Below are 230,686 nucleotides of genomic sequence, written 5' to 3'. Positions count from 1 at the left end.
GCGAAGGCATCGGCGCGGCCGAGGATGGCGCAGTTGGTCACGATCAGGGGGATGAAGATCCCCAGCACCAGGAACAGCTCATAGGTGAAGGCCTTCATCAGCAACTCGGCGCAGGTGACGAAGGTGGCGATGATCATCACCGAGGCCGGCAGGCGCACCGTCTCCGGCATCTGCCGGCGCACGATGGAAACCGCCAGGTTGGAGCAGGTGAGTACGCCGATGGTGGCCAGCCCCAGGCCGATGGCGTTGACCACCGAGCCGGTCACCGCCAGCAGCGGGCACAGGCCCAGCAGCTGCACCAGCGCCGGGTTGTTGTTCCAGAGGCCGTTGCGGCCGATTTCGCCGAAGCCGGGAGTCGCCATCAGTTTTTCTCCGGAGTTTCGTCGGTGGTCTCGGGCGGTTGCTGTGTATCTTCCCGTGGCTGTTCAATTTCCACCGCGCGTCTGGACACGGGCGCGCTGAACAGCTGCTCCCGGTGCGCGGCGACGAACTCGAGCACATCGCGCACCTGGTGGACTACCGCACGCGGGGTAATGGTGGCGCCGGTGAACTGGTCAAAGGCACCGCCATCTTTCCGCACCTTCCACCTGTCTTTCGCCGGATCCTGGAGGGACTTGCCGTTGAAGCCCAGGATCCAGTTGCTCTTGGTCACATCCACCTTGTCGCCCAGGCCGGGCGTCTCGCTGTGGGCGGTGACGCGCACGCCGGCCACGGTGCCGTCGCGGTTTACACCCACCAGTAGCTTGATCGGGCCCGAGTAACCGTCCGGCGCCACCGTCGGTACGATCACCGCGGTGATGCGGCCGTCCTCCTCCCGCGCCAGGTTGATATCGCCCCCCCGATCCAGCCCCAGCCGCGCCCAGTAGGATTCGGGAATCGGATAGGTATCCACCAGCAGGTCGTTGCTGTGGCGATCCAGCGGAATGATCTCCAGCAGCGCCTTGGCCGACGCCGCGCGGACGGCGCGCTCGATGGGCTCGCGGGTGGTGATCTGGGTGACCGCCAGGGTGCCGGCGGTGACCAGTGCGAAGAGGGTCAGGATTGCCGCGTTGGAGGTGATCGATTGCTTCAGCATCACTGCTCCTCCACGTCGGTGGCCTTGCGCGGCGCCTTGTGGCCGTAGGTGCGCGGCAGCGTGTAGTTGTCGATGGTGGGGGCGGCGAAGTTCATCAGCAGCACCGCGAAGGCCACCGCGTCCGGGTAGGTGCCCCAGGCGCGGATCACGTAGGTAAACAGCCCCACACCGGCGCCGAAGATCAGCCGCCCCCGGTTGCTGGTGGCGCCGCTGATCGGGTCGGTGATGATAAAGAAGGCCCCGAGCATGGTGGCGCCGGAGAAGAGGTGCAACAGCGGCGAGCCCTCGCTCAGGGAGCTGCCGCTGTCGTAGAACAGCAGCGACAGCAGGGCCAGTGTGGCCAGCATCGCCACCGGCGCGTGCCAGGTGATGATGCGGCGGAACAGCAGGAAGAGGCCGCCGATCAGGAAGCCGAAGCTGGCCATCTCCCAGCCGTAGCCGGCGATGGTGCCTTTGTTGAAAATCGGCTCCATCTGGTAGAGCTGCTCCAGCAGCACCGACTGGTTCAATCGCACCACCTCCAGCGGGGTGGCGCGGGTAAAACCGTCGACGTTGTAGTTGCCGATCCCGAAGACCAGGCTCAGCGTTTCGCTGATACCGGGCGCACCGTAGATCAGGTCCGCCGGCCCCACCCAGCGGGTCATGGCCACCGGGAAGCTGATCAGCAGCACCACATAGCCGACCATTGCCGGGTTGAACGGGTTGTAGCCCATGCCCCCGTACAGGTGTTTGGCCAGGATTATGGCGACGAAAGTCCCCACTACCGGAATCCACCAGGCGCAGTAGGGTGGAATGGAGATGCCCAGCAGCAGTGCGGTAACGAAAGCGCTGTAGTCCTTCAGGTAGAAGCCGACCGGGCGGTTGCGCAGCTTCATCACCGCCGCTTCGCACACGATGGCGGTGACGGTACAGAGTGCGATATTGATCAGCACACCGATGCCGAAATAGAGCACCAGCGCCAGCACACCGGGAACAGTGGCCGCGGCCACCTGCAGCATGACCCTGGCGGTGCTGTCGCCGGAGCGGGCGTGGGGGGAGGAGGCGCGCATCAGTGCCATTGGGCTACCCCGCGACCAGTACGAGCCTGCCCCTCAGGAAATAGGGCGGTGATTTCCCGAGCCCGGCGCAATTGCATCAGTTCCGATCTCACGATTGATCCCGCTCCTGTCGCTTGTCATCCAGCTTCTTCTGCATTTTCTCCAGCGCCTTGGCGAAGGCATCCTCGTTGCTGTCGTTTTCCACGCGCGCCTTCTCCAGCCGTTTTTCCGCCTTGGCCACGCGCGCTTCTAACGCCTCGATATCCGCGGCCAGCTTGTCCGCATCGCTCATCTGCGCGCGGGCCGCGGCGGCGGCCTTGGCTTTTTCGATGGCGCTGTCGGCCTGGCGCTTTTCGCCCGCGGTATCGTCTTTTTTCTCCGCGGGTTTCTCCGGCGCGGGTTGCGCTTTGGCCTGTTCCTCGGCCTGGGCGAGCTTCTGCTGCGCTTCCTCCCGCTTCAGCTCGGCGGACTTCAATTGTGCCGATAGCTGATCGCGCTGGCTCTCGTCCGCCTCGGCGAGTTTCTTGCGCATGCGCTCGACACGGTTTTCGGCACTGGTCAGGGAGCGCTTCGCCCGGGCCAGTTGCTGTTCCGGCGAGGCCTGCTTGGCCTTGACCCGCGCCAGGGCCGCGGCCACCACATCGGATTCCTGCTTCGCTTCCCCGCCCCCGGCCGAATCGGCCTGTTGTTCGCGTTGCTGGCGCGCTTTTTCCGCGGCCTCGCGGCGCGCCTTGCGCTTGGCTTCCTTCTCTTTTTCCGCTTTTTCCTGGCGCAGTTTGCGGAACTCGAAACGCTCGCGGGCGCGGTCGGACTTTTCCTTTTCCTGTTCGGCGATACGGATATCGCCCTTGGCGGCGCGGTAGTACTGCACCAGCGGAATGGTGCTGGGGCAGACATAGGAACAGGCGCCGCACTCGATGCAGTCGAACAGGTTGTAGGCCTGCATTTTTTCGCGGTCATCGGCGCGGGCATACCAGTAGAGCTGCTGCGGCAGCAGCGAGGCCGGGCAGACTTCGGCGCAGAAGCCGCAGCGGATACAGGCCTGGGCCGGCGGCGCCGGTGGCAGTTCCTTTCGGGTGGGCACCAGGAGACAGTTGGTGGCCTTCACTACCGGGGTGCGCTCGTCGTCGATGGTGTAACCCATCATCGGGCCGCCGATAATTACCTTCTGCATCAGGCCCCGGTGGGCGCCGTGGTGTTTGAGGATATGTTTTATCGGTGTGCCGACAGGCACCTCGATATTGCGGCTGCGCTCCAGCGCCTCGCCCACCACGGTGGTCACGCGGCTGATCAGCGGCTCGCCATAGCGCACTGCGCGGTAGGCGGCGCGGGCGGTGCCGACATTCTGGCAGATGACGCCGATATTGGCCGGCAACCCCCGGTTGGGCACTTCGCGGCCGGTGAGTATCTGGATCAGTTGTTTCTCGCCGCCGGAGGGGTACTTGGTGGGGAATACCACCACATCGAAGCGGGTATCCTTCACCGCCTCGCGCATTGCCTCGATGGCTTCGGGCTTGTTGTCCTCGATGCCGATCAGCACCCGCTCGGGTTCGTCGAGAATATAGGAGAGAATTTCCACCCCGGCGACAATTTCCTGCGCGTGTTCGCGCATCAGCATATCGTCGGCGGTGATATAGGGCTCGCACTCGGTGCCGTTGATGATCAGGGTATCGATCTCGGTGCCGCCGTGCGGATCGAGTTTCACCGCGGTGGGGAAACCGGCACCGCCGAGCCCGGCGACGCCGCAGTCGCGGATCTTGTCCAGCAGCTCCACCGGCTCCTGCTCGCGGAAATTCTCGCAGGGTTCCAGCGGGCACCAGTGCTCCTCGCCATCGGTGCGGATGGTGATGCAGTCCGCCGGCAGCCCGGACGGGTGGGGTACCGGCGCCGGCTCTATCGCCATCACCTTGCCGGAACTGGGGGCGTGTACCGGGCAACTGATCAACCCGTCCGCCTCGGCGATCTTCTGCCCCTTCATCACATATTCGCCCAGCTTCACCTGCGGCAGGGCGGTGCTGCCGGTATGCTGCAGCAGGGGCACCACCAGGTCTTCCGCCAGGGGAATGGTGCCGATGGGCTCGCCGGTGGACTGGCGTTTGTTCTCCGGCGGGTGGATGCCGCCGGGAAAATCGTTCGGGGTGAGTTCGCGCGCCTTGTCCCGCGCCCGCTCGCTGGCAATCAGCTGCGCCTCGCGGGCGGCGCGGCGTTCACTGGTTGTCTGCTGTTCCTTCTCGGGGCTCAAGCTGCGTCCCTCTTTTTACTGCTGTGGGGCCGGTCGCTGGCGATCAGCTCGATGCCTTCCGCCGGCTTCTCCGGGTGCCAGTCCTGTAGCGGGGTCTCCAGCGGTACCATATCGATACAGTCCACCGGGCAGGGCTCCACGCACAGATCGCAGCCGGTGCACTCGTCCACGATCACCGTGTGCATATATTTGGCCGCACCGGCGATGGCGTCCACCGGGCAGGCCTGGATGCACTTGGTGCAGCCGATGCACTCCGCCTCGCGGATAAACGCCACCTTCTTTACGTCCTCGACGCCGTGCTCCGCGTCCAGCGGCACCGGCTCCATATCCAGCAGGTTGGCCAGCTCGTTGATGGTGGCCTGGCCGCCGGGCGGGCACTTGTTGATCTTGTCGCCGTGGACGATGGCCTCGGCGTAGGGGCGGCAGCCCGGGTAGCCGCACTGGCCGCACTGGGTCTGCGGCAGCAGTTCGTCCACCTGCTCGACCAGCGGGTCGCCCTCCACGCGAAAGCGCACCGCGGCAAAGCCCAGCAGCGCGCCGAAGGCCAGCGCCATACCGCCGAGGACCAGCAGGGGAGTGGAGATTTCAGAGAGCCATTGCCACATCAAATCAGATCACAGGGTATTAGGGTCATTTATTTCGTTGGCGCCAGTAGTCGGGCTTCCGATGCAGATGCATCACTGCAATGATCAGGATTTCGTCGTCCCGGGCCTGGTAGATCAGCGCATAGGGGAACCGCCTGGTCCGGCAGCGCCTGGTGTCGTCGCTGAATGGATGCCAAGCATCCGGGTAGTCACAAATTCGATCCAGGGTTTTCAGGACTTCCAGCAGAAACTGGTCGCCCACGCCCGGCACCTCGCTGTTGTAATAATCGACAGCTTCGTCCAGTTCCCTCTGGGCGGGCTTCAGGAAGCGGATATCCATCACTTGCCGGGCTTATTTCCTGTACTTTGCGAGCACCTCAGACAGTGGTACTGCCTCCACGCTGCCCTTCCGATAGCCTTTCAGCCGGTCGTCCACCTCTTTGCGCCATTCCATATCCAGCTGTTTGTCCGACTGGTCGAGGCTGTCCAGCAGCTTGTCTACCACCTCTGCCTTTTCCCGAGCGGGTAGCGACAAGACCTCGTCTACGAGGCGTCGATTATGGGCATTCATGCGCTTGCCTCCTTCGGGCTGAGTGTCTGCATTCATTATATTCAGGGCTTCGGCGCGAGGCATCAAACTAAACCACCAAAGCCCATAAAGGCCAGCGACATCAGCCCGGCCGTGATCATCCCGATGGCGGCGCCGCGGAACGGCGTGGGCACGTCCGCGGCGAACAGCCGCTCGCGCATGGAGGAAAACAGGATCAGCACCAGCGAGAAGCCCAGCGCTGCGCCGAAGCCATAGAGAGTGGACTGCACGAAAGTGTGCGCCTTCATGGTGTTCTGCAGTGCCACGCCCAGCACCGCGCAGTTGGTGGTGATCAGCGGCAGGAAGACTCCCAGCACCTTGTACATCAGCGGGCTGGTCTTCTCGATGAACATGCGCGCGAACTGCACCACCACCGCAATCACCATGATAAAGGAGATGGTGCGCAGGTACTCGATGCCGAAGGGCTCCAGCAGGTAGGTGTTCACCAGGTAGGAGCAGATGGACGCCAGCGTCAGCACGAAAGTGGTGGCCCCGGCCATGCCCACCGCCGTCTCCAGCTTGTTGGAGACCCCCATGAACGGACACAGGCCGAGAAACTGCACCAACACGAAGTTGTTGACCAGGATGGTACTGAGCAGGATGACGGCAAAATCGGTCATGGTTCTCCGGGGAGGTAGGGTTCTATCGGCAAAGCCTAGCACCGGCACGGTTGCCCCCTCTCCCGCCGGGAGAGGGTTGGGGAGAGGGCGAATGGCGTCGGGCGCCGCGCAGGGCGGCCATTATCCGCGAGTCGCCGGAGCCGTTCAACACGGGCGGTGCCCGGTGTCCGGCGCCGGTCCGGTTGACGCCCCCGGGGCCTTGCCGTAAAAAAGAGCGTAGCGGGCCATGACCACAATAATGTCATGGATATAGCCTGCGCCGCCGCCTGGCGGCCCGCGAAGTATGGAAAAACACAACAATAGGGATTGTAACGATGATCATCTTCGGCACCCGCGGTATCACCACAACGCCGCAGCGCGGCGACTTTCACTGCCCCACCTGCAGCGATACACAAAACTACGCATTGAAACGTGTACGGCGTTTTTTCACCCTCTATTTCATACCGCTGATCCCGCTCAACAAACTGGGCGAGTATGTCGAGTGCCGCTCCTGCAAGGACACCTACAAACCGCGCGTGCTCGATTACGATCCGGCAGAGAATGCGCGCGCACTGGAGGCGGAGTACCACCGCGCGGTCAAGAGAGTCATGATCCATACACTACTGGCGGACGGCGTGGTAGACGATGACGAAGTCCGCACCGCCGCGGATACCTACCAGAAGGTGGCGGGCCGGGCGATCGACGAAGCCGAACTGCGCCGGGAAATCCAGGTGGTACAGGCCGCCGGCGAAGACCTGGGCGCAACCCTGCGCGGGTTGCAGGGCAGCCTCAACGACGAGGGCAAGGAACTGGCCCTCAGGGCAGCGCTGCTCGTGGCCATGGCCGACGGCGAATTCCAGTCGGAGGAGCAGGCGCTGGTAGCGGATATCGGCGCCAACCTGGGCATGACCAAAGCGCATATTCAGGGCGTGATCAGCAGTCTCGAGAGCTCGGTCACCTGAGCGGGGCCAGCGCGCGGCGCCGGGCCGCCCGCCGGCATCTGCTGGTGGCAGTACCGGCGGTACCGCTCAACCTGATACTGGTATCGCTGCCGCTGCTCGCCACCGGCGGGTGGCAGCGGTTGTTGCCGGATCCGCGGCTGTGGCTGTTCGCCCTGGCGATCGCTGCCTTCACCTTTCTGGAGGGCGCCGCCAGCCGCGAGACCGGGCCCGAACGCCCGCCATCGGCGCGGGCCGCGGCGCTGCCCTATCTGGCCGGCCCGGCGCTGCTGGGCGTCTTCTGGCTGTCGTTGTACGGCGCCGCAATCACTAGCCCCTTCCTCGCCGCAGCGGGCGCGGTCGCGCTGGCTGCAGGTATCGCGCTGCGCCTCGCCGCCATCCACACGCTCCGGCGCCATTTCACCAGCCATGTCACCCTGGCCCTCGATCACCGCCTGGTCACCGGCGGCCTCTACGCGCAGCTGCGCCACCCCTCCGAACTGGGATTGCTGCTGGTTGCCCTCGGCGCGGCGCTGCTGATGGGCAGTGCGCCGGGACTGCTGTTTGCGGCGGCGGTATTGCTGCCGCTGTCGCTGTACCGGATTCGCCTAGAGGACAGAATGCTGGTGGCGGCCTTTGGCGAGCGGTTCCGGCGCTATAAAGGCAGCACGCCGGCGCTGTTGCCGCATTGGAGGCCTGGGGCGGAGGACCATTAAGAGGCCCCTAATTGTATTAACAGTTGCCCAGACTCCCTGAACAACGGACGCGTCCAGTATTCACTTCATACCATCGTTATTCCGGACGTCATATCGTCGTCGTTCCGGATGTCATATCGTCGTCATTCCGGACTTGATCCGGAATCCAGGCCGCCGGGCCACCTCCACTGGATCCCGGCTCGTTTTGTCACGCCACACTTGATCCGGTACCGGGATGAAAGCCCCGGAAGGCAGGCTTTGTGCAAAACAACTTCGAGGCCACTAATAAATCGGCCGTCTGGAGCGTCGGCTCCACTGGAGCGGGAAAGGGCTGCCGATATTCTGATCGGCGGCTTTCCACTCCACGGAAGCCCCGGTTGACCCTCACAAGCCAGTGACGTAAAAAAGCGCTACAAACGTCACAAATAACCATAAAAGCAGTTCACACAGTTCTGTGCGCTGCGTCGGTATCACCCATGGATGAGAACCAGCAGCGCCGCTTCTGGCTGATCGAGCTTGTCGCCCACTGGGAAGGGCGGCTCACCACCACGCACCTGCGGGAGTTCTTCGGCATCAGCCGGCAGCACGCCAGCAACGAAATCGGCCGCTACCGCGAAGCGCACCCGCAAAACCTGCTCGACTACCGGCACAGCGACCGGGCCTATCTGCCATCCCCGGACTTCCGGCGCCACTACATCAGTGCCGACGTGGCCGAATACCTCAACTGGATGGCCGGCCTCAGCGCCCGCTCCATCCCCACCCATCCCAGCTGCTCACTCCCCAACCACGTACTCAGACACCCCGCCAGAAACGTCACCCCGCAGCTCACACGCCCCATGGTGCGCGCCATCCGCGAACAGCGCCGGGTGGAAGTGGACTACGGCTCCGTAGCCAACCCGGACCGGGAAGGCCGCATAATCGCACCGCACACCTTCGTCAACACCGGCCTGCGCTGGCACCTGCGCGCCTGGTGCGAAAAGAACCAACAGTACCGCGACTTCGTACTCAGCCGCTTCCACGGCCAGCCGGACCTCCTGGACAAATCCCCCCGCGACGCCAACGGCGATACCGCCTGGAACACCGAAATCACCCTGATCCTGCAACCGGACATGCGCCTCTCCGAGGGACAGAAAGCCGTACTCGAACACGACTACGGCATGGAAGGCGGCCAACTCTGCCTCAAGACCCGCGCCGCCCTGGCCAGCTACCTGCTCAAGGAAATGCAGGTGAATACCAAGATGCTGGACGGGCGGCCGGAGGCGCAGCAGCTGGTGCTTGTCAACTACGACGACGTTCGGGAGTGGTTGTTTTAGTGGGTTCCGGCCAGGGCGACCGGGGAAGTGTCGTATGGGTTTACCTGTGGATCTGTGCAGTGTTGGTTCACCGGGAAGGCGCCTATAGGGTGGTGCCATCCGGCAGTAAGCCGGGAAGCCCATCCAACCGGCGGAGAAAAATATGGACAGACGAAACCTGTTGCGGGCTTTGTTCGGCGCTGGTGCTGCCACCCTCGCTGAGGGTGCCTCCCTGCTGGATCGAGTCCAGCGATTGCAGGTGAGGATTCAGGCATTGCTGGAGGAGCGGAGGGAGTCGGTGGATATACGGGTGTGGCTTGTTGGTGAAATTGAGGGAAGTTAATCGTATGTCGAAAGCACAGCGGAATGATTTTTACGCGCACTCCACAGACCGCGTCGATAAGGTCGACTGGCAGTCGCTTTCTGGTCATCTTTCGGCTGTAGGAAAGCTGGCGGCGGAGAAAGCGTCGTATTTCGGTGGGGAGAGCCTGGCGCAAGTGGAAGGGTTGCTGCACGACCTGGGTAAGTATACCGAGGAGTTCCAGCAGCGCCTGGAAGGCTCCCCGGTACGGGTGGATCACGCCACTCACGGCGCGGTGATGGCCGTAGAGCGGTATGGCCCAATTGGGCAATTGCTTGCTTTCGCCATAGCCGGTCATCACGCCGGTCTCGCCAATGGCAGGGACAACGGTGAGCGAACCAGCCTCAAAGATCGATTGAGAAAGGAACTGCCACAACTCCTTTCGCACTGGCAAGACGAAATTGAACTGCCTGAGCAGAACTCCTTAACGTTGCCGAAAGAGCTAACAGCACACAACGAGCGGGGCATCTTTCAACTGTCTTTTCTTGGCCGCATGCTCTTTTCCTGTCTGGTAGACGCGGATTACCTGGATACAGAAGCCTTCTATCTGCGCAAGGATAAAGGGATTGAGGGCCGCAACCAGCAGTTCCCTTCATTGGCTGCGTTGCGCGAACAGCTGGACGTCTACCTCAGTCGTTTTAACGCGGATTCAGAGGTGAATCGAGTTCGCGCGAGAATCCTTCGGTATGTGCGGGAAGGCGCTGCGCTGGAGCCCGGACTATTTTCTCTCAACGTGCCTACTGGTGGCGGAAAAACGCTGGCATCCCTGGCATTTGCACTGGACCACGCTATTGCCCATGGCTTGCGCCGGGTCATTTTTGTAATTCCCTTTACCAGTATTGTCGAGCAGAACGCGGCGGTATTCCGTGAAGCATTGGGAGAACTGGGGGAGAAGGCGGTTCTGGAGCACCACAGTGCATTTATCGACGATGACAAAAGTACTGAAAAACGGGAGGCCAGGGATAAGTTGCGACTGGCGATGGAGAACTGGGAGGCACCGATCATCGTGACGACATCAGTACAGCTTTTCGAGAGCCTGTACGCCAACCGAGGCTCGCGTTGCCGCAAACTACACAATATAGCCGGCAGTGTCGTTATTCTTGATGAGGCGCAGACATTACCGCTCAAGCTGCTGATGCCATGTGTCACCGCCATGGACGAGCTGTCCTTGAATTACCGAACAAGTCTGGTTCTCTGCACAGCCACCCAACCGGCGCTGAAGAAGGGCGAAGGGTTCGTGAATGGGTTGGAGAATGTGCGAGAACTGGCCCCGGCGCCGGAAGAACTGCAGCGGGATCTGGAGCGTGTCCAGGTGCATTACCGAGGGCCGCTTGAGGACGAAGAACTGGTGGCTGAGCTGGCCGCTAGCGAACAGGTACTGTGTATCGTCAACAGCCGCCGCCATGCCCGCAGCCTCTACCAATCGATCTCCCATCTACCGGGCGCGTGCCACCTCACCACACTGATGTGTGCCAGGCATCGCAGTGCAGCGTTGAAGGAAATTCGTCAGCGGCTGGAAGATAGGGAGCCGTGCCGGCTGATTGCTACGTCCTTGATTGAGGCCGGTGTCGATGTCGATTTCCCCACAGTCTACCGGGCGGAGGCCGGCCTGGATTCCATCGCCCAGGCCGCCGGACGCTGCAACCGTGAGGGCAGGCGACCTCTGGAACAGAGCAAAGTGTACGTGTTTGCCGTTGCCAGCGACTGGCCCACACCGCCGGATGTGGAGCAGTTCGCTGGCGCCGCCAGGTCGGTTTTCCGCCGTTATGAAAAGCCGCTGTCCCTCGATGCCATTCGAGACTATTTTCGCGAACTCTACTGGGTCAAGGGCAAGGAGCAGTTGGGAGCGGACATGCTGAAGATGGTCGAAGATGGAAGGATCGAGGGAATCCCCTACGAAAAGCTGGCCGGCGAATTTCGTATGATCGATAGCCCCATGCTGCCAGTAATAATCCCCTACGATGACGAAGCCCGGGATGTTCTGCGCCAGTTCCAGTGGGTAGAGTCCTGTGGCGGCCTGGCGCGCCGGCTGCAGCCCTATTTGGTGCAGCTGCCGGAGCAGGCCCTTCGTGCGCTACAACGAACAGGAGCCGTGCAACCGGTACGGTTTGAGCAATTTGGGGAGCAGTTTATGGAATTGGTCAATGGGGATCTGTATCACGAGGAATATGGGTTAGACTGGGATTCCCCCTCATTCATCAGTGCAGAAAAGTCAGTTATGTAATCGGGTCACCGCTTGTTGGTGTGGGTAGAATCAGGAGAGCGAGAATAATGGCATATGGGATAAAACTGATGGTCTGGGGCGAGCGCGCCTGCTTTACCAGACCGGAAATGAAAGTAGAACGGGTGAGTTACGATGTGATCACTCCCTCTGCGGCACGTGGCATATTGGAGGCTATCCACTGGAAGCCAGCCATTCGCTGGGTTATCGATAGAGTCCAGGTTCTAAAGCCGATCCGTTTCGAGTCTATTCGTCGCAATGAAGTCGGCAGCAAGATCAGTGCGCGGAATGTCAGCTCTGCAATGAAGGCCGGAAGTACTGATGGGTTGGCCAATTATGTAGACCAAGACAGGCAGCAGCGGGCCGCTACGGTTCTCCGCGATGTTGCTTATGTGATTGAGGCTCATTTTGAAATTACTAAAAATGCCGGCTTAGATGAAACCGAGGGTAAACACCTGGATATCTTCAACCGCCGAGCACGAAAGGGACAGCATTTTCATGCGCCTTGCCTTGGCGTGCGGGAGTTTCCTGCCAATTTCCGGCTTATAGAGGTAGATGAACCAGCGCCGAACCCTGATGTGGACCTATCCGGAGAGCGCGATCTCGGTTGGATGCTGCACGATTTCGATTTCAAGAACGACTGTGAGCCGCACTACTTTCGGGCACATATGCGCGACGGCGTAATCGAGGTTCCGAAGTTTTTCAGTGAGGAGGTCAAGGCATGATTCTTTCTGCACTGGATGGCTACTACCATCGCTTAATAGAAGAGGGAAAAGAGGGGGTCGCTCCCATCGGATTTAGCCAGGAAAAGGTCAGCTACGCCTTGATACTGGCTGAGAACGGAAGCCTGGTAGATGTACAGGATGTTCGCGATACCAGTGGGAAGAAACCAGTGCCAGCAATACTGACTGTGCCTCAGCCGCCCAAAAGATCCGCGAATATTGCGCCTTGCTTCCTGTGGGACAAATCGTCATATGTATTGGGGGCTGCGCCAGCGGGGGATCAGAAGTCATGTAAGCGCGCGCTCGAAGCACATCGAGCTTTTAAAGATATGCATCGGAAGTTGCTGAAAGAGTGTAATAGTCTGGGGATAAAAGCGTTGCTAGCGTTCTTTGAGTGGTGGACGCCCGAGACCTTTCGTGAATCTTCATTGTTTTCCGAATCTATGTTGGATGGGAACTTTGTTTTCCGGATGGATGGAGAGATGGAGTATCTTCATGAATGTCAAGAAGGGCAGTCTGTGCGTCAGGCAATGTTGCAACAAACTGATAGTCCAAGTGAACGTTGTCTGGTCACCGGAGAGAACCAACCAGTAGCCCTTCTTCATCCATCAATCAAAGGCGTTTATGGAGCTCAGACTGCTGGCGCATCCATTGTATCCTTTAATTTAGATGCCTTTACATCTTATGGTAAGTCCCAAGGACAGAATGCCCCAATTTCCGAACAGGCGGCCTTTGCTTACACCACTGTACTGAATCATCTGCTTCGCAAGGGAAGTCGACAACGCCTGCAGCTGGGAGACACGTCAGTGATTTTTTGGGCTGAGGCCGGTTCAGCTGACCAGGCCAAGGTGGCGGAAGGGGCATTCGCTGATCTACTTAACCCGCCGACGACGGACGCTTCCGAAACTGACAAGCTGCGACCAACTTTGGAGGCTGTTGCAAAAGGTAGGCCTCTCAGGGAACTCGATCCAGAGCTCGAAGACAGTACAAAGCTATATGTTCTCGGCCTTGCACCCAATGCTTCCCGGCTTTCAGTACGTTTCTGGGAGACTGGATCCCTGCGCCGCTTTGCGGAACGTCTGGCACAACATTACCAGGACTTAGAGATCAAACCCCTACCCTGGAAAACAGAGCCTTCCATCTGGCGCCTGCTCCTGCAGACAGTGCCTCATAGGGAAGGTAGCCAATCGAAATCCGATGATATTCCACCACAGCTCGCGGGTGAGATGACTCGGGCCATTCTTACCGGTCGTCGTTACCCCCGTAGTCTGCTTTCTAACTTGATTATGCGTATGCGCGCCGATGGCGATGTATCGCTGCTGCGCGTGGCCCTGTGTAAAGCGGTATTGACCAGGGATTCGCGTATTGCCAATACAACCAAAGAGAAGGAAATCCCCATGAGTCTTGACACCGATAATCCCGATCCCGGCTATCTGTTGGGGCGGCTTTTCGCCGCTCTGGAAAATATCCAGCAGTCCGCGCTTGGTCGCGATATCAACGCAACCATCCGCGACCGTTATTATGGCGCTGCGTCTGCAACTCCTGCCAGTGTCTTCCCTGTTCTCGTGCGCAACGCCCAGAACCATCTCAGCCGGCTGCGCAAAGACAATCGGGGCGCAGCGGTTAACCTCGAGAAAGATGTCAATGAGATAGTCGATAAGCTGCCTGCTAGCTTCCCCAAAAGCTTACGTATCGAAGCACAGGGGCGCTTTGCCATTGGCTACTACCACCAGAACAAGGCGCGTTTCGACGGCCAGAAATCCAATGCTAAAGAAGGAGAAGGATCATGACAGCCATCGCCAATCGCTACGAGTTTGTATATCTTTTCGATGTCACTAACGGCAACCCTAATGGCGATCCGGATGCGGGAAACCTACCGCGCCTGGATCCCGAGACCAACCAGGGCCTGGTGACTGATGTCTGCCTGAAGAGAAAAATTCGCAACTATGTGGATCTGGAGAAAGATGGAGATGCCGGTTATGGCATTTATATGCAGGAAAAGTCGGTGTTGAACAATCAGCACAAAAAGGCCTATGAAGCACTCGATATAGAACCGGTGTCCAAGAAGCTTCCCAAGGAAGAGGCTAAAGCCAGAGAGTTGACCGGGTGGATGTGCAAAAACTTCTTCGACGTGCGCTCTTTTGGAGCCGTGATGACCACTGAAGTCAACGCAGGGCAGGTACGTGGGCCCATCCAGATGGCATTCGCCACCTCTGTAGACCCAGTACTTCCCATGGAAGTGTCTATCACTCGTATGGCAGTAACCAACGAGCGTGACTTGGAAAAGGAACGAACTATGGGTCGAAAGCATATCGTTCCTTATGGCCTGTATCGTGCCCACGGTTATATTTCGGCCAAGTTGGCCGAAAGAACTGGGTTTTCTGAAGAAGATCTTGCACTGCTCTGGAGATCCCTGACCAATATGTTTGAGCACGACCGCTCCGCAGCGCGGGGTGAAATGGCGGCGCGTAAATTGATCGTATTCAAACATGAGCATCCTATGGGAAATGCTCCGGCCCATAAACTGTTCGATGCGGTCAGGGTTGAGCGGGTAGATGGCTCAGATGAAGCTCCCGCTCGCGGCTTTCAGGATTATCGAGTAACCGTAGACGCCGAGTCCCTACCTCAAGGTGTCTCAGTCGAAGAGAAGCTGTAGGCCGATACCATGGATGATCTCCTGCCCATCTCTGCACTGCAGCACTACTCATACTGCCCCAGACAGTTTGCGCTGATCCATGTAGATCAGGTGTGGGCGGAGAACCGCTACACAGCCGAAGGGCGCATACTGCATGAGCGCGTGGATTCTGGTGCGGCAGAACAGCGTAGAGACGTACGTTTCGAGCGCAGTGTGATGTTGCGATCGGAGCTGCACCGTCTGACTGGCAAGCTCGATCTTCTGGAGGTTCACGGCGGCGAGCGCTATATTCCGGTGGAATATAAACGCGGAAAGCCCAAAATACAGGACTGGGACCGAATTCAGGTTTGTGCGCAGGCACTATGTATAGAGGAAATGCGTTCAATCCGCGTGGAGGAGGGCGCTATCTGGTATTGGGAAGTGCGGCGACGTGAGGTCATCGAGTTAACGGAGGAAATCCGAAAGGTTACGATTGCGGCTATTGAATCTTGTCACAGACTGATCGAACGGGGCGTAACTCCCCAACCGACAGTAGAAGAGAGCCGCTGTAGAGCCTGTTCTCTTCGCGACCAGTGTCGCCCGGATCGGTTTCGTCGGGATGGTTCTGCTCACTATACAAGGAAGCTATTTGAATTGTGAAAAAGCTGCTCAATACTCTCTATATCACGCGCCAGGAAAGCTATCTGCACAAGGAGCGAGAGACCATCGTCATCAAGCAGGGCGACGAAAAATTGGGCCAGTTCCCGGCCCTGTCTCTCGGCGGAGTTCTGTGTTTTGGCCGGGTTTCCGTTTCACCTTTCTTGATGGGATATTGTGCAGAAAATGGTATCGGGATAACCTTCTATACCGAGTACGGCCGTTTTCTCGCCAGGGTGCAAGGCCGTCAGACTGGAAACGTGCTACTGCGTCGTACCCAGTATCGTTGGGCTGACAGCGATCAACGCAGTGTCGAAGTCGCTCGGCTGATTGTAGCAGCAAAAATTGCCAACAGCCGCTCTGTACTTCAGAGGGAACTCAGGAATCACGGGGATAATCGTGCCTTGAGCGATTCGACTGACAGATTGGCATCAAGTTTGCGGCGTGTACGTGCCGCCAAGTCCGTGGAGGAAGCCCGGGGTATAGAGGGGGATGCTGCCAGTACCTATTTCTCTGTATTCAATGAGCTTCTGCGTGGTTCCGGATTTGCATTTGGTGGCCGGGTGCGTCGACCTCCTACAGATCCGGTCAACGCTCTGTTGTCATTTGTTTACTCCCTGATTACCCAAGAATGTGTATCGGCTTTGCAGGGAGTAGGCCTTGATCCCTATGTCGGTTTTTTGCACAAAGACAGGCCGGGCCGCCCCAGTCTGGCCCTCGACTTACTGGAAGAGTTCCGTGCCTCCTGGGCCGACCGCTTTGTCCTAACTCTTATCAACCGACGACAGTTGCAACCTGGCGATTTCATTACGGAAGCTAGCGGTGCAGTACGGTTACAGGAGGATGCAAGGAAAAAGCTGTTGACGCTCTACCAGGAACGTAAACAAGTAGAGTTAACGCATCCCTACCTGCAGGAGCAAGTGCCAATTGGTCTTTTGCCTCACTGTCAGGCGTTGCTTTTGGCTCGTCACCTGAGAGGGGATACCGAATACTACACTCCTTACGCGGTAAAATAACATGCTGGTTCTTGTTACCTACGATGTCAGCGTAACGACGGCGGAGGGCCGCAAACGCCTGAGAAATATTTCTAAAACCTGTCTTGATTACGGGGTTCGTGTTCAGAACTCCGTATTTGAATGTGAGGTAGACCCGGCGCAGCTCGCTTTTCTCAAGGATCGGCTGCTGGAAATCTACGACTCCGAGGAAGACAGCTTGAGATTTTACTTTCTCGGTAAACGTGGACGCCAACGAGTGGAGCACTTTGGTGCCAAGCCGGTCGAAGACCCCGTGCATGATGCGCTTATCCTGTAACCGCTAACCTCCAGCTCTCACCGAAACCCCGGGAGGTTAGCGGCCCTCTAAGTTATTGAAAATTCTCAATTTGTGTAAATTTTGACCAGTTTGCACGATAGGCGTGTGTGCTTATGGGGTGGATTAGCGGAAACTACTGATTTTTTCTTTGCTCTTTAACAACTTAGAATAACGCGGTCGCACCCCTCGCGGGTGCGTGGATAGAAACAGATGCTGCCGTAAAGCGCGGCAACTGCTGAGCGGGTCGCACCCCTCGCGGGTGCGTGGATAGAAACCACTGATTAATTGTTGACTATGGCCGGATATTGGCGTCGCACCCCTCGCGGGTGCGTGGATAGAAACTGAGCGCGACTAGGCTGTTGCGGCCTCTGCCACTGTCGCACCCCTCGCGGGTGCGTGGATAGAAACACCTGGGCCGAGAACCAAACGTCTCGGGGTGTGCGGTCGCACCCCTCGCGGGTGCGTGGATAGAAACATGGGCATCATAGAGGAGAAAATAATGACACCTGAGTCGCACCCCTCGCGGGTGCGTGGATAGAAACCAGTTCGTTGGTGGTCATTTCTTTCGGGTCTTTGGTCGCACCCCTCGCGGGTGCGTGGATAGAAACACACTAATAGCAGGCAGTGGCGCGGTAGCCGCCCGTCGCACCCCTCGCGGGTGCGTGGATAGAAACACGCGATGGAGCGGGCCCACACGGCTGGCCTGGCGTCGCACCCCTCGCGGGTGCGTGGATAGAAACCATCCGCCCGCTGCGCTATTCAATGATCCGCATTCTGTCGCACCCCTCGCGGGTGCGTGGATAGAAACGGCTCTTAGGCAGCCTCATACCTCACCTCCTACGGGTCGCACCCCTCGCGGGTGCGTGGATAGAAACACGTGGGCCGTCTGCACATACATCATATCTCTGGGTCGCACCCCTCGCGGGTGCGTGGATAGAAACCACGTCCTCCAGAGCAAAAACCTGCGTAGGCCCGGTCGCACCCCTCGCGGGTGCGTGGATAGAAACTTGCCGGTCGTAATTGCTGATCCAGACCGCCCCAGTCGCACCCCTCGCGGGTGCGTGGATAGAAACTGTATTCACGGGCGTCGGGGCGGCTGGTTTTTCCGTCGCACCCCTCGCGGGTGCGTGGATAGAAACGCGCCCGTACTGTCGTTCGCTCGGCATGTTGGCCGTCGCACCCCTCGCGGGTGCGTGGATAGAAACTCAACGCAACCCTACTATAGCCACGTTACCGCGCGTCGCACCCCTCGCGGGTGCGTGGATAGAAACTGGCGAAGATCACGATAGGTCGTTTCGATCCCCAGTCGCACCCCTCGCGGGTGCGTGGATAGAAACTCTGATTAACTGTTGACTATGGCCGGATGTTGGTTGTCGCACCCCTCGCGGGTGCGTGGATAGAAACCCGCATTAGTCAGCACCTGCACGCCGTGCGTGGAGTCGCACCCCTCGCGGGTGCGTGGATAGAAACACGCGAGTAGCAAGACGAAAAACAAGGGAGACGGCGTCGCACCCCTCGCGGGTGCGTGGATAGAAACGCCGTCGGTTCCGTAGTTTACGCACAACATCCCAGGTCGCACCCCTCGCGGGTGCGTGGATAGAAACCCGCGTGAACGTGTACCGAAACATGCAGCTGATCGTCGCACCCCTCGCGGGTGCGTGGATAGAAACCTCGAACACGCCGGCCATTGGTACGACGATCAGCCAGTCGCACCCCTCGCGGGTGCGTGGATAGAAACACAATTCTGAATGGCCAACTTGACAGGTTGGTCAAGTCGCACCCCTCGCGGGTGCGTGGATAGAAACAAAATGAAGCCCCGAGATGTGGCCGAAGCCGTACGTCGCACCCCTCGCGGGTGCGTGGATAGAAACACCGTCGCGGACCTGATCGACCTGTATTTCCGCTGTCGCACCCCTCGCGGGTGCGTGGATAGAAACTCAATCTTCGACGAAAAGCTAATCAGGTTGTCAGGGCGTCGCACCCCTCGCGGGTGCGTGGATAGAAACAGGTCGTGGAACCGGAACCGGCCCTGGATCGCGCCTGTCGCACCCCTCGCGGGTGCGTGGATAGAAACAATTCCAACGGGGGCGGGATGAGAGAACTCCACGTCGCACCCCTCGCGGGTGCGTGGATAGAAACTCGCCCACCGAGTTCGGACTGTGGTATCCGCAGCGTCGCACCCCTCGCGGGTGCGTGGATAGAAACTCGCGGTGGAACGTGCCCAGGTAGTTGATATCGCCCGTCGCACCCCTCGCGGGTGCGTGGATAGAAACCCGCATCTTGTCGTTACTAACAGCCGGCTGCGCGACGTCGCACCCTTCGCGGGTGCGTGGATAGAAACCTCATTAATGAACTTAATAGTATTAAGCGTCTTGGTCGCACCCTTCGTGGGTGCGTGGATAGAAACCGGTAACATCGCGCAATTCTTCTGCTGTGACAAAGTCGCACCCTTCGCGGGTGCGTGGATAGAAACCAGTGCACCCAGCCGGCCGCTGGAGAAGTTGACCCGTCGCACCCCTCGCGGGTATGTGGATAGAAACTGGTTCGCTACTGCCATAGCGGCCACAGAAGGTGGGTCGCACCTCTCGTGGGTGCGTGAATAGGAACGAGGGGGCTGCAGTTGATTGACCTCGACAAGTGTGTACTAAAAGAGCAACTGGCATTAGCCCTGCCGTTCAATGCTCAGCGCTGCCCGTCTCCACCTCCGGAACAGCATCCCCCTGTTCTGAATCCTGCAACACTACCTTGCCCGCTTCATCGGCGGCTTTCAGTTGGTCCAGGTTTCGCCGCAACATATGCGCCTTCAGCATATCGCTGTACAGCGCAATCGAGTGGAAGCCGGCGATGCCGCGGAGGCTTGGGAGAGTGCGCAGCCAAGCGCGGGTGATGCAGCGGAGGCGCCAGAAAATATTTACCGACTGGTCGACGCGCATTTTGCGGTAGCCGATATTGTTTGCATCCAGCTCGTTTGGGGCGTGTTTGATGAAGATGCGGAAGCCGGTGTGGCAGTAGCCGAGGAGTCGGTGTTGCAGCCAGTGGGCGATCTGCAGGGTGCCGTTGAGGGGGATCAGCCGGATCAGGGCGAGAAAGCCGTTGAGGCCGTAACCGAAGGGGATCATGGGCACCGGGTCGCCGCCGATCTCCAGTCGGTAGATGGGAGTTTTTACGCGGCTGAAGTAGTGCCAGTCGCCGGTGCGCGGGGTGCCGTACACGTAGGTGGCGCCGTTGCCGCTGGGGTTCAGTTCCCGGGTGCTGATCAGGGCCAGGGCGCCGCCGAGGCTGTGGCCGAAGGTGTAAAGGGGGCAATCGATGTGTTTTGCCAGGTCGCGTTGCAGTTGTTCGCGGATGCGTTCGAAGGCCTGTTTGAAACCGGTGTGAATGCGGCCGCGGCCGTCGGCGGGTGTCAGGGGAAATTTCAGGTCGGTGGCGATGTCCCGGGGTGTTATTTCGGTGCCGCGGAAACAGAGCATCAGCACCTTTCGGCCGGGGCCCTCGTCCATGCGGGCGAGGAATGCCTGGGTTTCCGAGACATCGTAGAAGGCGATGGGTTCGAAGTGGTTTTGCCGCAGGATCCTGCGAATACCGTCCTCCAGCTGGCAGTTGGAGCTCTGCAGTCGGGCGCTCCAGGCGGCGAGCAGTTCGCGGCGTTCGGTGTCGTTCGACGCCCGGCCGAGCTTTTGCAGTATACCGGTCAGGTTGGCGTCGGGGGTGAAGGGTTCGTATACCAGCCGCGACAGTTCGGCGCCGATATAGGCCATGCGGTCGCTGTAGGCGGCCCTGCCGACCGGGAGACCGGGCAGGTGTTTCATTCCCTCGAAATAATTCATGGCTTGTCCCCCAAGAGTCTCTGGTTGTTTTTTGTTTCGCGAGGTGGCGCTGGTACAGCGTCTGCGGGTAGTGTATTGCATCGGTATGGCAGGGGGAATTGCCGTATGCCGATTGTGCAGCCGGTTATACTTGGTGTCTTCCTGCAGGTGTGTGTGGATTGAACCCGGAATGAACAGAGGCCAGACGATGAAGCAACCCGACAGCAAAGAGGCGTTCGACCGGCAGTGGTTTCTCGGCCGTTTGCGAATCGTCTCCGGTGGCCAGACCGGTGTGGATCGGGCGGCGCTGGATTGGGCGATAGAAAGTGGCCTTGCCCACGGTGGCTGGTGTCCGCAGGGGCGTCTGGCCGAGGACGGTGTGATTCCGGCGCAGTATGCGCTGCGGGAATTGCCGGACGGCGGCTACCGGAAGCGTACCAGGGCCAATGTCGAGGACAGTGACGGTACCCTGATTCTCAATCTGGGGGCGCTGGAAGGTGGAACGCTGTTGACACGGCACTTCGCGGAGCGGCTGGGGAAGCCCTGGAAGCTGGTGCAGCTTGAACGGCGGGAGTCGCGCGAAAATTTCGAAGCAGTGTTGTTGTGGCTGGCGGAAAACCACGTTCGGACGCTCAATATCGCCGGGCCCCGCGAGAGCAAGTGTCCGGGTATTCATGCAGAGACGATGGAATTTCTCGATGCGGTGCGTCTGGCCGGGCAGTGACGCCGATGGGCTTTACCCATTCTCCGGGGGCTGGCTGTAGGAGCCTCGATGAGTGTGGTTTTGATGGGCACGCTGCGCTTTGCCCATCCTACGGACTAGAATACGGGTTGTTTGGCTTTCTTATGCCAATTCAAAGCAGCCCTGAAAGCCTCTTCGGGATCTGCATTTATCGCTTCGCAGTACCTTATAAACTCGTACAGCTCAAATTTTCGTTCACCTGACTCCAGTTTGCCAACGATGGAGTGGTGAAGCCCGAGCCTGTTTGAGAGTGCTCTTTGCGACAGCCCAGACTTTCCCCTGGTTCTTTTCAACCATTCTCGAAGATTGTCGTATTCGGGACTGTGTAGAGATGAGCCGAACATTTGCGTCGACACTAGATGCAGAATCGCTTGTCGCAAAATTCGAGACGCAAAGGGAAGGGATGCACAGGGATCAGGTTACTTGCGGGAGGTATGAAAGCGGGCATTTATGTGTGTCTATGTGGGTTAGGAGATAAACGTATTCATTGCCTCGATTTTTGAGGCATTGGCAGGGTGGTGTAATTTCGAGGCAGATACACTTTTGCAGCCCTTTGTATGAGAGGTCCGCCATGGAATGCCTACCCCGGAAAATCGATTTGCTCCCGTATCCGCTAGACAAGATCCTGAAGAACGCCCACAGCCTGCTGCGGAGGGGTGCTCTTGGCAGCGGCGCTACCAGGGTGCAGGTTGCCGCGGCTTTTGTGGTGGAGCGATTGGATTTGCTGCCACGTGATCGGGGCGTGGTCGAGGCCTGGGAGAGCCTGGGGGTCGAGTGGCAGTTTTATGTAAAGCATCTGCGGCAGGACCACCGGGCCTTGATCGAGGCGCTGGAAACCAGCGCTGCGGCCAGGGAAGGGGGATAGGCCTGGATGCTGTGGGGTTGGGGGAAATTGGCAATAAGGGTGGAGTATCCGGCGAGGCGTGTTTGCGATGCAGCGGTTATCCTGAGCGGCCGAGCCCTTTGACACTGTCGCGCGCGACGATACCTTGTGTGAAATACGCTACCACTGAAATACGGAGCCAATTTATGACGGACGATACCTACACCCCGCCCCGAGTCTGGAAATGGGACGCCGACAGCGGCGGCCAGTTTGCCAGTATCAACCGTCCCATCGCCGGTCCCACCCATGAAAGGGAGCTGCCGGTGGGCAGGCATCCGCTTCAGCTCTATTCACTGGCCACGCCCAATGGCGTGAAGGCGACCATCATGCTGGAGGAGCTGCTGGCGCTGGGGCAGGAGGGAGCCGAGTACGATGCGCACCTGATCCGTATCACCGAGGGGGACCAGTTCTCCAGTGGTTTTGTGGAGATCAACCCGAACTCCAAGATTCCGGCCATGGTGGATCACAGCACTGCGCCGCCGATCCGGGTGTTCGAGTCCGGCTCCATCCTGCTGTACCTGGCGGAGAAGTTCGGTGCCTTCCTGCCGCACACGCCGGAGCAGCGCACCGAGACGCTGAACTGGCTCTTCTGGCAGATGGGCAGTGCGCCTTTTCTGGGCGGGGGCTTCGGGCACTTCTATGCCTATGCGCCGGAGAAGTACGAGTATCCGATCAACCGCTACACCATGGAGGTGAAGCGCCAGTTGGATGTGCTCGACCGGCAATTGGCGGAACACCCCTATGTGGCCGGCAGTGAATACACCATTGCCGATATGGCGATCTGGCCCTGGTATGGCGCCGTGGTGCGGAATGAGGCCTACGACGCGGCGGAGTTTCTCGATGCGCAGAGCTACAAGAACGTGAATCGCTGGGTGGAGGAGATTGCCGCGCGGCCGGCCGTGCAGCGCGGGCGGATGGTGAACCGCACCTGGGGCGATCCCGCCGGGCAGTTGCGGGAGCGGCACGATGCGGATGATTTTGAGGAGCGCACGGAGGACAAGATTGGCGGGGAGAGGGAATAGTTGGTTGCAGGAGCCTCGATACCTGTGGGTTTGATGGGCACGCTGCGCTTGGACTCGCGCCATCCCTGGCGCTCACCCGCTTCGCGGGCGCCTTCGGCGTCCAAATCGGCAATCCTGCCGATTTGTGCCCATCCTCGGTGTTTGCAGGCGAAGGAGCCGGGGCCTCGGTTTTTTCGCCTGCAAGCAGGTTCCTACAGGAGGGGCAGGGTGGCCTCGAGGGTTTCGCCGATGCGGGTGTTGAGTTTGAGATCCAGCAGGTCGTCTGCGCGCGTGCGCCCCAGGTTCAGGGCGGCCATGGGTTTGTTCCACTGCCGTGCGTAGCGGCAGAAGCGGAAGCCGGAATACACCATCAGTGAGGAGCCGACTACCAGCAGCGCATCGCTGCCCTGCAGTGCATCGAGAGCGTGCTGGACGCGGGTTTTGGGCACGTTGTCGCCGAAGAAGACCACGTCCGGCTTGAGGATGCCGCTGCACTGAGGGCAGTCGGCGATGCGGAAGCCACTGAAATCCACTTCCAGGTCGGCGTCGCCGTCGGGTGCGGTGGTGGCCCGGTGTTGGCGGAATTCCGGGTTCAGGGCGTAGCAGCGGTCGTGTACCGCCTGGCGCTGGCAGCGGTAGGCGCAGGCCATGCAGATCACTTCGTCGGCGCGGCCGTGGAGGTCGAGCACGCGGCGGCTGCCGGCGTGCTGGTGCAGCCGGTCCACGTTCTGTGTCACCAGCAGCTCCGTGTGTTGTCGCCGTTCCAGTTCTGCCAGCAGGCGGTGCGCCGGGTTGGGCCTGGACTGCTGCATGACCGGCCAGCCCACCAGGCTGCGGCCCCAGTAGCGCTGGCGCGTGGCCAGGCTCTCCATGAAATCCCGGTGCTGTACCGGCTGTTTGCGTTTCCAGGCGCCTTCCCTGTCGCGGTAGTCCGGAATGCCTGAATCGGTACTGACGCCGGCGCCGGTGAGGACCGTCAGGCGCGGGTGGCGGTGGATAAAGTCGGCCAGTTGCGCAGCGGCCTCCCCGCTGGTGTCGGGGTAGTCGCGCGGAGGCGGCGGTGCTGTCTGCGGGCTCGGGATCATGGCGGGCGCAAAATCGGTGCTGAAGCTGCCACAACTCTAGCCGAGCCGGCGCTGCGGTCAAGGGGGGATTACAGTGCCCGCCAGGTCAGAAAGAGCCGCAGCATCTGTGAGGAAGTGGGTGTGTGCAAAAAGCGCTGCAGGAGAAAACCGCCGACCAGCGCTGCACCCATGGCGGCGGGCAGTGGAATGCGTTGTGCCTGCTGGCCGATATCGCGTTTCTGGCGGACCAGCAGGGTCTGTACACAGTGGCGCTGTTTTTCCATCTCCCGGCTGCAGTCTTCGATTTGCTTATTTAATTGACTGAAAGACATCGCTGATGGCCTCTTTTGCCTGCCGCCGGGTTTCGTGGAATCCCAGCATTGCGCTCAGCCTGCGGTGGTAGAGCAGTATCCCGGCCACAATCAGAAGCTGCACCAGCACGAAAACGGCGAAGCCGACGTAAATCGACTGGGAAAAATAGTAACCCAGCAGGCCGGCACCGCCGCACAGGCTCAGCACCAGGGCGAGCGCCAGTGGCAACAGCAGTAACTGCAGGGCCAGAATCCGTTTGCCGGCGACCAGCGTGCGGCTGAATTCCAGCTGCGCCAGTGACTGCAGGTTGGCAAGCCAGGCAGTGGCGAGTGTCAGTGTCGCCTGGGCCCGCTCCAGGGTGTTTTCTTCATTGCTGCTTTCATCCCGCGGTGGCAATTCGTCCCGGCTGCGGTGCTGCGCAGCCGGGTCTTCGGAAGACTCGGTTGGTCGCGCCATGAATCGGGTTCCCTGTCGGCAACGGATTACTTACTTCATCAGCCTGGCGATCAGCCACCCCGCGGCGAAGGCACAGCCAACGCTGAGGGTCGGGTGTTCCCTGATGGAGGATTCCGCTTTTTCGGCCACATCGGCGGCGCGTTTCCGGTTGCTCTTCACCGAGGTCTTGGCGCGGGTTCTCAGGTTTTCTGCGGTGTCGTGTGCCGCCTCGCCGGCCAGGTGATAGGCCTGCTGCAGTTTTTCCCGGCCTGAGTTGTGCTGGGGGGATTTTGCGGTAGCCATGGAGTTCTCCTCGTTCGGACATCCGGGGTTTCTGCGCATGTTAGTGTGGGGTTTGCGCATTGACACGAAGTTCGATGGGAGCGGGGCGGTAGTGTCGGCGATCGCCTGCGGGGCAGGCTCCTACCTTTTTTTCCATTCGCGGATATTGTCGACCACGCCGTCCAGCAGCCGCTGGCGGCTCTCGCGGCTGATCCAGGCGTTGTGGGGCGTGATGACCAGGTTGGGAATGTCGTCCGCCAGCAGCGGGTGGTCTGCGGGGGGTGGCTCCTGGCTCAGTACGTCCAGCGCGGCACCGCCGAGGTGGCCGCTTCTCAGCGCATCGGCGAGGGCCGGCTCGTCCACCAGGCCGCCGCGGGCGGTATTGATCAGGAAGCTGCCGGGTTTCAGCGCCGCGAGAAAGTCGGCGTCGACCAGTTTGTCGGTCTGCTCTGTGAGCGGGCAGTGAAGGCTGATGGCGTCGGCCTCCGACAGCAGCTCTGCCAGTGGCATTCGGCCGGGCTTTTTCTCGCCGGTGAAGGATTCCGCTATCAGTACTTTCATGCCCAGCGCTTCGGCCAGGAGCGCGACTTTCTGCCCCAGGTCGCCGTAGCCGATGACGCCGAGCTTCTTGCCCGCCAGTTCCATCACCGGGTAGTCCAGCCGGCAGAAAACCGGCGACTGGCTCCAGCGGCCGCGTTTTACATCCGCGTTGTACTGGTGCCAGCGGGTGGCGAGGGCGAGCAGCAGGGCGATGGTGTGCTGGGACAGGGAGCTGCCGGTGTAGCCGGCGACGTTTTTGACCGCAATGCCTTTTTCCTCCGCCGCCCGCAGGTCGATATTGTTGGTGCCGGTGGCGCAGATGCAGATCAGCTTCAGCTTGCGGGCGTTTTCGATCAGCTGGCGGTCGAGGACCACTTTGTTGGTGAGCACCACGTCGGCATCGGCGATGCGTTGGGCGGTTTCCGCCGGTGCGGTGGTTTCGAAGAAATCCCAGTGGTCCAGGGTGCTTTCCAGGGCGGAGGTGTCGAGTTCCTCCGGTTTCATGGTGAGGGTATCGAGGAATACGCCGTGCATTTGTCGGATTCCTTTTTTTGATGTTTCGATGGGCAAGACTTTCGGGAACCTGGCTCCCGCCGGCGGGCGGACCTGCGGTCCGCTTGCCGAGCTGGGGCTCGGCGTTCCCAGGAGGGGGGCGATGCCGGTGGTGCGAGGCCGCCAGGGATGGCGCACCCTACGATCACATCACTCGCATGCCCGGCTGGGCGCCCTCGTGGGGTTCCAGGATCCACAGGTCCTTGCCGCCGGGGCCGGCGGCGAGGACCATGCCTTCGCTGACGCCGAAGCGCATTTTGCGCGGCGCCAGGTTGGCGACCATGACGGTGTGTTTGCCTTCCAGGTCCTCGGGTTTGTAGGCGCTCTTGATGCCGGCGAATACCTGGCGGGTCTCGCCGCCCAGGTCGAGGGTCAGTTTCAGCAGTTTGCCGGCGCCCTCTACGTATTCGGCCCCGGCAATCCGCGCGATGCGCAGGTCCACCTTGGCGAAGTCGTCGAACTGGATTTCGTCGGCGATGGGGTCGTCCGCGAGCGGGCCGGTCTTGGCCGCGCCGGCGGTTTCCGCCTGTAGCTGGGCCAGGGATTCTTTTGCCGCTTCCAGCACCGCGTCTACCTGTTTTTGGTCGATGCGCTGCATCAGCGGCTTGAACTTGTTGATCTTGTGCCCGGCCAGCGGGGTGGTGGCGGTTTGCCAGTCCAGCTCTGCGCCCAGGAAGGTCTCGGCCTTTTCCGCGGTTTCCGGCAGCACCGGCGCCAGCCAGGTCATCAGTGCGCGGAACATGTTCACGCCCTGGGAGCAGATGGCCAGCACTTCGGCTTCCCGGCCTTCCTCCTTGGCGAGCGTCCAGGGGGCCTTGTCGGCGATCCAGGCGTTGGCGGCGTCGGCCAGCGCCATGATGTCGCGCATGGCGCGGGCGTATTCGCGGCTCTCGTAGAGCTCGGCGATGCGGGGGGCGGCGTCGACAAACTGCTGCCACAGTTGTTCGTCGGCGAGTTCGCCCGCCAGCTCGCCGCCGGCCTTGCTCACGAACTTGGCGGTGCGCGAGGCGATATTCACCACCTTGCCCACCAGGTCGGAGTTTACGCGCGCGATAAAGTCGTCCAGGTTCAGGTCCAGGTCGTCGACGCCGTCGGTCAGTTTGGCGGCGAAGTAGTAGCGCAGGTATTCCGGGTGCAGGTGGTCGAGATAGTTGCGGGCATTGATGAAGGTGCCGCGGGACTTGGACATCTTCTTGCCGTTCACGGTGAGGAAGCCGTGCACGCAGACCTGGTTCGGTGTGCGGAAATCCGCGGAGTCGAGCATCGCCGGCCAGAAGAGGGCGTGGAAGTTGACGATATCCTTGCCGATAAAGTGATACACCTCGGCATCGCTGTCTTTTTTCCAGTAGTCCTGCCAGTCCAGGCCGTTGTTGTCGCAGTAGTTTTTCAGGCTGGCCATATAGCCGATGGGCGCGTCCAGCCAGACGTAGAAAAACTTGCCCGGCGCGTCCGGGATTTCGAAGCCGAAGTAGGGGGCGTCGCGGGAGATATCCCACTCCTGCAGGCCCTCGTCCAGCCACTCGGAGAGTTTGTTGGCCACTTCATCCTGCAGGTGGCCCGCGCGGGTCCAGTCCTTCAGGAAGTCGGTGAAGGCCGGCAGGGTGAAGAAGAAGTGCTCGGATTCCTTTTCGAGGGGCGTGGCGCCGGAGATGGCGGATACCGGGTCGATCAGTTCCGTGGGGCTGTAGGTGGCGCCGCAGGCTTCGCAGTTGTCGCCGTACTGGTCCGGCGTCTTGCAGCGCGGGCAGGTGCCCTTGATATAGCGGTCGGCGAGGAAGAGTTCCTTTTCCGGGTCGAACGCCTGGGTGATGGTGCGCGAGGCGATATGGCCGTTGTCGCGCAGGCGCTCGTAGATCATCGCCGACAGCTCGCGGTTCTCGTCCGAGTGGGTCGAGTGGTAGTTGTCGACGCCGATCAGGAAGTCGGCGAAGTCCCGCTGGTGTTCCGCCTTCATGTTGGCGATGTGTTGTTCGGGTGTCAGGCCCAGTTGTTCGGCCTTCAGCATGATGGCGGTGCCGTGGGCGTCGTCGGCGCACATGTACAGGCAGTTGTGGCCGCGCGCGCGCTGGAAACGCGCCCAGATGTCGGTCTGGATATATTCCAGGATATGGCCCAGGTGCAGGGAGCCATTGGCGTAGGGGAGTGCGCTGGTAACGAGGATGTTGCGCGATTCTGACATCGGTTCTTCCATCGGCTGAAGGGTTTCGGCCGCGGGATTGCGGCCGCCGTTAAAAGACCGGCGAATATAGCAGATTTGGGGGGTTGCTTCTTCCCCTCTCCCGGTGGGCGCCGGTGCTGTGTGTAGGTTGGACTGAGCTTCGCGAAGTCCAACATCGGGGCCGAAGAATCCACCGGGCCCTATCGCAGCCCTCTCCCCCGGCCCCTCTCCCGGTGGGAGAGGGGCGCTATGTCGGAAACGCCGAGGGTTAATCGGCCCCGGGGGTCTGCTTGCACAGAGAGGGGCGCTGTGCCGCGGCTGGCGTTGGTGGCGGTCATCCCCCACAATGCCGCCCATCGAGTATTCGCTAAATGAGGGGCAGGAAGTGAGCGATCACGAACACGAACATCTGTCGGAAGCCGCGCAGGCGGAGCTGGAGCGGCTGGCGGAGTGCCTGGGGCAGTTGCACGATCCGGCCACCGGGCTGGAATTGGACGAACTGGATGCGGAGATAGAAGTGGGCTTCGAGGGGGACACCGTATTGGTGGGCCTGACCCTCGGCTATCCCTGTGCCAGCCAGCGGGACGACTGGGAGGCGCGGGTGCGCGAGGCCTGCCTGCCCACCCTGAAGGGCGGTCCGCTGGGCGAGGCCCACCTGCAGTTCGAGCTGTTCAGTGAAATCACCCAGACGCCGGCGGCCGATGTACCGGAGCCGCTGCGCGGGGTGAAGAATATCGTCGCCGTGGCCTCCGGCAAGGGCGGCGTGGGCAAGTCCACCACTGCGGTGAACCTGGCCCTGGCGCTGGCGGCCGAGGGCGCCAGTGTGGGCCTGCTGGATGCCGACATCTACGGACCCAGCCTGCCCACCATGCTGGGTACCGAGGCGGTGCGCCCGGAGGTGAAGGAACAGAAGTTCTTCCTGCCGGTGCCGGCGCAGGGTCTCAAGACCATGTCCCTGGGCTACCTGATGACCGAGGAAACGCCCGCGGTGTGGCGCGGCCCCATGGCCAGCGGTGCCCTCAACCAGATCCTGACCCAGACCCTCTGGTGCGACGACGGCGACGAGCTGGATTACCTGATCGTGGATATGCCCCCGGGCACCGGCGATATCCAGCTGACATTGGCGCAGAAAGCGACGCTGGCCGGTGCGGTGATCGTCACCACGCCCCAGGATCTGGCGCTGAAGGATGCGATCAAGGGCGTGGAGATGTTCCGCAAGGTATCGGTGCCGGTGCTGGGCATCGTCGAGAACATGGCCCTGCATACCTGCTCCAACTGTGGCCACACCGAGGCCATCTTCGGCAGCGGCGGTGGCGAGCGGATCGCCGCCGGGTACGAGACGCGCTTACTGGGCCAATTGCCGCTGGCGCTGTCGATCCGGGAGGACACCGACGGCGGCAAACCCAGTGTGGTGGCGGACCCGGACGGCGAGATTGCGGGCCACTACCGCGAGATCGCACGGCGGGCGGCGGCGCAGATCTGGCTGGAGGCCGGAGACGACAGCCCGGAAATAGAAGTGGTGTGAGAGGTGGGTCACACGGGTGTAATTTTCCTGAAGCCGACGCTTTTTAGGAAAATGTTCCGGAGGTATTGTAGGGGGAAATTCGCGCCAAAAGGCCCGTGCCTGCAATCTTCCGGGAAGTCCGTATGTCTCCTTACTTCAGCATCAAGTACATTCCCGACGGGCGCATTGTGCGGGTTGTGTTCGCCGGCCGGCTGGGGCTGGTCGAGCGGATTGCAGCGGCGCAGCAGGTGACGGAAAAATATCATCACCACAGCCCGCTGCGCCTGCTGGTGGATCTGCGCCAACAGGAAGCCGCCCTGACTCCAGAGGAGCAGCGGCAGTTGGCCGGGTTTGTATGCGACGACCCCGTATTGCAGAAGGCGCACATTGCCATTTTGCACCGCCACGACTACAGCGCAACGGCGCTGGTGTCCGGCCTGGTTACAAGGCATTTACCCAATGCGCGCCAGTTTCTGGTGGAGTCCGAAGCGCTGGACTGGTTGCGTGAACGCAGGCCGGTCACTGGCTGAGATCAGCCGTTCTGTGCCTGGCGCCCGCGCTCTTCGCGCTTCTGTCGTCGGCGCGCGGCGGTGGTTTCCCTGGCGTCGTGGCCGATATGGGCCTCGCCGCGCTGTTTCGCCAGCTGGATCTGTTTTTCCCGCTCGCGAAAGCGCGCGCGATCCGCGTCGCTGACCCTGTCGTAGCAGTGGGGGCAGCTCACGCCCTGCTCGAATAGCGGCGACTGTTTTTCCTCTTTGGTCACCGGCATGCGGCAGGCGTTGCACTGGTCGTAGTTGCCGCGTTCCAGGTCGTGGTTCACGGTCACCCGGTCGTCGAACACGAAGCACTCGCCGTCCCAGAGGGTTTCTTCCTTCGGCACTTCCTCCAGGTATTTGAGGATGCCGCCCTGCAGGTGGTAGACCTCGTCGAAGCCCTGCTCCTTCAGGTAGGCGGTGGATTTTTCACAGCGGATACCGCCGGTACAGAACATGGCCACCTTTTTGTGCCTGGCCGGATCCAGGTTGTCGCGCACATACTGCGGGAATTCGCGGAAGCTTTCGGTCGTCGGGTTGAGCGCATTGCGGAAGCTGCCCACCTGGACTTCGTAGTCGTTGCGGGTGTCGATCAGCAGGACCTCCGGGTCGCTGATCAGCGCATTCCAGTCCTCCGGCCTGACATAGGTGCCCACGCTGCGGCGCGGATCTATGCCCTCCACACCCATGGTGACAATCTCGCGCTTCAGCTTCACTTTGCTGCGGCGGAAAGGCGCGATATCGGTATAGGATTCCTTGCAGTCCAGCGTTGCCAGGCGCGGGTCGCGCCTGAGCCACTGGAGCAGGGTATCGATTCCCTCGCGGCTGCCGGCCACGGTGCCGTTGATGCCCTCGCGGGCCAGCAGCAGGGTGCCGCGTACACGTTGTTCGAGCATTACCTCGAGCAGGGGGGCGCGCAGGGATTCGAAATCGTCCAGGGTGACGAATTTGTAGAGCGCGCAGACGACGGTCTGGTTCGGGTGTCGGTTCACAGGAAAGCCTCTTTTGCATGCCGGAGCGTAAATCCGGGGCAAGTAGTTGCGGTATCCGGGGTTTCGAAGTGGATATCATCAAAAATCGCCGCGTATTTTATCTCAGATGGCGGAGATTGTCGTACATTTATCAGTCAGTAGCCGTTCCGGGACAGCGGTCTCCGCGCCGCCGCCGGAGCGAAATCGATTGACCGGTGCGTCGCAAGTTGTCACAGTTCGGCACCGGTATGGGACACCACACCACCTTCCCCAACAGCCACAGCGAGGCTAACCCGATGGCAGAAGAGTTCGTTCCCAGACAGTCTGAGTTGAGCCGGACCTACCGCGAGGGTGACCTCATCGTGGAGATCGATATCTACGAGGACGATGAAGGCGGCTGGCTGCTGGAAATCATCGACGAAGACGACAATTCCACCCTGTGGGAGGACGCCTTCGAGTCCGAGGAAGAAGCTCTGGACGAGGCCCTGGATGCCCTGAGCGAAGAGGGGATCGAGACGTTTGTGGGGCCGGTGCAGGAGACGGACGAAAGCGGGTAATCCGTCCACGCTTTCCGGGGATCATCGAAGGCCGGGCCAAACGCGATTTTCCTGCTATGGTTTAAGGAGAAGGGAATCGCGACAGTGTGACAGCACTACCCAATCACGGTGTCGCCCGGAGTCAGTACGGAAAGTTGTCTCCGGCGGCGCCCACTGGTCCAGTGGCGATTACCTTGCCGATGAAAGCGGTTTCTATTTTTCCCCTTCTCTTCCTGTTGCCGCTGTTCGCGGTGGCGGAAACCCTCCAGCTGTCTGACCAGCGGGTTCTGCATACCGACCTGGCGGAAGCCAGACTGGTATCCGAACTGGACGGCTACGCCATTGTGGCCGGGCGCAGTTGTATCGACTGCGACGAGAACACCTCCATCTACATCCACCGGATTGCCCCGCCCGACAACGGCGGAGAAGAGGGTGTATCCACAACCGAGCGCTATACCTACCCCGGCAAGTATGTGGACTACCAGAGCAAGGAACTGGTGGAAAAGACCCGCATGTTCTACGGCCGCTGTTACGAAAACCGGCCGGCGCTGCTGTGGCTGAGCGAATATCGGGAGGACAGCGGCTGGGTGAAATCCGAGTACCTGATCGTACTCGGCGAGGATGGCCTGGAGCACCGCTACAACGAAAACCGCCAGCCCAGTGTCTACTACATCGAAAACGAGCGGTGTAAGGAGCTGCCGGGAATTGCGGCGGAGACGGAGCCCTGATACCAAAGGTTGAGGGGCGTATCCGACCTCCGGGGTTTGAGCAAAAAAAAGCCCCGCCGGGGGAGGCGGGGCGTGGAGGGCCGCGGTGAGGCCGCGGTTCTCATAATGTGGTTGTTTTGCCGCTGGAGGTCGGGTTACTTCTTGTGGCCCCAGATGATCTTCAGCTTCTTCTTGCCCCACTTGCGCGCTTTCTTGATGTCCTTCTCCATCCACACGTCAATGCGGTTTTTAAAGCGCTTGTTCATGCGGTCGCGCACGGTGTAGGTGCCCGGCAGGCCTTCGATCTTCACCTTGGCACCGTTGGTCAGACCGTGCTTTTCCAGGTCGCGGGACACGGCGATGACCTTCTGACCCGGGCGCAGGCGGTTGTTCCAGGCCGCTACCCACGGGTCGTCGTCTGTCTGGCCCGGTACGGAGTTGTACGCGGTGGCGTCGACGGTCATGGTTTTCTTGCTCGCGGCAGTTACGTTCATGCTGACTGCGATTGCGAGGATGGCCATCACAAAAAATGCTGTGTTGCGCAGAGTCTGTTTCATCATGTCCCGATACCTCCAGGATTCAAACAGTCGCCTGTCGACGGAGACAGGCGGAATCCTAAAATGACTTTAGGAATAACTGATCAATATTTGATCGACAGTCGCTATATTACGGTTTGGTGATGGCAAATCAATACGTTCTGTCTATCTGCCTAATAGCCGTACGGATTGACGGGTTTTTGTGGAAGCCTGGCAAAATTTCCCGGAATTGGAGGTGTGGCAGGAAATAAAATTTCCACAAATAAAGTTTCTCTAAATTGATGACCAAAAATATCGGAGAGTCGTAGTATCTGATTGCTTTGCCCGGGCATTGGACGATAGCGATGTCATGCTAAGGGATGGTTAATTTCTATGCAGGATGACGCTCCTATCGGTGGCATCCGAAGCAAAATTTTGCGATTAAATTATTTGTGACTTCCGGGTTCTGGTGGGGCTTTTGCGGGAAAATCTGTCGATTCGGAGGGGCTGTCGCGATTTATGGCGATGGGCAGCGGCAAATCGGCAGCGATCAGAGGGCGGTTGCGGAGATGCTCGCCGGGGGATTCACCTGCTCGCGGAGGGCGGTCAGGTAAGCGCGGTCTTCCTCCAGGTCGGCGAAACCGTGCCGCGCGTCCAGTTCCACGGCTTTCTCCAGCCATTCGATGGCCTCTTCCAGGTTGCCCTGCCATTCGCACACCTGGCCCAGGTTGAAGTAGGTGATGGACAGGTTGTGCCACTCCTGCCGCTGTGACAGGCCGCGTGCGGCGCCGCTGTAGAGCAGGTAGGCGTTGCGGAGCAGGTGTGTCCGCCGGCCGGTGTCCCCCTCGCTGGCGGCCTGTTGGTGGTAGGTGTGGGCCAGTGCGGAGCGCACCCGGGCGGGCGAGTGCTCGAAGGAAGGGGCCTGTTCCGGGTCGGCGCCGCCGTCCAGGTAGTCCAGCACCGCCTCGAACTGGGCCCGCGCCAGCGGGTAGAGTTCCGGGCGCGCCCGCCCGCCGAGGGCGTTCAGCACCATGCCGTAGCGATAGCGCAGTGCCTGTTGGCGCCGCGGTTCCGTATCCAGCGCGGCGATGGCCTTCTCGTACAGGGGCAGGGCGCTGTCGAAATCCCCTTCCAGGGCCCGCTGCTCCGCCTCGGCCACCAACTGCTGCGCGGGCTCCGCCAATGCGGCGCCCGGCGCGAGGAGCGCCGTGCAGAGCAGCAATCTGGTCAGGGTGGTATACATCGGCCCTTCCTGTGTTGTGACGGTGCGAGCGGGCGGTGCGCACGGCGCACCCTACTGAGAGTACCGAGTCCCCCCCAGTATCACCCCCCAACCCGCAGTTGTGCCAGCACTCCCTGCAACGGGTGGCGCAGGGTCACACCCGCGAAACGCCGGGACTGGCAGCGGCAGGAGTAGCCGCTGGCGAGCAGGTCGGCGGTGTCGCCGGTCAGGTGCGGCGCCCAGGATTGCTGGAACACCACCCGCGAGGTCTCCCGGTGGGCGGTCTCGTGGCCGTAGGTGCCGGCCATGCCGCAGCAGCCGAGGCTCTCGCTGTGCAGTTCCAGCCCCAGGGCATCGAATATGTCGCGCCAGTCTTTCAGCGAGGCGGCGGCGTTGGTCTGTTCGCTGCAGTGGGGTAGCAGGCGGAAGCTGGCGGGTTCCAGGCGGCTGCGCTGCTGTTGCAGGTGGTCCCGCTGGCCCGCCAGCCATTCCTGCAGCAGTTGTACCCGCGGTGCCCTGTCGCCCAGCAGTTTCCGGTATTCGGCGCGGTAGGTCAGGGTCATGGACGGGTCCACGCCCACCAGTGGTACACCGCTGGCCGCCAGGTCGTTCAGCATGGCGCTGTTGGTTCCCGCCACCCGCTCGAACTGGCGCAGGAAGCCGTGTACGTGCAGGGGCTTGCCATTGGCCTTGAAAGGCGCCACCAGCGGGTGGAAGTCGAGCTTCTTCAGCAGCCGCAGCGCGTCGCCCACCACTTCGGCATCGAAGTAGCTGGTGAAGGCATCCTGCACCAGGATCACGGCGCGGCCCCGTTGCTCGGGGCCCATCGCTTCCAGGCAGGCGCGGCTGGCGTAGGGCACGCCCAGTTCGTCCATGGTGGCGGCCAGGGTCTTGCGCGACAGCCGCGGGCTGTCGGCCAGCCCCAGGCCCCGTTCCAGCAGCCAGCGCACCGGCTTCAGGCGCAGGGGGAAATTGTACAGTTGCGGCCAGCGGGACAGCTGCGGCATGACGAATTCCAGCCCGCCGATGAAATAGTCCTTCAGTGGCCGCAGGTAGCGGCTGTAGTAGAGCTCGAGGAACTTGCTGCGGAACTCGGGCACGTCCACCTTCACCGGGCACTGGCCGACGCAGGACTTGCAGCCCAGGCAGCCCTGCATGGCCTCGTTGACCTCGTGGTTGAAGTCGTATTCGCCGCGGGCCTTGGCCAGGGAGTTCTTGAGGCGCCCGGGCAGGGTCACCAGGAAGGACTGCTCGCGGAATTTGCGCGCGCTGGCCACCGCGTCCACGTCGCGCGCGGACAGCAGCCGCAGCCACTCCTTCATCAGCGTGGCGCGGCCTTTGGGGGAGTGGATGCGCTCGCGGGTGGCCTTGTAGGACGGGCACATGGCGTCGTCCGGATTCCAGTTGAAGCAGGCGCCGTTGCCGTTGCAGTGCACGCCCTCGCTGTAGCCGTCCCAGACCTGCGCCGGGATCTGCCGGTCGCGCTCGCCGCGGGTGGGCACGGCGTCGATCTTCAGCAGCGGGGAGATCTTGCTGGGGGTGGCGATCTTGCCGGGATTGAGCTGGTTGCGCGGGTCGAAGGCGGCCTTGATCTTCTGCAGTTCCGGGTAGAGCTCGCCGAAGAATTCCGGCGCGTACTCGGAGCGCACGCCCTTGCCGTGCTCGCCCCACAGCAGGCCGCGGTACTTCTGCGTCAGCGCCACCACCCTGTCGGTGATCGGGCGTATCTGTGCCGCCTGTCCGGGATCCTTCATGTCGATGGCCGGGCGCACGTGCAGTACGCCGGCGTCCACGTGGCCGAACATGCCGTATTCCAGCCCGGCTTCGTCCAGCACCGCGCGGAATTCGGCGATAAAGTCCGCGAGGTGTTCCGGCGGCACGGCGGTGTCCTCCACAAACGGGATGGGCCGCTTCTCTCCCTCCACATTGCCCAGCAGCCCCACGGCGCGCTTGCGCATACCCCAGATGCGGTTCACCTGGGCGTGGCCGCGGGCGATGGTGTAGCCGAAGCTCTTGCCGGGCTGGCCGATGGCCGCGTCGATACGGCCGGTGAATTTTGCCAGCAGCCGCTCCAGTTCCTCCTCGGACTCGGCGGTGTACTCCACCAGGTTGATGCCCTTGACCGGGCGCTCGTCGCTCGGGAAAAACTCGCTGACGCTGTGCCAGACGATATCCTCCATCGCCAGGCCCAGCACCTTGCTGTCGACGGTTTCGATGGAGGTGGGGCCGGCGTTCATCAGGTCCTCGGCGTCGCGCAGGGCATCCTGGAAGTGGTCGTACTTCAGGTTCACCAGCGCTGCATATTTGGGAATCGGCAGCACATTCAGCTTCGCCTCGGCGATAAAGCCGAGGGTGCCCTCGGAGCCGCAGAGCACGCTGTTCAGGTCGAAGCGGTCGTCCTGGCGCAGGTGGGCCAGGTCGTAGCCGGTCAGGCAGCGGTTCAGCTTGGGGAATTTCCGCTCGATCAGCTCCGCTTTGCCGCGGGCGATTTCGTCGCAGATGCGGTGCACCCGGCCGGCGCGGTTTTCGCGGGCAGTGATCTCGCCCAGCCGCTCGTCGGACACAGGGGCCGATTGCCACAGCTCGCCGCCCAGCAATACCGTGGACAGCTCCAGCACGTGGTCGCGGGTCTTGCCGTAGACGCAGGAGCCCTGGCCGGAGGCGTCGGTATTGATCATGCCGCCGATGGTGGCGCGGTTGCTGGTGGAGAGTTCCGGTGCGAAAAACAGGCCGTGGGGCTTCAGCGCCGCGTTCAACTGGTCCTTGACGACACCGGCCTGTACCCGCACCCAGCGCTCCTCGGCGTTGATCTCGAGGATTCGGTTCATATGCCGGGAGATGTCGACGACGATACCGTCGGTCAGCGACTGGCCGTTGGTGCCGGTGCCACCGCCGCGGGGCGACAGCACCACTTTGTGAAACTCCTCCCGATCCGCCAGCTCCGCCAGCAACTGCAGATCGTGGGCATCGCGGGGGTAGGCCACCGCCTGTGGCAGCACCTGGTAGATGGAGTTGTCCGTGGCCAGTACCGTGCGGCTGGCGTAGCTGGGGCTGAGATCGCCGCGAAAACCGGCTTCCTTGAGGGCCTGCAGATACTGCAGGTAGAGCGCCTGAACTTCGTCGACTTCGCGCAGTGCTGGGATCATGTAGGGCCTGTGCTTATTAACCGGGTGCCACAAAGGCCGATCATTATACCGGTGTGGCGAGGACTTCGCAGAGAAGTCACTGCTATCCCGTGGGGTTGATGAAACATTCTGTGGCCGGTATACAGGCGATGCAACAATCTTGCAGTGTGATCACACCATGCTATCTCCCCGCAAAATTCCCGTCGGCATCAGCCAGTGCCTGCTGGGCGCGCCGGTGCGCTACAACGGTGGCCACAAGCTCAGCCGGGTCTGTACCGAAGCCCTGTCGAAATACTTCGACTATCTGCCCTTCTGCCCGGAAGTGGCCATCGGTATGGGGGTGCCCAGGCCGCCGATCCACCTGGTAGCGAGCGACGGCGGGCCGCGCGCACAGGGTGTCGGGGATCCGCACCTGGATGTGACCCGGCAACTGCGGGAATACGCCGAGCGGGTGGCGCCGCAGGTGGCGCGGTTGGGGGGATTCATCTTTATGCAGAAATCCCCCAGTTGCGGGCTGCACTCGACGCCGCGCTACCGGCCCGGCGACCCGCAAGCGCAGGCCCACGGCGCCGGCTTGTTCGCCGAGCGGCTGCGCGAGCTGTTTCCGGCGCTGCCGGTGGAGGAGGCCTGGCAACTGGAGGAGCGGCCCCGGCGCGAGGAGTTCCTTGCCCGGGTGCGGGCCTACCGGGCGCAAAAGTGGGAGTAGGGTGGGGTGAGCGAACTTCCCGGGCGCATCCGCTCCCCTCTCCCCCGGCCCCTCTCCCGGAGGGAGAGGGGAGCCATGTCGGAAACGCCGGGGGCAAATCAGCCCACCGAGCTCTCCCACGCCCGATACCAGTCCGCTCTCCCGCGGGGTGAGGGTTAGGGTGAGGGGAGCCATGTCGGAAACGCCGGGGGCAACTCAGCCCACCGAGCCCTCCCGGGCCCCATCCCAATCCCCTCTCCCGCCGGGCGAGGGGTAGGGAGAGGGGAGCCAGGTCGGAAACGCCGGGGGCAAATCAGCCCACCGAGCTCTCCCACGCCCGATACCAGTCCGCTCTCCCGCGGGGTGAGGGTTAGGGTGAGGGGAGCCATGTCGGAAACGCCGGGGGCAAATCAGCCCACCGAGCCCTCCCGGGCCCCATACCAATCCCCTCTCCCGCCGGGAGAGGGTTAGGGAGAGGGGAGCCATGTCGGAAACGCCGGGGGCAAATCAGCCCACCGAGCCCTCCCGGGCCCCATACCAATCCCCTCTCCCGCCGGGAGAGGGTTAGGGAGAGGGGAGCCATGTCGGAAGCGCTTGAGGCAAATTAACCCACCGAGCCCTCCCGGGCCCCATGCCAGTCCCCTCACCGGTCGAGGAGAGGGGAGCTTGACCTCGGTTTCCGGCGCTGTGATCCAGGCTGCGGGCCTGTGCCGCAGGCATGTCTATACTTGCCCCATCGCAAACGACGCAAAGGAGTGCGCCATGGGGTTTCCCGTCAGATCCATCGCCGCGGCAGTGGCTCTCGCCGCCGTATCCAGCGCACAGGCCGACAACTTCACCCCGGATCTCTACGACAATATCGTCGTCTTCGGTGACAGCCTGTCGGACGGCGGCAATGCCGGCATTTTCACCAGCAGCGATCCCGACGGCATCCTGCCGATGCAGCCGGCGATCGAATTCACCGCGCAGAGTTTCGGCGTGTCCCCCCTGCTGCCTTCCTGTTCCGGCCTGGGCCCGGCCAGTGGCGGCGCCATTCCCTGTGCGCCGGCGGCGGGCACGGCCGAGCAGCAACTGCAGCAGATTGCCGGCTCGGTGCTGGCCAACGGCAGCAACTGGGCCGTGGGCGGCAACCGCGCCGCCGATGTACTGCTCGATGTGGTGGGGCCACAGCGCTTTCGCGAGCTGGCCCCCAACACCACCGTTGCCGACCACAATACCCTGACCACGGTGCTGCCGGATTCCAGCCGCTGCGGCGCGGACGGCGTCTGCGACCCCTCCGCCGGCGAGAGCCCCTACCCGTCACCGGCGGACGTGGCGCTGGCGACCGCCGCATTTGACGATCCGGCGGCGCTGCAGGCGCTGGTGGATGATCCGGGCAACAGTATTACCTTGACCGGCGTGCCTTTCGCCACCGGGCAGGGCTATCTGACGCAGAACCGGGTCGACCGCGACTCGCTCTACTACCTGAACGGCGGTGGCAACGACATCATTGCCGGCGTTCTGGCCGGCACCGTTTCGCCGGGGAGCATGGAGCGCTCGGCGGGATTTCTCGCCACTGCCGCGGCGGCACTGCGCAGTGCGGGCGCGCGCTTCGTTGCCGTGTCCAATGCGCCGCGGGTGGGCAATACGCCGCTGATGAACGATCTGGGGCCGGCCGCGGTCAGCGCCGGCAATACCGGCACGACCCTGTTCAACGAATCCCTGCGCCGCCAGCTGAATCGCGTCGGCAATGTGCTGATCCTCGATACCGAGGGCCTGGGCGCCCTGGCGCTGGACCGCCCGGGCCTGTTCGGCTTTGCCGATATCGACCAGGCCGCCACCTGCTACGCCGCCGGCGAGTGTGCCAACCCGGATCCGGTCTACAGCGAGAGCGGCAGCGCCCCGGACTCCGATCAGTTGTTTTTCAACGACGGTGTCCACCCGACCCTGGCCGCCGGGGAACTGCTGGGCGACTACTACTATTCCGTGCTCGCGGCACCGGTGGGCTTCGCGATACTGCCGGATCTCGGCTATGAGAACACCCGCAGTCACCAGTCGAACATCGATCACCACCTGGTGGCGCAGCGCTTCCGCGACCCGACCACCACGGTATTTTTCGGTGCCGCCTGGTCCCGCAACGACCTGGGACAGGGCCCGGCCCCCGGCGAGCGGGGCGACAGTTGGGATGGTTTCTTCGGCTTCAGCTTCGCCGCCACCGATGATTTCGAATGGGCGCTGGCGCTTTCCTATGCGGGCTCCGAATACCAGCCGGAGGACCTGTGGCTGCAGGCGGACAGCTGGAACCTGAGCGGTTTGGCGCGCTGGGACAACGAGCGCTTCTTCGTCGACGGCGGTGTCACCTATTCCGATATCGACTACTACGAGGTGGACCGCCGCATTCAACTGGGGCCCCACTTCTCGCGCCGAATCACCGGGGATACCGACGGCGAGGCCGTGAGTCTCTTTGCCCGCGCCGGTTACGATACGGCGCCCGCGCTGCCCTGCCAGCTGGGCCCGTTCGTGTCGGCGGCCTGGACCGATGTCTCCGCGTCCGGTTTCCGCGAGGATACCCACGGGGACCTGACCTACGTCGGCAGCAATGGCAGGAACCTGGACCCCATCGGCCTGCGGGTGCACCACCAGAGCCGCGAGTACTGGCGCTACCGCGCCGGCTTCTTCTACAACGCGCCGGAGAATGCCGAGTGGCGCTGGTTCGGCGAGGTCTGGTTCGAGGCCAACGACGGCGACGAAACGGACACCGTGGGGATCGGCCTCAAATCCATCCGCGGCAACAGCGCCCGGATGGCCGCCTACGACAGCCGCAACGCCGGCTTCTTCCAGAACGGTGCCGGCGCCCTGGTGGGCCTGAACCTGACCGACAAGTTCCAGGTGAGCGGCAATATCCAGGTGGGGGCGGACGACACCGTCGGCGGGCTGAACCTGAATTACCGGTTTTGATTCTGTCGGGACCCGGGCAGTGCGCACTGCGTACCCTACGGCGCTCCCCTCTCCCGCCGGGAGAGGGGCCGGGGGAGAGGGGGCCGAACGGCCGCCGAATTTTCTGCGGCAATCCCCTCTTAAAAGCCCCCCGAATGCGAAAACACCGCCCCGATCGCGGCAACGATTACCCGCCCGGTTGTTACCGTAGGGGGATCGAAGACAACCCGAGCAGTAAAAGACCGTGACGCAGTACAACCCCCGATTCAGCGAACTGAGTGAAGCCCTGAACAAGGACGATGCCAATGTCTGGGCCGTCAGCGATCGCGCCCACGAGCTGGCCGACAAGGGCGAGGATGTGATTTTCCTCTGTGTCGGTGACCCCAACTTCGACACCCCGGAACCGATTCTCGATTACACCCGCGCGCGCCTCGGCGTGGGGCGTACCCACTACTCCCCGGATGCCGGCGAACCGGTACTGCGCCGCGCCATCGCCGATATCGAGAGCAAGGTCTCGCCGCACCCCTGCAGCGCCGACGACGTGGTGGTGTTCCCCGGCGGCACCAACGCCATCTACGCGGTGCTCGCCTGCCTGCTGAACCCCGGCGAGGAACTGCTGATCCCGGAGCCCATGTATATCGGCTATGTGCCCATCTGCGATGCACTGCGCCTGAACATGAAGAAGGTCGCCTGCCCGGCGGACAACGATTTCGCCTTCGACGTCGACGACATCAAGGCCGCCATCGGCGAAGACACCCGCGCGGTGATGGTCAACACCCCGGTCAATCCCACCGGCGCCATGGCCACCCCGGAGCAGTTGCGCGAGCTGGCCGCCTACTGCCGCGAGCGCGGTATCTGGCTGATCTGCGACGAGATGTACTCGATGATCACTTTCGCCCGCCGCCACACTTCCCTGCGCAGTGCCGCGGAACACCTGGACAATGTGGTGGTGATCGACGGCCTGTCCAAATCCCACGCCATGAGCGGCTGGCGCCTGGGCTGGGCCGTGGCCCAGGGGCCGCTGGTGGAGCGGCTGGCAAAGTTTGCCGGCGCCACCATCTTCGGTTGCCCGCAGTTTATCCAGGAGGCCGCCGCCTTTGCGCTGGAATTCGACACCTATTTTGTCGAGGAGATGCGCTCCGCCTACCAGAAGCGTCGCGACCTGATCGTCGAGCGCATCAACAATATCCCCGGTCTCAATTGCACCTCCCCGGATGCGGGTATGTTCGTGATGGTGGATGTGTCTGCGGTGGCCCACTCGAAAGATGGAAACTGCGGCGAAGCCTTCGCCGAGGCGCTGCTGGACGCCGAGCGCGTGTCGGTGCTGCCGGGCGCGCCCTTCGGCCCCAGCGCCAGAAACCACGTGCGCCTGACCCTGGCGGCGGAGGAGGGCGAACTCGCCCGCGCGCTGGACCGCATCGAGCGCTTCGTTGCCAGCGGGAGCCGCCAGGCGGGCTGACTGCCCCTTGAATCTCCCAAATCGTCATTCCGGCGGATGCCGGAATCCAGAGCCCCCGGGGGCTGGATTCCGGTACTGGATCAATTCCAGCACAGGCTCTTCGCTGGAATGACGGCGACCGGTTGGGTGGGGGCAGTTTCGATCCCCGGCGAATGCCGCTATCCTTCCTCTTTGGCACAGAATCCCCTGGTAGAAGAACAACCGCGTGAAAATAGATCGCCACAACCTGAAAATTCTGGAGGCGCTGCAGACCAATGCGCGCATCAGCAACCTGAACCTGAGTGAACAGATAGGCCTGTCCGAGAGCGCCTGCCTGGCGCGGGTCAAACGCCTCACCAGCGAGCGCTATGTGCGCGAGTTTCTCGCCGAAGTAAACCTGGACAAGGTGCGCCACGCCGAGTTCTACGTCAACGTGGCCCTGAAGCGCCAGGATGCGCGCACCAGCGAAAATTTCCGCCGCGCCATCAACGATATTCCCCAGATCGTCTCCTGCGTGAAAATGTCCGGTGAATTCGACTATATGCTGCGCTTCGTCTGCCCGGACGCAGCGGATTTCAACCGCGTTTCCGAGCAACTGCTGGCGAACGAGGAGGCGGCCATTTCCCGCATGACCTCCCACCTGGTGATCGAAAAGACCAAGCCGTTTACCGGCTATCCGCTGGAGTTGTTGTTTCAGGATTGATTCCGGCGGTACGGTGCCTTTTTCTTGACGGCCTCGAACCGCCTCTATAGGCTTCTTTTGTTAGCGGTAACATTCCTGCGATAAAAACAAGAAGGAAGCCCCCCGTGAAGCCTGCCCCACTGAGCCGCAAAGAGAAGCTGGGCTACGGTCTCGGCGACACCGCCAGCAATATCGTCTTCCAGGCGGTGATCAACGTCCTGCTGTATTTCTACACCGACGTCTACGGCATCACCGCCGCCGCTGCCGGCACCCTGATGCTGGTGGTGCGGCTGTTCGATGCGGTGACCGATCCCATCATGGGGGCCATTGCCGATCGCACCCGTTCCAGGCACGGCCGCTACCGGCCCTGGATGCTGTGGGTGGCGGTTCCCTACGGGCTGCTCGCCGTGGCCGCCTTTATCACCCCCGGTTCCGATGCCGGCACCAAGCTGGTTTACGCCTATATCAGCTATGCCCTGCTGATGAGCGCCTACACCGCCGTGAATATTTCCTATTCGGCCCTGGGCGGGGTGATGACGGCGGACAGCGAGGAGCGAGCCAACCTGCAGACCTACCGTTTCGCCATGGCCATGATGGGCGGCTTTCTGGTGACCACTTCCATATTCCCGCTGGCGGCGCTGCTGGGTGGCGACAACCCGCAACTGGGCTTCCCCCTGGCCATGGCGGTGATGGCGGTCATCGCCGTGCTCTGCTTCCTGGGCTGTTTTGCGCTGACCCGCGAGCGCATACAGCCGGACGACAGCGCGCCGAAAGTCAGTCCCACCGCCGACCTGAAGGCCATGTTCAGCAATTCCCAGTGGCTGCTCGTCGCCCTGGCGACCCTGATCATCATGATCCGCGGTGCCATGCAGAGTGCGGCCAAGCCCTATTTCGTGGATTACTACCTGATCAACAATATGAGCGGTTTCTTCGCCGACACCGCCAACCTGTTGTCACTGTTTATGGGGCTGACCATGCTCGCCGGTGTCGCCGGCGCCCTCACCGCCGGCTGGCTGGTGAAAGGGCTGTGCAAGGTGAAGGTGATGAAGCTGGCCCTGTGCGGCACCATCGTCACCAATGCTCTCGTGTTCCTGGTACCGCGGGAATGGCTGCTGCCGTCGCTGTCCCTGGCCATGTTGTCCAACTATTTCCACATGATGTTCGTGCCGCTGCTGTTTTCCGCGGTGCCCGATACGGTGGATTACGGAGTGAAAACGGTAGGCAAGGGGGCCATGGCCATGTTTTTTGCCGGCCAGCTGTTCGCCCTCAAACTGGGCAACTCCATCGGCGGTGGCCTCACCGGCTGGGTGCTGGCTTTCTTCGGTTACCAGGCAAATGTGGAACAGAGCGGGCCGGCGCTGTTCGGCATTGTCTTCGCCTTTGCCGGCAGCTCCGTCATTGCGGGAGCGCTGGTGATCGTCTGTCTGCATTTTTACAAACTGAACCGCGGCTGGCAGGAGTCGCTTCCGGCCGGTGATTTGTCCCAACCCGTTCCGTCTTCCAGTACGCTATGAACAGCAAGATCACAAACCCGATTCTGCCCGGTTTCAATCCGGATCCCTCCATAGTGCGTGCCGGCGATGATTTCTATATCGCCACCTCCACCTTCGAGTGGTATCCCGGGGTACAGATCCACCACTCCCGGGACCTGGTGCACTGGCGCCTGGTCGCGCGCCCGCTGGACCGCGCCGAACTGCTGGATATGCGCGGCAACCCGGACTCCGGCGGTATCTGGGCGCCCTGCCTGTCCTACTGCGATGGCCTTTTCTGGTTGGTGTACACCGACGTAAAGCGCCACGAGGGTTCCTTCAAGGACAGCCACAATTACCTCACCACTTGCGCCACCATAGACGGTCGCTGGTCCGACCCGGTGCCGCTCAACAGCAGCGGCTTCGACCCCTCCCTGTTCCACGACGACGACGGTCGCAAGTGGCTGGTCAACATGCAGTGGGATATCCGCCCGGGCCGCCACTCCTTCAACGGCATACTGTTGCAGGAATATTCCCCGAAAGAAAAGAAACTGGTCGGCCCCGCGCGCAATATTTTCGGGGGCACGGATCTGCGCCTGACCGAGGCGCCGCACCTCTACCGGCGCAACGGCTACTACTACCTGATGACCGCCGAGGGCGGCACCGGCTACGACCACGCCATTACCATGGCGCGCTCGAAAAATCTCACCGGTCCCTACGAGCTGGACCCGATCAAACATATCGTGACGGCGAAGGATGACCCGCAACTGCCGCTGCAACGCGCCGGCCACGGCGACTGGGTGGAAACCCGGCACGGCGAGGTCTATATCGTGCACCTGTGCGGCCGCCCCCTGTCCCTGCACGGCGGCGCGGATCAGCGCCGCTGCCCGCTGGGGCGGGAAACCGCGATTCAAAAGGCCTACTGGAACGACGATGGCTGGCTGCGCCTCGACAACGGCGGCACCGACCCCGATCGGGACGTCGACCCGCCGGACCTGCCGCCGCACCCCTGGCCGGAAACCCCGGCCAGAACCACTTTCGATGGCGGCAACCTGCCGCTGGATTTCCAGTGGCTGCGTATTCCCCGGGACGAATCCGTCTTCTCACTGAAAGACAGACCCGGTTACCTGCGCCTGTACGGGCACGAATCCATCGGCTCCTGGTTCACGCAGGCACTGGTGGGGCGGCGGCAACAGGCCTTTTGCTTCACCGCCACCACCAAAATGGAATTCGAGCCGGACAGCTTCCAGCAGTCGGCCGGCCTGGTCTGCTACTACAACGCGCACAAGTTTCACTACTTGCACGTGAGCTGCAACGAGGCCCGAGAAAAGCATCTCGCCATCCTGAGCTGCGAAGGGCAGCAGCAGTGGAACCTGAACTATCCACACGAAGGCGCAAAGGAAATTCCCCTGCCGAAGGGCCGTGTCCTCTACCTGCGCGCGGAGGTAGCTTTTGAAAAGCTCTTTTTCTCCTGGTCCCTGAACGGGGAGGACTGGCAGCACATAGACGTCTGCCTGGATTACTCGTTGATTTCCGACGAAGCCGGCCGCGGCGAGGGCAAGAGTTTTACCGGCGCCTTTGTCGGCATGGCCTGCCAGGATGCGTCCGGCAGGTGTCGGCCGGCGGATTTCGGGTTCTTCGAATACCGGGAACACACACCAGACGTGGGCGACTACGGCTGATGGGCACGCTTCGCTTTGCCCATCCTACGGGCGCGCGCGATGCACCCGCCAGATGACATTGCCCACATCGTCCGCCACCAGCAATCCGCCCTGCCGGTCAATCGCCACGCCCACCGGCCTGCCGAATGCCTCGCCATCCGCGCTGACAAACCCGCTCAGCACATCCACCGGTTGACCGGCGGGCAGGCCGTCTTCAAAGGGCACGAATATCACCTTGTAACCGCTGCGGGGTTCGCGATTCCAGGAGCCGTGCTGGCCGATGAACATGCCCTTGCTGAAACGTCCGGGCAGGGAATTGCCCTCGGCCGCGGCCAGGCCCAGGGAAGCGGTATGCGGTCCCAGGGCGTAGTCGGGGACAATGGCGCTGGCAACCAGGTCGGGGTGCTGCGGCTCGACCCGCTGGTCCAGGTGCTGGCCGAAGTAACTGTAGGGCCAGCCGTAGAAGCCGCCATCCCGCACGGAGGTCATGTAGTCCGGCACCAGGTCGCTGCCCAGGGCATCGCGTTCGTTGACCGCCACCCAGAGCTCGCCGCTGTCGGGTTGCCAGGCCAGGCCGACCGGGTTGCGCAGCCCCGAGGCAAAGAGGCGATGATCGCCGCTTCGGAGGTCTATTTCCCAGATGGCGGCGCGCCCCCGTTCCCTTTCCAGGCCGTATTCGCCGGCGTTGCTGTCCGATCCCACGCCCACATAGAGCCGGTTGCCGTCGGGACTGGCGATCAGGCTTTTGGTCCAGTGCTGATTGATGGGGCCGGCCGGCAATTCGACGATGGTTTCCCCCGCTGCAGTGATCCGGGTCTGGCCCGTCTCGTAGGGGAAGCGCAGCACGGCATCGGTATTGGCCACATAGAAATCCTTGCCGACCAGCGCCATGCCGAAGGGGGAATTCAACCCGTCGAGGAATACCGAACGCCGATCCGCCACGCCGTCGCCGTCGGTATCGCGCAGCAGGGTAATGCGATTGGCGCTCTCGCCGCCCGCACCGGCCTTCTTCATCAGCAGGCGACCAATCCAGGCCCTGAACCCGCCCGCTTTTTTTGGCGGTCGGTTGGTTTCGGCCACCAGCACATCCCCGTTGGGGAGCACATAGAGCCAGCGAGGATGATCGAGTGCCCCGGCGAAGGCCACCACCTCGGTACCGGTGGCCGCAACCGGCCCGGCCCCTTCGGGCCAGCCCCTGGCCGGCGCGATATTGACCGTCGGAATCAGGGATTTCGCAGGTGGCGGCAATACGGGGTTGGGACCGGTTCCCGCGGACACCGGCAGGCGGGCCATATCGCTACAGGCAGTCAATGTCAGCGCGAAGCAGATGAAAGCAACCGGGCGGGGCAGAAACATAACGATATCCTTTTCGGATCATCGTAACATGACCGCCGGGAATACTTCCGGCGAGTTCGGGCGTCGCGGGTCCGGGGTTCAAAGCCGGTAAACCGCCTGTACGGAGGGAAGACGATGTCGAGGATACGAGAGGAGGGCGCGCAGCTGCCGCAACTGCTGGCGCAGGCGCTGGAGACCAGCGGCGAGTTTCTGCGCACCCTGGAAAGCCGGCCGGCGGCCTGTACCGATGCGCCGCCGCTGCCGGCGGGGGAACTGCCGCAATCCGGTTGTGGTGGTGCCGGTGCGCTGGACCTTTTCCGCCGGCAGATAATGCCGCACCTGTCCGCCTCGGCCGGGCCCCGCTACTGGGGATTTGTCACCGGTGGTGCCAGCCCGGCGGCACTGATGGGCGATTGGCTGGCGGCGGTCACGGACCAGAACCTGTCGGTTTCCGGCGACTCCATCGCGCCGGCGGTGGAGCAGCAGGTGCTGGAATGGCTACGGCAAATGTTCGGACTGCCGTCGAGCTTCGCCGGCAGTCTCACGAGTGGTGCCACCAGCGCCAACCTGCTGGGTCTGTTGTGCGGCCGCCAGTTCGCCGGCCGCGCGCAGGGAATCGACGTGGCCGCCGAAGGACTGGTGGGTACGCGTATCGAGGTATTTTCCGCCTGCCCCCACGCCAGCAGCCTGAAGGGGCTGGCAATGGCCGGGCTGGGCCGGGACAGGGTGGTAAACGTGGCCTGCGAGCCAGGCAGCGAGCGTATGGATGTGGCAGACCTGGAACGCTGCCTCACCGCCAGTGACAGCTCCGGCAAGATCGTAGTGGCCAGTGCCGGTACCGTCACCGGCACGGACTTCGACGACCTGGAGGCCATCGCCGGCTTGTGTCGTGTCCACGGCGCCTGGCTACATGTCGACGCCGCTTTCGGGCTTTTCGCCAGCCTGTTGGACGACCGCCGGCACTGGCTCCGCGGTATCGGCGCGGCGGACTCGATTACCAGCGACGCGCACAAATGGCTCAACGTGCCCTACGACAGCGGCATCTTCCTGACCCGGCATCTCGATCTGCTGGAAGAGGTGCTGGCGGTGGCGTCTCCCTACCTCCCGACCGGCGGTCCCGCGCCGCATTTTATGAATCGGGGCGTGGAGAACTCGCGCCGCTTCCGTGCGTTGCCACTGTGGTTCGCGCTGCAGGCCTATGGCCGCGAAGGGGCGGCCCGGCTGGTGGAAGAAAACTGCCGGCAGGCGGCGCGATTGGCGGAGTGGATTGACGCTTCGCCGAATTACCGGCTGCTGGTGCCGTGCGGATTGAACGTGGTGGTCTTTTGCCCGACGCGACACGGCGATATCGGGGCCTGGCTGGAGAGGCTCAACCGTGCCGGACTGGTTTTTATGACGCCGGGAAACTGGCAGGGGGAAACCGCGGTGCGCGCCGCGTTCAGCAACTGGTCTACCAGTGAGTCGGACGTGGAGCGGGTTGTCGGGCTGCTCGCGGAGGCGGGGCGACCCGACTGGTGACGGCCGCGCCCTATGGGCCGGCCGCCACTGCCGGGCGGGAATTAGCGCTGTGAAATTTTCGACGCCCATTTGTCGGCGATGATCTTGGCCGCATCCCGGCCACCCAGACCGAAGGCGAGCGCCACGGCGACGGCGACGCTGCCGAGGGTAAAGCCGAAGGCCATGTTGACGATGTTGTCGGCCAGGCCCATGGCCCGCAGCCCCATCGCCAGCACCAGGCCCAGGATCGCGAACCTGGCGATGTTGGCCATCGCGCTCGAGGTACCGCCAGCGGACAGCTTGTTGTAAGCCAGGGTGCTCAGGAAGTTGCCGATAAGCAGGATTACCGCGCCCACCAGAATATTGCCACCGAAGTGCAGCAGGCCGGCGAAGATGGTCGAGATCACCTCGATACGGAGCAGGTTCACGGCTGCGGTGGCCGCCCCCAGCATCGCGAAGAACATGATGACGCCGCCGATCAGTCTGGTCAGCGTAAACGAGGAGCTGAACATGCTCTCGGCGCCCATCTTGGCCGGCAGCTCGTTCACGTGCATGGCCTCCAGCAGGCTGTTGAGCATGGTCACGACAAAACGGGTTACGAAGTAAGTCACCAGCAGAATGATCGCGGCGCCGATGATATTCGGTATGGCGGCCATAAGCCGCTCGATCATGGTCGAGGCCGGCTCCGAGATGGCCGGGATATTCAGAACCCCCAGCGCGGCCACGATGATCGGCAGCAGGATGGCGATGAATACGAAGGCGCTGCCGAATTTCGAGACCTCCACCTTGTCGTTGCCGGTCCGCTCGGCGACCTGCTGGTCTACCTTGCCCAGTGCCACGCCCACCAGCTCGGAGGCGATTTTGGCAATCAGCCAGCCCGCGTAGCCAATCACGCCCGCGCCGATGATATTGGGGATCGCGGCGGTGAATTTACCCAGCATGTCCCGCAGTGGCGCCAGCACATCCGTCAGGCCGAAATGTTGCAGAACCGCCAGCAACACGAAGATGATCAGGACCGCCTTGACGAGTGAGGCGATCGGGGATGCCAGGTCTGTGACAGTGCCGTCTGCATCTTTGCGGTGCAGGAATGAAAGTTTCGAGAGGATCTTGCGGAGAATGCTTACGAAGATCTTGACGACTACCAGCCCGACGATGAGGATGATCAGGCCGACAAGGGCGTGTCCCAAGGTGCCCGAAACCCCCGGGCCGAGGAATTCGTTCAGCGTATTGGTGATTCCATTCATGATCGGTGTTCCTTCCGGTTTGCGCGCGATCTGGCGGGATAAAAGCGACCACTGGGGGCCGCTCTTTCCTGACGCCGAGATCGAACAGTATAGAATATAAGCGATAACTGTCCCGGAGCGGGATCGTAATAATCGCTTATATGAAGTCCGATTCCGTCTCTGAATGGAGGCTGGTGAAAAGAAGCGTCGCCAGCGGGTAACTTTTCCCGCCGGTAGTGGGTGGCTTTTGAGGAAATAGAGCAGCGGTGCCGGTGGCAAAAGGTTGCGTTATTCAGGGAGCGGAAGCCTGGGATCGTCCCCTGGCTTACCCGGATGGGCCGCGTGCCTGATGTTCTTCCCATAGCGATTGCCCATCAGGCTGTTGGCCTGGTACTGCGCCGATAACGCCACCGGCAGCCAGAATGGGGCGTCTGGCGGGCTGATTGCTGTCACAGGGTCACCTTACAAGGCGATCGCGCACCAGGTGAATGGCTTTAGGCCTGGCCCGTTCGCCGTAGGTAAATGCTCCGGTTTCGAAATCGACGAGCCAGGAATAATGGCTATGGAAACGGGACGGCGACGAGGACCAGACATCCACCGGGGCCGTATTTGGGAAAACTGTCAGGTTGATCGCGGGGGCGACGCATTGAGGTTCGATCAGGCTACTCAGCTCGCGGATATTCGGCAGTCGCCAGTCCCTGTAGCCAGCGAAACCGCCCTCCCGGTTGAAAGTCGGCACGTAGGCCAGCGCCTCGGCCCACGTCAACATCAGGGGTGCACCTTCGCCGCAGGATTTTCCCGCGACACCTTCCTGGCAGGTGCGCCACATCAAACCGGTTTTTGTATCGACAACAGTGCTGTCTTCCTTCTGTTGATAGCGCGAGGGCGGCGCTGTCGTCGCGATGTGTCCGGTCTTGCAAAGCTGATCGGCCTGCGCGTGGCAGGCAGCTGTCAGCAATATCGACAAGACCCCTGCTTTCCATACCCTGTTAATCATTCGGCCCCCGTTCCGGGTCGGTTTTTATCGCCCTTCCAGTCCCTCACCAGGCGCAGGTGGCGGCCGTTATTGCGCGGCATGGGTGCGGAATAGCCGAACTGGAAGTTGACCGCCCAGGCTCGCTCCTGCAGTTTTGCGTCCGGTGAATGGCTCCAGTAGAAACCGCTTTTGGTGTTGGGAAAATAGGTGGTGTCGGCGGCCGGCGCACTGCGTCCGAAGTGCACCAGGCTGGCCAGCTCGTCGAGACTGGGAACACGCCAATCCCTATGCCCGCACAGGCCGCCCCGGTTGATACGACTGACGTATTCCTCGATGTTGCAGTAGGTGGCGGGCTGGCCTTCGAGGTAGCCGGTACACTGCGCATAGCGGCTGTTCCAGTCGCCGATGGCGCCGCCGTTGACGCCTTTGTTGGGGTTGTACCAGGTGTAGACATCGTCTGCGTCGTGCATGCCCCGGTTGCCGTAGGTCCCGTCGCCCGGCTGTTTTATCTCCCAGGCCAGGCCGGTGGTTTCGTCGAGCACGCACTGCCAGTCCTGTGCATCCGCGGGCAGCGGTTCGCCTCCGGCGTCGATTTTGCGATAGGCGAAGCTCGCAGCGCCATCGGCGTCGCCGCCGTGCCTGCAATCCTGTTGGCTGAGAATATCGCCGGCAATGGCGTCTCCCTCGGGCAGCAGCTTTTTGTCGATGCTGGCGCTGCAGTCGTCGTTGACGCCGCGGGGGTAGTCGGCGCCCCAGGTGATACCGGTGTCGTTGAGGCGGCCCTGCGGTGACGCAGTGTCCTCGTCGGGCTTCGAACAGCTGCCCGCGCAGGCGAGTGCGACAGCCAGTGCGATGAGGCCTGTGTTTTTATTCTCGAGCATGTTGGGCATTTATAAAGTCGTTATTTCGCCTTTCAGGTCAATGCAGAAGAGCCATATTGTGTAGGATGGGCACAGGAGCGCAGCGACGTGCCCATCATTCGGGCGCCGCTGATGGGCACGCTACGCTTTGCCCATCCTGCGAAGAGAGTGGGCTTATTTTATTGGCATTCAGGCCAGAACACCCGGAATCACTTCGCTCTCATAGCCCTGGTAGGCCGGGTGCTGGTCGGCCTGCAGTGCCACTGCGGCGGTGTGTACCTGGTGCAGGGGCGTATAGGCGGCGCTGCCGGCATTGGACACGCCGCGCTGGATGGTGCCGCCACCGCCGGCCATGATCAGCGGGATGTCGTTGCTGCCGTGGGCGTCGCCGTTGCCCATATCGGAGACCTCGCAGACGATGGTGCTGTCGAGCAGCCCGCGGTCCCTGAGTTTCCCGATCAGGATGGCTGACAGGCTGCTCAGGTGGGCGCGCGTCTCCCGGTAGTGGGGGTAGGTGGGGTCGCCACCGTTACCGCCGTGGATCGAGTTGTGGTAGGTATCCTTGAAATCCAGGTAGGGCAGCGCAAACTCGGCGCCGTCGTTGCCGAGTGCCAGGGAGCAGGAGGCGGTCAGGTTGCACTCCAGCGCCAGTGTGATGATATCCGCCTGCAGTTCCGCCTGCTGCTGGAAAGTGGAAAACTCGATCGGGAAGGGATCGGGCTCCGTGGCGCCGCCGCAGGAGAGGCCGCCGCCGGCCAGGTCCTGCAGGCGCTGCTGGGTTTCCTCGATGGCGGTCAGGTGCGAATCCAGGCGCTGCTGTTCGTAGTTGCCCAGTTTCGTTTTCAGGGCATTGGCCGCTTCGAGATGTGCATCCACCGCGTTCAGCTTGGGATCGCCACCGCCGCCCTGCAGGTTGCCGAACAGTTGGTTGAAGGCATTGAAGGGATTGTCCTCAAACGGGACTTCCGAGCCGTTGTCCTTGGTGAGGGTGCCGTTGCCGTTGCTGTGTACCCCCAGGTTGACGTAGGTGAAGGGCAGGTCGCCGCCGAGGATCCGGCCCATGTTGACGTCGAAACTGTCGCCGCCCCAACTGTTGTTGATGATGGTGGGCATCACGCCGTGGCCGCCGCGGTGGTGGCTCATGCTCCGCAGGAAGTTGCACTCGCCGGCGACGCTGCTGTAGGGCTGGGACATGGCGCCGAAACTGGTGAGGTCGCTGTTGGGAAACCAGTGTTCGGGGAGGGCGCCGTCGGGCACGTAGATGACCACCGACTTGTTGGGCCCGGTCTGCGCTTCCGCCCGGCGGGCGGCCATCATGCCCGCGACCAGCGGCGAGGCCTGCAGCAGCCCCCGGGTGATACCGGCGGCTGCGAAAATTTTCAGTAAATCCCGACGTCTTTTGTCGAATACGTTCTTGTGTCGCTTTGCCATGACCTGAACCTTTTTATTTTTGCGGTAACTGCTCACGTCTCTTGTTGCCGATAAGAGAGGCTGGGGGCGGCCCTGCTACCGGGGAAAGTTTGCGGGACACGCCGTGCATACATCCCTGTAGGCTTGTCTGCGAGGTCCCTCTCGCAGACAGTCCCGCAAACTTTCCCCGGTATCAGGGCCTTCGCATCTGACTCAGCCGTTCTTTTCCGGGGCCCGAGTCCCCTCTTCACCGCGCCCACGCCTTGCGGTAACGCACCGCCTGCAGTGTGCTCATGCGCTCGAGCATCGTGCGGGGATCCTGTTCCACGAGGGTGTCGGTCATATCCTGCACCGTGCAGGTGTAACCGTCCTCTTCGACCGGATCGAGTTCCCGCCCCTCGGGATTCATGTTGTCGATGCTGTCGTGTCCGACGCCGAGCATGAAGCGGAAGAGGTTCTGCGATACGCAGGATTGTGCGCTGGGCAGGGTCGCCAGTACCTGGCCCAGCCCCCGGGCGCCCTCGAACGCGATCGACTCGCCGCGGTTGCTCAATACATCGGGTGCGTACAGCTCCCCGCTGGCGTCGATCACGTTGCCGTTCAGGTCGACGCTGCGCGGGTTGCCCACGGAGTCGAAGTCCTCCATGCCGCCACCGAGCGGGTTGATCCACTCCCGGTGGCAGTTGAGGCAGGGCGAAACGGACGTCAGTGCTTCATATTTATCGCGATTGGTGGTCGCCGGGTCGGCGATCAGGTCCGCCAGTTCCTCGAGGCGTTCCGCGCGGCTCTCGGCGATGCCGGCGGGCGGGTCCGGCTGGTCCTGGCACAGCATGCGGCGGCGCACGCGCACCGAGCGCCGGATGGGCGAGGTCTCGACCCGCTCGGCCCAGCGCGCCATAAAGGCGCCGCTGGTGAGGATACCGCCGCGATCGCTGGTGGTGACCCGTTGGAAGCTATCGCCGGAGACGCCGCCGATACCGTAGTGCTGCGCCAGCGGCCCGTTGACGAAGGTCCAGTTGGCGTCGTAGAGGGAGGCGAAGGATTCCTCGCCGCTCAGCATCACCTCCGCGAACACTTCGCGGATCTCCCGCTCCATGTGCGGCGCCACTTCCTCGAAGCCGGGCCAGGTGGCCGCATCCTTGGGGGATTTTTCCAGGTTGTCGGTATCCAGCCAGCTGCCGACGAAATTGCCCATGGTTTCCCGGGCGTCGGACAGGTCCAGCAACCGCTGCGCTTCCTGCCGGATCTGTGCCGGGTCGCGCAACTGGTCGTTGGCCGCCTTCTGCAGGGCGGTATCGTCCGGTGTGGAGCCGGTGAAGGAATAGCTCAACCAGGTGGCCATTTCGTGGGAGGTCAGCTCGAAGGCGTCCGCATCGAGTTCGCTGTTGGCCGGGTTGGATTCGCCCAGCTCGTGGCGGTAGAGGAACTGCGGCGAGGACAGCATGGTCATCAGGGCGAGCTGGATGCCGGTGTGCACGTCGCCCTCGGTGAAGGTGCCGTTGGCCAGCTCCGTGTAGGTCGTCACTTCCTGGCTGTCCAGCGGGCGGCGGAACACTCTGGGGGCAAAGTCGCCGATAAACTGGTCCACGCAGTCCTGGTTGAAGGAATCACAGCTCAGTGCCGGCGCGTAATCGCGCGCCGCGGACCAGGCCGCGATTTCCTCCGCCGCCGTCAGGTAGCGGTCGTAGGTGCCGGTGACGATGGCGGCGTGGGTGTTGTTGGCGAAGTAGCCCACCGTGCTGTCTTCGGACAGCTCGCCGGATGCGTCGTAATCGACTCCCAGCAGGTCCTCGACAGTGTTCTGGTACTCGGACCGGGTCAGTATCTTCAGCTGGCGGGCGCCGTAGCGGACCATGCTGCAGTTGGGCGGTTGCTGGTCTTCCCAGAAGGTGTCGGCGATATAGTTGCCCACCTTGTCCGCGCAGTCCGCGCCGCAGACTTCCGGCTGGCCCTGGGGCATGGCGTCCTCGATAAAGCCGATCATGAAGTCCAGGTCCTGGGGCGTGGTCAGCGGTATGCCCACGGAGCCGCCTTCACCCGCGAAGCCGTGGCAGTGGGCGCAGTCGCTGGCATAGATTTCGGAGCCGGTCATATTGCCGGTGCCGCCGCTGGAGGAGCTGGACGACGAACTGGAGCTGCTGGACGAGGAGCTGGAACTGCTGCTCGAAGAGCCGCCCGGCCCCAGGCAGTCGGGCACGGTGAAGCTGCCGTCGTGGTCGCCCTGGAAGCCGAACGAGGCGCTGCCGCCGGGCGAGAGGCTGCCGTTCCAGCCCACGTCCCTGGCCGTGGCCGTGTTGTCCGAGACACTCAGGTCCACGTTCCAGCTGCCGGTGACCTGCGGCGGCTCGCTGAACGGCAGGGTGATCTCCCAGCTGTCCACGGCGCTGTTGCCGCCGTTGGTGACGGTGATATCCAGCTGGTAGCCGTTGCCCCAGACATTCTGGCTGGTGATCGAGCAGCTTACGTCACCGCCGCCGGGGTTGCCGCTGGAGGAGCTGCTGGACGTCGAGCTACTGGACGTGGAACTGCTCGAGCTGGAACTGCTGGCGCTCGAAGAGGCGCTGCTGCTGGACGACGAGCTGGAGCTGCCGCCGCCCTCGGCGGCGATCCGGTGCAGGGTGCCGCCGGCGATATCCACCAGGTAGAGCTCACCGCTGTTGGACTGGCCGAAGGAGGTGATGCTCAGGTCCGTGTCCAACAGCTGGTGCATGGCGTCGGTATAGGCCCAGACCCTGCCGCTCTGGTAGTCGGCGAACAGGTAGGCGCCGCCCATGCCGGCGATCTGCGAGCCGCGATAGACATAGCCGCCGGTGATCGACTGCCCCTGGCTGTGATCGTACTCGAACAGGGGGTCGTCGTAGGGACCGCTGCTGTCGCAGCTGTTGGAGGTGGTGTGGAATCCTTCCCGGCAACGCCAGCCGTAGTTGCCGCCGTTTTCGATAATATCGACTTCCTCGTACTCCGCTTGGCCCACATCCGCCAGCCACAGGTCGCCGGTAAGCCTGTCGAAGCTCCAGCGCCAGGGGTTTCTCAGGCCGTAGGCGTAGATCTCCGGCTGGCCGCCGCCGTTGGCGAAGGGGTTGTCCGTGGGAATGCCGTAGGGGGAGCCGCTGTCCACATCGATCCGGAGCATGGAGCCGTGCCAGGTACTGGTGTCCTGGCCGTTGGCCTCGGGATCGTTGGCCGAACCGCCGTCGCCGAAGCCGATATACAGGTAGCCGTCGGGCCCGAACGCGATCTGGCCGCCGTTGTGGTTGGCGTAGGGCTGCTGCAGGGTGAGGAGGTCCTGGCGCGAACCGGCGTCCAGGGCGGTGCCACTGGCATTCTCGGTATAGCGGGCGACGACCGATGTCATCGGCTCCGAATCCGCTGTGGTAAACGACAGGTACACCTGGCCGTTGTTCTGGTAGTCCGGGTGGAAGGCCATCCCCAGCAGGCCGCCCTCGACCGCGGTGTCCACCAGGCCGGACAGGTCCAGGTAGGGGGTCTTGGTGGATGTGGCGCTGTTGTTGGCGTCGATCCAGTAGACCATGCCGGTTTTTTCCAGCAGGTACCAGCGCGAATCGTCCCCCGGTGCCTGCATCAACCCCAGTGGCTGGCTGAAGGTCAGGTTCGGGAAGGCCCGCTCTATCTCCACTGCTGGCGGTGGGCCGCTGGGGCCACCGCTGCTCGAACTGGAACTGCTCGACGAAGAACTGCTGCTGGAACTCGACGAGGAGCTAGAGCTGGAACTCGAATTGCCGCCGCCGTCGCAAACCGGGCCGGTTATCTCCGGTATCGCGGCGCCGTCCGCTCCGTTGCTCACCTGCAGGCCCAACTCGGCATACTGCCCGGGCTGGATGCTGCCGTTCCACGACAGGTTGCTGGCGGTGTAGGGATTGTCGCCGGAGACATTGGCATTCCAGCTGTCGGTCAGGACGCTGCCATCGCCGTATTCCCACTGGACTTCCCAGCCGTCGATGGCGCTTTCGCCGTCGTTGGTGATACGGATCGCGGCCTGCGCGCCCGAGCCCCAGTCGTTGCCCACTGTGTACTCGCAGGTGGCGGCGGTCGCTGTCTGCACCGATGCCCATAAACACGAGCACAGAAATAATGACGAGATGTTCAAGGCGGGGGTTTTCATTATTATTTCCTGCACCGTCAATAGGTAAATGGATACCACCGCATGCGGTGGCGCCTTTACGACCTCGGTATGTCCGAGGAATTGATGCCGGGTAGATAGCAGCGGCCATATAGCGGCGATGCACTGCTGCCAGCGTGAGGTGCGGAAGGAAGTCCGGGATGTTTTCTGTCTGCGAACAGTCTGATCCCCGGGTTTCTGTTTTTATTATTCTGTTTTTTTATCTTGTCTTTTTTCTCGCCCGGCCTGCCGTTTCTGGATTCAGCGCTTCGGATACTGGGCCGGGCTGCGAAACAATGTAAGCGTTTCCATTTTAATCCACAACTGTGGCAAGGGGATTTGGCGCTGCTTTCTTTATTCAGTTTTTTACAGGGAGAGTTGTGAGAAGCCGGTCACGGTAAACAAGAGGGCATCCATCTTGCTGGTAAATACAGTGAGAGTGGCCGGTTTGCAGGTCTTCGAAGAAAGCGGGAAGCGCGTCAGGCCGGCAGCCGTTCGCGCCGGAATTCCGTGGGGGTCATATTGTGGCGACGCTTGAAGGCGGCATTGAACGGGCTCAGGGAGCGGTAGCCGATATCCAGCGCAATCGACAGCACCGGCAGGTGCGCCTGGTCGGGACTGGCGAGGCGCGCACTGGCCTCGTCGATACGGAAGCGGTTCAGGTATTCATTGAAATTGCGGTAGCCCAGGTGGCGGTTGATCAGTGTACGCAGTACATACTCGCGGGCGTCCAGTTGTGTCGCCAGTTCGCGGATGGTCAGCCCGGTGTGGCGGTAGCCGCCAGCGGCCATATGCGACTCCAGCCTGTCGAGCAGTTGTCGCTGGGCTTCGTCCAGCGGTGCCGGCGTTTCCTCCGCAGCGGCGTTGCTGTCCGTTGGCCGGGGCATGGATTCGGTCAGTGCGTTTGGCGACAGCGCCAGCAGCCACAGGCAGGCGGCAAAGATCAGCAGGCTGGCGAGAAATGCGTGCAGGGTCGGTAGGCCCGCGGGCACCGGCTGGTAGGAAAACAGAAACTCGGCGCAGACCACGATCAGCATATAGCCGCCCACCGCAATCAGCAGCAGCGCCCGCAGGCGACGGCGCGCCGCCACCAGGTCCGACTGGTAGCGCTGCAGCAGTGCCAGCATACCGGCGGCGATCAGGCCCAGCTTCAGTGGCTGCGACAGCACGTAGAGGGTTTCGTGTAACCGTGAAGATGGCGGGAAGTCGAGATGGCCCGCGGCCACGCTGATCGCGACGGACAGCGACACGGGAATCCAGCCCCAGCACGGGAAAGGCTCGCCTTCGCTGCTGAGCAGGTGCGCGAAAAGCCAGAAGGCCGCCGGCACCAGGATGGTGGGCAGATCGAGCAGGAATTCAATGAAACGGCTTTCCAGCGGCAACAGTGGTCGCAGCAGATAGCAGAAGACCCCGGCCAGCAACAGGAGCAGCCAGCGCCCCGCGGCCTGCTGCCGATACCCGATCGCCAGCCGCGCTGCCGCCAGCAGCAACAGGCCGCAGGCGCTGCCGGTGAAGAACAGGTAGCTGCTTTCCGCTGTCATTCCCCGGGGCCCTCGATCCGTACCTGACACCACATTAGCGCCAGCGCTCCGCCCAGGCGTCCAGCACCTTGCTGGAATAGGTATGGCGGCCGTAACTGCCATTGTAATAGGCCAGCGCGTTGGCCAGGTTGCCCTCGGCCTTGCCGATATAGTGTTTGAGGATGGTGCAGCCGTAGCGCAGGTTGGTGTCCATATCGATCAGGTTGTCCTCCGGGCGGCCGATTTCGTTTTTCCAGAAGGGCATCACCTGCATCATCCCCTGGGCACCGACGCGGGATACGGCGTAGGGATCGAAGGCGCTCTCTATCTGGATGACGGCGAGCACGATTTCCGGACGCAGGCCGGCCAGGGTGGCCTCGCGGTGCACCGCTTTCAGTACGTGCATACGGTCCTGGGGCTCGTCGATATAGCGGGCCAGCGGCTGGGATTTGGCCATCAGCCAGACTTCCGCGTCGAAGCGGTCGGTGAAACTGTCGGCCCCGGTCACCGCCTCTTTCAGGGCGCGCTTCAGCGCCGGGTCGATATCCGGCGCCGACTGGGCCACAGCGGGCAGGCACAGCAGCAGGGTGAGCAGGGTTTTTCTTATCATGGGCGGGATTTTACGAAAAGGCGCGGGGAAAGGGCAGGGGCAATTGTGGATTGCCGGTCGTGCCGGACCCGATTCCGGGACCGGGGGGCCGGATCGAGTCCTGCATCGGGTGCGGGGGTTGTCGGGGTTCGCGGCGCTCGCCCCAAGCTGCGCTCGAATCAGCCGTCGAGCTTTTTCAGCAGCACTTCCTCCAGCTGCGATTCCGCAAACTCCTGGCTCTCGGCATCCCGGCGCCCCTTGTATTCCACCACGCCCTTTTCCAGGCCGCGGTCGCCGACCACGATGCGGTGCGGGATACCGGTAAGCTCTACGTCGGCGAGCATGGCGCCCAGGCGGGCCTTGGGTTCGTCCATCAGCAGCACGTCGACGCCTTTTGCGCGCAGGGATTCGTACAGGTGTTCGCACTTCTCCCGCACCCGGTCGCTCTTGTGCATGTTGATCGGCACGATCGCCAACTGGAAGGGGGCGATGGCGTCGGGCCAGATGATGCCGGCGTCGTCGTGGTTCTGCTCGATGGCGGCGGCGACGATGCGGGATACGCCGATGCCGTAGCAGCCCATATCCATCCGCTGTTCCTTGCCGTTCTCGTCCAGCACCGTGGCGTTCATGGCTCGGCTGTATTTGTCGCCTAGCTGGAAGATATGGCCCACCTCGATACCGCGTTTGATCTCCAGGCTGCCCCGGCCGTCCGGGCTGGGATCGCCGGCGACCACGTTGCGCAGGTCCTCGACCCGGCCCAGCGGGGTGTCGCGGTCCCAGTTGACGCCGGTGTAGTGGTAGTCGTCCAGGTTGGCACCGCAGACGAAATCCGCCAGGTGGGCGGCGGCGCGGTCGACGATGGTATCTATCTTCAGGCCTACCGGGCCCAGGGAGCCGATGCCGCAGCCGAGCTCTTTGGCAATGCGCTCCTCGGGCGCGAATTCCAGCGGGCTGGCGATGCCCGGCAGTTTTTCCGCTTTCAGTTCGTTCAGTTCGTGGTCGCCGCGCAGTACCAGCGCCACCAGCGGGGCCGCGTTTTCCGGTTCCGGGCTTTCTTCTCCGCACTCGCCGAGCACGATCAGTGTCTTGACCGACTGCACCGGATCCGCTTTCAGGAAGTCGCTCACGGCGGCGATGGTTTTCTGCCCCGGCGTGTGCACCTGCTGCATGTCTTTTGTGGCTGCCGGGCGCTCGCCGGTGGGTGCGGCGGCTTCCGCCAGTTCCACGTTGGCGGCGTAGCGGCTCTCGGTAGAGAAGGCGATATCGTCCTCGCCGCTTTCCGCCAGCACGTGGAATTCGTGCGAACTGGAGCCACCGATGGCGCCGGTGTCCGCGAGCACCGGGCGGTAGTCCAGGCCGATGCGGTCGAAGATGCGGCAGTAGGCGCCGTGCATCGCATCGTAGGTCTCCTGCAGGGAGTCCGGGTCAATATGGAAGGAGTAGGCATCCTTCATGGTGAATTCCCGCGAGCGCATCACGCCGAAGCGCGGCCGTATCTCGTCGCGGAACTTGGTCTGGACCTGGTAGAAGTTGGCCGGCAGCTGTTTGTAGCTGTTGATCTCGTTGCGGATCAGGTCGGTGATCACTTCCTCGTGGGTGGGCCCCAGGCAGAAGGCGTTGTCGTGGCGGTCCCGCAGGCGCAGCAGCTCGGGGCCGTACTCCTGCCAGCGGCCGGACTCTTCCCACAGCTCCGCCGGCTGTACGACCGGCATCAGCACTTCCAGCGCGCCGGCATTGTCCATCTCCTCGCGCACGATGCGCTCCACTTTGCGCAGCACCCGCAGGCCGGTCGGTAGCCAGGTGTACAGGCCGGAGGCGAGGCGGCGGATCATGCCGGCGCGCAGCATCAGCTGGTGGCTGATGACCACGGCGTCGCTGGGCGTTTCTTTCTGGGTGGCGATCAGGTAGCGGGATGCGCGCATAGGGTCGTGTTCTGTTTGTGTTGCTTCGGGGGCGGGTATTCTACGGCATTTGGCGGGGAGGGGAGGAGTGGTCGGTGGCCGGTAATCGGGGCGCGCTCGCCACTGACCACCGGCCACCAACCATCAGAAGCCTCAGGACTCGGCCATTTCCTTCAGCTTCTTCAGCGGGCGCACCTTGACCTGGGTGCTGGCCGGTTTGGCCTTGAACATGGTCTCTTCGCCGGTGAAGGGGTTGATGCCCTTGCGCGCTTTCTTGGCCGGCTTCTTCACGGTGGTGATCTTGAGCAGGCCCGGTAGGGCGAACTCGCCCACGGAGCGCTTCTTCACGTGGCTGTGGATCACGTCGTTCAGCTCGTCCAGAACCGACTGGACCTGCTTGCGGGTCAGGTCGGTATTCTCGGCGATCTGGTTGAGGATCTGGGTCTTGGTGTATTTTTCCTTGACCGCCTTCACCTTCTTGGCCGGGGCGGCGGCCTTCTTGGCTGCGGTCTTCTTGGCGGGTGCTTTCTTAGCTGCTTTTTTCTTTGCGGCCATGAGTAGCTTCCTTCTCTGATCGTGTTTTCCAGTGAGAGTGTGTTCGTACGCCCGTTACGTTACCGCGGGAGCCCCGGGGGTACGCAACAGGTGTTGGGGCAAGTATATATAGTTTTTGTTCGCCCGCACGGGAAAATACGGGAAAAATAGTGCTTTTTTACACATTTTTGGGGGCCGGACCGCATCTTCATGCTTCATATATGGTGTATCCATTGCCTCTTGCCGCCACTGCTTCTTCCGGCTGGGGGGGTCATGTATAATCTGCGCCCCTTAAAAGTACCGGGTATTGACCAATGCCGATCTACGAATACCAGTGCAAAGCCTGCGGCCACGAAATGGAGAAGCTGCAGCGGATGAGTGACGCTCCCCTGACGGACTGCCCGGCCTGTGAGCGGGCCGAACTGCGCAAGAAGATCTCCGCGGCGGGCTTCCGCCTCAAGGGCGGGGGATGGTACGAGACCGATTTCAAGACCGGTGGCAAGAAGAACCTGGCCGGCGACGCGGCCAAAGCCGGGTCCGGGCCGGCGGCGGACAAACCGGCCGCGAGCTGACGCCGGGGCAGGGACAGGCGGGTCCAGTGGGCCGTGCGCAAAGTTCTGTAACAGTTCGCTGCGCCAGAACGCCCGGCTCTGCGTTGAGAAAGCTCGAAATAGAACCACTATTCCAGCGCTTTCTCGCCCTGATCTGGACGTTTTGGCTGGGCTCCTTTGCTACAGAACTTCACACACGGCCCACTGGGGGCCCAGAATCAACTTTCGACAACGGGAATTTGCATCCATGCGCACCGACTACTGTGGCGCCCTTCGCTCTGCGGATATTGACCGCACTGTAACCCTCTGCGGCTGGGTGGACCGCCGCCGCGATCACGGCGGGGTCATCTTCATCGACCTGCGCGACCGCGACGGTATCGCCCAGGTGGTGTTCGATCCGGACGCCGGGTCGCACTTCGAGAAGGCCGACCGGGTGCGCAGCGAGTATGTACTGAAGGTAACCGGCCGCGTGCGCGCCCGGGCCGCCGAGGCGGTGAACCCGAATATGGGCACCGGCGAAATCGAGATCTACGGCACGGAGCTGGAGATTCTCAATACCGCCGAAACCGTGCCCTTCCAGTTGGACGAGCACACCGCGGTGGGCGAGGACGTGCGCCTCAAGTACCGCTACCTGGACCTGCGCCGCACCGAGATGCAGCACAACCTGCGTTTCCGCTCCAAGCTGACCACCGCCATCCGCAATTACCTGGACGGCGAGGGCTTCCTGGATATCGAGACCCCGATCCTCACCCGCGCCACCCCCGAGGGGGCCCGCGACTACCTGGTGCCGAGCCGCACCCACGGGGGCAAGTTCTTCGCCCTGCCGCAGTCGCCGCAGTTGTTCAAACAGCTGCTGATGGTGTCCGGTTTCGACCGCTACTACCAGATCGCCAAGTGCTTCCGCGACGAGGACCTGCGCGCGGATCGCCAGCCGGAATTCACCCAGATCGATATCGAGACCGCCTTCCTCGACGAGGCCGGCATCATGTCCGTCACCGAGGGCATGGTGCGCAGCCTGTTCAGCGAGTTGAAAGGCGTGGAGCTGGGCGAGTTCCCGCGTATGACCTATTACGAGGCGATGCTCAAGTACGGCTCCGACAAGCCGGACCTGCGCATTCCGCTGGAGATGGTCGAGATCAAGGACCTGATGACCGAGGTGGACTTCAAGGTCTTCTCCGGCCCCGCCAACGACCCGAAGGGCCGTGTGACCGCGCTCAAGGTGCCCGGCGGCAACGACAAGCTGACCCGCAAGCAGATCGACGACTACACCAAGTTTGTCGGCATCTACGGCGCCAAGGGACTGGCCTATATCAAGGTCAACGACAAGTCCGACCTCGAGGGCGGATTGCAGTCGCCGATCGTCAAGTTCCTGCCCAACGAGACCCGCGCGGCGATTCTCGATCGGCTGGAGGCCGAGAACGGCGACCTGATCTTCTTCGGCGCCGACAAGGCCAAGGTGGTTTCCGAGGCCCTGGGCGCACTGCGCTGCAAGCTGGGCGAGGACCTGGAGCTGTACACCCGCGACTGGGCCCCGCTGTGGGTCGTGGACTTCCCCATGTTCGAGGAAGACGATAACGGCGGCCTGACCTCGCTGCACCACCCATTCACCGCCCCCTCCTGCTCGCCGGAGCAACTGGAGGAGAATCCGTTGGAGGCGCTGTCGCGGGCCTACGACATGGTGTTGAACGGCACCGAACTGGGCGGCGGTTCCATCCGTATCCACGACCAGTCCATGCAGGAATCGGTATTCCGCGTGTTGGGTATCGGCGAGCAGGAGCAGCGGGAGAAATTCGGCTTCCTGCTGGATGCGCTCAAGTACGGCGCGCCGCCCCACGGCGGCCTGGCCTTCGGCCTCGATCGGCTGGTGATGTTGATGACCGACAGCGATTCGATCCGCGATGTGATTGCCTTCCCGAAAACCCAGAGCGCGGCCGATGTGATGACCGATGCGCCGGGCACAGTGGAGAACAGGCAGTTGCGGGAGCTGAATATCCGCCTGCGCCAGAAGGAAGAGAAAATCAGTTAACAGTCGTCATTCCGGCGCATGCCGGAATCCAGTGTCTTCTGGTCCCCGGCCGCGCCGGGGGAGCGGGAAAATTGTAAAAGCCACAGCGGAGAAATACCGGAGAAAATAATGGCTGGACACAGTAAATGGGCCAACATCAAACACCGCAAGGCGGCCCAGGATGCCAAACGCGGCAAGATTTTCACCAAGATCATCCGCGAGCTGACCGTGGCCGCCAAGGGCGGCCCCAACCCGGATGACAACCCCGCCCTGCGCACCGCCATCGACAAGGCGCTGGGCGCCAACATGAAGAAGGACACCATCGACAAGGCCGTCGCCCGCGGCGCCGGCAATGCCGAGGGAGACAACTACGAGGCCTGCACCTACGAGGGTTACGCCGTCGGCGGTGTCGCCATCCTGGTGGAGTGCCTCACCGACAACCGCAACCGCACAGTGAGCGAGGTGCGCCACGCCTTCACCAAGCGCGGCGGCAACCTGGGCACCGACGGCTCCGTGGCCTATCTCTTTACCCGCAAGGGCCAGATGTACTACGAATCCGGCACCGATGAAGAGGCCCTGATGGAGGCGGCCCTGGAGGCCGGCGCCGACGATATCGAGACCAACGACGACGGCAGCATCGAGCTCACCACCGAGTTCCAGGACTATATGCCGGTCAAGGACGCCCTGACCGAAGCCGGCTTCAAGCCGGACGGCGCCGAGATCGCCATGATCCCGTCCACCACCATTCCGTTGGAGAAAGACGGCGCCGAGAAGGTGCTGGCGCTGGTGGATATGCTGGAAGACCTGGACGACGTACAGAATGTCTATACCAATGCGGATATCCCGGAAGAGGTGATGGCCGAGTTGGGGTGATATTGTCGGGACCCGGGCGGTGCGCGCGGCGCACCCTACGACCCCCCCGAACTTCGAAAGAGTAGCTCCCCTCTCCCTCTGGGAGAGGGGCCGGGGGAGAGGGCCGGACCTGCGCCCCGGAATCGCCGGCCTTCCATCGCCAACTTGACGCCTCCCGCCCACCTTGGGAAACTCCCGCCACTATATAAACGTACAGGGATATAGCCTGTGACCCGAATCCTGGGCATAGACCCCGGCTCGCGCAAAACCGGCTACGGCCTGATCGATGTGCAGCGCGGCAAGGCCGCCTATGTCGCCAGCGGCGTGATCCGCATTCCCGACGGGCCACTGCCGGAACGTCTCAAGCTCATTTTCGACGCGGTCAGCCAGATAGCGGAGCAGCACGCCCCCGGGCAGATGGCGATCGAGAATGTGTTCATGGCCAAGAGCGCCGGATCGGCGCTCAAACTGGGCCAGGCCCGCGGCGCCGCCATCGTCGCCGCCGTCAATGCGGACCTGCTGGTCTCCGAGTACGAGGCGCGCAAGGTCAAGCAGGCCGTGGTGGGTAACGGTGCAGCGGACAAGCTGCAGGTGCAGCATATGGTCAAGACCCTGCTGAACCTGCCCGCGTCGCCGCAGGAGGACGCCGCCGACGCCCTGGCGGTGGCCCTGTGCCATATGCACACCTCCCAGACCCTGCTGCAGACCGCCGGCGGTGGTGGTGCCCGGGGGCGCTTCCGCCGCGGGCGATTAAGTATTCGATAGTCAGATGCGAAGGCGCTGCTGCGGATAGTCCCTTGCGGGACTGTCGGCGAGAGGGACCTCGCCGACAAGCCTCCAGGGATGGATTCACGGCGTGTCCCGCAAGGGACTATCCGCAGCAGCGCCGCCCCGGAGCCAGAAAAGAACAACCCGGAACCAGAGAAAGAATGATAGGAAGACTCAGCGGCACCCTCGCCGCCGTTCAACCGCCGAACATGCTGGTGGATGTACAGGGGATCGGCTACGAAGTGCTGGCTCCCATGACCACCATTTTCGAATTGCCGCCCCTGGGCCAGCCGGTGCAGTTGCACACCCACCTGGCGGTGTCGGAAACCGCCCAGACCCTGTACGGCTTTATCCGCGACGCCGACCGCCAGCTGTTCCGCACCCTGATCAAGGTCAATGGTGTGGGGCCCAAGATGGCGCTGGCGATTCTGTCTGGCCTGGACGGTGCCGCGCTGTCCCGCTGTGTGGCGGAGGACAATGTCGGCGCGCTGGTCAAGGTGCCTGGCGTGGGCAAGAAGACCGCTGAGCGCCTGATTATCGAGCTGCGCGACAAGCTGGCGCCGCAGTTTGGCGATTCGAACGATATCCCGCTGATGACCGCGTCCGCCGAACCGAAAGTGGATTGTGCCGGCGAGGCCGAGAGCGCCCTGGCCGCACTGGGCTACAAGCCCACCGAGGCCAGCAAGATGGTGGCCCGCGCCAGCAAGGAGCAGCCGGACGCCGACAGCGCCACGCTGATCCGCCTGGCGCTGAAGGGCCTGGCGCCGGCATGATGGGTGGTCGGTGGTCTGTGAATGATGATGTAGGGGCGAGCACAGGGTTTGCCCCTACGACAGATATTGTGCTCGCGGGGGAAAATGATGATTGAAGCCGACCGCCTGATCGCCCCGGAGCCCCAGGGCCCTTCCGGCCAGGAAGAACAGTACGACCGTGCCGTGCGCCCGAAAAAAATGGCGGATTACGTCGGCCAGCCGGTGGTGCGCGAGCAGATGGAGATCTTTATCCAGGCCGCCAGGCTGCGCGACGAGGCCCTGGATCACACACTGGTGTTCGGCCCGCCGGGCCTGGGCAAGACCACCCTGGCGAATATCATCGCCGCAGAGATGGGGGTGGCCATCAAGACTACCTCCGGCCCGGTACTGGAGAAAGCCGGCGACCTGGCCGCGATCATGACCAACCTCGAGTCGGGGGACGTGCTGTTTATCGACGAGATCCACCGCCTCAGTCCCCATGTGGAGGAGGTGCTCTATCCGGCAATGGAGGATTACCAGCTGGATATCATGATCGGGGAGGGCCCGGCGGCGCGCTCGATCAAGCTGGACCTGCCGCCGTTCACCCTGGTGGGCGCTACCACGCGCGCGGGATTGCTGACGTCGCCGCTGCGCGACCGCTTCGGCATAGTGCAGCGCCTGGAGTTTTACGGCGTCGAGGACCTGACCAGTATCGTGCGCCGCTCCGCCGGCCTGATGGGGGTGGAGACGGACGCCGGCGGCGCCCTGGAAGTGGCCCGCCGCGCCCGCGGTACGCCGCGGATCGCCAACCGCCTGCTGCGCCGGGTGCGCGACTACGCCGAGGTGAAGGGCAATGGCAAGGTGGATGCGGCCATCGCCGACGCCGCACTGAACATGCTCAATGTGGATGCCAGCGGCTTCGACCAGCTCGACCGGCGGATGCTGCTGGCCGTGATGGAGAAGTTCGACGGCGGCCCGGTGGGGGTGGACAGCCTCGCCGCGGCGGTCAGCGAGGAGCGGGACACCCTCGAGGATGTGATAGAGCCCTACCTGATCCAGCAGGGCTACGTGGCGCGCACCCCCCGCGGGCGGGTGGCCACGGGGCTGGCGTACGAGCATTTCGGGATACCGAAGCCGGATAGATTGTTCGGGACCCGGGACCCGGGACCCGGAACCCGGGGAAAAGCGCCGGAGCGCGAATAAAGCAAAGAGGGCGGTCTCGCCGGAGCGTAGGGTGCGCCGTGCGCACCGTCCGGCCGGCGCACCCTGCTCGAGCCCCGAAAAAAGCCACCCGACCAACGGACACCCAGAACCACCCACAGAACGATAACGAACCCCATGACCGAACCCTTCACCCTCCCCATCCGCGTCTATATCGAAGACACGGACGCGGGCGGAATCGTCTACTACGTGAATTACCTGAAGTATATGGAGCGCGCGCGCACAGAATTCATGCGTTCGTTGGGCTATGATAAGCCCGCCATGCCGCAGCAGGGGCTGTTGCTGGTGGTGCACTCGGCGGAGATCCAGTACCGCCGCTCGGCCTGGCTGGACGATTCGTTGCGGGCCACGGCGGCGGTTGGCAAACTGGGACGCGCCGGGATGACCTTTGAACAAAAAATATGGCGCGACGATGAAATTATCTGCGAGGGCGCGGTCAAAGTGGCCTGCGTCGCGGATGACAACCGCAGGCCCTGCGCGCTACCCAAACCCATTTACTCAGCATTAAAGGCAGCTTGTTAAAAAATGAACGCCGGTGAACAACTTTCCCTGTGGGGGCTGATACAGAACGCCAGCCTGCTGGTGCAGCTGGTCATGTTGCTACTGCTGCTGGCCTCGGTCATTTCCTGGGTCATGATCATTCAGCGCGGTTTCTACCTGTCCCGCGCCCGCAAGGCGCTGATCAAGTTCGAGCGCCGCTTCTGGTCCGGTGCCGACGTCAACCAGCTGTTCCGAGAGGGCAACGCACGCGCCGAGCGCGGCGGGACCGACGGCGTCGAATCCCTGTTCCGCGCCGGCTTCACCGAGTTCACCCGCCTGCGCCAGCAGGGCCGCAGCAGCCCCGAGGCAGTGATGGAGGGCACCGAGCGCGCCATGCGCGTGGCCATGTCCCGCGAACAGGAAAAGGCGGAGATGAACCTGCCGTTCCTCGCCAGTGTGGGCTCGGTGAGCCCCTATATCGGCCTGTTCGGCACCGTCTGGGGCATCATGAACTCCTTCCGCAGCCTGGCCACCATGCACCAGGCGACCATTGCCACGGTGGCGCCGGGTATCAGTGAGGCACTGGTGGCCACTGCCATGGGCCTGTTCGCGGCGATTCCGGCGGTGATGGCCTACAACCGCTACTCGGCCAAGGCGGAGTGGCTGCTGTCCAGCTACGAGACCTTCGCCGAGGAGTTCTCCTCGATCCTGCACCGCAAAGTGCACTCCAGCTGAGTGGATAGACGACCCCTATGAGTGTGTTTCGCAAGGGACCCAAGAAAAAGCTGGTATCGGAAATCAACGTCGTCCCCTATATCGACGTGATGCTGGTGCTGTTGATCGTCTTCATGGTGACCGCGCCACTATTGATGCAGGGGGTCAAGGTGGACCTGCCCAACGCGCCCTCGGCACCGATCGACGATACGGACGACGAGCCGCTGATCGTCTCGGTGCGCGCCGACGGTACCTACTACCTGAACCTGGGCGAGGACGAGAAAGCGGCCAAGCCCCTGGAGGAAATCGGGGAAACTGTCGCCAAGGTTCTGCGTCAAAAACCCGAGACGCCGGTGTTGGTCTGGGGCGATACCGAGGCCAAATACGGCCTGATCGTCGGCGCCATGACCCACTTGCAGCGGGCGGGTGCGCCCAGCGTGGGGCTGGTCACCGAGCCGCCACAGGAATAGCGTCATATGCGGGCCAATTCCTATGTATTGCCTGTTGTCGTCAGCCTGCTGTTCCACGGGTTGCTGATCGCCGTGCTCGGTTTTGGCTGGGAGGCGACCGAGGAGCCCGAGCGCACCATGCCGCAGTTCGTGCAGGCGAAACTGGTTACGGTTGACGCCACGGTAAAAAAGAAAAAGGCGCCAAAGAAGGTAGATTTGCGCGAGAAACGACGCCAGCAGGAGCTGGAGCGCCAGCGCAAGGCGGAAGCGGAGAAAAAGCGCCGAGCCGCCCTCGAGCGCAAGAAAAAGGCCGAGGCGGAAAAGAAGCGCAAGGCCGAGGCCGAGCGCAAACGCAAGGCGGCGGAGGAAAAGGCCCGGCGCGAGAAAGAACGCAAGGAGCGCGAGCGCCGGGAGCAGCGGGAGCGCGAACGCCAGAGTGCCTTTGACGAGGCGCTCGAAGACGAGGAAGAACTGCTCGACGCGCGAGAGGACGCCCAGGCGGTGATGTCCATCGCCCAGGCTATCCAGCAGCGTATCGAAGCGGTCTGGAGCCTGCCGCCCAGCGCGCGCAATGGTATGGTGACCGAAGTACGGATCAGCTTTGTGCCCACCGGTCGTGTGGTGGCCGCCGATGTCACCGAAAGCAGCGGCAACGCCGCCCTGGACCGCTCGGTGCTCAATGCGGTGCGGAAGGTCGAGGTCTTTCCGGAGGTCAAGGATCTGGCCCGCGAGGAACCGGCGCTGTTCGAGCGCGAAGTACGTACCACGAGATTGATTTTCAGAGTCGAAGGCCTGCGCCAATGATCAAAAAACTCAAGTTGTCCTTGATAGTCATTTTTGCCAACTGCCTGCTGGTGGTCGCCGCCCAGGCGCAGTTGGTGGTGGAAATTTCCGGGGATGTCCAGGATCCCACCCCGATTGCCATATCGCCGTTCGGCTGGTCCGGCAGCGGGGTGCTGTCCGAGGATGTGTCCGAAATCGTCTCCGCGGACCTGCGCCGCAGCGGCCTGTTTGACCCGGTGCCGCGCGAGGACATGCTGTCCTTTCCCAAGACGCCGGAAAATGTGGCGTATCGCGATTGGCGAATCCTGGGAACCGAATACGTGGTAACGGGTCGTATAGAGCCCCAGGCGGGCGGCTACCTGCTGACCTTCGATCTGGTGAATATCTTCGGACAGAGCAAGATGTTCACCAAGCAGGTCAGGGGGAGCGGCCAGCAGCTCAGGGATATGGCGCACCGCGCGGCGGACGAGATCTTCGAGGCGATCACCGGCATTCGCGGTGCTTTCTCCACGGAGATGCTCTACGTACAGGAGACGACCCGCGGCGGTCGCCCCAGCTACGCGCTGATGCGGGCGGATATCGATGGAGCGCGGGCGCGGGAAGTGCGCCGTTTCGATCAGCCGGTGATGTCGCCGATGTGGTCGCCGGACGGCCAGGAAGTGGCCTATGTCTCCTTCGAAACCGGCCGCCCGGCGATCTTCCGTGAAAACCTGCAGACCGGGGCGCGCCAGCAGTTGACCGACTTCGAGGGGATCAACAGCTCGCCGACCTGGTCGCCGGATGGAACCAAACTGGCGATGGTGCTATCGAAAGACGGCAATCCGGAGATCTATGTTCTGGACCTGAATACCGGTCGGTTTAAACGGATGACGCGGCACTTTGCCATCGACACCGAGCCGAACTGGATGCCGGACGGTAAATCACTGGTTTTCACTTCAGATAGGGGAGGTAAGCCACAAATTTATGAATTGACCCTTGCCACCGGTCAAGTGGACCGCTTAACCTTCGATGGCGACTACAACGCAAGGCCGCGGGTATCGCCGGATGGGAAAACGCTGGTCATGGTGCATCGCAGCAGGGGAGTTTTCACGATTGCTACGATGGATATCGAGTCCGGCAGAATGCGTGTTCTCACGGAGACGAGCTTGGATGAGTCCCCCAGCATTGCACCCAACGGCGCGATGCTGATGTATGCCACCAAGCGGGGGGATAAGGGAATTCTGGCAGCGGTATCGCTGGATGCCGGCGGTAAGTACAACCTGCCGTCCCAACGGGGGGATGTTCGCGAACCGGCGTGGTCGCCATACTTTGATTGATTGGGGTGCTCGTTCGATTGGGCTGAGGCCTTCGGCGGGTATGGATTCAGAGACAAAGAAGTCTTTCAGGATTTTTCTATAACACAAAATAGCGGAGTTGCTTATGTTGAAATCAGTAAAAACCGGCCTGGGTCTGGCCTGCGTTCTGGCGGTAACGGCCGGTTGTTCCAGCACCGATACCGACGACAGCGCACAACAGGAAATGACCCAGCAGCCGCAGGAGCCGGTGGTGGATACCCCGCCCGAGCCGAAAGAAGCCATGCCGCTGGACAATATCGTCTACTTCGATTTTGACCAGTCCCTGCTGAAGCCGGATACCCGTGAGCTGCTGATTCAGCACGCCGATCGCCTGCGCGGCACCACCCAGAACGTACGCCTGGAAGGTCATGCCGACGAGCTGGGCACCCGCGAGTACAACCTGGCCCTGGGTGAGCGCCGCGCCAACGCCGTGCGCGATTTCCTGGTGCTGCAGGGCGTGGACGCCAACAGCCTGGAAGTGATCAGCTACGGCGAAGAGCGCCCGGCCCAGTCTGGTTCCAGCGAGAGTGCTCGCGCGATGAACCGTCGTGTTGTGATCGTAAAATAATCGTGTAAGCTGCCAACGATGGCTTTGACGATTAAACAGATCGCGATTGCCGCAGCCGCCCTGGCTGCGGCATCGCCCGTATTCTCCCAGGCGCCGATTGTCGACCTGTCCGGTGACGACAGGGCGCAATCGACGTCTTCCTCCCCGGATACCACCAGTTCCGAACCCGCCTACCGGGAAACCCGGATGGCGCGGGCATCGGCTCCCGCCCCGCGCGCCCAGAGCGATCAGCAGGCGGACGCCTACTACCAGATGCAGGTACTGCAGCAGGAAGTCCAGGAGTTGCGCGGCACGGTGGAAGAGCTGCGCCACGAGGTAAAGCGCCTCAAGCAGCAGCGCACCGACGACTATATGGATCTGGACAGGCGCATTTCCCGCCTTTCGGGCAATGGGCCCGTCGGGATCCCGCCCGGCGGCGGTGATTCCGAAGGCAATGACGCCTCGAGCCCGGCGCAGCAGCCCGGCAGTGAGTCGGCGGCCGCCAGTGAAGAGGAGCGCGACCGCTACCAGGCCAGCTTTGGCCTCGCTCGCGACGGCGACTACGATGGCGCCAGTGCCGAGTTCGAGAAGCTGCTCGAGGACTTCCCCGACGGCCAGTATGCCCCCAATGCCAACTACTGGCTGGGTGAGATAGCGTTGGTGCAGGGCAACCTGGAAGAGGCGCGCCAGTGGTTTGTGGCGTTGCTGGACGGCTATCCCGATTCCACCAAGGTCTGGGACGGCCGCTACAAGCTGGGCACTGTTTACCACCAGTTGGGCGAAGAGCAGAAGGCCCGCGAACTGCTGGAGCAGGTCGCCGCCAGCGACGCCCGGGCCTCCGGCCTGGCCAAGAAGTATCTGGAGCAGAACTTCTGAACACCCGGGATCCGGGCGGTGCGCACGGCGCACCCTACACTTCCCCCCAAAGTCCGAAAAAGTAGCTCTCCTCTCCCACCGGGACAAATTTGACTGGATCAAATTTGGGCGCCGAAGGCGCCCGCTAAGCGGGCGAGCGCCAGGGATGGCGCGAGTCAGTGGGGCCGGGGGAGAGGGCATAGAAGAGCCCGGTGGTTCCCATGCCCCCGATGTTGGACTTTCGCGGGTTGGGAAGAGGCTGGCGGACCAGTCTCGAAGCCTCCCGCTGGTTTTTTAACCACAAAACCTCTATGATCCCGCGCCCGGGCGGCATGTGCCGTCCGGGCGTTTTCTATTGTGGTAGCAATGACTGACTTGACCGCGGAGTCGCTCCGCATCACCGAGATCTTCTATTCCCTGCAGGGGGAGGCGCGGGAGTCCGGCTACCCGACGGTATTCGTGCGCCTAACCGGCTGCCCGCTGCGCTGTACCTACTGCGACTCCGAGTACGCCTTCCATGGCGGCGAGCGCATGACCCTGGCGCAGATCCTGCAGGAGGTGAAGAGCCACCCGGCGCGCCATGTCTGTGTCAGCGGCGGCGAGCCGCTGGCCCAGCCCAACTGCCTGCCGCTGCTGACGGCGCTGTGCGACGCCGGCTACCGGGTATCCCTGGAAACCGGCGGTGCCATGCCGGTGGGGGCCGTGGACACTCGCGTGTCGCGGGTGGTCGACCTGAAGACGCCGGCCTCCGGCGAACAGCACCGCAATCGCATGGACAATATCGACGTCCTCACCGGGCGCGACCAGATCAAGTTCGTGATCTGCGATCGCTCGGATTTCGACTGGGCCAGCTTCACCGTCGACCGCTACCGGCTGACCGAACGGGTGGGGGAAGTGCTCTTCTCTCCCAGCTACGAACAGGTCCCGCCGCGACAACTGGCCGAGTGGATCCTCGAGGCCGGCCTGCCGGTGCGCATGCAACTGCAGATGCACAAGCTGCTCTGGGGCGATGTTCCCGGGGTGTAGCTTGGTAGCTTGCTGCGGACTGGGCGCGCGGTGCACCCTGGAATTCCCCGAAATCTGAACGCATAGCTCCCCTACTCCCTCCGGGAGAGGGGCCGGGGGAGAGGGCGGCGGGTTTGGCACCCAATCCTATCCCCTGAACACTGATTCACGAGGAAATCATGACCACGAAAAAAGCCGTAGTCCTGCTATCCGGCGGCCTGGATTCCGCCACTGTACTGGCGATGGCCCGCGCCGAGGGCTTCGAATGCTACGCGCTGGGCTTCGACTACGGCCAGCGCAGCAGCGCCGAACTGGCGGCCGCCCGGCGGGTGGCCGCCGATCAGGAGACCCGCGAACACAAGGTGGTACAACTGGGCCTGGGCGCCATCGGCGGCTCTGCGCTGACCGACGACAGCATCGACGTACCGGAGGAGGAGACCGGCGGTATTCCGGTGACCTATGTACCGGCGCGCAATACCGTATTCCTGTCCATCGCCCTGGGCTGGGCCGAGGTGCTGGGAGCGCAGGATATCTTCGTCGGTGTCAATGCGGTGGACTACTCCGGCTACCCGGATTGTCGCCCGGAATATATAGAGGCCTTCGAAAAGACAGCCAACCTGGCCACGCGGGCCGGTGTGGAGGGGCGCGGCCTCAGGATCCGCGCGCCGCTGATGGAAATGTCCAAGGCGGATATCGTGCGCCGCGGCACCGAACTGGGAGTGGACTACAGTTTGACGGTATCCTGCTATCAGGCACGGCCGGACGGCGCCGCCTGCGGCCGCTGCGACAGCTGCCGCCTGCGGGCGGCCGGTTTCACCGAGGCCGGCCTGGCGGACCCGACGATCTACGCGGGTTGACTGCAGGAGCCTGCAATGCGGCGCTAACCCCTTAAATTCTTTGAATTTTTACCGCCGGGTATTGTCTTTTGGAAATAGATCCGTAAGATACGCAGCTCCTCGACAGCGAGGCATCAACGGGTCGTTAGCTCAGTTGGTAGAGCAGTTGGCTTTTAACCAATTGGTCGCTGGTTCGAATCCAGCACGACCCACCATCTTTCCGGAAGGGCCGCCACTGGCGGCCCTTCCTGTATGGATTGCAGCGCCGCGGGCGTTGCTTTTCGGCAGCAGATCAGTATGATGCGCTCCTCTTTTGCGGGTCGTTAGCTCAGTCGGTAGAGCAGTTGGCTTTTAACCAATTGGTCGCTGGTTCGAATCCAGCACGACCCACCATTCCCCCTTGTATCCTCCGTCCGTTTCGCGCGTACGCGAATTTGAGATCTGCACAGGTGCCGTCTTACACTCTGGGCCCGGGCTGCAACAGTCTGGTCACAAAAGGCTATAATGCGCGCTTTTCCACTGGTGACAGGTAATCATGACCGAGAAGTTGGTTCCCACAGAAGACGTCGATTCCCGCTCCGGTTCCAGGTCGATAGTGCAGGCCCACCTGGCCGAGCCGGCTGTACACGAGTACAGCGAGGACGAGTTGCAGCTGTGGCGCGAGCGCATCAAGCGCCTGCTGAAGGAACAGAACGCGGTGCTGGTGGCCCACTACTACACGGATCCGCTGATCCAGGCACTGGCGGAGGAGACCGGTGGCTGCGTGTCGGATTCACTGGAGATGGCGCGCTTCGGCGCCGAACACCAGGCGGACACGCTGATCGTGGCCGGGGTGAAATTCATGGGCGAGACCGCCAAGATCCTGACGCCGGAAAAGCGCGTATTGATGCCCACCCTGGAAGCCACCTGTTCCCTGGATATCGGCTGTCCGCCGGAGGAGTTTTCCGCCTTCTGCGATGCCAACGCCGACCGCACCGTGGTCGTCTATGCGAACACTTCAGCGGCGGTAAAGGCGCGCGCCGACTGGGTGGTAACCTCCAGTATCGCGCTGGATGTGGTGGATCACCTGGACGCGCAGGGCGAGAAGATCCTGTGGGCGCCGGACAAGCACCTGGGTAGCTATGTGCAGCGGGAAACCGGCGCGGACGTGCTGCTGTGGGACGGTTCCTGCATCGTGCACGAGGAATTCAAGGCCAAGGGCGTACAGGACCTGAAGGCCATGTACCCGGATGCCGTGGTGCTGGTGCACCCGGAATCGCCGGCGGCGGTGGTGGAACTGGCGGATGTGGTGGGTTCCACTTCGCAGATCATCAATGCGGCCAGGACGCGCCCGGAAAAGCGCTTTATCGTCGCCACTGACCAGGGCATCTTCTACAAGATGCAGCAGCAGTGCCCGGACAAGGAGCTGATCGTCGCCCCCACCGCCGGTGCCGGCGCCACCTGTCGCAGCTGCGCCAACTGCCCGTGGATGGCGATGAACGGGCTTGAAAACCTCTGCGGGGTGCTGGAGCGCGGCGACAACGAAATCCTGGTGGACCCGGACCTGGGCCGGCGCGCGATGATCCCGCTGCAGCGGATGCTGGACTTCCGCAAACCGCTGGACTAGGGCGAATGATGAATGCGGAATGATGACATATCTGCTCCCAGCAGATTTGTCATCATTCCGCATTCATCATTAAAGTTCCTTCGCCTCCCGCTGCATCTTCATTACATCCTTCAGCCGCTGTTCCAGGATCGCGTGGGTCTGGTAGTCGTTTTTGGCCAGGCGGATGCCGTGGCGGAGGTGCTGGGCGGCCTTGTCGAAGACGCCGTTGAGGATGTAGTACTCGGCGCGCGCCTCGTGTACACCGACGATATCCCCGGCCAGGCCGTGTGTCTCCGCCAGCAGGTACCAGACCGACGGGTCCTCGCGACGCACGCGGCTGTGTGTCTCCAGAAGGCGCTCCGCCGCCAGGTAATTGCCCGCCTTGAAATGGGCGTTGGCTAGGCCCATGGTCAGCGCGTGGTCGCCCGGCGCCTTGTCCAGGGCGGACTGCAGGCGCTCGATGGCGGTGTCGTAGGCGTTGCGGGTGATGTCGATATCGGCCCGAGCCAGTACATAGGTGTTCTTGTCCGGTCGCGCATCCAGTAGCGGCTGCAGGGTCTCCAGCGCATAGTCGGGCTTGCCGGCGTCGATCTGCGCCAGCGCCAGGCCGTAGCGGGCCGCCTCCTCATTGTCATGGATACCGCGCAGTTCCGCCTGGAAGCGTTTGACCGCCTGTTGCGGCGTGTCCTCGGCCCTGACCCGGATACGCGCGCGCATCAGGTGGTAGTCGAGGCTGTCGGTGGTCTTTGTGTCCGGCATGCGATTGGCGCGCAAACGGGCATCGGCGATCCGCTTTTCGGTCACCGGGTGGGTCAGCAGGAATTCCGGGGGGCGGCGATAGTAGCGGGTGGCCCTGAGCATCTGCTCGAACATTTCCCCGGCCGCCTGCGGGTCGCGGCCGGATTTGGCCAGGGTCTGGATGCCTACCCGGTCCGCTTCCTTTTCGTTCTGGCGCGAGAAGCGCAGTTGGTTGTCCAGGGCCGCCGCCTGGGTCGCGGTCATGGCGGCGAGGCCTGCGTCGCCGCCGGCGGTGGCCGCCAGCACCAGCGCGCCCAGCATGCCGGCCAGGGTGGGAATGGTACTGTTGCGTTGCGCCTCCAGGGAGCGCGCATAGTGACGCTGGCTCAGGTGGCCCAGTTCGTGTGCCACCACCGACGCGAACTGGTCCTCGTTTTCGGCGAACAGGAACAGGCCGGTGTGGATCCCCATGACGCCGCCGGGGACGGCGAAGGCGTTCATGGTGTCGTTGTTGACCACCACCACATCGACGGCTTTGTCCTCGAGTGGGCTGTGTTCCGCCAGGCCTTTGACGGTCTCCTCCACATATTGCTGCAGCAGCGCATCGCTGGAGGTGGGCACCTGACTGCGGAACATGCGCAGCCACATCTGCCCCAGATCCTTCTCCCGCGCGTGGGAGACCAGGCCGCTGGTGGCGTCGCCGAGTTCGGGCAGTTGTATCCGATCCTCTTCCGCCAGTGCTGCCGGCGGCACACTGCCGAGCAGCAGCCCCATGCCCAGCGCTGCCAGGCCGCCGCTGATACGCTGTCGTAGCGGGCGGAGGCGGCTGTTTCTCTTCAGGTCGATCATCGGTTGTTACTGCTCGGTTTGTTCCGGGGATATCTCTGGGACAACTCTATGGCAACCTCGGCAAACTGTCGAGGTTTTGACCAGAGGGGTGGTAAAAGGTTCTAAGAGTTGTCGTCACCATCGCCGTTGAAAGAAATTGCGCGGGAGGTGGATTGACCCGGATTCCCGCGTCTTATACGCGTTATAATGCGCCCATCGAAAGACAGTGACCGCGCAGCCGATGACCGGACCTCCCGCCGATGACAATTTGTCCGCTGAAGGCTCTGCCGATCGGGACGCCGCCACCACCGTGGATGCCCGCGGCCTGCGGTGCCCTCAGCCGCTGCTGGCCATGCGTCGCGCACTGCGGGACTATCCTGCCGGCACGCTGCTGTGCGTGCTGGCCACGGACGAGGGATCCTGGCGCGATTTTCACAGTTTTGCCGAGCTGAGCGGCCGTGTCCTGCTGCGCGCGGAGCGCCGCGGGGATTGTTTTTACTACTGGCTGCGGGCCGGGCAATAGAAAGAGAACGCCGAATTTATGCTGACCATCGTCAAACACTGGGTTAACCGCTATTTCAGCCAGGAAGAGGTGGTATTGCTGGTCCTGTTGCTGCTGGCGGCCCTGGTGGTGCTGGCCACCCTGGGGCAGGTACTGGCGCCGGTGCTGGCGGCGTTGATCATCGCCTTCCTGTTGCAGGGCATGGTGCAGCGGCTGCAATCCTGGGGTGCCCCCCACTGGCTGGCGGTGAGTTTATCCTGCGTGGTGCTGGTGGGGACGGTCGTCGCGCTTTTCCTGGTGGTGCTGCCGATCATCTGGCGCCAACTGGTGCGCCTGTTCGCGGAACTGCCAAACATGATCGAGCGGGGGCAGGAGTTGCTACTGCTGTTGCCCGAGCGCTATCCGCGGCTGGTCTCCGCCGAGCAGATCGACGGAATCTTCAACACCATTGGCAGCGAATTGGGCAATGTGACCCAGACACTGCTGACCTTCTCCCTGGCCAACCTGCCGGTTCTCGCCGCTGTGTTGATCTACGCCGTGGTGGTGCCGCTGCTGGTATTTTTCTTCCTCAAGGATTCCGAGCGGCTGATCGGCTGGTGCACCTCCTTCCTGCCACATCGCCGACCCATGCTGCGCCAGATCTGGCACGAGATGAACGATCAGGTGGCCAACTATGTGCGCGGCAAGGTGATCGAGATCGGCATAGTGGCACTGATCAGCTACGCCGCCTTCCTGGCGCTGGGCGTCAACTACGCGCTGCTGCTGGCAGTGGCAGTGGGGCTCAGTGTGCTGATTCCCTATATCGGCGCCGCCGTGGTAACCATCCCGGTGGCCGCCATCGGCCTGTTCCAGTGGGGCTGGAGCAGTGAGTTCTTCTACCTGATACTGGCCTACGGCATCATCCAGCTTCTGGACGGCAATGTGCTGGTACCGCTGCTGTTCTCCGAGGCGGTCAACCTGCACCCGGTGGCCATCATCCTGGCGGTACTCTTCTTCGGCGGTATCTGGGGATTCTGGGGGGTGTTCTTCGCCATTCCGCTGGCGACCCTGTTGAAGGCGATCATGAACGCCTGGCCCACCGTCGAGCATCAGGCCGAATGGCAGGCCAGGGAGGCGGAGGAGACAGAAGAGGCCGCCGAGTGAAGAGTTGCCCCTGTGGGAGCCTGCCAACTTCCCGCCCCCGATTTGTTCGCCATCGATAAGAACTGAATCCAATTAGGAATGATCCATGAGCCATGCTGGCAAAGTACTGGCAGTCAACGACGATCTGCCGATCCGCACCGATAAACCCGTCCACAGCGGCAAGGTCCGCTCGGTCTACTGGCTGACCGAAGCCGACAGCCGGCGCCTGATCGAGGAAAAGGGCTACCCGGTGGCGCCCGACGCGTCGCTGGCGGTGATGGTGATTTCCGACCGTATCTCCGCCTTCGACTGTATCTGGACCGGCGAGGGCGGTATGCGTGGTGTGCCCGGCAAGGGCGCGGCGCTGAACGCCATCTCCAACCACTGGTTCCAGCTATTCAGGGACAAGGGCCTGGCCGACAGCCATATCCTGGATATCCCGCACCCGCTGGTGTGGATCGTGCAGAAGGCCCGCCCGGTGATGATCGAGGCCATCGCCCGCCGGTATATCACCGGTTCCATGTGGCGCGCCTACGCCCGGGGCGAGCGCGAGTTCTGCGGTATTCAGATTCCCGACGGCCTGCAGAAAGACCAGAAGCTGCCGGAGCTGCTGATCACCCCGTCCACCAAGGGTGTCCTGAAGGGCCTTCCGGGTGTGCCGGAAGCGGACGACGTCAACATTACCCGCAAGAACATTGAAGACAATGCCGAGGCGTTCAATTTCCGCAACGCCGACGATATCGATCTCTACGAGAAGCTGCTGAAAGAGGGCTTCGCCGCAATCTCCGCCGAGCTGGAACAGATCGACCAGATCTTCGTCGATACCAAGTTCGAATTCGGCTATGTCATCGACGCCGACGGCAGCGAAAAACTGATCTACATGGACGAAGTGGGCACCCCCGACTCCTCCCGCATCTGGGACGGCCAGCAGTACCGCAACGGCAGGGTGGTGGAAAACTCCAAAGAGGGCTTCCGCCAGGCCTTGCTCAACCACTTCCCGGACCCGGATATCCTGCTCGACAAGGAGCGCATGGACGAGCGCCGGGCGTTGGCCCGCGACAACGAACTGCCGGAATCCATGCTGATGGATGTCTCCGCCACCTATGTGGGGATTGCGGAAAAGATCATCGGGAAAAAGCTCGAACTCTCCGACAATCCCAGGGCGGAGCTGATCGAGGTCCTGCGCGACGGTTACGGCCTGATCGATTGATCGAATTCCTGTCTCTGATAAAAAGCCGGCCAAGCGCCGGTTTTTTGGTCAGGCTATTTCTGCGTTGTTGCAGGAATATTGCGCTTTGGTTTTACATCAGTGGGCGGGAGTGGTTTCTTTTCGGATTGCAGGATCTCCTTGACTCTGTTTCTGGCATCTTCCAAGCTTCTCGCTTCCTCTCTATTCCTCATCTGATTTATCCTCAAAATCTTCGTCGATGTCCTTATCCTCCTTCTTCGTAAGATCAGGAGACCCTACGTGCGTAACGTTGTCCGGAAATTCGGAGTCAAGGATATGTTGATTTTCTTCGAGAGTCTTTTTCATTTTTTTAAGACGCTCTTGATGGGATTTCTTGACTTTCATAACTTCTTTACACAGTAGTCTGGAAAGTGTGTGGCACCTGTAGATGGCACGTACCGGTAGCCTCGGGATATGTAGTAGTTTTTTACGCTTTCGTTGATGGGCTCCATAATCCTGATTTCCTCTGCCCCGAGTAAAGCAGCATATGCCATCAACGAGAGTTCGGTTATTACGAAGGCTCTTCCCTTCAGCTGGCTGTTTCTCGCCAGCCTTTCGACAAGCTCCAGGCGTACTCTCGTTCCACTGTATGAGGGCCGACCAAGCGCAAGGGATTCGAGTCTGTTCTGGTGCCAGATAGCCAGCTCAAATCGTTTTGGGTATAGCTTGCGGTAAAGTCGACAGTCATGCTCCCAATCGAAGTTCACCGACCTCTCCGGGATATCGTGCCATAGGCGAGCCTGGGTTAAGGCTTTGTGATCGATATCTGACAAGCGTATGTGATGGGAGTCAGGATAGGTCAGGAACTCCTTAACCTGTTTGAAAACTTCTGTTCTGTATGCACTATACCGGAGCTCCGCATCCAGATGCGTCGCTAACATGAATCCTCCTTGACCACATGGCTGATATTAGCCGAATCTTATAGACTTTCCTTTCATTACAGGCAGCATGTTTTCTTCGTATCACTTGTTTGCCGTTCGGTCAATATCCTGTAGCTGAGTGTAGTGCGGATGGTTCACCCTACGGCCTACCTGCCTCCCGCCATAATTCGCCACAATTCCCCATTCCAGCACCCGGATTCCTCCCCGCTTTCGCCGTATTGCCTCTGTTTAATGACCTCCACAACGAAACGAACATGGGGGGAAGCCAGTGAACAGGGCACTATTTTCCGGCCAGCGGGTTCCGCGCGATCTGCTGGTGCTGCCGACCGAGGAATACTATCGACGCCGCTACCGCGGCAGTCGGCGCGGACGCTGGTTGCTGTTTGTTGTTACGGTGCTGGCGGTGGTGCTGGCCGCTGTGGGCGCGCGGGCGGAAGAGGGCGCCGCGGCCGGTAGCGGCGGAGTCACCCTCAACGATGTGGAGGCCGGCGACCTGCTGTTTGCGGGCGGTGGAGAAGGGCGGTATCTGCCCGCCGTGCATCTCGCCAGCAAAGCGCAGGTGTCGGTGCGCGGCCTGGTGGCGGAGGTGACGTTAAAGCAGGAATTCGCCAATCGCAGCGACCAGTGGCGGGAGGCGGTCTACGCACTGCCGTTGCCGGAGAATGCCGCCGTCGCCGGACTGGAAATCCGCGTGGGCGAGCGGCGTATCGTCGGCAAAGTGCGCGAGCGCGAGAAGGCGCAGCAGATCTACAAGGCTGCGCGCAAGGCGGGCAAGCGCGCGGCGCTGCTGGAACAGCAGCGGCCCAACCTGTTTACCAACAAGGTGGCGAATATCGCTCCCGGTGAAACGGTGCAGGTGCAGGTCCGCTATCTGCAACCGGTCCGCTACGACGGCGGCACCTTCAGCCTGCGCCTGCCCACGACGCTGACGCCGCGCTATATTCCCGGCGAGGTCATCCCCGATGCGCAAACGGAACTGGCCGCCGACAGCAGCGGCTGGGCGCTGCCCACAGATCGAGTGCCGGATGCGCACAAAATTACCCCTTTCATGTGGATTCCACCCGTGGAGTCCACCCTTGGGGGCAGCGCAAAGCTGCCCGGGGCTGCTCCCGGCCGTTTTATGCAGCCGGCTGCCGAACGGAGCGCCGGCGGCAGTCACAGGATTTCGATCGACGTCGAGCTGGATGGCGGCCTGCCGCTGGCGGATATCTCCAGTCCCTACCACGCTATCGATTTTGATAAACGGTCGGACGGGCGCTATGCCGTGCGCCTGAAACATGGCAGTGCGGTGATGGATCGGGACTTCGCCCTGCAATGGCGTCCGCGTACGTCCGCCATGCCACGCGCGGCGCTTTTTACCCAGAAGTCTCCGCAGGCAGGTGATGGGGACGAGGCGAGTACTTACCTGCAGTTGTTGCTGTTGCCGCCGGATGCGGGCAGGAATGTGCGGCGCCTGCCGCGGGAGGTGGTCTATGTGATCGACACTTCCGGCTCCATGGGCGGCAACTCCATCCGCCAGGCCAAGGAGAGCCTGCTGCTCGCCCTGTCGCGTCTGCAGCCGGGGGATCGCTTCAATGTGATCGAGTTCAACAGCGATACCCGCGCCTTTTTCCCGCGCCCGGTGGCGGCGGAAAAGCAGCACATACAGCACGCCCGCGATCGGGTCGAGGGACTGCGGGCCAGTGGCGGAACCGAGATGGCACCGGCGCTGCGCCTGGCTCTGAGCCAGCAATTGCCCGGCGACAACAGTCTGGTGCGCCAGGTGGTGTTTATCACCGACGGCGCCGTCGGCAATGAGCGGGCCCTGTTCGAACTGATCCACGGGCAACTGCAACAGGCGCGGCTCTTTACCGTGGGTATCGGTTCGGCACCCAACGGCCATTTTATGCGCAAGGCGGCACAGTTCGGCCGCGGGGCCTCCATCACCATCGGCGACCTCGGGGAGGTGCAGGAACAGATGCAGGCGCTGTTCGCCAAGCTGGAGAATCCGCTGGTGACGGATCTGCAACTGACCTGGCCGCGGGGGTTGAAAGTGGACGCCTATCCCAAGCGTCTCCCCGATCTCTACCGCGGCGAACCGGTGCAATTGGTGGCGCGTATCGATGGCGGCTCCCTGAAGGGGGAGGTGGCACTGCGCGGCCGCCTGGCCGGCAGGCAGTTCCGTCGCAGCCTGTTACTGAAAGAGAGCGGCGATGGTAGCGGTCGCGGTATCGGCAGTGTCTGGGCGCGCGCCAGGATCGAATCCCTGCGCGACCGGCAACTGGAAGTCGGTGAACACAGCGAGGCCGGCCGGGAACTGCGGCAGCAGATACTGCAGCTGGCGCTGGATCACCAGTTGGCGAGCCCTTACACCAGTTTTGTCGCCGTGGAGGAGGAAGTAGTGCGACCGCGGGGCGAAGGTGTCTCCAAAAGCCCGGTGCCCAACGCGGTGGCCCGCGGGCAGGTGCTGCAGACCCAGGCCTATCCGCCCACCGCCGCCGGCCTTTACGCGCAACTGCTGACTGCCGCGGGATTGCTCGGCCTGGCGGGCCTGCTGTGCCGTGGCAGGTTGTTGAAGGGCAGGTTGCTGCGGCGCCTGCGCGAACTGCTGCGCAGGGTGGTGCCGGACCCGCGCCGCGCGCGCCGGCCCCTGGAGCGCGGTCTGGTGAGGGGTCACTGATGCTGCGCGGGACACTGTTTGCGGCTTGCCTGCTGGCCGGTCTCTGGCAGTTGGGTGGCGCCGCCTGGCTGCTGGCGAAGGCGGAACTGGCCCAGTACCTGATTGCCGCGGCCTGGGAAGAGAAGTTATCGAGCGGGGAGTCGGTTGAGCCCTGGCCCTGGGCGGACACCCGCCCGGTGGCAAAGCTGCAGCTGGCGGATCGCGAACCACTGATGGTGCTGGCCGGCGGCAGCGGCCAGGCGCTGGCGTTCGGTCCCGGCATGCTGCCGGCGTCCGGCGAGCCGGGTGAAGCGCGCACCACCGCGATCGCCGCGCACCGGGACACCCACTTTACCGGCCTGGACCAGCTGCAGCCGGGGGCGCCGATACGGCTGCAGGATGGCCGCGGGCGCTGGCACCATTACCGCGTTATGGAAACCCGGGTGGTCAACAGCGAACGCGAGCGACTGCCGGTATTCGCCGAACCCGGCCTGCTGCTGGTCACCTGTTACCCTTTCGGTGCGGTCGATCCCGGTGGCCCGCTGCGCTACCTGGTCTACGCTGAATATCTTCCCGGCGGGCCCCCGGTACAGCTGTGACCGGCGGGCGCGATTGAGACTCGATTTTGTAATTTAATTTCCGCCTTTGCCCGCAATATCTTCCGCCCAAACGGCAAATGGGCAAATATCTGTTTTGTATATTGGTTTTATTTGTTACTAATTGTCCTATCTGGAAAAACTCTTGTAGTAATACTACAATCGCCCCCGCCTGGGGATCCGGGGCGGATCCCGCACACGACAGAATCATAGAAGCACGGCAGCAGACAGGTGCCGGCTCCCTTCCTGTTTCGCCTGCGCAGAAGTGAGCGTCCGCCCACTCTGCATTTCCGCCAACGAGGGCGGCGATTTGGCGGAAACGCAGAGAAAAAGGAAGCAATTTTCTGCCTGCGCTGTACTTTGCCCGATTGCCAAAAACCGATCTGAAAAAGAAGACGCTACCGACTCGACGTCGCACAATTCGCCGAGGAGCATTGTTTGATGCAAGACGAAACCGATATCCAGGAAACGCAGGAGTGGCTGGACGCGCTGCAGGCGGTAATTCGCTTCAGTGGCAAGGAGCGCGCCGCGTTTCTGCTGAAACAGCTGTCCGACCGCGCCACCGACATAGGCGTGAAGCTGCCGGCGGCCATCACCACCCCCTATCGCAATACCATTCCGCCGAATGCGGAGAAGCGCATGCCGGGCGACCTGTTCATGGAGCGCCGCATTCGCTCGCTGATCCGCTGGAACGCGCTGGCGATGGTGGTGCGCGCCAACCAGAGCGCGGACAACCTGGGCGGCCATATCGCCAGCTTCTCCTCCGCCGCCACCCTCTATGACGTCGGCTTCAACTATTTCTTCCGCGGCAATGAGGGCAAAGAGCTGGGCGATCTGGTCTTCTTCCAGGGCCACAGCTCGCCGGGCATCTACGCCCGCTCCTATCTCGAGGGGCGCTTCGACGAGGAGCAACTGGACAACTTCCGCCGCGAGGTGAACGGCAACGGCCTGTCCTCCTACCCGCACCCCTGGCTGATGCCCAATTACTGGCAGTTCCCCACCGTTTCCATGGGCCTGGGGCCCATCCAGGCCATCTACCAGGCGCACATCATGCGCTATATGTCCGCGCGCGGCCTGTCGCCCCGCGGCGATCGCAAGGTCTGGGCCTTCCTGGGCGACGGCGAGTGCGACGAGCCGGAATCCCTCGGTGCCATCTCCATGGCTGGCCGCGAAAACCTCGAGAACCTGGTGTTCGTGGTCAACTGCAACCTGCAGCGCCTGGATGGCCCGGTGCGCGGCAACGGCAAGATCATCCAGGAACTGGAAGGCGTTTTCCGCGGCGCCGGCTGGAATGTGATCAAGGTCCTCTGGGGCCGCCTGTGGGATCCGCTGCTGGAGAAGGACGAGAAAGGTCTGTTGCAGAAAGTCATGGACGAAACCGTCGATGGCGAGATGCAGAATTTCAAGGCCAACGGCGGCGCCTATACCCGCGAGCACTTCTTCGGTAAGTACCCGGAGCTCGAGGAGATGGTCAAGGATCTCTCCGACGACGAAATCATGAAGCTGAACCGCGGTGGCCACGACCCTTACAAGGTCTACGCCGCCTACGCCGCGGCCATGGCGCACAAAGGCCAGCCCACCGTGATCCTCGCGCAGACAGTCAAGGGTTACGGCCTGGGTGCCGCCGGCGAGGCGGCCATGGATACCCACAATGTCAAGAAAATGGACCTGGAAGCGCTGCAGCGCTTCCGCGACCGCTTCGGTATTCCGCTGACCGACAAGGCGCTGGAGGAGGTTCCGTACTACCGCCCGGCGCCGGACAGCCCGGAAATGAAATACATGGCCGAGCGCCGCAAGGCCCTGGGTGGCCCGGTGCCGGAACGCCGCACCGAGTGCCCGAAACTGAAGGTACCCGGGCTGGACATTTTCAAGGCCCTGACCAAGGGCTCCGGCGATCGCGAGATCTCCAACACCATGGCTTTCGTGCGTGCCATCGCGGCGCTGGTCAAGGACAAGAACATGGGCCAGAACGTGGCACCCATCGTTCCCGACGAAGCGCGAACCTTCGGTATGGAAGGGCTGTTCCGCCAGATGGGTATCTACTCCTCCCAGGGGCAGAAATATACGCCGGTGGATCACGGCCAGATCATGTATTACAAGGAAGACAAGAAGGGCCAGGTGCTGGAAGAGGGCATCAACGAGGCCGGCGCCATGTCCGCCTGGATTGCGCTGGCCACCGCCTACAGCAACCACGGCGTACCCATGGTGCCCTTCTACATCTACTACTCGATGTTCGGCTTCCAGCGAATCGGCGACCTGGCCTGGGCCGCCGGCGACATGCAGGCGCGCGGCTTCCTGATCGGCGCCACCGCCGGCCGCACCACCCTGAACGGCGAGGGCCTGCAGCACCAGGATGGTCACAGCCATGTGTTGTCTTCCACCATCCCCAACTGCAAGAGCTACGATCCGGCCTACGGCTACGAGCTGGCGGTGATCATCCAGCGCGGCCTGGTGGAGATGTACGAAGAGCAGCAGAATGTTTTCTATTACATCACCATCGAGAACGAAAACTTCCTGCAACCGGAGATGCCGCAGGGCGCGGAAGAGGGCATCATTCGCGGTATCTACAAGCTGAAGTCCAACGCCAGGAAGAGTGCCAAGGGCAAGGCGGCCAAGAAGCATGTGCAGCTGATCGGTGCCGCTTCCATCCTCAGCGAAGTGCTGGCGGCTTCGGAGCTCCTGGCCGACGAATTCGGCGTGACCTCCGATGTCTGGAACCTCACCTCCGCCACCGAGGCGGCGCGCGAGGGGCAGGATGTGGCGCGCTGGAACATGCTGCACCCGGATAAGAAACCGCGCAAGGCCTGGATCACCGAGCAGTTCGAGGGCAACGAGTCCCCGGTGATCGCCTCCACCGACTACATCCGCGCCTACGTCGAGCCGCTGCGCGAATTTATCGACGGCGACCTGACCACACTGGGTACCGACGGCTTTGGCCGCAGCGACAGTCGCGAGCAACTGCGCCGCTTCTTTGAAGTGGACCGCAACTACATCGCCATCGCCGCGCTGAACAGCCTGGCGGAACAGGGCGTGATCGAAGCGAAAGAAGTGACTGACGCGATCAAGAAGCTCAACGTCGACCCGGAAAAAGCAAATCCGCGTCTGGTCTAAGGCACCGGAAAAGGAAGGCAAGCAATATGGCAAAACAAGTCATCAAAGTGCCTGATCTCGGCGGTGCCGATCAGGTAGACGTAATCGAAATCAGCGTGGCAGAGGGCGATACCATCGCAGAGGAGGACGCCCTGATTGTGGTCGAGGGCGACAAGGCCTCTATGGACGTGCCCTCCCCCTACGCTGGCAAAATCGTCAAGATCAGTGTCTCCGAGGGCGACCAGGTCTCCGAGGGCGACGTGATCGGCGAGATCGAAACCGATGCCGGCGGCGGGGAGGAAGAAGCCCCCGAATCCGGGGAAAAGGAAGAGGCCTCAAAGGAAGAAGCATCGGAAGGAAAAGCCGAGGAAGAATCGGAGGAAAAGTCCGAGGGCGAGTCTTCCGAAGCGCCGGCTGCTCAGGGTGAAGAGCAAGAGGAAACCGTCAAGGTGCCGGATCTCGGCGGCGCCGATGCTGTCGATGTGATCGAGGTCAGCGCCCAGGCCGGCGACGAAGTGGATGAAGGCGATGCCCTGATCGTGGTCGAGGGCGACAAAGCCTCCATGGACGTGCCGGCACCCTTCGCCGGCACCGTGGTTTCCATTGCGGTGAAGGAAGGCGACAAGGTCTCCTCCGGCGACGACCTGGGGGTGATGAAAGTGGTTTCCGGCGGCGCGGCAGCGCCGGCGGAAAAAGCCGAGACAAAGAAAGAGGAGAAGCCCGCCGCCGAGCCGGAGCGGAAAGCAGAACCGGAGCCGCAGGCATCGGAGCCGCCGGCCGCGCCGCAGAAGGACCGCTACCTGGAACGCGACCTGACCGTGTCCGCCGAGGTCTACGCCGGCCCGGCGGTGCGCAAGCTGGCCCGCGAACTGGGTGTGACTCTGAACAAGGTCAAGCCCACCGGCCCGCGCAACCGTGTCACCAAGGACGACCTGCATGCCTATATCAAGGAGCAGGTGAAGAAGTCCGAGAGCGGCGCCGTGGGTGTCGGCGCGGGCGTCGCGCCCATGCCGGAGATCGACTTCAGCCAGTTCGGCCCGGTGGAAACCGAGCCGATGAGCAAGATCCACAAGCTCACCGCCGCCAATATGGCGCGCAACTGGCTGACCGTGCCCCACGTCACCCAGTTCGACGATGCGGACATCTCCGAGCTGGAGGATTTCCGCAAGTCCATGAAGGCGGAGGCGGAAAAGCGCGGAGTGAAACTCACACCGGTGCCTTTCCTGCTCAAGGCCGCCGCCGCCGCACTGCGCGCCGAGCCCAGCTTCAATGTGTCGCTGCACAACGACGGCGAGCACATCGTGCGCAAGGACTATGTGCATATCGGCATGGCGGTGGATACACCGAAAGGCCTGATGGTGCCGGTGATCCGCGATGTGGACAGGAAGGGGCTCTACGAATTGGCGGAAGAAGCGTCGGAAATGGCGGCGCTGGCCCGCGATGGCAAGCTGAAGCCGAAGGATATGCAGGGCGCCTGCTTCACCATTTCCAGCCTCGGCGCCATTGGCGGTACCGGCTTTACGCCCATCGTCAACGCGCCGGAAGTGGGTATCCTCGGCGTTTCCAAACTGTCGATACAACCGGTCTGGGACGGCTCCCAGTTCGTGCCGCGCAAGATGCTGCCGCTGGCGCTGTCCTACGACCACCGCGCTGTGAACGGTAGTGATGCCGGCCGCTTCCTGACCTACATGGTCAGCGTCCTCGGCGACGTGCGTCGCCTGCTGCTGTAGCGCGCTGCGCGCGCAATGGTCGGTGGTTGGTGGTCAGTGTGAGTGGGTTCACTCTGCACTGACCACTGACCACTGACCACTGACCACTGACCGAGCCCCGAACCTCCCGTCGAATTTCGCGCATAAATTTCCCGCTACCGACAAGTCAAATCCCCCGCCAACTACACTGAAAAAGTACCGAGTAGACGCGCAACTCTGAAATCGAGAGGTATTCGGAAATGAAGCGCACAGGGATATTCGCACTGCCGGCACTGTTGTTGTTGGTATTGCAAGGTTGCGTCTTTCTACCTGTTGAAAGAAGCGACAAAGACGACCCTTTCTTCTTCGCTGCTGACGACGTCAGTAACAGCGCCGACTTTGTCGAAGCCAGTCACTATCGAACCAGCGCCCCGCTGCCACCATCGAGCAATCACCATTGTTCGGGGGATTGGGAAATGACAAAAACGGGAGCCGCCTGCTGGTTTTTCCCGGTAATGCGGGTTTACTGATAGTGGGATCCGGCGAAAAAACAACGCCCCTCTCCCTTTGGGAGAAGGGTTGGAGGAGAGGGCAATGAGGAGTCAACAGTCATGAAAATGTCCGTATTCTTTCTTTCCACACTGGCTGCAACAATTCTGCTCGGCGGTTGCGGCACAACCGACCCGCGCAGTGACGTGGTCTATCCCTACAACCCACCGACACCCAAGGCGGAATACCGCGAACAGCGGACCACGGCTCCGGCAACCCGCCGCTCCGCTTCCGGCTCCTGCCCGGGCGACGCCGAAGAGCTGGCACCGGGTTCCATCTGCCCGGAGTCGGCGCGCTGTTTCAAGGTTTCCGGAGGCAAACGCTGCATCGACTATGAAAGGTAAACTTGCACTCATCCTCACACTCGCCGGCCTGCTAGGCGGTTGCGCCGGCCTGGACGGTTTCTGGGGTGACCTGCGCGGTACGCCCCCGCTCCACACCCAGCGCAGCGTGCCGCTGGCCGACCTGCAGGCTTTCCCACGCCACTGCCTGGCCGGCGATACAGAATTCATGGCTCTCGCCGAGTGTCCCATGGACTACGCAGCCTGCTACCAACTGGATACCGGCAACTGGTGCAGCGACAGCCGCGCCGAGATCTGCCCGCTGGGAGCGGAACCGAAGGTGGTCGATTCGGACTGTCCCGGCGGGGATGAGTGCGGAGTCTACTTCCCCAACCTGCGCTGCCGTTCGGCCGCCAGCGCAAAAGGTTGATGGCAAAACGCCGCAGGCATTGCCGCTCATCGAGCCGGTGGTGGCCTGCGGTTATCATGCCGCTTCCCCGATTGAGTGCGTAATGAGGTACGATATCCTGCCACAGGAAAACCGGGTGTACGGGAAGTGCTGTGTGAGAGGATCGAAACCGACGTTCGCGATCGAGGAGGATCGACAATGAAAACCAGAACACACCTGATGTTTGACGGCGATGCGGAGGCGGCGATGGATCTCTACACGTCGGTATTCCCGGGCGCGGAAATTCTGGAAGTGGAAAAGTATGGCCCCGGCGAGCCGGGAGAGGAAGGTTCTGTCAAACAGGCGCGATTTTCACTGGCCGGCCAGGAGTTTCTCTGTATCGACAGCCCGGCAAAGCACGATTTCGGTTTTACTCCCTCTATCTCGATCTTTGTCGACTGCGAATCGGAAGGGGAGCTGGAGCAGCTGTTCGGGCAACTGGCTGAAGGCGGCGCCGTGCTGATGCCGCTGGACGATTACGGCTTCAGCCGCCGCTTCGGCTGGCTGAACGATCGCTTTGGCGTCTCCTGGCAAATGAATCTGCCACATTGACCCGAAAGCATGCTCCCTGCTCGACAACGGCTGCGGGCCACGGGAGAGACAGACTGTGAGCTGGATAGGCGGCGTACTGGTAGCCATCGACCAGCTGGGCAACGCAATCGCCGGGGGCAACCCCGACGCCACTATCTCCGCGCGCACCGGTTACTTCTCCCATGTGGAAGAGACGCCCCTCCGTCCCTACTGGCGGACCATGGAGCGGGTCATCGATTTCACCTTCCTGCCCATCGACGGACCCTGTCACTGTTACAACGCCTATCTCTCGGACAAGGACGAGAGGAACGAGGAGGGCAGTGACTCCATGCGGGCGCTGCTGGGGATCCTGGTCATCCTAACCTGTATTCCGCTGTCGATTGTCACCCGCCTCTATGTCCGGTTGTTCCCCTCAGCCCGTTACCGGGGATGAAGCTCCCGCGGGCCCCTTGACCTCAATATTGGTTGAGGTTGTAGCCTGTGCACCGGTACTATTGCCGGATCTGCCCTGATTGCCTATTTCTGTGGACGGTGGTTGGCTGAAAATACTCAGTCCACCGACGGATGCAGGTGTGGCGGTGGTCGGGCGGAAACCGGTTGGTTGGTGAGGGCCCCGGTATACGGCGGTTTGGCAGCATTTGTCAGTATTGCATATTGCTGCACGCTTATTGCCCAATTCTGCAAAAGTCTAAGACACTTGCCTGAAACTCCGTATACTGGCCCTTCCAGAAGTGAAGACATCATTGCTGTGCACCTGCCCGGCGGTGTTGTGAAATCCGTTCCACGGATCCGGGAAACCGGGGGAGGAGAGGTTGTGAACGAGAGTTTGGAGAGAGAGCAAGCTGCGGCCCTGGAAATGGAGCGTCGGCGGCTGGCTCAACTGGTGCTGCGGTCGATGCCCGATGAAGGCATGCGAGAATCCCGATTGCCCGGCCTGGGATTCGCACGCGCCAATTCCACCAGCAGCTGCGTATCCAGTGTCTACGAGCCCTCGCTGGGGTTTATTGTGCAGGGCAGCAAAACACTGCGGCTGGGGGACAAAAAGATCGTCTATGAGCCGCTGAGCTACCTGGCCTCGTCTGTACACCTGCCCGTGCTGGGCCAGGTTATCGGCGCTTCGGGCAGGGAACCCTACCTGGCAATCAAGTTGTCGGTGGACCCGCAGGAAGTCACCGACCTGGTTATCGAAATGGGCGATCGGGCACCGACATTTGATCCGGACATGCCCTGTCCCGAGATTTCCTGTGGTCTCTGTCAGGCGAAGATGGATCTGGACATGCTGGACGCGATAACACGCCTGGTGGAACTGCTGGACAGACCCGCCGACGCGCCGATACTGACACCGCTGATACGCCGGGAAATACTCTACCGTGCGCTGATGGGCGAGATGGGGCCGCGGATGCGAAAATTTGCACTGGCAGACAGTCAGGCCAACCGTATCTCACGGGTGATCGCGGTACTCAAGAACCGCTTTACCGAGCCGCTGCGCGTCGGCGATCTGGCGGGCCTGGCCAACATGAGCGAGTCGTCCCTTTACCACAGCTTCAAGCAGGTGACCCGCATGTCGCCGCTGCAGTTCCAGAAGAAGCTGCGCCTGCACGAGGCGCGGCGCCTGATGTTGAGCGAAGGACTGGAAGCCGCCTCGGCCAGCTACCGCGTGGGTTACGAGAGCCCGTCCCATTTCAGCCGCGAGTACAGCCGTATGTTCGGCGCGCCGCCGCGGGCGGATGTGAACAAGCTTCGCGGGGAGCATCGCGAGTCGGCGTGATATACGTAGGGCGCGCCGTGCGCACCCAGTGAGTGGAGCGAAGTGTCAGGCCACAGCTGGTGCGCACGGCGCCCCCTGCGACTGACCGGCATTACGGGGTCAGGAAGCTTTTTTCACATACAGACTGCACCAGCCCTCCGGGCTGATTTTTCCCTCCACCACCTGGCAGGCATCGGGCTCTGTGAAAAACTGGCAGTCGACACATTTGTCGCCGTTCTTCGGCGAGTCCTGGTACTGCACGGCCTCTTTGCTTGCCTTGCCCTGGGCCGCGGCGCGATCGGTCGCGATCAGTGCCAGCGGCACCAGCACCGCGGCACTGCCGCCCAATTTGAGAAACCTGCGCCGCGAGATATTGCGGTTGTATCGGTCCACGGTCGTTCACCTCCATGAAACAGGATGCGCCTATCAGGTTAGCTCACGGCACAAGAGATCGACGCAGATGAAATTGCGAATCGATTGTGTTCGGTTTTTTTGAAAAGGGAGCGACACACTGCGTGTGTGCCGCTTTTTGAGGTTGGGGAGCCGGGATTACCGGTAGAGCAGGACCTTGCCGACAGACTTGTCGTCACTCTGCACAGCGCGAACCTTGAGCCCACAGGGGGTAATGGCCCGCTCTGGTCGTTCCAGGTGTTGGTGTGCTGGTCCGCGTCGACAACGCCGATAAAGGCGTTGCCAGGATGCTCGCCGACCCAGTTGTTGTCGTAACCGGTATCCGCATACCAGACCACCAGCCCCTCGTTGAAGCCGAGTATCTCTCCGGCCACAGTATTTCGATCAGCTTGACCTCGTTGGTCACCGCGAGATCCGGTGTGCCCCGGGAGGGCGACTGCCCGGTTACAGCCATCGAGAGGGGTATTTCTGCCCCAGCGCGCGATGGTAGAGGGTGCCGAATAGCACGATCAGTACTGTGCCTGCGGCGACCGGTGTCAGCAGGAAGCCCCAGTCCTGCCCGCCGAGCATCAGCAGAATCGGGTTGGCACCTGCCGGCGGGTGCGTGGTGCCGGTCACCTGCATCAGGGCAACGGCGAGCCCGACTGCCAAGCCCAGGGACCAGGCGTGGACGCCGAACAGCCACGCCGACAGGACCCCTACCAGGGCAGTGAGGCAGTGCCCCAGCACGATATTGCGCGGCTGTGCCAGGGGGCTCTCCGGCAGGCAGAACAGGATCACCATGGTCGCCCCGAAGGGAGCCATCAGCCATATTCCCGTCCTATCCATCGAATCCAGGCCACTGAGTGTGGCGATACAGAGAGCGGCGCCGATGCCGGCGCTGAGTGCAGCCGCTAGAGGGCGGGGGAAGCGAAACAGTTTGTACACGTTTGTTGTCTCCAGGTAGACCAGTTTGTCTACCAAGGTAGACAAGTCGGTATCCCGCTGTCAAGCTGGCGACTGTCGCGATAACGGAACCAAGGCTATGGATAAACGGGAGCATCTGGTGTGCACCGCCCTCTCACTGTTCTATCGGCACGGTATCCACGCTGTGGGAATCAACCGGGTGCTGGAGGAGTCCGGGGTGGCAAAAAAAACCCTCTACCACCATTTTGAGAGCAAGGAGGCGCTGGTAATGGCGGCGCTGGAACATCGCGATGAAATATACCTGGAATGGTTCGGCGAACGGCTCGCCCGTGTGCCCGCCGGCTCGCGCGGTGTTGCCGAGCTGTTCCGGGCGCTGGACGACTGGTTCAATGGGCGGGTCGAAAAACTCAGCCCCTTTAACGGCTGTTTTTTTATTAACGCCAGCGCCGAGTACAGCGATCGGCAGCACCCGATACACAGGGCGTGTGCGGCACACAAGGGCAGGGTTGCGGCACTGGTGCGGCCACAGGTGGATGCACTCGGACTATCGCCCCGGCGGGCGCAGGCGATCTGTGAAACACTGCTGTTGCTGAAAGAGGGCGCCACTGTCAAGGCCCATGTACAGGGGGATCTGGACGCGGCGCGGCGGGCGGGCCGTACAGCGGGACTACTGATCGACGCTGTGTCGGGGGAGTAGATGCCCTCAGGCCTGTTTGTCGGGCCACGGTAGCCACAGCCGGATCTGCAGGCCGCCGCCCTCGCGGTTGTGCATCTGGATATTGCCGCCGTGGGCGTCGACTATTTCCCGACACAGCGCCAGCCCCAGTCCCATGCCTCCGGCCTTGGTTGAATAGAACGGCAGCAGTGCCTGCTGCAGTACTTTCTCGCTCATACCGCAGCCGCGGTCGCGTACTACCAGTTGCTGGCCCTGACGGTCGGCGATGATTCGCAGTTCCGTGTTGTCGCTGCCGGCTTCGCCCGCGTTCTTGAACAGATTCAACAGCGCCTGTTCTATCTGCACCGGATCGAAATAACCCGGGCGCGCGGGCAGTTCGCCCTCTAGGGTGAACTGTTGCAGCGGTGACAGCTGATCGATCAGTTGCCGCCACTGCACCTTTTCGCAACTCGGTGCCGGCAGTTTGGCGAAACGGGCGTAGCCCTGTGTGAACTCGGTCAGGTGCTGGCAGCGTTCGGCGATGGTGTCGAAGACTTTTTCCAGGGCTCCCGACTTGGCCGGTTGTTGTGCCAGCATTTTGCCGCTATGGGCCATGGAGGAAATCGGCGCGAGGGAGTTGTTCAGTTCGTGGCTGATCAGGCGAATGACTTTTTTCCACACCTGCACTTCCGCGCGGGTCAGCTCGCGGGTCATCTCGCGAATCACCACCAGCCGGTGGCGGTGGGCATTGAGGACGAAATAACTGTTGCCAACATGCTGGGTAACGGCGCCCTCGTCACCGCTGTAACTGAAAAGGCCGTCCTCGCGCCGCTCAATGGCACCCGCCAGTTCCGGCGGGCAGTATGGCAGTATCTGCTCGAGATGCATTCCCTGTATCGGTTTGCCGTTGTTCAGCAGGTGGCGGGCGCTGGTATTGCTGTAGATGATGCGCTCGCTCTGGTCGAGCAACAACAGAGCCTGGGGAGAACTCTGTATCACCGTATCCAGCAGCAGTTCGCGCTGGTAGATATGGGCGCGCTCGCGCCGCAGTATCTCCACCACTTCATTGTAGAGCTGCGAAACACGGCCCATTTCGTCGCGGCGCTGTATCGCCAGCGAGATGGAAAAGTCGCCATCGCGGAAATTGAGAAGACCGCTTTCCAGGGCGGCGATTGCACGGTTGAGGGAGGCGGTGAGCGGGCGCAACAGGGCCAGTACCACAGGCACTGCCAACAGCAGGCCGCCGCTCCAGGCGAGTTCTGGTTCCAGCCCCAGTTGCAACAAGATAAATGGAGTGGAGGTGGCAACCAACACCGTCAGCAGCGAAACTCCGACGATACGGCCTTCCAGGCTAAACTGCATTGCTCACAATTCTCCGTAGGGTGCGCCGTGGCAGATAACTGCTCCATGCGTGATCTGCATGACCGCCATCCATGGCGGCCTCGCACCATTTGGCGTTGATCGGGGATGCGGCATTCTATCGGTGCGGAGGGTGCACCCTACGGCTGCAGATCGCATCGTCAGTAGGGAATGCCGTGTTTGTCCAGCCGGCGGTAGAGCGCCTGGCGGCTGAGCCCGAGCTCTCGCGCCGCCTGCGCGATGATACCGTTGCAGTTGGCGAGCGTCTGTTCCAGCAGCTCGCGGCTGGGTTCGAAACTGAGCTCGGTCCTGGCACCGGTCTCCTGCTGTGGCAGGGCCAGGGTCTCCGCGTCGATGGTGTCGCCGCTGGTGAGCACGGCGGCGCGCTGCATGCTGTTCTGCAGCTCGCGCACATTGCCCGGCCAGTGGTACCGCGTCAATGCCGATTGGGCCTGCGGCGCGAGTCGTTTTGTCTCACCGCTGCCCTGCTGAAGGAAAACGCGGGCCAGCGGCGGTATATCCTCGGGGCGATCCCGCAGTGCCGGCACTTTCAGCTCTATCACGTTCAGGCGGTAAAACAGGTCCTGGCGGAAATTACCGGCGGCGATCTGTTGCGGCAGGTCGCTGTTGGTGGCGCTGATTACGCGTACCCGGACCCGGCGCGTCTGGCTGCTGCCGAGCCGCTGGAATTCCCCGGTCTGCAATACCCGCAGCAGTTTAACCTGGCCGCTGGCGGACAGTTCGCCGATCTCGTCGAGAAACAGGGTACCGCCGTCGGCGGCCTCGAAACGGCCTTGGCGCGTGCGGTTGCCGGCACCGGTATAGGCGCCCGCCTCGGCGCCGAAGAGCTCCGCCTCCATCAGCTCCTCCGGCAGAGCGCCAACATTGACCTTGAGATAGGGGCCCTCGCGGAGTACCGAGTTGGCCTGCACGATATCGGCAATTTTTTCCTTGCCGGCGCCGTTGGGGCCGGTGATCAGCACCGGCACCTCGGCGCGGGCTACCTGGGTGGCCATTTCCAGCAGCTTCTGCATGGCGCCGCTGCGGTAGACGATATCCTGCAGGTCAAACTGCTCGCGCAACTGTTGCCGCGCCTGCATGGCCTCCTGCCGGGATCGTCGCTGTTGCATCTGCAGCTCGCTCAGTTCCAGCAGATTCTTTACCGTCGCTACCAGCTTGTTATCGTCCCAGGGTTTGCCGATATAGTCGGCGGCCCCCGCCTTGACCAGCTCCACCGCCATCTCCAGCTGGGTCCAGGCAGTGAGGAGTATCACTGGAATGTCCGGCTCGATTTCCCGGATGGCGAAAAACAGCTCGCGGCCCTCTTCGCCGGAAGTGGTATCGGCGGTGAAATTCATATCCTGGATAACCAGGCCGATATCGGAATGTTCCCGCAAAAGCTGCAGCCCCGCCTGGGGGGTGACGGTGCTGATGCTGTCCATATTATGCAGGGACAGCAACAGCTCCAGGGCGGAGATGATACCCGGGTTGTCGTCGATGATCAGGACTTTATCCATAGCGCGTTTTGTTTTCCCTCTATGTAGGATGGGTACGCTGCCGCTTTGCCCATCCTGCGGATCTACAGCACAATCTTGCGAGTCCCGAGTCCCGAGTCCCGAGTCCCGAGTCCCGAGNCCGAGTCCCGAGTCCCGAGTCCCGAGTCCCGAGTCCCGAGTCCCGAGTCTCGAATTTATACGCTGCGAGTCGCCGTGGCCGGCGAAATATTCGCCGCGCGCAGCGCTGGCACCAAGGTAGCCGTCAGGCTGACGCCGAGCAGTATTAAGGCACAGCTGAGCGTCGTCGACAACGGCAGTGCCGGCTGGTCGAATTCACTGGCGAGAAAGTAGTTGAAAATCTGCGCCGCGGCCACGCCGATAAGGATACCCGTGACGGCGATCAGCAGGTTTTCCAGCAGGAAGTAGCGGCTGATGGCACTGCGGGTGGCACCCAGGGCGCGGCGCACGCCGATCTGCTTCTGCCGCTGGGTGATCCAGAATACCGTCAGGCCGACGATACCGAGGGCGACGATAAATGTCAGCAGGCCGGCTACACTGCTCAGTACCTTGATCATGGTGTTGTCGCCGGCGTAATAGCGGTCCAGCTGCTCCTGCAGGGTTTTGACGGTGACCACCCGCTGGGGGTCGTGCTCGGCCAGTTTTTCCTCCAGCAGTTTTGCCACGGCATCCCGCTGCCCCGGCTCGGCGCGTACGACATAGTCGAACCACTGGGTGTCCATGATCGCGGGGTAAAACACGGCGTTGCCAGCGTCGGGGGCGTTGGGCCAGGGACCCAGATTGCGCTCGACGATGCCGACAATCTCAATGGGATTGTCCTCGTCGCCAAGGTAAACGGCTTTGCCCAGGGCCTCGCCGCCGGCAAAAAGTTCCCCGGCCAGTTGTTGTGTGACGATCGCTTTGCTCGGGCGCCAGCCGCTGCTGAAGCTGGTTTCCGTGATGTCGCTGGCGGTAAAGTCGCGACCCGCCACCAGTTTCATGTCGAGGGCATCCACAAGCTGTTCATCTCCCCAAAATTGGGCGCTGCTGGTTGCTCCGACCTCCCGGTTGGGTTTTGTGTGCAGGCCGGTTCTGGAACCGCCGCCGGTCAGCGGTACGCGGCTGACGGTGGCTGCGGCCACACCTGGCAGTTGGCGGATCATATCCAGGTCCCGGCGGAATGCTCGCAGTCTGTCGTAGTCCTTGGCAACAGGCATAAATTTTGCGGTCACGATATCCGTCACTGCCACGCCGGTGGGCCGGGCAATTCTCTCCATACGTTCCTGTATCACCACACTGGCATTGCCGACGATGGCGAGGGTCAGCCCCAGCTGCACGGCGATCAGCAGCGCGGAGATCTTGTGGCGCCAGAGCGCCGATAGAATGGGTCTCAGTTCCAACATGTTGGCCTCACTGGGTTTTCAGGTAGATGGAGGGATTGGTGCGGCTGATGCGCCAGGCCGGATAGAGGCCCGCGAGCAGGCTGGACAGAATTGCCAGTCCGATGGCGGACAGCATCATCAGCCAGTTCATCGAGGCCACGGTGTCCATATGGCCCATCGCCAGTTGGCGGATCAGCGCCAGGCCGACCAGGGTCATCAGTATGCCGATCAGCCCGCCGGCGAAGCCGATACAACCGCTCTCCACCAGGTGTTGGCTGAATATCGACCTGCCGCTCGCGCCCAGTGCGCGGCGCACACCGGCCTCCGGTGCTTTGCGCAGGAATTTGGCCAGCAGCAGGGCCACGGCATTGACCAGGCACACCAGCAGGAAGGCCAGCGACAGCCAGCTCAACATGCGGTCATCGCCGTCGACGACTTCGTTCAGCGCCAGCCATTCCGAGGGGTTGCTGAGGCCGAATTTCAGCGGGCGCGGGAAGCGGCCCTGGGCCTTGCGCTCGCGGATAAAGCCGGTCAGGTAATCCCGGTAACGCTCCATCTGCTCGGGAGTGTCCAGCTGAGCCCAGTACTGAATCCATACGTACTCGCTACCCAGCTGGTCCTCGTAGCTGTTGATATCCTCCGATTTCCAGCCGTTGGTATTGCCCCAGGGATAGATCTCCAGGGCCCGGTGCAGACCGAAGGGCAGGAATACTTCCGCGGATTCCAGAAAGTCTCCGTTGTTCAGGTCGTGCACCTTGGGGCTGGGCTGCCAGTCTTCGATGACTCCGACCACGGTGAAGGGCGCACCGTTGAAATTCACCGTGCGGCCGACACTGTTTTCGCCACCGAACAGTTTTTCGTTGGTGCGCTGTGACAGTACTATCTGATAGGCCGAGTTGTTGTCCGCTGCGTGGGGCCAAGTGCCGCCGTGGATAAACGGAATATCGAAGAGCGCGAAGAAGTCGCGGCTGGTCACTCTGGCCTCGACGGTGTAGGGCCGCAGTTCCGAGCCCTCCAGCGCTATGGGGCCGCCCCAGCGGTGCATGGCCACCTGATGGCTGGGAATGTCCGAACGCAGCAGGTCGATCGCGTCCTTGTAGGTAAGCTGCCACGGCATTTCGCTGGGGTTGTGGAAGGCCTTGTGGGGATCCCAGTTGTCCAACTGAACTGCGAAGAGCACATCGTCTTTGTCCGCCAGCGCGTTGCGCGACATCATATAATTGAGCGTCAGCGTGGTCATGGACGCGCCCACACCCACGGCGATGGCCGCCACCATCAGCGCGCTCAGTATCGGCGTGCCGCGCAGGCTGCGCATGGCCAGGGAAATATAGTAACCGATCATGTGAGCCCCCTTATGCGATTTCGGCGGTTGCGCTGGCGGCGCCATGCTGCAGATCGGCCACCTGGCCATCGACGATCTGGATATTGCGGTGGGCGCGCCGGGCCAGGTCCGGATCGTGGGTGACCATGACGATGGTGGTGCCCCATTCGTTGATAAACTCCAGCAATTCCATCACCTGTCGCGCCATCAGCGAGTCCAGGTTGCCGGTGGGTTCGTCCGCGAGCAGGAAACGCGGCTCGCCTGCCAGGGCGCGGGCGATGGCAACGCGCTGCTGCTGGCCGCCGGACAGTTGTGCCGGCAGGTGCTTCGCGCGCGCCGAGAGACCTACCTGCTCCAGCGCTTTTTCGATACGCTTCTTCCGTTCCCTGCCTTTGAGGCCGCGGTAGCGCAGTGGTACGTCGATATTGTCAAACAGGCTCAGGTCCGGGATCAGGTTGAAGCCCTGGAAAATAAAGCCGATTTTTTCGTTGCGCATCCGCGATCGGTCGCGGTCGTTGAGATTGCCCACGTCCTCGTCGTCGAGCAGGTACTGGCCGCTGGTGGGAGTTTCCAGCAGGCCGGCGATGTTCAGGAAAGTGGTTTTGCCCGAGCCGCTGGGGCCGGTGACCGATACGAATTCACCTTCGTCCACCGCCAGGCTGAAATCGCGCAGTGCGTGGGTTTCGATGGTGTCGGTACGGTAGCTCTTGCGGATACTCTGCATTTTCAGCATGGTGGTTTTCCTTTCGTTCTGGATCTGGGGTGGTTCTGGTTTCGGTATTCTTTGCAGGATGCGCCGTGCACACCCTACTGTTTCAGCGCAACCACTTGCGCTTTTTCCAACTCGTCGGCAGAGGAAGTGATGATCTGGTCGCCTTCACTGAGGCCGGAAACAATTTCCACCTGATTCAGGCCCAGGGCGCCTATCTGGATCGGTACCCGCTCTGCCTGCTGCTCGCCGTTGAGGCGGAAAGCGTAGCGGCCGCCGCTCTGGTCGAGGAAGGCGCCGCGCTTGACCAGCATGACGTCCGGCCGGTTTTCCAGAAGGATGCGCGCAGTCAGGCGCAGGTTCTGGCGCAGGTGCTGGGGCTGACCGTCGGTAAAGCGCACCCGCGCCTGTACCTGGTTGTCGATCACTTCGGGAGAGATGGAGGTAATTTCGCCGGGCATTTTTCGGCCGCCCAGGTTGATTTCCACAGCCATGGCCAGGCCCAGGTCGTCGGCGTAGTTTTCCGGCACTGCGGCCTCTATTTCGAAGCTGGTCAGGTCCACCACCGTGATCAGGGGGACATTGGCGGCCACGGAGCTGTGCTGGGCCGCGGCCAGGCTGCCGATGGTGCCGTCCACTGGCGACAGGATTTTCAGGTTGCGTACCTTGCGCTCCAGTTCCTCTACTTGAAGTCTCTGCTGGGAAACCTGCAGTTCCAGCGTCTGGGTTTCGAAAGCCAGGGCTTCCTTCTCGAGTTCGGCATTCTGTACCGCCTGTTCATGTTCCAGTTCGGCGCGCGCCAGCTCATCGCCGGCCTTTTCGAATTCCAGTCGGGGAATGATCTGTTTTTCCATCGACAATTCGGCCCGTTTCAATTCCCGCCGGGCGGCGGTCAGCTCGACCCTGGCCAGGTCGGCCTTCTGGCGGTTCTCCATCCGCTGGCGCTTGGCCTGGATTTTCTGCCGCTGCAGCTCCACGGAGAGCTTGTTGAGCAGGGCCTGTTCCTGGGCCAGTCGGCTGGAGACTTCCGGGCTGTCCACTTCCGCCAGCAGTTGGCCCCGCTCGACACTGTCGCCGGCCTGGACCGCGAACTTGACGATACCCCGGGCGGGGCTGAACAGGGTGGGGCTGTTGGCGGCTACCACGCGGCCCTGGACCACCAGGTCGCGCACCAGGTCTCCGCGCTCCACCTGGGCCACGTTGATGCGGGAAAGGGACAGGGTGCCGTCCACTGAGCCGGTGTCGTGCCAGGCTTTGATACCCCAGCCGAGGAAGGCGAGGGCGAACAGTCCGATACCGGCCGCTTTCAGAAGCCCGGGTTTTTTCCAGGGCGGGACGCTGGCGATTTGAGTGTCCTGCCCGGAAGTGTCTCTGATCATTTCGGTGGTCCCTGTCTCTTTCGTTGTTGTGCCGGGGCGCCGATGAAGTTCTGACGCGCCGGCGGTGATGTGCGGATGCAGGGGCGTATTGCGTCCGTCCGAAAGCAGTAGAGCAAGGGCTGTGCCAACTTTTGAAAATTTTTTAACTTGTTGAAAATAAAGGAATTTTCAGGTTTTCTCGGCAGCTGGGTAGCGAGTCGGGTGTCCGTTCGAAGTGTCCGCTGTCCGGTGTGCAGGGACCGGACAGATAGGGCGGTTTGTGGTAGAGTGCGCGCCTTTTTTTGACCAACTTCAGTAGTTCTGCCCCTCCTATGCTGCTCTCTTCTACCAAGGCCGACTGGTTCGGCAATATTCGCCGCGATCTGCTCGCGGGTATCGTCGTCGCCCTGGCTCTGATCCCCGAGGCGATCGCCTTTTCCGTTATTGCGGGCGTGGACCCGCGGGTCGGCCTCTACGCCTCCTTCTGTATCGCGGTCGTCATCGCTTTCGTCGGCGGGCGCCCGGGCATGGTCTCGGCGGCCACTGGCGCCATGGCACTGCTGATGGTGACTCTGGTGAAGGAGCACGGGCTGCAGTATCTGCTGGCGGCAACGCTGTTCACCGGGGTACTGCAGATTGTGGCCGGCTACCTGAAACTGGGCAGCCTGATGAGTTTTGTCTCGCGGGCGGTGGTGACCGGCTTCGTCAACGCGCTGGCGATACTGATCTTTATGGCGCAGTTGCCGGAGCTCACGGATGTCACCTGGCATGTCTATGCCACGACCGCCGCCGGCCTGGGGATCATCTACCTGTTTCCGCATATTCCGCTGATCGGCAAAGTGGTGCCGTCACCGCTGGTATGCATTCTGCTGCTGACCGGCCTGGCAATGTATCTCGGGTTGGATATCCGCACAGTGGGTGATATGGGTGACCTGCCGGATACGTTGCCGGTATTCCTGTGGCCGGATGTTCCGCTCAACTTCGAGACGCTGCAGATCATCTTCCCCTATTCGGCCGCGCTGGCCGTGGTGGGTCTGCTGGAATCCCTGATGACGGCAACCATCGTCGATGACCTGACCGATACCCCCAGCGACAAGAACCGCGAATGCAAGGGCCAGGGCGTTGCCAATATCGCCGCCGGTTCCCTCGGGGGGATGGCCGGTTGCGCGATGATCGGCCAGTCGGTGATCAACATCAAATCCGGTGGTCGCGGGCGACTGTCGACCCTGGTGGCTGGTGCCTCGCTGCTGGCGATGGTGGTGTTCCTCAGTGACTGGGTGGCGGCCATTCCCATGGCCGCGCTGGTGGCGGTGATGATCATGGTGTCCATCGGTACCTTCAACTGGGATTCCATCCGCAACCTCAAGGAGCATCCGCTGTCCACCAACCTGGTGATGCTGGCTACGGTCATTGTGGTGGTCTGGACCCACAATCTGGCTTATGGTGTATTCGTCGGTGTACTGCTGGCTTCCCTGTTCTTTGCCAACAAGGTGAGCCACTTCATGTACATCAGCTCCGAACTGGATGAGGAGCAGAGCTGCCGCACCTACAAGGTGGTGGGGCAGGTGTTCTTCAACTCCGCCGACAAATTTGTCGCTGCCTTCGATTTCAAGGAGGTGGTGGACAAGGTGGTGATCGACCTGGACCGCGCCCATTTCTGGGATATTTCCGCGGTCTACGCGCTGGACAAGTCGGTGGTGAAGTTCCGCCGCGAGGGCGCCGAGGTGGAGCTGATCGGGCTGAACGAAGCGAGTGAGACCATCGTCGACCGCTTCGGTGTACACGACAAGCCGGAAGAAATTGAACGGGTCCTCGGAGGACATTGATGAACGTCAGTGACAATACCAACAATAATGAATTGAACGGTCACCACAATCGTGAAAATGGACAGCCTCTGGTGCTGTCCTGCATAGACGGCTCCCGCTATACCGGCGCCGTCTGTGACTACGCCGCCTGGATCGCCGGCCGCGCCGGCGCGCCGCTGAAGCTGCTGCACAATATCGAGCGCGGCAATGTGCCCGCGGTGGCGGATCTCACCGGCAGCATCGGCCTCGGCAGCCAGGAAGAGCTGCTCGACGAACTCACCTCTCTCGAGCAGCAACGCGCGCGCCTGATGGTACAGCAGGGCAAATTGATGCTGCAGGCGGCGCGCGAGCGCGCGGAGCAGGCGGGAGTAGAACAGGTGATCACCTGTCAGCGCCACGATTCCCTGAGCGAAACCCTGGTGGAGTTGGAAGACAGTATCCGCGTTCTGGTGCTGGGGATTCGCGGTGAGGAACACGGCGATTCCGAAGAGGGGCTCGGCACCCACCTGGAAACGGTGGTGCGCTCGCTGCACAAGCCGATCCTGGTGGTGAACCAGGATTTTGCCGAGCCACAGAAAATCATGCTGGCGTTCGACGGCAGTGAGGCGGCGCGCAAGGCGCTGGCGATGGTGGCGTCCAGTCCGGTATTCCGCGATGTATCCTGCCACCTGGTGTCTGTCGGCGATCCGGACAGGGCCGAAGCGCTACTGGCCGAGGGTAGCGCCGAGCTCGACGCCGCCGGTATCGCGGTCAAGGCCAACTGCCTGCAGGGCAAAACCGTGCAGGCGCTGGTGGATTACCAGCGCGAGCACGATATCGACCTCACCGTGATGGGGGCCTTCAGCCACAACCGCCTGCGGGATCTGCTGATGGGCAGTATCACCGCGAAGATGCTGCTGAGTACCCGGCGGCCGTTGTTGTTGCTGCGTTGATTCTCATCGGGGGCCAAGCCGTAGGAGTCTGCTTGCAGGCAAGCTCCTGCAGGCCAGTCGGTGCGCACGGCGCACCCTACAAGGTGGCACGCAAACTCCTGCAGCAATAATGTGTAGGGTGCGCTGTGTCCACCGGCCTCAGCGTCCAGAACCAGTTCCACTCAACTCGCCAGCCGTTGCTCCCGCTCCGTCGCCAGCCGCGCTTCTTCCAGTGTCATGCCGGCCTTGTTGTGTGAAGTTGGTTTGCCCTCCGAGTCCAGCGCCACAAAGACGATGCGTTCCACCTGCAGAATCAGTTCCCGCGTCTGTTTCTTGCGCACCTCGCAGCGCACCGTGATGGAGCTGCGGCCGATATCCACCACCTCGAAACCGAACTCCAGCACATCGCCGCAGAAAGCGGAGCTGACAAAGTCGATTTCCGACATCAGCTTGGTGACCACCATGGCGGTGCCCATCTGGCAGCCGGCAAAAATCGCGGCTTCCTCATCGATCCACGCCAGGAGCTGGCCGCCGAACAGCCGCTGTGCCGGGTTGAGATCGCCGGGTTTTACGAAGTGACGCGAATAGTATTTCATGCTTACCTCTTTCGTTTGAGCTGGTGGGCCACTGTCCCTTGTGGACCATTCGGGAAGGGAACCGGCGCTACCGGTGTGCCGCTCCCACAACGGTTGCTGCAGTAAGCATGCCAATACGAGGTAAAGTGCATCCTTCTCCCGGAAACTGGCGCCAAATCGCGTCTGCGCTGTGATCCGAGCAGGCACTGGCGGTGGGCGATTGCCCCGTTTTGGGCGCCGGTACACTGACTCGGTGGTTTGGCCGCTTGCCGGGATATTCTGGACATCGATTTGCGGCGCCCGTGAACGCGGCTATGGACTGACCCGGAATCCTCCTTAGAATGGGCGGCCAAAATGACCAACTGTTCGCCGGCGAACCCACCCGCGGCGGCGAGCGGATCCCAAACGCGAAGGGAGAGACCGAGGCATGATCATCAAGCCGAAAGTGCGGGGCTTTATCTGTACCAACGCCCACCCGCAGGGCTGTGCCGCCAATGTGCGCGAGCAGATCGACTACACCCAGTCCCAGCCGAAGATAGAGAATGGCCCCAAGAACGTGCTGGTGGTGGGCGCCTCCACCGGTTATGGCCTGGCGTCGCGTATTACCGCCGCCTTCGGCTGCGGGGCCAGTACCCTGGGGGTTTTCTTCGAGAAGCCGCCGAGTGAGAAGCGCACCGCCTCCGCCGGCTACTACAATGCCGCGGCCTTCGAACAGGAGGCGCACAGGGCCGGCCTCTACGCCAGGAGCATCAACGGCGATGCCTTCTCCGATGAGGTGAAGGCCCAGGCGATCGAGAGGATCAAACAGGATATGGGCAAGGTGGACCTGGTGGTCTACAGCCTCGCCTCGCCGCGCCGCAAGGATCCCAAGACCGGTGAGTTGCACAGTTCGGTGCTGAAGCCGGTGGGCGAGCGCTACACCGCGAAGAACCTGAATACCGACAAGCTGGAAATCTCCGACATTACCCTGGAGCCCGCCAGCGACGAGGAAATCGAGTCCACCGTAAAAGTCATGGGCGGCGAGGACTGGGAGCTGTGGATGGGCGCGCTCAGCGAGGCCGGTGTGCTGGCGGACAACTGCCAGACGGTGGCCTACACCTATATCGGCGAGAAGCTGACTTGGCCCATCTACGGTCACGCCACCATCGGCAAGGCCAAGGAAGATCTCGACCGCGCTGCGAAGGCGATTACCGACAGCAGTGAGGCGGAGGCCCATGTAGCGGTATTGAAGGCGCTGGTTACCCAGTCCAGCTCCGCGATTCCGGTCATGCCGCTGTATATTTCCCTCGTCTACAAGGTGATGAAGGAAGAGGGCACTCACGAGGGCTGTATCGAGCAGCTCTACCGCCTTTACACCGAGGGGCTCTACGCCGACAGCCCGCGCCTGGACGACGCCAACCGCTATCGTATGGACGAGAAGGAACTGCGCCCGGAAACCCAGGCCAAGATCGAGAAACTGTGGCCGGAAGTGACCGAGGAAAACCTGTTCGAGCTGACCGATTACAAGGGCTACCAGGCAGACTTCCTGAAGCTGTTCGGTTTCGGCTTCGACGGCGTCGACTACGAAGCCGATGTCAGCCCGGTGGTGGAAGCCGACTTCGAATAGTTCCGGGAACGCCGGGCTCGGGGACGCCCGCCCCTGCGTTCATTGTCGTCATACCGGCGAAGACCGGAATCCAGGTGCCCCGAACCGGGTACCGGCCTTCGCCGCTATGACGAGCCGACAGGTGCTTGATCAAAAGTGTCTGCTGACAAGCCACACACGGACGGAGTCCCCCATGCAATACCGCCAACTCGGCAAAACGGATCTCAACGTCAGCCTTATCTGCCTCGGCACCATGACCTGGGGTGAGCAGAACAGCGAAGAGCAGGCCTTCGAGCAGCTGGATTGCGCGCTGGACCGGGGCGTGAACTTTATCGACTGCGCGGAGATGTACCCGGTGCCGCCGCGTCCCGAAACCTACGGCCGCACCGAGGAAATCATCGGCAACTGGCTGGCGGCGCGCGGCAACCGCGACAGAGTGGTGCTGGCCACCAAGGTCACCGGGCGCGGCGCCGCCAACTCCGGCGTGGCGCATGTCCGCGGCGGCCCGCGGCTGGATCGGGCGCAGATTCTCAAGGCCTGCGACGACTCGCTGCAGCGCCTGCGCACCGACTACATCGACCTCTACCAGCTGCACTGGCCCGAGCGCCAGACAAATTTCTTCGGTCGCCTGGGGTACGAGCCCGGTGACGACGACGGTGTCGCCATTGCCGAAACCCTCGACGCGCTGGACGAACTGGTGAAGGTCGGCAAGGTGCGCCATATAGGCCTGTCCAACGAGACACCCTGGGGCATGCATCGCTATCTGCGCCTGGCTGCGCACGGCAACAAACCGCGCATCGCCTCCATCCAGAATCCCTACAGCCTGCTCAACCGCACTTTTGAAGTGGGGTGCGCGGAAATGGCGATCCGCGAGCAGTGCGGCCTGCTGGCCTATTCGCCGCTGGGTTTCGGGGTGCTGTCCGGCAAATACCTGGGCGGCAGGAAGCCGGAGGCTGCGCGCCTGACCCTGTTCGAGCGTTTCAAGCGCTATACCGGCGAACGCGCCGTGGCGGCCACGGCGCAATACGCGAAGCTGGCGCGGGAGTTCGGCCTGGAGCCGGCGCAGATGGCGCTGGCATTCGTGAACCGGCAGCCGTTCGTGACGTCGAACATTATCGGTGCCACCACCCTGGAACAGTTGCGCAGCAATATCGCCAGCGCCGCGATCGAGCTGGATGATGACCAGTTGACGGCTATTGAGTCAGTTCACGCCGCGAATCCGAATCCCGCTCCCTGAACCGGCCAACTATACTTTCTGCAACGGTTCTCCGCCGCCTATGCGGCGGGCGCACTTGCGGGGAGCGACGATGGAAATCACCGGCTTTCACTCACTGAACGATCTCTTTGCCCAGTTGGGGCTGGATGCCGATGACGCGGCGATCGAGGCCTTTCTCGAGCACCACCATCTGAGCGGCCAGCAGCACCTGTCCGAGGCCCCCTTCTGGTCCGAGGGCCAGCGCCGCTTCCTCGAGGAGGCGTTCCTGAACGACTCCGACTGGTGCGAGGCGGTGGACGAACTGGATACCCTGCTGCGACACTGACTGCCGGGAGGCGTAGGGTGCGCCGTGCGCACCATTGAGGGAGTGCACATCTTGCCTGCAAGCAGGCTCCACAACCACTAACTACCAGCCTCCAACCACTATATAATGCGCCGCTTTCCCCGGCGGCAGATAACAAGTTTCGATGCAAAAACCCCGCTTCCGCGCCGAGCTCCTGCATCCGCGCTACTGGCCCACCTGGCTGTTGTTCGCTCTCTGGTTCCTGATCGCCCAGCTCCCCTACCGCTGGCAGCTGGGGCTGGGGCGGATGCTCGGCCGGCTGATGTTGCGTGTGGCGCCCAGTCGGCGCACCATCGCCGAGCGCAACCTGGCGCTCTGCTTTCCCGACATGCCCGATGGCGAGCGGCGCGAGCTGCTGCGCCGCAACTTCGAGTCCAGCGGTATCGCGGTGATGGAGACCGGCATGGCCTGGTTCCGCGCCAGCCGCTGGCTGCGCAAGCGCCTGAGTGTCGAGGGACTGGAGCACCTGCGGGAACCGCAGGCGCGGGGGCAGGGCGTGGTACTGATGGCGATGCACTTCACCACCCTGGAAATCGGCGCCGGCTTCATGGCCATGAACCACAAGGTGGACGGCATGTACCGGCCGCACCGGAACCCGGTGTACGACTATATGCAGCGCAAGGGGCGCGAGCGCCACGGCGAGGATTCCGAGGTCTACCAGCGCAAGGACGTGCGCGGCATGCTGCGGGCGCTGAAGCGCGGCCGGGCCGTCTGGTACGCGCCGGACCAGGACTACGGCATCAAGCAGGGTGTGTTCGCGCCGCTGTTCGGCGTTCCGGCGGCGACGGTGACCGGCACTTCGCGCTTTGCCCGGGTGGGTCGCGCGCTGGTGGTACCCTACACCGTTACCCGCCTGGAAGGCGATGCTGGTTACCACATGAAAATCCACCCGCCGATCGAGGAAATTCCGTCCGGCGACGAACTGCAGGACGCAATACTGGTCAATCAGTTTGTCGAGGCGCGTATCCGGGACAATCCTGCACAATATATGTGGGTTCACCGCCGCTTCAAGACACGCCCGGAGGGCGAGCCGGACGTCTACGAAGGTGTGCGCAAGAAAAAGCGCAAAAAGCGTAAGAAGCGCCGGCGGTAATCGCCTCTGGCATAGACCCGGCGCGCTCAGTAACATAGCTGTCTCTTTTTGGGGCGGTGTCGACTGGCTCAATCGGTGCGACAGAGACTAGATAGCGAAGGAGTTAGGATGTTTTCCGGCAGTATGGTGGCGCTGGCTACCCCAATGTACGCAGACGGCGGCCTGGACTGGGACAGTCTGCACAACCTGGTGGAGTGGCATATCGAGCAGGGCACCCGCGCCCTGGTCGCCGTGGGCACCACCGGTGAATCCGCCACCCTCGATGTCAACGAGCACCTGGAAGTCATCCGCCGCGTAGTGGACCAGGTGGCCGGGCGCATCGCGGTGATCGCCGGTACCGGCGCCAATTCCACCACCGAGGCCATCGAACTGACTGAAACCGCCGCCAAATGCGGCGCCGATGCCTGCCTGCTGGTGACCCCCTACTACAACAAGCCTACCCAGGAGGGCCTGTTCCAGCACTACAAGACCGTGGCCAGGGCCGTGTCCATTCCGCAGATCCTCTACAATGTGCCCGGGCGCACCGCCGTGGACATGCTGCCGGAGACGGTGCAGCGCCTGGCGGCGATCGGCAATATCGTCGGCATCAAGGAGGCCACCGGCGATATGGAGCGCGCCCGCACGCTGAAGGAGATGCTGCCGGAGGATTTCGCCATCTACTCCGGCGACGACGCCACCGCCCTGGATCTGATACTGCTGGGTGGCCACGGCAGCATCAGCGTGACCGCCAATGTGGCACCCGCGGCCGTGGCGCAGGTGTGCGAGGCGGCCCTCAACGGCGATGCCGAGACCGCCCGCGCCATCGACCAGCGCATCGAGATACTGCACCGGATGCTGTTTCTGGAGGCCAACCCCATCCCGGTGAAATGGGCACTGCGGGAAATGGGCCGTATCGACGGCGGTATCCGTCTGCCGCTGACCAATCTCTCCGCAGAGCATCACGCCGCGGTGCGTGAAGCGCTGCGCAGCGCAGGTGTACTCTGAGCCTGCGAATCGGGAATCAACCAGGATAGTAATAATGACAAGATTGACTGCCGGAGCCGCAGCCTGTATCGCCGGCATCGCGCTGACCGGTTGTGGCATGTTCGGGGACGAAGGCTACTTCCGCGACCGCAGCGACGACTACCAGGTAGCGTCCAGCCTGCCGCCGCTGCAGATGCCCGAGGGCGTCACCGAGAAGCGCCAGGAAGAACTCTACGAGATCCCGCGGGTCGGCGACGGCGAGCTTGAAACCGGCGAGTTCGAGGTGCCGCGCCCGCAGCCGCTGTCGGTCAACACCGGCGCCGACCGGGTCAAGATCCAGAAGCTCGGCAACCGCCGCTGGGTGCTGGTCTCCCAGCCGCCGGCCGAGGTCTGGCCGCAGTTGCATTACTTCCTGCGCTCCTCCGGCCTGAAGCTGGCTTCGTCCGATGCCAGCGCGGGCATCATGGAAACAGCCTGGCTGCAGTTCGAACAGAGTCCGGATACCAAGGACAAATATCGGCTGCGCGTCGAGTCCGGTGTACAGCCGGATAGCACCGAGGTCCACGTGCGCCACCTGTCGGTCCCCGCGGAAACGCCGGCGGAAGCCGGCGTCGACTGGCCGCAGCGCTCTACCAGCCCCGAGCGCGAAGGCTGGATGATCGATGAGATGTCCACCGCGCTGGCGGCCGAGTCTACCGGCGCTGCGGCCTCACTGGTGGCCCAGGCCATTGGCGGTGGCTCGGTGAAAGTGCAGTTGCAGGAGCCCGCCGGCAAGGAACCCTTCATCTCCATGGATCTCGCCATGGAGCGCGCCTGGGCCACAGTCGCCCACGCCCTCAACGTGGGCGCTTACCGCCTGCACCGCGAAGATTCGGATATCGGCTTCTTCTACGTCACCTACGACGAGGATCGCGAGCTGACCGAGGACGAGGAGGACGGCTGGTTCTCCTGGGGTGACAACGGCGGCGAAGACGAGCTGGCGGCCGAGGCCCAGAAGGTCACCATGCAGCAGCTGCTGGCCAATATCGATCCGGATACCGATGCCAAGCCGACGCTGTTTGCCGATGTCCAGGGCCTGGGCGGCGGGCCGGTGGCGGACATCCCGGGCTACCTGGTGGTGGTACGCGGCACTGGCGGCACCATCGAGGTGCGCGTGCGCGATACCAGTGGCCAGCCGCTGTCCCGCGGCAAAGCCTCGCAACTGTTGATGGCCATCCGCCAGAATCTCATCTGATGGCCCTCCGGTTCGCTTCACTGGGAAGCGGCAGCAAGGGCAATGGCACCCTGGTCGCCAGCGGCGACCACTGCCTGTTGGTGGACTGCGGTTTCACCATCCGGGAAACCGAGCGTCGCATGGCGCGGCTCGGGCTGTCGCCCGCCGACCTGGGCGCTATCCTCGTTACCCACGAACACAGTGACCATCTCTCCGGTGTCGCGCCGCTGTCGCGCAAATACGGGCTGCCCGTTTACCTGACGCCCGGCACCCTGCGCGCGCGGGATATCGGCAAGCTGCCGGAAGTACACCTGATCGAGGGGCACCGACCGTTTTCGGTGGCGGATATCCAGGTGACACCGGTGGCTGTACCCCACGACGCCCGCGAGGCGGCGCAGTTCGTGTTCCGCCGCCGGGACACCCGCCTGGGCCTGCTTACCGACCTGGGCACCATCACGCCCCATGTGGAGGATCATTTCGGCGGCTGTGATGCGCTGGTGCTGGAGGCCAATCACGACCCGCAGATGCTGGCCCAGGGACCTTATCCGCCGTCGCTGAAACGCCGCGTCGGCGGCGCATACGGTCACCTCAGCAACCAGCAGGCGGCCGGTTTTCTGCAACGGGTAGGCTGCGATGGCCTGCAACACCTGGTGGTGGCCCATATCAGCGAAAAGAACAACACCGTCGAACTCGCCCGCCAGGCGCTCGCCAGCGCCGCGGAACAGGTGACAAACTGCATCTTTGCCTGCCAGCAGCAGGGGTTCGACTGGCTGGAGATCGAATAATACTGGCTCGACTCTCCCGCTTGAGGGAGGGGGACGGGGGAGGGGACGATGGAAACCTTGTTGATCTACCTGCTGGTTGGCGCTGCCGCCGGTACCATTGCCGGCCTGTTCGGCGTCGGTGGTGGGCTGATCATTGTGCCGTCATTGATACTGGTGTTCACCGCGCTCGGCATCGCCCCGGAAATCCTCACCCACATGGCCGTAGCTACCTCCCTGGCCACCATCGTCGTCACCTCCGTCAGCTCCATTCGCACCCACCACCTGAAACGGGCGGTGGACTGGTCCATCTTCCTGTCCATGACACCGGGTATCCTGCTCGGCTCCTGGCTGGGTGGAGTGACCGCCCACTTGTTGCCGGGCGCCTGGCTGCAACTGTTGATCGGTATTTTCGCCCTGGTGATCGCCGGGCGTATGTGGCTGGCGGGAAGGCGCCACGCGCATCTGCCGGAAAACGGGGAGCGCTTGCCGGGTGCGCCGCTGCTATCGGTTGCCGGCGGTGCCATCGGCTGGGGCTCGGCGATCTTCGGTATCGGTGGCGGTTCGCTGACAGTGCCCTTCCTGTCCCGCTGCCGCGTGCAGATGCAGCGTGCCGTGGCCACTTCCGCCGCCTGCGGCCTGCCCATCGCCATCGCCGGTGCCATCAGCTTCGCCGTGCAGGGCTGGGGCGATCCGCAATTGCCCCCCTGGAGCAGCGGCTACATCTACTGGCCGGCGTTCCTGGGCATAGTACTGGCCAGCGCCATCTTCGCCCGCTTCGGCGCCCAGCTCGCCCACCGCATGTCGCCGCAGCTGCTGAAGAACTGCTTTGCCGGTCTGTTGTGCGTGATCGGGTTACGGTTTATCTGGCTGAATGCGGGGTTGGTGTTGGGATAATTTGGGGACCCGGACGGCGGTGCGCACGGCGCATCCTACGACTCCTGCCCTGAAAGCACAGCTCCCCTCTCCCTCCGGGAGAGGGGCCGGGGGAGAGGGCTCGGATCGTGGCACTTCAACCCGAATCTCGTCTCCATTCCACAAAAAAAGGCCGCCGGGTCACCCCGGCGGCCTTTTCTATACCGCACCCGCAGGCGCGTCACAAGCCGTTATCAGGCAGTCTTCGCCTCCGCGTCCGCCTTCACGTCAGTCTCTCTGGGCGGCTCCAGTCCCTCCCAGCGTTTCGCCTTCAGGCTGATCAGCGCGATGATGATGCCGATACCGATGCTGAACAGGGCGATCTGCAGGTAGAGGGTCGGCAGTTCCTCGACGTTGCTCGGGTCGAAGTTGCCCGCCAGCAGGCCGGCGATGATGTTGCCGATGGAATAGGTGAGTACGAACACACCCATCATCTGCCCGGCAAAGCGGCGCGGGGCCAGTTTGCTCACCGCGCTCAGCGCCACCGGGCTCAGGCACAGCTCGCCTACCGTGTGCAGGAAGTAAGTGGCCACCAGCCAGTAGGGCGCCACTTTCAGGCCGCCGGCGGCGTACTGGGCGGCAAAGAACATGACGATAAAGCCGGACGCCATGATGATCAGGCCCACGGCACACTTCATGCTGTAGGAAGGCGTGATCATGCGCTTGCCCAGATTGATCCACAGGGCGGCGAAGAAGGGCGACAGGAGGATGATGAAGAAGGCGTTGGCGCTCTGGAACCAGGAGGCCGGCAGCTCGAAGGTCCCGATCAGGCGATCGGTGTAGTCGCGACCGAACAGGTTCAGGGAGGAGCCGGCCTGCTCGAAGCCGGACCAGAAACAGGCCGAGGCGAGACAAACCAGGAACAGCGCCCACATCTTCTTCTTCTCCGCGTCGTCCAGCTTGCCGCCGAAGTAGACGAAGCCGAAATAGAGGAAGAAGATGATGGTAAAGGCGATGGCCACATACTCGGCCACGGCCACCGGATTGACGGTGATGACTCCACTCAGCGACAGGCCGGTGATCACCGCCACGGCCGCGACAATGGCGCCGATTGTGCGCCAGGCGTTGCGCATGCCCGCGGGGCTCAGCGGACTCACCGGCTTCAGGCTGGCGTCGCCCAGGTTGCCGATGGTCATGCGGTACTGGATCAGGCCCACCGCCATGCCCACGGCCGCGGCGCCAAAGCCCCAGTGCCAGCCGATGCTCTCGCCGAAGTAGCCGCAGACGGCATAGCCGATCAGGGAGCCGATGTTGATGCCCATGTAGTAGATGGCGTAGCCGGAATCGCGGCGCACGTCGTCATGGCGGTAGAGCTGGCCCACCAGGGCGCTGATATTGGGTTTCAGCAGGCCGGTGCCCGAGGCAACCAGGATCAGGCCGATAAAGAAGGTGCTGTCGTTGGGAATCGCCAGCACGATATGGCCGCACATGATGACGATACCGCCGTACCAGATGGTACGCTGTCCCCCCAGCAGGCGATCGGCAATCCAGCCACCGGGCAGGCCCAGGAAGTAGACCGCGCCGGTGTAGAGGCCGTAGACGGCGGTCGCTGCGGCCACGGTAAAGGCCAGGCCTTCCTCCTGCAGACTTGCGGTCATGAAGAGTACGAGCAGGGCGCGCATGCCGTAGTAACTCATGCGCTCCCACATTTCAGTGAAGAACAGGGTCGAAAGACCTTTCGGATGGCCGAAGAAGCCGGCGCTATTCTGGTGTGTATTCGACGACATAAGCTGAAGTTCCAGTTGTTATAGCTTTAATCGAGCATACCTTCTTTATCGGAAGTGCTCCGGCGGATCAGTGCCAGCATAGGCCCGGTGGGCCCTTTGCGCGCACCAGAGAGCACAGAGGATCCCTGTTCTGTGCCGTGGAAGCCCCGTCGGCGCGGGCCGGATCGGCCAATTGGTGGCGTCCGAAGCTTCCCAATTCGTGCCCCGGAGTGTAACAGTTGTACGATAAGCAGGCGACTCGTTACAAATGAAACCGTGTAATTTGCCCCGAGGGTATTTTCAGGGGCATCATTTAGTGATAAATCCTGCAGGGATAGCTATCAACAGGGGATAATAACGATGAAGGCCCCATTCATTCTCGCGCCAATCCTGCTGCTGTCCGCCTGTGCGCCGGTGCCCGACCATCCGGTCGACACCCGCAGTGCCCTGAGCGGCGAGGTGATTCTCGGCCGACCCCTGGATCCCGGGCGGCTGCCCGAGGACCGGCTGTTGTCCCTTACGCCGGAGATCCGCGCCTATCTCGCCAGCATCGCACCGGACAGCCCGCCACGACAGCGGCTGACGGCACTGATCCGGGCGTTCGAGGAGGGGGAATTCGCTGTCGAGTACGATGCGGACAGCACCCTGACGGCGGCGGAAACCTACCAACAGCAGCGGGGTAACTGCATGGCCTTTACCCTGATGATGGTGGCCATGGCGCGGGCGCTGGGCGCCGAAGCCCACTTCAATGAGGTGGAAGTGCCCCCCGTGTGGAGTCACGACGAGGCGCAGACCCTGGTGATCTACCGCCATATCAACATGGTTTCCAGGGGCCGGCGCGGCCGCCGCGTGGTGGATTTCGACCTGGCCGCCTACGATCCCGTCTACGACCAGCGCAAACTGTCCGACAGCGCCGCTTTCGCCCAGTACTACAGCAATCGCGGCATGGAATTGATGCAGCGGGATCGGCGCGAGCAGGCATTCCTGTACCTGCGCAAGGCGCTGCAGCTGAATCCCGGCGACAGTGATCTCTGGTCCAACCTGGGGGCGCTATACAGCCGCTTCGGCCACGAGAACCAGGCAGAACAGAGCTATCTGCGGGCCCTGCAATTGCAACCGGGTCACCTGCTGGCGATCAGCAACCTCGAACGCCTCTACCGCAACAGCGGCCGCATTCAACTGGCCGACCGCTACGCCAAAAAGGCGCGCTACCATCGCCGGCACAATCCCTACCACCTCTACTACCGGGCGCGCGACGCCTACGAACAGGGCGACTACCGACAGGCCCGCACGGAGTTGCGCCGGGCGCTGCGACGCTACGAGGAGGATCACCGCTTCCACTTCCTGATGGGCCTGACCAGCTACCGCCTGGGCAAAATGGAAAAGTCCCACAAGAGCTTTCTGGAAGCCTTTTCCCTCATCGACAACCCGGCCACCCGGAATGCCTATATGCGCAAGCTGGACTATCTGAAGCGTGAGGGGCGGTAAATTGCTTGCGGGGCAGGCTCTGTACAGAGGTCTGTTGTGGATGTAGGAGCCTGTCGTGCAGTCGACTTTCAAACACAAAAAAAGGGGCGCCTCGGCGCCCCTTTTTCTATACGACTGGTGGAGTCGCTACTTAGAACTGGTAGCTGACACCAGCCCAGGCGTAGCGGCCCTTGAAGTCGTAGCTGCTGTTCCAGTCGCTGTTACCGGAACCGTCGGTAGGCTCACGATCGTTCAGGTTGTCGATACCGCCACTTACGCGAACGCTGTCGTTCACATCCCAGCCCGCGTGCAGATCCAGATAGGTGTGAGAGGGCATAGCACGGTCGGGACTTTCCCCGTTACCCAGGTAACGAACGTCCAGGCCCAGGCTCCAGTCGCTGCTGGCATACCAGGTCGCACCGGCCAGGCCGCGCCACTTCACATACATACCACTGGTGTTGCTGATGTAGCCCAGCCAGTCGCTGGTCTGCTCCGTCTGCTCGTTGTACTCGTCGAACTCCAGCAGTCGGGTCGCCTGCAGACGCAGGGCCAGTTGGCCGGCGTTGAAGTGGTAGTTGTTGGTGACGTCCAGATCAATACCGCGAGTGCTGATCTCGCCGATATTCCTCTTGGCACCTTCCAGGTTGACGATCTCGTCGCTGGCACCACGGCGGATTGATGCGCAAGCGGTTTCGATACCCTCGCGGAAGCAGTCATCCAGCATCAGCTGCAGGTCCGGCGAAGTGATCGCATCCTCAATCTGGATATCGTAGTAGTCCAGGGTGATGGATAGATCTTCGACAAATGTCGGAGTCCAGACCATACCAAAGGTATAGGATTCAGCCTCTTCCGGCCCCAGCTCCTGGTTGCCACCGATATTGGTGGCAATCTGGGTGCCGGTTTGCTTGAAGCCGGCGCCTACCATACTGCAGTTGGCACCCTGGCCTTTTTCGTTGGCGTCGGTGGTGTCGCAGGGATCGGTCAGTGTCTCGTAACTCTGTGCCGTGCCGCTGTAGAGCTCGTAGATCCCCGGTGCGCGGAAAGAGGTGGACGCACTGGCGCGGAAGCGCAGGTCTTCAACCGGTGCGTAAACCAGGCCCAGCTTGCCGGTGGTCTCGCCACCGAAGGTGTCGAAGTCGGAGTAGCGTACGGCCATGTCCGCGCTCAGCTCTTCGGCGTAGGCAGCCCCGGACAGGATCGGCAGGTTGAACTCGGCGTAGGCTTCGGTAACCGAGTATTCCCCTTCGGTGGCATCCTGCTGATTGCCGAAAGTGGAGCCGTCCTGGGTCTGCTGGCTGGGGTTGAACTCGCCGGACTCCTCGCGGTACTCAAGACCGGTAGCGAAACCCAGCGGGCCACCCTGGAACTGGACAGCTTCGATATCGCCGGTCAGGGATGCACCGTAGTTGATCAGTTCGTACTCGTTGTCTTCCCGGTCCGCATAGCGCATGTGATTGATCACTTCCTCGCTCATGCCGCCGGCGAACACTGGATCGATGCCCGCCTCACCGTTGAGGATTTCGTCCAACTTGCTCTTGCTGTAGGAGTTGCGAGTGACGTTTTCGCCTTCGTTCTTGCCGTAGCTGGCGAAGATGTCCCAACTCCAGCCATTGGCCATATCGCCGCGCAGCCCAGTCAGGCCTCGGAAGGTCTCTGTTTGTTGCTCGTAATCGCGGGGGCCGCCGGCTACCGGGCGGGAATAGAAGTTGTTGAAACCGGCAATGCCATCGTCACCGATGCCGTGGGACCAGGTATCGCCCGGGTAGGGGTTGTCCTCGTCATCCATGTTGCTGCCGGCTGCGACCCAGGCGTCGTAGGCTTCTTGCCAGGCACTTTCCAGTTCCGCCTGGATGTCCGCCGGCAGATGCTGTTCCGGGTCCAGTTCGAAGCCGTTGGCACGGTACATCGGCTGGGCGGCCAACTGCTGGTTGGTGGTTTTGTCGGTGTAGCTGGCTTCACCGTAGAGCTCGACTCTGTCAGTAATAGAGAAATCACCGGCAAAGGTTGCACTGGTACGCTCCATGGCGCCCGACAGCCACATGAATTGGCCGATGTCGTAGGAGGCCATACCGTCACTCAAGCTGCCGTCTTCACCCACGGCAAAGTTGCCATAGTTGGTTGCAATATTGCCGGTGGGGCTCAGGACGCTGGTGAGACCGGCCCAGTCGCGGTCGTTGAAACTGATTTCATCGCGCTGGCTGTGGGTGATGTTACCGACAAAGCCGCCGCGAGCGCCTTCGTTGCCGAAGGTGATGGATAGCTCGCCATTTTCACCGCCGCCATCGTCTGTGGCACCGGCACGTGCGCTGACCTTCACGCCGTCGTACGATTTCTTCATTACCACGTTGATCACGCCGGCAACCGCATCGGAACCGTATACGGCGGATGCGCCATCCGTCAGCACTTCAATACGGTCGATCATATCGACCGGAATGTTGTTCATATCCACCGCGGAGCTGACACCGGAGCTCGATGATACAAAGCGGCGGCCGTTGACCAACACCAGGGTGCGCGCGGACCCGAGGTTGCGCAGGTCTACGAACGAAAGGCCGTTACCGCCGTTGTTGTCATTGGCGTTGGTGCCCTGCGTACCCATGGAAGGCAGTTCGCGGAGCAGTTCGTCAACGGTACCAACGCCAGAGCGGCTGATCGCTTCGGAATCGACGATGGTGATGGGGCCGGTGCTGGAAAGTGGATCGCGGGCAATGCGCGAACCGGTAACGATCACTTCTTCAACAGCAGGTCCCGGAACTGCGTTCTGAGCTGCTACACCGGTGGCAGCCATGGTGCCCAGTGTAGCGATAGCAACGCTCAACTTGGTCTTGATCATAGTGCATCCTTTTATGTACTTAGGGTACTTATAATGCGTTTATTAGCTTGTAGCATTTAATGCGCGAGCTGACTTTAATTCATCAAGTGAAAATATGGAACTATTATGACAATGAGCCATCTCGTTACACTTAAGTAGGCGGTTGAAATTCATTCTTATTGATTGATGTTTAAACAACAAATAATGCTGTATATCCGTCATATAGGTCAAAATTAGTTAAGTTTAATTTAAAAAATGCTATTTATTGGTATATATGTTTCAAATGTAAAGTTATCGATTAACCGTTTATTCTGGTTAAAAAATGAGCTGTTCATGAAAGGGGAGGGGGAAGATGCAGAGGAGTAGGGAAGGTGGTCTGGTTAAAAAATGAGCGCTCCACCCCTGGGGAGTCGCTCACCGGTTAGTGGTCAGGCCAGGCTCTGTTTTACACCATCGAGGAACAGTTGCACGGACAGCATTACCAGTACCATGCCCATCAGGCGCTCCACCGCAATCAGCCCGCGGGTGCCCAGCAGCCGGGCGAGCGGCGCCGAGGCCAACAGGATAGAGGCCGAAACACCCCAGGCGCCGAGCAGCGCCAGGGTCCAGTCCATCAACTGTTCGCCTTCACTGTTGGTCATCAGCATCAGAATGGCCATGGTGGAAGGACCTGCCACGAGTGGCACTGCCAGCGGTACAAAGAAGGGTTCTCCCTCCAGGCGCTCTCCCATGATGCCCCCCTCCTGGGGGAAGACCATCCGTATCGAGATCAGAAACAGAATGATGGCCCCGGCGATACGAATCGCCTCCTGAGACAAGCCCAGCCAGGCCAGTACAAAACGACCGCCGTACAGGAAGACCAGCAGCACGATCAGGGCAAAGATCAGTTCGCGCATGATGACGTAGAGCTGGCGGCGCGGGGGAACATTTTTCAGGGCGGCCAGGAAGACTGGGATGTTGCCCAGGGGGTCCATTACGAAGAGGAGGGTTAGGAAGGCGGTTAGGGTGTCCATTGCGGTACTCCTCTGGTCTCAGCTACCGCAAAGCCAACCATTAATGCACTCGAAAGCCGAATCAGCTGCCCTTGCTTGGTAAGGATCCTCTTTAGTCTAATTAAAAATCTTGGGGTTAAGCAATGAGTGCAGTCAATTTAATGGTAACTGATAAGCCTGCCTGCTCATGTGGCTATCTCCGGCTTTGAAGTCAATGATTATAGAAGATGCCGTTCAAGCCGGGATAGCGTCGAAGGCGACAGTCATCCTGCGCGCCGAAGATCGGAATGGTCTGGTGCCATGCCACATATAGGAGGGGAAGAGCACCAGTGAACCTTCGCGTGGTTTCACGATATAGTCCGGGTTCTCTTTGCCAGGTACCGGAAACTCGGGTTTGCCAAATTCGATCCAGCCCTCGCCGCCACTTTCCACTTCCGGTGGAACGGAAACGTAATAAGCGCTACTCATCCATCCCTCTGTGTGAAAATGACTGCGATGCTTCCCGCCTCTTCTTAGATTTACAGACCAAGATCCATTAAAAATTACATCTTGGCCAAGCCGACCTAGAAATGGGTGGTTCGCTATAGGCTTAAGATCAACGAGATACTCGTAGATGATCTCGAGAAAGCTAGTGGCGAGTTGACCAATTTCTGGTTCAAGGCTATCAAACAAGTCGTTTAGAGTTTGGGTGCCCCCAGAAAGAGATTGGTCAATTGGCTCTCGTTCAGTGTTGTGTAGTCGTGTCAGGCACTCACAGAGAGATTTGTTGAATTCGTCGATGCTCGCAAAACCCGGTGGACACGGGATGTCCGCTATCTTAACTAGTTTCGAATAGTCTAGAAGTGCATCTGCCATCGGATCCCCCTGCATTTGGAGTGATGTAGCATACATACACCAATATCCCTGGTTAAGGGGGTGTGCCATAGTTAACTTGCGATAGACTTTGCTGCAGCGAGAAAATTCGCCAGCCTGCAATAGGGCTCTCCCCAGTTCATCTTGAAGAGCTGGCGTTTCCGTCATGCGACTGGCGGGTTTTTCCAATAGGCGGATTGCCTGCGAAGCGCGGCCCAGATCCCTGTAGTTAGTCGCGAGTTCCACTAGCACTTCCGGCCTTGTCTCGCTCCTTTGGCAAGCTTTCTCGAGAGCCGATACAGCCTGCTCTGGATTTCCTGCCAGTCGCTGGAATCGAGACTTTTCCACCAATAGGGATGGGTTCTCAAGAATACTATCAGCTAGTAGGTCGTAGGAATTGAGAAAATCAGGTTTGTCGCACATCCAAAGAAGCTTATTTAGCCATTTGTGATGATCTGGGTTGGTTGGTTCATGTTTGAGGCAGTGTCGGTAAAGCTTAATTGCCTCATCCATCTTTCCCTCTGATCCGGTAACGCTGGCAAGGTTGCTGAGGCTGGCGATAGATTCCGGCTTTAGGCGAATGCATGCTTCAAATTCTTTGCGAGCCTCTTTCCATCTGGCTTGCTGTTTGTAGGCTAATCCGAGTTTGAAATGTGAAGTAAAAGGGTCTGCGGAAAGCTCTAGTGCCTGCTTTAGTACATGAATAGATTCTTCGGGGCGTTTTAGCTTTCGAAGGCAGTCGGCTTTCCAGGTTAGGATGTTGCCGTTATTGGGGTGGCGATTTTGAAGTGACGCATATTCGCGCAGGGCATCAATAAACATCTTTTGACGGACTAACGCATGTGCCAGGTTAAGCCGTGCGTCATCATAGTCGGGGTTAAATTGCAGTGCCTTCCGATAGCTGCTAACCGCTTTCTGTATTTCCTTGTGTTGTAAATACAAATTGCCCAGGTTGTTCCAGGTGTGGGGCTGTTTGGGAGCCAACTTGAGTGATTTTTTAAAAGCATTCAGAGATGAGTCAAAATTTCCCAGGTTTTTTTCGCATGTGGCGAGTAGCTGCCAGCAGTCGGAATTTTCTGGTAGTTTCTTCAATAGTGGTTTCAGAATCTCGCGGGCATCATTAAAGTCTCCGCGCTGCATTAGTGCCACGCTTTTTTGGCAAGCCTGTTGAAAATGCATTTTGATGACTCCACTTTTGTGATACCTAAAAAAACGGCCAGCAGATGCTGGCCGTTTTAATGAGCTGCCCTAAGTCAAGCTTAGAAGCTCATGGTAGCGCCCATGTACCAGCGACGGCCCACGGCGTCATACAGATACTGGTCTGTATTGGCGTCTTGGTTGTCGTAGTAGTAGGGCGGCTCTTCGTCCAGCAGGTTCTTCACACCGCCTGACAGCGTCAGGGCGTCAGTCAGGTTATAGGAGAACGAAGCGTTGTGGTAGAAGATGCCATCTACATAAGCACCATCGATCTCGGAGGGATCCTGGCCATCTTGCGCCACGGAAGCGGTGGTCAGCTCACCGATGTAGCTCATATCGTAGGCCGCAGTCCAGCGATCGCCAGCAACGGACATAGCCAGTTTATGTTTCCACTCCGGCAGGGAGCCACCGCTGGCATAGCCTACGCCGATATCATCGATGAAGTCAGCACCTTCGAAGGGCTGGTAATCCCACGTCAGGTACTGAGTGGTTTCCCAGTGAGCACGCCAGCTCAGGCCAGCAGCGTCGAAGTTATAGTCGACCGCAGCGTCCACACCATCGATATTCATGGTCGCCAGGTTGTCATCCAGGGCCTCAACACCTTCGATATTGTTGGTGGCATCCCGTTGTACAGAATCACACCAAACCCCACCGACGGTGTAGCATTGCTGAACGATGGTGTTTACTTCCACCGAATCGATGGCGTTGTCGATTTCGGTTTTGAAGTAATCAAGGGTGACGGACAGGCCATCCAGCGGTTCAGCAACTACCCCGAAGGTGAAGGTATCCGCAGTCTCGGGCATCAGGTCCGGGTTGCCGCCAACAAGAGCGCGCATTTGGTCATTCGCCTGAGAAAAGCCTGTCGGAACTTCGTCGGCACAACGAGCCGGGGCATCGCTGTCGGGAGCATCCCAATCGTTACACGGATCGGTGAAGTTCTCATAGCTGGAACTCTGGCCGCCGTACAGTTCGCCGATATTCGGCGCACGGAACGCGGTAGAGGACACTGAGCGCAGTTTCAACATGTCGTTGATTTGCCAGCTAAGGCCCGCTTTCCAGGTACTGTCAGAGCCGAAAGTGCTGTAGTCGAAGCCGCGAGCGGCCAGATCGGCGGTCAGGTCACCAACAGCGGTATCGGAAAATACCGGGACACTGAATTCGGTGTAAACCTCGGTTACGTCGTAGCCGCCAGATGTCGGGCTGGTCGCGTTACCGGAACCAAGACCCGCGACCGTCAGAGCGTCCGGCTGGTAGGCGCCTTTCTCTTCGCGGAAGGAGGTGCCTGCTGCGAAGCCAACCACTCCAGCCGGTAGCTCGAACAGGTCGCCACTGATGTTGAACTCAGTCACCAGTTGCTGGGAGTAACCAGTCGCCTGATCGTCGTACTTGATGTACTCGACGTCTGCGGGAGTCAGCGCGCCTTCGCCCAAGTAGTTTACACAAGGGGTCGACTCGTCACCGTCAGTGCAGTTGTCGGTGACTGACTTAACGACGCGGTCCATGTTGATGTAGTTGCGGGAACGATCCAGGGCATCGGAGCGGCCATAGGTTAAAGCTGCATCCCAGTAGAACTCGCCGACCTCGCCGCTGAAGCCGGTGGACAGACGTACGGTGTCGATAGCCTGCTCGTATATGCGGTCGCCCACTTCGGTCATACGACGCAGGGGCAGAGCCACGTTGCCGCTATCTTCACCATCTTCGGGGTCCGCGAAGTCGTAGTCCCCGATGAACGGATACACGTCCGGATCCAGCGGAATACGCCAGTTATTCAGGGTGTAGTTGATGGGCTGAGGGGCCATCTGCTGAGTGGACAAGCGCTTGTTATAGGAGCCTTCGAAAAAGTACTCCAGAGTATCGGTCAATTGGTAGTTACCGTTGACGTTCAGGTTATAGCGCTTGGCCGGGGTGGAATTGAAGGAGCGGGCCGCGTAGTTATACCGATCGTCGTTGGTAAGTGCGTGATAACCACCGCTGCCCGGGGCTTCCATTTGAACCCAGCCGTCTGGAACTGGTGCAGGGGTTCCGTACAGATTGCCGCCGATGGTATTGGTAGAGCCTGCGCAGTATACGCCTGTACCATCTGCATCATCCGTGAGTGGGCACTCGGAGAACTCACGGTCGCCTTGCATGACAGAGCCGCGCTCGTAGAAACCGAGGCTGGTTGTGATGTTGCCGCGGTCGGAACTATGACCGAAGGTGATGTCGACGGAGGTCTCATTCCCATCGGACTCGAAAGACTGACCACCTTGCATGTCGATCTGGAAGCCTTCGAAGTTTTTCTTGGTGATGATGTTGACAACACCGGCAATTGCGTCGGAGCCGTAAACAGCAGAGGCGCCGTCCTTTAGTACTTCGATGCGTTCAATGATGGCAACCGGAACAGTGTTCAGGTCGACAGTGGCATTGGCGCCGATGCCGGACGGTGTTACGCGACGGCCGTTCAGCAGTACCAGGGTACGTTGGGATCCCATACCGCGCAGGTTGACGGTTGATTTACCACCACCGCCGTTGTTTACGGCAGACGTCAGGCCACCGTTCTGGGCGGTCAGCTGTTGCAGAGCGTCGGCAACGTTCACGATACCCTGAACTTTCATATCCTCAGCGCTAACGATAGATACAGGGCTGGTGCTCTCAAGGTCGGTACGCCTGATACGCGAACCCGTAACCACAACCTCTTCCACCAGAGTCGCATCCTCTTGTGCAAAGGCCGGTGTGGCAGGAACCATTACTGCGGCTGCGGTCAGGCCAATGGCCCCTTTCACAGCTACGGACAGGAGGTTCTTTTTCATTGTAAATCCTCTCTTGATCGTTGGATTTATAGTCTTTTGCCTTGAATGGCGATGATCGGAAGCGGCTACCCCCAAGCGGCCGCTTCATTCCCAACACCTCTAATAACGGTTGAGCGGAGAGGTTCCTCAATAAAATTCGTATTTTTTTTCCGTAAATTCCTAATGGCAGGTTTGGGAGCTATGGTTGATTGAAAAATAGACAGTTTGTTGCAGGATAGCGGGAGATGACCCGAGACCCGGCTGGGGTCGAGTGTCGCGAAGGGCGATTTTTGCCGAAAGCCAGGAGTTGGCCGGGGAAGGGAGGATTGCAGGCGTGCTGGTATTGGTGGGAGTTGGTTCTGCTGGCGATCTCTGGGGAGCCGGTCCGCGACAGGGAGTGTCCCTGTATCGCGAGGGGAGCCTGCCCCGGCCTTGATCGGGGCAGGCTCTCTCAGGCCCCGGCTCAGAGCTGGATCTTGTCGCGATTCTTCTCCAGCGTGGCGGTGCCGATGCCCTTGATTTCCATCAGCTGCTCAGTCGAGGTGAAGGGGCCCTGTTCCTCGCGGAACTCAATGATGAGCCCCGCCCTGCTTTCGCCGACACCGTCCAGTTTCTCTGCCAGCTCCGTGGCTGAGGCGGTGTTGATGTTGACGGCGACAGCCATTTCCCGGGCCTCTTCGGTATCGGCGAACACCGGGTTGCAGAGGAGGCAGAGGGCTGTGAAAAGCGCGGCGATGTAGAGTCGAATAAATTTCATTATTTTACTCCCTGTATATAGTTGATGTTTTTATACCGGAACTATCCGATTTCTCCGGTGTTGCAGACTGTACCATTTTGTCGCGAATCGGGGAGGGGGATCTGATTGCAGGCCATTACACGGGCCCGGGAAGAGGGGGGTAGAAGATATGAAGAGCACCCCGCCCACGGCGGGCGGGGCGAAGCGGGGTCAGAACTTGAAGGTAACGCTGCCGTAGAAGAACCGACCCACGGTGTCGTAGTTCAGTGGCAGGGTGTTCATGTCATCGTAGTTGGTGACATAGGGGGGTTGCTGGTTCCAGACGTTGCGGATGCCGCCCGTCAGGGTGATGTCTTCCCAGCGGTAGTAGTTGAAGTTGAAGTCGGTATACCACTTGTTGTCCACATGGGTCATCAGGTCGTTCTCGCGCGGGGCGATATCGTCCACTTCCCCCTCCATACGTACGGTGACATTGGCGTCCCAGCAGTCATACTCATAACCGAAGTTTGTAAGCAGCTTCCATTCGGGGAAGGCCGCGATCCGCGTTGTTACCGGATCGGCGCCGTAGAAGCCGGCGAGGTCGACCTCGGGCTCGAATTCGCTGGCCTGGAAATTGTACTCCTTCAGGTAGGTGGCCGTGGCGTTAAAGGTAAAGTAGCCGGGGCCCGCTTCCATACTGTAATCGGCCCCGAGGTCGAAACCGGAGGTCTCGAAGGTTGAGATATTCTGGGTGGTTAAAATTTGACCGGAAATTGAGTTGTCGGCGGCGCGGCGCGGGCTGGTGGGACTCGGCGACAGGCCCACTGCGCCGGGACCAGTGATCAGGTCGCAAGCCGGTGAGCTGAAGCCTTCGCTGGTATAGCAATTGTCGACAATGGTGTTGGTGGTGAAAGTGCCGATGGCATCGTCAACGGTAATGTCGAAGTAGTCGAGGCTGAAGCTCAGGTCCTCTATAAAGGTTGGTGTCCAGACGATACCCAGTGTCCAGCTCTCCGATTCTTCGGCCTTGAGGTCCTCATTACCACCGAAGAGGCCGGTCGCCTGGGAGTTGCCCAGTTCAAAATCCGTGGGCAGGCCATCGGCGGCGCAGTTGGCGCGAAGGACGGGGTTGCTGCTGGATCCGTAGTTGGCGCAGGGGTCCGTATAGGTTTCCGCCGACTGGGTGGGCGGCAGAAACAGGTCGTCGATGCCAGGTGCGCGGAAACCTTCGGAATAGGTGCCCCGGAAGCGCAGATGCTCCATCGGGGCGTATTCCAGTACCACGCCGAAAGTGGTGTCGTCACCGATGGTGTCATAGTCGGAGTAACGGAATGATGCCTCCAGTGCCAACAGGTCGACCCAGGGACGGCCGTCCATCAGGGGGGCGCGAAGCTCACCGTAGAATTCGTCCACCTCGTATTTACCGCCCCAGTCCTGGCCGCTGACGAAGTAGATCTGGCCGAGAGAGGCGGCGCCGTCTGCGGTCACTTCGGCCCGCTCCTTGCGGTGCTCGTAGCCGGCGGCCCACTGGAAGGGCTCGCTGGCCAGTGCGAAGTCACCGAAGTCGCCGACCACGTTGGCCTGAAGGCTGCTGAGCTTTTCCTTTTCCACTGGCGAGTTGACCACCAGTGCATAGTCCTGCATGGCCTGGGTCAGGGTATTTTCGCGGAAGGGGTCCCAGGCACCGGCTCCGCCGACAGCGGCGGCACATTCCGGATCGTCGGCGCAGGCATCCGGGTCCAGCAGGGTCTGGAAACGACCCGGGTTGGAGCGCCCCCGATCGATCTGGGTATCGACCCAGCGGTTGTAGTTGTAGGACAGATCCCAGGTCCAGTGGTTGCAGAATTCACCCTTGAAGCCGACCACGCCGTGCCAGGTGTTCACGTCCTGGCTGAAGGAACGGCCGCCGGTTTCCGTCAGGCGGCGCAGGATGATCACATCCTCGCCCTGGGGGTTGCCCGGGTTCGTGGCTGGCACCACGGGCTGGAAGAAGGTGCCCTCGGGGGCCAGCAACTGATCGGACTGGCGGTTGGTAAAGAGAAACTCGCCGAAGGCCTCGAAGGTAGTGAAATCCTCCCAGTTCCACAGTTCCTGTTCCCCGTAGCCGTAGGAGGAAACCACTTCCTGCGGCGTGATCAGGTAGCTCACCTCCGCAAAGTTGAAGCCGTCAATGGTCGAGTCGAAGGCGCGCGGCCCTGTATCGGGATCGAGAATGCGGCCGCCCTCGAAGCTGGCCGGATCCAGCGCGCTGAAATATTGCGCCGGCGATGTGGTGCCGCTGCCGCCGCAGAGCACCTGGTCGCCGGACTCGAACAGGGGGCAGTCGGAGAAATCGCGGTCGCCCTGGAAGATATCCTGGCGGCGGGAGTACTGCATGTTGAACATGACGTGGCCATCGTCTTCGGCGGAACTGGCGCCGAAGGTCCAGGCGGCCGAGTACTCCTGTCCGTCTCCTTCCTGGGAGGTGCCGGCACTGGCATAGATCTCTGCGCCCTCGAAGCTTTTCCGGGTGATGATATTGACCACGCCGGCAATCGCGTCGGAGCCGTAGATGGTGGAAGCACCGTCGCGCAGGATTTCCATCCGCTCGATGGCCGAGGTGGGGATCATGTTCAGGTCCACGGTGCCGGTGGCGGTCCCCGCGGACGGGAGGCGGCGGCCGTTCAGCAGTATCAAGGTGCGTGAGGAGCCCAGGCCGCGCAGGGAGACGGTGGCCAGGCCGGGGTTGCCATTGTTGACCGAGGAGCCTAGTTGCCCGCCTGTCATGGACGGGATGTCCTGCAGGAAATCCTCCAGAGTTGTCTGACCGGATTCCTGTAGTTGCGCGGCATCAAATACGCTGATCGGAGTGGCACTGGTGGCGTCCGTTGCGCGCTGGATACGCGTACCAGTGACGACAACTTCTTCCACCACTTCCTGAGCAAACGACAAGGTGGCAAAACTGGTGGATAAGGCCGTGGCTGCGATTGTGCCCTTGATTGCCCGGGATAGACGGGATCTGTCCATGGTATACCTCTCCTGATACCGGTTCTAAACGCCGAATATGGCAGTGCCCTCCTTGACAACTGCAAACATCTATCAACAGAGGCTTGCTAGAACACTAGAACATTTTTTCCGCATGGAAAGGATTCGCCGAGCATTCGGACGCCTTTGGCATTTGTTGCCGACTGTTTCGGTGTCAGGTAATCGTACTTGGCGGAGTTCGTGGGGCCAGGTGGGGCTTCAGAGATTGTAGGAGAGGGTGGTGTACCAGTAGCGACCGCTGAGGTCGTAGGTGCGGCCGTCGTAGTTGTCGTTGAAGGCGGTGGCGGCGAAGGGGGGCGCTTCGTCCAGCAGGTTGTCGATACCGACGGCAAAGCGCAGGCCGAAGGGCAGGGCGTAGGCCACCTGGAAGTCGTGGCTGGTCCAGCTGTCTATCTCTCGGGTGATGCGGGTTTCGTTGCGGGTAAAGGATTCCTCCAGAGCGTTGACGTAATGGATGGTATAGCCGCCTTCCCAGCGCCCCTTTTGCCAGTAGAGCCCGGTGTTGGCTTTCCAGCGCGGCAGGGATCCGGCACCACCGCTGGCGGGGTCGATGAAGGTGCCGGCGAGGTCCTCGGTGGGAGAGCCGGGCGCCGCCTGGTTCAGGTAGCGCTGCATATGGCTGGCGTTGAGCGACCAGCGCAGCTGGCCGAGTTGTTCGGAAGTGTGTTCATAACGCAGCGCGAGATCGAGCCCGCGGACTTCCCGCGCACCGATGTTCAGTCGCGTGGCTCGAATTCTGGTGATATCGCCGCGGGCGTCCCGCAGGACACGGTCGGTAAACAGGCCGGTGTGGGCGTTCCTGTCGATCAGGTACTGGGGGCTGGTGTCGATCACGTCGTTCTGGCGGATATCGAAAAGATCCAGTGAAGCGCTGAAATCGCTCAGTTGTTTCGGCGTCCACACCAGTCCCAGGGAGCGGTTGTCGGAGGTCTCCGGCTGCAGCTCCGGGTTGCCGCCGAACTCCGTCAGGTACTGGATGCGCGCGCCGTCGGCCCGGCCGTGACAGCCGGGCAGGGTATCGGCGCCGTTGCCGGTGCAGGGATCGATCAGGAATTCCTGGCTCTGGTAACCGGTCTGGTTCATGTCGACCAGCGTCGGCGCCTTGAAGCCGGTGGCGTAGCTGGCGCGCACCATCAGCGAGGGGGTCGGGCGCCAGCGCAGTGCGACTTTAGGGTTGATGGTGCTGCCGAAGTCGCTGTAATTCGAGAAGCGCACGGCGCCATCGAGCCAGAAGGCGTCGGTGAGCATCGGCACGGACAGCTCCGCAAAAGCCTCGCCGATCATACGTTGCCCCTCGGCCGAGCCGGCCGCAATACCGCCGATAAAAGACAGCCCCCGGGCGTCGTTGGAGCGGAAATCGATGGACTCCCGGCGGAACTCGATACCGGCGGCGCCGAGTACATCGCCGGCACTGTTGCTGCCGAGGACGCCGTCGGCCACATAGAGCAGTGACAACATGCGGGTGCTGCCGTCCACCAGGCTTTCGCCGCGCATGAACTCGAGTTGTTCGCTGTCGACACCGCCGCTGGGGCCCAGCAGGTCCACGGCGACACAGTCGTCTCGCGCGTTGCAGCGATCCGGTCCCTTGAGGCCCGCGGAGAGTCTGTTGGGATCGATCAGGTTGCTCAGGCTTTCCGAGGCCCGGGTGTAGTGCAGCGCCGCCGCTAGCTCCCACTGCCAGTCTTCCCGCTGGCCCTTGAGGCCGGCGTTCAGGCGCCAGGTATCCGTGCGGTTGTCCTGTTCGCGCGGCCCCAGTTCCAGCACCCGCTTGCGCACATCGGTGATCTCCTGCCCGAAGGGGTTGTAGATCTGGTCCGCGGCGATGGTCAGGTCGCCGTTGTCGAAGCGGGTGAACACTGGTGTCGGGGCGAGCGTGGTCTCGGCGCGGGTGCGGATGCCCATTGCCTCGACGAAAAGCAAAGCGCTGTCGCCCAGGTCGATATTGCCCTCCAGGTAGGCGGACTGCCGCTCGGATGGCACCACGGCGGTGGTGTACTCGCTGTAGTTGTAGCGGTCCTCCTGGGTCCAGGGGCGGTAGCCGCCGTCGCCGTCGTTGGTCACCGTGGTGTCGGCATCCAGGGCGATGAAGGCGCCGGGGGAAGCGGCCGAGCGCAGGTCGGTGCCGCCCCGCGCCCGGTTGTCGGCGGACGCGGAGAGCCCGCGGTCGCGGCTCATCAGGGCGCCCTGGCGGTAGTGTGCGAGGCTGAGCATCAGGTGGCCGCGCTCTCCGCTTTTGCCCCAGGTCAGGTGATAGGACTCCGTCCGCTGGTCGCCGGGTTCCGCGGTGCCGTAATAACTGTTGACCGAAAGCCCCTCGAAGTCGCGGCGCAGGATGATGTTGACCACACCGGCGATGGCGTCGGAACCATAGACCGCCGAGGCGCCGTCCTTGAGGATTTCGATCCGGTCGATCGCGGACAGGGGGATGGTGTTCAGGTCCGCGGCCTCGCCGCCGAAACCGTTGCTGACGATGCGCCGGCCGTTGATCAGCACCAGGGTGTTGCTGGCGGGCAGGCCGCGCAGGGTCACGGTGGCGGTGCCGTCGCCGCCGTTACTGACGGAGGTGCTGGTGGAGTTGCCGGATACCGCTGGCAGGAATTTCAGCAGTTCGGCCACAGTCTGGGCGCCGGTGATTTCCAGTTCCGGCTGGGCCAATACGTCGATGGGGGCGTAGCTGTCCAGTTGTGGATGGCGCAGGTGGCTGCCGGTGAGGCCGCGGCCGGTGACGGTGATTTCCTCGGTTTGGGCCGCCCGGTGGTCGAACGGCTCGCTTTCCGGCTCGTCGGCTTTTTCGATCACGGCCACGGCGCCGGGGCCCACACGCTCGTAGGTAAAGGGGGATCGCTGCAGGAGCTGGCGCAGAATGGGCTCGAACTCGCCGTTTTCTGTGGCGATCGTCTGCTCCGGGAGCTTGTAGTTGTCTGCGGTAGAGGCTCGCACCAACACCGAGATTTTGCACTGGCGGCCGAGGGAGATCAGGGTGCGGGAGAGATTGCCGGCGGGCAGGTGCACACCGGGCCCGGGACAATTGGCGAAAGCCCCGTCCGAGAACGTCATCAACGTCGCCAGCGATAGTGTGGCCCAGTGCCGCGTGTTCAAGTGTCTGCCCGTCTCAGCCGCGCGGCTATGCGCGGTTTTTATTCGTTGTAATCGGTTTTTCGTGGGCGGGAAGCCAGCTGGCTGAACAATAAATGATCGCCCGGATGGGCTTTATAACTCAGTTGCGTCGGGGAGACAAGAGAGTCAGGTCGGGGTCGCTCCGGTCCTGCTCCAGGTCCAGCGCGGCGGCAATGGCCTTGAGGGTGTTGTCGGGATCGGAGAGTTCGAAAGTGCCCGACAACTTGCGGTTGCGGACGCTGGTTTCCGCCGCCGCGGGTACCTGCAGGTAGCGGTTCAGCTCTTCCAGGGCCTCGGCCAGGGGCGTCTGTTCAAAGACCAGTACCCCGCGAGTCCAGTCCAGGGCCTCCTCGGCGGAGGTGGTGCTGACTTCGCCGAGGCCAATACCGGAAACGCTGATTTTCTGGTTTTTTGCCAGTTTCACGGATTCGGGCCGCAGGCCGCTGCCGCTTTCCGTTTCGCTGACGGCCACGGTGCCCCCGGTGACGGAAACGCGGGTGTTGTCCGGGTTGCGCTCGATATTGAACTTGGTACCCAGCACGCGGATATTGGCTTTGCCCGCGGCCACGGTGAAGGGGCGCGCCGTCTGGCGGGCCACGTCGAAGTAGGCCTCGCCGCGCAGCAGTTCGGTGCGGCGCTCTTCGCGGCTGTAGCGCACCTGCAGCTCGGTATCGGTATTGAGCTGGACCCGGGAGCCGTCGCTCAGCGTTATGGTGCGGGTTTCGCCAACATTGGTGGCGTACAGTTGCGCGACCGACTGTTCGCCGGCGAGCCACTGGTTGCCGATCCACAGGGTGACAACCAGGCAGGCGGCGACCAGCCCACCGCCCATCAGCCACTGGGCCGGATTCCAGCCGGCGTCATTGGCCGCGGTGGTCGGCTGGCGGCCGGGGCGGCTTTCGGGAAAGAGCTCATCGGCCGGCATATGTGCCAGGGCGCCCAGGTCGCCCCAGAGTTCGGCCATCTGGTCGAAGGCGTCGCGGTGGGCGGGGGAGGCGTTCATCCAGTTGGCAAAGTTCCGGCGATCGGCCGCGGACAGCGCATCGGAACGCAGGCGCGCAATCCAGGCGCAGGCCTGGTCGAGCTGGTCTTCGTTCGGCACCTCTTGCGCCACCGCTGTACTCACCGTTCTTATCCTTAGCCTTGTTCTAATCTTGCGGTCCGGCCCTGTTGCCGACACCGGTCGCTTACTGAATTCGCCCGCTTTTGGTGCATTCTATAAAACTGTGCCCGTTTTGGCGCGAAATTTACTTTTCGTGACCCGTTGTCACAATAAAATGCTCAAAAATCGTCTAAGCGTAGCATTCCCTATGCTGCTTTGCCGTTTTTTCGTCATTGAATATCGGGTCTCTCGATATAGACGGCTGACCCGGGCCCTACCTCAAGAAAAACTCGGCTCCGTCGCCGTTCCGGGTGCACAAAGCCTGTGCGCCAGCGCATATTCCTGCAAATGATTTGCGGTGGGTGGGATGAAAATCGCGATTGGAGCCTCCCGGTGAACGCTGCAGCCGATTTTCCCGCGTGGTCAGCGGTTCAACTCCACCCGCCGGCGGCAGGCCTTGAGCGCCTGCAGGATATATTTCTCCACGCTGCTCACCGACGTGTTCATCTCGCGGGCAATCTCGTTGTAGGAGAGGCCGCGGGTGCGGTGCAGCAGGAAGGCCTGGCGACACTTGAGGGGCAGGCTGTCCATGGTGTCGTAGATGGACTGCAGTTGCTGCCGTGCGGCCAGCACCCGCTCCGGCGACTGGTGGTCCGCGTGGTCGTCGGCCGCGGTTTCCCCGTCGGCCGGCATCTGCTGGCTGACATACTCCATATGGAGCTTGCCGCGGCGCAGTTGGTCCACGGCCAGGTTATTGGCGATCTGGTAGAGGTAGGCGCGCGGGTTGTCCAGCTCTTTCTCGTCGCTGAGTTTCTGCAGGCGGAGATAGGCGTGCTGGGCAATGTCTTCGGCGTCCTCGGTACTCCTGACCATGCGCGATACGAAGCGCACCAGTGCCTGGCCGTGTTCGGCAAACAGCTTTTCCAGAAGCGTTTTCCGAGATTTATTCATCGATTGGTGGGATCCCCGTACTGCGCGCGCTGTCGATTGTGGTTGTTGTTCTGCGTGCCGGCCCTGCGTATTGACGTCAACGCCCAAAGTGACGACAGTCACGATTGCGGGCCAAGTCGCAGTTATATCACAGGCTCTACGGCGACGACGAGGCCCGTGACCAGTCCGTTGCCAGGGTCGAGGATTGCCGTCCTATGCCTCGGCGCCGATACCGTTATAATGGCCCCGCATTCAGTCACAGGATGGCGCCGTGGGGCGCTGGAGAGCGGATGAGTTATCAAGTATTGGCGCGCAAATGGCGGCCGCGGTTGTTTCGGGAAATGGTGGGTCAGGAGCATGTGCTCCAGGCGCTGATCAATGCCCTGGATAACGGCCGCCTGCACCACGCCTACCTGTTTGCCGGTACCCGCGGCGTGGGCAAGACCACCATTGCGCGTATCCTGGCCAAGTGCCTGAACTGCGAGAGCGGCGTCAGCTCCGAGCCCTGCGGCCAGTGCAGCGCCTGTACCGAGATCGCCGACGGCCGCTTCGTCGACCTGATCGAGGTGGACGCGGCCTCCCGCACCAAGGTCGAGGATACCCGCGAGCTGCTGGAAAACGTCCAGTATGCGCCGACGAGGGGCCGCTACAAGGTCTACCTGATCGACGAAGTGCACATGCTCTCCAACAGCTCCTTCAACGCCCTGTTGAAGACCCTGGAGGAGCCGCCGCCCCACGTAAAATTCCTGCTCGCGACCACGGACCCACAGAAACTGCCGGTGACGGTGCTGTCGCGCTGCCTGCAGTTCAACCTCAAGAACATGAGCCCGAAGCGGGTGGTGGGACACCTGCGCTTCGTGCTGGAGCAGGAGATGGTGCCCTTCGAGGAGGCTGCCGTCTGGCACCTGGGGCGCGCCGCCGACGGCAGCATGCGCGATGCCATGAGCCTGGCCGACCAGGCCATCGCTTTCGGCGGTGGCAAGATTGCCGAGGCGGAAGTGCGCGCGATGCTCGGCAGTATCGATGCCGGCCTGGTGTGGAAACTGCTGCAGGCGCTGGCGGAGGAGAGCCCCCCGGCGCTGTTCGCCACTGTCGACGAGCTGGCCCAGCAGGCGCCGGATTTCGGCGCAGCGCTGGCGGAGCTGGCCAACAACCTGCACCGCATCGCCGTGGCCCAGGTCCTGCCCGGCTCGATCGATAACGCCCTCGGCGACGGCGAGCGGCTGCGGCAGCTCGCCGGCCGACTGGCGCCGGAAAACGTCCAGCTCTACTACCAGATGGCACTGCTGGCGCGACGCGACCTGCCACTGGCGCCGGATCCGCGCAGCGGTTTCGAGATGGCGCTGTTGCGAATGTTGGCTTTCCGGCCGCAGGGGGTGGCGGATGTGCCCTCGGCGAAGCTGGAGGCATCGGGGGATAACGGGACCCGGGAAGGGGGCGCCGAGGCAAAAAAGCCGATAGCTGACCCCGAGCCGACCGCGGCGGTCGGCAGTGCTGCTGTGGAAACCGCTGCGCCAGCGGAGCCGGCCCCGGGGCCTGACCCGAGTGCCCCACAACCCGAACAGTCATCCAGCGCTTCAGGGGCCGAACAGCGCCACCAGCAGCTGGCTGAAGCAGCATCGGCCCCGGAGCCGCAGTCCCCGGGTCCCGACGCTAGCGCCCCCCGACCCGGACAGGCACCCAGCACTTCAGAGGCCGAACAACGTCGCCAGCAGTTGGCAGAAGCAGAATCGGTTCCGGAGGCGCACTCCCCGGATCCCGGCCCCAGTGCTCCCCAATCCGAACAGTCACCACCCGCTTCCGTGGTCGACCAACTTCGCCAACAGGTAGCGGAAGTCGAATCGGCCCCGGTGCCGCCAACCCCGGGTCCCGATAACCTCCCGGGTCCCGACAGCAACACCCCCGAAACACCCGCGGCCCGCCTCGACGCCCTCACCCCCGGCAGTTGGCCGGCCCTCTACAGCCAACTGGGCATCAGCGGCATACTGCACTCCATTGCCTTCCACCTGGAGCTGGTCGGCAGGCAGGACAATATACTGTCTTTTACCCTGGACGAGTCCTACAGCAGCCTGTACGACGAGGTGCACCAGCGCCGCCTGGCGGATGTGCTGGGAGACTTCTTCGGGCAGCCGGTCGCGGTCCAGATCCAGGTGGGCGCAGTGCAGGGCGGCACCCCGGCGCGGCTGGTGGCCGCCACCCGCGAGGCCCGCGACGCTGCGGCCCGCGACGCCCTGTCGCAGGACCCGGTGGTGCGGGAGCTGGAGAGCGAGCTGGACGCCGAACTGGTGCCGGACTCGGTGGAATATCTGAAAGAACTTGAGAGCGAGCAAAGCCAATGAAAGGTATGGGCGATTTGATGCAGCAGGCCCAGAAGATGCAGGCCGACATGCAGGAAAAAATGCAGAAGGTGCAGCAGGAACTGAATGACCTGCGCGTCTGCGGCGAGGCCGGTGCCGGCATGGTCAAGGTCACCATGAGCGGTCGCCACGATGTCACGGCGGTGGAGATCGATCCCTCCCTGATGAGTGAAGACAGGGAGATACTCGAGGACCTGCTCGCCGCCGCGGTCAACGATGCCGTGCGCCGCGCCGAGGAGAAGGCCCAGGCGCTACAGAAAGAGCAGCTGGGCGGCCTCGCCGGCGGCATGAACCTGCCCGAAGGCTTCAAATTCCCCTTTTGAGTTCCAGACCGCGAATTTATGTTCAGCCCCCTGATTGAAGACCTGATCCGCGCCCTGCGCTGCCTGCCGGGCGTGGGTCCCAAGTCGGCCCAGCGTATGGCCATGTACCTGCTGGAAAAGGACCGGGATGCCGCCGGCACCCTGGCCCGCACCCTGGAGCAGGCGGTGGAGAAGGTCGGCCGCTGCAGCCAGTGCCGCACCCTGACCGAACAGGACGTCTGCGCCCTGTGCAACAACAGCCGGCGCGAGCGCCAGTCCATGTGCGTGGTGGAAACCCCGGCGGACGTGCTGGCGATCGAGCAGGCCGGCAACTACCACGGCCGTTACTTCGTGCTGCACGGCCACCTGTCGCCGATCGACGGCGTGGGACCGGACAGCCTCGGCATCGACCTGCTGGAGCAGCACCTGGCCGGCGGCGAACTGCGGGAGCTGATCATCGCCACCAATCCCACCGTGGAGGGCGAGGCCACGGCCCAGTTTATCGCCGAGCGCGCTGCAGAGCGCGGCGTGGCCGTGAGCCGCATCGCCCACGGCGTACCCATTGGCGGCGAGCTGGAATACATCGACGGCGGTACCCTGGCGCACGCGTTCAACAGCCGCACTGCATTTTCCACGGGTACCTGAAGGTGAACATGCTGAAAGTGGATACCAACCCCATCTGGATCGACAGCGACGAAAAACTGGCGGAACTCTGCCGGCGCTGGCGCGGGCAGAATGCCATTGCGCTGGATACCGAGTTCATGCGCAGCCGTACCTTCTACCCGCTGCCCGCGCTGGTGCAGGTGGGCGACGGCGAACACTGCTTCCTGATCGACAATCTTGCCATCGATAATCTGCAACCGCTGCAGGATCTGCTGCTGGATACCGATGTAACCAAGATCATGCACAGTTGCAGCGAGGACCTGGAAACCCTCGAGCGGCTGCTGGGCGTTGTGCCGGAACCAATCTTCGATACCCAGATCGCCGCGGGCATCTGTGGCATGAAGGCGGGGCTGGGTTACGCGGCCACGGTGCGGGAGCTGCTCCATATCGAGCTGCCCAAGAGCGAGACCCGCTCCGACTGGCTGCAGCGTCCCCTGAGCGAATCGCAGAAAAACTACGCCGCCCTCGACGTGGCCTGGCTGCCACCGGTTTACGGCGTGCTAATCAAGCGCCTGCGCGAACAGGATCGCCTGGAGTGGCTGGAAGAGGACTGTGCGGCCCTGGTGGCCGCCGCCCGCAATCCGCAGCCGCCGGAGCTCTACTACCGGCGGGTCAAGGGTGCCTGGCGCCTGCGCGGCAAACAACTGGCGGTGCTGCAGGATCTGTGTGCCTGGCGCGAACGCGAGGCGCGCCTGCGGGATATCCCCCGCAACCACCTGCTGAAGGAAAACATCTGCCTGGACCTGGCCCAGAAAATTCCCACCCATGCCGCCGCCATGGCCCAGCCCGGGCTCGAGGGGCGCACCCTGCGGGAGTACGGCGACATTCTGCTGCAGGTCATCGAGCGCGCCGCCGCGCGCAGCGATGCGCCGCCGCGCCTGCCGCAGCCGCTCAACCGCCGCGAGGGCGACTGGCTGAAAGCGCTGCGCAAGGAAGTGAACAGCGTCGCCGAGCGGGCGGGCCTGCCGCCGGAAATACTGGTGCGCAAGAAAGAGCTGGAAGCGTTGGTGCAGTCAAAAAGCCCCCGGCTGGAAGGCCGGCTGGCCGGCTGGCGCGCCGGTGTCGTTGGCGAGACACTGCTCGATACCCTGGCCGAACTGCGCGGAGAAAAAGTGCCATGAGAACCGTCTGTGACGTGTACCGCAGCCCGCGCGAAGAGGAAATGTATCTTTACGTCGACAAACGCGAGGGCATCGCGCATGTACCGGAGAAACTGCTGGAACTGTTCGGCCGGCCCAGGCACCTGATGACCATGCTGCTGACACCGGAAAAGAAACTGGCCCGCGCAGAGGCGGACGGCATCCTGAAAGAGATCCGCGAGCGCGGCTACTACCTGCAGATGCCGCCGGCGCGCGACGACGAGATGCGCGCGATCGCGGCGCAGAACAGCAAACTGCAGCGCTGAGAGCTGGCGGTTGTGAGCGGCGAAGCGCCTTTCTGGCAGCGCAAAACCCTCGAGCAGATGACCGGCGCCGAATGGGAATCCCTCTGCGACGGTTGCGGCCGCTGCTGCCTGCACCGCCTGGAAGACGAGGACAGCGGCGAGGTTTACAGCACCAACGTCGCCTGCCGCCTGCTGGATACCCACTCCTGCCGCTGCGGCGACTACCCGCATCGCAAACGGCATGTACCGGACTGCATCCAGCTCGGCCCGCAGGATGCGCGCGAATTCCACTGGCTGCCCCCCACCTGCGCCTACCGCACCCTGGCCGAGGGCAGGCCGCTGCCGGACTGGCACCCGCTGGTATCGGGTTCGGCGGAAACGGTGCACCGGGCCGGCATATCGGTGCGCGATGCTGTGGTCAGTGAGGAACTGGTGCACCCGGATGACTTCGAAGAACATATCGTCACCTGGGTCGGTGACGACTCATAGGAACCTGCCTTGCAGGCGAACAGTGGCGTAGGTTGGACTGAGCCCCGCGAACTCCAAACTACGCATTCAAGAATGAATGGCGGCCAGGTGAGCCGTCTGAAGAACGAAAAAGACTATGGCTGAAGAATATCGAATTGCCTGGACCATCTATGCCGCCGGCACGGTGGTGTTATTGCTGTCGGGCTGGTGGTTTATGCGCAACTGGAGCTGGAACTGGTTGCGCCGCGCGCTGCTGGTGACCTTTGCCGCAGCCCTGTTGGTCCCCGCCCGCAGCGGTGTGCCGGAGGCGCCGTCGATGCCGGTGCTGCCGCTGTTTGTCTACCAGACCCTGTTCGAAGAGGAGGGTGCCAGGCCCGAAGTAACTGCGAACCTGGTATTCGCCACCGGCGGTGCACTGGGATTGCTGGCCCTGATCGGACTCGTCGGTCTCTACCTCCGCCATCGCCGCGAAAAGCGCCGCGAGTTCGAGGAAAACCCGTATCTCAATGAGCAGTGAACCAGCGGCAATGACCGATGATCCGCAGTACTGTTAATTACTCATTGGTCATTGTTCAGTGATCAATGGCGTCACATCCTCCTCTCCGCCGCACCCCTCCCCGGTGACAACTGCTATATCTAATAGGGCTGGCTCCGCCATGGCGCGGCGTCGTTCTCATTAGAAAAATGCCGGCAAAAGCAGGAGGCACTCGCTGTCTCGGCTGTGCAGGGCTGAGGAAACCGGATGCTCGACCATCTGCTCATCTTGACCGCGGTAATGCTGGTTTCGGGCATTCTCGGCGGCCTGGTCAACTACTACCAGATGCTGTTTACCGAGGAGGACCCCGCCGGCCTGGCGCGCTGCCTGATCATGGGGCTGTGCGGTGCCCTGATGGTGCCCATTTTCCTCAAGTTTACCCAGAGTGACCTGCTGATCGAGATCCAGGGTGATCCCTCGCGCCTGCTGCTGTTTACCGGCTATTGCCTGATGGCCGCCATTGCCTCGCGCATGTTCGTCTTCAATGCCGCCCGCCGCCAGTTGCGGGATGCCAGTATTGCCCGCGCGCGGGTGGAGAATCTGGAGCAGGAGCTGCGCGCCATGCAGTTGGAGATGATGCCGCTGCTGGAACACGAGATCGAAGGGGACACGGAGCAGGGCCCCAGTCTGGATTTCAACCAGATCCGCAAACTGGACGACAACGCCCTGCAGGTACTCAACCTGCTCAACAACGGCGACTGTGTATTCCGTTCCCTTTCCGGCATGGTGCAGGACAGTGGTATGGAAACCAACTCCGCCGCCCGCGCACTGAACAGCCTGCTGGTACTGGAAATGGTGGGCAAGATCCACAGCCATCTGGGCATTCGCTGGTATATCACCGACAAGGGCCGCCAGGTGGTGCACCGCCGCAGTACTTCCCCCGGGAACGCGGAGCTCCAGCTCCGCTAGCGGCCGCCGGGAGCGCCGAGCCCCAGCTCGGCAAGCGGGCCTGTGGCCCGCCCAGAAGTCGTCAATAAGATTGAGCGCTTCCGCCTTTCATCCGCTTCCCCCGATCAATTACCATGCGCTCTCAAGCAGAATCCCCACTGACTGGAGCGACAATGAAATTCACCGGTACCGAGAGCTATGTAGCCACCGAAGACCTGCAGATGGCAGTGAACGCGGCGGTCACGCTGCAGCGTCCGCTGCTGATCAAGGGCGAGCCGGGCACCGGCAAGACGCTGCTGGCCGAGGAGGTGGCCGCGAGCCTGGGGCTGAACCTGATCCAGTGGCATATCAAATCCTCCACCAAGGCACAGCAGGGCCTGTATGAGTACGACGCCGTATCGCGCCTGCGAGATTCCCAGCTGGGGGTGGACAAGGTTCACGATATTGGCAACTACATCAAGCGCGGCAAGCTCTGGGAGGCATTTACTGCGGACGAGCAGGTGGTGCTGTTGATCGACGAGATCGACAAGGCAGATATCGAATTTCCCAACGACCTGCTGGTGGAACTCGACCGCATGGAGTTCTTTGTCTACGAGACCGGCGAGACGATCCGGGCGAAGCAGCGTCCCATCGTGATCATCACCTCCAACAACGAGAAGGAACTGCCGGATGCCTTCCTGCGCCGCTGTTTCTTCCACTACATCAGCTTCCCGGACCGGGACACCATGCACAAGATCATCGACGTGCACTTCCCGGAGATCAAGCAGCAGCTCGTGGCCGAGGCGATGGATATCTTCTTCCAGCTGCGCGACGTGCCGGGCCTGAAGAAAAAGCCCTCCACGTCCGAGTTGATCGACTGGCTGAAACTGCTGCTGGCCGACGACATTCCCGAGGAGGTGCTGAAAAACCGCGACAACACCAGCGCGATTCCGCCGCTCTACGGCGCCCTACTGAAAAACGAGCAGGACGTACACATGCTCGAGCGCCTCGCCTTTATGGCACGACGCGAGAACCGGTAGGCTTCGTTCAACCTGGGTGGCGGTGCCGAGGCCGGGTGGCCTTTTGCGGGCACGGACTAGGCGTCCCCCCGTAAATACATCCCTGTAGGCTTGTCTGCGAGGTCCCTCTCGCAGACAGTCCCACAAAGGGCCATCCGGCATCGGCACCTTCGCCCCGATCTTCGGGGATCAATATGCTAATCGGCTTTTTCCTTAATTTACGCCGCTACAAACTGCCGGTTTCCACCACCGAACTGCTGGCCCTGCTCGAGGCGCTGCAGCAGCGGCTGGTGTTTGCGGACCTGGAGGAATTCTATTTCCTCGCCCGCACCTGCATGGTCAAGGACGAAAAGCACTTCGACAAATTCGACCGCGCCTTCGATGCCTATTTCCAGGACCTGGAAACCCTCGACGATGTGATCGAGCAGATGATTCCGGAAGACTGGCTGCGCGCGGAATTCATGAAGCAGCTCTCCGAGGAGGAAAAGGCCAAGGTGGAAAGCCTGGGCGGTCTGGAAAAATTGCTGGAGGAATTCCACAAGCGCCTCGAAGAGCAGAAGGAACGCCACAGCGGCGGTAATCGCTGGATCGGTACCGGTGGCACCAGTCCGTTTGGCAACAGCGGCTACCACCCCGGCGGTATCCGCGTCGGCGGCAACAGCCGCAACCGCTCCGCCTCCAAGGTCTGGCAGAAGCGCCAGTTCAAAAACCTGGACGACAGCGTCGCCCTGGGTAGCCGCAATATCCAGGTGGCCCTGCGCAAACTGCGCAAGTTCGCCCGCAGCGGTGCGGCCGAAGAGCTGGACCTGGACGACACCATCTCATCCACCGCGCGCAACGCCGGTCTGCTGGATATCAAGATGGTGCCGGAGCGCCACAACGCGGTGAAGGTGCTGATCTTTTTCGATGTGGGCGGCTCCATGGATCCCTACGTGCGGGTGTGCGAGGAACTCTTCTCCGCCTGCCGCTCCGAGTTCAAGCACCTGGAGTATTTCTATTTCCACAACTTCATTTACGAAGGCGTGTGGAAAGACAACGGGCGCCGCTACAACGAAACCACCCCGTTGATGGAAGTGCTGCGCACCTACAGCAAGGATTACAAGGTAATTTTCGTCGGCGATGCCTCCATGGCGCCCTACGAAATCACCCACCGCTACGGCAGCGTCGAGCACATGAACGAAGAGCCCGGTGCGGCCTGGATGGAACGGGTCACGGACACCTACAGCGACCTGGTCTGGCTCAATCCGGTGGGCGAGGAGTACTGGCAGTACACTCCCAGCATCGGCATGACCCGCAAGCTTGTCGGCGGCCAGATGTTCCCGATGACGCTCGAGGGCATGGATCGGGCCATTGCGCGGCTGGTGAAAGGGCGGTGAAGTTAATGCGGAATGCGCGGTCCGGCACTGTCTCCGCCTAACGCATCCGGGCCGCGCCCGATCCGTAGGGCGCGCCGTGCGCACCGCTTGAAACGGAGGAAGGAGACTCATGCCCTGTCCCCATTCCCCATTCCTCATTCACCAAAATGCCGCCGCGGTGCCCCCTCGTGATCCGCGGTGATGCCGATTTCCTCCCTGGTGGCGGACGTGATCTCGGTGTGTTCCTCCTCGGCGCCGTGCATCCAGTCCACCAGCCTGTCGCGCAGGAGAAACAGCAGAATACCCGCACCGATCGCCGCAATGGCGACGCCGCCAAAGGTGGCCAGCGGCCCCGATTCGCCCACCAGCTTGCCGATCTCCGCCGCACCCTTGTTGGCGATACCGATAAACGCAAACCACAATCCCATCATCAGCGACAGGTAGCGCAGTGGCGAGAGCTTGGTGACCATGGAAAGGCCGATCGGCGACAGGCACAGCTCGCCCACGGTGTGGAATATGTAGGCGAACACCAGCCACCAGATACTGGCCTTGAGGGTTTCGGAGTCGCCGATCTGCAGCGCCGCGCCGCACATGGAGACGAAGCCCAGGCCGAGAAAGATCAGGCCCATACTGAATTTTCCCGGCGAGGTGGGTTCGCGGTCGCCAAGGCCCACCCAGATGCTGGCGATCAGCGGTGCCAGGATGATGATAAACAGCGGGTTGACCATCTGCAGCCAACTGGCGGGAATCTCCCAGCCCAGGATATGCAGATCGGTGTTGTACTTGGCGAACAGGTTCATGGAGCCTGCCGCCTGCTCGAAACCGGCCCAGAAGATCACCGTGAATACCCCCAGGATCAGGATCACCCGGATGCGGTCCCGCTCCTCCGGCGTCAGGGGTTGGCGTTTGTCCTCGATATTGGATGTCGGGCCGAGCTTTGCCGACGGTTGTATACCGATTTCGCCCAGGTAGCGCCGGGCCTGGGTCACCTGTAGTAGCAATCCCAGCAGCATGCCCAGTCCGGCGACAAAAAATGCCAGCTGGTAGTTCACCTTCTCGCCGATCCAGCCGATCACCAGGTAGCCGAGGATCGAGCCGAGGTTGATGCCCATATAGAAAATGGTGAAGGCGGTGTCGCGGCGGTGGTCGCCCTCGTCGTAGAGGTCGCCCACCATGGTGGAAATGTTCGGCTTGAGGAAACCGTTGCCGACAATCAGCAGCGCCAGGCCCAGCCACAGCATGGTGATCTCGCTGCCGTCCGGCAGCCAGGCGTGGGGGAAGCCGAGGGAGAACTGCCCCAGCATCATCAGCACACCGCCGAAGATGATACAGCGCCGCTGGCCCCATTTGTTGTCCGCCATCCAGCCGCCGATGATCGGCGTCAGGTAGACGAGCATCGCGTACCAGCCCAGGTAGGAGAGTGCCTTCGACTGCAGCTCCGTATCGGACAACCGGTCCCAGCCGAACACCGCCGCGGTGCTGGCCGAAGTCAGGTAGAACACGAAGATACCGCGCATCCCGTAGTAGCTGAGACGCTCCCACATCTCGGTACCGAACAGCAGGTAGAGCCCCTTCGGGTGACCGAGCATTTCCCCCGCGTCGGCCGGGGGCCTGGGTTTGGGTTCTTGCATGGATACAGCTCGCAAGTGACGGTTCGGGAGCGCGGCACCGGGATCTGTGCTGCGGGCGCCTGCCGTGCAGGCGATTGCCGGGGCCCGGGCCGGGCCCTGTCTCCGCTCAAGTATAGATCAACGCCAACGCCCGCGGGCTGTGCCAGTGAAGCCGTCGGCCGCGGCGGGTATAATCGCCCGTTTGTCGCAATGGCCCTGAATTATGAGTCACGCCCGAGACAGAGCCCCCAACCCGCGAGGCGAGAGCGATCCGCAAGCCCTGGAAGAGCAGATTTCCCTGTGTATGGGCCGCGATCGCCACCGCCTGCGCAAGACACTGAAGAATGCCCGCCGGCGCCTGCGCGACGGCAAGCCGGCGGATCGTATGCTGGGCCAGTTGGCGGAGCAGTTGGAGGTCTCCCGGGTCCTGGCCGAAACGCGCCGGCAGAAGCTGCCGGAAATCACCTGGCCGGAAGAGCTGCCGGTAGTGGAGCGGCGCGAGGAGATCGCCAGGCTGGTGGCGGAACACCAGGTGGTGGTGGTGGCCGGGGAGACCGGCTCGGGCAAGACCACCCAGTTGCCGAAGATCTGCCTGGAAGTGGGGCGCGGTGTCTACGGCCAGATAGGCCACACCCAGCCGCGCCGCATCGCCGCGCGCACCGTGGCCAACCGCATCGCCGAGGAGCTGCAACAGCCGCTGGGACAATCGGTGGGCTACCAGGTGCGCTTTACCGATCACAGCACCGAGCAGACCCACGTCAAACTGATGACCGACGGCATATTGCTGGCGGAAATCCAGCGTGACCCACTACTGGGCAAATACGACACGCTGATCATCGACGAGGCCCACGAGCGCAGCCTCAATATCGACTTCCTGCTCGGCTACCTGAAAACCCTGCTGCCGAAACGGCCGGACCTGAAACTGATCATCACCTCCGCCACCATCGACCTGCAGAAGTTCTCCCGGCATTTCGACGACGCGCCCATCATCGAGGTATCCGGCCGCACCTACCCGGTGGATATTCACTACCGCCCGCCGGCGGATAGCGACGCAGACCTGAGCGAGCAGTTGATCGCGGCCACGGAAGAACTGTTGCAGGAGGAAAAAGCCAGCGGCGGCCGACGCGGCGGCGACATCCTGGTCTTCATGAGTGGCGAGCGCGAGATCCGCGAGTGCGCCAAGGCACTGCGCCACGCACAAATCCCGCAGCTAGAGGTGCTGCCCCTGTACGCGCGCCTGAGCCTCGCGGAACAGAACCGGGTCTTTCGCTCCGGTTCGAAGGGCCGCCGCATCGTGCTGGCCACCAACGTCGCCGAGACCTCGATCACCGTACCCGGCATCCGCTATGTGATCGATCCGGGCACGGCGCGTATCAGCCGCTACAGCTATCGCAGCAAAATCCAGCGGCTGCCGGTGGAGGCCATTTCCCAGGCCAGCGCCAACCAGCGCGCCGGCCGCTGCGGCCGCGTCCGTGCCGGCGTCTGTGTGCGTCTCTACGACCAACAGGATTTCGAGCAGCGGCCGGAATTCACCGATGCGGAGATACTCCGCACCAACCTGGCGGCGGTCATCCTGCAGATGCTGCAGATGCGTATCGGCGATATCCGCGATTTCCCCTTTGTGGACCCGCCGGACCAGCGCCTGATCAACGACGGCTACAGACTGCTGCAGGAACTGCAGGCGGTGGACGCCCGCGGCAAAGTGACCCCGCTGGGCCGCGCCCTGTCGAGGCTGCCGCTGGATCCGCGCCTGGGCCGCATGCTGGTGGCCGCCGCGGCCAAAGAGCACGACAGCCTGCGGGAGATGCTGGTGGTCGTCAGTGCACTGGCGGTGCAGGATCCGCGCGAGCGCCCGGCGGAAAAGCGCCAGGCCGCGGACGAAAAACACCGGCAGTGGCAGCACGAAAAGTCGGACTTCCTGTCTTTCGTACAGCTGTGGGACGGCTTCGAGGAACAGCGCCAGGCATTGAGTCAGAACCAGCTGCGCAAATGGTGCCAGCGAAATTTCCTTTCCTGGCAGCGCATGCGCGAGTGGCGGGATATCCACTACCAGTTGCGCATCGCCTGCCGGCAGATGGACATGAAAGTGGGCGCGGATGGCGATACACCGGCGGACTACGCCGCGATCCACCGCGCAATATTGCCGGGCCTGCTGGGCAATATCGGCCTGCGCGATGAAAACAGGGAGTTTATCGGCTGCCGCAACCGGCGCTTCCATATCTTTCCCGGTTCCGGCCAGTTCAAGAAGCCGCCGCGCTGGGTGGTGGCGGGGCAACTGCTGGAGACCAGCCGCCTGTTCGCGCATACGGTGGCCAGGATTGAACCGGATTGGGTGTTGGCCGCGGCCGAGCACCTGGTCAAGCGCCACTATTTCGAGCCCCACTACGACGCCCGCGCCGGCCAGGTAAAGGCGTTCGAGAAAATCACCCTGTACGGGCTGGTGCTGGTGGAGAAGCGCCGCATCCACTACGGCAAGCTGGATCCGGAAACCGCGCGCGAGGTGTTTATTCGCCAGGCGCTGGTGGAGCAGCGCTACCGCGGCAAGGGCCGGTTTTTCACCCACTACACGGACCTGCTGGGGGAGCTGGAAGACCTGGAGGCCAAGTCTCGCCGCCGGGATATCCTGGTGGACGACGAAGTGATCTTCCGCTTTTTCGACGAGCGGATACCCGCGGATATCGTCAACCTGGCCGGTTTCGAGCACTGGCGCAAAAAAGCCGAACAGAAAGACCCGCAATTGCTGTTTGTCCCGCGGGAACTGCTGATGCAGCAGACCGCGGAGCATGTGGGCGAGGCGCAGTTCCCCGATACGCTGCAGGCGGGCGGTATCGAATATCCGCTCGGCTATCACTTCGAGCCCGGCAGCGCCGAGGACGGTGTCAGCATCCAGGTGCCGGTGGGAGCCCTGCACCAGGTGCCGGCGGCGCGCCTGTCCTGGCTGGTGCCGGGGCTGCTGCGGGACAAGTGCATCGCGCTGGTGAAAAATCTGCCCAAGCAGTGGCGCAAGTATTTTGTGCCGGTGCCGGCGGCCGTGGACAGGGCGCTGCCGCGTATGCAGCCGGACAATGTGCCGCTGTGGCAGTCCCTGGCCGTCGAGCTCAAGCGGCAGACGGCGCAGCAGGTGCCGGATGCGGACTGGCAGGCGGCGGAGCAGTCGCTGGAGGACTTCTACCGCTTCAATATCCAGGTGCTGGATGAGGCCGGAAAACTGCTCGACCAGGGCCGCGACCTGGCCCCGCTGCAGGCGCGCTACCGCGACCGGGTGCAGAAAGAGCTGGCCACCAGCGGCGACGACTTCGAGCGCGAGCAGATCACCCGCTGGGATTTTGGCGACCTGCCCGAGACCCATACCCTGCAGCAGGGCAGCCTCAAAGTGCGCGCCTACCCGGCACTGGTGGAGGAAAAGGACAGCGTGGCGCTGAAATTGCTGGACAACCCCGGCGAGGCGCGGCGATTGTCCCGCGCCGGCATCTGCCGCCTGGCGCTGCTGCACCTGCCGGAACCGGTCAAATACCTGCGCAAGGAACTGCTGCGCGGCAGGGAGCTGGGGCTCTCCGCCGCCGATCTGGGAAGGCGCGAGGATGTGGCGGACGATATCCTGCTGGCCGCCGCGCGCGAGCTGTTCTGGCCGGAGGACAACTGGCCGCGCACAGAGCAGGAGTTTCTGGCAGCGCTGGAAAAGAGCGACCAATTGGTGGCCACCGCCCAGGAAATCGCCGAGCTGCTGGTCAAGGCGCTGACGCAGCTGGTGCCGCTGCGCAAACAGATCAAGCAACAGAAAAACCTGGCCGTGGCCATGGCGGTGGGAGATATCCAGCAGCAGCTCGCCGGGCTCTTCTACCGCGGTTTCCTGTTCGATACGCCGCTGGAGTGGTTGCGCCAGTACGGTCGCTACCTGAAGGCCATTACCATGCGCCTGGAAAAGGCGGCGCTGGACCCGAACCGCGACCGGCGCCTGCAGGCGGAGTTCGGCAAGGCCGCCGAACCCTGGCTGGCCCTGGCGGAGCGGCACACGCCGCGCGCCCTGGCCGCGGAGCCGCAACTGCAGCAGTACCGCTGGATGCTGGAAGAGTTTCGCGTATCCCTGTTTGCCCAGTCCCTGAAAACCCTGATGCCGGTCTCTGCCAAACGCCTGCATAAACTGTGGCAGGAAATCGACCGCGAGGGGCCATTTGCCGCATAGGTACGCTGAAAGAATGACAGAGTTCGCATCTGGGAGGTTTCTGTCGAAACTGTGCCGGGAAGTCTGTAGTCTGAAAATGCGACCGTCGGACTATAATGCCGTGATGTCGGTTTGTGTATCGTCATTCCGTACAGATGTGCCAAATTCCAGGGTTATATTCAGGAGAATCGCTTATGTCCAAGAAAAATCTTACCCCGGTAGCGACTGCCGTCGGCGCCGCCTTCCTGGCATCGGCCGCCATGCATGTGTCCGCCGGCCACGCCGACGCCAACCCCTTCGCCGCGGAGGAGCTTTCTTCCGGTTACAACCTCGCCGCCAATGAGCAGGATGAGGGCGATAAAAAGAAAGAGGGTCGCTGCGGCGAAGACAAGAAGAAAGAGGGAAAATGCGGCGAAGGCAAATGCGGCGAGGACAAGAAGAAAGAGGGCAAGTGCGGCGAAGGTAAGTGCGGTGAAGGCAAGAAAAAAGAGGGCACTTGCGGCGGCTGACAGCCGCACCCTGCCGTAAACCTGTTCCCCACAGGCGATGGCCGCGGCCATCGCCTGCGGGGATTTCGCTCGCAATCCGTCACTCCTTCCCGGATGCACTGATGTCTGTCGATCACCCGGAACACTATCCCGTCGACGGCGCCGGCCTGGGGCTGCGCCGCTCGATGGTGGACGAATCGATTTCGCCGGATGCCGTCGACTTCCTCGAAGTGGCACCGGAAAACTGGATCGGTGTCGGCGGCCGCTTCGGCCGCTGGCTGCGCGAATACACCGAGCGCTTCCCGTTCGTGATTCACGGCCTATCGCTGTCCATCGGCTCGCCGGCGCCGCTGGACCTGGAGCTGGTCAGGTCGGTGAAAGGTTTTATCCGCGAGCACGATATCCGCTGTTACAGCGAGCATCTCAGCTACTGTTCCGATCACGGCCATCTGTACGACCTGCTGCCGATCCCGTTTACCGAGGAGGCGGTGCACCATGTCGCCGGCCGGATCCGGCAGGTGCAGGACCTGCTGGAACAGCGTATCGCCATGGAAAACGTCTCCTATTACGCGGCGCCCGGCCGCGAGCTGGATGAACTGACCTTTCTCAATGCGGTGCTGGAGGAAGCGGACTGCGACTTGCTACTGGACGTCAACAATATCTATGTGAATTCGATCAACCACCGCTACGACCCGCTGGAATTCCTGCGCGGCCTGCCCGCGGAGCGGATCCGCTACGCCCATGTGGCCGGGCATTTCGACGAGGCGGAGGACCTGAAGGTCGACACTCACGGCGCGCCGGTGATCGACCCGGTGTGGGAATTGCTGGAGCAGGCCTACCGGATTCACGGCCCCGTGCCCACGTTGCTGGAGCGGGATTTCAATATCCCGCCGCTGCCGGAACTGCTGGTGGAAGTGGCGCGGATCCGGTCGATACAGGCGGAAGCCGGGGAGGCGGTGCATGTCGGCTGTCGATGACCCCGGCTTTCAGCGGCTGCAGCGCCAGTTCGCCGCCCACCTGCGCGCGCCGGATCGCCACGCGGCGCCGTCGGATATCGAGGACCGGCGCCTGTCGATCTACCGCGACCTGATTTACAACAATATCGAATCCTTTATCGCCGGCGGTTTTCCGGTGCTGCGCCGCCTCTACGGGGACGGCGACTGGCACCGGCTGGTGCGGGATTTTGTCTCGCGCCACGCGTCCGCCAGCCCCTACTTCCTGCAGATTGGCGAAGAATTCCTGCACTATCTGCAAAACGAGCGCAAGTCGTACACCAGTGACCCGCCGTTCCTGCTGGAACTGGCTCACTACGAGTGGGTGGAACTGGCGCTGGATGTGAGTCCGGAAACCTGGCCGTCCGGTCTGCTGGCGGAGGGAGATCCGCTGGAACTGGTGCCGGTGGTATCGCCGCTAGCGTGGAATCTCAGTTACCGCTACCCGGTGCACCGTATCGGGCCGTCCTACCGACCCACCGAGCCGCCGGAGACACCGACTTTCCTGCTGGTCTATCGCGACCGCAAAGACGAGGTGGGCTTCATGGAGGCCAACGCCGTCACCGCGCGCCTATTGCAACTGGCGGAGGCGGAACCGGCCAGCGGCCGCCGGCTGCTACGACGATTGGCGTCGGAATTGCCACAGGCGGACGAGCGGGCGGTGCTCGGTTTCGGGCGCGACTTGCTGCAGAAGCTGCTGGGGCTCGATGTGATCGCCGGCTTCCGGTTGCCATCGCAATAACTCCCCTCTCCCTAACCCTCTCCCGGGGGGAGAGGGGACGGTGTGGTGGAAAAATCAGGCAGGAGGACGTCATGGCCATGGAGCTACGTGCTCCCCCTCTTCAAGCAATACGAAATATCGATGATTCAGATCGGAAAATTGAGCCAACTGCTATGCTGCCGAGGGTGGTTAGCACTTGGCTGGGGCGGTAGAATCCCTGCCCACGCAAGGTTGAGAAAAGAGAGGAGCAGGGTTTTGCTGGGACGCACAGTTTATTTGCCCTGGTTGTTCGCCGCGATACTGGCCGCCGCGCCGGCGCTGGTGGCGGCGCAGGATCCGTTTGACGAACCGGTTGAACCGGCCGCGGAGCAGGAGACCCCGGAGGCGGATGAGCCGGCCGCCGATGGTGGTGACCCCTTTGCCGAGGGTGGCGACACCGGGTCGGATACCGATGAATCCGGCGCATCGCTGGAAGATGAATACGGTTTCGATCCGGCGGGTGCCTTCGCCAGCGAGGAGGAACCGGCGGAGCGGGATCCCTGGGAGGGGTTCAACCGCGCCATCTTCCGCTTCAACGACACCGCCGACCGCTGGGTGCTGAAACCGGTGGCCACCAGTTATCGCCAGATTACGCCGATCTTCATGCAGACCGGTATTCGCAACTTCTTCAATAATTTGGGCGAAGTCACCAATATCTTCAATGGTCTGCTGCAGTGGAAATGGGGCCGGGTGGGCAACGATACCGGCCGCCTGCTGGTCAACAGCACCGTGGGTGTTGCCGGCCTCTTCGACGTGGCACAGCATATGGGGCTCGAGGCCGGCGACGGCGAAGACTTCGGCCAGACACTGGCGGCCTGGGGCGTGCCCTCGGGGCCCTATCTGGTGCTGCCGTTTATGGGGCCGTCCACGGTGCGGGGCGTGCCGGGCCAGGCTGTGGACTGGTATACCAACCCCCTGACCCATATCGACCACGATGCCACCCGCTATGCGTTCAAGGGCACCGACCTGATCCAGACCCGAGCGGGCCTGCTCCAGGCGGAAACCCTGCTGCAGGGCGATCGCTACCTGCTGCTGCGGGATGCCTACCTGCAGCGGCGCGACTATCTCGTTGTGGACGGCGAGCAGGAGGACGATTTCGGCAGCGATATCGACGATGACGAATACGATTTCTGACTCCGCTGCCTGCAGACGGGCCACTTCATGGTCGACTTCCACAGCCTGTTACTGATTGAAGAGGACCAGCCGTCGCGCGAATTCGTGCGACGCGCGCTGGCGCGTCTGGGATACCAGGTGACCGTAGCCCAGAGCGGTGTAGAGGGCATCGGCAAATTCGCGCCGGGCCTGTTCCGGATCGTCATCACCGACCTGCACCTGCCCGATATGGGGGGGCTGGAGGTGTTGAGAAAGATCAAGCAGTTGTCGCCGGAAACCGCGGTAGTGGTGTTGTCCTCCAACAGCCAGGTGGGCGATGTGGTGCAGGCTCTGCGCCTGGGTGCTGCGGACTACCTGCTGAAACCGATCGAGGATGTGGCCGTCATCGATCACGCCATCTGCCGCATCACCCAGGGGGAAACACTCAAGCAGCAGAACCGCGAGTACCGCGACGAGCTGGAGCGGCGCAACCGCGAACTGCACGATCATGTCGAGGTGCTGCAGCGGGATCACCAGGCCGGCCGCCTGCTGCAGCAACACCTTCTGCCGCGGACTCCCTACCAGTACCCCGGCGGCATCGAGGCCGCCTACCGGCTGGTGCCCTCCCTCTACCTCAGCGGCGACTTTGTCGACTACGGTCTCTTCGGCGAGCGCTTTGTGGCTTTCTACCTGGTGGATGTGTCCGGCCACGGCGTCTCCTCGGCGCTGGTCACGGCGCTGATCAAACACAGCATCATGCACCGGTTGCGGGAGCGCCCGCTTTTCACCCGGCTGGACGCCCTGGACTCGGATCTGCTGGAGGTCCTCGATCTGGTCAACCGCGAATTGCGTTCCACGCGACTGGACAAGCACGCCAGCATGTTTGTCGGCGCCATCGACAGCGGCGCGCGTCGACTGCACTACGCGGTGGCCGGTCAGATGCCCATGCCGGCGCTGGTCACAGAGGGTGCTGCCGAGTGGCTGCCCGGCAAGGGGCGGCCGCTGGGACTGTTCGACCGCGGCGACTGGCAGGTTCTCTGTGCCGAGCTACCCGCCAGCTGGCGCCTGGTGGCCTGCTCTGACGGTGTGCTGGAACTGTTGCGGGGAGATCTGTTGGAGAGAGAGGCGCACCTGTTGCACGCCATAGACAGCAGCCGCGGCGACCTCGACAGCCTCTGTGCCGCCCTGCATGTGGATACCTGTGAGGCGCAGCCGGATGACATTGCGATTCTGACGTTGCGGCAGGGGTAGGTCCGGTGGCCGCGAACGGCGCTCCTCTCCCTGACTCTCTCCCCCGGGAGAGGGGATTTGCCCGCTGCAGGGAGTGGGCTCGGGGAAGGGGGTGGCGGTGGTGACTCGTAAGTCCGTTACACCGCCATCAGTCCCCTTGCCAGTCCCGCCGGTCAGGAGTAAGCTCCGCCCACTTTATGCACAAAACTGTATTGCGGCGGTTTTTACCGGATCCTCCGCAGTCTGGTTCTCCACAAGTGAACTTGCCGTCCGCGCGCGCGAATCATTCGAGGCGGGTTGGATGTGCCAGGGGTTGTTATGCAGTCCGGGCAAATTATGGTTGGGGCCCACGAGGGCATCTACGTGATCAAGCTGGTCGGCGACGTTCGCCTCAACCTTTGCACTTCTTTCGATAACTTTATCGACAAAATGTTTGCGCACGACGACTTCAACGATGTCGTCTTCGACCTGCACAACGCCGAGGGCGTCGACAGCACCACCCTGGGCCTGATGGCCAAGATCGCCATTCGCGCGCTGGAGCGCGGCTGCCAGAAGCCCCTCGCCCTGAGCGCCGACAAGGGCATCCGCCACCTGCTGGACGCCATGGGTTTCGAATCGTTGATCGAAGTGAGCGACGAAGAACGGGACTACTCCGCAAAGCCCGAACCCCTGCAGTGCAAAAACCCGGACGAATGCGCCGCGCGGGAAAAAGTCCTGGAAGCCCACCGCGTGCTGATGAGCCTGAACGAACAGAATGCGGCAACCTTCCGCGACCTGGTGCAAACACTGGAAAGGGAATGCGAGCCCTATTCGAAGCCTTCGGTGCAGATGCACTGATGTTTTTTAATGCGGAATGATGAGGAATACGCGATCTGGCATTTTCGCTGCCTAACGCATCCGGGCCGCGCCTAAGCCGCAGGGTGCGCCGCCCGCACCGCTGGAAACGGGGGGAGGGGGCTCACACCCTGTTCCGCATTCACTCCATTCCCCTCGCCTCCGCCCGCGCCCGGGTAAACAGGCCGTGCGGCAGGTAGATCAGTTCTGCCACGCGGCGGATCAGGTGTTCCTCGAAGGCTTCGATCACCTCGTCGGAAAACGCCACCTGCCACATCTGGCGCACCAGCAGGTATTTGTCCTTTTCACTGAACTGGTCGTTGACCGTCTTGGTAAACTCGAACAGCGAGGTGGCCTGTTCACGGTGGGCGAGGGCGTTTTCCATCAGCTCGCCGGCGGTTTCCGCGTCCAGCTGGTAGTGCTGCTGCAACACCTGGACCAGGGTCTGTCGCTCGCGGTCGTCGAGCTTCTGGTCCACCGTGGCCACTTCCGTCAGCAGCGCGGCGCTGATCATGCGCACATCTTTTTCATCGCGCACTTCCACATCGGCGTCGCCGCCGATCTGTTCGAACAGTTTACGAATCTGTTGCAACATCTCTTTCCATACTCCCGGCCATCTGTTCCTGCAGCAGCGCTTCCAGCCGCTCCTGATCCTTGATGAAGTTGCGGATGCCCTCGGCCAGCTTCTCCGTCGCCATCGCATCGGCGTTCAACTGGTAGCGGAATTCCTCTTCGCCCAGCGCCCGCGCCGGCCGCGCTTCGCTGGCCACTTCGGACCCCAGTCCGCCGGCCAGGGGGCTGGAATCCTCTTCCAGCTCCTGCAGCAGTTGCGGGCTGATGGTCAGGCGGTCGCAGCCGGCCAGTGCCTCAATCTCGTCGGTGTTGCGGAAGCTGGCACCCATGACGACAGTCGGGTAGTCGCGGGACTTGTAGTAATGGTAGATGCTGCGCACCGACAGTACGCCGGGATCGTCGTCGGCGGTGAAGTCGTCGCGGCCGCTGGCGGCCTTGTGCCAGTCGAGGATGCGGCCCACGAACGGCGAGATCAGGGTGACGCCGGCTTCGGCACAGACCACCGCCTGACAGAAGCTGAACAGCAGCGTCAGGTTACAGCGGATACCCTCGCGCTCCAGCACCGCCGCGGCGGCGATGCCCTCCCAGGTGGAGGCCAGCTTGATCAGCACCCGCTCGCGGGCCACGCCGATCTGCTCGTAGAGGCCGATCAGGCGGCGCGCATAGTCGATACTGGCGCGGGTGTCGAAAGACAGTCGCGCGTCCACCTCGGTGGAGACCACGCCCGGCACCAGTTGCAGTATCTCGCCGCCGATGGATACCGCCAGCTTCATCGCCGCCAGCTGCGCCCGGTTGCCGGATTGTCTGCCGGCCCAGGCGAGGGCCTCGGCGATATGCTCGCGGTACTGCGGCAACTGTGCGGCCTTGAACAGCAGCGACGGGTTGGTGGTGGCGTCCTGCGGTACATAGCGGCGGATGGCCTCGATATCGCCGGTATCGGCGACCACCTGGCTGCGCTGTTTGAGTTGTTCCAGTTTGTTCATTGAATCCCTCACCTGCCTGGTTGTTTTCGCGGGGCGAGAAGCTGCGCCTAGATGTGTTGTGCCTCTATAGGGTGCGCACGGCGCACCCTACGCGAGTCCCAGTCCCCAAACTATTACGCCGCCTGTGTTACAAGCGCCAGCGCCTGCTCCAGCACCTCCGGCCCGGCGCCGGGTTTGTGCGCGTTTTCGCTCAGGTGGCGGCGGAAGCGACGCGCGCCCGGCACACCCTGGAAAAGCCCCAGCATATGACGGGTGATGTGGTTCAGCCGCGTGCCATGGCCCAGTTGCCGTTCGATATAGGGCAGCATCCTGCCGACCACTTCCACCGGGGTTGGACCGGATTCGCCGCCAAACAGTTCGCGGTCTACCTGTGCCAGCAGATTGGGCATCTGGTAGGGCGCGCGCCCCAGCATAACACCGTCCAGTTGCCGCAGGTGTCCGCGGCATTCGTCGATGCTGTCGATACCGCCGTTGAGCACGATCTCCAACTGCGGGTAGTTCCGTTTCAACCGGTAGACCATGTCGTATTTGAGCGGCGGTATCTCGCGGTTCTGCCGTGGGCTGAGGCCGTCCAGCCAGGCCTTGCGTGCGTGCACGATAAAGGTGGTGATTCCGGCGTCCGCCTGGGCCTCGACAAAGCGCGACAGGCCGGCGTAGTCCTCCATGTCGTCAATACCGATACGGTGCTTGACCGTGACCGGGATGGACACCGCCTCGCGCATCGCCGCCAGTCCCTCGGCCACCAGCTCCGGCTCCGCCATCAGGCAGGCGCCGAAGCGCCCGGACTGTACCCGGTCGCTGGGGCAGCCGCAGTTCAGGTTGATCTCGCTGTAGCCCCACTGCTCGCCCATGCGTGCACAGGCCGCCAGCTCCCGTGGATCGCTGCCGCCCAGCTGCAGCGCCACCGGCAGCTCCGCGGCATCGAACTGCAGGTGCCGCTCGCGGTCGCCGTGAATCAGGGCGCCGGTGGTGACCATTTCCGTGTACAGCAGCGCGTGACGGCTCAGCAGGCGCCAGAGATATCTACAATGACGGTCACTCCAATCCATCAGCGGCGCGGTGCAGAAGCGGTGGGAAAGTTGGTCGGGCATATCTCGACTTCAGATTGCGGAGGCCTGCGGGGTGGTCCGCGGCGGAGAAGGTGGTACACAGTAGCCCGATTATACCTGTTGTCGAAGCCGGGGTCGCCGTTCCCGGCCCCGTCCGTGCGACTGGCGGTTCCCTCGGGCGGCCGTTATGTGAACGGCCGCGCGTTATCCTCCCGCGACAATTTTTACACTGGGCAGCCTGAATCTCCAAGGAGCTGGATATGAGAAGTCTCGCCGGATCGGTCGGTTCCCGTGGCAGGAACTTTCCCGATGATGTCAGAAGGGTGCAGGAGTTACTGAACCGGGCCACCCGGGTACCCTGGGCCCTGCTGGCAGTGGATGGCCGGATCGGCCCCCTGACGATCGGTCGTATCGAGGATTTCCAGAGGAATGTGCTCGGCTTTTCCAGGCCAGATGGCCGGGTCGACGTAGGGGGAAGGACCTGGCGCAACCTGGCCCGCTACACGGATGAGACCCCCGGGTACTTCCAGGGCGTATTCTCCGTACACCCGCCGGCCAGTGAAAATCGCGTGAATGGAGGTGGCAGCGGCCGGCCCGACGGCGCCATTGCCTGGGGCGCCAAAGTCTCGACCCGCTTCAAGACCAGGGTCAGGGAAATTGCCGGCAATCTCGACATATCGCCGGATTTCCTGATGTCCTGCATGGCGTTCGAGACCGGCGAAACCTTCAGCCCGTCGATAAAGAACGCCGCCGGCAGCGGCGCCACCGGGTTGATCCAGTTTATGCCCCGAACGGCCAGGGGGCTGGGCACCACCACTGAAGAACTGGCGAAAATGACGGCGGTAAAACAGCTGGACTATGTGGAGATGTATTTCCGGCCACACCGGGGCAGGCTGAGCACGCTGGAGGATATCTACATGGCGATTCTCTACCCGGCGGCAATCGGCATGGACCCGGAGGATCCGCTGTTCCGCCGCGGGGCCAAAACCTATGAGCAGAATGCCGGCTTCGACAAGAATGACGACGGGGTGATAACCCCGGCCGAAATCTCGGTCAAGGTCAGGCAGAAGTATGAAAAAGGGCTTCAGGAAGGCTATCTCGGATAAGGGGAAACCTGTGCTTAAAAAGTTCTCGATGGCGGTGTTTTGTGCCCTGCAGCTCCTGCTGGCCGCCGCCTGCCAGTCCAGCGTGGACTGGGACGGCATCTACACTTTCAGTGAAAAACTCGGCGAGGACCCCGGCGGGGCCGCCATGCTGGTGGAGTATCGGCTCGAACTCGACGGCGAGCGCTGCCGGCTGCAAATCACCGGCTACCAGTCCGACACCCGCATCCGCTGCAGCCTCCGCGCGGCGGGGAACGGGGCGGAGATCCGCTTCCGCTCCTACGGCAACGGCGAGGTCGAAAACGTATACGGCGTGCAGGTATATCAGGTGGGTGAGCGGCTGTTTACCCTGCACCGTGCATCCACCGGCTCCAAAGCACTGGTGACGGAGTGGGGCGGCCTGGTGCCGGATTCGATCGGGGAGCAATCGGGCAATTACTTCACCCGGCAGTAGCCTTACGGAATTCCCGGGCCGTTTTGCCTAGAGATTGCGTTCCTTTTCGGAGACCGCGGCCTGGCCGTTGCCGGTTGTCCGCTTGCCGCCCCCGCCGCGCCCACCCTCCAGCGTCGGCTTCAGCATCTTCACGACTCTGCGCGCCGTGGCCCGGTAGCTGGTGAGTTTGCCGCCGGCGACCGCCAGTATCCGCGGCCTTCTCTGCCGGTTGCCGCAGATCAAGGTTTCCCGCGGGCGGGAGAAGGGGCGCTTGCTGTCCCGGGGCAGTACGCGCAGGCCCGCGTAGCTGTGACAGATATTGTGTACCTCTAGTGAGCGGGTCGGCGGGAAGCATCGCTGTATTGTGCGCAGCAGGTAGCTCTCTTCCTCCAGGGTGGATTCCAGGTCGCGGGGATCGCCGCCGTAGCTGCGCTCGGTGGTGCCCACCAGGGTCTCGCCCCGCCAGGGCATCACGAACACCGCGCGCCCGTCTTCCGCCTCCAGGTAGAAAATCCGCTCGCCCAGGGAGATGGGCAGGAGGATATGGCTGCCGGCCACCAGGTCCAGCGGCGGCAGTGGCACAGCCGGGCTGCAGCGGGAGTTGGTGTCCGCCACCCAGGGGCCACTGCAGTTGACCAGCGCCCGGGTGCGCAGGGTGTTGAGCTGGCCGTCGGCGACATAGTCGACCCGGACCCCGTCTGTCGTCAGCTCCGCCCCCACCAGGCTGCCGGGGCAGATCAGCTGCGCGCCCCCGGCAACGGCGGTCTCCACCACGTCGCGGGTCAGGGCGGCGTCGTCGGTCTGGGCGTCGTAGTAGCGATAGACCGCCACCAGTTCGTCGGTGTCCAGGCCGGACAGCTCGTCCCACTCGGATCGGGGCAGGGCGCGAAAGCGCGCCCGGCGGTCGGTGACGCCGGCCAGCAGCGCATAGAGGCTCAGGCCCAGGCGCACCAGCCAGGCGGGCCTCCTGCTGTCCCGGTACACCGGGATATAGAAGGGCAGCATCCGCACCAGCCCGGGCTTGTTGGCCAGCAGCCAGCGTCGCTCGCGCAGACACTCGCGCACCAGGCCGAACTGCCCGGTCTCCAGATAGCGCAGGCCGCCGTGGATCAGTTTGGAGGAGCGCGACGAAGTGCCGGCGGCGATCTCGAGCTGTTCGAGTATCGCCACCCGGTAACCGGCCGCGGTCAGGGCCTCCGCCGCACCGGCACCCTGGATGCCCGCACCCACCACGAGGACATCAAAATCCGTAGACATCACTGGCTTCCCGGGAGCGCATCAGCAACGGCAGATTGCCGGTGAGAATATGGTGGGCACCGCGGGCGCGCCAGTGCACTGCCTCCTCGGCGGAGTTGATCTCGTATACAACCCACTGCCAGGGACCCGGCGGCAGCTCGTTGCAGTCGACGCGACGGTCGCGGATAAGCAGGTAATCCGGCGCCAGGGTGATCACCTCTGCCGACAGGCTGCCGATGGCACTGTCGATCTTCAGCGCCACCTGGTGGCAGCCGAGACTCCGGGCCAGCCGCAGGCTGCGGATATCCCGGCAGAGCAGGACGAAGGATTCGCTGTAGGCGCGCAGCAGTTGCACCAGCGGCGCGACGGCGGCATCCGCGCCCAGGCGCGCCAGCGTCTCCGGCGCCAGCTCCACAAACCAGTCCAGATGCCGGTGGTGGCCGGCCCAGTCCACCAGTTGGGAGAAGGTATTCAGGGGCAGACGCGCCAGTTCGCGGTCGCGGAGCCGGTGAAATGGGCGTTTGCCGCCGGCGTCGGGCAATTGCACCGTGTCGCCGTGAAAGCACCAGGGTGTGCGGTCGACGCTGTAGCGGATTTCGGTCTGGATGGCGCAGGCGCCCAGACAGTGCGCGCCCTCGAAGGCCGCGAGGGTGTTTTCCTGCTGGCGTATCCTGTCGCCTCGGTGAGCAATCAGCATTGGGATAGATCCGGGTGGCAGACGTTATTTTCATCCAAATGCGAATAAAACCGCGCCCACGGGCGCGCTGGATTACTCGAGTCTGAGCGGTTCCCGGCGGCGCTGTCGGCAGCCGCCCCTCTAGAAAAAATAGTCGGTGGGAGGGAGGTTGCAAGGCGAGCGCGCGCGAGAAGTGGCGCCGATATTGGGGGCTAGACTTCAGGGGAGGGTTCCCCGGATGACGGTGGACTCCGGTGTACGGTGTTAGAGGTTGGAAGTTGACACTATGAGGTATGGAAAGCCTATCGTCTGCGTCCTTGCGCTGGCCAATTGTCCACTGCCGGTTACCGGCGTCGCCGCGGATACCACATCGGCATCCGCTTCCGCGCGCATCACCTTGACCATTCCCGCCAGGGTGCAGGTCATGCGCCCCGGGGGGAGTGGTCGGCCCCGGCTGTGTCTGGGGCATATCCCCGCCCGGCGGTACTACCTGGTGGTCGAGCGCGGCGCCGATAGCGGCTTGACCGGGCGGTTGGAGGGCAGGGACGGCAGTTACTGCCTGCCGGCCGAGATCACCGAAAATGCCAGTGGCGTCACGGTGGTGGCGCAGTAGTTGTTTCCGCGCCCGGTGGCTTTAGAATGGTGTTGAATACCACCACGCCGCTGTTCCCGACTTATGAGAAAAATAATCGCCGTCGCGCTTCTGCTGATCGCCCCGCCGGTATTCGCCGGGATGTCGCTGGACAAGATCATTGTCTACCTGGACGACTCCCCCAACGCCCGCGACGATATTGTCGTCAGTAACCCGGATGACGAGACCCTGTATCTGCAGACGGAGATCTACCGGGTGGAAAATCCGGGGCTGCCGGACGAAAAGCGGGTGCGGGTAGTCGATCCCAAGGAGTTCAAGCTGCTGGTCAGCCCGGCGAAGGCGGTACTGGCGAGTGGCGAGCAGAAACGCTTTCGCCTGATGTCGCTGGAGCGGGATCTGGAGCGGGAAAAGGTGTATCGGGTCACGTTCAAGCCGGTGGTGGGCGATATCAAGACCGACCGCACCGCGCTGAAAATTCTCGTCGCCTATCAGGCGCTGGTTTTTGTGCAGCCGCAGGGCGGTGACTACGAGCTCAAGCTGCGGGAAAACGATGGCGGCTGGGAGTTGAAAAACACCGGCAATATCAATGTCGAGATCAGCCGTGTACAGCACTGCCTGAGCGAGGTCGGGTGCGAGCCGCTGGAGCTCAAAGGGCGACTCTACGCGGGCGCCTCGCTACCTATCGAGCGCCCCCTGACCGGTGGGCAGCTGAAGCTGCTGGCGCGCAGCAGTGCGCGGGCCGGGGAGGTGGTGTTGCCCTTGCCACTCGGTGTGCCCGGAAATTGAAATGTCGCCGCGCGGGAGCCCGTGTGCGGACGAACCCTAAGCCGGGCATCGCACTATTTGCCTGCAGGAGGGCTCCTACTCTGGGGTGACGGTCAGGGTCAGCGTATCGGTATAGTGATTGTCTTCGGGGTCGCTCAGTTCGCTGGCGGGAATACGGACGGTTAGACGCATATTGTCGCCACCGTTGCAGTCGTTCTGGGGGTGGCCACTCCAGCGGCCATTGGTCGTCGCCATCCCTTCGGTCAACCTCCGCGGCTTGGGAGGTTGACCGATCCCCTGGACTTGCAGCTGGTAGTTGACCGAGTCGATACCCGCGCTGCCTGCCAGCGAGAAATTTCCCGCGCCGTTTTCACTCTCGGCCAGGATATTGAACGGCACGCCGCCGGAGGTGTGGACACAGAAACCCTGATCCCCCTCCGTATCGCCGGTGGGGTTCGCGTCGAGCTGCATATCGTTCAGGCCGCTGATGCGAATTTTCGTTGGCACCGTCAGCGTAATGGTAAAGGGTATTGGCGGATTCAGCAGTGCAGGTGCTCCACTTTGTCCCGCTGCATCTTTGCACTGTGGATTGCCACTCCACCATGTGCACTGGTAGAGGTGAAAATCGAAAGTGCCGCTATAGCTACCCGATGTTGCAGGGGTCGATGTCGGTAGTGAGACACCGAATTCCACAGGGGTTTGTTGCATATCCGGCGCCCCGGGAAAACGGGTATTGCTCTCTACACCGGGCGACAGGGATTCCGAACCGGCTGCGGGATGGGAAAAGGCCAGCGCGATAGGCAGGAAGTCTCCATTGGAGCCTGTCAATACCAGATGATTGCTATCTGTCGGTCCGTTTACCTCTACTGTATATCTGCCATAGCTACCTCCGCTCTGTGTTCCGCAATCCTCTACCGCCCACCAGGACCAGCAACTGCGGATCGAGAACCCGACTGCTCCCTGAATCGAGGTATCTTGGTAAAGCAGCTCGTGAGTTCTATCCAGGTCGCATACGCCGATGGCCATTTCCCCGAGCTCTCCGTCGCTTGCGAGATAGCCATTACAGGCGTACTTATTGGTGGAAATAGCCCGTTGCGCCAATACGTCGTTGGAAACGGCCCAGAACATCAACATAACTGGCAGAGAAAGTATTGGAGGAAGGCATTTGGTGTACAGTGACATTTCTTGTCAGTCCAGCGTCACGGTAAGTGTCAGGGTGTCTGTGTAGCTGGTGCCCTCGGCATCGGCAAATGCGATGGGTTGAATGCGGATACTGATCTCCATATTGTCGCCTTCCGCGATACAGTGTTCGTGGAGCCTGCCGGGCCAGGACTGGGTGGAACTCTGCCCCTCGAGTAGTTGCTCCGGGCTTCCCGATATAGGGCTCCCGACCCAGGCCCGATACTCGATAGTATCCAAGTCGGCCAGTTGGAAACTGCCGCTGCCGTGACCGCTGTCCGCCGCGATGCTGAACGGCAGCCCGCCCTGGCTGTAGACACAGAAGCTCTGTTCGGCCTGGATTAACCCGGCGGGATCGGCCGCGATCACCATATCTCCCAGGCCGCTGATACGGATATGGCGCTCGACCTCGATACTGAGATGAAACACTATCGGCTCCAGTTCGGTGGACAGGCACCAAAAACCGCCGCAGGGTTCCTGGTCGATTGAAAACATGAAGTTATCGCCGTAGGTGTCGGGCAGGGTGCCGGGGTCGATAGCCGGTATCGAAACCGAGAGTGAAACCGGCGACTGGGCACCCTGGGCGGCGCCGGGGAAAATTGCGCTGCTCCAATTGTTGGGTGGCAACTGGCCCGAGGTGCCACCGCGGGTGTAAGCGAGCGATATGGGGAGTTCGTCGCCGGTTTCCTGGCCGGTGAGCAGGAAGTTGCCGCTGTCGGCATTGCCGTCAATACGCACCCGGTAGCCGATGGCATTGTCGCAGTTGAAACCCAGGAAACCGCCACAACTGCGCACGGAGAACGGCAGATCTCCCTGGTGATTGGTGCCGTTGTCGTAGGGAAGCTCGGTAGCGGTATTTTCCAGACCGCACACGCCGATATTTTTGTCGGGATAGGATACCGCTGAGCCGTCGCCGCAGTCATCTCTGTTGTCGGACTGCGCGAGCGCCGGGCGGATGAGTGCCAGCGCCAACACCGCGGCCCCGATTGCCGCGCTAGTGAGCCGCATAGCTAGCACCATTGCGCTCGCACTTTGCCTCGGCCAGATCGATATCGCCGAGATTCAGCCAGTGCTTGCCGCTTTCCTGTTCGGGAATGTCCACGAGGCAGCCGTTCCACCGCACCGCTGGCGCGGTCAATTGGCGTGGATCTCTATACATTTCCATCTGGAATACGCCGTGCTCGTCTGCGACCGCGGTGTACTCGCCGATAGAAATCCTGGCTCCGGCCACCGGATCGCCACCGCGGACGATACGGCCGAGCACCAGGATAAGCGGCCTGATTTCGTACTCTGCGGACGTCACATTGCCCGGGTAGAGGGTGACGGTGTCCCGCCGCTCGCGGTAGTCGTAAAAGCCCTCCGCCAGCGGGCGCAGGTGGACGTCGTAGCTCTGGAAGGCGGGCAGGTTGATCACCGAGCGGCCGCCGCCGCGGGCGTAGCCGCGGCGCACGCCATCCACCAGCACTTCGAATTCCCGCTCCGGGCTACCGTCGATATCCACCATGACTGCACTGTTGGAGGTGCGCTCGCCGCCCCAGGCGGAGGCGTTTCCGTTACTCATGAAATTGGTGCTGAAGCTGCCGAGGTAGTTCAGGGAATCGCGCCCGCGCAGCTTGTTATCGCGGTATTCCAGCGTGGAGCTCAGGTGGCCGCGACGGCCGGAGACACTGGTGCGGCTGCCGACAAAGTACTCGTCGCGGGACACTTCACCGGAAAACTGCTGGTTCACCTCCTGTGCCCAGCGGTCTCCATCGTGCCAGCCGGCATTGAAGCCGGCGCGGGTGTCCTGGCCGTCCTCGCGGCCGCTGTCGCCGCGCAGGCGGGCGCTGTGATACCAGTGGTCGCCGCGATAGCGGAATTCGAAGGTCGCGGTGGTCAGCTGTTCGCCGTCGGCGTCACTGTGGGCCAGGGTGAAATGGCCGTTCCAGCGTCGACCGCGGAAAAAATCCCGGCGGTATTCCAGGGTGGTGAGGCGGTTGGACGACGCGAAGGCCTCGTCCAGGGCGAAATCGGGCGCGCCGAAGTAGAGGTCGCGGTCCTGTTCCGTATAGCGCAGCGACAGGCGCCCGCCGAGCAGGCCGCCGTTGAGCGTCATATTGCGGTAGTGGTAGCCGCGCCCCAGCAGGGTGTAGTCCCCGGTGGGGGTGTCCCGCCCGCGGTCGAGACGGGTCTCGGATGCGCTCAGGTTGAACAGCGGGGTTTTCATCAGTGCGTAGAGGCGATGGCCACTGCGGCCGCTGCGGGTGTAGATGGCGCTGGGGGACAGCTCCAGGTATTCGCCCACCCAGCGCCCACCCAGTTCGTACAGCCGTTCATCGGCGGTGGCAGCGACATTCGCGAAAGCGCCGGCATTGTCGAGCAGGCGCCGCGAGATGCCCGCCTGGGCGAACTCGTCGTCCAGCTGCTCCGGCAGTAGTCGGGTTTCGTCGACCCGGGCCGGCCGGCCCGCCTGGACCGCCCAGCGCCACTCTCCCGGCGCGGGCAGCAGCGAGTCCTTGGCGAAAAGTTGCCGGAACTGGCGCAGCGGGCGACCGCTCTCGTCGTAGGTGCGGATGTCCAGTTCGTAGGCGCCGCTGGGCAGGCCCGAGGTATCCAGTAACTGGTTGCCGGCCTCCAGCAATTCGCTGTGAATCAGCCGTTTGTCGCGGTAGATCTCCACCCGCCCGCGCACCGGCATGTTCACTTCCAGCGGGGCGCCCTGGCTGTAGCGGTTGTCGGCGCGGCTGTTGTTGGAACTGCGGTATTCCAGGCCGTACAGGTAGGGGGAGGCGGCAAAACTGCTGAGGCCGCCCTGCGGTTGCAGCAGTCCCGCCGAGTAGGCGCGGCCGCGAAAATCGCGCGTCCACTGCATCTGGTAGATCTGGGAGTCTCCCTCGTCGCTCGCCGCCCACTGGCTGTGCAAGCCGCTCTCGCCAAAGCTCAGGATGGAGTGCCCGTACAGGGAGGCGCTGCGGGAGTCGGTGCCGCCGCTGGTATCGACACCGGACCAGGTCCCGGTGAGGTTCTGGATAAACGAGAAGTCGCTGCTGGACTCCGGTAGGTAGGGATCCTCGATCGCCTTTTGTTGCGGCAGCAGTTCGGCGGCAAAAAACAGATCGGCGCGGAAGCGCCGCTCGTCGTAGATCAGGCCGACTGTCTCGGGCGCAAGGTAGCCGCAGTCCCGCTGTCTGGTGGTGTGACAGACGCGTCGGGAGTTGCGACGCAGGGGCGCGGACAGTTCGCGCAGCAACAGCTCGGGATCCACTGTTTCCGGCAGCAGTGCGAGCACTGCCGCCGGATTTTTGAAACGGAGTGTGTGCAGGTCCACTATCACACGGGCGGCGCCCAATTGGCGGCTGCCGTAATAGATATCCACGACCAGCTCCTGCGCTTCTGTCAGGTCCGCGAAGCCGTCCGGTGCGGCGGTGTCCAGTGTGAAGGCCGCGCTGGCTGCCGCGATCGCCGTGCTCGTCGGGACGCAGAAAGCCAGCGAAAGCAGTGTCCCCGCTATCGCGCGTTTCATAGATTACGTTGGAATCGCCCGCCGGCTAGCGACGGACTTTGCCGGTTTAGATAGCGCTTACGGTAACGGTCAGCGTATCTTCGAAGACGGCGTCGTCGGTGTCCTGCCAATCGTCGGAGTCCACCGAGACAAAGATACGGGCATTTTCGGCGCCACCGACGCAGTCGGACGCGGTCGCCTGGCGGGAAAAGCGGGTGCTGCCCATGGTGCCGTCGACACTGTCGGTGCCGGTGGTATCGGTGGTGTTGTTGGCAAAGGCCACGCCGTAGGGCACCACATCGCCGGCGGCGGTGCCGAGCAGTTCAAAGGCGTCCGTCCCGGTACCGCCGGTCGAACCGTTGGTGCTTTCGAAGGTGATGCTGTAGTCGTCGAAACCGAAACCGCCCACACAGATATCCTGGGATTCGGAAATATCCGCGTTGGCGTTGGCTTCCAGCGTCATATCCTCGAAGCTGTTCACAATGATGAAAGGCGTCAGGTTCAGGGTGATCAGAAAATCACCTTGCGACTCATTGGCGGTTGCCGCAGTGGGGTTGGTCGCAGCGGCGGCGTTGAGGGAAAGTGCCGTGGCGGCGACAGCGGCAAGTGTGCGAAGTGTTGTCATATCCAATACCCAAGGGTCCATTTTGTATTGATCGTTGCGCCTTGTTGCGGCGCTATTGGTAATCGCCGGAAACACAGGTCGAATTTAGCGTCAATAGTCGCCTCCAGCGTTATGGGCGCAATAATACGCACTTCGTGACGTAAGTCACGTTTTTTGTGGGGCATCTCGCGTTTTGCCCGATGTTATTTTGTGCAATTTGTTCGGTTGTACAGGTCCCGCAGGGTGGCTGGGCCCCGAGGCATTCTGGCGCTATAATCCCGCGCCTGAATTTGCACGCCGTTTCGACACCAACCAGGTTGACCATGACCGTAAGAACCCGAATTGCCCCTTCCCCCACAGGCGATCCTCATGTGGGGACCGCCTATATCGCCCTGTTCAACCAGTGCTTCGCCCGCGCCCAGGGCGGCGAGTTCGTGCTGCGTATCGAGGATACCGACCGGCAGCGCAGCACCCCGGAGTCGGAAAAGGCCATTCTGGACAGCCTGCGCTGGCTGGGGCTGGACTGGCAGGAAGGGCCGGACGTTGGGGGTGCCCACGGCCCCTATCGCCAGAGCGAGCGCGGCGATATCTACAAGAAGCACTGCGACGAGCTGGTGGAAAAGGGCCACGCCTTCCGCTGCTACCGCACGGGCGAAGAGCTGGAGCAACTGCGCGACGAGCTGCGCGAGGCCGGCCGCACCGCGCTGAAACCCAGCGACCTGGCCCTGCCGGAAGACGAGGTGGAGAAGCGCAAGGCCGCCGGAGAGCCCTACGTGGTACGCATGAAGGTGCCCGAGAGCGGCACCTGCGTTGTGGACGACCTGCTGCGCGGCCCCATCGAAATCGACTGGGCCCAGGTGGACGCGCAGATCCTGCTGAAGTCCGACGGCATGCCCACCTACCACCTGGCCAACGTGGTGGACGACCACCTGATGGAAATCAGCCACGTAGTGCGCGGCGAGGAGTGGATCAACTCGGCGCCCAAGCACAAGTTGCTGTACGAATACTTCGGCTGGGAGATGCCGGTGCTCTGCCATCTGCCGCTGCTGCGCAACCCGGACAAGACCAAGCTGTCCAAGCGCAAGAACCCCACCTCCATCCTCTATTACCAACGCGCCGGCTTCATGCCCGAAGCGGTGCTCAACTACCTGGGCCGCATGGGCTGGTCCATGCCGGACGAGCGCGAGAAATTCTCCCTGCAGGAAATGCTCGAGCACTTCGATATCCACCGCGTATCCCTTGGCGGGCCGGTGTTCGACGTGGAGAAGCTATCCTGGTTGAACGGCCTCTGGATTCGCGAGCTGGAAGACGAACAACTGGCGGACCGCCTGCAGGACTGGCTCTACAACCGCGATAACCTGCTCAAGGTGCTGCCCCACGCCAAGGGCCGCATGGAGACCTTCGGCGACTTCGCCCCACTGGTCAGCTTCCTGGCCGCCGGCCAGTTGCCGCTGACCGGGGACAGCTTCAGCGGCAACAAACTGGAAACCGACGAGCAGAAGAAACTGCTGCAGTTCGCCCTCTGGCGCCTGGAAGCCCTACGCACCTGGGAGAGGGACGACATCTTCCAGGCGATGAAGGCCTTGGCCAATGCCATGGACATCAAATTAAAGGACTTCAACGCGCCCCTGTTCGTGGCCATCAGCGGCACCACGGCCTCCTTCTCGGTAATGGACGCCATGGTCCTGCTCGGTCCCGACCTCAGCCGCGCCCGCCTGCGCCACGCCATCGACGTGCTGGGCGGCGCCGGCAAAAAGGTCCTGAAGCGCTGGGAAAAGGAATACGCCACTCTCGCCTGATTGCGGGTTGGTCGAACCCCCGGCCATGTCGGGGACGAACCCAGTGTTCGCCCGGGCGGGTCATCGGCCCGCTTGCGGGGCCGGAGCACCGCGCACCCGGGACCGCGTAGCTCCAGCGGCGCCGGACCGCAGGGCCCGTGAACAATAGCTGACACTCCAGTCTCTAACTAATTGATTAAAAAGTTGTTTTTCTAGTTGACAGGGGCCGGCGCGCTGTTAAAATGCGCCCCGCTTTCGACGGAAAGCAGACAATTCGGGGCCTTAGCTCAGCTGGGAGAGCGCAACACTGGCAGTGTTGAGGTCAGCGGTTCGATCCCGCTAGGCTCCACCAAACACGAAAAGGCCGCACTCGAAAGAGTGCGGCCTTTTTTTGAAGCACATCCCTGAGCTTCACCCTCCGGGACAGCTGAAGCTGACCAAAAGCGTTCCCGGTGCTTTTGTGTGTCCGCGGGAGTGAGATTTGGCATAATCCGCCTTTCGATGACCAAAGCGGCGCCCAGATTCCATGATTTTTCCCCAGCTCCTCGTTGCCGGCATTTTTATTCTGGTCGTGGTCGCGCTCATTTTTACCCGTTTCCGCGCCTCCATGGTCTTTTTCGCTGCCGCCGGGAGCTGCTTCCTGTTGGGCCTGGTACCCGCGGAATCCGTGTTGCAGAAGGTCGCCAACCCGGGGCTGGTTACGCTGGTTGCACTGCTGCTGGCCTCTGTGGGGCTGGAGAAGGCGCGTTGGCTGCGCGCCATCTCCACCGGGCTGATCGATGGTTCCCTGCGCGGAAGCCTGTTGCGCCTCACCGGTGCCACGGCGCTTTGTTCCGCTTTCCTGAACAACACCGCAGTAGTGGCGGCGCTGGCTTCCAGTGTCAAAGCCCAGCGGCACCTCCCGGCGGTGAAACTGCTGCTGCCACTCTCCTACGCTGCCGTCCTCGGCGGTACCCTCACGCTAATCGGCACTTCCACCAACCTCATCGTCAACAGCTTTGTGCTGGACCGGGGCCTGCCCGGACTGGATTTTTTTGCCTTCTTTCCCATCGGCCTCGCCGCGGCGCTGGTGGGGCTCGTGGTAATGTTGCTGTGTAACCGCCTGCTGCCCGAGGGGGAAGCGGTGGAGGAACCCGCGGCGGAGTATCTTCTGGAAGCGGAAGTGGTGGAAAATTCCCCGTTGCACGGCAAGTCGGTGGAGCAGAACGGCCTGCGCCAGTTGGAAACCCTCTACCTGATTGAAATCGTGCGAGCGGGGCAGGTGATCAGCCCGGTGGCGCCCACCGAAGTGGTGCGCTCGGGGGACAAACTGATATTCAGCGGTGATGTGCGCGACCTCGGCCGCCTGCAGGAAATCGATGGCCTACGCCTTTTCGCCCTGGAAGATGAAACCCTGGATCTCAATCTCACCGAAGTGGTGATAGCGCCCAGCTCCAGCATCATTGGCCAGACCCTGAAAAGTTGTAATTTCCGAACCCGCTTCGACGCCGCGGTAGTGGCTATTCGCCGGGGCGGTGAGAAGCTGTCCGGCAAGCTGGGGGATATGGAGCTGCACGCCGGCGATTCACTACTACTGGCGGTGGGTGCAGACTTTCGCCACCACTTGAATATTGATAAAAACTTCTACGTGATCAGCGGCAACAAAGTGCAGCGACAGCTCTCGCTGCGGGACAACTGGCTGCTAGGCCTGGGCTTTGCCGCCGTTGTGTCGGGTGCGGCGTTGGGGTATTTCTCACTGCTCAAGGGGCTGGTGGTTTTGTTGGGTGGCATGGTGGGCCTGGGTATCGTCACCACCGCGGAGTTGCAGCGGCGTTTTCCCTTCCAGATCTGGGTCATCATCGCCAGCGCGCTGGTACTGGCAGAGGCCTTCAGCGGCAGCGGCCTCGCGAATACCCTGGCCGGCGGCCTGCGCAACCTGGTAGAAGGCTGGGGGCCAATGGCGGCACTGGTCGGGATATTCCTGCTGACCCTGGCGTTTACGGAGTTGATGACCAACAATGCTGCCGCGGCATTGATCTTTCCCCTGGCCTGGAGCTTGGCCGAGAGCTTCGGTGTCAACTGGATGCCTTTCATCATGGCCGTGGCCTATGGGGCCAGCGCCAGCTTTCTGACGCCCTTCGGTTACCAGACCAATCTGATGGTGCAGAACCTCGGGGGGTACCACCTGAGGGACTTTGCTCGCGCCGGCTTGCCGCTTTCTATTGCCTACAGTATTACCGTGCTGTTTCTGCTGCCGATCGTGTTCCCTTTCCATCCGTAGAGATGTTTTTGGCTCTATTCACCCTGGCGCCACAGGTAGATATGCTTAAAAAGTATACTGCCTTTGGCCCCCAAACCTGCTAGACTGCGCGGCCTTTTGACCCCCGCCGCGGCTGTTCCCTCTATCCTGTAGAGACAGGCCTCGCATCAAGTGAATTCCGAAATGACCGATACCCCCGAGCCCGTTGGCTTTGACCAACTGGGCCTGCCCGCCGACATTCTCAGTGCCGTTGAAAAGCTGGGTTACGAAACCCCATCGCCGATCCAGGCGCAGACCATTCCCACACTGCTGGAGGGCCGCGACCTGCTGGGCCAGGCGCAGACCGGCACCGGCAAGACCGCGGCCTTCGCGCTGCCGCTGCTGGCGCAACTGGACCTGAAAGACAAGCGCCCCCAGGCCCTGGTGCTGGCGCCGACCCGCGAGCTGGCGATACAGGTGGCCGAGGCCTGCCAGTCCTACGCCGCGCACCTGAAAGGCTTTCACGTCGCCCCCATCTACGGCGGTGCCGATTACCGCAGCCAGATGAAACAGCTCAAGCGCGGCGTACAGCTGGTGGTGGGCACGCCCGGGCGGGTGATGGACCATATGCGCCGCGGTTCCCTGGATCTTTCCGGCCTGAAAACCCTGGTTCTGGACGAGGCCGACGAAATGCTGCGCATGGGCTTCATCGACGACGTGGAGTGGGTGCTGGAGCAGATTCCGGACGAGCGACAGATAGCGCTCTTCTCCGCCACCATGCCCAGGGTTATCGCCCGCATCGCCCGCGAACACCTGCACGAGCCGGCGGAAGTGAAGATCCGCGTGAAGACCGAAACCGCCGAGACCATCCGCCAGCGCTACTGGCCGGTGGGCGGACTGCACAAGCTGGACGCGCTCACTCGCATCCTCGAGGCGGAGCCGGTGGATGCCACCATCATCTTCGTGCGCACCAAGAACAGTACCGTGGAACTGGCGGACAAACTGGCCGCGCGCGGTTTTGCCAGTTCGGCACTGAACGGCGATATGGCGCAGAACCTGCGTGAGGCCGTGATCGATAAGCTGAAGAAAGGCAAGCTGGATATCGTCGTCGCCACCGACGTGGCGGCCCGCGGCCTGGACGTGAAACGTATCAGCCACGTGATCAACTACGACATCCCCTACGACAGCGAATCCTATATCCACCGCATCGGCCGCACTGGCCGCGCCGGCCGCGAGGGGGATGCGATCCTGTTTGTAACGCCGCGGGAGCGGCGCATGCTGCGGGTGATCGAAAAGGCCACCAAGAAACCCATCGAGCAACTGGAGTTGCCCAGCGCCGACCAGGTAAACAGCGCGCGCATGCAGCGGTTCCGCGAACGCATTACCGCCACCCGCGAGGGCGATACCGACCTGGCGCCCTACCGCCAACTGGTGGAGGAATACCTGGCGCACAACGAGGCGGATCCGCTGGATGTCGCGGCGGCCCTGGCTGCCATGGCCCAGGGCGACCAGCCGCTGCTGATCCGGGAGATGGAGCGCAAGCCGCGCGAGAAACGTCAACGCGACGACTTTCAGGAAGGGGGGCGCAAGAAGAGCAGTCACGAAAAAGACAAAAAAATGCCGCCGCCGGACGAGGGCCTGGAGCGTTTCCGCATCGAAGTGGGTCGCGAGGCCGGTGTGAAGCCCGGCAATATCGTCGGTGCCATCGCCAACGAAGTGGACCTGGACAGCTCCTATATCGGCCGCATCGAAATTTACCCCGGCTATACCACCGTGGACCTTCCGGAGGGCATGCCGAAGGAAATCTTCCAGCACCTGAAAAAAGTGCGGGTGGCCGGCAAGGAGATGCGAATTTCGCGCCTGAAAGAGGGCGGCGGCAAGCCGAAAAAACGCAAAGTCGGAAAATAACCCGGGCTCCCTGTGGAAGCCTCCTTGCAGGCGCAAAAGACCGGGGCCCTTTAACCATTCGCTTGCAGGCAAGCGCCTGCGGTCGAGTCCATGGATTGAACGGGCCCGGTCCTATTTCTGTTTTATCCACGGCAAAAAATGCTGCCGTTCGGTAGGGTGCGCGCGGCGCGCCCTACGCCTATAGGAACCTTGCTTGCAGGCAAAAGGACCGGGGTCCTTTAAGCATTCGCTTGCAAGCAAACTTCTACAGTCGAATTCGTTGATTGAATAGGCAGCGCCAGCAGCTGAATGCAGATTGCCATTGAAACCCGGATACTTCATACGCCGCGAATCCCGTTCAGGTTGGCAAAGCAGGTGGCGCGCGCCGTCTCGAAAAAGTCCCGTAGAAAAGCCTGTTCCAGCATTTCCTCGCGCACGGCGGCATAGAGCTGGCTCCACAGGCCCTTTTCCCCCAGTTGCAGCTGTGCGATCAGGCCTTTCTGCCCCTTCTGCAGATGGTCGTGCAGCGCCCAGTTCGGCAGTGCGCAGACGCCGCGGCCGCTGACCACCAGCTGCACCATCATCACCGTCAGTTCCGCCGTGCGCACATGCGCCGGTTCCACATCGGCGGGATCGAGAAAGTGCTGGAAGATATCCAGCCGCTCCCGCTCCACCGGGTAGGTGATCTGCACTTCATCTGCCAGGTCTTCCGGCGATACCCAGCGCCTGCCCGCCAGTGGATGTCGGCGGCTCACGGCCAGGCACATCTCGAAACGGAACAGCGGCTCGTAGTGCACCCCCTTGAGCGACTCGTCCGGGTTGCTGGTTACCACCAGATCCAGGTCACCGCGCACCAGTGCCGGCAGCGGCGCAAAGTGGAAGCCGCTGGACAGGTCCAGCTCCACCTCCGGCCAGTCGTCCCGGTAGGCGTCCAGGGTGGGCATCAGCCATTGATAGCAGCTGTGGCACTCGATGGCGATGTTCAGCCGCCCGGCCTGGCCGGAGGCCAGCCTGGAGAGATCCCGCTGCGCCACCGCCACCCGCGGCAGCACCTCGTCCGCCAGCTGCAGCAGCCGCAGCCCGGCGCTGGTAAAGCGCAGCGGCCGCGACTTGCGCACGAACAGCGCCTGCTCGTGCCGCTCCTCCAGCTCGCGAAACAGGTGGGACAGGGCCGACTGGGTGAGGTGCAGCCGCTCGGCGGCGCGCACCATGCTGCCGGTCTCCCGCAGCACGCTCAGGGCACGCAAATGGCGCAATTCAATCATCTTTAGAAATATTCATGTTTTGGGCAAAAAATATGAAATTGATTGAATATCACCATGGGCGCAGAATCAACCCCGAATTGCCAACCCTTGGCACTCCTCTCCCGCCGGGACAAATTTGACGGGATCAAATTTGGGTGCCGAAGGCGCCCGCGAAGCGGGCGAGCGCCAGGGATGGCGCGAGTCAGAGGGGCCGGGGGAGAGGGCGCGCCGGCAACGCCGGCGCCAGGACGACATCGTCATTCCGGCGAAGGCCGGAATCCAGTGGGGGCCGATCTGGATACCGGCCTGCGCCGGTATGACGATCCAATGCAGAGAATCAACGACTTTGGGGAATACGGATGACACAGACACATATCCTCGGCTACCCGCGCATCGGCGCGCAGCGCGAACTGAAAAAGGCCCAGGAGGCCTACTGGCGCGGCGAAATCTCCCAGCGGGAGCTCCTGAAAGCCGGCGCTGAGGTGCGCCGGACCAACTGGCAGGCGCAGCGCGATGCCGGCCTGGACTTCGTCACCGCGGGTGATTTCGCCTGGTACGACCAGGTGCTGAACCACACGCTGATGTTCGGCGCCGTGCCGGCGCGCTTTCGCGAAGGTGCCGCCGACAACAGCCTGGACCAGTATTTCCGCCTGGCCCGCGGCCGCGCGCCGTCCGGCGAGCCGGTGGCGGCCAACGCCATGACCAAGTGGTTCGATACCAACTATCACTACCTGGTGCCGGAGTTTGCCGCCGACCAGGCTTTCGAACTGAACAGCGACTGGCTGCTCGACGAAGTGTGCGAGGCGCAGAAGCAGGGACACAGGGTCAAGCCGGTGGTGATAGGCCCGCTGACATACCTGTGGCTGGGGCGCGCGGAGGGAGATGCCCTGGCGCTGCTGGAAAAACTGCTGCCCTGCTACGAGCAGTTACTGCAGCAACTGGCTGAGGCCGGCGTCGACTGGGTACAGATCGACGAGCCGATCCTGGGCCTGGACCTGCCGGCCCAGTGGCGCGACGCCTTCGCCCCCGCCTTTCAAAAGCTGGATGCGGCCGCGCCGGTCAAGCTGCTGCTGGCCACCTACTTCTCCCCGCTGCGGGAAAACCTGACCCTGGCGTTCGGCCTGCCGGTGGCCGGTGTACATATCGACTGTGCGCGCGCGCCCGAGGAACTGCCGGAAGCCGCCGATGCCCTGGGCGCGGAGCAGGTGCTGTCCGTGGGCGTGCTGAATGGCCGCAATATCTGGCGCGGCGACCTGGGCAAATGGCAGCGCCAATTGCAGCCGCTGGCGGAAAAACTGGGCGAGCGCCTGTGGCTGTCCGCCAGTTGCTCGCTGCTGCACAGCCCGGTGGATCTGGAGACGGAAACGAAACTTCCCCCCGAACAGTTGCAAAAATTGGCCTACGCGCGCCAGAAACTGGACGAACTGCAGCAACTGCAATCGCTGCTGAACGGCGAGAGCGATGCAGAGATTGCGCCGGCGGCCGATGCCGACGTGTCCGCCTCTGTCGCCGAAGAACTGGCCGATACCTGGCGCGCGCAGCCCTACGCCGAGCGGGCCGCATTGCAGCGCGAGAAACTGCAGTTGCCGCTGCTGCCCACCACCACCATCGGCTCCTTCCCGCAGACCGACCTGCTGCGCAAGACGCGACGCCAGTTTCGCAGTGGCGAGATTTCCGAACAGGACTATCTGGACCACCTGCGCGCGGAAATCGCCGAGGCGGTGCGCCGCCAGGAAATCCTCGGCCTGGATGTGCTAGTGCACGGAGAGGCGGAACGCAACGATATGGTGGAGTATTTCGGCGAGCAGTTGGACGGCTTCGTGCACACCGGCAACGGCTGGGTGCAGAGCTACGGTTCCCGCTGCGTGAAACCGCCGATCATTTTCGGCGATATTTCGCGGCCGCAGCCGATGACAGTTGAATGGAGCTCCTACGCCCAGGGCCTGACGAAGAAGCCGGTCAAGGGCATGCTCACCGGGCCCGTGACCATCCTCAACTGGTCCTTCCCGCGCGAGGACATCCCGCGCAGCGAGAGCTGCCTGCAGATTGCCAAGGCGCTGCGACAGGAAGTCCTCGATCTGGAGGCCGCGGATATCGGCATCATCCAGATCGACGAGCCGGCACTGCGCGAGGGCGTGCCGCTGCGCGAGTCCGAGCACAAGGGCTATTTCGACTGGGCGGTGGCCTGCTTCCGCTACACCTGCAGCAAGGTGAAACCGGAAACGCAGATCCACACCCACATGTGCTACAGCAACTTCAACGCGATCATGGACGCGATCGTGGCGCTGGATGCGGATGTGATCACCATCGAGTCCGCGCGCTCGGATCTGCGTTTGTTACAGGCCTTTGCCGGCGGGCAGGGCGGCTACCCGAACGAGATCGGCCCGGGTATCTACGATATCCACTCGCCCAATGTCCCCGAGCGCGAGGAACTGGTGGCGCGGCTGCAGAAAATCGCCGAGGCGGTGCCGGCGGAGCGGCTCTGGGTCAACCCGGACTGCGGCCTCAAGACCCGCAACTGGGCCGAGGTGGGCTCGTCGCTGCTGAATATGGTGGAGGCGGCGCGCGCGGTGCGGGCGGAGTTGGCCTGATCGCTTGGGGCGGCTGGCAGCCCGGTTTGGGCGAACACAAGGTTCGCCCCTACAAGTCCCTTCCGCTATTCCGGCGATACCCGACTTTAGGTTGTCTGTAGGAGCGGTCCGGCCGCTCCTGTAAGAAAGGTCGGGAACGGTGATATGTAGGAGCGGCCCATGGCCGCGATGGGATCGCGGCTATCGGCGGGGCCGGTCGCGCCGCGATACGCTTACTTGGTGGCGATCACGGACCCTTTACCCAGGTCAAACGCCAGCGACTCGTAAAACGGCTCTATGCCCAGCGCCTCGTAGAGTTCGTCCGGCTTGTAGAGGTTCTGCCCCTCGATCACCAGCGCCGTGTTGCGCAGCGCGCGGATATCCTCCAGCGGATTGCCGTCGAGCAGTACCAGGTCCGCATCCTTGCCCAGGTCGATGCTGCCGGTCCGCTTGGCGGCACCCACCACCCGCGCCGGTTCCAGTGTCGCGGTGCGCAGCACGTCGGCGTTGGGGATGCCCGATTCGGAATAGAGTTCCAGTTCGCGCAGCAGGGTGAAGCCGGCCAGGCCGTCGGTGCCGGCCACCATGCGCACCTTGTGTTCGTGCAGTTTGCGCACCATCTGCAGCAGTGCCGCGGTGGAATGGTGGTAGTCGTCCCGGTGTTGCGGCTGGATATCCAGCTCGGCGCCGACAAACCGGCGGCGCAGGTTCACCGGCAGGTGGTCGGCGATACCGGTGTATTCCGGGTCTAACTGGCCGGCGCGGCGCTGCAGCATGGAGCGGAAAATCGTCAGGGTGGCGTCCACGACCGTGCCCTTGGCGGCCAGCTTGTCGAGAAAGGCCGCCACTTCCGGGCTGTCCAGGTCCAGTTCGTGGGCGTGTTCGCCGACTTCGGTAAAGCGCAGCTTCTTGCGCGTGTCGATGGCCCCCATAAAGTTCAGGAACAGCATATTGATATGCTGGATCTCGTCGAAGCCGGCATCCACTGCCTGTTCCGCGGTCATGAATGCCGGTATGTGTCCTGAAAGGCGCATCCCCCTGCTGTGGATATGCTCGGCCAGCGGTGCTATCCACTCCGGTTCCATGGAGCTGTAGGTCTTGATCTGCCCGTAGCCGCGCTCCGCGTACCAGTCGACGATCTCCCTGGCGTGTTCCAGGCTGGTGGCGGTCTTGCCCAGGCGCATGGCGTTCTCGCTTTCCCGGTCCATAAAGCCGGCGCGGTAGACCTTGCCACCGATTACCTTGTCGGAGGCGAACTGCTCGCTGACCCGCATGATATTTTCGTGGGTGTTGCCGATATCGCGCACATTGATCACGCCGGCAGCCATATTCAGCGCGCCGTCCTGCAGGCTCAGGTGGCCGTGCATATCCCAGAGGCCGGGGATCAGCGTCTTGCCTTTTGCATCGATAACCGTAGCGTTTTTTTTGGCCTCGATCGGCGTTTTGCTGATGCGGCGGATCTTGCCACCCTGGATCAGCAGGTGGCGGTTCGGCAGCAGTTGGCCCGCTTCTACATCCACCAGGTCCACATGCTCGAGCAGTATCGGCGCGGCGGATTTGTGGGTGTGTTTGGTGGCCAGCTTCTGCAGGTAGGCATCGGCGGCGCGCACTTGGCGCTGCTTGAGCTCTTCCAGGTGGGACTTGTCCCAGCCTTTGCGCAGTATCGCAAACCAGCCACCGCTGTCGGAGGCGAACAGGTCGCCGTCGGCGTCGTACCAGGCCAGTTCCGGTGTCAGTGACAGGCCGCTGACGCCGTAGAGGTAGACGGTCTGTTTTTTATCGCCCTGCTCCAGGGTGAGTTCGTCCAACTGGTGCAGGCTGGCGCTGCCCTGGGGTAGCAGATCTACGTGCTGGTCGTCGTCGGCGAGCAGCGCCCTGACTAGCTGTGCGCTGAGCGCCAGGGTCTGGTTCTTGGGTACATAGAAGTGGGGGCTGGATATTTCGGCGCTGCCCTGTTCGTCGCTGCCGGACCAGGACGCGGTTTTGCCCTCGATCGAAAATTGCTCCTCTACCGGTGCGCCGAAGGGACTGATACCGGAAATCTGCAGCTTCTGAGGCATTTGCTGCGCGTCGACGTGGAAGGATTCCTCCAGTTTCAGGCGGCGGTTGTTCCAGCCCAGTTTCAATTGGCCTGAGACTTCCGTTCCGTTGCGTTCGACGATTTCGCCGCCGGCGACGCCTTCCTTGTCGTAGAAGACGTACTCGAGGGTGTCGGCGTGGAGACTGCCGCTGAGTGTGAGCAGGGCCGCGGCCAAGGCGGCGGAGATATTGTGCTTCATGGTGTTTCCCTTGTTATTAGAATGGCAAGGTAAGCATGCAGTCTTTTGCCGGAAAATGGTAAACGGAGGCGATTGGTTGCGCCTGTGGCGCGATCAGTGGAATCCGTAGGGGCCGCTCCTACATGTTGGTTTCGGTCGGGTTGTCGTAAATCCATTCGCCGCGATGCAGCGTCGCCCGCACTTGCCCGTCGTCGTCGAGCACGGCAATATCCGCATCCTTGCCGGTGGCGATGGAGCCGGTGTGGTGGTCGATGCCGAGAAACTGCGCCGGCGACAGGCTGGCCATATGCACCGCGTCGCGGAAGTCGATGCCGGCCAGTTTGTGCAGGTTGGCGGCGGCCCTTTCCAGCGTCAGGGTGCTGCCCGCCAGCGAACCGCTGTCGGTCCTGGCGATACCGTTTTCCAGTGCGACTTCCATCTTCCCCAGCGTGTAGCGCCCGTTGGCGAGGCCGCCGGCGTTGATACAGTCGCTGATCAGCGTAATTTGCTCCCGCTCTTTCAGCTTGCAGATCATCTGCAGTATCGCCGGGTGCAGGTGTACGCCGTCGGCAATCACTTCCACATTGGCGTCGTCCATCAGCACCGCGCCGGTACAGCCCGGTTCCCGGTGGTGGATGCCGCGCATACCGTTGAAAACGTGCACGCCGCCGCAGGCGCCGGCGTGCAGGGCGGCGCTGGTCTGGTCGTAGTTGGCGTCCGTGTGACCGAGCATGACCCGCAGGCCCTGTTGCCGCAGGTAGCCGATAATTTCCCGTGCGCCTTCTATCTCTGGCGCCAGCGCCAGCACCTTCAGCTGGCCGTGGGAGGCTGCAATTAGTTGGTCGATGCGATCGCGGGTGGGGGCGAGAAAATAGCGCTCGTTGTGGGCGCCCTTGTGCTCGTTGGTAAAAAACAGCCCCTCGCTGTAACCGCCCAGCACCCGGGCGCCGGGCATTCGCATCTGCGCGGCGCGGCCGAGGGTGTCCATCGCGGCCAGGGTTTCCTTCCAGGAACTGGTGACCGTGGTGGCGAGAAATCCGGTTACGCCGTGCGCGGCCAGGGAGCGGGAGATGGTGGCCATGGAATCCATGCGCGCGTCCATCACATCGCAACCCTCGCGGCCGTGGATATGCAGGTCGATCAGGCCGGGGATCAGCGTTGCCTCGCCGAGATCGATCAGCGGCAGTTCCGGATCGGGCTGCGCGGCTATCGCGGCGATCTTGCCGTCGCGGATCTGCAGGTAGTGGTATTTGTAATCCCGTTCTTCAGCCAGGATCTGTTTCGCTTTCAGGCAGTAGTTGTTCTGATTCATGGCTCTGTACAAGCAGGGCGGCGCCGCGCGCGCCGCTGGCGTCGCCGAATTTCGGCGGTGCCAGGGCGGGAGCGCGGAAGCCGGAAAAAAGGTGTTGTTCTATCGTGGCCGGCAGCCGCGTATAGAGTTCTTCGATATGGGACAGGCCGCCGCCGAGCACGATGATGTCCGGATCGCAGGCCATCGCCAGGTTGGCGAAGGCGGCGCCGAGCAGGTCGAGGAAAACTTCCATGGTGTGTGCCGCTGCGGCCTCGCCGGCACGCCAGCGCTGCACCAGTTGCGGCACCGTCAGCGACTGCGCGGCAAAATGCCGGTGCAGCGATACCAGTCCGGGGCCGGCGATATAGCTCTCCATACAGCCGCTGAGGCCACAGCCGCAGGGCAGCAGCGGCAGCTCGTATTTCTGCTGCAGCCGCGCCGGTAGTTGCTGGTGGCCGTACTCGCCGGCGATGCCCTGGCGGCTGCGGTAGAGCTCACCGTCCACCACCAAACCGCCGGCGGCGCCGGTGCCGAGCACGGCGCCATACACATGGCGGTGGTCATTGCCGGCGCCGCCGCGGGCCTCGGACAGCGCGAACAGGCGGCAGTCGTTCTCAATCGCCACCGGCCGCCGCAGCCGTTCTCCCAGCGCGCGGGCCACGTTGCGGCCGCTGGCGCAGGGCACATTGGCGGACAGGGAGCGGCCGTCACGGTCCACCAGCCCCGGCATACCCACGCCCAGCGGCGCGGCAGTGCCGTGTTGGCGATCGGCGCTCTCGACCAGCTCCACCAGCGTGTCGATAAAGGCCCGGAAATCGCCGGTGGGGGTGTCGACGCGCCGGCTGTCGAGTTTGCGCAGCTTTTGGTTGAAGCGCGCAAACTCGATCTTGGTGCCGCCGATATCCAGGCCGTAAATCACTGCGCGGCCTCCGGCGTGAAAGGGTGAATGGTCACACCCTGCACCACCCGGTTGACCTCACCGCTGGGGCAGGGATTGTCCGGGGTGATGTCGAGGGCCAGGCACTTGTAGAAGGCCAGCAGCTGCGCGCAGAGGATATAGGGGAAAGACAACCAGGCGTCGTCGAGGCCTGCCGTGTCGAACAGGTCCGTCGCGGAGAAGATCCACGGGCTGGTGCCGTCCCGCTGCAGCTCCCGGTAGAGATCGTCGTCGTAGCGGCCGGTGTAGTCGTCGCCGCTGGCGAACAGCATTACCAGGGTGCGCTCGTCCACCATGGATTTGGGGCCGTGGCGGAATCCCAGCGGGCTCTCCGCGTGGCAGTCGATCTGGCCGGCGGTCAGCTCGAGCATTTTCAGCGCGGACTCGGTGGCGATGCCCTTGAGGCCGCCGCTGCCGAGAAAGGCGATGCGGTGGAAGTCCAGTTGTGCCCGCTCGCGCAGGGTTTGCTGTTGTGTCTCCAGCAGGTCGCTGCCGGCGGCGATGGTTTTTTCCAGTTGCCGGGTATCGGGGCTGAACAGCGTCAGCGTGGCCAGCATCATCGCGGTAAAACTGCTGGTCATGGCGAAGCTCCGGTCCAGTGTTTCCTCTGGCATCAGCAGCGAATAGCTGTTGTCGCGGCCCGCGGCGCGCTCCGCCAGTTCACCGTCCGGATTGCAGCTGACCACCATGTGGTAACAGTTGTCTACCAGCTGGTCCGCCAGTTGGTAGGCGCCGACGCTCTCCGGACTGTTGCCGGAGCGGGCGTAGGACACCAGTAGCGTGGGGTAGTCCGGCAGCAGGTACTGGTCCGGGTTGCCCATCAGGTCGGTGGTACTGATGGCCTCCACCGGCCGTGCCAGTTTGCGGCTCAGGTAGGGGGCCAGGGTTTCGCCGACATAGGCGGAGGTGCCGGCGCCGGTGAGCACAATGCGCAGCCGCGGCTGTGCCAGCAGCGGCGCCAGCCAGGCCTCCAGGTCGGCGCGTTGGTTGTCCACCAGGTCCGCGACCCGCCGCCAGGTCTGCGGCTGTTGGGCGATCTCCCGCGCGGTCCAGTAGCCGTTGCGCTCGCGCAGTTGTTCGGGATCGATAGCGAGGGTGGATGACATGAATAAACCTCTACTGCTTCCAGCAGGCCTGGGCGTAGGACGCGGTGACTTTCCTGATTCTGGCCCTGACCAGGGCGGTGGCGTTGTTGGCGAGTTCGCCGTTGCGGATCTCGCGGTACTCCTCGGGGAAGAACTGGCTGATCAGCGGCAGCGGAATCGTGTGTGTCTGCAGGTTTGTGAGCAGTTGCTCCGTGGCCTCCCGGACCTTCTCATCCGGCCAGTAGTAGCGGATGCGGTCGCTGTAGCTGAAGCGGCGGTAGAGAGGCTGCAGCTCCTCGTCCACGGTGTAGAAGGACTGCCAGTATTCCGGCCGCGCCAGCATCTGCTGTTCGCACACTTGGCGCAGCCCGGAGCGGGTTTCCATAGCGGGCAGTTGCTCCTCGATATAGCTGAGGGCGAACAGCGCCTCGCGCAGGGCGAAGGTCAGTTGCGGGCCGACCTTGAGGATGGCGAAGTGATCGCGCACCAGCTGGTTGTAGCTGTGCTGGTTCTGGTAGTCGGTGGAGTGGGCCTCGAAGGCGATATTGTCCACCTGTGGAATCAGCGCTTTCAGTTGTTCGGCCTTTTCCGGGTGGTAGTCGACGATCGATGTGTGGTCGAACTCGACACCCGGCTGCACCACTAGGCCGATGACCCGCTGCCAGGCCGCGTCCAGCCCCTGCTCCAGGAAGGCGGCGCGGTGTTTTTCCAGTGTCGCCCGCGCCAGGGCAGGGTCGGTGACTTCCAGTTCGTCGATCGCCTCCCTGGCGCCGCCTGGCGGCGGCACCTCGGTGCCGACGATATAGACGATGTCGCTGCGGCCGAATTCCCGACGCGCAGTCTCTTCCGCCACCCGGCAGAGGTCGGCGGCGCGGGCGGCGATCAGTTCGTCCGCCAGCGGCAGTGTGTCGTCGGCGCAGGGCATGCTGCAGTCCAGGTGGATCTTGCCGAAGCCCGCCGCGACATAGGCCGCGATCAGTTCGCGCGCTTTCGCCATCGCCTGTTCCGTCGTTTCCTTTTGCCAGCACACCGGGCCCAGGTGATCGCCGCCGAGCAGCACCCGCTCGGCGGGCAGGCCGCTGCGCGCGGCCAGGGTCATTACATGGTCCTGGAAGTCGGCCGGCGTCATGCCGGTGTAGCCGCCGAACTGGTTGACCTGGTTGGCGGTGGCCTCGATCAGCAGCGGCGTGCGGTCCGCCGCGGCCTGTTCCATCGCCGCCTCCAGTACCAGCGTGTGGGCGGAGCAGATGGCGTAGATGCCGCGGGGCTCCCCCCGCCGGTTGGCGGCGATCAGCTGTTGCAGTGTCAGCACGGTAATTCCCTTGGTTCGAGTGAATGTCGGGCGGCCGCGGCCGCCCGGTGAAAGAAATGACTGCGGTCAGTTGGCGATTACTAGGCGCACTCCTTCCTCTTCCAGCGCGCGGGCAAAGCTGTCCGGGATACCGTCGTCGGTGATCAGTGTGTGGAGGCCCTCGAAGCCGCAGATCCGATGCACGCCGGAGCGGTTGAACTTGGAAGAGTCGGTGACCGCGATCACCTCTCGCGCGACGCTGCACATCAGCCGATTGAGGATGGCCTCGTATTCGAAGTGGGTGGTGATGCCGGCGTGAAAGTCGAAGCCGTCCACGCCCAGTATCACCTTCTCGAAGTGGTAGCGCTGCAGGGCGTCCTCCGCCTGGCGGCCGTAGAACGACAGGGATTTCTTGCGCAGGGTGCCGCCGGTGGTGAGCAGCTCCACGCCCTCCGCCCCCACCAGGTTCTGGGCCACGTTGAGGCCGTTGGTCATCACTACCAGGCGGCGGAAGCCGTGCAGTTGCCTGGCGATTTCCGCGGTGGTGGTGCCGGAGTCGAGAATGATCGACTCCCGCTCGCGGATCTCCGCCACGGCGGCGTTGGCCAGTTTGCGCTTGATCTCCAGGTGCTCCGAGTGCTTCTCCTGCACCGACAGCTCCTCGGTGATGCGGTTGTTGGCGACGGCGCCGCCGCGAGTGCGCACCACCAGCCCTTTCTTGTGCAGCTGGTTCAGATCGCCGCGGATGGTTACCGCGGAGACGCCGTACTTCTCCACCAGCTCCGGGACCAGTACCCGGCCCTCGTTCAGGGTGTTCTGGACTATGTCGTGCCGCCTTTCGATGGTGTTCATCGCCGTCTTGTCCGTCTGTGGCATTTCTTTTCCACCTATTCTACGAAGGTTTCGTTATCTTTCAATGAGAATTTCTTTTCGAAGTCTTTCGTTTGTTGTTTTTACATTAAAAACAATAATTTATACATTTAATTTGGTTTTGTTTGTGTTCTGGTGCGATTTAAATCGAAAGCTTTTGAAGCATTTTGTTGTTGATCGTTCTGATGCCCTTGGTTATTGTCCGGTGGCAACGGATACCCCGGTTTCTGGACAGCAAGGTGACAATAATGAAATCGATCAATCGTCGAAACTTCCTGCGCGCCGGCCTCGCCGCAGCGGCGGCCACCGCGGCCTACGGCTGTGCCCCGCGCGGCAACGCGGCGCCCGCCTCCGGCAACAAATCCGTGATGGGCCTGGCGGTGCCGGCCATGGACAGGGTCCGGGTCGGCTTTATCGGCGTGGGCCAGCGGGGCAGCGGTTCGGTCAAGCACTTCTGTCATATCGATGGCGTCGAAATCAAGGCGATCTGCGATACCCATAAAGAGGTGTTGGATCGCTCCGTCAACCTGGTGGCGGAGAAGGGCCTGCCGCGGCCGGACGCCTACGGTAAGGGCGACTACGCATACCGCGACATGCTCGAGCGCGACGATATCGACATAGTGGTCATCTCCACCCCCTGGCGCTGGCATGCGCCCATGGCCGTAGAGACGATGCAGAGCGGCAAGCATGCGCTGGTGGAGGTGCCCGTGGCCACCACCGTCGAGGAGTGCTGGCAGCTGGTGGATACCGCCGAGCGCACGCAGAAAAACTGCATGATGCTGGAGAACGTCTGCTACGGCCGCGACGAGTTGATGGTGCTCAATATGGTGCGCCAGGGGCTGTTCGGCGAGCTGCTGCACGGCGAGGCGGCCTATATCCACGAACTACGCTGGCAGATGAAGGAGATGGAGCACAAGACCGGCTCCTGGCGCACCGAGTGGCACGCGAAGCGCAACGCCAACCTCTACCCCACCCACGGCCTCGGCCCCGTCGCCCAGTATCTGAATATCAACCGGGGCGACCGCTTTGATTACATGAATTCCATGAGCAGCCCGGCCCTGGGCCGAGCTGCCTACGCCGGGCGGGAATTCCCAGCTGACCACCAGCGCAACGAACTCAACTATATCGCCGGCGATATCAACACCAGCCTGATCAAGACCAAAAAGGGGCGGACCATCATGGTCCAGCACGACACCACCACGCCCAGACCCTACAGCCGCCACAACCTGATTCAGGGCACCAATGGTGTCTTCGCCGGCTTTCCCAGCCGCATCGCACTGGAAGAGGGGGGCCGCAAGAGCTTCCACGAGTGGGATCGCGACATGGACCACTGGTATGGCAAGTACGACCACCCGCTGTGGAAGCGCATGGGCCGCGAGGCCGTGGCGAATGGCGGACACGGCGGCATGGACTTCCTGATGTTCTGGCGCCTGGTGTATTGCCTGCGCAATGGCGAGCCACTGGATCAGGATGTCTACGACGCGGCGGCCTGGTCAGTGGTGACGCCGTTGTCTGAGATGTCGGTCAGCGACCGCGGCAACAGCGTGGACTTTCCGGATTTCACCCGCGGCCGCTGGCGGACAGCCGAACCGCTGGGGATCGTTTCTTAGAACCTGTTTGAGACCTGCACAGAAGCCGACTTCCGTACAGGTCTCAAGCGGACTCTCAAGGGAGCTCTCTAGAGGGTGGTCGCACAAACCTGAGGTACCCGAATCGATAAAACTGATAAAAAATCAGAAGGGGAAACCGATGCAATACTATAAGAAAAAGTACCTGAGCCTGGCTGTCTGTTCGCTGCTTTACAGCGCACAGGGTTTTGCACAGGAGGATTCCGGCGAGGCGGTGGCAGACGCCGGTACCGTCGAGGAAGTCCAGGTGACGGGTATCCGCAGCAGTATCAAATCGTCGCTGGATATCAAGAAAAACTCGGTCAATGTAGTGGACGCGATAATGGCCGAGGATATCGGCAAGTTCCCGGACCAGAATATCGCCGAGGCGCTGCAGCGCATGAGCGGTGTCACCATTACACGCAATGCGGGCGAGGGGCAGAATATCACGGTGCGCGGCCTCGGTGGCGACTACAACGTGACCACCATCAACGGTCGCCGCATGGCCTCGGAACACAGTAGCCGCGACTTCAACTACGACCTGATCGCCGCCGAGCTGTTGAAGGGAGTCGAGGTCTACAAGTCGCCGGTGGCGAAAACCCAGGAGGGCGGTATCGGCTCGGTGATCAATATCCGCACCCGCCGGCCACTGGATTTCTCCGGCCTGAAGGTGTCCGGTTCCGTGAAGGGGATCTACGAGGACCGCACCGAGGACATGAATCCGCAGGCCTCCTTCCTGGTCAGTAATACCTTTGCCGACGGCACCTTCGGCGCACTGCTGACGGGGGTCTACTCCGAGCGCACCTTGCGCACCGACGCCTACCAGGGCGAGGGATTCTATAACCTGGACGAAGAGGACTGGATCACCGTGCGCCAGGATGTCGACGGCGACGGTGAATTCGATCCGGCAGTAGACAGCGAATACGGCTCCATCATTCCCGGTTATGTGCGCTACACCAACTGGCAGGACACCCGAGAGCGCGCCGGCGCCAGCCTGGCGCTGCAGTGGCGGCCGCGGGATGATATCGAGGTCAATTTCGACAGCCTCTACTCCGCCTACGACACCAACGGGGAGCAGTACGAAATTTCGTTTGTGACCTACGATGAAAGCTGGACGCCGGGCATTCCCAATGTCACCGACCTGGGCTTCGACGGCGATGGGCTGGTCAATGCGCTGACCCTGGGCGACGGGGCCATGGCCGAGCTACTGAATACCTCGCGCCCGCGCAAGACCGAGACCTTCCAGGTCGGCAACAATGTGGCCTGGCATATCCGCGACAACCTGACTCTGGCCGTAGATGTCTCCCACTCGGCATCCGAAAACACCAACAATGGCGACAATCGCTATATCGTCGCACGCGGTTTCGTTGACGAGATCAGCATCGACCAGTCCGGCGGTAACCTACTGCCGGATATCACCATGAAGCCGGCGCTCTCCCACACATCGCCGTTCGGTGCCCACTACAGCTACAACTCCGGTGATGAAATCCGGGACGAGGTGAGCGAATTCAAGTTCGACGGCGACTGGGTGCCGCTGGATTCGATCGTGTCGTCGGTGGCATTCGGTATCAATTACGGCGACCAGACCAAGGAGCGGGATTCCTACTCCTCCGTGAACCCGTCCATCTTCAGCAATGCCGGCGCCCTGTTCGAGAACTACCCGGAATACGACCCGGATATGTCCGCGTCGGAAAATATCGCCGGCTTCGATCTGTTCCGCCTGCCCGCCGACGTGCTGGTGGCACCGCGCTTCGACAATTTCCTCGATGGCGAGGCCGGCTCGCACCCGGCGCCCTGGGCCAGTTTCGACTACGACAAGCTGTACGCTTTCTACCAGTCGATCAGCCCGGAGGCGACAGAGGACCTGGTCAAGGCGCAGTTCCGCCCCAACGATTCCTTTTCCGTGGGCGAGACTACGCTGGCGGCCTATGTGCAGGCCGACCTGCAGAGCGAACTCTGGGCGCGGCCCTTCACTCTGAACCTGGGGCTGCGCGCGATCGAGACCACGGTCAACAGCTCCGGTTTCTCCCTGGATCCGGATGCCGTGCGTTTCGAGGCGTCGGATGAACCCGGGGAACTGCAGTATGTCGGCGACGAGTCCGACTACCAGTACCGGATGGATTTCGAAGATTCCTATACCGACGTGTTGCCGAGCCTGAACTTCAAGTGGAGTCTGCGCGACGATCTCATCTATCGTTTCAGCGCCGCCAAGGTAATCACCCGGCCGGGTATCGACTCGCTGACGGCCTACAGCTATATGAACCTGCGTGAATTCGAGCTCTATACCTCCAACCCGGGGCTGGAGCCAATGCGCGCCGACCAGTGGGATACCGGACTGGAGTGGTATTTCTCCGATTACGGCGCCCTGACCGGCACCCTGTTCCTGAAGGATATCGAATCCTTTATCGAATCCGGCCGCAACGGCAGTCGCACCATCGACGGTCGCAACTTCGCCGTCTACAGCGCGATCAACGGCGACAAGGGCGCCGAGATCCGCGGTGCCGAGCTGACCTACCAGCAGTCTTTCGGCGGTATATTGCCAGAGCCGTTTGGCGGTCTGGGTGTACAGCTGAACTACACCTATGTGGGCAGCGAATACGAGGACCGCGAACGCCGCGAGGCCGGGCTGCCATTCCAGGGCATGCCGAAGAACTCCTACAACGCGGTGCTCTACTACGAGGACGATGCCTTCCAGGCGCGGCTGGCTTACAACTGGCGCGGCAAGGTGATGACCAATCCCGAGGCCTGGGGTGGCCCCAGCTGGGATGCGGACTACGGCCAGTACGATTTCAGTGCCGATTACGACTGGACCGAAAACATCAATGTGAGCCTGAGCGTGAACAATATTACCAACGAGCGCAATTGGGGCTATATCGAGCGCCCGGACCAGGTCAGCCACCTGGCGCGCTATGGACGACTGTTCAACCTCGGTGTCAGTGCGAACTTCTAGAGGCACTTTCAGTGATAGGGCTTCACACCTAGGGTGCGCCGCGCGCACCGGTCGGTGTTGGCTCGGAAGCCAGTGGCATCGGTGCGCACGGCGCACCCTACGAAACTCGTCCATCTCGCACCTTGGCCGCCAGCCCGGCGGCCTTTTTTAATCAAAATAACTCTATGCGGGTGTCGCAATGGGAACTACCACTATTCGTGAAAATATCCCCGGCGAATCGGGCAACAGCCTGGTGCCGATGGCCATTATCGGCGTGTTGTTTTTTATCTTCGGTTTTGTCACCTGGCTGAACGGCTCGCTGATTCCATTCTTGAAAATTCTCTGCGACCTGAACGACTTTCAGGCGCTGCTGGTAACCTTCGTCTTTTATATCGCCTATACGGTGATGGCGTTGCCCATGTCCTTTATCCTGCGCCGTACCGGTTATCGCGATGGCATGGCGATCGGGCTCGGCATAATGGCAGTGGCGGCACTGGTGTTTATCCCCGCGGCACAGATCGGCAGCTACCCGGTGTTCCTGCTGGCATTGTTCGGGCTTGGGACGGGACTGACCATTCTGCAGACCGCCTCCAATCCCTATGTGGTCAAGGTCGGGCCGGCGGAGAGCGCGGCTACCCGTATCGCGATAATGGGCATTATCAACAAGAGTGCCGGCGTACTGGCGCCGCTCGTTTTTTCCGCGCTGGTGCTGTCGGGTCTGACCGATCTCAACTCGGAGGTCATTGCCCAGCTGTCGGAGGTCGAGCGCGTGGCCAGGCTCGAGGGGGTGGCGGACCGGTTGATTGCGCCCTACCTCTACATGGCCATCCTCCTGGCGCTGCTGGTTTTGCTGGTGAAGCTCTCGCCGCTGCCGGAGATCGAGGACGGCAATTCCGGGGGCAGCGAACCCGGATCCGGTATCTGGCAGTTTCCGCAGGTGGTGCTGGGGGCGCTGGCGCTGTTCGCCTATATGGGCGTGGAGGTGATTGCCGGCGATACCATCGGTCTCTACGGCGAGCGCTTGGGTGTAGCCAATTTTGCCTCGCTGACGGCCTACACCATGGCCTTCATGGTGGTGGGGTACCTGGTGGGGATCGTCGCCATTCCGCGCTTTGTCAGCCAGTCGCGAGCACTGCTCGCATCGGCGGTTGCCGGTGGGCTCTGTGTTATCGGTGTGCTTTTTGCCTCAGTGGAGAGCCACGGCATCGCCAGTGTGCTGTGGGGTTGGTCCGGTGTCCCGACGCTACCGGATAGCCTGACGTTCGTCGCCCTGATGGGGTTGGCGCACGCGCTGGTTTGGCCGACCATCTGGCCATTGGCCCTGCATGGGCTGGGCCGGTTCACCGCCCAGGGTTCCGCGTTGCTGATTATGGGAATCGCCGGCGGGGCATTGATTCCGTTGCTGTTCGGCAAGATTGCCGAGGTTAGTGGAGAGACAGTAGCCGGCTATTGGATTGCCTTGCCCTGCTACCTGTTTATCCTGTTTTACGCCGCCTGGGGGCACAGGCTGCGGCGTTGGCATTGATGGAGGTCACCGGCCACTCCCGGCCGGACCGCTCCTGCGGAGTTCCCGGGCCGGAAAACCCGGTCTGCAGGGGCGGCCGGCTCATTGCGAGTCGCGGGTTCCGCTACGACTCCGCGTAACAATCCCGCGTCATATTCTCCACCCGATCTGCATGCACGATCACATTGTCCTCGATACGCACACCGCCGAAGGGGCGGAGCTCTTCCACCTTGTCCCAGTGCACCTCGCCCGCCAGCCCGGAATCCTTCAGGTCCCCCAGCAGGCTATCGATGAAGTAGAGCCCGGGCTCGACGGTGAACACCTGCTCCGCCTCGATGGTGCGGGTGGTGCGCAGGAAGGGGGAGTCCGCCGGCGGCGGGTTGGTGCCGCCTTCGGGCCCGCTCTGGTGGCCGCCCACGTCGTGTACCTGCAGGCCCAGGAAGTGGCCCAGGCCGTGGGGCATGAAAGTGCCGGTGAGGCCGGATTCCACCGCGCTCTCCGGTGAGGATTTGATCAGGTCGAAGCGTTTCAGGATATCCGCCACTTTCAGGTGACAGTCGCGGTGCAGGTCCGGGTAGGGCAGGTCGACTTTCATCTGCCCGACCAACTGTTGCTGCATGATATCCATTGCTGCCACCAGGTCCGCGAATTCGCCGTCGCGATAGGCGTAGCTGCGGGTGATATCGGCGCAGTAGCCGTGGCTATCGGCACCGGCGTCGATCAGGAAGCTCCTCAGTTGCGCTTCCGGGATGCGCTTGTCCGACAGGTGGGTGTAGTGGAGGATCGAGCCGTGATCGTTGAGGCCGACGATATTGCCGTAGGGCATGCGGTTTTCCCCCTGGCCGGCGGCTTTCAGGTAGGCCAGGTTGATCTCGAATTCGCTGGCGCCGCTGCGGAAGGCGTCCTCAGCAGCTCTGTGGGCGCCCACGGCGATGCGGTTGGCGTCGCGCAGGCAGGCCATCTCGTAGGGGGTCTTGTAGGCGCGGGCCCAGTGCAGGCGGCTGATCAGTTGCTCCGGGTTGGTTTCGCCGAGGGGCCAGTCTTCCAGGCCGTCGGTCTCGCCGATAAAGGCGGCATTGTCGGCATGGAGAAACGGTTTCGCCTCGTCCGGCTTGCTCAGCAGCTCTATCTCGTACTCGTCGCTCCAGAAGGTCTGCGGTGCCGGCGGCACATAGTGCCAGAAGTCCACCGGGCGGTAGAACAGCAGTTTGGGCTTCTGCCCGCGGCGATAGATGACCCAGCTGTGGGGGTTGTCGGTGACCGGCACCAGCGCCTTGAACTGGGGGTTGACCTTGAAGGGGTAGTTGTTGTCGTCGAGGAACTGGACCTTGGGGCGGCCGCTGTAGACGTTCAGTGTGTCGAAGCCGCACTGGTCCAGAATGGCGTCGTAGCGGCTGCGCAGCAGCGCGATATGTTCGGCGAAGAGTTTCTTGTCCATGGTTCCCCTGATCAGATGGTTAGACAGAGTGTGAAGTGAATTAACCCCATAGTGTATAGTCTGAACCCCGGACATTTGGCCTGATTTTCGACCATGGAAAAGAAGATACTGCTGACCGACTGCCCTGATGCCAAGGGTTTGATCGCCAAGATTACCAACATCTGCTACAAGCACCAGCTCAATATCACCAAGAACGACGAGTTCGTGGACCGGGAGCGGGGCCGCTTCTTCATGCGCACGGCGCTGGAGGGGAATTTCAACGAGACCACCCTGCTGGAAGACCTGGATATGGCGCTGCCCGACGGCGCCGAGCGCCGGCTGATGACCAGCGGTCGCAAACGGCTGGTGCTGATGGTCACCCGAGAGCCCCACTGCCTCGGCGATATCCTGATGAAGTGCTATGCCGGTGCGCTGGATGTGGAGATCGCCGCGGTGATCGGCAACCATCCGGATCTGGGCGCGCTGGTGGAGAAGTTCCACATTCCCTTTCACTGCCTGCCCGCCGAGGGGCTGGAGCGGGAGCGGCACGAGGAGCAGGTGATGCAGCTGGTGGACAGCTACGCGCCGGACTACCTGGTGCTGGCCAAATATATGCGCGTGCTGACGCCGGCGTTCGTGGATCGTTACCGCGGGCATATTGTCAATATCCACCACTCGTTTCTGCCCGCCTTTATCGGTGCCAGCCCGTACCGGCAGGCGTACGACCGCGGGGTCAAGATCATTGGTGCCACTGCGCATTTTGTCACCGACGACCTGGACGAGGGACCGATCATCGAGCAGGACGTGATTCACGTGGACCACGCCTATTCCGCCGATGCCATGGCGGATGCCGGGCGCGATGTGGAAAAGCTGGTGCTCACCCGCGCGCTGCAATTGATCCTGCAGGAGCGGGTTTTTATCCACGGCAACAAGACGGTGGTTTTCAAGTAACTATTTTTCGCTGGCAGTCGGCCGGCGCAGTAATCTGATTCTGGAGGTGCAGCTTTGACAGCAACAATGAAGCCGGTCATCCGGCCGGGCGGCCGACTGATGGTTTCGGTATTCCCGTTTATACTGGCATCGTGCGGCGGCAACCAGCCCCTGCCGATTCCCGGCCTGAAGGAATCCTTCCACACCGAGATTGCGGCCAACGGCGCCAAGCGGTTTACCTATTCCCTGGAAATGCAGCGGCGGGATATACCGGCGCCCTATACCGATGCGGGGGGCAATCGCGGCCGGGTATCGCGCGGCACAGCACGGGGCGGTGGCCGTCCGGGACCTTCCGCGGACGCCGGTCGGCTGCAGTTTGATCGCTCGATGAAACAGAAACTGATGGAGACCGGTTTCTGCCGGGAAGGCTACTTCGAGATCGAGCGAACCGTCTCGCCGGTGAGTGGTGAAGTGCGCGGCGAGTGTCGCGAAGGGGCAAGCCGCAGCGGCGGGTCGTAACCCTCGGGCGGCGCGATTTGGTGTTCGCGCCGCTGCCATTTTTCCCGCCCCCAGTTTTTCCCCGCCGAACCGACCCGCTATTTTTCGCCAGCCCCTTCTGATTGTTTAACTGAAACCGGGCGAATCCGGAGCCTTTCCCGGCACAGGTATCGGGTCCTGGAAGACTTACAGCAGGCTCTCATGCCCTTTCTGGTTGTAAGTCGAATATCCCAATAGCGTCCAAACTGACTTTTTAAATGAGTCTTTGTATGTGATTGCACTCGCAAAAAGAATTTATAATGAAGTTATTGGCGCCAATATCTTGTGTGCCTAAAAATTGGTGCTATCTATTGAAGTGAGGGGAGGCAGGCACAAGTGCCGCCGGGCAGTGTTCAGGGAGCGGGAAACTATTGTTTGTCTCCTGTATGGATACGCTGAGGTTACTGGGAGTTTAAAAACGATAACTACAAAACCAACTTGCCAGAAGGATAACAATGGAAGTCGAATTCACAGTTCTTTCCGACCGCCGCGAGGGACTGCTGCGGGGATTGGGAAATGTCATCATCCAGAGCGGCTTCACATTGCTGCGCCAGCGGATGTCGACACTGGAAACCGGTATTCAACTCTGGTTGCGTGTCAGTGGACGCGAGGAACGTCTACTGGAGCTTGAGGAGCGACTGGGGACCCATCCGATGGTGCTCAGTTTCGAGTCCGAGCACCAGGTTTCACCCCACTCCACACAGCCGTCCCGGTCGGTGGCCGGGCCCGCTTCGGCCAGGCGCCCTCCCCGGGTGGCAAGCAACCTGCCGGCAGGTGGCAGCAGCGGTCCGGCCGTGGGGCAGGTGGAAGCGGAGCTACCGGGGTTGGCGAGGGAATACCCACGGATTTTTCCCCGGCTTTTGGGCCTGCGCGAAAAGCTGCCCGATGGCCAGAAAGCCGCCAGTATGGAGTTTGCTGGACGCCGGGTGGGCTCCTGGGTTTACAAAAGGGACTACGCCCTGGGTGGGCGCCTGGATTTGCCCAGCGCGTTGAAACAGATTGCGCTGCCGGCCCTGCGCAACCTGTTGTCCACCGACCTGAAAGAAAATTCCCTTCGCATAAAAAACAACCCTCTGTGTATGCCCGGCAGCCACTGTCGTGCCGGCGATTTCTTCAGTGGATTCCTGCGGGGAGTATTGGATGAGTCCGGTGTCGGGGGGCAGGTTACCGTGCGCGAGATCTATTGCCGCAGCGAGGGAGCTGAAGATTGCGTTTTTGAGATAGTCAACTAGTGGGCCGTGCGTGAATTTGTGTAACAAAGGGGCACAGCCAAAGCGTCCGGAGCAAGGCGAGAAAGCACTGGAATAGTGGTTCTATTTCGACCTTTCTCAACGCGGGGCTGGGCGCTTTGACGCAGCGAGCTTTTATAAGACTTTGCGCACGGCCCACCAGGAAAAATGGCAGGAAAGCCAAATCGAGAGGAGCACGACGATGACCGCTCAATACAATATGATCCTGGTGGTTCTGTCGTACCTGATATCGGTACTGGGGTCTTTCACCTCTCTGCAACTGGCCATTGCGATTCCACAGGCCCGGCCGGGCAGGGAAAAACGCAACGCCATTCTGGCGGCCGGTACGGCTATGGGCGGGGGTGCGATCTGGGCGATGCACTTTATCGCCATGCTCGCCTACGAAATGCCGATGCCGGTGGCCTACGATACCTTCATCACCCTGGTGTCGGCGCTGATCGCCATTGCGTCCTGCTCCATCGGCCTGGCCATTGCCGGCTCCGGTGTTTTCAGTGTCGACAAGTTACTGCCGGCGGGGATTTTCATGGGATGTGGTGTAGCGGGAATGCACTACACCGGTATGGCGGCCATGCTGATGCCGGCGGAAGTCTATTACGACCTGAATATCCTGATGATTTCGGTGGTCATCGGTGTGCTCGCTTCCTGTGCGGCGCTGTGGCTGGCCTTCCATATGCGCGGCCAGCGGCAGATGTTTGGCAGTGCACTGATCATGGGGATGGCGGTCTGCGGCATGCACTACACCGGTATGGCTGCAGCCAACTACCGGCACACGGGCAATATTCAGGAAGCCACTTTTGCCGGCGCGATGAGCGGTGAATACCTGGGATTGTCGATATTTGTGATCAGCGTGGCACTGTTGATGTTCGCCCTCTGGATCACCCAGGCGCGCCGCCGGCGGCGGGCATCGCTGGCTATTTGAGTGGTTGGCGAAGCCGGATCTCTGCCTGTTAAACGAAAAGGCCGGGAATTGTCCCGGCCTTTTGCCATCTTCAGAGTGCGATGGTCGCCAGCTCACTGACCACTCACCACCAACCACACATCACTCCATATAACTCTCGATCGGCGGGCAGGAGCAGATCAGGTTGCGGTCGCCGTAGACATTGTCGACGCGGTTGGATGCGGGCCACACCTTGTGCTCTTTCAGCCAGGCCGCCGGCCGGGCGGCCACGTCGCGGGAGTAGCTGTGGGGCCACTGCTCCGCCATCACATCTTCCAGCGTGTGCGGTGCATTGTGCAGGGGGTTGTCCTCGACGCTGTACCTGCCGCCCGCCACGTCTTCCACCTCCTTGCGGATGATCGCCATGGCCTCGATAAAGCGGTCCAGTTCTTCCTTGGATTCACTCTCGGTGGGCTCGATCATCAGGGTGCCGGCCACCGGGAAGGACATGGTGGGGGCGTGGAAGCCGAAGTCCATCAGGCGCTTGGCGATATCCTCCTCGGTGATGCCGCTGGCCTCCTTCAGCGGGCGCAGGTCCACCAGGCACTCGTGGGCGATGAAACCGTCGCTGCCGGTGTACAGCAGTGAATAGTCCTCGCTCAGGCACCTGGCCACATAGTTGGCGTTCAGGATCGCCATTTCCGTGGCCTTCTTCATGCCCTGTCTGCCCATCATGCGGATATACATCCAGCTGATTGGCAGGATGCTGGCGGAGCCCCACGGCGCTGCGGAGATGGTGCCGTTGGCAGTATCGGTTTCCGGTACCCCGGTTACCGGGTGCCCGGCCAGATAGGGCTTCAGGTGTTCCCCCACGGCGATGGGACCCATGCCCGGGCCGCCGCCGCCGTGGGGAATGCAGAAGGTCTTGTGCAGGTTCAGGTGCGAGACGTCGCCGCCGAACTGGCCCGGTGCGGCCACACCGATCAGGGCGTTCATGTTGGCGCCGTCGATGTACACCTGGCCGCCGGCGTCATGCACCAGGTCGCAGATCTCGCGAATCCCTTCCTCGAATACGCCGTGGGTGGAGGGGTAGGTGACCATCAGCGCGGCGATGCGGTCGCCGTGCTCTTCGATCTTGGCTTTCAGGTCGTCGGTGTCGACGTTGCCGCTCTTGTCACAGGCGACCACCACCACTTTCATGCTCACCATCATCGCCGAGGCGGGGTTGGTGCCGTGGGCGGAGGCGGGGATCAGGCAGATATCGCGCTGGGTCTCGCCCCTGGCTTCGAAGTACTTCTTGATCGCCACCAGGCCGGCGTATTCGCCCTGGGAGCCGGCATTCGGCTGCAGGCTCACGGCGTCGTAGCCGGTGCAGGCGGCCAGCATCCGCTGCAGTTGTTCGAACATTTCCGTGTAGCCGCGGGCCTGGTCGGCGGGGGCAAACGGGTGCAGCTTGCCGAATTCCGGCCAGGTGACCGGGATCATTTCCGCGGTGGCGTTCAGCTTCATGGTGCAGGAGCCCAGCGGAATCATCGAGTGGTTCAGTGCGATATCCTTCGACTCCAGCGTCTTCAGATAGCGCAGCATTTCCGTTTCGGAGTGGTAGCTGTTGAACACCGGATGGGTCAGGAACTCGCTCTCGCGCAGCAGGGATTTGGGCAGGCCCTGGGGGCCCTTGGCGGCGATCTCGCTGTCCAGTGCCGCCAGGTCGAGGCCGTGCGCCGCGCCCAGGAAGGAATCCAGGATGTCGGAAACATCCTGCAGGGAGGCGGTTTCGTGCAGGCTCACACCCAGGGCGTCGTCGCCCACTTTGCGCAGGTTGATCTCCGCATCCAGCGCGCGCTGGTAGATTTCGTCCCGCTTGCCGGCGGTGGCGACGGTCAGGGTGTCGAACCAGTTGTCGTGGGTCAGGGCAAGGCCCTTCTTCTGCAGGCCGGTGGCGAGGATGTCCGCCAGGCGCTGGATGCGCGCGGCGATGGTCCTGAGTCCGTCCGGGCCGTGGTAACAGGCGTAAAAGGCGCTCATTACCGCCAGCAGTACCTGCGAAGTACAGATGTTGGAGTTGGCCTTTTCGCGGCGGATATGCTGCTCGCGGGTCTGCATCGCCATGCGCAGTGCGCGCCTGCCCTTGCTGTCCACGGAGACGCCGATAATGCGGCCCGGCGCGGAGCGCTTGTAGGCCTCGCGGAAAGCGAAGAAGCCGGCGTGGGGACCGCCGTAACCCATGGGAATACCGAAGCGCTGGTTGCAGCCGATCACCACGTCCGCCCCCATTTCGCCCGGCGCCTTCAGCGCCACCAGGCTCATCAGGTCCGCGGCCACGGTCACCAGGCCCTTGGCCTCGTGTACCCGGTCGATGATGTCGGTGAGGTCGCGCACTGCGCCGGTGGAGCCGGGATACTGCAGCAGGGCGCCGAAGAGTTCCGCGGGGAGGTCTTTTTCCGGATCGCCGACGACGATTTCAAAACCGAAGTGTTCGGCGCGGGTCTTTACCACGGCGATGGTCTGCGGGTGGCTGTCCGCATCCACGAAGAAGACGCCGGATTTGTTGCGCTTCGCCTGGCGTTTGCACATGGCCATGGCTTCTGCAGCGGCAGTGGCCTCGTCCAGCATGGAGGCGTTGGCCAGTTCCATGCCGGTCAGGTCCATGATCATCTGCTGGAAGTTCAGCAGGCCTTCCAGTCGGCCCTGGGCGATTTCCGGTTGGTAGGGGGTGTAGGCGGTGTACCAGCCCGGGTTTTCCAGCACATTGCGCAGGATGACATTGGGTGTAATCGTATCGTGGTAGCCCATGCCGATGAATGTGCGGTAAATTGTGTTCTGTGCAGCCAGGGATTTCAGTTCTGCCAGCGCCTCTTCTTCGTTGACGGCATCGGCGAGATCCAGCGCATCGTTCTTGCGGATGGCGGCGGGCACGGTCTTCTCGATCAGCTCGTCGACGCTGGATACCCCGAGCCGGGTCAGCATCGCCTCGACCTGGGCCTTGTCCGGACCGATATGGCGATGAATGAAAGCGTCGTGTTGTTCCAACTGCTGAAGAGATGGCTGGGTCATAAACTTCGTTCCTGTTATCGCAGGGAGGAAATGCATCCGCGGTTAAAAATAGCCGGATCTCGTGTGGTACCAGGAATGCGGGTATCACACCGGCCGCCGGCGCCCGGCCTGAGGGGTGGCGGGCTCTGTTGCTCGCGGTGCCATTGGCGAGCGCGGGACCATGGGCCCCGACCGGCGCGCATCTTAGCAACAGCAAGCTCTATCGGCAATTGACCGGTTTTTAGCGGGAATTGTGCTATTTCCTGTCAGGAATTGTGAAGGAAATCCTGTTTTGTGATATCTGGCGCAATTTTATTCTAGTCAATTTGGGCCCGTCTGCTGGCCCATATGGGGCTTTCAACCATACTGGTAGCGCCGATCGCCTGCGGGCCCGCTGTGGTGGACGATTAGCGACAGCGGGAAATGTTCCAGTGCGCCTCCGCGGGCGAGCGGTGTCCGCGCTCCAGGAAATAAGGGATAACACCGGAAGGGGGCGGGATTGTGTAGCGCCTGTCCAGTCTCCCCGATACTGACATTGTCGCTGTTCGCCGTTGGCTCCGGCCGAGCCGGGGGGCGAGTTGCAGATGTCTGTCGTGGCCAGCGACCGTCCGGTGTCACCGGCTGCCTGAGCGAGCGCCCGCGGAACAGGCGGTTGTACCCAGTTGCTGTCAGCCAATAGAAAGATCGGGCGAACGGACCAGCCTCTGCGCAGAAGGATTTTCCCGGACCAAAGCGTCCGGGCGCCGGGGAAAAAGGAGTTGCAAAGGGAAATGCAGTTACACAGCTTGAGGGTCAAAGCGAGTATCTTTTCGCTGCTGTTGATAGTGGCGATTTGCCTGTTCTTTATCTTGCTGGGCAACGGTAGCCTGCAGTCCCTGCTGGAGAAGAACCGCAACAATCGCTACCAGACCTATCAGTACCAGATTTCCGGCCTGCTGAACCAGTCCCGCGAGGACCTGATCCAGCTCACCGACCTGATCGTGCTGTGGCACAACGGCAGCTCGGCCAATCCCTCGATCCTGCGGCAGCTGTTCGATCGCCAGTGGGAGTACCTGCAGATTAGTTGGGGGCTGGAATCCCTCAAACTGTATATCGATGATCGCGAGCCGCCGATTCACTGGGGGGAGTCCACCCGCCGCCTGACACCGGAGCAGGTCCGCGAAGTGGTTATCAGCGGGCAGCCGCTGGAGAGGGTACGTTGCAACCGTATCTGTGTGCAGAGCCTGGCAGTGCCGGTGATCGGCGATGACAACACCGACTATGTACTGCAGGTGGATCGCTCGCTGGCAGATGAGCTGGCCAGTTTCCGAGAGATTACCGGTTCCGATATCGGCATCCTTTCCGCCTCCCGCGATACCCCCTTCTTTCACAACAGCGATTACCTGGAGAACTGGCAGCGGGAAGTGATCGCCCTGACTTCCCGGGAGATGTTGATGCCGCTGCTGCGCCAGGTCGCCGCAGAGCAGCCGCGGATTCCCGATTCACGTTATTCGGAAAGTCACCTGTTCGAAAACAGGCATTTCGATATCAAGTCGATTCCGGTCAGCCGTATGGATGGGGATGGTGCCCGGTTCGTGATCGTCGAAGACCTGTCCGATCAGGTGGGTCATATCGGCGATTCGCTCAAACTGCTGCTGCTGTTTTCGGTACTGGGTGCCCTGATTTTTATCAGTGCCATCACCGGTATGCTGTGGCGGCCGATCTTCCGGCTGCGCCGCCTGGCCGAGGCCCTGCCGCTGCTCAGCGATGGCAAGTTCGATGCCGCGCGAAGCCTGATCCACCCCGTGTCCAAACGCCTTTCCCACTACGACGAGATCGACGTGCTCGACTCCACCGGCCTGGCGGTCTGTGACCAGCTGGAAGTGATGAAGGAAATCGTTTCCCAGAACACCGCGGAGCTGGAACGCATCGCCATGTACGACACGCTCACCGGGCTGGCCAACCGCCACAATATCGTCGAGGAACTGAAAAAGTATCTACACGGCGGCGATTGCGATAACGGTGTCGGCTACCTGTTCTTTGTCGACCTGGATGATTTCAAGCAGGTCAATGATTCCCTCGGCCACCAGGGCGGCGATGACCTGCTCCGGGTGGTGGCCCAGCGGCTGGTGAGCGTGATGCGATTCGGCGACATCGTCGCGCGCCTGGGGGGCGACGAGTTCTGTGTGTTTGTGCGCTCGCTGTCGGGTGATGGCACCTACCGGGCACTGGCGGAGAAAATGCTGAGTATCGTCGCCGAGCCGGTGCGTATCGGCGATGAGCTGGTACGGGTGACGCTGAGTATCGGCATCGTCGCCATTCCCGAGCACGGCAAGACCCTGGAAGCGGTATTGCAGAAGGCCGATGTCGCCATGTACCACGCCAAGTTCCGCGGCAAGAACAACTATCAGTTGTACTCGGTGGAGCTTCCGGGCATTGAGCAGGCGAGCCCGGGCAGCGGGGAAATGAAAAAACTGGAAGTGGTCGCCGGCGCCGATCAGCGCGCCTGACGCCAATCGAGACCCCAACCAGGGAGTCGGCGTCGCGCTATTGGCGCCGCTGGACTATTTTTACCAATACCCGCAGTGTTTTCGGGCGCTGAGGGACGGAAGAACAAGGATAATCGAAATGCTGTTTGGCAAGGATTGCGGAAAATTTTCACCATGGCGCAAAGGATCTTTATCGCCAGTGACCAACTGTTAGTGAGTCATCTCTGTAACCTACTGGAAAAGGCCGGCATCCCGGCCCTGACACAAAAGGCTGTGGTCGACGCGCCACAGGAAGAGTGCACCCCCCTGGCCTGGTATTCGGAATTGTGGATCATGCGGGACGGACAGCTCGCCAGCGCCCGGCAGCTGCTCGGCCGGGCCCTGGCCGGGGACGTCTCCCGCGGGCGCGAACTTTCCGGGCTGGAGTCGTGGGTGGCCAGTCTCCCGCCTGCGTTTTCACCGCCGGTGGAAATTGCCTGAGGCGCCCCTCCAACTCCGAAACTTGAGTTGCAAGTCCGGGTTGCAGGGTGCGCTGTGCGCACCATAGGCCTGGAGCTCCGCGCTCCCGGGTTACATCTTCTCCAGTACCTCGATACCCAGCAGGCCCAGGCCGGTGGCGATGGTACGTGCTACCAGATCGCACAGCTGCAAGCGACTGCTGCGCAGCTCCTCGCTGACGCCCTCCTTCAACACCGGGCAGGCCTCGTAAAAGGCCATATAGCCGCTGGCCAGGTCGTAAAGGTAGCCGCAGAGTGCGTGCGGGAAGGTGTCTTTCTCCACCTGTTCCAGGATTTCGCCAAACTGGCAGAGCCTGATCGCCAGGGCGCGCTCCTCGGCCGTGTCCAGCCGGATTTCGCCGGTGAGTTCCTCGGGCTCTGCGCCGGCGCGGCGGAAGATGCTGCGCACGCGGGTGTAGGCATACTGCAGGTAGGGGGCGGTGTTGCCCTCGAAGCTGAGCATCGCATCCCAGTTGAATACATAGTCGTTGGTGCGGGTCTTGCTCAGGTCGGCGTATTTCACCGCGCCGATACCCACCGCGCGGCCGATCTGGGCGCACTCGTCGGCGCTCAGTTCCGGGTTTTTGTCCGCCACCAGTTTCTGTGCGCGCTCGATGGCCTCGTCCAGCAGCGCCGACAGTTTTACCGTGCCGCCGCTGCGGGTTTTGAAGGGTTTGCCGTCGTCGCCCATCATGGTGCCGAAGGCGCAGTGTTCGAGGCTCACGGATTCCGACAGGAAACCGGCCTTGCGCGAGGCGGTGAAGGCCTGCTGCAGGTGCAGGGACTGTCGCGCGTCCACCACGTAGAGGATGCGGTCGGCATTCAGCTGGTTGGCGCGGTAGCGGATTGCGGCCAGGTCGGTGGTGGAGTAGAGGTAGCCGCCGCCGCGCTTCCGGATGATCATCGGGCTGGGGTTCCCCTCCTTGTCCGCCATTTCCTCCAGGAACACCACCACGGCGCCCTGGTCTTCCACGGCAATGCCGCGGTCCAGCAGCTCTTTCACCAGCACCGGCAGGTCGTCGTTGTACTCGCTCTCGCCGTAGACGTCGCCGCGCTGCAGGGTGACGTTGAGCTTGTCGTAGATCTCTTCGCTGTGGCTGATGGAGATATCGATAAACTGCTGCCAGAGTTTCAGACACTCCGGGTCGCCGCCCTGCAGTTTCACCACGTATTCGCGCGCGCGGTCGTCGAATCCCTGTTCCTCATCGAAGCGCACCTTGGCTTCGCGGTAGAAGATTTCGAGGTCGGCGAGAGCGACTCTGGCTTTTTGGTCGCTGGCGGCGCCCGCATCGTTGTTCTCCAGCTTGTCCGACAGGTGCGCCAGCAGCATGCCGAACTGGGTGCCCCAGTCGCCCATATGGTTCTGGCGGATCACCTTATGGCCCCGGAACTCCAGCAGGCGCGCCAGGGCATCGCCGATGATGGTGGAGCGCAGGTGGCCGACGTGCATCTCCTTGGCCAGGTTGGGGTGCGAGTAGTCGATCACGATGGTCTGGGGTTTCTCCACCGGGGCGATGTTCAGTCGCTCGTCTTTCTCTGCCGCAGCCAGTTGCCCGGCCAGCCAGGACCCGTTCAGGTGGATATTCATGAAGCCAGGGCCGGCGACTTCGACCTTCTCGATCATTTCGCCCCCGTCCAGTTGCTCCAGGATCTTCGCTGCCAGCTCGCGCGGGTTGGTGCCCATGCGCTTGGCCGCGCCCATGGCGCCGTTGGCCTGGTAGTCACCGAAACCGGCCTTCTTGGCCGGGGCCACGATGGGGCCGCAGTCTTCGGGAATACCGGCGGCGAGCATCGCGGCCTGGAATTTGTCGGAGAGGAGCTGGCGAATATTCATAGGAGGGACTGCTGTTGTGATCCGTGGGGAAACGCGGGATTTTAATGGGAGCGGCCGGCTTTGCAACCGGCCGCCCGGTTTTCGGCGGCTGTCGATGAACAGTCCGTGGTCGGGGAGTCAGGAGAGTTCGGCGGCGCGCTTTTGCAGTTCGTCTTCCGGGACATCCTCGATATGGGTGGCGAGGAACCAGACATGGCCGAAGGGATCCTCCAGGGTGCCCATGCGATCGCCGTAGAACTGGTCTTTCAGCGGCCGCCTGACGGTGGCCCCGGCCTCCACGGCCCGGGCGAAGACCGAGTCCACGTCCTCCACATAGAGCAGCAGGCCCACGGATGAGCTGCCCTGTGGGCTCAGCAGGCCGCCCTCGGGGTGATCGTCCGCCAGCGAGATGCGGGTGTCGCCGATCTGTATCTCCGCGTGGCCGATACTGCCGTCCGGCATCGGGAAGCGGAAGAGCTCCTCGGCCCCAAAGGCGCGCTGATAAAACTCGATCGCGCCCGCGGCGCCGTTGATGCACAGGTAGGGGGTGACGCTGTGGTAGCCGTCGGGAACGGGGTTGACTGCCATGTCGTTTTTCCTTCTGTGGGGGTGTTCGGCAATGGTCCGCCGCGACGGTGGATTTGTCCAGTTGGGTAGGCTGCGCCGTGCGCACCGTTGATCCCGGCTGAGACGCCTCGGCCCCGATGATATGATGGGCCCAGACAAAGGAGACAGGTTTGAGCGCAAATACCCTCTACTGGCACGACTACGAAACCTGGGGCACCAACCCCGCTGCCGACAAACCGTCGCAGTTCGCCGGCATCCGCACCGACGAGGACCTGAATATCGTCGGCGAGCCGCTGATGCTCTACTGCCGACCGCCGGCCGACTGCCTGCCTCAGCCGATGGCCAGCCTGGTCACCGGTATCAGTCCGCAGAAAGCACAGGCGGAAGGCGTGCCGGAAATCGAGTTTATCCGCCGGATTCTCGCCGAACTGGGCGCGCCGGGTACCTGCGGGGTCGGCTACAACAGCCTGCGCTTCGACGACGAGGTGACCCGCCACACCCTCTACCGCAACCTGCTGGATCCCTACGAGCGGGAATGGCGCTCCGGCAACAGCCGCTGGGATATCATCGACATGGTGCGCCTGACCTACGCGCTGCGCCCGCAGGGTATCCACTGGCCGGAGAAAGAGGGCGGTGCGCCTTCTTTCCGCCTGGAGGACCTGACCGCCGCCAACGGTATCGCCCACGAGGGCGCCCACGACGCCCTGTCGGATGTGCGCGCCACCATCGATGTGGCAAAGCTGGTGCGCAGCCGGCAGCCGAAACTCTACGATTACGTCTACCGCCTGAGGCGCAAGCGGGAGGCGGGCAAGCTGATCGACCTCCGCAATCGCAAACCGCTGTTGCATATTTCCGGCAAGGTGCCGGCGTCACAGGGCCACCTGACCTATGTCATGCCCCTGGCCAGCCACCCGTTCAACCGCAATGCGGTGATCGCGATCAACCTGGCGATGGACCCGCAGTCGGTACTCGACCTGGACGCCGATGCCCTGCGCGAGCGCCTCTACACCGCCCGCGACCAACTGGGGGAGGGCGAGCTGCCGGCGGGGCTGAAGCTGATCCACCTGAACAAGTGCCCGGTGCTGGTGCCGGCCAATATGCTCGACGACCAGCGCGCGGCCGAGCTGGGCATCGACAAGGCCGCCTGCGAGGCCAACTGGCAGCGGCTGCAGCCGCTGGACCTGACCGACAAGCTGCACCGGGTTTACCTGGACAACGCATTCCCGCCCCGGGACGTGGAGGCGAGCCTCTACGACGGCTTCCTCAACGACGCCGACCGGGATCTCTGCCGCGGGCTGCACCGGACACTGGCCGAGCGCGGCCCGAAGGCGTTGGCCGGCGAGGTGCCCTTTGCCGATAAACGCCTGCCGGAACTGCTGTTCCGCCTGCGCGCCCGCAATTTCCCCGAGACCCTGTCCGCCGACGAACAGCAGCGCTGGCAGGAGTGGCGCTATTGCCGCCTGACCGATCCGTCTGCCGGTGCCAGTATTACCCTGGAGCCGTATTTCGAACAGATCGCCGAGTTGCGCGAGGAATATCCGGACAAGGTGGCGCTGCTCGATCAGTTGGAGGCCTGGGGCGACAGTCTGTTGGCCTGACGTCGGGGCCTCGATGGGCAGCCCTCTCCCGGTGGGAGAGGGAACTGGATCCGGGCTCCGTACGAGCTCTATGGATTAATCTGTCCCCTGCGTTTCTTACATAGCTCCCCTCTCCCACCGGGACAAATTTGCCGGGAGCAAATTTGGACGCCGAAGGCGTCCGCGCAGCGGGTGAGCGCCATGGACGGCGCGAATCAGTGGGGCCGGGGGAGAGGGCGCGCGGTGGCCCCACCACGCTGTCCTCCCCGTCACCACCCGAGTAGAATACGCCCCCGGTAAAGACACGCGCCCACAAGGCGCACTCAACGGAGCAGCAATGGACTTTATCGGAGCCAATATCCTTTCCGTCAGCCAGTTCGAGCGCGGCGATATCGAGCGTATCTTCGATGTGGCGGACACCATGACCCCCTACGCGCGGCGGGAAAAAGTCACCCGCGTGCTGGAGGGGGCCATCCTCGGCAATATGTTTCTCGAACCCAGCACCCGCACGCGGCTGAGCTTCGGTTCCGCCTTCGACCTGCTGGGCGGCACCGTGCGCGAGACAGTGGGCATCACCGCCAGCGCCATGGCCAAGGGAGAATCCCTGTACGACACGGCGCGGGTCCTGTCCGGCTACAGCGACGTCATCTGTATGCGCCACCCGCAGGCCGGCTCCGTGGCCGAATTCGCCGCCGCCAGCCGGGTGCCGGTGGTCAACGGCGGAGACGGTGCCAACGAACACCCCACCCAGGCGTTGCTGGACCTCTACACCATCCGCAGGGAGCTGGAGGCACATGGTCGCGCCCTGGACGATTTCCGCATCGCCATGATCGGCGACCTGAGATACGGCCGCACCGTGCACTCGCTGTGCAAGCTCCTGTGCCTCTTCGAACGGGTGCAGATAGTGCTGGTGTCACCGCCGGAGCTGGCGATGCCCGAGGCCGTGACAGAGCAGCTGCGCGAGGCGGGCCACCGGGTGAGTGTCTCCGACAAGCTGGAGCAGTCGATCTCGGATGTGGATATCGTCTACTCCACCCGCATCCAGGAGGAGCGCTTCGCCTCCCAGGAGGAGGCCAATCTCTACCGCGGTCGCTTCCGCCTGAACCGCGAGATCTTCACCCGCCACGCCCAGCCCAACACGGTGATCATGCACCCGCTGCCGCGGGACTCCCGCGCCGAGGCCAACGAGCTGGACACCGACCTGAACGAACACCCCAGTCTCGCCATCTTTCGCCAGACCGATAACGGCCTGCTGGTGCGCATGGCCCTGTTCGCGCTGTTGCTGGGAGTGGAGCGCAAGGTGGATCAGTACTCCCACGAGGTGCGCTGGTACAGCCGCCGCAATCCGGTGTAGCCGGGAGCTCCAGCTCGGCTTGCGGGCTGCAGGCCCGCTGCCGATCACCATGCCCGGTCCCATTCTTGCGCCCCCTGCGGTATTTTCTGTTAGTCTCCAGTAACTGCCATTTCCGCTTCCAGGACTGGAGCCATGCTGAACCGGATTTCAGATGAGGTACGCCCGAGCCGCTGGCGACTTGCGGCGGCCCTGCTGTTGGCCGCGCTGTTTTCCCTGGCGTTTGCCCAGCCGGCCCAGCGGCCCCATGTGGCCGAGTTTTCCATCGAGGGGCCCATCGGTCCCGCTACCACCGACTACTTGGTGCGCGCCATGGAAGAGGCTCAGGGAGATGGTGCGGAGCTGTTCCTGATCCGGATGGACACCCCCGGCGGCCTGGATGCCGCCACCCGCGATATCATCAAGCATATCCTCGCTTCCGATATCCCCGTCACCACCTATGTAAACCCCGCCGGTGCCCGCGCCGCCAGCGCCGGCACCTACATCCTCTACGCCAGCCAGATCGCCGCCATGACGCCGTCTACCACCCTGGGTGCCGCCACGCCGGTGCAGATGGGCGGCGTGCCGGGGCAGCAGCCACCCGGCGAGCAACCGCAGCAGGGGGGCGGTGAATCGGAGGAAAAGCCCGCAGAGGGGAAAGAGAAAGAAAGCGGGGAAGAGAAGGACGACGCGTCGAAACCGGGCACCGCCATGGAACGCAAGGTCACCAACGACGCCGTGGCCTTTATCCGCGGCCTTGCCAACCGCCACGGCCGCAATGCCGACTGGGCGGAAAAAGCGGTGCGCGAGGCGGCCACGCTGACCGCCGGCGAGGCGCTGGAACAGAATGTGATCGATATCGTCGCCGACAACCGCGAGGACCTGCTGGAGCAGGTCGCCGGCCGCGAAGTGGTGCTGGATACCGGCGAGGCGACCGTCGATGAGCGCATCGCCGAACTGCCGGTACAGACCTACGAACCGGACTGGCGCAACGAGATCCTCGCCCTGATCACCAATCCGCAGATCGCCTATATCCTGTTGCTGATCGGTATCTATGGGCTCATCTTCGAAGGGTACAACCCCGGCGCCATGGTGCCCGGCATTGTCGGTGTCATCTGCCTGTTGCTGGCTTTCTACGCGCTGCAGGTGCTGCCGATCAACTACGCCGGCCTGGCGCTGATCATAGTGGGCGCCCTGTTGATAGTGGCGGAACTGTTTATGCCCAGTTTCGGCGCCCTGGGGATCGGCGGTGTCATCGCGCTGGTGATCGGCTCGGTGATGCTGATCGACACCGATGTGCCCGGTATGCAGGTATCCCGCGGATTGATCGGTGCCATCGCCGGTGTCAGCGGTCTGGCGGTACTGGGTATTCTGCTGGCCGTGGGCAAGAGCGTGCGCCAGCCGCGGATACCGGCTGACCAGGCACTGGTGGGCCGCAGCGCGACCGTCAGCGAGATACAGGGCGATGTAGTACTGGTGCACGTGGGCGGCGAAATCTGGCGCGCCACCTGCGATGTGTCGGTGGCGCCGGGCGACCGGGTAACAGTGACGGAACAGCACGGCCTGCGCCTGAAGGTTGAGCCTTCCAGTGACTCCGGGTAGCAGGCGTAGATTGGCCTGAGTTAACTCCAACAACCAGTGGGTGATGCCGGAGCGGGCTCTGCCCGCGATTTTGCCTGCAGCCGGGCTCCCACAGTCGCCTGTGGAAGATGAGAACAACTAGAAAGGGAGAACCTTATGTTCAGCTACTTTATGGGATTGCTGCTCGCGGCACTGGTGCTGCTGGTCATGTACGCGATTCGCATCCTGCGCGAATACGAGCGCGCAGTGGTGTTTTTCCTCGGTCGCTTCCAGTCGGTCAAGGGACCGGGTCTGATCATCATCATTCCGGTGATCCAGACCATGGAGCGGGTGGACCTGCGCACCGTGGTGATGGATGTGCCCACCCAGGATGTGATCAGCCAGGATAACGTATCGGTCAAGGTCAATGCCGTCGTCTATTTCCGGGTCATCGATCCGCAGTCGGCGATCATCAATGTGGAAAACTACCACGAGGCAGTCAGCCAGCTTTCCCAGACCACGTTGCGTTCGGTGCTGGGCAAGCACGAGCTGGACGAAATGCTGTCGGAGCGCGACAAGCTCAATGTCGATATCCAGAAAATACTCGACGAACAGACCGACGCCTGGGGCGTAAAGGTCACTAACGTCGAGATCAAGCATGTGGACCTGGACGAGAGCATGATCCGCGCCATCGCCAAACAGGCGGAGGCGGAGCGCTCCCGGCGCGCCAAGGTGATCCACGCCGACGGCGAGGCCCAGGCGGCGAAGAAGCTCACCGAGGCCGCCAACGAGTTGTCGCAGAATTCCAACGCCATCACCCTGCGCTATATGCAGACACTGATCGATATCGCCGGCGAGAAGAATTCCACCATCGTCTTCCCGCTGCCGATGGACCTGATCCAGCCGATAATGGAAAAAATGGCGTCAGGTAAATCCTGACGGTTCAGTGGCGGTGCCGGGGTGTGTCTGACCTGTGCCACTCCAACAGGCCACTGCCGGCACAGCCCGATCCGTCTGTTCTCTGGCCTGGCAGGTTGTTGTGTTGAAAGACAGCCTGCCTGACGCGGCTTGAAAACGGCTTTGACGATCGTTTTCAACGCGGCCCTGAGGGCCGTGGCGAAGTGATCAGTTGCCGGATTTTGCGTACAGCCCACTAGCGGTCCATGCGGTAAATTCAGTAACACTATCTCTTCGCCACAGGCCCCAGTGCTGCGTTGAAAAAGCTTGAATTAGCGCTGCTAGTCCTGCGCTTTTTCGCCTTGCCCTGGAACCTGTGGCTGTGAGCTAGAGTCACCGAATTTACCGCATGAACCACTAGCTTCCTCTCCCCACTTCATTTCCCCGATAGATGCCATATGGCCGGCAGGCCTCTTGACACCTATAAAAATACGAAATAACGTACAAAGTATGGATGAAAAATCAATTTGGTTGGAATTACAGGCTTTGCAGCACCGGGTAGCGTTGCTTGAGGCCGGTGGTAACAGGTCGGAAGGAGAGGATGGCCTGTCAGCGGACGGGGGCGATCCCCGCTTCTGGCTGTTGGCAGCGCTGCGGAAACGGGTGGAGACACCGGGTGCAGTCGCCTTCGGCGGCACCGTGGACCTGCCCGATGGCAGGCACTACGAGTGGCAGTGGGGGGAGGCTGTCGAACAGCGCCTGGCGGCGGACTGGAGCGAAGCGGCGGCGCCACTGGAAGCACTGGGCCATCCGGTGCGCCTGGCGATATTGCACAGTGTGCTGGAGGGGCATTCGGATATCGCCTCCCTGGCTGCCCTGCCGCAACTCGGCACCCGCGGCCAGTTGTACCACCACCTCAAGGTGCTTGAGAGCGGTGGCTGGATTCAGCCACAGCGGCGCGGCGTCTACGGTGTGCCCGGCGAACGCGTGGTGCCGCTGCTGACCATTCTGGCTGCCGCCACCGGGGGCTGATTTTCAATTCATTTCGTTGCGAGGACGGATACTATGCGTCGAATACCGGGATTTCTGTTTGGATTGTTGTTGGCTTTGCTCCCTCTGTTCGGTGCGGCCGAACCTCGGGAGAATCCGGAGGCCCTGCTGCGCGAGCATGTGCAAGAGCTTGCTCCGGGGACATCGATGGTGACGATGGTGATAGATCTGGAGGCCGATGGACCGCAGCGGCAATTGTACCGCTACGCGGATACGGGCGAGCCCCTGCCCGAGGGTGACAGCCTGTTTGAAATAGGCTCGGTCACCAAGATATTCACCTCCCTGCTGCTGGCGGATATGGTGGGACGGGGGGAGGTGACCCTGGATACGACGGTGGGAGAAATAGTGCCGACGCGGCAATTGCCGGAACCGGTCAGCTCCATCACCCTGCTGGAACTCTCGCAGCACACTTCCGGCCTGCCGCGCCTGCCTTCCGACCCTGCATCGTTACTGCATATTATCCTCCACAGGACTAATCCCTATTCCGGTCTGCATCGGGAGGATTTGTACGGAGCTCTGGAGTCGGTGAAGATCAGTGGCCGCGGCGATTTTGCCTACTCCAATCTGGGAGTGGCGTTGCTGGGCCAATTGCTCGCCGAGCGGGCCGGGGAGGACTACTGGCCCCTGCTGCAGGAAAGGGTACTGTTGCCGCGGGGCCTCACGGATATCCATCTCGACGATGAATCCGTTGAGGAGCGCCTGCTCCATGGGCATCGGCGGAACGGGTTGGACACCTCCTTATGGGAAATGGGCGCCTATGCACCGGCGGGCGATCTGTCCGCCTCTGTCGAGAGCCTCGCCAGGTTGCTGGAGCTGCAGATGACGGAGTCCTGCCCGCTGTGGAAGTTCTGTATCGACGGTGATGAAAAAAACAGTGTGCCTTTGGCGTGGATGGTGGATGACTGGCAGGGAGAAACACTTGTCTGGCATAACGGTGGCACCGGGGGATTCCGCAGCTTTGTCGGTTTTGTGCCCGAACAGAAGCGGGGCGTAGTGGTGTTGTCCAATAGAGCCGTGCGCGTCGGTTACCTGGCGGAACAACTGTTGGGGAACAGTACGGAGCTCGTGCCGCGACCGGAACCCAGATACTTGCTGATACTGTGCAGTATTTCCCTCGTGTTCCTGGTTCCGTTCAGTCTCGGCGTGTACTGGTGGAATCTCCGCAGCCCGGGGAGAAAGGCGTTGCTCTGGTGTCGGCTGTTCTTGGCCGGAGGTTGGCGTTGGCGCAGGCGGGAGGCCGGTCGCTGGGAATACCTGGCCTGGTTGGGCGCTGTTGTGCCGCTCTATGCGCTGTTGGCTTTTTTCGGGGCTTGGGAGGCGATCCCTGTTGAGGCCTTATGGGCATCCGCATCCATGTCCGCTGTGCTGATTGTTGCGCTGTTAATACGACCGGAAGCCCCGCACCGCGGAACCGGCGAGGGCGGCGAAGAGGCGGTCGCCGCCCGTTAACCGACGGACAGTCGGCGCGGTTCCGTTTTTTCTGAATGGAGCCGCGACAGTGGCGGCATTGGTACCTTTACCGCAGCAGGCGCCGGCACAGTTCGCGGGTCGAACCATCCCAGTCTTCGGGGATCTTGTCACCGATGGTGTCGTGCACCTGCGCCCCCAGCAGCTTGCCCAGTTCCACGCCCCACTGGTCGAAGGGGTTGATACCCAGCAGGCAGCCGTGTACGAACACCTTGTGTTCGTACAGCGCCAGCAGGGCACCCAGGTGGCCGGGGTCCAGTTTTTCCAGGATCAGCGTATTGCTGGGCCTGTTGCCCGGCACGGCCTTGTGCGGCGCCAACGCGTGGGCCTCGCGGTGGGTGTAGCCCTGCTGTTCCAGTTCCTCGTGCGCCTCGTGCAGGCTCTTGCCGCGCAGCAGCGCCTGGCTCTGGCTGATACAGCAAGCCAATAGCCATTCGTGCTGCTCTTCCAGTTCCGAAGTGGGCTCCCTGATGGCGATAAAGTCCGCCGGAATCGTATCCGTGCCCTGGTGCAGCAACTGGTGAAACGAGTGCTGGCCGTTGCTGCCCTCGGTCCCCCAGATGACGGCGCCGCTGGGGTAGTGCAGGGACTGGCCCTCGCGGTCCACGCCCTTGCCCAGGCTCTCCATATCGAGCTGCTGCAGCCAGGCGGGAAACTTGGCCAGGCGCTGGGCGTAGGGCAGGGTTACCTGGCTGCCGGCGTCCCAGCACTGGCGGTACCAGAACTGGATCAGCGCCTGCAGCACCGGCAGGTTTTCCGCCAGTGGTGCGGCGGCGAAGTGACGGTCCATGCGGTTGGCTCCGGCCAGCAGTTCCTCGAAGGTATCGAAGCCGCAGGCCAGGGCGATGGGCAGGCCGATGGCGGACCAGAGAGAATAGCGCCCGCCGACCCAGTTCCACATCGGGAAAATGTTTTCCGCGGCAATACCGAAATCCTGTGCGGCGACGATATTGCTGCTTACGGCCACGAAGTGTTTCTCCAGTTCGCCCTCGGCGCAGCCGGCATCCAGTATCCACCGGCGCGCGGACAGCGCATTCTGGCGGGTCTCCAGGGTCGAGAAGGATTTGGAGGCGACGATAAACAGGGTGTTTTCCGCCGGCAGTTGCGACAGGGTATCGCTCAGGTCGGCACCGTCGATATTGGCCACAAAGTGCACCGACAATCCCTCCACATGCCAGGGATGCAGAGCCTCGACTACCATGCGCGGTCCCAGGTCGGAGCCACCAATACCGATATTGACGATATGTTTTATCCGCTGGCCGGAGAAACCGCGCCATTCGCCGCTGTGCACCTTGTCGGTAAAGCGACGCATCTGCGCGCGGCAATCAGCTACTGCACGCTCGTGTTCCGTTTCCGGTTTGCCCTGGAAACGCAGGGCCGTGTGCAGGGCGGGGCGGTGTTCGGTGTTGTTGATATTGGTACCGGCGAACAGGGCCGCGATCTGCTGTGGCAGTTCGATCTGTTCCGCATGCTCCAGCAGCAGGGCCAGGGTGTCCTCGCGCAGGTGGTTCTTGCTGTAGTCCAGGTAGATGCCCGCGGCCTCCGCGCTGAATACTTGTGCCCTGTCCGGCGCGGTGGCGAAGAGATCGCGCAGCGACCACTTGTGCTGTTCGCGATGGGACTGCAGTTGGGCGATGGCGGCGGAGCGGCTGAGTGCCGGAGAGGCTGTTGTCATGGCGTTGTGAATTATTGCTATTGCGAAACGGGTTTCGCTGCAGGGCGGTGTGTGCAGCGGTCGGGGCCGCCAATGCTATCGGGAAAGGTCTTTTCTGGCCAGGGTTTCGGTGCAGACCAGCACCTGCTGCGGGGCGATATCGAGAGGGTAGGTGGGGCGTGGAGAGCTGTTGCGGACGGTCGCAGAGCGCGGAAAGCAAATGCCGCTTCGAAAAGCGGCATTGCCAACCTTGCCTGACAGCGGTGTTACTTGACCACTTTCATGCAGCGCGTATTGTCGGAAGCCATCCAGCAATCCGCGTCTGCGGGGCAGGCCATTGAGAGCGGAATCTGCTCAGAGCCCGGAGGGCAGGAAGCCGGCTGAGGTGGCGCTGCACAGCAACCTGCCAGAACCAGTGCACTGATAATTCCGAGTAAGTACTTGGCTGGAGTGAAATTCATCCCCTAACTCCTTTCCGTTGATGTTAGCCATTAGCATAGCCAATAAAACGTCACCTGTTTGGTCTGCTTTGTAAAAAGATTTTCTACAAAGATACCGCCCAATGGAGTGTAATAGGCACAGGGTTTAAATAGCCGCCAAGGGGTAATTCTGGATAATTTTTGTGCCAGTTTGTCGCTCCAAAATACCTATATTTAAAGAATTTTCCGCCAAATTCGCCGGTAGTCCATTGCAGGACGTCTGGGAGATTTTTCCGGGAAAAGATAAGAATATTCTTCAGTGCCGGCTTTTGTGGTTTTGCGTGTCAGATTTTTTTGCGAGCGGGTATCCGCTTCGCCACCGGGCTATTTGCGGAAAAATTTTTGGGAAGGGTAGCTGTTCCCGGCTGTATGGAAATGTGGAGCGCGCCCTTTTTCGGGGCGCGCTCGCCGCTTCAACCGGTGGCGGCGGAATCTGTCAGTGGGCGGGGTCCGGGCCGTGCAGGAAAATACCGAAAGCCCTTGCCAGCGCCTCGGGGCGCGAGGGGTCGCGCAGGGCCGCGAGCAGGGAGGCGCGCGCCGGCGGCAGGTACATCAGGTCGGCCAGGAGTAGATTGAAGGTCTCCTGCCGCTGGTGTTCCGACAGCGCCGCCAGCCAGGGTGCGGCGATTTCGCCGTGTTCCAGGTCCTGCGGGCAGCGGCTGCCGATGGCTGTAATCACTTCCGTGTTGGCGCTGGCCGCCGCTGTGCTGCTCAGCAGATCGAGCAGAAAGTCCCGCCGCAATCCGGCCGCCGGTGAGTTTGACATTCCCCGTACCGCAGCGGCGACAAGCGTGTAGTCTGCCGGATCTTCAGCGAGGGCGGCACGGGCGCGACGGATGATTTTTTCCACCAACTGGTGGTCGATGGCCTCGTTTTCCAAGCACTGGCAGAGACCGGCGAAGACCGGTGGCGCCAGCTCCCCGAGCCGCCTCAGCAACAGGTTTTTCTCCGGTTCCCAGCGCGCCGCCAGATCCGCGATGCCTTGGATGCCGAGCTGCTCCCAGCGGTGCGATTGCGGTTCGCGGCAATAGGCGAGTGTCGCCTCGTAGTGGGCGCTGGGCGGGCGTTTCAGCAGCAGCGCGGCGCGGGCGTGGAAGCTGGCCCGACGCTCCGGCGCCGGTGAAAACTGCAGGCCGCTCTCCTCCAGTGCCGCGTGCAACTGCGAGGCGGATTCCGACGGACCAGATTTATCCAGCTTCTGCAACAACAGGCGCAGCAGGCCGTCGCGCGCCGGCAGTTGCAGTTTGCCCCGCTCGTCCAGCGGCAGACGCAGGAACCAGACCACCGGTTCGCCGCCCTCTTCGGGCCACAGCAGCAGACCGGTCCAGGCGTGTTGCAGGTAGGGGTGGGGCCAGGGAATCTGCCCGGCCTCGAAGGCTTCCGCGGTCGCTTGGGAGACCGGCTGCAGGCGCCGGCCCAAGTCGAACCAGCGCAGTTTGAATTGCGCCTCTTTAATCAGGGCGCTCAGGGTGTTGTTTTCACTCATAGCTTATGTGGTTTCGTAAAGACAGCCGGAGCGGGATGCGCCTTTCCGGGACTGTGACTCGGGCCATCCCTGGTCCTCGCCCTTCGGGCGCCTTCGGCGTCCAAAACGGCGGTCCTGCCGTTTTGTCTGCGAGAGGGATCTCGCAGACAAGTCTACAGGGACGTATACACGGCGGGGGCGCCTAGCCGTGTCCCAGAAAGGGGCACCCCGCTCCGGCTTGTGCTGTCCCAAGGTGGGGTGCCTTTGTACCCACGCTCTCCTCAACGCGCCGCGGCGGCAGCCGAAGCCAGCGGCATCTGCTTGAAATGGAACCAGCCGTAGGCGATTGCCAGCAGCGGGCAGATCAGGTTGAACAGGGCGAAGGGCGCGTAGCTGAAGGTGGCGATGCCCAGCGTCGCGCTCATGTAGGCGCCGCAGGTATTCCACGGAATCAGCACCGAGGTGATGGTGCCGGAGTCCTCGAGGGTGCGCGACAGGTTGAGGCCGTGCAGGCCCTTGTCGGCGAAGGCCTCGCGGAGCATGCGTCCGGGGATGATGATCGCCATGTACTGGTCGCCGGCGGCGGCGTTCATGCCGAAGCAGGTGAACACGGTGGAGGTAATCAGGCCGCCGGCAGTCTTCACCCGGGATATGGTCCAGTCGACGATTTCCTGCAGGAAGCCGGCGCGCTCCATGGCGCCGCCGAAGGCCATGGCGGAAATGATCAGCCAGATGGTGTTGAGCATGCTGCTCATGCCGCCCTTGGACAGCAGCGCGGCCACATTCTCGTTGCTGGAGGTGGATTCGTAGCCGTCGAACAGGCTGTACCAGGCGCCTTTGACGGCGGCCAGAAAGCCGTCGCCGCCGCCCAGGCGGCGCGCGGTTTCCGGCTCGAAGACGAGGGCGATCAGGCAGCCCACCAGCGCGCCGATGATCAGCGTCGGGTAGGCGGGAATCTTGCGCCAGGCCATGAACAGCAGCAGTGCCAGCGGCAGCAGGCTGACGATGGAGATATTGAATTCCTCCTGCAGCGCGCCCAGCAGTAGCTGGATATCCTCTGCCGAGGCGTTGCCGGTGTCCGCCGTGAGGCCGATGATCGAGAAGACCACCAGCGCGATGACGAACGCCGGGACGGTGGTCCACAGCATATGGCGGATATGCAGGAAGAGATCGTTGGAGGTCACCGCCGCGGCCACGTTGGTGGTGTCGGACAGCGGCGACATCTTGTCGCCGAAGTAGGCACCGGAGATCACCGCACCGGCGGTGATGGCCGGGGACAGGTCCAAGGCGCCGGCGATACCCATCAGCGCCACACCCAGGGTGCCGGCGGTGGTCCAGCTGGAACCGATGCTGAGACCGACAATCGCACAGATGATGCAGCTGGCGGCGTAGAACCACTGCGGCGACAGTATCTGCACGCCGTAGTAGATCATGGACGGCACGGTGCCGGCCAGAATCCAGCTACCGATCAGCGCGCCCACTGCCAGCAGGATCAGGATGGCGCCGAATACCAGCCCGATGCCGTGCAACATGCCGCCTTCCATATCGTTCCAGCTGTGGCCGTTCTTCATGCCCATCAGTGCGGCCACGCCGGCGCATAGCAGCAGGGCGATCTGGTTGGGACCGTAGGAGGAATCGGCGCCGTAGAAATACACGGAGAGTGACAGGAGGCCGATCAGGATGCCCAGGGGCACCAGGGCGTCCGCGAGGCTCGGCTTATGGGGTTTGGCGGGGGAACTGTTCTGGCTCAAGGTGCACTCCGGATCTACTGCATGCCCGGCGGCAGGGCCGGGCTCGTTATCGTTGTTGTCTCGTCAGGCGGGGTATTCTCCCGGCAGAGGCCGGGGAAGTCCAATTCGGGGGGAAGGGGTGACTGGCGGCCCACGGGTCACTCGCCACCAACCACTGGCCAGCGGTCGGCGCTTCCGGTATGTTCTGCGCCGGCCCGGCATCGGCGCCGGGCGGTAACTTGTCCAGAAAAAGAAGAGAGCCCCGCACGCTGCGCGGTTGGCAGGTAGTGATTTCATGAGAGCGAGTGAGTTGGATCCGGCCCAGTTCGAGGATATCCGTCCCTATCGCGACGACGAGGCGCGGGCGGTGTTGGACCGTGTGATTGCCGATCCGGAAATGTCCCATGCGGCGGCGCACCTGCTGGTGCCCAAACTGGCGAAGCTGGAGGGGCCCATCGCCTGGCTGGTGCGCCAGTTCGTGCGCTTCGAGTTCCGCAAGGCGAAGGATATTCGCGGCGTGCAGGAAGTGATTGCCAAATATCTGCAGATGGCGGTCAACCGTACCAGTGCGGGCCTGAGTATCTCCGGGCTGGACAGGTTGCCGCGGGACCGCGCCTGCCTGTTTGTCGGCAACCACCGGGATATCGCCATGGACCCGGCGCTGGCGATTCTCGCCATGTTCAGGGAGGGGCACGAGACTTCCCGTATCGCCATCGGCGACAACCTGCTTACCAAACCGTTTGCCACCGATATCATGAAGCTGAACAAGAGCTTCGTGGTCAAGCGCCAGGTCGGCAGTCGCCGCGAGAAGCTGGCGGCGGCCACCCAGCTGTCCAACTACATCTACCACTCGGTGGTCAACGACAACGAACACGTGTGGATAGCGCAGCGCTCCGGCCGCGCAAAGGACGGCCTGGATCGCACCAACCCGGCACTGGCGGCGATGTTCGCCATGACCAAGGACAAGCAGACCCCTTTCGCCGAGTTCTGGCGCAAGCTGCACATAGTGCCCCTGTCCATCTCCTACGAGTGGGACCCCTGCGATGCGCAGAAGGCAAAGGAGCTGTACATCACCGAGCACAAGGAAGAGTACCGCAAGAGCGAGCACGAGGACCTGGGCTCCATCGCCAAGGGCATCACCGGCTACAAGGGCCATATCCACACCGCCTTCGGCATGCCCATCGAGGGGGATTTCAACGATGTCGGCACCCTGGCCGAGGAGATCGACCGCCAGGTGATCGGCAACTATGTGCTGCATCCCACCAACCTGGTCGCCTACCAGATGCTCTACGGCGAGGCCCCGCCGCTGTCGGTCGGCTACCCGGCCAGACCCTGGCACCCGGACGAACACGCGGAGACCCGGCGACAGTTCAAACAGCGCATGGCCGAGATCGACGAGCGCTGGCGCGACAAGGCGATCCGGGCCTATGCCAACCCGGTGGTCTCCAAGCTCGCCTACGAGTGAGTGGTGGTGAGTGGCGGGTGGTTAGTGGATAATGCCGGCCTCCAGTCGCCAACCACTCATGACCAATCGCTGACCACTCCGTGCTAGAAGATCGACAGAAAAAAACCATCCAGTCCGCCTACAGCCAGTTCCTCGCCGGCCGTGACCTCAAGGCCCGCTATGGACAGAAGCTGATGGTGGCGGCCATCGCACGCAGCCTGGGCGGTATCGTCCAGGACGGCAGTGGCGAGCGGGACGCGGCCAAAGGTAGCGGCGAGCATATCTGCGTGGTGGAGGCGGGCACAGGCACCGGCAAGACGGTGGCCTACCTGCTGGCCGCGATTCCCCTGGCGCAGGCGCAGGACAAGAAACTGGTGGTGTCCACTGCCACCGTGGCGCTGCAGGAACAGATCATCAACAAGGACCTGCCGGAAGTGGCGCGCCACAGCGGCCTGAAGTTCGATTTCAGCCTGGCCAAGGGGCGCGGCCGCTACCTGTGTCTGTCCAAGCTGGACCAGTTGCTGTCCAGCTTCAGCGACAGCGGCGCCGGCTTCTCCCTGGGCCTCTACGGCGACGAGCCGCCGCAGGTGGACGAAGTCGACCCCAGGCTCTACCGCGACATGGCCGACAAACTGGCCACCGGCGACTGGGACGGCGACCGCGACAACTGGCCCGAGACCATCGAGGTGGAGGACTGGAGCCGCGTCACCACCGACCACCGCCAGTGCAGCGGCCGCCGCTGCCCCCACGTCACCAACTGCAGTTTCTTCCGCGCCCGCGAAAACCTGGGCAAGACCGAAGTCATCGTCGCCAACCACGACCTGTTGCTGGCGGACCTGGCCCTGGGCGGTGGCGCCATACTGCCGCCGCCGGAGGAGACCATCTATGTGCTCGACGAGGCCCACCACCTGCCGGACAAGGCACTGAACCACTTCTCCCACCACAGCCGCGTGGGCGCCTCCACCGGCTGGCTGGACCAGGCGCAGAAGAACCTGGGGCAGATGCTGGGCGAGATCGGCGACGGCGCCGAGATCGATCGCTGCGGCGAAGAGCTGCCGGCGGTGCTCACCTCCGCCAAACAGGCGCTGGAGCAGATGTGGCCACTGATCGAGGAACACTGCGACTTCGAGAACGAGCGCGGCCGCCCCGGCAGTGCCCGCCACCGTTTTGAAGGCGGCGTGGTGCCGGAGCCGGTCATGCAGCTGGCGGAGAAACTGCGCGAGGATTTCGACGAACTGGAGATGCTGCTGAACAAGATGCTGCAGGCGGCGCAGAAACTGCTGGAAGACCCGCACAGCCCGGTGCCGGCAGTGGATCTGGAACGCTGGTATCCGCAGCTGGGCAGCTGGTACGGCCGCGCCGAGGCCAACCTGCAGCTCTGGGCCAACTACGCCAGGCCGGATGCCGAGGGCGCGCTGCCCCAGGCGCGCTGGGTCACGCTGGTCGACTGGGGCGGCTCGACCGATTTCGAGGTCTGCAGCTCCCCCATCCTGGCCGGCAAAACGCTGGAATACGGCCTCTGGCAGCGCTGCTACGGCGCCGTGCTGACCTCCGCCACGCTGACCGCGCTGGGCAAGTTCGACCGCCTGAAAATGCGCGCCGGCACGCCGGACAACGCCAGCTACCAGGTGGTACCCAGCCCGTTCGATTTCTCCCGCGCGAAGTTGCAGGTGCCGGCCGCGGCCGTGGATGCCGGCAATGCCGACGCCCATACCGACGCGGTGATAGACACGCTGCCGGAACTGCTGGACGAAAAGGGCGGTGCACTGGTGCTGTTCGCCTCTCGCCGGCAGATGGAAACCGTCTACGAGGCGCTGCCGGGCGTTTTCCGCAACCGCATCCTGATGCAGGGCCAGCGCTCCCGCCAGCAGTTGCTGGAGAATCACCGCGAGACGGTCGACGGTGGCGGCAGGAGTGTGCTTTTCGGACTCGCCAGCTTCGCCGAGGGCCTGGACCTGCCCGGGGAATACTGCCGCCATGTGGTGATCGCCAAGCTGCCCTTTGCGGTGCCGGACGACCCCATCGAGGCGGCGCTGGCGGAGTGGATCGAGGCCCGGGGCGGCAATCCGTTCATGCAGATCACCGTGCCGGACGCGGCGCTGAAACTGGTCCAGGCCTGCGGCCGACTGCTGCGCACCGAGGGCGACACCGGCACCATCACACTGCTGGACCGCCGCGTCGTCACGCGCCGCTACGGCCGCGCCATTCTCGACTCGCTGCCGCCGTTTGTGCGGGATATTGTGTAGTGGGGACTCGGTGCGCGTGGCGCATCCCACGGCACTTACCGACCATCAATCACCAATTACGGACCGCCAACGAATACATGAAAGCCATTTATTCCGATATCGCCGATCAACTGTTGCAGCTGGAAGCGGAGCTGCGCCGCATGGACCTGTGGCGCTCGGAGCCGCCGTCGCCGGAGGCGCTGGCCAGCACCGAACCCTTCTGTGTGGATACGCTGACCCTGCCGGAATGGCTGCAGTTCGTTTTCATCCCCCGCATGGGACAGCTGGTGCGGACGGAACAGCCGCTGCCGCAGCAATGTGGTATTGCGCCGATCGCGGAGGAATTCTTCAAGGAGACCGGGGGCGCCGGGGCCTTGATCGAGCTGCTGGAAGCCATCGATACACGCCTGCAGCAGGGCTGAACGGCACAGCGCAGGGCGCCTCTGTCACGCCAGTTTCGGGAGTCGGTGCGGGGCGCCATTGGCAGGTGTCTCCAACTCCGAAACTTGAGTGTGTCAGTGAGGGTTCACTGTCTACCGCGCTCGGGAAGCTTCCGCTCCGCGCCGCGGCTGCCCCCCGTCCGCCCGGTCCGGCGCTGCCTATAGTGATGATCAGTCGCTGTTCAGCTGCCCGGCGGATGCGGTACTATCCGCCCTTTGCGCGAAACGGAGGCGGGACTCTCCGGCATAGAACAAGCATGGAAAGCCTTGTCGCACAGGGATGGCCTGAAAGGCCTTAAGGTAGTAAACAGGAAAATGCGGATCTCTCCCATTTCATGGTTGTTGTTGGCTAGCCTGCTGGCCGGTTGCGAGTCGCTGCCGTTCATGAGCTCCCGGAGCGGGGCGCCGGAGCCCGTCGAATCGCCCCCGGTGAGCGGGCAACCGGAAGCCGTTGGCGAGGGGCAGCAGTGCCCGCAGCCCGAAGAAGTCGTCTGCCAGGAACCCGAAGTCAAAGTCGTCGAGCGGGTGATCGAACGGAGATTCGAGACGGTGGTCGAAGTGCCGGTGGCGAAAGACAAGCTGGTACTCGGCTCGGTGGAGTCCGTCTCCATTGAGCCCGGCGGCCTGATTCTCGATTCGCTGATCGATTCCGGCGCCCCCACTTCCTCACTCAGCGCGAAAGAGCTGCAGCCTTTCGAGCGCGACGGCAAGGAGTGGATACGTTTCAAGCTCGCCGCGCCCAACGACAATAGCGAACCGGTTACCATCGAGTTGCCGGTGAAGCGCTACGTGCGCGTGGCGCGCCCGGGTTTCGAAAGCCAGCGCCGCCCGGTGGTGGATATGAGCCTGACTATGGGCCAAGTCACCCATATGGTCGAGGTGAACCTGACTGATCGCAGCAGCCTCGACTATCCGCTGCTGGTAGGGCGCAACTTTCTCAAGGACGCAGCGGTGGTGGACGTGAGCCGCCGCAATGTCCAGGGCCAGCCCAGGCCGCCCTTAAGCAAATAACCGAATAAGAAGGAGCGCCGGTGATCCCGGCGCTCCGCTCACGATGGGGATTGGCGAATGTCGCCACGCGCTCAGGTCTATATTCTGGCTGCGCTGCTCGCTCTGATGGGCGCGGGGCTGACCATCTACAAAAACCGCGACCTTGGATTCCCGCTTTTGCCGGGTGAGTATCGCACCGTCTGGACCATCGAGGCCAAGGTGCGCTTTACCGCCGACGGTGATCCGGTCAAGGCGGCGCTGACACTGCCGCGGGAGCAGCGCAACATGCAGGTGCTGAACGAGAGTTTCAGCTCCTCCGGCTACGGTTTCAATGTCATCAGCGAAGATGACGAGCATCGTGCTGTCTGGTCGCGGCGCTCCGCCACTGGCCCCCAGTCTCTCTTCTACCAGCTCGACGTGCACCAGACTCCCGGCGCACCGCTGGAGCAGCCGCTGGACCTGAGTACCGGGGTGGAGAAACCCTTCCTGGGTGCGCGCGAGCAGGAGGCGGTGCGGCAGGCCATCTACTCCCTGGTGGACACGGCCCGCGAACGCTCTGCGGATGTGGAGACACTGACAACCCAGTTGCTTACCGCGCTGGGGGATCCGCGCAACCAGGACCGCAACCTGATCTTCGGCTACTACAAAGACCGCTCGCTGGTGGATGTGGCGCTGTTGGTACTGGCGGTTGCCGATATTCCCGCCCACCGCATCCGCGGCCTCTATCTCGAGGACGACCGCCGCCGACTGGACCCGGAGGACTTGCTGGAGGTCTACGACGGCAAGCGCTGGGTGGTATTCGAACCCCACAGCGGCTCCCCCGGTGTACCGGAAAATTTCTTTATCTGGCAGCGCGGGGGCAAGAGCCTGCTGGACGTGGAGGGTGGTCGCAATTCCCGCGTAACCTTCTCGGTGATCTCCAACGACGTGCCCGCGCGGGAAGTTTCCATGCTCAGTACCAGCAGGGAAAAGGAAGCGCTGGTGGACTTTTCCATCTACAGCCTGCCGATCGAGCAGCAGAGCATTTTCAAACTGATCCTGCTGGTGCCGGTGGGCGCGCTGGTGGTGGTGTTGCTGCGGGTCTTCGTCGGCCTGCGCACTTCCGGCACCTTCATGCCGGTGCTGCTGGCGATCGCCTTTATCGAAACCCGCCTGTTTACCGGCCTGTCGATTTTCGTGCTGATACTGATTCTCGGCCTCTGGGTGCGCTTCTACCTCAGTCGTCTCAACCTGTTACTGGTGTCGAGGATTGCCGCCGTGGTGGTCACGGTGGTGATACTGATGGGCGCCATCAGTGTGGTCAGCTACAAGCTGGGAATCGAACAGGCGCTGACGGTGACTTTCTTCCCCATGATCATTCTCGCCTGGACCATCGAACGCATGTCCATCGTCTGGGAGGAGGACGGTCCCTACGAGGTGGTGGTGCAGGCGGGCGGCAGCCTGTTGGTGGCGGTGCTGGCCTGGTGGGTGATGACCAACCACTATGTCGAACACTGGACCTTCAATTTCCCCGAGCTGCTGCTGGTACTGCTGGGGCTGATCCTGGTGATCGGCAACTACACCGGTTACCGCCTCGCCGAACTGATGCGTTTCCGGCAGTTGGTGAAATAGATGGGCGCTTTTTCCCTGCCCCAGTTCCTGGCCAAGCTGCGCGGTGGCCTGGTATCGCCGATGGCACTCCACCGCATGGGCGTGCTGGGTATGAACGCGCGCAACATCAACTACATCGCGCGCTACAACGATCGCGACAAATACCCGATCGTCGACGACAAGCTCAGTACCAAGCGCGCCGCCAAACGCAGTGGCATCCCCACCCCGGAACTGATCGCCGCCTTCGAGACCCAGCCCAGCCGCTCGCAGGTACTGAAAGTGATCGAGCCGCTGTGGCAGTTCGTGGTCAAACCGGCGCGGGGCTCCGGCGGCAAGGGCATTCTGGTGGTGGTAGGCCGCGATGGCGACAAATACCGCAAACCCTCCGGTGCGGAAGTGACGGCCCAGGATATCCTGCGCCACGTCAGCAATATCACCAGCGGTCTCTACAGCCTGGGCGGCAAGCCGGACCGGGTGATGGTCGAGGCGCTGGTGGATTTCGATCCGGTGTTCGACAACTATTCCTTCGAGGGCGTGCCGGATATCCGCGTGATCGTCTTCCGCGGTTTCCCGGTAATGGCCATGTTGCGCTGTTCCACCCACGATTCCGACGGCAAGGCCAACCTGCACCAGGGCGCCGTCGGTGTGGGTATCGATCTCGCCACCGGTAGGAGCTGCCACGCGGTACAGCGCGGCCTGCGCATCAACCGGCACCCGGATACGGAGATGCCCTTCGGCAAACTGCAGGTGCCCGGCTGGCGCGACCTGGTGCGACTGGCGGCGAGCTGTTACGAGATGACCGGTCTCGGCTATCTCGGCTGCGATATCGTCCTCGACCGCCGGCGCGGCCCGCTGCTGCTGGAGGCCAACGCGCGGCCGGGACTGGCGATCCAGGTTGCCAACGGTGTGGGCCTGGCCGGCCGGCTGCAGCATATCGAGCGGTTCGACCTGGAACAGCTGGAAAAGAATGTGGAAGAGCGGGTGAGCTACTCCATGCGCCAGTTCGCGGCTTCGCGCACTCTCCGATAACTCCCGTTGCCGGGACACCCCGGACGGTAAATCGCGCCCCCGAAACCCGGGTGGCAAAAACCGACCGACGGTTTTCTCCCGCGGGCGAAACGCATACCCTCTGCTTCCGGAGTCGCCTCTATCGATAACGCCAGATAATTCGGGTTGCCCCATGAACCACTTCCACCAGAAAACCGGCGCCGGGCTGCTGCTCGCCCTGGTGTCGGCCGTGCCTGTCGCAGATGCGGCCACAGACCTGGAAACCCTTTCGGTAACCGCCTCGCGGGATCAGCGATCCCTGACTTCGCTGGCGGAGAGCCTCGCCGTCATCTCCTCCGACGAGTTGCGGCGGGTGAGCGCAGTGCATATCAGCGAGGCGCTGGCGCGCGCGCCGGGTGTCTGGATCAGCCGCGGCAACGGCCAGGAGCATCTGACGGCGCTGCGCTCGCCGGTCCTTACCGGCGCCGGCAGTTGCGGGTCCTTCGCGATTGCGGAAGACGGCGTGCCGGTGCGGGGCACCGGCTTCTGCAACGTCAACCAGTTGTTCGATCTCAACAGCGAGCAGGCGGGCCGTATCGAGGTGCTGCGCGGCCCCGCGTCGGTGCTCTACGGATCGGATGCGCAGCACGGCGTGATCAACCTGATCAGCGAGGCGCCGGCCGGGGGGGACAGTCGCCTGTCGCTGGAGGCCGGCGCCAACGATTACCGGCGCTTCAAGGCCAGCGGCAGCCGGGTCGCCGGCCGGCACGGCTACCGGATCGGTTTCAACGGCGCCAGCGACGGTGGTTACAAGCGCGATTCGGGGTTCGACCAGCAGAAACTGACCCTGCGCCACGATTTTGACGGCGGGGCGGTGAGCGCTCGCACACTGCTGAACCTGAGCAACCTGAACCAGGAAACCGCCGGCTATGTGTCCGGTAAGGGTGCCTACAAAGACACGTCGCGCAAGCGCGAGAACCCCAATCCGGAAGCCTTCCGCGACAGCCGCTCGGCGCGTGTCCAGACCCGTATCGAGGGCGAGACCGACAGCGGCAACCGCTGGCTGCTGACCCCTTACGCACGCGCCACTGAGATGCAGTTCCTGATGCACTTCCTGCCGGGGACGCCGCTGGAGGAAAACGGCCAGCGCGGTGTGGGTATCAAGAGTGCCTATTTTACATCCGCCTCGGAAAACCTGTCCGTCACCAGCGGGGTCGACCTGGAACTGACCGACGGCTGGCTGGAGCAGAGCCAGGAGGGTGGCTTCTCGTCGTTTCCCGCGGGGCGACACTACGATTACGACGTGACTGCGGCAGTGGCGGCCGCATTTTCCAGCGCGGAATTCGCGCTGTCCGGGGCCACGCAGCTGTCTGCCGGCGCCCGCTACGAATATCTCCGCTACGACTACGACAACCGCATGATCAGCGGCGATACCGCCGAGGATGGCTCCATCTGCATCAGTAGCTACACCGGCGCCGAGGGCTGCCGCTACACGCGGCCGGCGGATCGCCGCGACGATTTTGCCAACCTGTCCGCCGATGCGAGCCTGCTGCACCATTTCAGTGATCGCCTCAGCGGTGTTGTCCGGCTGGCGCGCGGTTTCCGCGCGCCCCAGGTGACGGAACTCTACCGGCTGCAGAACGGCCAGATGGAAGCCGATCTGGATTCCGAGTCCATCGACAGCCTGGAGCTGGGCTTGCGCGGCACATTGCAGCAGCTCCGGTTCAGTTTCACCGCTTTCTATATGGAAAAGGCGGATGTGATTTTCCAGTCCTCGGAACGCCTGAACCTGAGCGAGGGCGAGACCCGGCACTACGGGCTGGAATACGATGTCGGCTGGCAGCTGGCCGACCGCTGGCGCCTGGCACTGGCCGGCACCCTGGCCCGCCACCGCTATACCAACGACGTCAGCGCGCCGGGCTCTTCCGAGCTGATCGAAACCCGCGGCAACGATATCGACACGGCGCCGCGGCGTATGCACACGCTGAACCTGCAGTGGTCCCCTGGAGACGCCACCACGGCGGAGCTGCAGTGGCGGCGTATGGGTGCCTATTACACGGATATCGAAAACGACCACCGCTACGACGGCCACGACCTGCTGAACCTGCGCCTGCGCCAGCGGCTTTCGGAAAAGCTGGAAGTCGGTTTGCGGGTTCACAACCTGGCGGATGTGGATTATGCCGAGCGGGCGGATTACTCGAGCCTGGGCGGTGGGGACCGCTATTTTATCGGCGAGCCGCGGAGTTTCTTTGCGGATATCAGCCTGGCGCTGTGATTTGTTGGGGCGTCCCTTGGGGGCCTGCTTTGCCGGTGCTAGTAAGGCAACTCAAAGCCGGTCCTGCTGCCGGGGAAGGGTTTCGGGACCTTCGCGTCGGCTTCAAGCTTCTTTTTGATCTGTTCAAATAGCCAGATAGAAATCCAATGCTGATGCGAAGGCGCTGGTACCGGCGGCTATTTGCCAGACCTTATGAGACAGGGATGTCGATTAGAGCGTACATGGACGTATTCACCGCGTGTCTGGCAAATAGCCACCGGTACCAGCGCCGCCACTGAATCACCTAATGATACAAAGTGGGAAAGGCCAACGAAAAAGGGCGAACACAAAGGTTCGCCCCAACGATCGAATCAAATCGAATGGATCAGGTCGCAGTGGCCGGGCAGAGGTGGAACTGTTCCATCATGATCTGCAGGCGCTTGCGCTGCATCTTCAGGCTGTATTCCAGCTCCTTGACGCGCGTACGGATGGCGGCGCTCTCCCACTTCGCCAGCAGGCGCTCGCGGGCGTTCTCGTAGCGGCGGGACTGCAATTCCTTCCACTCGTTCAGTGCCGCGGAAAAATCCTGGGCTTCCTTTTCCAGCAGTTCGCGCCAGCTCTCCCTGTGATTGGATTCCTGCAGCTTCTGCTCGGCGCGCTTGAATTGCATGGTGAGCATGGCGCGCTGGATGCGCATCGTGGGTACCGTCTTCAGGTTGCGCGCCAGGCCGAGCCAGCTGGCGGTCCTGATCAGCCACTTGGTCGGGTCCCACTGGTACCAGCGGATACCGTTGCGGTAATCGGTCTGGAAGATGTGGTGGTAGTTGTGGTAGCCCTCGCCGAAGGTGAAAAATGCCAGCAGGTCATTGTCCCGTGCCGTGTTTTCGTCCGTGTAGGGGCGGCGGCCCCAGATATGGGCGAGGGAGTTGATAAAGAAGGTGGTGTGGTGGTTCACCACGATACGCAGCACGCCCGCCAGCAACAGCATGCCGATCACGTCGCCGGTGAGCAGGCCCAGCAGCAGCGGCAGGCCCAGGTTCATGGCCAGGGTGATGGGGACATAGTGGTTGTGCTGCCACATGACGATCCTGTCGCGCTGCAGGTCCCGGGCGTTGCTGAAGTCCTCCCTGCCGCTGGGGTAGTCGCGCAGCATCCAGCCGATATGTGAAAACCAGAAGCCGCGCCGGGCGGAGTAGGGGTCCTGGTCGTTGTCGTCCACATGTCGGTGGTGGCGGCGGTGTCCGGAACACCAGACGAGGATGCTGTTCTGCAGCGCGGCGGCGCCGAAGAGGGCGAACAGCAGGCGCAGGGACCAGTGGGCCTCGTAGGTGCGGTGGGACCAGAGACGGTGGTAACCGGCAGTGATGGAGAAGCCGCACAGGGCGCCGATGACGGCGAAGGCCAGCCACTGGTACCAGTGGAAGCCCACCAGTACGCCGTACAGCGGCACCAGGGTCACTGCCGCCAACGCGGTGCTGGCAAAGAGGACGGTGGTAACCCAGATGCGCGGCGCGGTGGCCGGCTCCCGGGTTTCGTTAACTGATTTCATAGTACAACCTTTCTTGTGCGCTACAGCGGGTGGGCGGCCGGTTGGTCTTTGGCACCCACTGAACGATAGATGCTAACCGATCCACCGGTGCAAGGCACGCACCCCGAGTGTAGATTGAGACCGGTTTCCTGTAGTTGGTCACTGTCAGATCATCCTCTCATTCATGACTTTCTGCCTGATATTGGTGCAGGAGCAGGCTTTCTCGAGCCCTGTTGGTTCACACGTCTCGCTCCCGCAGTCGCCCGAGGCCGGCAGGCCCCCATTTTACTGCATCTGCAAAGTTGGCATGGCGGTTGCAGTAACCTGGGTGTGGGTCGAAAGGTCCACATTCCGGGAATCCATCACGGGGTTATGGCAACAGTTATTACTGCGTGACTTCCCGTTTTCTCTCATCATCGCTGATTCAGGCCCCGCATTGCGGGGCCTTTTTTTTATGTGCGCCAGGCATGGCGCGTAGCGCCGTGACTGGCG

The 230,686-nt window shown here is 62.3% G+C and carries 191 protein-coding genes, 3 tRNA genes and 1 CRISPR repeat array (1 of these 195 cut by a window edge); of the genes, 117 read left to right on the top strand and 77 right to left on the bottom strand.

All coding sequences use genetic code 11. The features are described from left to right. From OQE62_RS00970 to rsxA, 8 genes are all read right to left on the bottom strand, one after another. Positions 1–362, bottom strand: the 5' portion of a protein-coding gene (locus tag OQE62_RS00970; protein ID WP_265720108.1) for an electron transport complex subunit E. 352 nt of this gene lie to the left of the window's left edge; the window shows 362 of its 714 coding nt (coding positions 1–362); it begins with the start codon at positions 360–362; its stop codon lies beyond the left edge, outside the window. Further along, positions 362–1,075: an electron transport complex subunit RsxG gene (rsxG, locus tag OQE62_RS00965; protein ID WP_265720107.1), complete on the bottom strand. Its 714-nt coding sequence runs from the start codon at positions 1,073–1,075 to the stop codon at positions 362–364. The genes OQE62_RS00970 and rsxG overlap by 1 nt, the downstream gene beginning before the upstream one ends. Continuing rightward, positions 1,075–2,133 carry an electron transport complex subunit RsxD gene (gene rsxD / locus OQE62_RS00960; protein ID WP_265720106.1) on the bottom strand — a complete coding sequence of 353 codons (1,059 nt, stop codon included), beginning with the start codon at positions 2,131–2,133 and terminating at the stop codon, positions 1,075–1,077. Before rsxD ends, rsxG begins: the two co-directional genes overlap by 1 nt. A gap of 88 nt (positions 2,134–2,221) precedes the next feature. After that, positions 2,222–4,291: an electron transport complex subunit RsxC gene (gene rsxC / locus OQE62_RS00955; RefSeq protein WP_377535898.1), complete on the bottom strand. Its 2,070-nt coding sequence runs from the start codon at positions 4,289–4,291 to the stop codon at positions 2,222–2,224. A gap of 59 nt (positions 4,292–4,350) precedes the next feature. After that, positions 4,351–4,959, bottom strand: a complete 609-nt coding sequence (rsxB, locus tag OQE62_RS00950) for an electron transport complex subunit RsxB (protein WP_265720105.1) — start codon at positions 4,957–4,959, stop codon at positions 4,351–4,353. Between the two features lie 25 nt (positions 4,960–4,984). Next, positions 4,985–5,278, bottom strand: a complete 294-nt coding sequence (locus OQE62_RS00945) for a type II toxin-antitoxin system RelE/ParE family toxin (RefSeq protein WP_265720121.1) — start codon at positions 5,276–5,278, stop codon at positions 4,985–4,987. 12 nt (positions 5,279–5,290) lie between these two features. Beyond that, on the bottom strand, positions 5,291–5,509 hold the full coding sequence (locus tag OQE62_RS00940; RefSeq protein ID WP_265720104.1) for an addiction module protein: 219 nt from the start codon (positions 5,507–5,509) through the stop codon (positions 5,291–5,293). Between the two features lie 62 nt (positions 5,510–5,571). Continuing rightward, a complete protein-coding gene (gene rsxA / locus OQE62_RS00935) occupies positions 5,572–6,147 on the bottom strand; it encodes an electron transport complex subunit RsxA (RefSeq protein ID WP_250459456.1) in 576 nt (191 codons plus the stop codon). A 314-nt stretch (positions 6,148–6,461) separates the two neighbouring features. Between rsxA and OQE62_RS00930 the strand changes: the two genes are divergently transcribed. From OQE62_RS00930 to cas2, 11 genes are all read left to right on the top strand, one after another. Next, positions 6,462–7,088, top strand: a complete 627-nt coding sequence (locus tag OQE62_RS00930) for a zinc ribbon domain-containing protein (protein ID WP_265720103.1) — start codon at positions 6,462–6,464, stop codon at positions 7,086–7,088. A 44-nt stretch (positions 7,089–7,132) separates the two neighbouring features. Then, positions 7,133–7,780: a methyltransferase family protein gene (locus tag OQE62_RS00925; RefSeq protein ID WP_265720102.1), complete on the top strand. Its 648-nt coding sequence runs from the start codon at positions 7,133–7,135 to the stop codon at positions 7,778–7,780. Positions 7,781–8,235: 455 nt separating this feature from the next. Then, a complete protein-coding gene (locus OQE62_RS00920) occupies positions 8,236–9,072 on the top strand; it encodes a WYL domain-containing protein (protein WP_265720101.1) in 837 nt (278 codons plus the stop codon). Between the two features lie 142 nt (positions 9,073–9,214). Next, positions 9,215–9,394, top strand: a complete 180-nt coding sequence (locus OQE62_RS00915) for a hypothetical protein (RefSeq protein WP_265720100.1) — start codon at positions 9,215–9,217, stop codon at positions 9,392–9,394. Positions 9,395–9,398: 4 nt separating this feature from the next. Beyond that, on the top strand, positions 9,399–11,636 hold the full coding sequence (gene cas3 / locus OQE62_RS00910; protein ID WP_265720099.1) for a CRISPR-associated helicase Cas3': 2,238 nt from the start codon (positions 9,399–9,401) through the stop codon (positions 11,634–11,636). A 47-nt stretch (positions 11,637–11,683) separates the two neighbouring features. Then, on the top strand, positions 11,684–12,358 hold the full coding sequence (gene cas5c / locus OQE62_RS00905; protein ID WP_265720098.1) for a type I-C CRISPR-associated protein Cas5c: 675 nt from the start codon (positions 11,684–11,686) through the stop codon (positions 12,356–12,358). Beyond that, complete coding sequence (cas8c, locus tag OQE62_RS00900; RefSeq protein WP_265720097.1) at positions 12,355–14,145, top strand: type I-C CRISPR-associated protein Cas8c/Csd1; 1,791 nt, start codon at positions 12,355–12,357, stop codon at positions 14,143–14,145. The genes cas5c and cas8c overlap by 4 nt, the downstream gene beginning before the upstream one ends. Then, positions 14,142–15,011 (top strand): type I-C CRISPR-associated protein Cas7/Csd2, encoded by an 870-nt coding sequence (gene cas7c, locus OQE62_RS00895; protein ID WP_265720096.1) that lies wholly within the window; start codon positions 14,142–14,144, stop codon positions 15,009–15,011. The genes cas8c and cas7c overlap by 4 nt, the downstream gene beginning before the upstream one ends. 9 nt (positions 15,012–15,020) lie before the next feature. Further along, a complete protein-coding gene (gene cas4 / locus OQE62_RS00890; RefSeq protein ID WP_265720095.1) occupies positions 15,021–15,629 on the top strand; it encodes a CRISPR-associated protein Cas4 in 609 nt (202 codons plus the stop codon). Then, a complete protein-coding gene (gene cas1c, locus OQE62_RS00885; protein ID WP_265720094.1) occupies positions 15,626–16,642 on the top strand; it encodes a type I-C CRISPR-associated endonuclease Cas1c in 1,017 nt (338 codons plus the stop codon). Before cas4 ends, cas1c begins: the two co-directional genes overlap by 4 nt. A gap of 1 nt (position 16,643) precedes the next feature. Then, the gene (gene cas2, locus OQE62_RS00880) at positions 16,644–16,937 is read left to right on the top strand and encodes a CRISPR-associated endonuclease Cas2 (protein WP_265720093.1); all 294 of its coding nucleotides are present in this window, start codon (positions 16,644–16,646) and stop codon (positions 16,935–16,937) included. Between the two features lie 176 nt (positions 16,938–17,113). Next, positions 17,114–19,544: a CRISPR direct-repeat array (repeat unit 32 nt; unit sequence GTCGCACCCCTCGCGGGTGCGTGGATAGAAAC). 68 nt (positions 19,545–19,612) lie between these two features. On the opposite strand, the gene OQE62_RS00875 is transcribed toward cas2, so the two are convergent. Then, the gene (locus OQE62_RS00875) at positions 19,613–20,764 is read right to left on the bottom strand and encodes a lipase family protein (protein WP_265720092.1); all 1,152 of its coding nucleotides are present in this window, start codon (positions 20,762–20,764) and stop codon (positions 19,613–19,615) included. A 187-nt stretch (positions 20,765–20,951) separates the two neighbouring features. Here OQE62_RS00875 and OQE62_RS00870 point away from each other — a divergent pair, with 187 nt between their 5' ends. Further along, positions 20,952–21,467 (top strand): putative molybdenum carrier protein, encoded by a 516-nt coding sequence (locus OQE62_RS00870; protein WP_265720091.1) that lies wholly within the window; start codon positions 20,952–20,954, stop codon positions 21,465–21,467. Between the two features lie 95 nt (positions 21,468–21,562). Here OQE62_RS00870 and OQE62_RS00865 read toward each other — a convergent pair whose 3' ends face one another. Further along, positions 21,563–21,829, bottom strand: coding sequence for a helix-turn-helix domain-containing protein (locus OQE62_RS00865; RefSeq protein WP_265720090.1), 267 nt, complete (start codon positions 21,827–21,829; stop codon positions 21,563–21,565). 254 nt (positions 21,830–22,083) lie between these two features. Between OQE62_RS00865 and OQE62_RS00860 the strand changes: the two genes are divergently transcribed. Beyond that, positions 22,084–22,350 (top strand): hypothetical protein, encoded by a 267-nt coding sequence (locus tag OQE62_RS00860; RefSeq protein WP_265720089.1) that lies wholly within the window; start codon positions 22,084–22,086, stop codon positions 22,348–22,350. A gap of 164 nt (positions 22,351–22,514) precedes the next feature. Then, complete coding sequence (gene yghU, locus OQE62_RS00855; RefSeq protein WP_265720088.1) at positions 22,515–23,390, top strand: glutathione-dependent disulfide-bond oxidoreductase; 876 nt, start codon at positions 22,515–22,517, stop codon at positions 23,388–23,390. A 191-nt stretch (positions 23,391–23,581) separates the two neighbouring features. Here the strand turns inward: yghU and OQE62_RS00850 are convergent, their stop codons facing one another. Further along, entirely contained in the window at positions 23,582–24,454 is an 873-nt protein-coding gene (locus tag OQE62_RS00850; RefSeq protein ID WP_265720087.1) for an NAD-dependent protein deacetylase, read from the bottom strand. Between the two features lie 122 nt (positions 24,455–24,576). On the opposite strand from OQE62_RS00850, the gene OQE62_RS00845 reads away from it, so the two are divergent. Next, positions 24,577–24,750 (top strand): hypothetical protein, encoded by a 174-nt coding sequence (locus tag OQE62_RS00845; protein ID WP_265720086.1) that lies wholly within the window; start codon positions 24,577–24,579, stop codon positions 24,748–24,750. Here OQE62_RS00845 and OQE62_RS00840 read toward each other — a convergent pair. The 4 genes from OQE62_RS00840 to metG all read right to left on the bottom strand — a co-directional run bounded on the left by OQE62_RS00840 (position 24,743) and on the right by metG (position 28,733). Beyond that, positions 24,743–25,201 (bottom strand): hypothetical protein, encoded by a 459-nt coding sequence (locus OQE62_RS00840; protein ID WP_265720085.1) that lies wholly within the window; start codon positions 25,199–25,201, stop codon positions 24,743–24,745. The genes OQE62_RS00845 and OQE62_RS00840 overlap by 8 nt on opposite strands. Positions 25,202–25,231: 30 nt before the next feature. Then, positions 25,232–25,483, bottom strand: a complete 252-nt coding sequence (locus OQE62_RS00835; RefSeq protein ID WP_265720084.1) for a hypothetical protein — start codon at positions 25,481–25,483, stop codon at positions 25,232–25,234. 120 nt (positions 25,484–25,603) lie between these two features. Next, entirely contained in the window at positions 25,604–26,536 is a 933-nt protein-coding gene (locus OQE62_RS00830) for a D-2-hydroxyacid dehydrogenase (protein WP_265720083.1), read from the bottom strand. Positions 26,537–26,699: 163 nt separating this feature from the next. Continuing rightward, entirely contained in the window at positions 26,700–28,733 is a 2,034-nt protein-coding gene (gene metG / locus OQE62_RS00825; protein WP_265720082.1) for a methionine--tRNA ligase, read from the bottom strand. Positions 28,734–29,097: 364 nt separating this feature from the next. Between metG and apbC the strand changes: the two genes are divergently transcribed. Together apbC and OQE62_RS00815 are read left to right on the top strand one after the other, a co-directional pair. After that, positions 29,098–30,237 carry an iron-sulfur cluster carrier protein ApbC gene (gene apbC, locus OQE62_RS00820; protein WP_265720081.1) on the top strand — a complete coding sequence of 380 codons (1,140 nt, stop codon included), beginning with the start codon at positions 29,098–29,100 and terminating at the stop codon, positions 30,235–30,237. A gap of 122 nt (positions 30,238–30,359) precedes the next feature. Beyond that, positions 30,360–30,746, top strand: a complete 387-nt coding sequence (locus OQE62_RS00815; RefSeq protein WP_265720080.1) for a hypothetical protein — start codon at positions 30,360–30,362, stop codon at positions 30,744–30,746. A gap of 2 nt (positions 30,747–30,748) precedes the next feature. Here the strand turns inward: OQE62_RS00815 and trhO are convergent, their stop codons facing one another. Further along, a complete protein-coding gene (gene trhO, locus OQE62_RS00810) occupies positions 30,749–31,741 on the bottom strand; it encodes an oxygen-dependent tRNA uridine(34) hydroxylase TrhO (RefSeq protein WP_265720079.1) in 993 nt (330 codons plus the stop codon). Between the two features lie 194 nt (positions 31,742–31,935). Here trhO and OQE62_RS00805 point away from each other — a divergent pair, with 194 nt between their 5' ends. Further along, the gene (locus tag OQE62_RS00805; RefSeq protein ID WP_265720078.1) at positions 31,936–32,277 is read left to right on the top strand and encodes a hypothetical protein; all 342 of its coding nucleotides are present in this window, start codon (positions 31,936–31,938) and stop codon (positions 32,275–32,277) included. Between the two features lie 179 nt (positions 32,278–32,456). Then, positions 32,457–32,984, top strand: a complete 528-nt coding sequence (locus OQE62_RS00800; RefSeq protein WP_265720077.1) for a hypothetical protein — start codon at positions 32,457–32,459, stop codon at positions 32,982–32,984. A 134-nt stretch (positions 32,985–33,118) separates the two neighbouring features. On the opposite strand, the gene OQE62_RS00795 is transcribed toward OQE62_RS00800, so the two are convergent. The 3 genes from OQE62_RS00795 to ydiJ form a co-directional block, all read right to left on the bottom strand. Beyond that, the gene (locus tag OQE62_RS00795) at positions 33,119–33,523 is read right to left on the bottom strand and encodes a 3D domain-containing protein (protein WP_265720076.1); all 405 of its coding nucleotides are present in this window, start codon (positions 33,521–33,523) and stop codon (positions 33,119–33,121) included. Positions 33,524–34,028: 505 nt separating this feature from the next. Next, positions 34,029–34,721 carry a tetratricopeptide repeat protein gene (locus OQE62_RS00790; protein WP_265720075.1) on the bottom strand — a complete coding sequence of 231 codons (693 nt, stop codon included), beginning with the start codon at positions 34,719–34,721 and terminating at the stop codon, positions 34,029–34,031. Between the two features lie 80 nt (positions 34,722–34,801). Next, positions 34,802–37,846, bottom strand: coding sequence for a D-2-hydroxyglutarate dehydrogenase YdiJ (gene ydiJ, locus OQE62_RS00785; protein WP_265720074.1), 3,045 nt, complete (start codon positions 37,844–37,846; stop codon positions 34,802–34,804). 157 nt (positions 37,847–38,003) lie between these two features. Here ydiJ and OQE62_RS00780 point away from each other — a divergent pair, with 157 nt between their 5' ends. The 6 genes from OQE62_RS00780 (at position 38,004) to OQE62_RS00755 (ending at position 46,697) form a co-directional block, all read left to right on the top strand. Then, entirely contained in the window at positions 38,004–38,531 is a 528-nt protein-coding gene (locus OQE62_RS00780) for a DUF523 domain-containing protein (RefSeq protein WP_265720073.1), read from the top strand. Positions 38,532–39,272: 741 nt separating this feature from the next. Beyond that, positions 39,273–41,447, top strand: a complete 2,175-nt coding sequence (locus tag OQE62_RS00775) for an autotransporter outer membrane beta-barrel domain-containing protein (protein WP_265720072.1) — start codon at positions 39,273–39,275, stop codon at positions 41,445–41,447. A gap of 223 nt (positions 41,448–41,670) precedes the next feature. Next, positions 41,671–42,885 carry a pyridoxal phosphate-dependent aminotransferase gene (locus OQE62_RS00770; protein WP_265720071.1) on the top strand — a complete coding sequence of 405 codons (1,215 nt, stop codon included), beginning with the start codon at positions 41,671–41,673 and terminating at the stop codon, positions 42,883–42,885. Positions 42,886–43,090: 205 nt separating this feature from the next. Then, on the top strand, positions 43,091–43,567 hold the full coding sequence (locus OQE62_RS00765; RefSeq protein ID WP_265720070.1) for an Lrp/AsnC family transcriptional regulator: 477 nt from the start codon (positions 43,091–43,093) through the stop codon (positions 43,565–43,567). Positions 43,568–43,671: 104 nt separating this feature from the next. Continuing rightward, entirely contained in the window at positions 43,672–45,060 is a 1,389-nt protein-coding gene (locus OQE62_RS00760; protein WP_265720069.1) for an MFS transporter, read from the top strand. Next, positions 45,057–46,697: a glycoside hydrolase family 43 protein gene (locus OQE62_RS00755; RefSeq protein ID WP_265720068.1), complete on the top strand. Its 1,641-nt coding sequence runs from the start codon at positions 45,057–45,059 to the stop codon at positions 46,695–46,697. Before OQE62_RS00760 ends, OQE62_RS00755 begins: the two co-directional genes overlap by 4 nt. Positions 46,698–46,721: 24 nt before the next feature. On the opposite strand, the gene OQE62_RS00750 is transcribed toward OQE62_RS00755, so the two are convergent. Continuing rightward, entirely contained in the window at positions 46,722–48,032 is a 1,311-nt protein-coding gene (locus OQE62_RS00750) for a PQQ-dependent sugar dehydrogenase (protein WP_265720067.1), read from the bottom strand. 114 nt (positions 48,033–48,146) lie between these two features. On the opposite strand from OQE62_RS00750, the gene OQE62_RS00745 reads away from it, so the two are divergent. Then, a complete protein-coding gene (locus OQE62_RS00745) occupies positions 48,147–49,529 on the top strand; it encodes a pyridoxal phosphate-dependent decarboxylase family protein (protein ID WP_265720066.1) in 1,383 nt (460 codons plus the stop codon). 41 nt (positions 49,530–49,570) lie between these two features. Here OQE62_RS00745 and OQE62_RS00740 read toward each other — a convergent pair whose 3' ends face one another. The 9 genes from OQE62_RS00740 to OQE62_RS00700 all read right to left on the bottom strand — a co-directional run bounded on the left by OQE62_RS00740 (position 49,571) and on the right by OQE62_RS00700 (position 62,662). Beyond that, positions 49,571–50,752, bottom strand: a complete 1,182-nt coding sequence (locus OQE62_RS00740; protein WP_265720065.1) for a mechanosensitive ion channel — start codon at positions 50,750–50,752, stop codon at positions 49,571–49,573. Positions 50,753–51,188: 436 nt separating this feature from the next. Then, positions 51,189–51,698 (bottom strand): Lcl C-terminal domain-containing protein, encoded by a 510-nt coding sequence (locus OQE62_RS00735; RefSeq protein ID WP_265720064.1) that lies wholly within the window; start codon positions 51,696–51,698, stop codon positions 51,189–51,191. Positions 51,699–51,724: 26 nt separating this feature from the next. Then, complete coding sequence (locus OQE62_RS00730) at positions 51,725–52,597, bottom strand: Lcl C-terminal domain-containing protein (RefSeq protein ID WP_265720063.1); 873 nt, start codon at positions 52,595–52,597, stop codon at positions 51,725–51,727. A 159-nt stretch (positions 52,598–52,756) separates the two neighbouring features. Further along, positions 52,757–53,998 carry a DUF1552 domain-containing protein gene (locus OQE62_RS00725; protein WP_265720062.1) on the bottom strand — a complete coding sequence of 414 codons (1,242 nt, stop codon included), beginning with the start codon at positions 53,996–53,998 and terminating at the stop codon, positions 52,757–52,759. A gap of 226 nt (positions 53,999–54,224) precedes the next feature. Beyond that, positions 54,225–58,040, bottom strand: a complete 3,816-nt coding sequence (locus OQE62_RS00720) for a cellulose binding domain-containing protein (protein WP_377535421.1) — start codon at positions 58,038–58,040, stop codon at positions 54,225–54,227. Positions 58,041–58,576: 536 nt separating this feature from the next. Further along, complete coding sequence (locus OQE62_RS00715) at positions 58,577–59,638, bottom strand: helix-turn-helix transcriptional regulator (protein ID WP_265720060.1); 1,062 nt, start codon at positions 59,636–59,638, stop codon at positions 58,577–58,579. Between the two features lie 34 nt (positions 59,639–59,672). Further along, positions 59,673–60,227, bottom strand: a complete 555-nt coding sequence (locus OQE62_RS00710; RefSeq protein WP_265720059.1) for a lytic transglycosylase domain-containing protein — start codon at positions 60,225–60,227, stop codon at positions 59,673–59,675. 158 nt (positions 60,228–60,385) lie between these two features. Further along, on the bottom strand, positions 60,386–62,128 hold the full coding sequence (locus OQE62_RS00705) for a proline--tRNA ligase (RefSeq protein WP_265720058.1): 1,743 nt from the start codon (positions 62,126–62,128) through the stop codon (positions 60,386–60,388). Positions 62,129–62,260: 132 nt separating this feature from the next. After that, the gene (locus tag OQE62_RS00700) at positions 62,261–62,662 is read right to left on the bottom strand and encodes an HU family DNA-binding protein (RefSeq protein WP_265720057.1); all 402 of its coding nucleotides are present in this window, start codon (positions 62,660–62,662) and stop codon (positions 62,261–62,263) included. A gap of 293 nt (positions 62,663–62,955) precedes the next feature. On the opposite strand from OQE62_RS00700, the gene OQE62_RS00695 reads away from it, so the two are divergent. From OQE62_RS00695 to nadA, 18 genes are all read left to right on the top strand, one after another. After that, positions 62,956–63,213 carry an FmdB family zinc ribbon protein gene (locus OQE62_RS00695; RefSeq protein WP_265720056.1) on the top strand — a complete coding sequence of 86 codons (258 nt, stop codon included), beginning with the start codon at positions 62,956–62,958 and terminating at the stop codon, positions 63,211–63,213. Between the two features lie 226 nt (positions 63,214–63,439). Beyond that, the gene (gene aspS / locus OQE62_RS00690; protein ID WP_265720055.1) at positions 63,440–65,218 is read left to right on the top strand and encodes an aspartate--tRNA ligase; all 1,779 of its coding nucleotides are present in this window, start codon (positions 63,440–63,442) and stop codon (positions 65,216–65,218) included. Between the two features lie 108 nt (positions 65,219–65,326). Then, the gene (locus OQE62_RS00685; protein WP_265720054.1) at positions 65,327–66,070 is read left to right on the top strand and encodes a YebC/PmpR family DNA-binding transcriptional regulator; all 744 of its coding nucleotides are present in this window, start codon (positions 65,327–65,329) and stop codon (positions 66,068–66,070) included. 207 nt (positions 66,071–66,277) lie between these two features. Continuing rightward, complete coding sequence (gene ruvC / locus OQE62_RS00680) at positions 66,278–66,814, top strand: crossover junction endodeoxyribonuclease RuvC (RefSeq protein ID WP_265720053.1); 537 nt, start codon at positions 66,278–66,280, stop codon at positions 66,812–66,814. Between the two features lie 164 nt (positions 66,815–66,978). After that, on the top strand, positions 66,979–67,590 hold the full coding sequence (gene ruvA, locus OQE62_RS00675) for a Holliday junction branch migration protein RuvA (protein ID WP_265720052.1): 612 nt from the start codon (positions 66,979–66,981) through the stop codon (positions 67,588–67,590). 87 nt (positions 67,591–67,677) lie between these two features. Next, positions 67,678–68,751 carry a Holliday junction branch migration DNA helicase RuvB gene (gene ruvB / locus OQE62_RS00670; protein WP_265720051.1) on the top strand — a complete coding sequence of 358 codons (1,074 nt, stop codon included), beginning with the start codon at positions 67,678–67,680 and terminating at the stop codon, positions 68,749–68,751. 135 nt (positions 68,752–68,886) lie between these two features. Then, complete coding sequence (ybgC, locus tag OQE62_RS00665; protein WP_265720050.1) at positions 68,887–69,291, top strand: tol-pal system-associated acyl-CoA thioesterase; 405 nt, start codon at positions 68,887–68,889, stop codon at positions 69,289–69,291. 3 nt (positions 69,292–69,294) lie between these two features. After that, a complete protein-coding gene (gene tolQ, locus OQE62_RS00660) occupies positions 69,295–69,984 on the top strand; it encodes a protein TolQ (protein WP_265720049.1) in 690 nt (229 codons plus the stop codon). Between the two features lie 17 nt (positions 69,985–70,001). Continuing rightward, positions 70,002–70,433, top strand: a complete 432-nt coding sequence (tolR, locus tag OQE62_RS00655; RefSeq protein WP_265720048.1) for a protein TolR — start codon at positions 70,002–70,004, stop codon at positions 70,431–70,433. Positions 70,434–70,439: 6 nt separating this feature from the next. After that, entirely contained in the window at positions 70,440–71,216 is a 777-nt protein-coding gene (gene tolA, locus OQE62_RS00650) for a cell envelope integrity protein TolA (RefSeq protein WP_265720047.1), read from the top strand. Continuing rightward, positions 71,213–72,511: a Tol-Pal system beta propeller repeat protein TolB gene (tolB, locus tag OQE62_RS00645; protein WP_265720046.1), complete on the top strand. Its 1,299-nt coding sequence runs from the start codon at positions 71,213–71,215 to the stop codon at positions 72,509–72,511. Before tolA ends, tolB begins: the two co-directional genes overlap by 4 nt. Positions 72,512–72,614: 103 nt before the next feature. Beyond that, a complete protein-coding gene (locus OQE62_RS00640; RefSeq protein ID WP_265720045.1) occupies positions 72,615–73,097 on the top strand; it encodes an OmpA family protein in 483 nt (160 codons plus the stop codon). Positions 73,098–73,115: 18 nt separating this feature from the next. Beyond that, positions 73,116–73,952, top strand: a complete 837-nt coding sequence (locus OQE62_RS00635) for a YbgF trimerization domain-containing protein (RefSeq protein ID WP_265720044.1) — start codon at positions 73,116–73,118, stop codon at positions 73,950–73,952. A gap of 345 nt (positions 73,953–74,297) precedes the next feature. Then, on the top strand, positions 74,298–74,957 hold the full coding sequence (queE, locus tag OQE62_RS00630) for a 7-carboxy-7-deazaguanine synthase QueE (RefSeq protein WP_265720043.1): 660 nt from the start codon (positions 74,298–74,300) through the stop codon (positions 74,955–74,957). A 158-nt stretch (positions 74,958–75,115) separates the two neighbouring features. Beyond that, positions 75,116–75,793 (top strand): 7-cyano-7-deazaguanine synthase QueC, encoded by a 678-nt coding sequence (gene queC / locus OQE62_RS00625; RefSeq protein WP_265720042.1) that lies wholly within the window; start codon positions 75,116–75,118, stop codon positions 75,791–75,793. Between the two features lie 118 nt (positions 75,794–75,911). Further along, positions 75,912–75,987: transfer RNA gene (locus OQE62_RS00620), tRNA-Lys, on the top strand. 102 nt (positions 75,988–76,089) lie between these two features. Next, positions 76,090–76,165 (top strand) — tRNA-Lys (locus OQE62_RS00615). A 142-nt stretch (positions 76,166–76,307) separates the two neighbouring features. Continuing rightward, on the top strand, positions 76,308–77,378 hold the full coding sequence (gene nadA, locus OQE62_RS00610; protein ID WP_265720041.1) for a quinolinate synthase NadA: 1,071 nt from the start codon (positions 76,308–76,310) through the stop codon (positions 77,376–77,378). Between the two features lie 69 nt (positions 77,379–77,447). On the opposite strand, the gene OQE62_RS00605 is transcribed toward nadA, so the two are convergent. Next, on the bottom strand, positions 77,448–78,944 hold the full coding sequence (locus tag OQE62_RS00605) for a M48 family metalloprotease (RefSeq protein ID WP_265720040.1): 1,497 nt from the start codon (positions 78,942–78,944) through the stop codon (positions 77,448–77,450). A 220-nt stretch (positions 78,945–79,164) separates the two neighbouring features. On the opposite strand from OQE62_RS00605, the gene OQE62_RS00600 reads away from it, so the two are divergent. The 3 genes from OQE62_RS00600 to OQE62_RS00590 all read left to right on the top strand — a co-directional run bounded on the left by OQE62_RS00600 (position 79,165) and on the right by OQE62_RS00590 (position 81,757). Next, on the top strand, positions 79,165–79,446 hold the full coding sequence (locus OQE62_RS00600; RefSeq protein WP_265720039.1) for a sulfurtransferase TusA family protein: 282 nt from the start codon (positions 79,165–79,167) through the stop codon (positions 79,444–79,446). A gap of 18 nt (positions 79,447–79,464) precedes the next feature. Beyond that, on the top strand, positions 79,465–80,568 hold the full coding sequence (locus OQE62_RS00595) for an AI-2E family transporter (RefSeq protein WP_265720038.1): 1,104 nt from the start codon (positions 79,465–79,467) through the stop codon (positions 80,566–80,568). Positions 80,569–80,653: 85 nt separating this feature from the next. After that, a complete protein-coding gene (locus OQE62_RS00590) occupies positions 80,654–81,757 on the top strand; it encodes a phosphoribosylaminoimidazolesuccinocarboxamide synthase (RefSeq protein ID WP_265720037.1) in 1,104 nt (367 codons plus the stop codon). A gap of 180 nt (positions 81,758–81,937) precedes the next feature. Here the strand turns inward: OQE62_RS00590 and OQE62_RS00585 are convergent, their stop codons facing one another. Both OQE62_RS00585 and OQE62_RS00580 read right to left on the bottom strand, forming a co-directional pair. Beyond that, positions 81,938–82,120 (bottom strand): hypothetical protein, encoded by a 183-nt coding sequence (locus OQE62_RS00585; protein WP_265720036.1) that lies wholly within the window; start codon positions 82,118–82,120, stop codon positions 81,938–81,940. Then, a complete protein-coding gene (locus OQE62_RS00580; protein WP_265720035.1) occupies positions 82,117–82,656 on the bottom strand; it encodes a hypothetical protein in 540 nt (179 codons plus the stop codon). The genes OQE62_RS00585 and OQE62_RS00580 overlap by 4 nt, the downstream gene beginning before the upstream one ends. A 268-nt stretch (positions 82,657–82,924) precedes the next feature. Here OQE62_RS00580 and OQE62_RS00575 point away from each other — a divergent pair, with 268 nt between their 5' ends. The 10 genes from OQE62_RS00575 to OQE62_RS00530 all read left to right on the top strand — a co-directional run bounded on the left by OQE62_RS00575 (position 82,925) and on the right by OQE62_RS00530 (position 94,245). After that, positions 82,925–85,315: a VIT domain-containing protein gene (locus OQE62_RS00575; protein WP_265720034.1), complete on the top strand. Its 2,391-nt coding sequence runs from the start codon at positions 82,925–82,927 to the stop codon at positions 85,313–85,315. Then, complete coding sequence (locus tag OQE62_RS00570) at positions 85,315–85,893, top strand: class GN sortase (protein WP_265720033.1); 579 nt, start codon at positions 85,315–85,317, stop codon at positions 85,891–85,893. The genes OQE62_RS00575 and OQE62_RS00570 overlap by 1 nt, the downstream gene beginning before the upstream one ends. Before the next feature lie 438 nt (positions 85,894–86,331). Continuing rightward, entirely contained in the window at positions 86,332–89,001 is a 2,670-nt protein-coding gene (aceE, locus tag OQE62_RS00565) for a pyruvate dehydrogenase (acetyl-transferring), homodimeric type (RefSeq protein WP_265720032.1), read from the top strand. Between the two features lie 26 nt (positions 89,002–89,027). Next, positions 89,028–90,710 (top strand): dihydrolipoyllysine-residue acetyltransferase, encoded by a 1,683-nt coding sequence (aceF, locus tag OQE62_RS00560; protein WP_265720031.1) that lies wholly within the window; start codon positions 89,028–89,030, stop codon positions 90,708–90,710. Positions 90,711–90,928: 218 nt separating this feature from the next. Beyond that, on the top strand, positions 90,929–91,198 hold the full coding sequence (locus OQE62_RS00555) for a hypothetical protein (protein ID WP_265720030.1): 270 nt from the start codon (positions 90,929–90,931) through the stop codon (positions 91,196–91,198). An 81-nt stretch (positions 91,199–91,279) separates the two neighbouring features. Continuing rightward, a complete protein-coding gene (locus tag OQE62_RS00550; protein ID WP_265720029.1) occupies positions 91,280–91,561 on the top strand; it encodes a hypothetical protein in 282 nt (93 codons plus the stop codon). Beyond that, positions 91,551–91,928: a hypothetical protein gene (locus tag OQE62_RS00545; protein WP_265720028.1), complete on the top strand. Its 378-nt coding sequence runs from the start codon at positions 91,551–91,553 to the stop codon at positions 91,926–91,928. Before OQE62_RS00550 ends, OQE62_RS00545 begins: the two co-directional genes overlap by 11 nt. 177 nt (positions 91,929–92,105) lie before the next feature. Then, positions 92,106–92,498, top strand: coding sequence for a VOC family protein (locus OQE62_RS00540; protein WP_265720027.1), 393 nt, complete (start codon positions 92,106–92,108; stop codon positions 92,496–92,498). A 55-nt stretch (positions 92,499–92,553) separates the two neighbouring features. Next, positions 92,554–92,910 (top strand): hypothetical protein, encoded by a 357-nt coding sequence (locus OQE62_RS00535; RefSeq protein ID WP_265720026.1) that lies wholly within the window; start codon positions 92,554–92,556, stop codon positions 92,908–92,910. 381 nt (positions 92,911–93,291) lie between these two features. Then, complete coding sequence (locus tag OQE62_RS00530) at positions 93,292–94,245, top strand: AraC family transcriptional regulator (RefSeq protein WP_265720025.1); 954 nt, start codon at positions 93,292–93,294, stop codon at positions 94,243–94,245. Between the two features lie 99 nt (positions 94,246–94,344). Here OQE62_RS00530 and OQE62_RS00525 read toward each other — a convergent pair whose 3' ends face one another. The 3 genes from OQE62_RS00525 to OQE62_RS00515 form a co-directional block, all read right to left on the bottom strand. After that, entirely contained in the window at positions 94,345–94,617 is a 273-nt protein-coding gene (locus OQE62_RS00525) for a high-potential iron-sulfur protein (RefSeq protein ID WP_265720024.1), read from the bottom strand. Positions 94,618–94,655: 38 nt separating this feature from the next. After that, complete coding sequence (locus OQE62_RS19430) at positions 94,656–95,009, bottom strand: immune inhibitor A (protein WP_322746552.1); 354 nt, start codon at positions 95,007–95,009, stop codon at positions 94,656–94,658. A gap of 70 nt (positions 95,010–95,079) precedes the next feature. Continuing rightward, a complete protein-coding gene (locus OQE62_RS00515; RefSeq protein ID WP_265720023.1) occupies positions 95,080–95,607 on the bottom strand; it encodes an HPP family protein in 528 nt (175 codons plus the stop codon). Positions 95,608–95,659: 52 nt separating this feature from the next. Here OQE62_RS00515 and OQE62_RS00510 point away from each other — a divergent pair, with 52 nt between their 5' ends. After that, a complete protein-coding gene (locus OQE62_RS00510; protein ID WP_265720022.1) occupies positions 95,660–96,238 on the top strand; it encodes a TetR/AcrR family transcriptional regulator in 579 nt (192 codons plus the stop codon). A gap of 6 nt (positions 96,239–96,244) precedes the next feature. Here OQE62_RS00510 and OQE62_RS00505 read toward each other — a convergent pair whose 3' ends face one another. From OQE62_RS00505 to OQE62_RS00480, 6 genes are all read right to left on the bottom strand, one after another. Continuing rightward, positions 96,245–97,558 carry a sensor histidine kinase gene (locus OQE62_RS00505; RefSeq protein ID WP_265720021.1) on the bottom strand — a complete coding sequence of 438 codons (1,314 nt, stop codon included), beginning with the start codon at positions 97,556–97,558 and terminating at the stop codon, positions 96,245–96,247. Between the two features lie 158 nt (positions 97,559–97,716). Beyond that, complete coding sequence (locus OQE62_RS00500) at positions 97,717–99,072, bottom strand: sigma-54-dependent transcriptional regulator (protein ID WP_265720020.1); 1,356 nt, start codon at positions 99,070–99,072, stop codon at positions 97,717–97,719. 173 nt (positions 99,073–99,245) lie between these two features. Beyond that, positions 99,246–100,451, bottom strand: coding sequence for an ABC transporter permease (locus OQE62_RS00495; protein ID WP_265720019.1), 1,206 nt, complete (start codon positions 100,449–100,451; stop codon positions 99,246–99,248). A 7-nt stretch (positions 100,452–100,458) separates the two neighbouring features. Then, positions 100,459–101,772: an ABC transporter permease gene (locus OQE62_RS00490; protein WP_265720018.1), complete on the bottom strand. Its 1,314-nt coding sequence runs from the start codon at positions 101,770–101,772 to the stop codon at positions 100,459–100,461. A gap of 10 nt (positions 101,773–101,782) precedes the next feature. Further along, positions 101,783–102,484 (bottom strand): ABC transporter ATP-binding protein, encoded by a 702-nt coding sequence (locus OQE62_RS00485; RefSeq protein ID WP_265720017.1) that lies wholly within the window; start codon positions 102,482–102,484, stop codon positions 101,783–101,785. 74 nt (positions 102,485–102,558) lie between these two features. Further along, the gene (locus OQE62_RS00480; RefSeq protein ID WP_265720016.1) at positions 102,559–103,839 is read right to left on the bottom strand and encodes an efflux RND transporter periplasmic adaptor subunit; all 1,281 of its coding nucleotides are present in this window, start codon (positions 103,837–103,839) and stop codon (positions 102,559–102,561) included. 311 nt (positions 103,840–104,150) lie between these two features. Here OQE62_RS00480 and OQE62_RS00475 point away from each other — a divergent pair, with 311 nt between their 5' ends. Next, positions 104,151–105,644 (top strand): SulP family inorganic anion transporter, encoded by a 1,494-nt coding sequence (locus tag OQE62_RS00475; protein ID WP_377535424.1) that lies wholly within the window; start codon positions 104,151–104,153, stop codon positions 105,642–105,644. Continuing rightward, positions 105,644–106,555 (top strand): universal stress protein, encoded by a 912-nt coding sequence (locus OQE62_RS00470; RefSeq protein WP_265720015.1) that lies wholly within the window; start codon positions 105,644–105,646, stop codon positions 106,553–106,555. The genes OQE62_RS00475 and OQE62_RS00470 overlap by 1 nt, the downstream gene beginning before the upstream one ends. Positions 106,556–106,716: 161 nt before the next feature. On the opposite strand, the gene OQE62_RS00465 is transcribed toward OQE62_RS00470, so the two are convergent. After that, positions 106,717–107,130 carry an acyl-CoA thioesterase gene (locus OQE62_RS00465; RefSeq protein ID WP_265720014.1) on the bottom strand — a complete coding sequence of 138 codons (414 nt, stop codon included), beginning with the start codon at positions 107,128–107,130 and terminating at the stop codon, positions 106,717–106,719. A gap of 406 nt (positions 107,131–107,536) precedes the next feature. Here OQE62_RS00465 and fabV point away from each other — a divergent pair, with 406 nt between their 5' ends. The 8 genes from fabV (at position 107,537) to OQE62_RS00425 (ending at position 115,180) form a co-directional block, all read left to right on the top strand. Beyond that, positions 107,537–108,715, top strand: a complete 1,179-nt coding sequence (fabV, locus tag OQE62_RS00460; protein WP_265720013.1) for an enoyl-ACP reductase FabV — start codon at positions 107,537–107,539, stop codon at positions 108,713–108,715. 172 nt (positions 108,716–108,887) lie between these two features. Further along, positions 108,888–109,931, top strand: coding sequence for an NADP(H)-dependent aldo-keto reductase (locus tag OQE62_RS00455; RefSeq protein WP_265720012.1), 1,044 nt, complete (start codon positions 108,888–108,890; stop codon positions 109,929–109,931). 70 nt (positions 109,932–110,001) lie between these two features. Beyond that, positions 110,002–110,235, top strand: a complete 234-nt coding sequence (locus OQE62_RS00450) for a DUF2789 domain-containing protein (protein ID WP_265720011.1) — start codon at positions 110,002–110,004, stop codon at positions 110,233–110,235. Positions 110,236–110,377: 142 nt separating this feature from the next. Then, positions 110,378–111,346, top strand: coding sequence for an LpxL/LpxP family Kdo(2)-lipid IV(A) lauroyl/palmitoleoyl acyltransferase (gene lpxL, locus OQE62_RS00445; RefSeq protein ID WP_265720010.1), 969 nt, complete (start codon positions 110,378–110,380; stop codon positions 111,344–111,346). 108 nt (positions 111,347–111,454) lie between these two features. Further along, positions 111,455–112,330: a 4-hydroxy-tetrahydrodipicolinate synthase gene (gene dapA, locus OQE62_RS00440; protein ID WP_265720009.1), complete on the top strand. Its 876-nt coding sequence runs from the start codon at positions 111,455–111,457 to the stop codon at positions 112,328–112,330. Positions 112,331–112,364: 34 nt separating this feature from the next. Further along, positions 112,365–113,543 carry an outer membrane protein assembly factor BamC gene (gene bamC / locus OQE62_RS00435; RefSeq protein WP_265720008.1) on the top strand — a complete coding sequence of 393 codons (1,179 nt, stop codon included), beginning with the start codon at positions 112,365–112,367 and terminating at the stop codon, positions 113,541–113,543. Beyond that, positions 113,543–114,307 (top strand): MBL fold metallo-hydrolase, encoded by a 765-nt coding sequence (locus tag OQE62_RS00430; protein WP_265720007.1) that lies wholly within the window; start codon positions 113,543–113,545, stop codon positions 114,305–114,307. The genes bamC and OQE62_RS00430 overlap by 1 nt, the downstream gene beginning before the upstream one ends. Before the next feature lie 48 nt (positions 114,308–114,355). Next, the gene (locus OQE62_RS00425) at positions 114,356–115,180 is read left to right on the top strand and encodes a sulfite exporter TauE/SafE family protein (protein ID WP_265720006.1); all 825 of its coding nucleotides are present in this window, start codon (positions 114,356–114,358) and stop codon (positions 115,178–115,180) included. Between the two features lie 212 nt (positions 115,181–115,392). Here OQE62_RS00425 and OQE62_RS00420 read toward each other — a convergent pair whose 3' ends face one another. Further along, on the bottom strand, positions 115,393–116,925 hold the full coding sequence (locus tag OQE62_RS00420; RefSeq protein WP_265720005.1) for a peptide MFS transporter: 1,533 nt from the start codon (positions 116,923–116,925) through the stop codon (positions 115,393–115,395). Positions 116,926–117,264: 339 nt separating this feature from the next. On the opposite strand from OQE62_RS00420, the gene OQE62_RS00415 reads away from it, so the two are divergent. Beyond that, entirely contained in the window at positions 117,265–118,392 is a 1,128-nt protein-coding gene (locus OQE62_RS00415; protein ID WP_265720004.1) for a tetratricopeptide repeat protein, read from the top strand. 130 nt (positions 118,393–118,522) lie between these two features. Here OQE62_RS00415 and OQE62_RS00410 read toward each other — a convergent pair whose 3' ends face one another. The 9 genes from OQE62_RS00410 to OQE62_RS00370 all read right to left on the bottom strand — a co-directional run bounded on the left by OQE62_RS00410 (position 118,523) and on the right by OQE62_RS00370 (position 135,898). Next, entirely contained in the window at positions 118,523–121,201 is a 2,679-nt protein-coding gene (locus OQE62_RS00410) for a TonB-dependent receptor plug domain-containing protein (RefSeq protein ID WP_265720003.1), read from the bottom strand. Positions 121,202–121,608: 407 nt separating this feature from the next. After that, positions 121,609–122,193 carry a MarC family protein gene (locus OQE62_RS00405; RefSeq protein ID WP_265720002.1) on the bottom strand — a complete coding sequence of 195 codons (585 nt, stop codon included), beginning with the start codon at positions 122,191–122,193 and terminating at the stop codon, positions 121,609–121,611. Positions 122,194–122,406: 213 nt separating this feature from the next. After that, a complete protein-coding gene (locus OQE62_RS00400) occupies positions 122,407–124,203 on the bottom strand; it encodes a tetratricopeptide repeat protein (RefSeq protein ID WP_265720001.1) in 1,797 nt (598 codons plus the stop codon). An 80-nt stretch (positions 124,204–124,283) separates the two neighbouring features. Next, the gene (locus OQE62_RS00395; protein ID WP_265720000.1) at positions 124,284–127,010 is read right to left on the bottom strand and encodes a TonB-dependent receptor; all 2,727 of its coding nucleotides are present in this window, start codon (positions 127,008–127,010) and stop codon (positions 124,284–124,286) included. Between the two features lie 442 nt (positions 127,011–127,452). Further along, complete coding sequence (locus tag OQE62_RS00390) at positions 127,453–127,746, bottom strand: ComEA family DNA-binding protein (RefSeq protein ID WP_265719999.1); 294 nt, start codon at positions 127,744–127,746, stop codon at positions 127,453–127,455. Positions 127,747–127,935: 189 nt separating this feature from the next. Continuing rightward, positions 127,936–130,710, bottom strand: a complete 2,775-nt coding sequence (locus tag OQE62_RS00385; RefSeq protein ID WP_265719998.1) for a TonB-dependent receptor plug domain-containing protein — start codon at positions 130,708–130,710, stop codon at positions 127,936–127,938. Between the two features lie 216 nt (positions 130,711–130,926). Next, positions 130,927–133,785 carry a TonB-dependent receptor gene (locus OQE62_RS00380; RefSeq protein ID WP_265719997.1) on the bottom strand — a complete coding sequence of 953 codons (2,859 nt, stop codon included), beginning with the start codon at positions 133,783–133,785 and terminating at the stop codon, positions 130,927–130,929. Positions 133,786–133,945: 160 nt separating this feature from the next. Continuing rightward, positions 133,946–134,971, bottom strand: coding sequence for a FecR family protein (locus tag OQE62_RS00375; protein WP_265719996.1), 1,026 nt, complete (start codon positions 134,969–134,971; stop codon positions 133,946–133,948). Positions 134,972–135,370: 399 nt separating this feature from the next. After that, a complete protein-coding gene (locus OQE62_RS00370) occupies positions 135,371–135,898 on the bottom strand; it encodes an RNA polymerase sigma factor (protein WP_265719995.1) in 528 nt (175 codons plus the stop codon). Between the two features lie 269 nt (positions 135,899–136,167). On the opposite strand from OQE62_RS00370, the gene dnaX reads away from it, so the two are divergent. From dnaX to OQE62_RS00320, 10 genes are all read left to right on the top strand, one after another. After that, a complete protein-coding gene (dnaX, locus tag OQE62_RS00365; RefSeq protein ID WP_265719994.1) occupies positions 136,168–138,216 on the top strand; it encodes a DNA polymerase III subunit gamma/tau in 2,049 nt (682 codons plus the stop codon). Then, the gene (locus OQE62_RS00360) at positions 138,213–138,557 is read left to right on the top strand and encodes a YbaB/EbfC family nucleoid-associated protein (RefSeq protein ID WP_265719993.1); all 345 of its coding nucleotides are present in this window, start codon (positions 138,213–138,215) and stop codon (positions 138,555–138,557) included. Before dnaX ends, OQE62_RS00360 begins: the two co-directional genes overlap by 4 nt. 18 nt (positions 138,558–138,575) lie before the next feature. Beyond that, positions 138,576–139,181 carry a recombination mediator RecR gene (gene recR, locus OQE62_RS00355; protein ID WP_265719992.1) on the top strand — a complete coding sequence of 202 codons (606 nt, stop codon included), beginning with the start codon at positions 138,576–138,578 and terminating at the stop codon, positions 139,179–139,181. An 8-nt stretch (positions 139,182–139,189) separates the two neighbouring features. Continuing rightward, a complete protein-coding gene (gene rnd, locus OQE62_RS00350) occupies positions 139,190–140,320 on the top strand; it encodes a ribonuclease D (RefSeq protein ID WP_265720119.1) in 1,131 nt (376 codons plus the stop codon). Further along, the gene (locus OQE62_RS00345) at positions 140,317–140,604 is read left to right on the top strand and encodes a YcgL domain-containing protein (protein WP_265719991.1); all 288 of its coding nucleotides are present in this window, start codon (positions 140,317–140,319) and stop codon (positions 140,602–140,604) included. Before rnd ends, OQE62_RS00345 begins: the two co-directional genes overlap by 4 nt. A 12-nt stretch (positions 140,605–140,616) precedes the next feature. Then, positions 140,617–141,072 carry a YcgN family cysteine cluster protein gene (locus OQE62_RS00340; RefSeq protein WP_265719990.1) on the top strand — a complete coding sequence of 152 codons (456 nt, stop codon included), beginning with the start codon at positions 140,617–140,619 and terminating at the stop codon, positions 141,070–141,072. A gap of 115 nt (positions 141,073–141,187) precedes the next feature. Continuing rightward, positions 141,188–141,568: a GlyGly-CTERM sorting domain-containing protein gene (locus OQE62_RS00335; RefSeq protein WP_265719989.1), complete on the top strand. Its 381-nt coding sequence runs from the start codon at positions 141,188–141,190 to the stop codon at positions 141,566–141,568. A gap of 225 nt (positions 141,569–141,793) precedes the next feature. Then, complete coding sequence (locus tag OQE62_RS00330; protein WP_265719988.1) at positions 141,794–142,495, top strand: YEATS-associated helix-containing protein; 702 nt, start codon at positions 141,794–141,796, stop codon at positions 142,493–142,495. Positions 142,496–142,647: 152 nt separating this feature from the next. Next, complete coding sequence (locus OQE62_RS00325) at positions 142,648–143,493, top strand: AAA family ATPase (RefSeq protein WP_265719987.1); 846 nt, start codon at positions 142,648–142,650, stop codon at positions 143,491–143,493. 173 nt (positions 143,494–143,666) lie between these two features. After that, positions 143,667–144,848: a vWA domain-containing protein gene (locus OQE62_RS00320; RefSeq protein WP_265719986.1), complete on the top strand. Its 1,182-nt coding sequence runs from the start codon at positions 143,667–143,669 to the stop codon at positions 144,846–144,848. A 134-nt stretch (positions 144,849–144,982) separates the two neighbouring features. Here OQE62_RS00320 and OQE62_RS00315 read toward each other — a convergent pair whose 3' ends face one another. Continuing rightward, positions 144,983–146,458 (bottom strand): peptide MFS transporter, encoded by a 1,476-nt coding sequence (locus tag OQE62_RS00315; protein ID WP_265719985.1) that lies wholly within the window; start codon positions 146,456–146,458, stop codon positions 144,983–144,985. A 202-nt stretch (positions 146,459–146,660) separates the two neighbouring features. Here OQE62_RS00315 and hrpA point away from each other — a divergent pair, with 202 nt between their 5' ends. From hrpA to OQE62_RS00280, 7 genes are all read left to right on the top strand, one after another. Continuing rightward, positions 146,661–150,620, top strand: a complete 3,960-nt coding sequence (gene hrpA / locus OQE62_RS00310) for an ATP-dependent RNA helicase HrpA (RefSeq protein ID WP_265719984.1) — start codon at positions 146,661–146,663, stop codon at positions 150,618–150,620. Between the two features lie 173 nt (positions 150,621–150,793). Further along, positions 150,794–151,108 carry an HvfA family oxazolone/thioamide-modified RiPP metallophore gene (locus OQE62_RS00305; protein WP_265719983.1) on the top strand — a complete coding sequence of 105 codons (315 nt, stop codon included), beginning with the start codon at positions 150,794–150,796 and terminating at the stop codon, positions 151,106–151,108. A 101-nt stretch (positions 151,109–151,209) separates the two neighbouring features. Beyond that, positions 151,210–152,064, top strand: a complete 855-nt coding sequence (locus tag OQE62_RS00300; RefSeq protein ID WP_265719982.1) for an HvfB family MNIO-type RiPP peptide maturase — start codon at positions 151,210–151,212, stop codon at positions 152,062–152,064. Beyond that, the gene (locus OQE62_RS00295; RefSeq protein WP_265719981.1) at positions 152,048–152,821 is read left to right on the top strand and encodes an HvfC family RiPP maturation protein; all 774 of its coding nucleotides are present in this window, start codon (positions 152,048–152,050) and stop codon (positions 152,819–152,821) included. The genes OQE62_RS00300 and OQE62_RS00295 overlap by 17 nt, the downstream gene beginning before the upstream one ends. A 234-nt stretch (positions 152,822–153,055) precedes the next feature. Next, on the top strand, positions 153,056–153,973 hold the full coding sequence (locus OQE62_RS00290; protein ID WP_265719980.1) for an MlaA family lipoprotein: 918 nt from the start codon (positions 153,056–153,058) through the stop codon (positions 153,971–153,973). A 27-nt stretch (positions 153,974–154,000) separates the two neighbouring features. Continuing rightward, entirely contained in the window at positions 154,001–155,182 is a 1,182-nt protein-coding gene (locus OQE62_RS00285; RefSeq protein ID WP_265719979.1) for a PP2C family protein-serine/threonine phosphatase, read from the top strand. A 297-nt stretch (positions 155,183–155,479) separates the two neighbouring features. Beyond that, positions 155,480–155,998, top strand: a complete 519-nt coding sequence (locus tag OQE62_RS00280) for an STAS domain-containing protein (RefSeq protein WP_265719978.1) — start codon at positions 155,480–155,482, stop codon at positions 155,996–155,998. Between the two features lie 139 nt (positions 155,999–156,137). Here the strand turns inward: OQE62_RS00280 and OQE62_RS00275 are convergent, their stop codons facing one another. The 3 genes from OQE62_RS00275 to dusA form a co-directional block, all read right to left on the bottom strand. Beyond that, on the bottom strand, positions 156,138–156,590 hold the full coding sequence (locus OQE62_RS00275; protein ID WP_265719977.1) for a tellurite resistance TerB family protein: 453 nt from the start codon (positions 156,588–156,590) through the stop codon (positions 156,138–156,140). Further along, entirely contained in the window at positions 156,571–157,551 is a 981-nt protein-coding gene (tal, locus tag OQE62_RS00270; RefSeq protein ID WP_265719976.1) for a transaldolase, read from the bottom strand. Before tal ends, OQE62_RS00275 begins: the two co-directional genes overlap by 20 nt. Before the next feature lie 113 nt (positions 157,552–157,664). Then, positions 157,665–158,642: a tRNA dihydrouridine(20/20a) synthase DusA gene (gene dusA, locus OQE62_RS00265; protein WP_265719975.1), complete on the bottom strand. Its 978-nt coding sequence runs from the start codon at positions 158,640–158,642 to the stop codon at positions 157,665–157,667. Positions 158,643–158,860: 218 nt separating this feature from the next. On the opposite strand from dusA, the gene OQE62_RS00260 reads away from it, so the two are divergent. Beyond that, positions 158,861–159,706, top strand: coding sequence for a lysozyme family protein (locus OQE62_RS00260; protein WP_265719974.1), 846 nt, complete (start codon positions 158,861–158,863; stop codon positions 159,704–159,706). Between the two features lie 10 nt (positions 159,707–159,716). Beyond that, positions 159,717–160,157, top strand: coding sequence for a DUF5991 domain-containing protein (locus OQE62_RS00255; protein ID WP_265719973.1), 441 nt, complete (start codon positions 159,717–159,719; stop codon positions 160,155–160,157). Positions 160,158–160,184: 27 nt separating this feature from the next. Here the strand turns inward: OQE62_RS00255 and OQE62_RS00250 are convergent, their stop codons facing one another. Next, the gene (locus OQE62_RS00250; protein ID WP_265719972.1) at positions 160,185–161,393 is read right to left on the bottom strand and encodes a glycerol-3-phosphate dehydrogenase/oxidase; all 1,209 of its coding nucleotides are present in this window, start codon (positions 161,391–161,393) and stop codon (positions 160,185–160,187) included. Continuing rightward, positions 161,377–162,069: a glycerophosphodiester phosphodiesterase family protein gene (locus tag OQE62_RS00245; RefSeq protein WP_265719971.1), complete on the bottom strand. Its 693-nt coding sequence runs from the start codon at positions 162,067–162,069 to the stop codon at positions 161,377–161,379. Before OQE62_RS00245 ends, OQE62_RS00250 begins: the two co-directional genes overlap by 17 nt. A 265-nt stretch (positions 162,070–162,334) precedes the next feature. On the opposite strand from OQE62_RS00245, the gene OQE62_RS00240 reads away from it, so the two are divergent. Beyond that, positions 162,335–162,661, top strand: a complete 327-nt coding sequence (locus OQE62_RS00240; protein ID WP_265719970.1) for a hypothetical protein — start codon at positions 162,335–162,337, stop codon at positions 162,659–162,661. A gap of 63 nt (positions 162,662–162,724) precedes the next feature. Beyond that, positions 162,725–163,426, top strand: a complete 702-nt coding sequence (locus tag OQE62_RS00235; protein ID WP_265719969.1) for a fimbrial biogenesis chaperone — start codon at positions 162,725–162,727, stop codon at positions 163,424–163,426. A 75-nt stretch (positions 163,427–163,501) separates the two neighbouring features. Here the strand turns inward: OQE62_RS00235 and OQE62_RS00230 are convergent, their stop codons facing one another. The 4 genes from OQE62_RS00230 to OQE62_RS00215 are packed head-to-tail and all read right to left on the bottom strand — an operon-like array spanning position 163,502 to position 168,690. Beyond that, positions 163,502–164,533, bottom strand: coding sequence for a hypothetical protein (locus OQE62_RS00230; protein ID WP_265719968.1), 1,032 nt, complete (start codon positions 164,531–164,533; stop codon positions 163,502–163,504). A gap of 60 nt (positions 164,534–164,593) precedes the next feature. Next, positions 164,594–165,592 carry a hypothetical protein gene (locus tag OQE62_RS00225; RefSeq protein WP_265719967.1) on the bottom strand — a complete coding sequence of 333 codons (999 nt, stop codon included), beginning with the start codon at positions 165,590–165,592 and terminating at the stop codon, positions 164,594–164,596. Then, on the bottom strand, positions 165,579–168,086 hold the full coding sequence (locus OQE62_RS00220) for a TcfC E-set like domain-containing protein (RefSeq protein ID WP_265719966.1): 2,508 nt from the start codon (positions 168,084–168,086) through the stop codon (positions 165,579–165,581). Before OQE62_RS00220 ends, OQE62_RS00225 begins: the two co-directional genes overlap by 14 nt. Before the next feature lie 46 nt (positions 168,087–168,132). Next, positions 168,133–168,690 (bottom strand): hypothetical protein, encoded by a 558-nt coding sequence (locus OQE62_RS00215; protein ID WP_265719965.1) that lies wholly within the window; start codon positions 168,688–168,690, stop codon positions 168,133–168,135. A gap of 302 nt (positions 168,691–168,992) precedes the next feature. On the opposite strand from OQE62_RS00215, the gene gltX reads away from it, so the two are divergent. From gltX to OQE62_RS00195, 4 genes are all read left to right on the top strand, one after another. Beyond that, positions 168,993–170,468 carry a glutamate--tRNA ligase gene (gene gltX, locus OQE62_RS00210; protein ID WP_265719964.1) on the top strand — a complete coding sequence of 492 codons (1,476 nt, stop codon included), beginning with the start codon at positions 168,993–168,995 and terminating at the stop codon, positions 170,466–170,468. A 255-nt stretch (positions 170,469–170,723) separates the two neighbouring features. After that, positions 170,724–170,799, top strand: a tRNA-Ala gene (locus OQE62_RS00205). Between the two features lie 174 nt (positions 170,800–170,973). Beyond that, positions 170,974–172,707 (top strand): SLC13 family permease, encoded by a 1,734-nt coding sequence (locus OQE62_RS00200; protein WP_265719963.1) that lies wholly within the window; start codon positions 170,974–170,976, stop codon positions 172,705–172,707. Between the two features lie 162 nt (positions 172,708–172,869). Beyond that, positions 172,870–174,573, top strand: coding sequence for a DEAD/DEAH box helicase (locus OQE62_RS00195; protein WP_265719962.1), 1,704 nt, complete (start codon positions 172,870–172,872; stop codon positions 174,571–174,573). A 317-nt stretch (positions 174,574–174,890) separates the two neighbouring features. Here the strand turns inward: OQE62_RS00195 and OQE62_RS00190 are convergent, their stop codons facing one another. Further along, positions 174,891–175,817, bottom strand: coding sequence for a LysR family transcriptional regulator (locus OQE62_RS00190; protein ID WP_265719961.1), 927 nt, complete (start codon positions 175,815–175,817; stop codon positions 174,891–174,893). Positions 175,818–176,155: 338 nt separating this feature from the next. On the opposite strand from OQE62_RS00190, the gene metE reads away from it, so the two are divergent. After that, positions 176,156–178,387: a 5-methyltetrahydropteroyltriglutamate--homocysteine S-methyltransferase gene (gene metE, locus OQE62_RS00185; RefSeq protein ID WP_265719960.1), complete on the top strand. Its 2,232-nt coding sequence runs from the start codon at positions 176,156–176,158 to the stop codon at positions 178,385–178,387. Positions 178,388–178,599: 212 nt separating this feature from the next. On the opposite strand, the gene OQE62_RS00180 is transcribed toward metE, so the two are convergent. The 6 genes from OQE62_RS00180 to agaR form a co-directional block, all read right to left on the bottom strand. After that, on the bottom strand, positions 178,600–180,645 hold the full coding sequence (locus OQE62_RS00180; protein WP_265719959.1) for an amidohydrolase family protein: 2,046 nt from the start codon (positions 180,643–180,645) through the stop codon (positions 178,600–178,602). A gap of 118 nt (positions 180,646–180,763) precedes the next feature. After that, positions 180,764–181,936, bottom strand: a complete 1,173-nt coding sequence (gene nagA, locus OQE62_RS00175; protein ID WP_265719958.1) for an N-acetylglucosamine-6-phosphate deacetylase — start codon at positions 181,934–181,936, stop codon at positions 180,764–180,766. Then, the gene (locus tag OQE62_RS00170) at positions 181,890–182,834 is read right to left on the bottom strand and encodes an ROK family protein (protein WP_265719957.1); all 945 of its coding nucleotides are present in this window, start codon (positions 182,832–182,834) and stop codon (positions 181,890–181,892) included. Before OQE62_RS00170 ends, nagA begins: the two co-directional genes overlap by 47 nt. After that, entirely contained in the window at positions 182,831–183,958 is a 1,128-nt protein-coding gene (locus OQE62_RS00165; protein WP_265719956.1) for an SIS domain-containing protein, read from the bottom strand. Before OQE62_RS00165 ends, OQE62_RS00170 begins: the two co-directional genes overlap by 4 nt. A 10-nt stretch (positions 183,959–183,968) precedes the next feature. Further along, on the bottom strand, positions 183,969–185,249 hold the full coding sequence (locus OQE62_RS00160) for a D-tagatose-bisphosphate aldolase, class II, non-catalytic subunit (protein WP_265719955.1): 1,281 nt from the start codon (positions 185,247–185,249) through the stop codon (positions 183,969–183,971). 66 nt (positions 185,250–185,315) lie between these two features. Beyond that, positions 185,316–186,104 (bottom strand): transcriptional repressor AgaR, encoded by a 789-nt coding sequence (agaR, locus tag OQE62_RS00155; protein WP_265719954.1) that lies wholly within the window; start codon positions 186,102–186,104, stop codon positions 185,316–185,318. Positions 186,105–186,346: 242 nt separating this feature from the next. Between agaR and OQE62_RS00150 the strand changes: the two genes are divergently transcribed. The 3 genes from OQE62_RS00150 (at position 186,347) to OQE62_RS00140 (ending at position 192,159) form a co-directional block, all read left to right on the top strand. Next, positions 186,347–187,708: a Gfo/Idh/MocA family protein gene (locus tag OQE62_RS00150; RefSeq protein ID WP_265719953.1), complete on the top strand. Its 1,362-nt coding sequence runs from the start codon at positions 186,347–186,349 to the stop codon at positions 187,706–187,708. 139 nt (positions 187,709–187,847) lie between these two features. Beyond that, a complete protein-coding gene (locus OQE62_RS00145; protein ID WP_265719952.1) occupies positions 187,848–190,655 on the top strand; it encodes a TonB-dependent receptor in 2,808 nt (935 codons plus the stop codon). Between the two features lie 178 nt (positions 190,656–190,833). Then, a complete protein-coding gene (locus OQE62_RS00140; RefSeq protein WP_265719951.1) occupies positions 190,834–192,159 on the top strand; it encodes a sugar MFS transporter in 1,326 nt (441 codons plus the stop codon). Between the two features lie 103 nt (positions 192,160–192,262). Here OQE62_RS00140 and pepQ read toward each other — a convergent pair whose 3' ends face one another. Next, positions 192,263–193,576: a Xaa-Pro dipeptidase gene (pepQ, locus tag OQE62_RS00135; RefSeq protein WP_265719950.1), complete on the bottom strand. Its 1,314-nt coding sequence runs from the start codon at positions 193,574–193,576 to the stop codon at positions 192,263–192,265. A gap of 93 nt (positions 193,577–193,669) precedes the next feature. On the opposite strand from pepQ, the gene purU reads away from it, so the two are divergent. The 4 genes from purU (at position 193,670) to OQE62_RS00115 (ending at position 197,191) form a co-directional block, all read left to right on the top strand. After that, entirely contained in the window at positions 193,670–194,506 is an 837-nt protein-coding gene (purU, locus tag OQE62_RS00130) for a formyltetrahydrofolate deformylase (RefSeq protein ID WP_265719949.1), read from the top strand. Between the two features lie 54 nt (positions 194,507–194,560). After that, a complete protein-coding gene (locus OQE62_RS00125) occupies positions 194,561–195,004 on the top strand; it encodes a hypothetical protein (RefSeq protein WP_265719948.1) in 444 nt (147 codons plus the stop codon). 473 nt (positions 195,005–195,477) lie between these two features. Continuing rightward, on the top strand, positions 195,478–196,254 hold the full coding sequence (locus OQE62_RS00120; protein WP_265719947.1) for a V4R domain-containing protein: 777 nt from the start codon (positions 195,478–195,480) through the stop codon (positions 196,252–196,254). Between the two features lie 199 nt (positions 196,255–196,453). Beyond that, on the top strand, positions 196,454–197,191 hold the full coding sequence (locus tag OQE62_RS00115; protein WP_265719946.1) for an MHYT domain-containing protein: 738 nt from the start codon (positions 196,454–196,456) through the stop codon (positions 197,189–197,191). Between the two features lie 120 nt (positions 197,192–197,311). On the opposite strand, the gene gcvP is transcribed toward OQE62_RS00115, so the two are convergent. Next, positions 197,312–200,203: an aminomethyl-transferring glycine dehydrogenase gene (gene gcvP / locus OQE62_RS00110; protein WP_265719945.1), complete on the bottom strand. Its 2,892-nt coding sequence runs from the start codon at positions 200,201–200,203 to the stop codon at positions 197,312–197,314. A 749-nt stretch (positions 200,204–200,952) separates the two neighbouring features. On the opposite strand from gcvP, the gene OQE62_RS00105 reads away from it, so the two are divergent. Both OQE62_RS00105 and OQE62_RS00100 read left to right on the top strand, forming a co-directional pair. Then, on the top strand, positions 200,953–202,671 hold the full coding sequence (locus OQE62_RS00105) for a diguanylate cyclase domain-containing protein (protein WP_265719944.1): 1,719 nt from the start codon (positions 200,953–200,955) through the stop codon (positions 202,669–202,671). 153 nt (positions 202,672–202,824) lie between these two features. After that, the gene (locus tag OQE62_RS00100) at positions 202,825–203,130 is read left to right on the top strand and encodes a hypothetical protein (RefSeq protein WP_265719943.1); all 306 of its coding nucleotides are present in this window, start codon (positions 202,825–202,827) and stop codon (positions 203,128–203,130) included. Positions 203,131–203,220: 90 nt separating this feature from the next. Here the strand turns inward: OQE62_RS00100 and argS are convergent, their stop codons facing one another. Both argS and OQE62_RS00090 read right to left on the bottom strand, forming a co-directional pair. After that, the gene (argS, locus tag OQE62_RS00095) at positions 203,221–204,981 is read right to left on the bottom strand and encodes an arginine--tRNA ligase (RefSeq protein WP_265719942.1); all 1,761 of its coding nucleotides are present in this window, start codon (positions 204,979–204,981) and stop codon (positions 203,221–203,223) included. A 117-nt stretch (positions 204,982–205,098) separates the two neighbouring features. After that, the gene (locus OQE62_RS00090; protein WP_265719941.1) at positions 205,099–205,548 is read right to left on the bottom strand and encodes a VOC family protein; all 450 of its coding nucleotides are present in this window, start codon (positions 205,546–205,548) and stop codon (positions 205,099–205,101) included. A gap of 149 nt (positions 205,549–205,697) precedes the next feature. On the opposite strand from OQE62_RS00090, the gene sbcB reads away from it, so the two are divergent. The 6 genes from sbcB to OQE62_RS00060 all read left to right on the top strand — a co-directional run bounded on the left by sbcB (position 205,698) and on the right by OQE62_RS00060 (position 213,390). Beyond that, a complete protein-coding gene (gene sbcB / locus OQE62_RS00085) occupies positions 205,698–207,125 on the top strand; it encodes an exodeoxyribonuclease I (RefSeq protein ID WP_265719940.1) in 1,428 nt (475 codons plus the stop codon). A gap of 316 nt (positions 207,126–207,441) precedes the next feature. Further along, positions 207,442–208,458: an aspartate carbamoyltransferase gene (locus OQE62_RS00080; RefSeq protein ID WP_265719939.1), complete on the top strand. Its 1,017-nt coding sequence runs from the start codon at positions 207,442–207,444 to the stop codon at positions 208,456–208,458. A gap of 132 nt (positions 208,459–208,590) precedes the next feature. Continuing rightward, entirely contained in the window at positions 208,591–210,036 is a 1,446-nt protein-coding gene (locus OQE62_RS00075; protein WP_265719938.1) for an NfeD family protein, read from the top strand. 135 nt (positions 210,037–210,171) lie between these two features. Continuing rightward, a complete protein-coding gene (locus OQE62_RS00070) occupies positions 210,172–210,933 on the top strand; it encodes a slipin family protein (RefSeq protein ID WP_265719937.1) in 762 nt (253 codons plus the stop codon). Between the two features lie 504 nt (positions 210,934–211,437). After that, positions 211,438–211,923: an ArsR/SmtB family transcription factor gene (locus OQE62_RS00065; RefSeq protein WP_265719936.1), complete on the top strand. Its 486-nt coding sequence runs from the start codon at positions 211,438–211,440 to the stop codon at positions 211,921–211,923. Between the two features lie 69 nt (positions 211,924–211,992). After that, a complete protein-coding gene (locus OQE62_RS00060) occupies positions 211,993–213,390 on the top strand; it encodes a serine hydrolase domain-containing protein (RefSeq protein ID WP_265719935.1) in 1,398 nt (465 codons plus the stop codon). 67 nt (positions 213,391–213,457) lie between these two features. Here OQE62_RS00060 and pgi read toward each other — a convergent pair whose 3' ends face one another. The 3 genes from pgi to nhaC all read right to left on the bottom strand — a co-directional run bounded on the left by pgi (position 213,458) and on the right by nhaC (position 218,757). Then, positions 213,458–215,083: a glucose-6-phosphate isomerase gene (pgi, locus tag OQE62_RS00055; protein WP_265719934.1), complete on the bottom strand. Its 1,626-nt coding sequence runs from the start codon at positions 215,081–215,083 to the stop codon at positions 213,458–213,460. Between the two features lie 894 nt (positions 215,084–215,977). Beyond that, positions 215,978–217,027 carry a DUF3549 family protein gene (locus tag OQE62_RS00050; RefSeq protein WP_265719933.1) on the bottom strand — a complete coding sequence of 350 codons (1,050 nt, stop codon included), beginning with the start codon at positions 217,025–217,027 and terminating at the stop codon, positions 215,978–215,980. Positions 217,028–217,287: 260 nt separating this feature from the next. Continuing rightward, on the bottom strand, positions 217,288–218,757 hold the full coding sequence (gene nhaC, locus OQE62_RS00045; RefSeq protein WP_265719932.1) for a Na+/H+ antiporter NhaC: 1,470 nt from the start codon (positions 218,755–218,757) through the stop codon (positions 217,288–217,290). A gap of 274 nt (positions 218,758–219,031) precedes the next feature. Between nhaC and OQE62_RS00040 the strand changes: the two genes are divergently transcribed. From OQE62_RS00040 to OQE62_RS00010, 7 genes are all read left to right on the top strand, one after another. Then, entirely contained in the window at positions 219,032–220,201 is a 1,170-nt protein-coding gene (locus OQE62_RS00040; RefSeq protein ID WP_265719931.1) for a 1-acyl-sn-glycerol-3-phosphate acyltransferase, read from the top strand. Positions 220,202–220,281: 80 nt separating this feature from the next. Further along, entirely contained in the window at positions 220,282–222,426 is a 2,145-nt protein-coding gene (dinG, locus tag OQE62_RS00035) for an ATP-dependent DNA helicase DinG (protein ID WP_265719930.1), read from the top strand. Positions 222,427–222,503: 77 nt separating this feature from the next. After that, positions 222,504–222,827 (top strand): YqcC family protein, encoded by a 324-nt coding sequence (locus tag OQE62_RS00030; RefSeq protein ID WP_265719929.1) that lies wholly within the window; start codon positions 222,504–222,506, stop codon positions 222,825–222,827. A gap of 402 nt (positions 222,828–223,229) precedes the next feature. Continuing rightward, positions 223,230–223,856, top strand: a complete 627-nt coding sequence (locus OQE62_RS00025) for an ATP-dependent zinc protease family protein (RefSeq protein ID WP_265719928.1) — start codon at positions 223,230–223,232, stop codon at positions 223,854–223,856. Positions 223,857–223,913: 57 nt separating this feature from the next. Continuing rightward, a complete protein-coding gene (locus OQE62_RS00020) occupies positions 223,914–225,446 on the top strand; it encodes an inactive transglutaminase family protein (RefSeq protein ID WP_265719927.1) in 1,533 nt (510 codons plus the stop codon). Continuing rightward, a complete protein-coding gene (locus tag OQE62_RS00015; protein ID WP_265719926.1) occupies positions 225,447–226,454 on the top strand; it encodes an alpha-L-glutamate ligase-like protein in 1,008 nt (335 codons plus the stop codon). Positions 226,455–226,605: 151 nt separating this feature from the next. Then, the gene (locus tag OQE62_RS00010; protein WP_265719925.1) at positions 226,606–228,687 is read left to right on the top strand and encodes a TonB-dependent receptor; all 2,082 of its coding nucleotides are present in this window, start codon (positions 226,606–226,608) and stop codon (positions 228,685–228,687) included. A gap of 364 nt (positions 228,688–229,051) precedes the next feature. On the opposite strand, the gene OQE62_RS00005 is transcribed toward OQE62_RS00010, so the two are convergent. Beyond that, positions 229,052–230,215, bottom strand: a complete 1,164-nt coding sequence (locus OQE62_RS00005) for an acyl-CoA desaturase (protein ID WP_265719924.1) — start codon at positions 230,213–230,215, stop codon at positions 229,052–229,054. Positions 230,216–230,686: the final 471 nt, after the last annotated feature.

The organism is Microbulbifer halophilus, assembly GCF_026183675.1.
Taxonomy (GTDB): domain Bacteria; phylum Pseudomonadota; class Gammaproteobacteria; order Pseudomonadales; family Cellvibrionaceae; genus Microbulbifer; species Microbulbifer halophilus.
This window is presented reverse-complemented; position numbering and strand designations above follow the sequence as displayed.

Excerpts from the sequence above, each read along its gene's own strand:
- OQE62_RS00870 (WP_265720091.1), top strand. The coding sequence starts at position 20,952 with ATGAAGCAACCCGACAGCAAAGAGGCGTTCGACCGGCAGTGGTTTCTC.
- OQE62_RS00245 (WP_265719971.1), bottom strand. The coding sequence starts at position 162,069 with ATGCTGATTGCTCACCGAGGCGACAGGATACGCCAGCAGGAAAACACC.
- OQE62_RS00755 (WP_265720068.1), top strand. The coding sequence starts at position 45,057 with ATGAACAGCAAGATCACAAACCCGATTCTGCCCGGTTTCAATCCGGAT.
- OQE62_RS00695 (WP_265720056.1), top strand. The coding sequence starts at position 62,956 with ATGCCGATCTACGAATACCAGTGCAAAGCCTGCGGCCACGAAATGGAG.
- OQE62_RS00300 (WP_265719982.1), top strand. The coding sequence starts at position 151,210 with ATGTCTGTCGATCACCCGGAACACTATCCCGTCGACGGCGCCGGCCTG.
- purU (WP_265719949.1), top strand. The coding sequence starts at position 193,670 with ATGGAAAAGAAGATACTGCTGACCGACTGCCCTGATGCCAAGGGTTTG.
- OQE62_RS00165 (WP_265719956.1), bottom strand. The coding sequence starts at position 183,958 with ATGTCATCCACCCTCGCTATCGATCCCGAACAACTGCGCGAGCGCAAC.
- OQE62_RS00725 (WP_265720062.1), bottom strand. The coding sequence starts at position 53,998 with ATGGCAAAGCGACACAAGAACGTATTCGACAAAAGACGTCGGGATTTA.
- rsxA (WP_250459456.1), bottom strand. The coding sequence starts at position 6,147 with ATGACCGATTTTGCCGTCATCCTGCTCAGTACCATCCTGGTCAACAAC.
- OQE62_RS00420 (WP_265720005.1), bottom strand. The coding sequence starts at position 116,925 with ATGTCGTCGAATACACACCAGAATAGCGCCGGCTTCTTCGGCCATCCG.
- cas5c (WP_265720098.1), top strand. The coding sequence starts at position 11,684 with ATGGCATATGGGATAAAACTGATGGTCTGGGGCGAGCGCGCCTGCTTT.
- gcvP (WP_265719945.1), bottom strand. The coding sequence starts at position 200,203 with ATGACCCAGCCATCTCTTCAGCAGTTGGAACAACACGACGCTTTCATT.
- OQE62_RS00150 (WP_265719953.1), top strand. The coding sequence starts at position 186,347 with ATGAAATCGATCAATCGTCGAAACTTCCTGCGCGCCGGCCTCGCCGCA.
- OQE62_RS00195 (WP_265719962.1), top strand. The coding sequence starts at position 172,870 with ATGACCGATACCCCCGAGCCCGTTGGCTTTGACCAACTGGGCCTGCCC.
- OQE62_RS00115 (WP_265719946.1), top strand. The coding sequence starts at position 196,454 with ATGACCGCTCAATACAATATGATCCTGGTGGTTCTGTCGTACCTGATA.
- OQE62_RS00430 (WP_265720007.1), top strand. The coding sequence starts at position 113,543 with ATGGCCCTCCGGTTCGCTTCACTGGGAAGCGGCAGCAAGGGCAATGGC.
- aceF (WP_265720031.1), top strand. The coding sequence starts at position 89,028 with ATGGCAAAACAAGTCATCAAAGTGCCTGATCTCGGCGGTGCCGATCAG.
- OQE62_RS00705 (WP_265720058.1), bottom strand. The coding sequence starts at position 62,128 with ATGCGCGCATCCCGCTACCTGATCGCCACCCAGAAAGAAACGCCCAGC.
- OQE62_RS00875 (WP_265720092.1), bottom strand. The coding sequence starts at position 20,764 with ATGAATTATTTCGAGGGAATGAAACACCTGCCCGGTCTCCCGGTCGGC.
- OQE62_RS00585 (WP_265720036.1), bottom strand. The coding sequence starts at position 82,120 with ATGAAAGTCAAGAAATCCCATCAAGAGCGTCTTAAAAAAATGAAAAAG.
- queC (WP_265720042.1), top strand. The coding sequence starts at position 75,116 with ATGACCACGAAAAAAGCCGTAGTCCTGCTATCCGGCGGCCTGGATTCC.
- tal (WP_265719976.1), bottom strand. The coding sequence starts at position 157,551 with ATGAACAAACTGGAACAACTCAAACAGCGCAGCCAGGTGGTCGCCGAT.
- aceE (WP_265720032.1), top strand. The coding sequence starts at position 86,332 with ATGCAAGACGAAACCGATATCCAGGAAACGCAGGAGTGGCTGGACGCG.
- OQE62_RS00920 (WP_265720101.1), top strand. The coding sequence starts at position 8,236 with ATGGATGAGAACCAGCAGCGCCGCTTCTGGCTGATCGAGCTTGTCGCC.
- cas3 (WP_265720099.1), top strand. The coding sequence starts at position 9,399 with ATGTCGAAAGCACAGCGGAATGATTTTTACGCGCACTCCACAGACCGC.
- OQE62_RS00070 (WP_265719937.1), top strand. The coding sequence starts at position 210,172 with ATGTTCAGCTACTTTATGGGATTGCTGCTCGCGGCACTGGTGCTGCTG.
- OQE62_RS00835 (WP_265720084.1), bottom strand. The coding sequence starts at position 25,483 with ATGGCTACCGCAAAATCCCCCCAGCACAACTCAGGCCGGGAAAAACTG.
- OQE62_RS00215 (WP_265719965.1), bottom strand. The coding sequence starts at position 168,690 with ATGACAACACTTCGCACACTTGCCGCTGTCGCCGCCACGGCACTTTCC.
- aspS (WP_265720055.1), top strand. The coding sequence starts at position 63,440 with ATGCGCACCGACTACTGTGGCGCCCTTCGCTCTGCGGATATTGACCGC.
- pepQ (WP_265719950.1), bottom strand. The coding sequence starts at position 193,576 with ATGGACAAGAAACTCTTCGCCGAACATATCGCGCTGCTGCGCAGCCGC.
- cas2 (WP_265720093.1), top strand. The coding sequence starts at position 16,644 with ATGCTGGTTCTTGTTACCTACGATGTCAGCGTAACGACGGCGGAGGGC.
- OQE62_RS00635 (WP_265720044.1), top strand. The coding sequence starts at position 73,116 with ATGGCTTTGACGATTAAACAGATCGCGATTGCCGCAGCCGCCCTGGCT.
- OQE62_RS00550 (WP_265720029.1), top strand. The coding sequence starts at position 91,280 with ATGAAAATGTCCGTATTCTTTCTTTCCACACTGGCTGCAACAATTCTG.
- OQE62_RS00220 (WP_265719966.1), bottom strand. The coding sequence starts at position 168,086 with ATGAAACGCGCGATAGCGGGGACACTGCTTTCGCTGGCTTTCTGCGTC.
- OQE62_RS00590 (WP_265720037.1), top strand. The coding sequence starts at position 80,654 with ATGAGCCATGCTGGCAAAGTACTGGCAGTCAACGACGATCTGCCGATC.
- OQE62_RS00105 (WP_265719944.1), top strand. The coding sequence starts at position 200,953 with ATGCAGTTACACAGCTTGAGGGTCAAAGCGAGTATCTTTTCGCTGCTG.
- OQE62_RS00235 (WP_265719969.1), top strand. The coding sequence starts at position 162,725 with ATGAGAAAAATAATCGCCGTCGCGCTTCTGCTGATCGCCCCGCCGGTA.
- OQE62_RS00140 (WP_265719951.1), top strand. The coding sequence starts at position 190,834 with ATGGGAACTACCACTATTCGTGAAAATATCCCCGGCGAATCGGGCAAC.
- OQE62_RS00225 (WP_265719967.1), bottom strand. The coding sequence starts at position 165,592 with ATGCGGCTCACTAGCGCGGCAATCGGGGCCGCGGTGTTGGCGCTGGCA.
- cas8c (WP_265720097.1), top strand. The coding sequence starts at position 12,355 with ATGATTCTTTCTGCACTGGATGGCTACTACCATCGCTTAATAGAAGAG.
- OQE62_RS00465 (WP_265720014.1), bottom strand. The coding sequence starts at position 107,130 with ATGAAATACTATTCGCGTCACTTCGTAAAACCCGGCGATCTCAACCCG.
- rsxB (WP_265720105.1), bottom strand. The coding sequence starts at position 4,959 with ATGTGGCAATGGCTCTCTGAAATCTCCACTCCCCTGCTGGTCCTCGGC.
- OQE62_RS00600 (WP_265720039.1), top strand. The coding sequence starts at position 79,165 with ATGACCGGACCTCCCGCCGATGACAATTTGTCCGCTGAAGGCTCTGCC.
- dusA (WP_265719975.1), bottom strand. The coding sequence starts at position 158,642 with ATGCCCGACCAACTTTCCCACCGCTTCTGCACCGCGCCGCTGATGGAT.
- cas7c (WP_265720096.1), top strand. The coding sequence starts at position 14,142 with ATGACAGCCATCGCCAATCGCTACGAGTTTGTATATCTTTTCGATGTC.
- OQE62_RS00545 (WP_265720028.1), top strand. The coding sequence starts at position 91,551 with ATGAAAGGTAAACTTGCACTCATCCTCACACTCGCCGGCCTGCTAGGC.
- OQE62_RS00325 (WP_265719987.1), top strand. The coding sequence starts at position 142,648 with ATGAAATTCACCGGTACCGAGAGCTATGTAGCCACCGAAGACCTGCAG.
- OQE62_RS00595 (WP_265720038.1), top strand. The coding sequence starts at position 79,465 with ATGCTGACCATCGTCAAACACTGGGTTAACCGCTATTTCAGCCAGGAA.
- OQE62_RS00335 (WP_265719989.1), top strand. The coding sequence starts at position 141,188 with ATGGCTGAAGAATATCGAATTGCCTGGACCATCTATGCCGCCGGCACG.
- OQE62_RS00005 (WP_265719924.1), bottom strand. The coding sequence starts at position 230,215 with ATGAAATCAGTTAACGAAACCCGGGAGCCGGCCACCGCGCCGCGCATC.
- fabV (WP_265720013.1), top strand. The coding sequence starts at position 107,537 with ATGATCATCAAGCCGAAAGTGCGGGGCTTTATCTGTACCAACGCCCAC.
- OQE62_RS00120 (WP_265719947.1), top strand. The coding sequence starts at position 195,478 with ATGGAAGTCGAATTCACAGTTCTTTCCGACCGCCGCGAGGGACTGCTG.
- OQE62_RS00555 (WP_265720030.1), top strand. The coding sequence starts at position 90,929 with ATGAAGCGCACAGGGATATTCGCACTGCCGGCACTGTTGTTGTTGGTA.
- OQE62_RS00490 (WP_265720018.1), bottom strand. The coding sequence starts at position 101,772 with ATGATCGGTTACTATATTTCCCTGGCCATGCGCAGCCTGCGCGGCACG.
- OQE62_RS00380 (WP_265719997.1), bottom strand. The coding sequence starts at position 133,785 with ATGACGTTCTCGGACGGGGCTTTCGCCAATTGTCCCGGGCCCGGTGTG.
- OQE62_RS00780 (WP_265720073.1), top strand. The coding sequence starts at position 38,004 with ATGCTATCTCCCCGCAAAATTCCCGTCGGCATCAGCCAGTGCCTGCTG.
- OQE62_RS00250 (WP_265719972.1), bottom strand. The coding sequence starts at position 161,393 with ATGTCTACGGATTTTGATGTCCTCGTGGTGGGTGCGGGCATCCAGGGT.
- gltX (WP_265719964.1), top strand. The coding sequence starts at position 168,993 with ATGACCGTAAGAACCCGAATTGCCCCTTCCCCCACAGGCGATCCTCAT.
- OQE62_RS00010 (WP_265719925.1), top strand. The coding sequence starts at position 226,606 with ATGAACCACTTCCACCAGAAAACCGGCGCCGGGCTGCTGCTCGCCCTG.
- OQE62_RS00790 (WP_265720075.1), bottom strand. The coding sequence starts at position 34,721 with ATGTATACCACCCTGACCAGATTGCTGCTCTGCACGGCGCTCCTCGCG.
- OQE62_RS00100 (WP_265719943.1), top strand. The coding sequence starts at position 202,825 with ATGGCGCAAAGGATCTTTATCGCCAGTGACCAACTGTTAGTGAGTCAT.
- rnd (WP_265720119.1), top strand. The coding sequence starts at position 139,190 with ATGCTGAAAGTGGATACCAACCCCATCTGGATCGACAGCGACGAAAAA.
- OQE62_RS00495 (WP_265720019.1), bottom strand. The coding sequence starts at position 100,451 with ATGTTGGAACTGAGACCCATTCTATCGGCGCTCTGGCGCCACAAGATC.
- OQE62_RS00715 (WP_265720060.1), bottom strand. The coding sequence starts at position 59,638 with ATGACAGCGGAAAGCAGCTACCTGTTCTTCACCGGCAGCGCCTGCGGC.
- OQE62_RS00285 (WP_265719979.1), top strand. The coding sequence starts at position 154,001 with ATGGTCGACTTCCACAGCCTGTTACTGATTGAAGAGGACCAGCCGTCG.
- OQE62_RS00320 (WP_265719986.1), top strand. The coding sequence starts at position 143,667 with ATGCTAATCGGCTTTTTCCTTAATTTACGCCGCTACAAACTGCCGGTT.
- tolB (WP_265720046.1), top strand. The coding sequence starts at position 71,213 with ATGATCAAAAAACTCAAGTTGTCCTTGATAGTCATTTTTGCCAACTGC.
- OQE62_RS00080 (WP_265719939.1), top strand. The coding sequence starts at position 207,442 with ATGGACTTTATCGGAGCCAATATCCTTTCCGTCAGCCAGTTCGAGCGC.
- argS (WP_265719942.1), bottom strand. The coding sequence starts at position 204,981 with ATGAATATTCGCCAGCTCCTCTCCGACAAATTCCAGGCCGCGATGCTC.
- dapA (WP_265720009.1), top strand. The coding sequence starts at position 111,455 with ATGTTTTCCGGCAGTATGGTGGCGCTGGCTACCCCAATGTACGCAGAC.
- tolR (WP_265720048.1), top strand. The coding sequence starts at position 70,002 with ATGAGTGTGTTTCGCAAGGGACCCAAGAAAAAGCTGGTATCGGAAATC.
- OQE62_RS00260 (WP_265719974.1), top strand. The coding sequence starts at position 158,861 with ATGAGAAGTCTCGCCGGATCGGTCGGTTCCCGTGGCAGGAACTTTCCC.
- OQE62_RS00200 (WP_265719963.1), top strand. The coding sequence starts at position 170,974 with ATGATTTTTCCCCAGCTCCTCGTTGCCGGCATTTTTATTCTGGTCGTG.
- OQE62_RS00345 (WP_265719991.1), top strand. The coding sequence starts at position 140,317 with ATGAGAACCGTCTGTGACGTGTACCGCAGCCCGCGCGAAGAGGAAATG.
- OQE62_RS00075 (WP_265719938.1), top strand. The coding sequence starts at position 208,591 with ATGCTGAACCGGATTTCAGATGAGGTACGCCCGAGCCGCTGGCGACTT.
- OQE62_RS00605 (WP_265720040.1), bottom strand. The coding sequence starts at position 78,944 with ATGATCGACCTGAAGAGAAACAGCCGCCTCCGCCCGCTACGACAGCGT.
- OQE62_RS00510 (WP_265720022.1), top strand. The coding sequence starts at position 95,660 with ATGGATAAACGGGAGCATCTGGTGTGCACCGCCCTCTCACTGTTCTAT.
- OQE62_RS00230 (WP_265719968.1), bottom strand. The coding sequence starts at position 164,533 with ATGTTCTGGGCCGTTTCCAACGACGTATTGGCGCAACGGGCTATTTCC.
- OQE62_RS00480 (WP_265720016.1), bottom strand. The coding sequence starts at position 103,839 with ATGATCAGAGACACTTCCGGGCAGGACACTCAAATCGCCAGCGTCCCG.
- OQE62_RS00405 (WP_265720002.1), bottom strand. The coding sequence starts at position 122,193 with ATGGACACCCTAACCGCCTTCCTAACCCTCCTCTTCGTAATGGACCCC.
- yghU (WP_265720088.1), top strand. The coding sequence starts at position 22,515 with ATGACGGACGATACCTACACCCCGCCCCGAGTCTGGAAATGGGACGCC.
- rsxD (WP_265720106.1), bottom strand. The coding sequence starts at position 2,133 with ATGGCACTGATGCGCGCCTCCTCCCCCCACGCCCGCTCCGGCGACAGC.
- recR (WP_265719992.1), top strand. The coding sequence starts at position 138,576 with ATGTTCAGCCCCCTGATTGAAGACCTGATCCGCGCCCTGCGCTGCCTG.
- OQE62_RS00050 (WP_265719933.1), bottom strand. The coding sequence starts at position 217,027 with ATGAGTGAAAACAACACCCTGAGCGCCCTGATTAAAGAGGCGCAATTC.
- OQE62_RS00745 (WP_265720066.1), top strand. The coding sequence starts at position 48,147 with ATGTCGAGGATACGAGAGGAGGGCGCGCAGCTGCCGCAACTGCTGGCG.
- OQE62_RS00360 (WP_265719993.1), top strand. The coding sequence starts at position 138,213 with ATGAAAGGTATGGGCGATTTGATGCAGCAGGCCCAGAAGATGCAGGCC.
- OQE62_RS00485 (WP_265720017.1), bottom strand. The coding sequence starts at position 102,484 with ATGCTGAAAATGCAGAGTATCCGCAAGAGCTACCGTACCGACACCATC.
- OQE62_RS00570 (WP_265720033.1), top strand. The coding sequence starts at position 85,315 with ATGCTGCGCGGGACACTGTTTGCGGCTTGCCTGCTGGCCGGTCTCTGG.
- OQE62_RS00410 (WP_265720003.1), bottom strand. The coding sequence starts at position 121,201 with ATGATCAAGACCAAGTTGAGCGTTGCTATCGCTACACTGGGCACCATG.
- ruvB (WP_265720051.1), top strand. The coding sequence starts at position 67,678 with ATGATTGAAGCCGACCGCCTGATCGCCCCGGAGCCCCAGGGCCCTTCC.
- OQE62_RS00475 (WP_377535424.1), top strand. The coding sequence starts at position 104,151 with ATGCTGCTCTCTTCTACCAAGGCCGACTGGTTCGGCAATATTCGCCGC.
- OQE62_RS00025 (WP_265719928.1), top strand. The coding sequence starts at position 223,230 with ATGAGCTCCCGGAGCGGGGCGCCGGAGCCCGTCGAATCGCCCCCGGTG.
- metG (WP_265720082.1), bottom strand. The coding sequence starts at position 28,733 with ATGTCAGAATCGCGCAACATCCTCGTTACCAGCGCACTCCCCTACGCC.
- dnaX (WP_265719994.1), top strand. The coding sequence starts at position 136,168 with ATGAGTTATCAAGTATTGGCGCGCAAATGGCGGCCGCGGTTGTTTCGG.
- OQE62_RS00795 (WP_265720076.1), bottom strand. The coding sequence starts at position 33,523 with ATGATGAAACAGACTCTGCGCAACACAGCATTTTTTGTGATGGCCATC.
- OQE62_RS00710 (WP_265720059.1), bottom strand. The coding sequence starts at position 60,227 with ATGATAAGAAAAACCCTGCTCACCCTGCTGCTGTGCCTGCCCGCTGTG.
- hrpA (WP_265719984.1), top strand. The coding sequence starts at position 146,661 with ATGAGTCACGCCCGAGACAGAGCCCCCAACCCGCGAGGCGAGAGCGAT.
- OQE62_RS00370 (WP_265719995.1), bottom strand. The coding sequence starts at position 135,898 with ATGAATAAATCTCGGAAAACGCTTCTGGAAAAGCTGTTTGCCGAACAC.
- OQE62_RS00385 (WP_265719998.1), bottom strand. The coding sequence starts at position 130,710 with ATGGACAGATCCCGTCTATCCCGGGCAATCAAGGGCACAATCGCAGCC.
- OQE62_RS00015 (WP_265719926.1), top strand. The coding sequence starts at position 225,447 with ATGGGCGCTTTTTCCCTGCCCCAGTTCCTGGCCAAGCTGCGCGGTGGC.
- OQE62_RS00275 (WP_265719977.1), bottom strand. The coding sequence starts at position 156,590 with ATGTTGCAACAGATTCGTAAACTGTTCGAACAGATCGGCGGCGACGCC.
- queE (WP_265720043.1), top strand. The coding sequence starts at position 74,298 with ATGACTGACTTGACCGCGGAGTCGCTCCGCATCACCGAGATCTTCTAT.
- nadA (WP_265720041.1), top strand. The coding sequence starts at position 76,308 with ATGACCGAGAAGTTGGTTCCCACAGAAGACGTCGATTCCCGCTCCGGT.
- OQE62_RS00415 (WP_265720004.1), top strand. The coding sequence starts at position 117,265 with ATGAAGGCCCCATTCATTCTCGCGCCAATCCTGCTGCTGTCCGCCTGT.
- OQE62_RS00815 (WP_265720080.1), top strand. The coding sequence starts at position 30,360 with ATGTCTCCTTACTTCAGCATCAAGTACATTCCCGACGGGCGCATTGTG.
- OQE62_RS00145 (WP_265719952.1), top strand. The coding sequence starts at position 187,848 with ATGCAATACTATAAGAAAAAGTACCTGAGCCTGGCTGTCTGTTCGCTG.
- metE (WP_265719960.1), top strand. The coding sequence starts at position 176,156 with ATGACACAGACACATATCCTCGGCTACCCGCGCATCGGCGCGCAGCGC.
- OQE62_RS00700 (WP_265720057.1), bottom strand. The coding sequence starts at position 62,662 with ATGGCCGCAAAGAAAAAAGCAGCTAAGAAAGCACCCGCCAAGAAGACC.
- OQE62_RS00500 (WP_265720020.1), bottom strand. The coding sequence starts at position 99,072 with ATGGATAAAGTCCTGATCATCGACGACAACCCGGGTATCATCTCCGCC.
- OQE62_RS00425 (WP_265720006.1), top strand. The coding sequence starts at position 114,356 with ATGGAAACCTTGTTGATCTACCTGCTGGTTGGCGCTGCCGCCGGTACC.
- OQE62_RS00280 (WP_265719978.1), top strand. The coding sequence starts at position 155,480 with ATGCAGTCCGGGCAAATTATGGTTGGGGCCCACGAGGGCATCTACGTG.
- OQE62_RS00640 (WP_265720045.1), top strand. The coding sequence starts at position 72,615 with ATGTTGAAATCAGTAAAAACCGGCCTGGGTCTGGCCTGCGTTCTGGCG.
- OQE62_RS00915 (WP_265720100.1), top strand. The coding sequence starts at position 9,215 with ATGGACAGACGAAACCTGTTGCGGGCTTTGTTCGGCGCTGGTGCTGCC.
- OQE62_RS00685 (WP_265720054.1), top strand. The coding sequence starts at position 65,327 with ATGGCTGGACACAGTAAATGGGCCAACATCAAACACCGCAAGGCGGCC.
- agaR (WP_265719954.1), bottom strand. The coding sequence starts at position 186,104 with ATGCCACAGACGGACAAGACGGCGATGAACACCATCGAAAGGCGGCAC.
- OQE62_RS00315 (WP_265719985.1), bottom strand. The coding sequence starts at position 146,458 with ATGCAAGAACCCAAACCCAGGCCCCCGGCCGACGCGGGGGAAATGCTC.
- OQE62_RS00395 (WP_265720000.1), bottom strand. The coding sequence starts at position 127,010 with ATGAAAAAGAACCTCCTGTCCGTAGCTGTGAAAGGGGCCATTGGCCTG.
- OQE62_RS00470 (WP_265720015.1), top strand. The coding sequence starts at position 105,644 with ATGAACGTCAGTGACAATACCAACAATAATGAATTGAACGGTCACCAC.
- OQE62_RS00390 (WP_265719999.1), bottom strand. The coding sequence starts at position 127,746 with ATGAAATTTATTCGACTCTACATCGCCGCGCTTTTCACAGCCCTCTGC.
- pgi (WP_265719934.1), bottom strand. The coding sequence starts at position 215,083 with ATGACAACAGCCTCTCCGGCACTCAGCCGCTCCGCCGCCATCGCCCAA.
- OQE62_RS00800 (WP_265720077.1), top strand. The coding sequence starts at position 32,457 with ATGAAAGCGGTTTCTATTTTTCCCCTTCTCTTCCTGTTGCCGCTGTTC.
- lpxL (WP_265720010.1), top strand. The coding sequence starts at position 110,378 with ATGCAAAAACCCCGCTTCCGCGCCGAGCTCCTGCATCCGCGCTACTGG.
- OQE62_RS00850 (WP_265720087.1), bottom strand. The coding sequence starts at position 24,454 with ATGATCCCGAGCCCGCAGACAGCACCGCCGCCTCCGCGCGACTACCCC.
- OQE62_RS00450 (WP_265720011.1), top strand. The coding sequence starts at position 110,002 with ATGGAAATCACCGGCTTTCACTCACTGAACGATCTCTTTGCCCAGTTG.
- OQE62_RS00090 (WP_265719941.1), bottom strand. The coding sequence starts at position 205,548 with ATGGCAGTCAACCCCGTTCCCGACGGCTACCACAGCGTCACCCCCTAC.
- nagA (WP_265719958.1), bottom strand. The coding sequence starts at position 181,936 with ATGAATCAGAACAACTACTGCCTGAAAGCGAAACAGATCCTGGCTGAA.
- tolA (WP_265720047.1), top strand. The coding sequence starts at position 70,440 with ATGCGGGCCAATTCCTATGTATTGCCTGTTGTCGTCAGCCTGCTGTTC.
- ydiJ (WP_265720074.1), bottom strand. The coding sequence starts at position 37,846 with ATGATCCCAGCACTGCGCGAAGTCGACGAAGTTCAGGCGCTCTACCTG.
- OQE62_RS00455 (WP_265720012.1), top strand. The coding sequence starts at position 108,888 with ATGCAATACCGCCAACTCGGCAAAACGGATCTCAACGTCAGCCTTATC.
- OQE62_RS00945 (WP_265720121.1), bottom strand. The coding sequence starts at position 5,278 with ATGGATATCCGCTTCCTGAAGCCCGCCCAGAGGGAACTGGACGAAGCT.
- OQE62_RS00240 (WP_265719970.1), top strand. The coding sequence starts at position 162,335 with ATGAGGTATGGAAAGCCTATCGTCTGCGTCCTTGCGCTGGCCAATTGT.
- OQE62_RS00580 (WP_265720035.1), bottom strand. The coding sequence starts at position 82,656 with ATGTTAGCGACGCATCTGGATGCGGAGCTCCGGTATAGTGCATACAGA.
- OQE62_RS00750 (WP_265720067.1), bottom strand. The coding sequence starts at position 48,032 with ATGTTTCTGCCCCGCCCGGTTGCTTTCATCTGCTTCGCGCTGACATTG.
- OQE62_RS00540 (WP_265720027.1), top strand. The coding sequence starts at position 92,106 with ATGAAAACCAGAACACACCTGATGTTTGACGGCGATGCGGAGGCGGCG.
- OQE62_RS00930 (WP_265720103.1), top strand. The coding sequence starts at position 6,462 with ATGATCATCTTCGGCACCCGCGGTATCACCACAACGCCGCAGCGCGGC.
- OQE62_RS00775 (WP_265720072.1), top strand. The coding sequence starts at position 39,273 with ATGGGGTTTCCCGTCAGATCCATCGCCGCGGCAGTGGCTCTCGCCGCC.
- OQE62_RS00865 (WP_265720090.1), bottom strand. The coding sequence starts at position 21,829 with ATGTTCGGCTCATCTCTACACAGTCCCGAATACGACAATCTTCGAGAA.
- ruvA (WP_265720052.1), top strand. The coding sequence starts at position 66,979 with ATGATAGGAAGACTCAGCGGCACCCTCGCCGCCGTTCAACCGCCGAAC.
- OQE62_RS00190 (WP_265719961.1), bottom strand. The coding sequence starts at position 175,817 with ATGATTGAATTGCGCCATTTGCGTGCCCTGAGCGTGCTGCGGGAGACC.
- ybgC (WP_265720050.1), top strand. The coding sequence starts at position 68,887 with ATGACCGAACCCTTCACCCTCCCCATCCGCGTCTATATCGAAGACACG.
- bamC (WP_265720008.1), top strand. The coding sequence starts at position 112,365 with ATGACAAGATTGACTGCCGGAGCCGCAGCCTGTATCGCCGGCATCGCG.
- rsxG (WP_265720107.1), bottom strand. The coding sequence starts at position 1,075 with ATGCTGAAGCAATCGATCACCTCCAACGCGGCAATCCTGACCCTCTTC.
- OQE62_RS00305 (WP_265719983.1), top strand. The coding sequence starts at position 150,794 with ATGTCCAAGAAAAATCTTACCCCGGTAGCGACTGCCGTCGGCGCCGCC.
- OQE62_RS00740 (WP_265720065.1), bottom strand. The coding sequence starts at position 50,752 with ATGAATGGAATCACCAATACGCTGAACGAATTCCTCGGCCCGGGGGTT.
- OQE62_RS00020 (WP_265719927.1), top strand. The coding sequence starts at position 223,914 with ATGTCGCCACGCGCTCAGGTCTATATTCTGGCTGCGCTGCTCGCTCTG.
- OQE62_RS00940 (WP_265720104.1), bottom strand. The coding sequence starts at position 5,509 with ATGAATGCCCATAATCGACGCCTCGTAGACGAGGTCTTGTCGCTACCC.
- OQE62_RS00840 (WP_265720085.1), bottom strand. The coding sequence starts at position 25,201 with ATGGCGCGACCAACCGAGTCTTCCGAAGACCCGGCTGCGCAGCACCGC.
- OQE62_RS00295 (WP_265719981.1), top strand. The coding sequence starts at position 152,048 with ATGTCGGCTGTCGATGACCCCGGCTTTCAGCGGCTGCAGCGCCAGTTC.
- OQE62_RS00180 (WP_265719959.1), bottom strand. The coding sequence starts at position 180,645 with ATGAAGCACAATATCTCCGCCGCCTTGGCCGCGGCCCTGCTCACACTC.
- tolQ (WP_265720049.1), top strand. The coding sequence starts at position 69,295 with ATGAACGCCGGTGAACAACTTTCCCTGTGGGGGCTGATACAGAACGCC.
- OQE62_RS00505 (WP_265720021.1), bottom strand. The coding sequence starts at position 97,558 with ATGCAGTTTAGCCTGGAAGGCCGTATCGTCGGAGTTTCGCTGCTGACG.
- cas4 (WP_265720095.1), top strand. The coding sequence starts at position 15,021 with ATGGATGATCTCCTGCCCATCTCTGCACTGCAGCACTACTCATACTGC.
- OQE62_RS00030 (WP_265719929.1), top strand. The coding sequence starts at position 222,504 with ATGAAAGCCATTTATTCCGATATCGCCGATCAACTGTTGCAGCTGGAA.
- OQE62_RS00040 (WP_265719931.1), top strand. The coding sequence starts at position 219,032 with ATGAGAGCGAGTGAGTTGGATCCGGCCCAGTTCGAGGATATCCGTCCC.
- OQE62_RS00730 (WP_265720063.1), bottom strand. The coding sequence starts at position 52,597 with ATGCCCAACATGCTCGAGAATAAAAACACAGGCCTCATCGCACTGGCT.
- OQE62_RS00400 (WP_265720001.1), bottom strand. The coding sequence starts at position 124,203 with ATGCATTTTCAACAGGCTTGCCAAAAAAGCGTGGCACTAATGCAGCGC.
- OQE62_RS00830 (WP_265720083.1), bottom strand. The coding sequence starts at position 26,536 with ATGCACGGCGTATTCCTCGATACCCTCACCATGAAACCGGAGGAACTC.
- OQE62_RS00330 (WP_265719988.1), top strand. The coding sequence starts at position 141,794 with ATGCTCGACCATCTGCTCATCTTGACCGCGGTAATGCTGGTTTCGGGC.